The 223580-nt window shown below is 68.5% G+C and carries 203 protein-coding genes, 1 tRNA gene, 2 pseudogenes and 1 riboswitch (2 of these 207 cut by a window edge); of the genes and pseudogenes, 123 read left to right on the top strand and 83 right to left on the bottom strand.

From position 1 onward, the window contains the following. Both AACL56_RS03180 and fahA read left to right on the top strand, forming a co-directional pair. On the top strand, positions 1 to 186 hold the end of the coding sequence (locus tag AACL56_RS03180) for a cyclase family protein (RefSeq protein WP_339088386.1). It extends 621 nt beyond the left edge of the window; the window shows 186 of its 807 coding nt (coding positions 622–807); the start codon falls outside the window, past its left edge; the stop codon is at positions 184 to 186. Positions 187 to 197: 11 nt separating this feature from the next. Then, on the top strand, positions 198 to 1523 hold the full coding sequence (gene fahA, locus AACL56_RS03175; protein ID WP_339088385.1) for a fumarylacetoacetase: 1326 nt from the start codon (positions 198 to 200) through the stop codon (positions 1521 to 1523). A 54-nt stretch (positions 1524 to 1577) separates the two neighbouring features. On the opposite strand, the gene AACL56_RS03170 is transcribed toward fahA, so the two are convergent. The 3 genes from AACL56_RS03170 to AACL56_RS03160 form a co-directional block, all read right to left on the bottom strand. Continuing rightward, positions 1578 to 1653, bottom strand: a tRNA-Gly gene (locus tag AACL56_RS03170). Between the two features lie 63 nt (positions 1654 to 1716). Continuing rightward, on the bottom strand, positions 1717 to 2619 hold the full coding sequence (locus AACL56_RS03165) for an NAD(P)/FAD-dependent oxidoreductase (protein WP_339088384.1): 903 nt from the start codon (positions 2617 to 2619) through the stop codon (positions 1717 to 1719). Beyond that, the gene (locus AACL56_RS03160) at positions 2609 to 3070 is read right to left on the bottom strand and encodes an RrF2 family transcriptional regulator (RefSeq protein WP_093134547.1); all 462 of its coding nucleotides are present in this window, start codon (positions 3068 to 3070) and stop codon (positions 2609 to 2611) included. Before AACL56_RS03160 ends, AACL56_RS03165 begins: the two co-directional genes overlap by 11 nt. A gap of 105 nt (positions 3071 to 3175) precedes the next feature. Here AACL56_RS03160 and AACL56_RS03155 point away from each other — a divergent pair, with 105 nt between their 5' ends. The 3 genes from AACL56_RS03155 to AACL56_RS03145 all read left to right on the top strand — a co-directional run bounded on the left by AACL56_RS03155 (position 3176) and on the right by AACL56_RS03145 (position 6157). Continuing rightward, positions 3176 to 4387, top strand: a complete 1212-nt coding sequence (locus AACL56_RS03155) for an AraC family transcriptional regulator (protein ID WP_339088383.1) — start codon at positions 3176 to 3178, stop codon at positions 4385 to 4387. Between the two features lie 107 nt (positions 4388 to 4494). After that, positions 4495 to 5565, top strand: a complete 1071-nt coding sequence (locus tag AACL56_RS03150) for an alpha/beta hydrolase family protein (protein ID WP_339088382.1) — start codon at positions 4495 to 4497, stop codon at positions 5563 to 5565. Positions 5566 to 5722: 157 nt separating this feature from the next. Beyond that, complete coding sequence (locus tag AACL56_RS03145; RefSeq protein WP_339088381.1) at positions 5723 to 6157, top strand: adhesin; 435 nt, start codon at positions 5723 to 5725, stop codon at positions 6155 to 6157. A 73-nt stretch (positions 6158 to 6230) separates the two neighbouring features. Here AACL56_RS03145 and AACL56_RS03140 read toward each other — a convergent pair whose 3' ends face one another. The 5 genes from AACL56_RS03140 to AACL56_RS03120 all read right to left on the bottom strand — a co-directional run bounded on the left by AACL56_RS03140 (position 6231) and on the right by AACL56_RS03120 (position 12552). Beyond that, a complete protein-coding gene (locus AACL56_RS03140) occupies positions 6231 to 6674 on the bottom strand; it encodes a MaoC family dehydratase (protein ID WP_339088380.1) in 444 nt (147 codons plus the stop codon). Between the two features lie 10 nt (positions 6675 to 6684). Further along, positions 6685 to 7977 carry a benzoyl-CoA 2,3-epoxidase subunit BoxA gene (gene boxA / locus AACL56_RS03135; RefSeq protein ID WP_339088378.1) on the bottom strand — a complete coding sequence of 431 codons (1293 nt, stop codon included), beginning with the start codon at positions 7975 to 7977 and terminating at the stop codon, positions 6685 to 6687. Between the two features lie 135 nt (positions 7978 to 8112). Beyond that, positions 8113 to 9540, bottom strand: a complete 1428-nt coding sequence (gene boxB / locus AACL56_RS03130) for a benzoyl-CoA 2,3-epoxidase subunit BoxB (RefSeq protein WP_339088376.1) — start codon at positions 9538 to 9540, stop codon at positions 8113 to 8115. 135 nt (positions 9541 to 9675) lie between these two features. Continuing rightward, positions 9676 to 11352 carry a 2,3-epoxybenzoyl-CoA dihydrolase gene (gene boxC / locus AACL56_RS03125; RefSeq protein WP_339088375.1) on the bottom strand — a complete coding sequence of 559 codons (1677 nt, stop codon included), beginning with the start codon at positions 11350 to 11352 and terminating at the stop codon, positions 9676 to 9678. 258 nt (positions 11353 to 11610) lie between these two features. Continuing rightward, a complete protein-coding gene (locus AACL56_RS03120) occupies positions 11611 to 12552 on the bottom strand; it encodes a helix-turn-helix transcriptional regulator (RefSeq protein WP_339088374.1) in 942 nt (313 codons plus the stop codon). Positions 12553 to 12715: 163 nt separating this feature from the next. Here AACL56_RS03120 and AACL56_RS03115 point away from each other — a divergent pair, with 163 nt between their 5' ends. The 9 genes from AACL56_RS03115 (at position 12716) to AACL56_RS03075 (ending at position 22414) form a co-directional block, all read left to right on the top strand. Beyond that, the gene (locus AACL56_RS03115) at positions 12716 to 13207 is read left to right on the top strand and encodes a DUF4863 family protein (protein ID WP_339088373.1); all 492 of its coding nucleotides are present in this window, start codon (positions 12716 to 12718) and stop codon (positions 13205 to 13207) included. A gap of 123 nt (positions 13208 to 13330) precedes the next feature. Continuing rightward, positions 13331 to 14881, top strand: a complete 1551-nt coding sequence (locus tag AACL56_RS03110; RefSeq protein ID WP_339088372.1) for a 3,4-dehydroadipyl-CoA semialdehyde dehydrogenase — start codon at positions 13331 to 13333, stop codon at positions 14879 to 14881. Between the two features lie 38 nt (positions 14882 to 14919). Next, a complete protein-coding gene (locus AACL56_RS03105; protein WP_339088371.1) occupies positions 14920 to 16467 on the top strand; it encodes a benzoate-CoA ligase family protein in 1548 nt (515 codons plus the stop codon). 149 nt (positions 16468 to 16616) lie between these two features. Continuing rightward, complete coding sequence (locus AACL56_RS03100; RefSeq protein ID WP_339088370.1) at positions 16617 to 17423, top strand: alpha/beta fold hydrolase; 807 nt, start codon at positions 16617 to 16619, stop codon at positions 17421 to 17423. After that, positions 17420 to 18592: an ABC transporter substrate-binding protein gene (locus AACL56_RS03095; protein ID WP_339088369.1), complete on the top strand. Its 1173-nt coding sequence runs from the start codon at positions 17420 to 17422 to the stop codon at positions 18590 to 18592. Before AACL56_RS03100 ends, AACL56_RS03095 begins: the two co-directional genes overlap by 4 nt. Before the next feature lie 161 nt (positions 18593 to 18753). Further along, positions 18754 to 19626 (top strand): branched-chain amino acid ABC transporter permease, encoded by an 873-nt coding sequence (locus AACL56_RS03090; RefSeq protein ID WP_339088368.1) that lies wholly within the window; start codon positions 18754 to 18756, stop codon positions 19624 to 19626. After that, positions 19623 to 20573, top strand: a complete 951-nt coding sequence (locus AACL56_RS03085) for a branched-chain amino acid ABC transporter permease (RefSeq protein WP_339088367.1) — start codon at positions 19623 to 19625, stop codon at positions 20571 to 20573. Before AACL56_RS03090 ends, AACL56_RS03085 begins: the two co-directional genes overlap by 4 nt. Positions 20574 to 20715: 142 nt before the next feature. Then, on the top strand, positions 20716 to 21462 hold the full coding sequence (locus AACL56_RS03080) for an ABC transporter ATP-binding protein (protein WP_339088366.1): 747 nt from the start codon (positions 20716 to 20718) through the stop codon (positions 21460 to 21462). 250 nt (positions 21463 to 21712) lie between these two features. Then, positions 21713 to 22414: an ABC transporter ATP-binding protein gene (locus tag AACL56_RS03075; protein WP_339088365.1), complete on the top strand. Its 702-nt coding sequence runs from the start codon at positions 21713 to 21715 to the stop codon at positions 22412 to 22414. Between the two features lie 11 nt (positions 22415 to 22425). Here AACL56_RS03075 and AACL56_RS03070 read toward each other — a convergent pair whose 3' ends face one another. Continuing rightward, positions 22426 to 22896: a hypothetical protein gene (locus AACL56_RS03070; RefSeq protein WP_339088364.1), complete on the bottom strand. Its 471-nt coding sequence runs from the start codon at positions 22894 to 22896 to the stop codon at positions 22426 to 22428. A gap of 168 nt (positions 22897 to 23064) precedes the next feature. Here AACL56_RS03070 and AACL56_RS03065 point away from each other — a divergent pair, with 168 nt between their 5' ends. The 3 genes from AACL56_RS03065 (at position 23065) to AACL56_RS03055 (ending at position 27410) form a co-directional block, all read left to right on the top strand. Further along, complete coding sequence (locus tag AACL56_RS03065) at positions 23065 to 24993, top strand: sigma-54-dependent Fis family transcriptional regulator (RefSeq protein ID WP_339088363.1); 1929 nt, start codon at positions 23065 to 23067, stop codon at positions 24991 to 24993. Between the two features lie 38 nt (positions 24994 to 25031). Further along, positions 25032 to 25436 (top strand): DUF7674 family protein, encoded by a 405-nt coding sequence (locus AACL56_RS03060; RefSeq protein ID WP_339088362.1) that lies wholly within the window; start codon positions 25032 to 25034, stop codon positions 25434 to 25436. A 171-nt stretch (positions 25437 to 25607) separates the two neighbouring features. Then, the gene (locus AACL56_RS03055; RefSeq protein WP_339088361.1) at positions 25608 to 27410 is read left to right on the top strand and encodes an NAD(P)/FAD-dependent oxidoreductase; all 1803 of its coding nucleotides are present in this window, start codon (positions 25608 to 25610) and stop codon (positions 27408 to 27410) included. Between the two features lie 343 nt (positions 27411 to 27753). On the opposite strand, the gene AACL56_RS03050 is transcribed toward AACL56_RS03055, so the two are convergent. Together AACL56_RS03050 and AACL56_RS03045 are read right to left on the bottom strand one after the other, a co-directional pair. Next, positions 27754 to 28464, bottom strand: a complete 711-nt coding sequence (locus AACL56_RS03050; protein WP_339088360.1) for a Crp/Fnr family transcriptional regulator — start codon at positions 28462 to 28464, stop codon at positions 27754 to 27756. A 34-nt stretch (positions 28465 to 28498) separates the two neighbouring features. Next, entirely contained in the window at positions 28499 to 28879 is a 381-nt protein-coding gene (locus AACL56_RS03045; RefSeq protein ID WP_339088359.1) for a DUF1090 domain-containing protein, read from the bottom strand. Between the two features lie 178 nt (positions 28880 to 29057). Between AACL56_RS03045 and AACL56_RS03040 the strand changes: the two genes are divergently transcribed. From AACL56_RS03040 to AACL56_RS03020, 5 genes are read left to right on the top strand one after another with little or no spacing between them, the layout of a single operon-like run. After that, positions 29058 to 29978 carry a 3-keto-5-aminohexanoate cleavage protein gene (locus tag AACL56_RS03040; protein ID WP_339088358.1) on the top strand — a complete coding sequence of 307 codons (921 nt, stop codon included), beginning with the start codon at positions 29058 to 29060 and terminating at the stop codon, positions 29976 to 29978. 54 nt (positions 29979 to 30032) lie between these two features. Then, entirely contained in the window at positions 30033 to 31241 is a 1209-nt protein-coding gene (locus tag AACL56_RS03035) for an ABC transporter substrate-binding protein (RefSeq protein WP_339088357.1), read from the top strand. Continuing rightward, the gene (locus AACL56_RS03030; RefSeq protein WP_339088356.1) at positions 31238 to 32197 is read left to right on the top strand and encodes a 3-hydroxyacyl-CoA dehydrogenase NAD-binding domain-containing protein; all 960 of its coding nucleotides are present in this window, start codon (positions 31238 to 31240) and stop codon (positions 32195 to 32197) included. Before AACL56_RS03035 ends, AACL56_RS03030 begins: the two co-directional genes overlap by 4 nt. 50 nt (positions 32198 to 32247) lie before the next feature. After that, entirely contained in the window at positions 32248 to 34053 is a 1806-nt protein-coding gene (locus AACL56_RS03025) for a feruloyl-CoA synthase (protein WP_339088355.1), read from the top strand. Between the two features lie 26 nt (positions 34054 to 34079). Then, positions 34080 to 34868: a crotonase/enoyl-CoA hydratase family protein gene (locus tag AACL56_RS03020; protein WP_425336976.1), complete on the top strand. Its 789-nt coding sequence runs from the start codon at positions 34080 to 34082 to the stop codon at positions 34866 to 34868. Between the two features lie 9 nt (positions 34869 to 34877). Here AACL56_RS03020 and AACL56_RS03015 read toward each other — a convergent pair whose 3' ends face one another. Beyond that, positions 34878 to 36269, bottom strand: a complete 1392-nt coding sequence (locus tag AACL56_RS03015; protein ID WP_339088353.1) for a PLP-dependent aminotransferase family protein — start codon at positions 36267 to 36269, stop codon at positions 34878 to 34880. A 152-nt stretch (positions 36270 to 36421) separates the two neighbouring features. On the opposite strand from AACL56_RS03015, the gene AACL56_RS03010 reads away from it, so the two are divergent. The 4 genes from AACL56_RS03010 (at position 36422) to AACL56_RS02995 (ending at position 40224) form a co-directional block, all read left to right on the top strand. After that, complete coding sequence (locus tag AACL56_RS03010; protein ID WP_339088352.1) at positions 36422 to 37708, top strand: hydroxymethylglutaryl-CoA reductase, degradative; 1287 nt, start codon at positions 36422 to 36424, stop codon at positions 37706 to 37708. Positions 37709 to 37783: 75 nt separating this feature from the next. Then, entirely contained in the window at positions 37784 to 38245 is a 462-nt protein-coding gene (locus tag AACL56_RS03005; RefSeq protein ID WP_339088351.1) for a hypothetical protein, read from the top strand. After that, on the top strand, positions 38242 to 39630 hold the full coding sequence (locus tag AACL56_RS03000) for a tripartite tricarboxylate transporter permease (protein ID WP_339088350.1): 1389 nt from the start codon (positions 38242 to 38244) through the stop codon (positions 39628 to 39630). Before AACL56_RS03005 ends, AACL56_RS03000 begins: the two co-directional genes overlap by 4 nt. Before the next feature lie 48 nt (positions 39631 to 39678). Next, complete coding sequence (locus AACL56_RS02995) at positions 39679 to 40224, top strand: tripartite tricarboxylate transporter substrate-binding protein (RefSeq protein WP_339088349.1); 546 nt, start codon at positions 39679 to 39681, stop codon at positions 40222 to 40224. A 4-nt stretch (positions 40225 to 40228) separates the two neighbouring features. Here AACL56_RS02995 and AACL56_RS02990 read toward each other — a convergent pair whose 3' ends face one another. Beyond that, positions 40229 to 41614, bottom strand: a complete 1386-nt coding sequence (locus tag AACL56_RS02990; RefSeq protein ID WP_339088348.1) for a hypothetical protein — start codon at positions 41612 to 41614, stop codon at positions 40229 to 40231. 120 nt (positions 41615 to 41734) lie between these two features. Here AACL56_RS02990 and AACL56_RS02985 point away from each other — a divergent pair, with 120 nt between their 5' ends. The 5 genes and pseudogenes from AACL56_RS02985 to minE all read left to right on the top strand — a co-directional run bounded on the left by AACL56_RS02985 (position 41735) and on the right by minE (position 45736). Beyond that, entirely contained in the window at positions 41735 to 42157 is a 423-nt protein-coding gene (locus tag AACL56_RS02985) for a hotdog fold thioesterase (RefSeq protein ID WP_339088347.1), read from the top strand. Between the two features lie 140 nt (positions 42158 to 42297). Further along, positions 42298 to 43581, top strand: coding sequence for a solute carrier family 23 protein (locus AACL56_RS02980; RefSeq protein ID WP_339088346.1), 1284 nt, complete (start codon positions 42298 to 42300; stop codon positions 43579 to 43581). A gap of 134 nt (positions 43582 to 43715) precedes the next feature. Beyond that, positions 43716 to 44500 (top strand): annotated as a pseudogene (minC, locus tag AACL56_RS02975) (septum site-determining protein MinC). A 138-nt stretch (positions 44501 to 44638) separates the two neighbouring features. Beyond that, positions 44639 to 45454 carry a septum site-determining protein MinD gene (gene minD / locus AACL56_RS02970; RefSeq protein ID WP_339088345.1) on the top strand — a complete coding sequence of 272 codons (816 nt, stop codon included), beginning with the start codon at positions 44639 to 44641 and terminating at the stop codon, positions 45452 to 45454. 3 nt (positions 45455 to 45457) lie between these two features. Continuing rightward, positions 45458 to 45736: a cell division topological specificity factor MinE gene (minE, locus tag AACL56_RS02965; RefSeq protein ID WP_339088344.1), complete on the top strand. Its 279-nt coding sequence runs from the start codon at positions 45458 to 45460 to the stop codon at positions 45734 to 45736. On the opposite strand, the gene AACL56_RS02960 is transcribed toward minE, so the two are convergent. After that, positions 45693 to 47399, bottom strand: a complete 1707-nt coding sequence (locus AACL56_RS02960) for a rhodanese-like domain-containing protein (protein ID WP_339088343.1) — start codon at positions 47397 to 47399, stop codon at positions 45693 to 45695. The genes minE and AACL56_RS02960 overlap by 44 nt on opposite strands. A gap of 7 nt (positions 47400 to 47406) precedes the next feature. After that, positions 47407 to 48387: a Bug family tripartite tricarboxylate transporter substrate binding protein gene (locus AACL56_RS02955; RefSeq protein WP_339088342.1), complete on the bottom strand. Its 981-nt coding sequence runs from the start codon at positions 48385 to 48387 to the stop codon at positions 47407 to 47409. A 126-nt stretch (positions 48388 to 48513) separates the two neighbouring features. Between AACL56_RS02955 and AACL56_RS02950 the strand changes: the two genes are divergently transcribed. After that, the gene (locus AACL56_RS02950) at positions 48514 to 49458 is read left to right on the top strand and encodes a fatty acid desaturase (RefSeq protein ID WP_339088341.1); all 945 of its coding nucleotides are present in this window, start codon (positions 48514 to 48516) and stop codon (positions 49456 to 49458) included. Positions 49459 to 49472: 14 nt separating this feature from the next. On the opposite strand, the gene AACL56_RS02945 is transcribed toward AACL56_RS02950, so the two are convergent. Continuing rightward, positions 49473 to 50396, bottom strand: coding sequence for an alpha/beta fold hydrolase (locus AACL56_RS02945; RefSeq protein ID WP_339088340.1), 924 nt, complete (start codon positions 50394 to 50396; stop codon positions 49473 to 49475). Between the two features lie 202 nt (positions 50397 to 50598). After that, on the bottom strand, positions 50599 to 51201 hold the full coding sequence (locus tag AACL56_RS02940; RefSeq protein ID WP_339088339.1) for a TetR/AcrR family transcriptional regulator: 603 nt from the start codon (positions 51199 to 51201) through the stop codon (positions 50599 to 50601). A 185-nt stretch (positions 51202 to 51386) separates the two neighbouring features. Between AACL56_RS02940 and AACL56_RS02935 the strand changes: the two genes are divergently transcribed. Next, on the top strand, positions 51387 to 52334 hold the full coding sequence (locus AACL56_RS02935) for a CysB family HTH-type transcriptional regulator (RefSeq protein WP_339088338.1): 948 nt from the start codon (positions 51387 to 51389) through the stop codon (positions 52332 to 52334). Positions 52335 to 52460: 126 nt separating this feature from the next. Next, entirely contained in the window at positions 52461 to 52724 is a 264-nt protein-coding gene (locus AACL56_RS02930) for a hypothetical protein (protein ID WP_339088337.1), read from the top strand. 93 nt (positions 52725 to 52817) lie between these two features. Here the strand turns inward: AACL56_RS02930 and AACL56_RS02925 are convergent, their stop codons facing one another. Both AACL56_RS02925 and AACL56_RS02920 read right to left on the bottom strand, forming a co-directional pair. Then, a complete protein-coding gene (locus AACL56_RS02925) occupies positions 52818 to 53237 on the bottom strand; it encodes an RcnB family protein (protein WP_339088336.1) in 420 nt (139 codons plus the stop codon). A 158-nt stretch (positions 53238 to 53395) separates the two neighbouring features. Beyond that, positions 53396 to 54118 (bottom strand): CPBP family intramembrane glutamic endopeptidase, encoded by a 723-nt coding sequence (locus tag AACL56_RS02920; RefSeq protein WP_339088335.1) that lies wholly within the window; start codon positions 54116 to 54118, stop codon positions 53396 to 53398. A gap of 17 nt (positions 54119 to 54135) precedes the next feature. Between AACL56_RS02920 and AACL56_RS02915 the strand changes: the two genes are divergently transcribed. Together AACL56_RS02915 and AACL56_RS02910 are read left to right on the top strand one after the other, a co-directional pair. After that, complete coding sequence (locus tag AACL56_RS02915; RefSeq protein WP_339088334.1) at positions 54136 to 54531, top strand: hypothetical protein; 396 nt, start codon at positions 54136 to 54138, stop codon at positions 54529 to 54531. Between the two features lie 46 nt (positions 54532 to 54577). Further along, the gene (locus AACL56_RS02910; protein WP_339088333.1) at positions 54578 to 55216 is read left to right on the top strand and encodes a GDSL-type esterase/lipase family protein; all 639 of its coding nucleotides are present in this window, start codon (positions 54578 to 54580) and stop codon (positions 55214 to 55216) included. Here AACL56_RS02910 and AACL56_RS02905 read toward each other — a convergent pair whose 3' ends face one another. From AACL56_RS02905 to AACL56_RS02890, 4 genes are all read right to left on the bottom strand, one after another. Then, positions 55217 to 55732 carry a class IV adenylate cyclase gene (locus tag AACL56_RS02905; RefSeq protein WP_339088332.1) on the bottom strand — a complete coding sequence of 172 codons (516 nt, stop codon included), beginning with the start codon at positions 55730 to 55732 and terminating at the stop codon, positions 55217 to 55219. It abuts the gene before it with no gap. A gap of 150 nt (positions 55733 to 55882) precedes the next feature. Beyond that, positions 55883 to 56242, bottom strand: a complete 360-nt coding sequence (locus AACL56_RS02900) for a hypothetical protein (RefSeq protein ID WP_339088331.1) — start codon at positions 56240 to 56242, stop codon at positions 55883 to 55885. Beyond that, entirely contained in the window at positions 56239 to 56832 is a 594-nt protein-coding gene (locus tag AACL56_RS02895; protein WP_339088330.1) for a cob(I)yrinic acid a,c-diamide adenosyltransferase, read from the bottom strand. Before AACL56_RS02895 ends, AACL56_RS02900 begins: the two co-directional genes overlap by 4 nt. Before the next feature lie 18 nt (positions 56833 to 56850). Then, positions 56851 to 57351 (bottom strand): DinB family protein, encoded by a 501-nt coding sequence (locus tag AACL56_RS02890; protein WP_339088329.1) that lies wholly within the window; start codon positions 57349 to 57351, stop codon positions 56851 to 56853. Between the two features lie 85 nt (positions 57352 to 57436). On the opposite strand from AACL56_RS02890, the gene AACL56_RS02885 reads away from it, so the two are divergent. Then, positions 57437 to 58861, top strand: coding sequence for an FAD-binding oxidoreductase (locus AACL56_RS02885; RefSeq protein ID WP_339088328.1), 1425 nt, complete (start codon positions 57437 to 57439; stop codon positions 58859 to 58861). A 97-nt stretch (positions 58862 to 58958) separates the two neighbouring features. Here the strand turns inward: AACL56_RS02885 and AACL56_RS02880 are convergent, their stop codons facing one another. The 9 genes from AACL56_RS02880 to AACL56_RS02840 form a co-directional block, all read right to left on the bottom strand. Further along, entirely contained in the window at positions 58959 to 59864 is a 906-nt protein-coding gene (locus tag AACL56_RS02880) for a CsgG/HfaB family protein (protein ID WP_339088327.1), read from the bottom strand. Positions 59865 to 59997: 133 nt separating this feature from the next. Beyond that, positions 59998 to 60960, bottom strand: coding sequence for a ParB/RepB/Spo0J family partition protein (locus AACL56_RS02875; RefSeq protein ID WP_339088326.1), 963 nt, complete (start codon positions 60958 to 60960; stop codon positions 59998 to 60000). Continuing rightward, positions 60960 to 61505 carry an RBBP9/YdeN family alpha/beta hydrolase gene (locus AACL56_RS02870; protein WP_339088325.1) on the bottom strand — a complete coding sequence of 182 codons (546 nt, stop codon included), beginning with the start codon at positions 61503 to 61505 and terminating at the stop codon, positions 60960 to 60962. Before AACL56_RS02870 ends, AACL56_RS02875 begins: the two co-directional genes overlap by 1 nt. A gap of 51 nt (positions 61506 to 61556) precedes the next feature. After that, positions 61557 to 62474 carry a ParA family protein gene (locus tag AACL56_RS02865; RefSeq protein WP_339088324.1) on the bottom strand — a complete coding sequence of 306 codons (918 nt, stop codon included), beginning with the start codon at positions 62472 to 62474 and terminating at the stop codon, positions 61557 to 61559. An 18-nt stretch (positions 62475 to 62492) separates the two neighbouring features. Continuing rightward, positions 62493 to 63107 (bottom strand): LysE family transporter, encoded by a 615-nt coding sequence (locus tag AACL56_RS02860; protein ID WP_339088323.1) that lies wholly within the window; start codon positions 63105 to 63107, stop codon positions 62493 to 62495. 184 nt (positions 63108 to 63291) lie between these two features. Further along, on the bottom strand, positions 63292 to 63933 hold the full coding sequence (rsmG, locus tag AACL56_RS02855) for a 16S rRNA (guanine(527)-N(7))-methyltransferase RsmG (RefSeq protein WP_339088322.1): 642 nt from the start codon (positions 63931 to 63933) through the stop codon (positions 63292 to 63294). Further along, on the bottom strand, positions 63930 to 65876 hold the full coding sequence (gene mnmG / locus AACL56_RS02850; protein WP_339088321.1) for a tRNA uridine-5-carboxymethylaminomethyl(34) synthesis enzyme MnmG: 1947 nt from the start codon (positions 65874 to 65876) through the stop codon (positions 63930 to 63932). The genes rsmG and mnmG overlap by 4 nt, the downstream gene beginning before the upstream one ends. 174 nt (positions 65877 to 66050) lie before the next feature. After that, entirely contained in the window at positions 66051 to 66938 is an 888-nt protein-coding gene (locus AACL56_RS02845; RefSeq protein WP_339088320.1) for a transglutaminase-like domain-containing protein, read from the bottom strand. A gap of 23 nt (positions 66939 to 66961) precedes the next feature. Next, a complete protein-coding gene (locus AACL56_RS02840) occupies positions 66962 to 67147 on the bottom strand; it encodes a DUF1328 family protein (protein ID WP_013538518.1) in 186 nt (61 codons plus the stop codon). A 190-nt stretch (positions 67148 to 67337) separates the two neighbouring features. On the opposite strand from AACL56_RS02840, the gene gstA reads away from it, so the two are divergent. From gstA to gloA2, 11 genes are all read left to right on the top strand, one after another. Continuing rightward, on the top strand, positions 67338 to 67946 hold the full coding sequence (gene gstA, locus AACL56_RS02835; protein ID WP_339088318.1) for a glutathione transferase GstA: 609 nt from the start codon (positions 67338 to 67340) through the stop codon (positions 67944 to 67946). A gap of 115 nt (positions 67947 to 68061) precedes the next feature. After that, positions 68062 to 68853: an enoyl-CoA hydratase/isomerase family protein gene (locus AACL56_RS02830; protein ID WP_339088317.1), complete on the top strand. Its 792-nt coding sequence runs from the start codon at positions 68062 to 68064 to the stop codon at positions 68851 to 68853. Continuing rightward, on the top strand, positions 68850 to 70688 hold the full coding sequence (locus AACL56_RS02825; protein WP_339088316.1) for an acyclic terpene utilization AtuA family protein: 1839 nt from the start codon (positions 68850 to 68852) through the stop codon (positions 70686 to 70688). The genes AACL56_RS02830 and AACL56_RS02825 overlap by 4 nt, the downstream gene beginning before the upstream one ends. 87 nt (positions 70689 to 70775) lie before the next feature. Continuing rightward, positions 70776 to 71879, top strand: coding sequence for an alkene reductase (locus AACL56_RS02820; protein ID WP_339088315.1), 1104 nt, complete (start codon positions 70776 to 70778; stop codon positions 71877 to 71879). A gap of 160 nt (positions 71880 to 72039) precedes the next feature. Then, on the top strand, positions 72040 to 74544 hold the full coding sequence (locus AACL56_RS02815; protein ID WP_339088314.1) for a type VI secretion system Vgr family protein: 2505 nt from the start codon (positions 72040 to 72042) through the stop codon (positions 74542 to 74544). 5 nt (positions 74545 to 74549) lie between these two features. Continuing rightward, entirely contained in the window at positions 74550 to 75617 is a 1068-nt protein-coding gene (locus tag AACL56_RS02810) for a DUF4123 domain-containing protein (RefSeq protein ID WP_339088313.1), read from the top strand. A 3-nt stretch (positions 75618 to 75620) separates the two neighbouring features. Continuing rightward, positions 75621 to 78767 (top strand): metallophosphoesterase, encoded by a 3147-nt coding sequence (locus tag AACL56_RS02805; RefSeq protein WP_339088312.1) that lies wholly within the window; start codon positions 75621 to 75623, stop codon positions 78765 to 78767. Positions 78768 to 78854: 87 nt separating this feature from the next. Continuing rightward, positions 78855 to 80060 (top strand): hypothetical protein, encoded by a 1206-nt coding sequence (locus AACL56_RS02800; RefSeq protein WP_339088311.1) that lies wholly within the window; start codon positions 78855 to 78857, stop codon positions 80058 to 80060. Positions 80061 to 80133: 73 nt separating this feature from the next. Next, a complete protein-coding gene (locus AACL56_RS02795; RefSeq protein WP_339088310.1) occupies positions 80134 to 80616 on the top strand; it encodes a RidA family protein in 483 nt (160 codons plus the stop codon). Further along, positions 80616 to 81086: a GNAT family N-acetyltransferase gene (locus AACL56_RS02790; protein WP_339088309.1), complete on the top strand. Its 471-nt coding sequence runs from the start codon at positions 80616 to 80618 to the stop codon at positions 81084 to 81086. Before AACL56_RS02795 ends, AACL56_RS02790 begins: the two co-directional genes overlap by 1 nt. A 9-nt stretch (positions 81087 to 81095) precedes the next feature. Next, a complete protein-coding gene (gene gloA2, locus AACL56_RS02785; protein ID WP_339088308.1) occupies positions 81096 to 81845 on the top strand; it encodes an SMU1112c/YaeR family gloxylase I-like metalloprotein in 750 nt (249 codons plus the stop codon). A 129-nt stretch (positions 81846 to 81974) separates the two neighbouring features. Here gloA2 and AACL56_RS02780 read toward each other — a convergent pair whose 3' ends face one another. Further along, complete coding sequence (locus AACL56_RS02780; protein ID WP_339088307.1) at positions 81975 to 83378, bottom strand: sensor histidine kinase; 1404 nt, start codon at positions 83376 to 83378, stop codon at positions 81975 to 81977. 7 nt (positions 83379 to 83385) lie between these two features. Beyond that, entirely contained in the window at positions 83386 to 84075 is a 690-nt protein-coding gene (locus AACL56_RS02775; protein WP_339088306.1) for a response regulator transcription factor, read from the bottom strand. Positions 84076 to 84216: 141 nt separating this feature from the next. On the opposite strand from AACL56_RS02775, the gene AACL56_RS02770 reads away from it, so the two are divergent. From AACL56_RS02770 to AACL56_RS02750, 5 genes are read left to right on the top strand one after another with little or no spacing between them, the layout of a single operon-like run. Beyond that, entirely contained in the window at positions 84217 to 85077 is an 861-nt protein-coding gene (locus AACL56_RS02770) for an alpha/beta hydrolase (protein WP_339088305.1), read from the top strand. Positions 85078 to 85116: 39 nt separating this feature from the next. Next, a complete protein-coding gene (locus tag AACL56_RS02765) occupies positions 85117 to 85422 on the top strand; it encodes a phosphopantetheine-binding protein (RefSeq protein ID WP_339088304.1) in 306 nt (101 codons plus the stop codon). Further along, positions 85419 to 86702: a beta-ketoacyl-[acyl-carrier-protein] synthase family protein gene (locus tag AACL56_RS02760; RefSeq protein ID WP_339088303.1), complete on the top strand. Its 1284-nt coding sequence runs from the start codon at positions 85419 to 85421 to the stop codon at positions 86700 to 86702. The genes AACL56_RS02765 and AACL56_RS02760 overlap by 4 nt, the downstream gene beginning before the upstream one ends. A 34-nt stretch (positions 86703 to 86736) precedes the next feature. Then, on the top strand, positions 86737 to 87864 hold the full coding sequence (locus AACL56_RS02755) for a sterol desaturase family protein (RefSeq protein WP_339088302.1): 1128 nt from the start codon (positions 86737 to 86739) through the stop codon (positions 87862 to 87864). Next, the gene (locus tag AACL56_RS02750) at positions 87776 to 88390 is read left to right on the top strand and encodes a GNAT family N-acetyltransferase (protein WP_339088301.1); all 615 of its coding nucleotides are present in this window, start codon (positions 87776 to 87778) and stop codon (positions 88388 to 88390) included. The genes AACL56_RS02755 and AACL56_RS02750 overlap by 89 nt, the downstream gene beginning before the upstream one ends. A gap of 19 nt (positions 88391 to 88409) precedes the next feature. Here the strand turns inward: AACL56_RS02750 and AACL56_RS02745 are convergent, their stop codons facing one another. Further along, complete coding sequence (locus tag AACL56_RS02745; protein ID WP_339088300.1) at positions 88410 to 90680, bottom strand: heavy metal translocating P-type ATPase; 2271 nt, start codon at positions 90678 to 90680, stop codon at positions 88410 to 88412. Positions 90681 to 90831: 151 nt separating this feature from the next. Between AACL56_RS02745 and AACL56_RS02740 the strand changes: the two genes are divergently transcribed. Both AACL56_RS02740 and cueR read left to right on the top strand, forming a co-directional pair. Then, positions 90832 to 91026, top strand: coding sequence for a heavy-metal-associated domain-containing protein (locus AACL56_RS02740; RefSeq protein ID WP_339088299.1), 195 nt, complete (start codon positions 90832 to 90834; stop codon positions 91024 to 91026). Then, positions 91023 to 91442 carry a Cu(I)-responsive transcriptional regulator gene (gene cueR, locus AACL56_RS02735; protein WP_339088298.1) on the top strand — a complete coding sequence of 140 codons (420 nt, stop codon included), beginning with the start codon at positions 91023 to 91025 and terminating at the stop codon, positions 91440 to 91442. Before AACL56_RS02740 ends, cueR begins: the two co-directional genes overlap by 4 nt. 116 nt (positions 91443 to 91558) lie before the next feature. Here cueR and AACL56_RS02730 read toward each other — a convergent pair whose 3' ends face one another. Beyond that, entirely contained in the window at positions 91559 to 92515 is a 957-nt protein-coding gene (locus AACL56_RS02730) for a YcjF family protein (protein ID WP_339088297.1), read from the bottom strand. 578 nt (positions 92516 to 93093) lie between these two features. Here AACL56_RS02730 and creB point away from each other — a divergent pair. After that, positions 93094 to 93885 carry a two-component system response regulator CreB gene (creB, locus tag AACL56_RS02725; protein WP_339088296.1) on the top strand — a complete coding sequence of 264 codons (792 nt, stop codon included), beginning with the start codon at positions 93094 to 93096 and terminating at the stop codon, positions 93883 to 93885. Positions 93886 to 94009: 124 nt separating this feature from the next. Continuing rightward, positions 94010 to 95464 (top strand): two-component system sensor histidine kinase CreC, encoded by a 1455-nt coding sequence (gene creC, locus AACL56_RS02720; RefSeq protein WP_339088295.1) that lies wholly within the window; start codon positions 94010 to 94012, stop codon positions 95462 to 95464. Between the two features lie 17 nt (positions 95465 to 95481). Here the strand turns inward: creC and AACL56_RS02715 are convergent, their stop codons facing one another. From AACL56_RS02715 to creD, 4 genes are all read right to left on the bottom strand, one after another. After that, a complete protein-coding gene (locus AACL56_RS02715) occupies positions 95482 to 96087 on the bottom strand; it encodes a hypothetical protein (protein ID WP_339088294.1) in 606 nt (201 codons plus the stop codon). A 93-nt stretch (positions 96088 to 96180) separates the two neighbouring features. After that, positions 96181 to 98595 (bottom strand): penicillin-binding protein 1A, encoded by a 2415-nt coding sequence (locus tag AACL56_RS02710; RefSeq protein WP_339088293.1) that lies wholly within the window; start codon positions 98593 to 98595, stop codon positions 96181 to 96183. A 14-nt stretch (positions 98596 to 98609) separates the two neighbouring features. Then, the gene (locus tag AACL56_RS02705; protein ID WP_339088292.1) at positions 98610 to 99902 is read right to left on the bottom strand and encodes a glycoside hydrolase family 3 N-terminal domain-containing protein; all 1293 of its coding nucleotides are present in this window, start codon (positions 99900 to 99902) and stop codon (positions 98610 to 98612) included. Further along, entirely contained in the window at positions 99899 to 101419 is a 1521-nt protein-coding gene (gene creD, locus AACL56_RS02700; RefSeq protein ID WP_339088291.1) for a cell envelope integrity protein CreD, read from the bottom strand. The genes AACL56_RS02705 and creD overlap by 4 nt, the downstream gene beginning before the upstream one ends. Before the next feature lie 206 nt (positions 101420 to 101625). On the opposite strand from creD, the gene AACL56_RS02695 reads away from it, so the two are divergent. From AACL56_RS02695 to AACL56_RS02675, 5 genes are all read left to right on the top strand, one after another. Next, positions 101626 to 103695, top strand: a complete 2070-nt coding sequence (locus AACL56_RS02695; protein WP_339088290.1) for a VIT and vWA domain-containing protein — start codon at positions 101626 to 101628, stop codon at positions 103693 to 103695. Positions 103696 to 103778: 83 nt separating this feature from the next. Beyond that, positions 103779 to 104708, top strand: coding sequence for an exosortase Q (gene xrtQ, locus AACL56_RS02690; protein ID WP_339088289.1), 930 nt, complete (start codon positions 103779 to 103781; stop codon positions 104706 to 104708). Next, on the top strand, positions 104689 to 105258 hold the full coding sequence (locus tag AACL56_RS02685; protein ID WP_339088288.1) for a hypothetical protein: 570 nt from the start codon (positions 104689 to 104691) through the stop codon (positions 105256 to 105258). The genes xrtQ and AACL56_RS02685 overlap by 20 nt, the downstream gene beginning before the upstream one ends. A gap of 19 nt (positions 105259 to 105277) precedes the next feature. Next, on the top strand, positions 105278 to 106543 hold the full coding sequence (locus AACL56_RS02680) for a biosynthetic peptidoglycan transglycosylase (RefSeq protein ID WP_339088287.1): 1266 nt from the start codon (positions 105278 to 105280) through the stop codon (positions 106541 to 106543). A gap of 7 nt (positions 106544 to 106550) precedes the next feature. Then, on the top strand, positions 106551 to 107324 hold the full coding sequence (locus AACL56_RS02675; RefSeq protein WP_339088286.1) for a GNAT family N-acetyltransferase: 774 nt from the start codon (positions 106551 to 106553) through the stop codon (positions 107322 to 107324). A gap of 53 nt (positions 107325 to 107377) precedes the next feature. Here AACL56_RS02675 and AACL56_RS02670 read toward each other — a convergent pair whose 3' ends face one another. Then, positions 107378 to 108043: a TetR/AcrR family transcriptional regulator gene (locus AACL56_RS02670; protein WP_339088285.1), complete on the bottom strand. Its 666-nt coding sequence runs from the start codon at positions 108041 to 108043 to the stop codon at positions 107378 to 107380. A 161-nt stretch (positions 108044 to 108204) separates the two neighbouring features. Here AACL56_RS02670 and AACL56_RS02665 point away from each other — a divergent pair, with 161 nt between their 5' ends. The 5 genes from AACL56_RS02665 to AACL56_RS02645 all read left to right on the top strand — a co-directional run bounded on the left by AACL56_RS02665 (position 108205) and on the right by AACL56_RS02645 (position 113158). Further along, positions 108205 to 109644, top strand: a complete 1440-nt coding sequence (locus AACL56_RS02665) for a carotenoid oxygenase family protein (RefSeq protein WP_339088284.1) — start codon at positions 108205 to 108207, stop codon at positions 109642 to 109644. Continuing rightward, positions 109641 to 110237: a hypothetical protein gene (locus AACL56_RS02660; RefSeq protein WP_339088283.1), complete on the top strand. Its 597-nt coding sequence runs from the start codon at positions 109641 to 109643 to the stop codon at positions 110235 to 110237. Before AACL56_RS02665 ends, AACL56_RS02660 begins: the two co-directional genes overlap by 4 nt. Further along, positions 110234 to 111130 (top strand): pirin family protein, encoded by an 897-nt coding sequence (locus AACL56_RS02655; protein ID WP_339088282.1) that lies wholly within the window; start codon positions 110234 to 110236, stop codon positions 111128 to 111130. Before AACL56_RS02660 ends, AACL56_RS02655 begins: the two co-directional genes overlap by 4 nt. A gap of 231 nt (positions 111131 to 111361) precedes the next feature. Continuing rightward, positions 111362 to 112435 carry a flavodoxin family protein gene (locus AACL56_RS02650; protein WP_339088281.1) on the top strand — a complete coding sequence of 358 codons (1074 nt, stop codon included), beginning with the start codon at positions 111362 to 111364 and terminating at the stop codon, positions 112433 to 112435. A gap of 141 nt (positions 112436 to 112576) precedes the next feature. Further along, positions 112577 to 113158: a Spy/CpxP family protein refolding chaperone gene (locus AACL56_RS02645; RefSeq protein ID WP_339088280.1), complete on the top strand. Its 582-nt coding sequence runs from the start codon at positions 112577 to 112579 to the stop codon at positions 113156 to 113158. A 120-nt stretch (positions 113159 to 113278) separates the two neighbouring features. Here the strand turns inward: AACL56_RS02645 and AACL56_RS02640 are convergent, their stop codons facing one another. Next, complete coding sequence (locus AACL56_RS02640) at positions 113279 to 113710, bottom strand: serine/threonine protein kinase (RefSeq protein ID WP_339088279.1); 432 nt, start codon at positions 113708 to 113710, stop codon at positions 113279 to 113281. Between the two features lie 251 nt (positions 113711 to 113961). On the opposite strand from AACL56_RS02640, the gene AACL56_RS02635 reads away from it, so the two are divergent. Genes AACL56_RS02635 through AACL56_RS02625 form a run of 3 tightly spaced genes read left to right on the top strand, consistent with a single transcriptional unit; the run spans position 113962 to position 117007 of the window. Next, positions 113962 to 114750: an endonuclease/exonuclease/phosphatase family protein gene (locus AACL56_RS02635; protein ID WP_339088278.1), complete on the top strand. Its 789-nt coding sequence runs from the start codon at positions 113962 to 113964 to the stop codon at positions 114748 to 114750. Between the two features lie 12 nt (positions 114751 to 114762). Next, the gene (clsB, locus tag AACL56_RS02630) at positions 114763 to 116028 is read left to right on the top strand and encodes a cardiolipin synthase ClsB (RefSeq protein ID WP_339088277.1); all 1266 of its coding nucleotides are present in this window, start codon (positions 114763 to 114765) and stop codon (positions 116026 to 116028) included. Between the two features lie 10 nt (positions 116029 to 116038). Next, on the top strand, positions 116039 to 117007 hold the full coding sequence (locus tag AACL56_RS02625) for a lysylphosphatidylglycerol synthase domain-containing protein (RefSeq protein WP_339088276.1): 969 nt from the start codon (positions 116039 to 116041) through the stop codon (positions 117005 to 117007). A gap of 3 nt (positions 117008 to 117010) precedes the next feature. Here AACL56_RS02625 and AACL56_RS02620 read toward each other — a convergent pair whose 3' ends face one another. Further along, positions 117011 to 117592, bottom strand: coding sequence for an acyloxyacyl hydrolase (locus tag AACL56_RS02620; RefSeq protein ID WP_339088275.1), 582 nt, complete (start codon positions 117590 to 117592; stop codon positions 117011 to 117013). A gap of 203 nt (positions 117593 to 117795) precedes the next feature. Between AACL56_RS02620 and AACL56_RS02615 the strand changes: the two genes are divergently transcribed. Then, on the top strand, positions 117796 to 118293 hold the full coding sequence (locus tag AACL56_RS02615; protein ID WP_339088274.1) for a polyhydroxyalkanoate granule-associated phasin: 498 nt from the start codon (positions 117796 to 117798) through the stop codon (positions 118291 to 118293). Positions 118294 to 118343: 50 nt separating this feature from the next. On the opposite strand, the gene AACL56_RS02610 is transcribed toward AACL56_RS02615, so the two are convergent. The 3 genes from AACL56_RS02610 to AACL56_RS02600 all read right to left on the bottom strand — a co-directional run bounded on the left by AACL56_RS02610 (position 118344) and on the right by AACL56_RS02600 (position 120875). Next, positions 118344 to 119585 (bottom strand): metallophosphoesterase, encoded by a 1242-nt coding sequence (locus AACL56_RS02610; RefSeq protein ID WP_339088273.1) that lies wholly within the window; start codon positions 119583 to 119585, stop codon positions 118344 to 118346. A gap of 163 nt (positions 119586 to 119748) precedes the next feature. Further along, positions 119749 to 120252 (bottom strand): hypothetical protein, encoded by a 504-nt coding sequence (locus AACL56_RS02605; RefSeq protein ID WP_339088272.1) that lies wholly within the window; start codon positions 120250 to 120252, stop codon positions 119749 to 119751. A gap of 101 nt (positions 120253 to 120353) precedes the next feature. Next, positions 120354 to 120875 carry a hypothetical protein gene (locus tag AACL56_RS02600; RefSeq protein WP_339088271.1) on the bottom strand — a complete coding sequence of 174 codons (522 nt, stop codon included), beginning with the start codon at positions 120873 to 120875 and terminating at the stop codon, positions 120354 to 120356. A 309-nt stretch (positions 120876 to 121184) separates the two neighbouring features. Between AACL56_RS02600 and AACL56_RS02595 the strand changes: the two genes are divergently transcribed. Together AACL56_RS02595 and AACL56_RS02590 are read left to right on the top strand one after the other, a co-directional pair. Further along, the gene (locus AACL56_RS02595) at positions 121185 to 121442 is read left to right on the top strand and encodes a hypothetical protein (RefSeq protein ID WP_339088270.1); all 258 of its coding nucleotides are present in this window, start codon (positions 121185 to 121187) and stop codon (positions 121440 to 121442) included. Next, a complete protein-coding gene (locus AACL56_RS02590) occupies positions 121427 to 121885 on the top strand; it encodes a hypothetical protein (protein ID WP_339088269.1) in 459 nt (152 codons plus the stop codon). Before AACL56_RS02595 ends, AACL56_RS02590 begins: the two co-directional genes overlap by 16 nt. A 10-nt stretch (positions 121886 to 121895) precedes the next feature. Here AACL56_RS02590 and AACL56_RS02585 read toward each other — a convergent pair whose 3' ends face one another. The 6 genes from AACL56_RS02585 to dnaA form a co-directional block, all read right to left on the bottom strand. After that, complete coding sequence (locus AACL56_RS02585; protein WP_339088268.1) at positions 121896 to 124199, bottom strand: AAA family ATPase; 2304 nt, start codon at positions 124197 to 124199, stop codon at positions 121896 to 121898. Positions 124200 to 124208: 9 nt separating this feature from the next. Continuing rightward, on the bottom strand, positions 124209 to 127493 hold the full coding sequence (locus AACL56_RS02580; protein WP_339088267.1) for an AAA family ATPase: 3285 nt from the start codon (positions 127491 to 127493) through the stop codon (positions 124209 to 124211). Next, complete coding sequence (locus AACL56_RS02575; protein ID WP_339088266.1) at positions 127490 to 130771, bottom strand: AAA family ATPase; 3282 nt, start codon at positions 130769 to 130771, stop codon at positions 127490 to 127492. The genes AACL56_RS02580 and AACL56_RS02575 overlap by 4 nt, the downstream gene beginning before the upstream one ends. A 205-nt stretch (positions 130772 to 130976) precedes the next feature. After that, entirely contained in the window at positions 130977 to 133601 is a 2625-nt protein-coding gene (gyrB, locus tag AACL56_RS02570) for a DNA topoisomerase (ATP-hydrolyzing) subunit B (RefSeq protein WP_339088265.1), read from the bottom strand. 135 nt (positions 133602 to 133736) lie between these two features. After that, complete coding sequence (gene dnaN, locus AACL56_RS02565; RefSeq protein WP_093128829.1) at positions 133737 to 134843, bottom strand: DNA polymerase III subunit beta; 1107 nt, start codon at positions 134841 to 134843, stop codon at positions 133737 to 133739. A 95-nt stretch (positions 134844 to 134938) separates the two neighbouring features. Next, positions 134939 to 136318, bottom strand: a complete 1380-nt coding sequence (gene dnaA / locus AACL56_RS02560) for a chromosomal replication initiator protein DnaA (RefSeq protein ID WP_339088264.1) — start codon at positions 136316 to 136318, stop codon at positions 134939 to 134941. A 343-nt stretch (positions 136319 to 136661) separates the two neighbouring features. On the opposite strand from dnaA, the gene rpmH reads away from it, so the two are divergent. From rpmH to AACL56_RS02525, 7 genes are all read left to right on the top strand, one after another. After that, positions 136662 to 136796, top strand: a complete 135-nt coding sequence (gene rpmH / locus AACL56_RS02555; RefSeq protein ID WP_007834827.1) for a 50S ribosomal protein L34 — start codon at positions 136662 to 136664, stop codon at positions 136794 to 136796. Positions 136797 to 136897: 101 nt separating this feature from the next. Next, positions 136898 to 137320, top strand: coding sequence for a ribonuclease P protein component (locus AACL56_RS02550; RefSeq protein WP_339088263.1), 423 nt, complete (start codon positions 136898 to 136900; stop codon positions 137318 to 137320). Further along, positions 137317 to 137604, top strand: coding sequence for a membrane protein insertion efficiency factor YidD (gene yidD / locus AACL56_RS02545; protein WP_339088262.1), 288 nt, complete (start codon positions 137317 to 137319; stop codon positions 137602 to 137604). The genes AACL56_RS02550 and yidD overlap by 4 nt, the downstream gene beginning before the upstream one ends. After that, on the top strand, positions 137601 to 139289 hold the full coding sequence (yidC, locus tag AACL56_RS02540) for a membrane protein insertase YidC (protein WP_339088261.1): 1689 nt from the start codon (positions 137601 to 137603) through the stop codon (positions 139287 to 139289). Before yidD ends, yidC begins: the two co-directional genes overlap by 4 nt. Before the next feature lie 87 nt (positions 139290 to 139376). After that, positions 139377 to 140783 (top strand): tRNA uridine-5-carboxymethylaminomethyl(34) synthesis GTPase MnmE, encoded by a 1407-nt coding sequence (mnmE, locus tag AACL56_RS02535; protein WP_339088260.1) that lies wholly within the window; start codon positions 139377 to 139379, stop codon positions 140781 to 140783. A 90-nt stretch (positions 140784 to 140873) separates the two neighbouring features. Then, a complete protein-coding gene (locus tag AACL56_RS02530) occupies positions 140874 to 141335 on the top strand; it encodes a Crp/Fnr family transcriptional regulator (protein ID WP_339088259.1) in 462 nt (153 codons plus the stop codon). A gap of 110 nt (positions 141336 to 141445) precedes the next feature. Further along, entirely contained in the window at positions 141446 to 142483 is a 1038-nt protein-coding gene (locus tag AACL56_RS02525) for a zinc ribbon domain-containing protein (RefSeq protein ID WP_339088258.1), read from the top strand. 55 nt (positions 142484 to 142538) lie between these two features. On the opposite strand, the gene AACL56_RS02520 is transcribed toward AACL56_RS02525, so the two are convergent. Further along, a complete protein-coding gene (locus AACL56_RS02520) occupies positions 142539 to 144524 on the bottom strand; it encodes a monovalent cation:proton antiporter family protein (RefSeq protein WP_339088257.1) in 1986 nt (661 codons plus the stop codon). An 87-nt stretch (positions 144525 to 144611) separates the two neighbouring features. On the opposite strand from AACL56_RS02520, the gene AACL56_RS02515 reads away from it, so the two are divergent. Genes AACL56_RS02515 through AACL56_RS02500 form a run of 4 tightly spaced genes read left to right on the top strand, consistent with a single transcriptional unit; the run spans position 144612 to position 147635 of the window. Beyond that, positions 144612 to 145613 (top strand): KpsF/GutQ family sugar-phosphate isomerase, encoded by a 1002-nt coding sequence (locus tag AACL56_RS02515; RefSeq protein ID WP_339088256.1) that lies wholly within the window; start codon positions 144612 to 144614, stop codon positions 145611 to 145613. Next, positions 145613 to 146173, top strand: a complete 561-nt coding sequence (locus AACL56_RS02510) for a KdsC family phosphatase (RefSeq protein WP_339088255.1) — start codon at positions 145613 to 145615, stop codon at positions 146171 to 146173. The genes AACL56_RS02515 and AACL56_RS02510 overlap by 1 nt, the downstream gene beginning before the upstream one ends. After that, the gene (gene lptC, locus AACL56_RS02505) at positions 146170 to 146823 is read left to right on the top strand and encodes an LPS export ABC transporter periplasmic protein LptC (RefSeq protein WP_339088254.1); all 654 of its coding nucleotides are present in this window, start codon (positions 146170 to 146172) and stop codon (positions 146821 to 146823) included. The genes AACL56_RS02510 and lptC overlap by 4 nt, the downstream gene beginning before the upstream one ends. Before the next feature lie 26 nt (positions 146824 to 146849). Next, the gene (locus AACL56_RS02500; protein ID WP_339088253.1) at positions 146850 to 147635 is read left to right on the top strand and encodes an SDR family oxidoreductase; all 786 of its coding nucleotides are present in this window, start codon (positions 146850 to 146852) and stop codon (positions 147633 to 147635) included. 85 nt (positions 147636 to 147720) lie between these two features. Here the strand turns inward: AACL56_RS02500 and AACL56_RS02495 are convergent, their stop codons facing one another. Next, positions 147721 to 148248: an RNA recognition motif domain-containing protein gene (locus tag AACL56_RS02495; protein WP_339088252.1), complete on the bottom strand. Its 528-nt coding sequence runs from the start codon at positions 148246 to 148248 to the stop codon at positions 147721 to 147723. A gap of 262 nt (positions 148249 to 148510) precedes the next feature. Next, positions 148511 to 148691: riboswitch (yybP-ykoY riboswitch) on the top strand. 17 nt (positions 148692 to 148708) lie between these two features. Here AACL56_RS02495 and AACL56_RS02490 point away from each other — a divergent pair. The 4 genes from AACL56_RS02490 to AACL56_RS02475 all read left to right on the top strand — a co-directional run bounded on the left by AACL56_RS02490 (position 148709) and on the right by AACL56_RS02475 (position 151938). Continuing rightward, on the top strand, positions 148709 to 149272 hold the full coding sequence (locus AACL56_RS02490) for a TMEM165/GDT1 family protein (RefSeq protein WP_339088251.1): 564 nt from the start codon (positions 148709 to 148711) through the stop codon (positions 149270 to 149272). 218 nt (positions 149273 to 149490) lie between these two features. Further along, positions 149491 to 150747 (top strand): homoserine O-succinyltransferase MetX, encoded by a 1257-nt coding sequence (metX, locus tag AACL56_RS02485; RefSeq protein WP_339088250.1) that lies wholly within the window; start codon positions 149491 to 149493, stop codon positions 150745 to 150747. After that, positions 150744 to 151331 (top strand): methionine biosynthesis protein MetW, encoded by a 588-nt coding sequence (gene metW / locus AACL56_RS02480; protein WP_339088249.1) that lies wholly within the window; start codon positions 150744 to 150746, stop codon positions 151329 to 151331. The genes metX and metW overlap by 4 nt, the downstream gene beginning before the upstream one ends. Positions 151332 to 151350: 19 nt before the next feature. Further along, entirely contained in the window at positions 151351 to 151938 is a 588-nt protein-coding gene (locus AACL56_RS02475) for an IMPACT family protein (RefSeq protein WP_339088248.1), read from the top strand. Here the strand turns inward: AACL56_RS02475 and AACL56_RS02470 are convergent. After that, a complete protein-coding gene (locus AACL56_RS02470; protein ID WP_339088247.1) occupies positions 151883 to 152800 on the bottom strand; it encodes an ion transporter in 918 nt (305 codons plus the stop codon). The two genes, AACL56_RS02475 and AACL56_RS02470, sit on opposite strands and share 56 nt — an antisense overlap. Positions 152801 to 152935: 135 nt before the next feature. On the opposite strand from AACL56_RS02470, the gene AACL56_RS02465 reads away from it, so the two are divergent. Beyond that, on the top strand, positions 152936 to 153457 hold the full coding sequence (locus tag AACL56_RS02465) for a bactofilin family protein (RefSeq protein WP_339088246.1): 522 nt from the start codon (positions 152936 to 152938) through the stop codon (positions 153455 to 153457). Positions 153458 to 153536: 79 nt separating this feature from the next. Here the strand turns inward: AACL56_RS02465 and AACL56_RS02460 are convergent, their stop codons facing one another. After that, positions 153537 to 154307, bottom strand: a complete 771-nt coding sequence (locus AACL56_RS02460; RefSeq protein WP_339088245.1) for a DUF72 domain-containing protein — start codon at positions 154305 to 154307, stop codon at positions 153537 to 153539. Between the two features lie 92 nt (positions 154308 to 154399). Between AACL56_RS02460 and AACL56_RS02455 the strand changes: the two genes are divergently transcribed. Next, entirely contained in the window at positions 154400 to 155911 is a 1512-nt protein-coding gene (locus AACL56_RS02455) for a M20 family metallopeptidase (protein ID WP_339088244.1), read from the top strand. Continuing rightward, entirely contained in the window at positions 155908 to 156762 is an 855-nt protein-coding gene (locus AACL56_RS02450) for an alpha/beta hydrolase (protein WP_339088243.1), read from the top strand. The genes AACL56_RS02455 and AACL56_RS02450 overlap by 4 nt, the downstream gene beginning before the upstream one ends. Before the next feature lie 119 nt (positions 156763 to 156881). Here the strand turns inward: AACL56_RS02450 and AACL56_RS34300 are convergent. The 7 genes and pseudogenes from AACL56_RS34300 to AACL56_RS02420 form a co-directional block, all read right to left on the bottom strand. After that, positions 156882 to 157116: pseudogene (locus AACL56_RS34300) on the bottom strand (MFS transporter); the annotation flags it as partial. 34 nt (positions 157117 to 157150) lie between these two features. Next, a complete protein-coding gene (locus tag AACL56_RS02445; RefSeq protein WP_339092790.1) occupies positions 157151 to 158005 on the bottom strand; it encodes a DUF4132 domain-containing protein in 855 nt (284 codons plus the stop codon). 488 nt (positions 158006 to 158493) lie between these two features. Continuing rightward, a complete protein-coding gene (locus AACL56_RS02440) occupies positions 158494 to 160092 on the bottom strand; it encodes a hypothetical protein (protein WP_339088242.1) in 1599 nt (532 codons plus the stop codon). Positions 160093 to 160222: 130 nt separating this feature from the next. Further along, complete coding sequence (locus AACL56_RS02435) at positions 160223 to 160702, bottom strand: YidB family protein (RefSeq protein WP_339088241.1); 480 nt, start codon at positions 160700 to 160702, stop codon at positions 160223 to 160225. Between the two features lie 101 nt (positions 160703 to 160803). Continuing rightward, entirely contained in the window at positions 160804 to 162159 is a 1356-nt protein-coding gene (locus AACL56_RS02430; protein ID WP_339088240.1) for a M20/M25/M40 family metallo-hydrolase, read from the bottom strand. Between the two features lie 128 nt (positions 162160 to 162287). Continuing rightward, positions 162288 to 163016, bottom strand: coding sequence for a 16S rRNA (uracil(1498)-N(3))-methyltransferase (locus AACL56_RS02425; RefSeq protein WP_339088239.1), 729 nt, complete (start codon positions 163014 to 163016; stop codon positions 162288 to 162290). Positions 163017 to 163086: 70 nt separating this feature from the next. Further along, positions 163087 to 164166, bottom strand: a complete 1080-nt coding sequence (locus tag AACL56_RS02420) for an aminoglycoside phosphotransferase family protein (protein ID WP_339088238.1) — start codon at positions 164164 to 164166, stop codon at positions 163087 to 163089. A gap of 262 nt (positions 164167 to 164428) precedes the next feature. Here AACL56_RS02420 and AACL56_RS02415 point away from each other — a divergent pair, with 262 nt between their 5' ends. From AACL56_RS02415 to rsmA, 3 genes are all read left to right on the top strand, one after another. Next, the gene (locus tag AACL56_RS02415) at positions 164429 to 167017 is read left to right on the top strand and encodes an LPS-assembly protein LptD (RefSeq protein ID WP_339088237.1); all 2589 of its coding nucleotides are present in this window, start codon (positions 164429 to 164431) and stop codon (positions 167015 to 167017) included. A 23-nt stretch (positions 167018 to 167040) separates the two neighbouring features. Continuing rightward, positions 167041 to 168450 (top strand): peptidylprolyl isomerase, encoded by a 1410-nt coding sequence (locus tag AACL56_RS02410; protein WP_339088236.1) that lies wholly within the window; start codon positions 167041 to 167043, stop codon positions 168448 to 168450. A gap of 141 nt (positions 168451 to 168591) precedes the next feature. Beyond that, positions 168592 to 169356, top strand: coding sequence for a 16S rRNA (adenine(1518)-N(6)/adenine(1519)-N(6))-dimethyltransferase RsmA (gene rsmA / locus AACL56_RS02405; protein ID WP_339088235.1), 765 nt, complete (start codon positions 168592 to 168594; stop codon positions 169354 to 169356). Between the two features lie 23 nt (positions 169357 to 169379). Here the strand turns inward: rsmA and AACL56_RS02400 are convergent. The 5 genes from AACL56_RS02400 to AACL56_RS02380 form a co-directional block, all read right to left on the bottom strand. Then, a protein-coding gene (locus AACL56_RS02400; RefSeq protein WP_339088234.1) for an IS3 family transposase occupies positions 169380 to 170650 on the bottom strand; the annotation gives its coding sequence in 2 pieces (ribosomal slippage) (positions 169380 to 170288 and positions 170291 to 170650; 1269 coding nt in all). A 191-nt stretch (positions 170651 to 170841) separates the two neighbouring features. Further along, positions 170842 to 170988 carry a hypothetical protein gene (locus tag AACL56_RS02395; RefSeq protein ID WP_339088233.1) on the bottom strand — a complete coding sequence of 49 codons (147 nt, stop codon included), beginning with the start codon at positions 170986 to 170988 and terminating at the stop codon, positions 170842 to 170844. A gap of 77 nt (positions 170989 to 171065) precedes the next feature. Then, positions 171066 to 171491 carry a barstar family protein gene (locus AACL56_RS02390; protein WP_086011111.1) on the bottom strand — a complete coding sequence of 142 codons (426 nt, stop codon included), beginning with the start codon at positions 171489 to 171491 and terminating at the stop codon, positions 171066 to 171068. 50 nt (positions 171492 to 171541) lie between these two features. Next, positions 171542 to 171955, bottom strand: coding sequence for a ribonuclease domain-containing protein (locus AACL56_RS02385; RefSeq protein ID WP_339088232.1), 414 nt, complete (start codon positions 171953 to 171955; stop codon positions 171542 to 171544). A gap of 180 nt (positions 171956 to 172135) precedes the next feature. After that, on the bottom strand, positions 172136 to 174484 hold the full coding sequence (locus AACL56_RS02380) for an NADP-dependent malic enzyme (RefSeq protein WP_339088231.1): 2349 nt from the start codon (positions 174482 to 174484) through the stop codon (positions 172136 to 172138). Positions 174485 to 174671: 187 nt separating this feature from the next. Between AACL56_RS02380 and AACL56_RS02375 the strand changes: the two genes are divergently transcribed. The 15 genes from AACL56_RS02375 to AACL56_RS02305 all read left to right on the top strand — a co-directional run bounded on the left by AACL56_RS02375 (position 174672) and on the right by AACL56_RS02305 (position 196217). Further along, complete coding sequence (locus AACL56_RS02375; protein ID WP_093174593.1) at positions 174672 to 175721, top strand: SPFH domain-containing protein; 1050 nt, start codon at positions 174672 to 174674, stop codon at positions 175719 to 175721. Positions 175722 to 175874: 153 nt separating this feature from the next. After that, on the top strand, positions 175875 to 177356 hold the full coding sequence (locus AACL56_RS02370) for a DUF4178 domain-containing protein (RefSeq protein WP_339088230.1): 1482 nt from the start codon (positions 175875 to 175877) through the stop codon (positions 177354 to 177356). 69 nt (positions 177357 to 177425) lie between these two features. Then, a complete protein-coding gene (locus AACL56_RS02365) occupies positions 177426 to 177644 on the top strand; it encodes a DUF350 domain-containing protein (RefSeq protein ID WP_093128864.1) in 219 nt (72 codons plus the stop codon). Between the two features lie 120 nt (positions 177645 to 177764). After that, positions 177765 to 179315, top strand: coding sequence for a polyamine aminopropyltransferase (locus AACL56_RS02360; RefSeq protein WP_339088229.1), 1551 nt, complete (start codon positions 177765 to 177767; stop codon positions 179313 to 179315). 240 nt (positions 179316 to 179555) lie between these two features. Beyond that, positions 179556 to 181193 carry an FAD-dependent oxidoreductase gene (locus AACL56_RS02355; protein ID WP_339088228.1) on the top strand — a complete coding sequence of 546 codons (1638 nt, stop codon included), beginning with the start codon at positions 179556 to 179558 and terminating at the stop codon, positions 181191 to 181193. Further along, on the top strand, positions 181190 to 182323 hold the full coding sequence (locus AACL56_RS02350) for a saccharopine dehydrogenase family protein (protein WP_339088227.1): 1134 nt from the start codon (positions 181190 to 181192) through the stop codon (positions 182321 to 182323). The genes AACL56_RS02355 and AACL56_RS02350 overlap by 4 nt, the downstream gene beginning before the upstream one ends. Further along, positions 182304 to 182810: an SRPBCC family protein gene (locus AACL56_RS02345; protein ID WP_339088226.1), complete on the top strand. Its 507-nt coding sequence runs from the start codon at positions 182304 to 182306 to the stop codon at positions 182808 to 182810. Before AACL56_RS02350 ends, AACL56_RS02345 begins: the two co-directional genes overlap by 20 nt. Beyond that, on the top strand, positions 182807 to 183181 hold the full coding sequence (locus tag AACL56_RS02340) for a DoxX-like family protein (RefSeq protein WP_339088225.1): 375 nt from the start codon (positions 182807 to 182809) through the stop codon (positions 183179 to 183181). Before AACL56_RS02345 ends, AACL56_RS02340 begins: the two co-directional genes overlap by 4 nt. Further along, the gene (locus tag AACL56_RS02335) at positions 183178 to 183648 is read left to right on the top strand and encodes a DUF2269 family protein (protein WP_339088224.1); all 471 of its coding nucleotides are present in this window, start codon (positions 183178 to 183180) and stop codon (positions 183646 to 183648) included. Before AACL56_RS02340 ends, AACL56_RS02335 begins: the two co-directional genes overlap by 4 nt. A gap of 221 nt (positions 183649 to 183869) precedes the next feature. Further along, positions 183870 to 189854: an alpha-2-macroglobulin gene (locus AACL56_RS02330; RefSeq protein WP_339088223.1), complete on the top strand. Its 5985-nt coding sequence runs from the start codon at positions 183870 to 183872 to the stop codon at positions 189852 to 189854. Positions 189855 to 189925: 71 nt separating this feature from the next. After that, positions 189926 to 192307: a penicillin-binding protein 1C gene (gene pbpC / locus AACL56_RS02325; RefSeq protein ID WP_425336975.1), complete on the top strand. Its 2382-nt coding sequence runs from the start codon at positions 189926 to 189928 to the stop codon at positions 192305 to 192307. 68 nt (positions 192308 to 192375) lie between these two features. Further along, the gene (locus AACL56_RS02320) at positions 192376 to 193749 is read left to right on the top strand and encodes an esterase-like activity of phytase family protein (protein WP_339088221.1); all 1374 of its coding nucleotides are present in this window, start codon (positions 192376 to 192378) and stop codon (positions 193747 to 193749) included. A gap of 160 nt (positions 193750 to 193909) precedes the next feature. Continuing rightward, positions 193910 to 194218 (top strand): DUF3649 domain-containing protein, encoded by a 309-nt coding sequence (locus AACL56_RS02315; protein WP_339088220.1) that lies wholly within the window; start codon positions 193910 to 193912, stop codon positions 194216 to 194218. Beyond that, positions 194215 to 195864, top strand: coding sequence for a PepSY-associated TM helix domain-containing protein (locus tag AACL56_RS02310; RefSeq protein ID WP_339088219.1), 1650 nt, complete (start codon positions 194215 to 194217; stop codon positions 195862 to 195864). Before AACL56_RS02315 ends, AACL56_RS02310 begins: the two co-directional genes overlap by 4 nt. Further along, positions 195864 to 196217 (top strand): DUF3325 domain-containing protein, encoded by a 354-nt coding sequence (locus tag AACL56_RS02305; RefSeq protein ID WP_339088218.1) that lies wholly within the window; start codon positions 195864 to 195866, stop codon positions 196215 to 196217. The genes AACL56_RS02310 and AACL56_RS02305 overlap by 1 nt, the downstream gene beginning before the upstream one ends. Positions 196218 to 196224: 7 nt before the next feature. Here the strand turns inward: AACL56_RS02305 and AACL56_RS02300 are convergent, their stop codons facing one another. Then, positions 196225 to 196824 carry a short chain dehydrogenase gene (locus AACL56_RS02300; protein WP_339088217.1) on the bottom strand — a complete coding sequence of 200 codons (600 nt, stop codon included), beginning with the start codon at positions 196822 to 196824 and terminating at the stop codon, positions 196225 to 196227. Further along, positions 196821 to 197888 carry an aldo/keto reductase gene (locus tag AACL56_RS02295; protein WP_339088216.1) on the bottom strand — a complete coding sequence of 356 codons (1068 nt, stop codon included), beginning with the start codon at positions 197886 to 197888 and terminating at the stop codon, positions 196821 to 196823. The genes AACL56_RS02300 and AACL56_RS02295 overlap by 4 nt, the downstream gene beginning before the upstream one ends. A gap of 128 nt (positions 197889 to 198016) precedes the next feature. Here AACL56_RS02295 and AACL56_RS02290 point away from each other — a divergent pair, with 128 nt between their 5' ends. Beyond that, complete coding sequence (locus AACL56_RS02290; RefSeq protein WP_339088215.1) at positions 198017 to 198991, top strand: LysR family transcriptional regulator; 975 nt, start codon at positions 198017 to 198019, stop codon at positions 198989 to 198991. On the opposite strand, the gene AACL56_RS02285 is transcribed toward AACL56_RS02290, so the two are convergent. Genes AACL56_RS02285 through speD form a run of 4 tightly spaced genes read right to left on the bottom strand, consistent with a single transcriptional unit; the run spans position 198933 to position 202404 of the window. Further along, positions 198933 to 200324, bottom strand: coding sequence for an aminopeptidase P N-terminal domain-containing protein (locus AACL56_RS02285; protein ID WP_339088214.1), 1392 nt, complete (start codon positions 200322 to 200324; stop codon positions 198933 to 198935). The genes AACL56_RS02290 and AACL56_RS02285 overlap by 59 nt on opposite strands. Before the next feature lie 6 nt (positions 200325 to 200330). After that, positions 200331 to 201275 carry a hypothetical protein gene (locus tag AACL56_RS02280; protein ID WP_339088213.1) on the bottom strand — a complete coding sequence of 315 codons (945 nt, stop codon included), beginning with the start codon at positions 201273 to 201275 and terminating at the stop codon, positions 200331 to 200333. Next, on the bottom strand, positions 201272 to 202000 hold the full coding sequence (locus AACL56_RS02275) for a nucleotidyltransferase family protein (RefSeq protein ID WP_339092788.1): 729 nt from the start codon (positions 201998 to 202000) through the stop codon (positions 201272 to 201274). The genes AACL56_RS02280 and AACL56_RS02275 overlap by 4 nt, the downstream gene beginning before the upstream one ends. A 23-nt stretch (positions 202001 to 202023) precedes the next feature. Continuing rightward, positions 202024 to 202404 (bottom strand): adenosylmethionine decarboxylase, encoded by a 381-nt coding sequence (gene speD / locus AACL56_RS02270; protein WP_339088212.1) that lies wholly within the window; start codon positions 202402 to 202404, stop codon positions 202024 to 202026. Positions 202405 to 202550: 146 nt separating this feature from the next. Here speD and AACL56_RS02265 point away from each other — a divergent pair, with 146 nt between their 5' ends. After that, on the top strand, positions 202551 to 204653 hold the full coding sequence (locus AACL56_RS02265) for a transketolase (RefSeq protein WP_339088211.1): 2103 nt from the start codon (positions 202551 to 202553) through the stop codon (positions 204651 to 204653). Positions 204654 to 204712: 59 nt separating this feature from the next. Further along, complete coding sequence (gene gap, locus AACL56_RS02260; protein WP_339088210.1) at positions 204713 to 205714, top strand: type I glyceraldehyde-3-phosphate dehydrogenase; 1002 nt, start codon at positions 204713 to 204715, stop codon at positions 205712 to 205714. A 77-nt stretch (positions 205715 to 205791) separates the two neighbouring features. Here the strand turns inward: gap and AACL56_RS02255 are convergent, their stop codons facing one another. The 3 genes from AACL56_RS02255 to AACL56_RS02245 form a co-directional block, all read right to left on the bottom strand. Beyond that, positions 205792 to 206400, bottom strand: a complete 609-nt coding sequence (locus AACL56_RS02255; protein ID WP_339088209.1) for a hypothetical protein — start codon at positions 206398 to 206400, stop codon at positions 205792 to 205794. A gap of 23 nt (positions 206401 to 206423) precedes the next feature. Then, positions 206424 to 207092 carry a hypothetical protein gene (locus AACL56_RS02250; RefSeq protein WP_339088208.1) on the bottom strand — a complete coding sequence of 223 codons (669 nt, stop codon included), beginning with the start codon at positions 207090 to 207092 and terminating at the stop codon, positions 206424 to 206426. A gap of 149 nt (positions 207093 to 207241) precedes the next feature. After that, complete coding sequence (locus AACL56_RS02245; RefSeq protein WP_339088207.1) at positions 207242 to 207550, bottom strand: putative quinol monooxygenase; 309 nt, start codon at positions 207548 to 207550, stop codon at positions 207242 to 207244. A gap of 115 nt (positions 207551 to 207665) precedes the next feature. On the opposite strand from AACL56_RS02245, the gene AACL56_RS02240 reads away from it, so the two are divergent. Beyond that, positions 207666 to 208991, top strand: coding sequence for an Nramp family divalent metal transporter (locus AACL56_RS02240; RefSeq protein ID WP_339088206.1), 1326 nt, complete (start codon positions 207666 to 207668; stop codon positions 208989 to 208991). Here AACL56_RS02240 and AACL56_RS02235 read toward each other — a convergent pair. Beyond that, entirely contained in the window at positions 208978 to 209922 is a 945-nt protein-coding gene (locus AACL56_RS02235; protein WP_339088205.1) for a LysR family transcriptional regulator, read from the bottom strand. The two genes, AACL56_RS02240 and AACL56_RS02235, sit on opposite strands and share 14 nt — an antisense overlap. A 112-nt stretch (positions 209923 to 210034) precedes the next feature. On the opposite strand from AACL56_RS02235, the gene AACL56_RS02230 reads away from it, so the two are divergent. The 3 genes from AACL56_RS02230 to AACL56_RS02220 all read left to right on the top strand — a co-directional run bounded on the left by AACL56_RS02230 (position 210035) and on the right by AACL56_RS02220 (position 212636). Next, on the top strand, positions 210035 to 211126 hold the full coding sequence (locus AACL56_RS02230; RefSeq protein WP_339088204.1) for a tartrate dehydrogenase: 1092 nt from the start codon (positions 210035 to 210037) through the stop codon (positions 211124 to 211126). Between the two features lie 124 nt (positions 211127 to 211250). Next, positions 211251 to 212261, top strand: a complete 1011-nt coding sequence (locus tag AACL56_RS02225; RefSeq protein WP_339088203.1) for a tripartite tricarboxylate transporter substrate binding protein — start codon at positions 211251 to 211253, stop codon at positions 212259 to 212261. An 84-nt stretch (positions 212262 to 212345) separates the two neighbouring features. Beyond that, positions 212346 to 212636, top strand: a complete 291-nt coding sequence (locus tag AACL56_RS02220; RefSeq protein ID WP_339088202.1) for a YciI family protein — start codon at positions 212346 to 212348, stop codon at positions 212634 to 212636. Here the strand turns inward: AACL56_RS02220 and AACL56_RS02215 are convergent. Both AACL56_RS02215 and AACL56_RS02210 read right to left on the bottom strand, forming a co-directional pair. Beyond that, positions 212623 to 213714, bottom strand: coding sequence for a pirin family protein (locus tag AACL56_RS02215; protein ID WP_339088201.1), 1092 nt, complete (start codon positions 213712 to 213714; stop codon positions 212623 to 212625). The genes AACL56_RS02220 and AACL56_RS02215 overlap by 14 nt on opposite strands. Positions 213715 to 213879: 165 nt before the next feature. Next, positions 213880 to 214296 carry a VOC family protein gene (locus AACL56_RS02210; RefSeq protein ID WP_339088200.1) on the bottom strand — a complete coding sequence of 139 codons (417 nt, stop codon included), beginning with the start codon at positions 214294 to 214296 and terminating at the stop codon, positions 213880 to 213882. A 152-nt stretch (positions 214297 to 214448) separates the two neighbouring features. Here AACL56_RS02210 and AACL56_RS02205 point away from each other — a divergent pair, with 152 nt between their 5' ends. Next, positions 214449 to 216047, top strand: coding sequence for a CYTH and CHAD domain-containing protein (locus tag AACL56_RS02205; RefSeq protein ID WP_339088199.1), 1599 nt, complete (start codon positions 214449 to 214451; stop codon positions 216045 to 216047). Here AACL56_RS02205 and AACL56_RS02200 read toward each other — a convergent pair. From AACL56_RS02200 to AACL56_RS02190, 3 genes are read right to left on the bottom strand one after another with little or no spacing between them, the layout of a single operon-like run. Further along, positions 216044 to 216889: a DUF6216 family protein gene (locus AACL56_RS02200; RefSeq protein WP_339088198.1), complete on the bottom strand. Its 846-nt coding sequence runs from the start codon at positions 216887 to 216889 to the stop codon at positions 216044 to 216046. The two genes, AACL56_RS02205 and AACL56_RS02200, sit on opposite strands and share 4 nt — an antisense overlap. Positions 216890 to 216903: 14 nt before the next feature. Continuing rightward, entirely contained in the window at positions 216904 to 217380 is a 477-nt protein-coding gene (locus AACL56_RS02195) for an FKBP-type peptidyl-prolyl cis-trans isomerase (protein WP_339088197.1), read from the bottom strand. 39 nt (positions 217381 to 217419) lie between these two features. Further along, a complete protein-coding gene (locus AACL56_RS02190) occupies positions 217420 to 218346 on the bottom strand; it encodes a LysR family transcriptional regulator (RefSeq protein ID WP_339088196.1) in 927 nt (308 codons plus the stop codon). A gap of 119 nt (positions 218347 to 218465) precedes the next feature. On the opposite strand from AACL56_RS02190, the gene AACL56_RS02185 reads away from it, so the two are divergent. From AACL56_RS02185 to AACL56_RS02160, 6 genes are all read left to right on the top strand, one after another. Then, complete coding sequence (locus AACL56_RS02185; protein WP_339088195.1) at positions 218466 to 219047, top strand: NADPH-dependent FMN reductase; 582 nt, start codon at positions 218466 to 218468, stop codon at positions 219045 to 219047. After that, entirely contained in the window at positions 219044 to 219898 is an 855-nt protein-coding gene (locus AACL56_RS02180) for a pirin family protein (RefSeq protein ID WP_339088194.1), read from the top strand. Before AACL56_RS02185 ends, AACL56_RS02180 begins: the two co-directional genes overlap by 4 nt. A 91-nt stretch (positions 219899 to 219989) precedes the next feature. Beyond that, positions 219990 to 221195: a M20 aminoacylase family protein gene (locus tag AACL56_RS02175; protein ID WP_339088193.1), complete on the top strand. Its 1206-nt coding sequence runs from the start codon at positions 219990 to 219992 to the stop codon at positions 221193 to 221195. A gap of 19 nt (positions 221196 to 221214) precedes the next feature. Further along, the gene (locus AACL56_RS02170; RefSeq protein ID WP_339088192.1) at positions 221215 to 222210 is read left to right on the top strand and encodes a tripartite tricarboxylate transporter substrate-binding protein; all 996 of its coding nucleotides are present in this window, start codon (positions 221215 to 221217) and stop codon (positions 222208 to 222210) included. Between the two features lie 173 nt (positions 222211 to 222383). Continuing rightward, entirely contained in the window at positions 222384 to 223112 is a 729-nt protein-coding gene (locus AACL56_RS02165) for a glycine zipper 2TM domain-containing protein (protein WP_339088191.1), read from the top strand. A 154-nt stretch (positions 223113 to 223266) separates the two neighbouring features. Continuing rightward, positions 223267 to 223580, top strand: partial view of a dihydrodipicolinate synthase family protein gene (locus AACL56_RS02160; protein ID WP_339088190.1) — the beginning only. 601 nt of this gene lie beyond the right edge of the window; the window shows 314 of its 915 coding nt (coding positions 1–314); the start codon lies at positions 223267 to 223269; its stop codon lies off the right edge, out of view.

The following is a 223580-nucleotide window of genomic DNA, read 5'->3' as shown; positions in this document are numbered from 1 at the left end:
ATCTGGGAAGGCCACAAGGCCGGCCGCGACATCGGCTACTGCCACATCGAGAAGCTGCACAACCTCGAGGCGCTGCCGCCCACTGGCTTCTTCATCAGCTGCTTTCCGCACAAGATCCGCGGCGCGTCGGCGGGGTGGACGCGCGCGGTCGCGATCTTCGACGATGCGTTGATGGCTTCGGTGTGAGGACCGGTCCCATGAGCATCACCCTCGATCACACGCACGACGCTCACGCGCGCAGCTGGGTCGAATCGGCGAACGCGGCCGGCGTCGACTTTCCGATCCAGAACCTGCCGCATGCGGTGTTCCGCCGCGCGGACAGCGGCGAGGCGTTCCGCGGCGGTGTCGCCATCGGCGACCAGGTGCTCGACCTGGCGGCGCTGGCCGGCCGGCAGCAGCTCGAAGGTCTTGCGCTGGACGCGGCACGCGCCGCGTCGCTGCCGGCGCTGAACGACTTCTTCGCGCTCGGCGGCGGTGCATGGAAAGCGCTGCGCCACGCGCTGTTCGACCTGCTCGGACACGACGCGCCCGCGGCCACCGCACAGGCCGTACGCGAATGCCTGGTGCCGCAGACCGACGTCGAATACACCGTGCCCGCGCGCATCGGCGACTACACCGACTTCTATACCTCGATCGACCATGCGCTGAACATCAGCCGCCTGATGAACCCGGATGGCGACGTGACGCCGAACTTCCGCTGGATTCCAACCGCGTACCACGGGCGCGTGTCGACCATCGGCGTGAGCGGCCAGCGGTTCCACCGGCCGATGGGCCAGGCCATGGCCCCAGGTGCGAAGGCGCCGACCTGCCAGGCCTGCGCGAGGCTCGACTACGAACTGGAGCTGGGCGTGTGGATCGGTACCGGCAATGCGCAGGGCGAGCCGATTCCGCTCGAGAGCGCGGGCGAGCACATCTTCGGCATCTGCCTGCTCAACGACTGGTCGGCGCGAGACATCCAGTTCTGGGAGATGGCGCCGCTCGGGCCTTTCCTTGCGAAGAACTTCGCGACCACGATCTCGCCGTGGATCGTGACGATGGAGGCGCTGGCACCCTACAGGCAGCCGTGGACACGCCACGCGAACGATCCGCAACCGCTGGCGTACCTCGAAGATGCGGGCAACCGCGAGAGCGGCGCGCTCGACATCCGGCTGGAGGTGTGGCTCGAGAGCGAGAAGGCACGCAAGGAACAGAGCGGGCCATCGCGCCTGTCGTCCACCAGCTTCCGGCACCAGTACTGGAGCGTGGCGCAGATGGTTGCGCACCACACCATGGGCGGATGCCGCCTGAACCCGGGCGACCTGTTCGGCAGCGGCACGATTTCAGGACCCGGCCCGGGCGAGGCCGGCGCGATCATCGAGCTGACGCGCGCGGCGCAAAGCCCGGTCACGCTGGCCAACGGTGAACAGCGCGGATTCCTTGAAGACGGTGATGCGGTGCTGCTGCGCGGCTGGTGCGAGAAGCCGGGGCATGCACGCATCGGCTTCGGGGAAAGCCGCGGAACGGTGTTGCCGGCGCGGGGTTGATTCGCAGCACCAATGAAAAAGGCCACCTTTTTGAGGTGGCCTTTTTGCGCGATCTGGAGCGGGAAAAGAGTCTCGAACTCTCGACCTCAACCTTGGCAAGGTTGCGCTCTACCAACTGAGCTATTCCCGCGTGAGCCTCAGATTATAGGGTGCTTTGAGTCCACTTTCCAGGACTGGGCAAAAAAATTTCAGATCAGGTGCCGAACACCAGCGAACGGTGGATCGACACGCCGGCCATCAAGCCGTCCGCCGAAGCCAGCGTGGCGTTGGAGAACGCCATCGCAAGATCGCCTGCCGCGTAGACGCCGGGCACCGTGCTCATCTTCATGGCGTCGACGCGCAGCACCGGTCCGAGCGGGCCGTCGTCGAAGGCGCAGCCCAGTTGCTCGGCCAGCGGACTGGCCGGTCGCGTGTGCGGCGCGACGAACAGCGCGTCGACCGCCACGAGCCGGCCATCGTCGATGCGCACGCCAGCCAGCGCCGTCCCTTCGCCCTCCAGCCCGGCGATGCGTCCCGGCTCGATGGTCACGCCGCGTGCCTGCAGCCTGGCGCGCACCTCGGCATCGGGACCTTCGACATCGTTGAGGAAGAGCGTGGTCGGACCCCATTCGGCGATGAGTTGCGCGTGGTCCGGCGGCCCGCCGCGATGAAAGAGCAGGCCCAGCCTGCGATCGCCGAACTCGTAGCCGTGGCAATAAGGGCAGTGCAGCACGCTCTTGCCCCAGCGCTCGCCGATGCCTCGGATGTCGGGCAGGCCGTCCTGAACGCCGAACGCCAGCAGCAGCTTTCGGGCAGAGAGCCGGTCACCGTTGTCCAGCGACACCGTGAATCCTTCGTCCCCGTCGGCCTCCGCGGTGGCCGCCTTGCCCGCGACGAACTCGACCGACGGGTACGCAAGCAGCTTGTCCCGCGCGCCGGCCACCATCTTCAGCGGCGGCATGCCATCCTGTCCGAAGAAGCCGTGCGACGCCGCGGCGAAGCGGTTGCGAGGCGCGCCCGCATCGACGACGCACACCTTGCGTCGCGCGCGGGCAAGCTGCATCGCAGCGGAAAGGCCGGCAAAGCTGCCGCCCACGACCAGAACGTCATAGCGCATGTTCAATGTCCTTCAGTGTGAAACCGCCGCCCGTCATGCGGCGATGAAAGTCTTTGGAAAGATCGGCCAGCGTGATGCTGTTGAAACGCCGCAGCAGCAGCGCCTCGGCCTCCTCGCAGACGCCGTCGAGCGCAGCGTTCACCGCCTGCTCGACGATGCAGCCCGGGCTCTCGGTGCGGTTGCCCATGGCCAGCAGCGCAGGCGCGCCAACGGCGTTGTGGATGTCGCCCAGCGTCACCGCCGCCAGCGAGCACGACAGCACCCAGCCCCCGCCGTGGCCCTTGGCCGATGTGACGAAGCCCGCCTGCCGCAAGCCGGCCATGACGCGGCGCACGACAACCGGGTTGGTGTGCATCGCCGCCGCGAGCGACTCCGAAGTGACGGGCCCGTCCATCTCGGCCATGTGCAGCAGCACGTGGAGAACGCCGGAAAGCTTGCTGTCTCTTTTCATGCAACATTATGAGTTGCATATCTTTTCCGTGGCACGCCGCAGGGTCTTTGCGCTCGCGCACGGGCTTCGCGCTGCCGTGGCACCCGTAAGAGAATCGCGCCTGCGATGACGACCGACCCGACCGCCCTGCTCGATGCCGCCCTGCGCGGCGTGCTGCTCGCGTTGCTGCTCGTGCTGGCATCGGTGTTCGGGCGAGACCGCCCTCGCCTGCCGGTGGCGCGGACGGGCGCGCTGCTCGCGCTCGGCCTGTGCGTGCAGGTCATCGGCGCTACGCCGCTGTTCGAAGCGTTCGTGCCGCGCGGGTGGCAGGCACCCTTCGTCGCTGTGTCCGTCGGCAACGCGGTGCTGTTCTGGGTGTTCGTGCAGGCCTTGTTCGATGACGACTTCGTGCTGCACAACCGGCATGCAGCCGCCTGGTTCGCGGTGGCAGCGGTGGCGGCGCTCAACTGCGCGGTGGTCGCGGGCAGCGCCTCGGTGCTCGCGCCGGTGACGATGGGCGTGCAGCGTGCGGTGCCGCTGGTGTTCGCGGTGCTGGCCGCGATGGCGGCGGCTTCGCAGTGGCGTGCGGACCTGGTGGAGGGGCGCCGCCGGCTGCGCATGTTCGTCGTGGTGGGCGGCGTCGGCTACAGCGTCGGGATGCTGCTCGTCCGTCTGGGCTCGCCGCGCGGACGGTTGTCGAGCCTCTCGGCAACCGTGGACGTGGCGGTCTTGCTCGCGATCGTCGCGCCGGTGGCGTGGCGCATGCTGCGGCTGGCGGGGTCGGAGCTGTTTCCGACGGCAAAGACGCGGGCAGCGATTCCGGCGGTGTCACCGGACACTGCGCAAGAAATTCGGGCGCAGGCGCAGGAAGAGGCCGCCAGGGCTGTCTTGGCTGAAGCGCCACGCCCCGTGCTGGAGCCTCTTCCACCATCGCATCCAATCCTCGAAGCAGAAATCGCGGCGCCCCAGCCCGCCTCCGACCCCGCCGAAGACCGCCTCGCCGATTCCCTGCAACATGCGATGGCGGTCGAGCATGCCTACCGCAGCGAAGACCTGAGCATCGCCAGCCTCGCCGCACGGCTGTCCGTGCCCGAATACCGGCTGCGCCGCGTCATCAACCAGCGGCTGGGCCATCGCAACTTCAACGCGTTCGTCAACGGCTTCCGGCTGGCCGAGACCATGTCGGCGCTGGCCGATCCGTCGAAACGCGGCGTGCCGGTGCTGACCATCGCGCTGACCGCCGGCTTCCAGTCGATCGGTCCGTTCAACCGCGCCTTCAAGGCCGCGACGGGCCTCACACCCACCGAATTCCGCAGGCAGAAGCTGGCCGAATCCTGAAATCTCTTGCCGAAAGCCGCACTTGCGGTTTTCGGCAAGACGCGGCCGGTACCGCGCGGCATCGTGCGCATCGCCGGGGGCGTGGGCCCCCGATGACAAGGAACGCGATGCAACGAAAACGCCTGTATTTCTTCATCTCCGTGCTGGTGCTGTGGTCCGGCGCGGTCCGCGCCGCGATGGGGCTCGCCGAGATCCCCGCCGCTGGCGGCGACGGCCCAGTCACGGTGTTCTATCCGAGCGATGCACCTTCGCAGCCGACGGCGCGCGCCCGCTTCACGCTCGACGTGGCCAAGCAGGGCACGCCAGTGCGCGGCAACGGACGGTTGGTCGTGGTCTCGCACGGCTCGGGCGGCGCGCCGTGGGTGCATGCGGACCTGGCGCGCAGCCTGGTCGATGCGGGGTTCATCGTCGCCATGCCGGAGCACAAGGCCGACAACTACAAGGACGACGGCAACCCCGGCCCGGACAGCTGGACGCTGCGTCCGGCCGAAGTGTCGCGGGCCATCGACGCGGTCGGCCGCGACCCGCGCTTCGCGCCGCTGCTGCAGCTCGACAAGGTGGGCATGTACGGGATGTCGGCGGGCGGCCACACCGCCCTGAGCCTCGCGGGCGGGCGCTGGTCGCCGGCCGGCTTCATGCGGCATTGCGAGGCGAACCTGGTGGACGATTTCCAGTCCTGCGTCGGGCTCATCACGCGGCTGACCGGCGGCCCCTTCGACGGCCTCAGGAAATGGGGCGCGCTGTTCGTCATCCGCCACCGCTTCGCCGACGCGACCTGGCGCACGCACACCGATCCGCGCATCGCCGCCATCGTGGCGGGCGTGCCTTCGGCGGCAGATTTCGAGATGGCGTCGCTGGCATCGCCGCGCGTGCCGCTGGGCCTGATCACCGCGCAGCAGGACCACTGGCTGATCCCGCGCTTTCACAGCGACCGCGTGCTCGCGGCCTGTCTGCCGCGCTGCGAACTGATCGCCGACATGCCTTCGGGCGGACACGGCGCACTGCTTTCACCGCCTCCCCCGGGGCTCACCGGCCTGATCGGCGACATGCTCAATGATCCGCCGGACTTCGACCGCGCGGGCGTCCTGCCCGAGGTGAACCGCAGGACGACGGCCTTCTTCGGAGCGCATCTGCTGCCGCTGCTGCCGTTTCCGCCACCCGCGACATCGGCGCCCTAACGTACGGGCACCCGGTTTCGCCGACAGCCGAGTCCGACACGCGCGGGCGACGGCGGCGCACATGGCGACAGACGACGGCCCGGCCATGGTTGCACCCGGATCGATCGAACCCCGGTCGATCCGTATCGTGACCATGCTACGAAAGGAACAGTCACCCATGAAGCAACAACAACACAACCGCATCCTCATCGGCGCCGTGCTCGCAGGCCTCCTGGCCATCGGCGGGGCAGCGCAGGCGCAAGGCGCAGGAGTCGGCGTCGGCGTCGGGGTCAATGCCGACGTGAACGCATCGGGCGCCGGTACGCGCGGCAATGCAGGTGCTGCGACCGGAGCGAACGCCGCGGCCAACGCCAATGCGGCTGGCGCAACGGGCGGCGCAGGCAATGCGGTCGGCGGCGTGCTGGGCGGTGCCACGGGCGCCGTCGGCGGCGCGACCCATGCCGTGGGCGGCGTGACCAACACCGTGGGCAGCACGGTCAACGGAGCGACCGGTGCAGTCGGCTCGGCCGGCAGTGCGGTGAAGGCACCCGCCGCGGGTGTGAACGCCAACGGCAAGGCCCAGGGCTCGGGTGGCGTGAGCCTGTCGAAGTAAGAAGCGGTAGAAAAGCCAAGGCCCGCGACGCCTGTGCGTCGCGGGCCTTTTTATCTTTTCGAAGCGCCGAGACTCAGCCGGGCGGCTTCAGCTTGAACAGGCTGGTCACTTCCACGTCGAGCACCTGCAGCTCGCGCTGGTTGAACAGCTGCCATTGCCAGCGCAGGATGCCCAGCGTGGGGCGCTTCTCCGAGCGACGCACGTCGATCACGCTGGCCACCAGCCGGAGCGCATCGCCGGGACGCACGGGATTGGGCCAGCGCACGCGCTCGAGCCCTGGCGAGGCGAACGATTCGGAACCGGCCAGCACTGCGTCGACCACCAGCCGCATCGCGATGGCGCACGTATGCCAGCCGCTCGCGATGAGCCCGCCGAACGGACTTTCGGCCGCCGCCTCCGCATCGGTGTGGAACCACTGCGGGTCGTAGGCCCGCGCGAACTGCACGAGTTCGGCCTCGGAGAGCACGTAGGGCCCGGCCTCGATGACCTGGCCCGCATGGAAGTCGGCGAACTGCATCCGCCGCAGCCTAGTACGTTTCGAGGTGCAGGCGGCCTTCGCGCTTGAGCGCAGCGCCGATGGTGTCCCAGTCGAGCCCGGCTTCCTTCGCCACGTCGCGCAGCGCCAGCACCACGCCCTCTTCCATGCTCTTCAGGCCGCACACGTAGAAGTGGCTGCTGCCGTCCTTCAACAGCGCGGCCAGGTCGGCGGCGCGCTCGCGCATCATGTCCTGCACGTAGCGCTTGGGCTGACCCGGCGTGCGCGAGAACGCGAGGTTGATGTCGATGAAGTCCTTGGGCAGCGACTGCAGCGGGCCGAAGTAAGGCAGCTCCTGCTGCGTGCGCGCACCGAAGAACAGCATCAGCTTGCCGCCTTCGAACTTGCCGCTCTTGCGCAGCCGGCGTCGCCACTCGGTCATGGCGCGCATGGGTGCGCTGCCGGTGCCGGTGCAGATCATCACGATGTGCGACTTGGGATGGTTCGGCATCAGGAACGACGAGCCGAAGGGGCCCACCACCTGCACCGTGTCGCCCACCTTGAGGTCGCACACGTAGTTCGAACACACGCCGCGCACCGCCTCGCCTTCATGGTCCTCGGTGACGCGCTTCACCGTGAGCGAGACGTTGTTGTAGCCGGGCCGCTCGCCGTTGCGCGGGCTGGCCACCGAGTACTGGCGCGCATGATGGCGCTTGCCGATGGCGTCAACGCCCGGCGGCACGATGCCGATCGACTGGCCCTCGAGCACCGGGAACGGCACCACGCCGAAGTCGAGCACGATGTGGTGGGTCTCGCTGTCGAAGCCCGCCTCGGTGCAGTTGAAGTTGCCCACCACGGTGGCGGTGGTCGGCGTCTTGGGCGGAAAGAGATTCGTGTACGCGTGCGCGGCCGACCAGGGCGGCACGCTGGCGCCGTACTGCGCGGAGTTGAAGGCCGGCTCGACCGAATCGACGGCCGCCTGAGCCTGCGCCTGGGTCTGCGCGGGCACGGCCGCGGCGGGGTCGCCGGCAGCTTCCGCCGACACGCCTGCGGCCTCGAGCTCCTCGGTGGAGAGTTCCTCGGGCAGCGACTCCCAGGTGAACTGCTCCTCGATGGAATACGCGCGCACCAGCGGCATCGTGCGCCAGTTGTCGATGGAGCCCGTCGGGCACGGCGAGATGCAGGCCATGCAGCCGTTGCAGGTGTCGGCACGCACGACGTAGTTGTTGTCGTCGTGCGTGATCGCGTTCACGGGGCAGATGGCCTCGCAGGTGTTGCAGCGGATGCAGATCTCGGGGTCGATCAGGTGCTGCTTGATGACCCCGGCTTCAACGGCCATATCCATCGTGTTTCTCCTTTTTCACCCCGGCCCCATTCGCGAGCACCGCGGAACCGGCTCTGCCGGGCCGCAGGTGCTGCCCCCTGCAAGGGGGTTGGCGAAGCGACACGAAGTGCGCGCAGCCTGGGGGTGTGTCAATTTTCAGCCGAAGCGGACGTACTCGAAATCCACCGGCTGGCGGTTGATGCCCATCACCGGCGGCGAAATCCAGCCGGCGAACTTGCCCGGCTCCACCACGCGGCCCATCAACGATGCCACGAAAGCGAAGTCTTCGGAACTCGGCAGCCATTCGTCGCGCTTGGCGGCCCATTCGATGTCGTTCACCACGCGGCCTTCCGGCGACATCTTGATGCCCGCGAGCGCGCCGATCTGGCGGTTGAAGGCCTTGTGCGGCACGGTCAGACGCGTGGGGATGCCGGCCTTTTCCAGCACCTTGTTCCAGCGGCCGACGCCGGCCACCGAGTCCTTGATGAAGTCGTCGCGCAGCACTTCGTTCAGCGCATTGAGCATCGGCACTTCCTTCTCGACGAGCTGGCCGTCGCGCACTTCCAGCACCTTGTAGGTCTGGCCCTTGAGCACGTGGTCGTCGTCGCGCTTGCCTTCCTCGTAGCGGCCCTTCAGGCCCGAGCTGTAGAAGATGGCGGCGTTGCTCGACTGGTCGGCGCCGAACAGGTCGATGGTCACGCTGTAGTGGAAGTTCAGGTAGCGCTGGATGGTGGCCAGGTCGATGCAGCCGGCGGCGCGCACCTTCTGCGCGTCGTCGGTCTTCAGCTCGTTCATCACCTGCGCAGTGCGGGCGATGACGCGCGACACGCCGCTCTCGCCCACGAACATGTGGTGCGCCTCTTCGGTCAGCATGAACTTCGTGGTGCGCGCCAGCGGATCGAACGCGCTCTCTGCCAGCGCGGCCAGCTGGAACTTGCCGTCGCGGTCGGTGAAGTACGTGAACATGAAGAACGCGAGCCAGTCGGGCGTCTTCTCGTTGAATGCGCCCAGGATGCGCGGGTTGTTGTCGTCGCCCGAGGTGCGCTGCAGCAGCGCGTCGGCTTCTTCGCGGCCGTCGCGGCCGAAGTGCTTCTGCAGCAGGTACACCATGGCCCACAGGTGGCGGCCCTCTTCCACGTTGATCTGGAACAGGTTGCGCAGGTCGTACATGCTGGGCGCGGTCAGGCCCAGGTGGCGCTGCTGCTCGACCGAGGCCGGCTCGGTGTCGCCCTGCGTCACGATGATGCGGCGCAGGTTCGCGCGGTGCTCGCCGGGCACGTCCTGCCAGGCCTTCTCGCCCTTGTGATCGCCGAAGTGGATCTCGCGGTTGGCGTCGCCCGGGTTCAGGAAGATGCCCCAGCGGTAGTCGCGCATCTTCACGTGGCCGAACTGGGCCCAGCCCTGCGGGTCGACGCTCACGGCCGTGCGCAGATACACCTCGTGGTTGGTGGAGCCTTCGGGGCCCACGTCGTCCCACCAGTTGATGAAGTTGGGCTGCCAGCCTTCGAGCGCGCGCTGCAGCGTGCGGTCTTCGCCGAGGTTGACGTTGTTGGGGATCTTCTCGCTGTAGTTGATCGTGCTCATGGCGAAACCTTTATCGAATGGTTGCTGGAGAGATGTCTGTTCAAGAAACGCTGCGGAACCGGCTTTGCGGGGCCGCTGGCGTTGCCCCCTGGAAGGGGGTTGGCGAAGCGACACGAAGTGCGCGAAGCCTGGGGGTCATACCCGATTCAGATCGAAGCCGGCCTTCTGGCCGGTGCCGTAGACCTTCAGGGCACCCTTTTCGCCGACGGCGTTGGGGCGGTTGAAGATCCAGTTCTGCCAGGCCGTGAGCCGGCCGAAGATGCGGGTGGCCATGTTCTCCTTGCTGGCGAAGCGCAGGTTGGCTTCGAGGCCGGTGAGGGCGTCGGGCGACATCGCGGCGCGCTCTTCGATGGCGATGCGGATCTCGTCGTCCCAGTCGATGTCGTCGGGCGCGGCCGTCACCAGGCCGAGCTTCACGGCTTCGTCGGCGTCCAGCGCCTTGCCGGCGGCGGCGCGTGCGGCGTCCAGCGGCGCGGCTTCCTCGTAGAAGCGGCGTTGCAGGCGGCTCTGGTCGTTCACCATCGGGAAGTAGCCGAAGCTGGCGTCGCCCAGCGTGAGCTTCGGTGCGCGGTCGGCGTCGTCGGGCAGCGCCAGCATGTAGGTGCGGTCTGCGGCGAAGGCCAGTTCGGCCAGCGTGCCGGCGAAGCACGAACCGGCCTCCACCAGCGCGAACAGGCTGCGCGAGGACACGTCCAGGCGCGCCAGCGTGCGGCGCAGCGCGCCGATGGTCTCGCGCACCAGCCAGTGGTCCTTGTTGGCGAACATCACGGCGTCCGATGCCAGCACGGCGGCGGCATCGCCCTCGGTCTTCAGCAGCCAGGTGCCGATGTCGAGTTCGTTGGTGCGCAGGTTGAGGATGGCGTCGTCGAGTTCGCGGCACATCGCGAGCGGCCACCAGGCGGCGCCCGCGGCCTCGATGGCGGCCACGTCGCCCGGCTGCGTACCGGTGGGCGCCTTCACGGTGAGGGTGGCGGTGCGCTTGCTGCGGTCGATCTGCACGTTCACGTGCGTGTAGGCGATGCCGTCGGCACTGTCGGTGCGCTCGACGCGGGTCAGCGTCACGCCCTTGCCGTTGGCAGGACGGTCGCTGGCGGCGGCAAGCTGCGAGGCGCGCTCCTGCACGGCGGCAGGGAACTGTGCCGGCTTGGCGACCGCGTCGACCAGGCGCCAGTCGACCGCGCGCTGGCCGCGCACGCCTTCGACGCTGGTGCAGAAGATGTCGGCGAGGTCATGGCGCACGTGGCGCTTGTCGGTCACGCGGGTCAGGCCGCCGGTGCCGGGCAGCACGCCGAGCAGCGGCACTTCGGGCAGCGACACGGCCGAAGAGCGGTCGTCCACCAGCAGGATCTCGTCGCAGGCCAGCGCCAGTTCGTAGCCGCCGCCAGCGCAGGCGCCGTTCACCGCCGCGAGGAACTTCAGGCCCGAGTGCTTCGAGGTGTCCTCGATGCCGTTGCGCGTCTCGTTGGTGAACTTGCAGAAGTTCACCTTCCAGGCATGGCTGGACACACCCAGCATGAAGATGTTGGCGCCCGAGCAGAAGATGCGGTCCTTGCCGCTGGTGACGATCACGCTGCGAACTTCGGGGTGCTCGAAGCGCACGCGGTTGAGTGCGTCGTTCAGCTCGATGTCCACGCCCAGGTCGTAGCTGTTGAGCTTGAGCTTGTAGCCGGGGCGGATGCCGCCGTCTTCCGCGATGTCGAGCACGAGGCGCGCGATGGCGCCGTCGAAGCTCAGCGACCAGTGGCGGTACTGGCCCGGTTCGGTGCGGTAGTCGACGCGCGGGGGCGCCTGGAGCGTGATGGTGTCGGTCATGCGGAAGTCTCCTGTGGGGCTGTGTTCGGAAACCGGGAACAGGAAAGATAGTGCACTTTCTTGCGCCGATGACATGCATCATGCTGCATGCAAACAGGCAAGTCAATGCCTGTTGTGCTTTTTTTCAGATTTCAGCCGAGGCCAGCGTTCCAGGACTTTGGCAGGAATGCCGCGGAACCGGCTCCGCCGGGCCGCAGGCGTTGCCCCCGGAAGGGGGTTGGCGCAGCGACACGAAGTGCGCGAAGCCTGGGGGCGAACCTAGACACCCATCGACTGGCGAGCCACCGAACGCAGCGCCTGGAAGCTCTGCGACAGCGTCTTGCCGCTGGTGTCCACCGACAGGTCGGCCTTCGAATAGAAGGCGGCGCGGCCGTTCAGGATGCGGCGCAGGTCTTCCATCGCTTCCTTGCTGGCGGCCATCGGGCGGGTGTCGCCCTGCGCGGCCACGCGGCCCATGTGCTCCTCGGGCGCGGCCTGCAGCCACACGGTGGTGCAGTGCGCCAGCAGCTCGTTGAAGGTGGCCGGGTCGGACACGATGCCGCCGGGCGTGGCGATGACCACCTCGCTGTAGATCTGCACAGCTTCTTCCAGCGCGCGGCGCTCGTAGCGGCGGTAGGCGTTGGTGCCATACAGGTCGTGGATCTCGCGCACGCTGCAGCCCGCGAGCTTCTCGATCTCGCGGCTCAGCTCGATGAACGGGATCTCCAGGTCTTCCGCCAGCATCTGCCCGAGCGTCGACTTGCCCGCGCCGCGCAGCCCCACCAGCGCGATGCGCCGGTGCCGCGCCGGGTCGACCGAGGCCGTGCCCAGCAGCTCGCCGAGCGCCACGCGCACGCGGCGCAGGTCGGCCTCGCTGCGGTGCTCGAGCAGCTCGCGGATCAGCAGCCACTCCGGGGAACTGGTGGTCACGTCGCCGACCAGTTCGGCCAGCGAGCAGTGCAGCGCGCCGGCCACCTGCTGCAACACCAGGATCGACGCATTGCCGATGCCGTATTCGAGGTTGGCGAGATGGCGCTCCGACACGTCGGCCGCGATGGCCACGGCCTTGCGCGTGAGGCCGCGCTGCGCGCGCAGGTTGCGCACGCGGTCGCCCAGCGCCGCCAGCAGCGGGTTCTTCGCCTCCCCTGCGGACGCCGCGCCATTGCCGGCGGCGGCGCCTTCCGGCGCGGTGGCCAGCACCGCGTCTACATGCTCGTTCATGCAATTCCTCGTTCTTCGCCGGGATTGTGCGCGCTCAGGGTAAACACCATATATGCACTATATTGCTTGACACTCATTGTCTCGATGCTTATTGTTCGGCCACAAGCAAGATACTGCACACGCAGGAATCACGCAAGGTCGTTCCAACGTTCGAGGCCCCACGATGTCCGACAGCAGCAACCCAGCCACAGGCAAGGCAGCATTTCACCAGTTGATCGCCGGCCTGACCGCCCAGATCCACGGCAAGCCGCTCGACAGCACGCTTGACCAGTGGCTCAACGCCAACCACGGCGCGGGCAGCGCCAGCTTCGAGCAACTGCGCCAGGCCTGCATCGGCGGCGTCGCCGAAGGCTGGCTGTGCGAGCGCGAAGGCGGCGGCATCAAGTACGGCCGGGTCTTCAAGGCCGAGGACGCGCTGCACCGCTTCTCGGTCGACGTGGTCGACATGCAGGACATCGCCGGCCCGCACCACACGCACCCCAACGGCGAGATCGACCTGATCATGCCGCTGGACGACCACCCCGCCACCTTCGACGGACGGCCCGCTGGCTGGTGCGTCTACGGGCCGGGCACCGCGCACCGCCCGACCGTGGCCCAGGGCCGCGCGCTCGTCCTCTACCTGCTGCCCGAAGGGCAGATCAAGTTTTCGGCATGACGCACGCCCCCAGGCTCGCCCACTGCGTGTGGCCGCCAACCCTTTCGCCGGGGGCAACACCGGCGGCCCGGGAAAGCCGGTTCCGCGGTGTTTCCCGAATCGACTTCATCGAGATCCCTGCCCATGACTGAACTCCTCCCCAACCACATCGCCGGCCGCTGGCAGGCAGGCTCCGGCGCCGGCACGCCCCTGTTCGACCCGGTGCTGGGCACCGAGCTTGCGCGTGTCGACGCCACCGGCCTCGACCTGCCTGAAGCCTTCGCCTTCGCCCGCGAACAGGGCGGCAACGCGCTGCGCGCCCTCACCTACCGCCAGCGCGCAGGGCTGCTCGGCGCCATCGTGAAGGTGCTGCAAGCCAACCGCGACGCTTACTACGAGATCGCCACCGCCAACTCGGGCACGGTGAAGAACGACTCCGCCGTGGACATCGACGGCGCCATCTTCACCGTCGGCCAGTACGCCAAGTGGGGCGACACGCTCGGCGACGTGCGCGCGCTGCGCGACGGCGACGCGGTCAGGCTCGGCAAGGAGCCGGCGTTCCAGTCGCAACACCTGCAGGTGCCCACGCATGGCGTGGCGCTGTTCATCAACGCCTTCAACTTCCCGTCGTGGGGCCTGTGGGAAAAGGCCGCGCCCGCGCTGCTGTCGGGCGTGCCCGTCATCGTGAAGCCCGCCACGGCCACCGCCTGGCTCACGCAGCGCATGGTGCGCGACGTGGTCGACGCTGGCGTGCTGCCCGCCGGCGCGCTCTCGGTGATCTGCGGCAGCTCGGCCGGGCTGATGGACCAGCTGCAGCCCTTCGACGTGGTCTCGTTCACCGGTTCGGCCGAAACCGCCGCGGTGATCCGTTCGCACCCGGCCGTGGCGGCACGCTCGGTGCGCGCGAACATCGAGGCCGACAGCCTCAACAGCGCCCTGCTGCTGCCCGGCGCCGCGCCCGGCAGCGACGCCTTCAACCTGCTCGTGCGCGAAGTCGTGCGCGAGATGACCGTCAAGTCGGGCCAGAAGTGCACCGCCATCCGCCGCATCCTGGTGCCGGCCGAGGTGTACGACGCCGCCGCCGAAGCCATCGGCGCGAAGCTCGCCGGCATCAGCGTGGGCAACCCGCGCAACGAGAGCGTGCGCATGGGCTCGCTGGTGAGCCGCGCGCAGCTCGATGCGGTGCGCGAAGGCCTCGGCGCCCTGGCTTCGCAGACCACCGTGCTGCACGACGGCCGCGACAAGCCGCTGGTCGACGCCGACCCGAAGGTGGCCGCCTGCATCGGCCCGGTGCTGCTCGGTGCGCGCGATGCCGACGCGGCGCAGCGCGTGCACGACGTGGAGGTGTTCGGCCCCGTGGCCACGCTGCTGCCCTACCGCGACCTGGCGCACGGCATCGCGCTGGCGCACCGCGGCCAGGGCTCGCTCGTGACCTCGCTGTACGGCAGCGACGACGCAGCGCTGGCGCAGGCCGCGCTGGCGGTCGCGCCGAGCCATGGCCGCGTGCACGTGGTCACGCCCGAGGTGGCGCAGGCCCACACCGGCCACGGCAACGTGATGCCGATGTCGCTGCACGGCGGCCCCGGCCGCGCGGGCGGCGGCGCCGAGCTCGGCGGGCTGCGCGCGCTCGATTTCTATCACCGCCGTGCGGCCGTGCAGGCCAGCCCCGGCGTCCTCGCCGCATTGGGCCTCTAGAACAACAAAAGCAATCCGGAGGCCGAAGGAGACAAGACATGACCCTGCCCACACGATTCAACTTCGCCGAACACCTGTTCGCCCTCAACCGCGGCCGCGCCGGGCGCACCGCCTACATCGACGACCGCGGCACGCTGAGCTACGCCCAGCTCGAAGACCGCGCGCGCCGCCTGGCGGCCGCGCTGAAGGCAGCAGGCATCCGTCGCGAAGAGCGCGTGCTGCTGCTCATGCTCGACAGCCACGACTGGCCGGTGAGCTTCCTCGGCTGCCTCTATGCGGGCATCGTGCCGGTGGCGGTCAACACGCTGCTCACGCCCGACGACTACGCCTACATGCTCGACCACAGCCGCGCGCAGGCCGCTCTGGTGTCGGGCGCGTTGCTGCCGGTGCTGCACGAGGCGATGGCGCGCGGCGGCCACGAGGTGCAGACGCTGATCGTGTCGCAGCCCACGGGCGCATTGCCCGAGGGCGCGCAGGAATTCGAGGCCGCGCTCGCCGCCGCCGAGCCGCTGGCTTCGCCCGCGGCCACCGCATCGGACGACCCCGGTTTCTGGCTCTACTCGTCGGGCTCCACCGGCAAGCCCAAGGGCACGGTGCACACCCACGCCAACCTGTGGTGGACGGCGGAGCTGTTCGGCAAGCCGGTGCTCGGCCTCACCGAAGACGACATCTGCTTCTCGGCCGCCAAGCTCTACTTCGCCTACGGCCTGGGCAACGCGCTGACCTTCCCGCTGTCGGTGGGCGCGACCGTGGTGCTGATGGCCGAGCGGCCCACGCCCGACGCCACCTTCCGCCGCTGGGTGGAGCACAAGCCCACCGTGTTCTTCGGCGCGCCCACGGGCTTCGCGGGCATGCTCGCATCGCCGAAGCTGCCCGCGCGCGAAACCGTGGCGCTGCGCATGTGCTCGTCGGCCGGCGAGGCACTGCCGGGCGAGATCGCGCAGCGCTTCAAGGCGCACTACGGCTGCGACATCATCGACGGCATCGGCTCGACCGAGATGCTGCACGTGTTCATCTCCAACCGTCCCGGCGACGTGCGCTATGGCACCACCGGCAAGCCGGTGGACGGCTACGAGATCGAGCTGCGCGGCGAGGACGGCCGCCCCGTGGGCGACGGCGAGGTGGGTGACCTCTACATCCGCGGCCCGAGCTCGGCGCTCATGTACTGGACCAACCGCGAGAAGTCGCGCGACACCTTCCAAGGCGGCTGGACCAAGAGCGGCGACAAGTACACGCGCGACGCCGACGGCTACTACACCTACGCAGGCCGCAGCGACGACATGCTGAAGGTCAGCGGCATCTACGTGTCGCCGTTCGAGGTCGAGTCGACGCTGATGCAGCACCCCGCCGTGCTCGAGGCGGCCGTGATCGGCAAGGAAGACGCCGAAGGGCTGACCAAGACCAAGGCCTTCGTGGTGCTGAAGGACGGCGGCGCGGCCACCGAGGAAGAACTCAAGGCCTTCGTGAAGGAACGCCTCGCGCCCTACAAGTACCCGCGCTTCCTGGAGTTCGTGACCGAGCTGCCGAAGACGGCGACGGGGAAGATCCAGCGGTTCCGGTTGCGCGAGAAAGAGAAGCAGGCATGAGCCGCCCGCTGCTTCTTTCTTCCTCCCTCCCCGCTGGGGGAGGGTCGGGTGGGGCATCGGCCCTCGCCAGCACACAGCCTGTGCAAGGGCCCTTGCCCCCATCCCCGCCTTCCCCGGAAGGAGAAGGAGCAGCAGCCGGGAGCCAGGCCTTGACCACGCCCGACTTCGCCACCATCGACTGGCGCGGCCGCGCGGTCCGCATCGAGTGCCAGTGGATCGCGCCTGAAAAAACCGGCGCCCCGCTGATCGTTTTCCTGCACGAGGGCCTCGGCTCCGTCGCCATGTGGAAGGACTTCCCCACGCAGCTGTGCGACGCGGCCGGCGCGCGCGGCCTCGTCTTCTCGCGCCCCGGCTACGGACGCTCCACCCCGCGCGCCGACGACGAGACCTGGGACGTCGACTTCATGCACCGCCAGGCGCACGAGGTGCTGCCCGCGCTGTTCGATGCACTGGGGCTCGGCCACGAACGGCCCTGGCTCTTCGGCCACAGCGACGGCGGCTCGATCTCGCTGCTGTACGCCTCGCGCTTCCCCGACAGGGTCGAGGGCCTCGTGGTGCTGGCGCCGCACATCTTCGTGGAAGACGTGACGGTCGAGAACATCGAGAAGGCGCGCACCGCCTACCTGGGCACCGACCTGCCGAAGAAGCTGGGCCGCTACCACGACAGCGCCGACTCCGCCTTCTGGGGCTGGAACCGCATCTGGCTGCACCCACCCTTCCGCGACTGGAACATCGAGCGCGAGCTCGACACCATCCGCTGCCCCGTGCTCGCCATGCAGGGCATCGACGACGAATACGGCACGCTGGCGCAGATCCGCGGCATCGCTGCGCGCGTCAGGGGATGCGAGCTGCTCGAAATCCCTGAATGCGGGCATTCCCCGCATCGCGATCAGCCGGATCGTGTCATCGTCGCGGCCACTTCTTTCATCACCAAAAACAGGAGACAGATTCCATGACCATCCGCACCGCCCGCCTGGCGCTCACCGCCATCGCCTTCGCCGCGCTGGCTTCCGCCGCCGGCGCCCAGGGCACCGGCAAACTCAAGGTCGGCCTGATGCTGCCCTACAGCGGCACCTACACCGCGCTGGGCGTGGCCATCGAGAACGGCTTCAAGCTCTACGTGGACGAACAGGGCGGCAAGCTCGCCGGCCGCGAGATCGAGTACTTCAAGGTCGACGACGAGTCCGACCCCGCCAAGGCTACCGACAACGTCAACAAGCTCATCAAGCGCGACAACGTCGACGTGATCGTGGGCACGGTGCACTCGGGCGTGGCCATGGCCATGGCCAAGGCCGCCAAGGAAAGCGGCACCGTGCTGATCGTGCCCAACGCCGGCGCCGATGCCGTCACGGGCCCGATGTGCGCGCCCAACATCTTCCGCAGCTCGTTCAGCAACTGGCAGCCGGCCTACGCCATGGGCGAGGTCGCGGCCAAGAAGGAAGGCAAGAAGAAGGCGATGACCATCACCTGGAAGTACGCGGCCGGCGACGAGTCGGTCAACGGCTTCAAGGAAGGCTTCGAGAAGAACGGCGGCAAGGTCGACAAGCAGCTCACCCTGCCCTTCCCCAACGTGGAGTTCCAGGCGCTGCTGACCGAGATCGCGGCGGCCAAGCCCGACGCGGTGTACGCCTTCTTCGCGGGAGGCGGCGCGGTGAAGTTCGTCAAGGACTACCAGGCCGCCGGCCTGAACAAGACCATCCCGCTGTACGGCCCCGGCTTCCTGACCGACGGCACGCTCGACGCGCAGGGCGAGTCGGCCCAGGGCATGCTCACCACGCTGCACTACGCCGACGGCCTGAACACGCCGCGCGACAACGCGTTCCGCACCGCATACGCCAAGTCGTTCAAGCTGCAGCCCGACGTGTACTCGGTGCAGGGCTACGACGCCGCGCAGATGCTGGGCGTGGGCCTGAACGCCACCAAGGGCGACATCTCGAAGAAGGCCGAGTTCGCGGCCGCGGTCGAGAAGGCGAAGATCGACAGCCCGCGCGGCGCGTTCACCGTGAGCAAGTCGCACAACCCGGTGCAGGACATCTACCTGCGCAAGGTGGACGGCAAGGAGAACAAGCTGGTGAGCACCGCCATCAAGGGCCTGGCCGACCCCGCCCGCGGTTGCCGGATGTAGGCCTGGCTCTCCCGCAGGCTTCGCGCACTTCGTGTCGCTGCGCCTTCCCCCTCTCCGGGGGCGACACCTGCGGACCGGCAAAGCCGGTTCCGCGGTGTCTCCCGATCATCGCGGCGCATCGCGCCTGTTCCTTCTCTCCAGCCCAACCCGGATGACCTGACGTGGATTTCGGTACCTTCCTGGTCCAGTGCCTGAACTCGGTTCAGTACGGCCTGCTTCTTTTCCTCGTGGCCTCGGGGCTGACGCTGATCTTCGGGATCATGGGCGTCATCAACCTGGCGCACGGCAGCTTCTACATGATCGGCGCCTACATGGCGTTCTCGCTGGCGCCGCTGTTCGGCGACCAGTTCCTGCTGATGCTGGTGGCCGGCGTGGTGCTGGCGGCCATCTTCGGCTACCTTCTCGAATGGGCCTTCTTCAGCTACCTCTACCAGCGCGACCACCTGCAGCAGGTGCTGATGACCTACGGGCTCATCCTGGTGTTCGAGGAACTGCGCTCCATCCTGGTGGGCAACGACGTGCACGGGGTGAAGGTGCCCGCGTGGCTCGACGGCAGCTTCGCGCTGGGCAACGTCATGAGCTACCCGTGGTATCGCCTGTTCGCCTCGGCCGCGTGCATCGTGCTCGCGGTGGCGCTGTACTGGGTGGTGAACCGCACGCGCCTGGGCATGATGATCCGCGCCGGCGCGAGCAACCGCGACATGGTGCGCGGCCTGGGCATCGACGTGAAGCGGCTCTACCGCATCGTGTTCGCCGCGGGCGTGGCGCTGGCGGCGCTGGCCGGCATGATCGCCGCGCCGATGTCCTCGGTGTACCCGAACATGGGCGCGAGCGTGCTCATCATCTGCTTCGTGCTGGTGGTGATCGGCGGCATCGGCTCGATCACCGGCGCGCTGGTGGCCTCGCTGCTGGTGGGCTTCGTCGACACCTTCGGCAAGGTGTTCTTCGCCGACCTGAGCGGCATCGGCATCTACCTGCTGATGGCCATCGTGCTGATCTGGAAGCCCGAGGGGCTGATGGGGAGGCGGCCATGAAGAAGGCTTCGTTCCTGCTGCCCGTGGCCTGCGCGGTGGCCATCGGCATCGCCGGTCCGCTGATGGGCAACTACGCGTCGGACTTCGTCGTGAAGGTGATGATCCTGTCGATCTTCGCGCTGAGCCTGGAGCTGCTCGTGGGCATGACCGGCCTCGTGAGCCTGGGCCATGCGGCGTTCTACGGCATCGGCGCCTACGTGACGGTGCTGGCATCGGGCAGCGACGGCGGCAACTTCGCGCTGCTGCTGCCGCTGGCCATGGGCGCGGCCGCGCTGTATGCGCTCTTCGTCGGCGCGCTGAGCCTGCGCACGCGCGGCGTGTACTTCATCATGGTGACGCTGGCCTTCGCGCAGATGGCCTTCTTCGTGTTCCACGACACCAAGGTCGGCGGCGGCAGCGACGGCATCTACATGTACGTGCGCCCCGCCCTCGGCGCGCTCGACATGGAAAACCGCACCGTGCTGTTCTACGTGGTGCTGGCGTCGCTGGTGTTCACCTACGGGCTGCTGGCGCTCATCCGGCGCTCGCGCTTCGGCGCCGCGCTGGCGGGCATCCGCGTGAACGAACAGCGCATGCGCGCGGCCGGCTTCTCCGTGTACGGCTACAAGCTCGCGGCCTTCGTGCTGGCGGGTGCGCTCGCCGGTCTTGCAGGCTTCCTGCTGGCCTCGCGCGACGGCGTGGTCAACCCCGAGCTGATGGCCTGGCACAACTCGGGCGAGGTGCTGCTGATGGTGATCCTGGGCGGGCTCGGCCACCTGCGCGGCGCGGTGATCGGCGCGATCGCCTTCACGCTGCTGAAGGAGATCTTCTCGACGCATGCAGTGATGGGGCCGCTGGCCGATCACTGGCAGCTGACGCTGGGGCTGACCATCATCGTGTTCGTGGCGCTGCTGCCGAAAGGCTTGATCGGGCTGGTGAAGCGGCTGTCGCCGAAGGAGGCCGCATGACTTGCGGGCGTCTTCTGACTTCCTCCCTCCCCCTCTGGGGGAGGGCCAGGGTGGCGGCACGCGGCCCTGGCACAGGCACCACCTCCATCAGCGCCGCCTGCCCCCATCCCCGCCTTCCCCCGGAAGGGGAAGGAGCAAGACCATGAACGCACTCCTGTCCGTCGACAAGCTCACCCGCCGCTTCGGCGGCCTCACCGCCGTGAACGCCGTCTCGCTCGACCTGCACGTCGGCGAAGTGCATGCCGTGATCGGCACGAACGGCGCGGGCAAGTCCACGCTCATCAACATGCTCTCGGGCGAGATCGAGGCCTCCGAAGGCCGCATCGCGCTCGACGGCGTGGACATCACCGGCCGCGCGCAATCGAAGCGCGCGCGCGACGGCGTGGGCCGCAGCTACCAGCGCACGACCATCTTTCCGGAGTTCACCGTGCACGAGAACTGCCGCCTCGCCGCGCAGGCCGCCACGCCGAAGCCCTGGGCCTTCTGGCAGTCGTCGCAGTCCTGCGCCACCAGCAGCGCGTCGGCCGACGCCGCGCTCGAGGCGGCCGGCCTCGCGCACGAGGCGAAGCGCATCGCCGGCACCATGAGCCACGGCGCGCAGCGCCAGCTCGAGGTGGCGATGTGCCTGGCCACCAAGCCGCGCGTGCTGCTGCTCGACGAGCCGCTCGCCGGCATGGGCGCCGAGGAAACCGACCGCATGCTCACGCTGCTCGCGCGGCTGAAGGCCACGCACGCCATCCTGCTGGTGGAGCACGACATGGACGCCGTGTTCCGCATCGCCGACCGCATCACCGTGATGGTGAACGGCACCGTCATCGCCACCGGCAACCCTGGCGAAATCCGCGAGAACCCCGAAGTCCGCACCGCCTACCTCGGAGAGGATCACTGATGCCCCCACGCTCCTCACTTCGTGCATTCGCTGCCCCCCAGGGCGCCGGCCTCCCTTGGGGCGGCCCGGCGGGAGAACTGATGCCCCCACGCGCATCACTTCGTGTATTCGCTGCCCCCCAAGGGGGCGCCGGCCTCCCTTGGGGCGGCCCGGCGGGAGAACTGATGCCCCCACGCGCATCACTTCGTGTATTCGCTGCCCCCCAGGGGGGCGCCGGCCTCCCTTGGGGCGGCCCGGCGGGAGGCCACTGATGCTCGTCGTTCGCGACCTCAACACCTACTACGGCAACAGCCACATCCTGCGCGGCGTGCATGCCGGCATTCCGGCGGCGACGTCGGTCGGCCTGCTCGGGCGCAACGGCATGGGCAAGACCACGCTGATCCGCACCGTCATGGGCTACGTGCGCCCGGCGTCGGGCGAAGTGCAGGTCGACGGCCGCACGGTCACCGGCCTGCCGCCGGAGAAGATGGCACGCCTGGGCATCGGCTACGTGCCCGAAGGCCGCGGCATCTTCCCGAACCTGTCGGTGCGCGAGAACCTCGTGATGAGCGAACGCGCCGGCATCGACGGCCGGCGTGCCTGGACCTTCGACCGCGTGATGGCCACGTTCCCGCGCCTGTCGGAGCGCCTCTCGCACGGCGGCCAGCAGCTCTCGGGCGGCGAGCAGCAGATGCTGTCGATCGGCCGCGCGCTCATGACCAACCCGCGCCTGCTGATCCTCGACGAAGCCACCGAAGGCCTCGCGCCGCTGATCGTGGCCGAGATCTGGCGCGTGATCGGCGAGATCCGGGCCACCGGCATCGCCACGCTGATCGTCGATCGCGACTACCGCAAGGTGCTGGCCAACACCGATCTCGCGGTGGTGATGGAGAAAGGGCAGATCGTGCGCCACGGGGCGTCGGCGGACCTGCTGGGCGAGCCGCAGGCGCTGGAGGAACTGCTGGGCGTGTAGGCCCGCGCGGCTCAGGCCGCGCGCTGCTTGACCACCGTGATGTCGATGGCGGGCGCCGGCCAGAGCTGCAGCAGGTAGCGGTCGTCGCCCTCCAGCCCGTCCTCCGACAGCGTGTCGAGCCCCGCATAGCAGGCACGCAGGCGGTAGGTGCCCGGCGGCGCGGGAATGCGCGCCGCATCGGGAAAGTAGTCGGTGCAACCGGCGATCGCGAGGTTCGCACTGCCGTTGACCAGCGTGCATTCCACGATATGGTCCCACCGGTCCGGCTCGAGCGGCGGCGGTGCATCGAGGATTTCCACCGTCACCGGCACGTCCATGTTGCGTGCGGTGCCGATGCCGACGACACCGGCTTCGACGGCGAGCATCCGCTCGACCGCTTCCTCGGTCCATGCATCCGAAAGATCGCTGTCGGCGGATTCGTCCTGAATGTAGAACTGGAAGTAGTCGGCGAAGAGAGTGAATTCGCGCGCAGGTTCGGACATGGCGTGCGGCTGTTGCCGTTGGTTGTAGGTCGACGAAAAGCGTAACCCGAAACCGTGACGGCACCGGGTTTCACCTCTGTCCTGCGACAGTGCGACAGCCGAATGATGTCCGGCTGCACGGCCCATTCGCTCCGCGTCGGGTTGCCGTGCGCCATCGCGAGGCTCCGCATGACTTCCCTGCAATCGCGTCACATCGACAACGTCTACTCGATCGCCACCGGCGCGGCGCTGGCCGATCCGGCGCAGAGCCTGGTCCACAAGTCGTGGGCGCGCTGTGTGCACGACCACGGGCTCGACCCGTCGAAGCCGACGCCAGCGCGCATCCTGCCCGCGCAGGAAGTGCGCGCGCACCAGCAGCAGCTCGAGCACTTCCTGCGCGCCGCGCGCGCGGGCATGGAAGACATCTACCGCCGCGTGGCCGATCTCGGCTACATGGTGCTGCTGACCGACGCCGAGGGCATCACGGTCGACTACATCGGCAACCCCGCATGGGACGACCAGCTGCGCAAGGCCGGCCTGTACCTGGGTGCCGACTGGAACGAGGCGCATGCGGGCACCTGCGGCGTAGGCACCTGCCTGGTCGAGCGCCAGCCGATGACCTGCCACCAGACCGAGCACTTCGACGCCACGCACATCGCGCTCACCTGCACCACCGCGCCGCTGTTCGACCACGGCGGGCGGCTCACGGCCATCCTCGACGTGTCCGCCCTGCGCTCTCCCGAGGCCAAGGAGAGCCAGCACCTCGTGCGGCACCTGGTCTCGATGTATGCGCGGATGATCGAGGACGCCGACTTCCTGCGCCACTTCCGCGGCCACTGGATCCTGCGGCTGGGCAGCGCCTATGGCCTGGTCGACGTGGCGGGCGAGGTGATGCTGGCATTCGACGACGACGGTACGCTGGTCGGCGCCAACGGCGGTGCGCGGCTGGCCTTCGCCGGGCGGACGTTGACCGGCGCGGTGTCGGAGCTGCTGCACATGCCGATCGATGCGATCTGGCGCATCGGCGGCGCGTCCGCCATGCCTTTCGCACACACGGTGCTGCTGCCTGGCGGCGGCGAATACCACGCGTCGCTGCTGGCGCCGCGCGTGCGGCGTGCCTCCGCCCCCTCGCATGCATCCGCAAGCGCACGTCCTTCCGACCGCCTGCCACCGCTGGAGCGCATCGCCGGCGACGACCCGGCCATGCAGAAGCTGCTCGCGCAGGCGCGCCGGCTGGTCGACCGCGGCATCCACGTGCTGGTCGAGGGCGAGACCGGCAGCGGCAAGGAAGTGCTGGCGCGCGCGCTGCATGGCGCCAGCAGCCGCGCGGCCATGCCCTTCGTGGCGGTGAACTGCGCGGCCATTCCCGATTCGCTGATCGAGAGCGAACTCTTCGGCTACACGCCCGGCAGCTTCACGGGCGGTCGCGCCAAGGGCATGAAGGGCCTGATCGCGCAGGCCGACCGCGGCACGCTGTTCCTCGACGAGATCGGCGACATGCCGATGGCGCTGCAGACCCGGCTGCTGCGCGTGCTGTCCGAAGGCGAAGTGCTGCCGCTGGGCGCCGAGTCGCCGCAGCGCGTGGACCTCGCGGTGGTGGCCGCCACGCACCGGCACCTGCCCGACCTCGTGGCGTCGGGGCACTTTCGCGAAGACCTGTACTACCGCCTGTGCGGCGCACTGCTGAAGCTGCCGCCGCTGCGTGCGCGCAGCGACAGGCGCTACCTGATCGAGGGCATGTTCAACGAAGAGGCCGCGGCCATGAAGTCGACGGCACGGCTGTCGGCCGAGGCGATGCAGCAGCTGCTGGCACACGACTGGCCGGGCAACCTGCGCGAGTTGCGCAATGTGCTGCGGCTGGCGCTGGCGTTGTGCAGCGATGGCGCGGTGGGGGCGGAAGACCTCCAGTTGCCCGTGCTGACCGCTGCTGCTGCACCCGCTCGCGTGCCGGTCCCGCACGCCGATACGGGCGCAGCGATCGCGAGCGCCGCCGATCTGGTCGATCTGTTGAACCGCCACCGCTGGCACGTGGCGCGCGCGGCCGACGAGCTCGGCGTGAGCCGGGCCACGCTCTACCGCCACATGAAGCGCGACGGGATCACGCCACCACGGCGATGACATGATGAGCGCCTTGAAACAACGCAGGCAAGACGCCGATGATCGACGCATCGCAAATGCCCCCGTTGCTGGTGGACGCCAGTCCCGGCTTTGCAGGCCATTGGAAGGAATTCGAGGCCGGCTACTCGGACGATCCGCCGCCTCACTACTACATCGTGCTCGGCGACTTCGTGCGTCATCTCTGCGATCTGCTTGCCACTGGCGACAAAGCCACCCTGCAGCGCGTGTTCGCCGTGGTGGAAAGGTTGCACGTGGAAGGCGACTCCTACGTACGGGAAGCCGCGACGGCCGGCCTGCTCGAAGACATGCAGAACGCGAACATGCACCGCAAGGACACGTTGCCGGCGCAATTCGAGTTGTTCCTGCTGCCTGAGAGCGCGAGGTGGTGGAAGAAGCTGCACGGCTTCTGGCGCGACGGCGAGCCGCTGGCCGACGCGCGGTGAAGTGAGACAGCTGTCTCGGCGCCGTCGCATGCGACATGCGACAACCCCGGAAACTGCGACAAAAACCCGCCCAAGCCATTGATTTCCCGTGCCGCCGCCCACGGCACGAAAGCTGCGCAACGAATGCCGCGCCTCGCCGCGCATTCATCAACGACGCTACGGAGACATTCAATGACCGACCCGACCACCGGCCCCACGCGGGCCGCCGCCCAATGGCTCGCCGACTTCGCCGCCGCGCTCGCGCGCAGCGACATCGACGCGGCCGTCTCGCTGTTCGAGCCCGACGGCTTCTGGCGCGACCTTGTCTCGTTCACCTGGAACATCCGCACGCAGGAAGGCCCCGAGGCCATCCGCGCGATGCTGAAGGCGCGGCTGGCCGACACGCGGCCCACGGCCTTCGCGGTGGAAGGCGAGGCCACCGAGGCCGACGGCGTGGTCGATGCGTGGTTCACGTTCGAGACGCGCGTGGCACGCGGGCGCGGCCACTTGCGCCTGCGCAATGGCAAGGCCTGGACGCTGCTCACCACCATGACCGAGCTGAAGGGCTTCGAGGAAAAGACCGGCGACAACCGCGCGAAGGGCGCGGAGCACGGCGTGCACAAGGGTCGCAAGAACTGGCTCGAGAAGCGCCGCGACGAAGAGGCGGCGCTGGGCTACACCGAGCAGCCCGAGGTGGTGGTCATCGGCGGCGGCCAGGGCGGCATCGCGCTCGGCGCGCGGCTTCGGCGGCTGGGCGTGCCGACCATCATCGTGGAGCGCAACGCCAAGGCCGGCGACTCATGGCGCAAGCGCTACAAGTCGCTGTGCCTGCACGACCCGGTCTGGTACGACCACCTGCCCTACATGCCCTTCCCCGACGACTGGCCGGTGTTCGCGCCCAAGGACAAGATCGGCGACTGGCTCGAGATGTACACGAAGATCATGGAGCTCAACTACTGGAGCTCCACCGTCGCGAAGAACGCGCGCTTCGACGAGGCCGCGCAGCGCTGGGAAGTGACGGTCGAGCGCGAGGGCAAGACGGTGGTGCTGCGGCCGCGGCAGCTGGTGTTCGCGCTGGGCGTGTCGGGCTACCCGAACGTGCCGAAGGTGGCGGGCGCGGAGAACTTCAAGGGCGACCAGCACCACTCCAGCCAGCACCCCGGGCCCGAGGCCTACGCCGGCAAGAAATGCGTGGTGCTCGGCTCGAACAACTCGGCGCACGACATCTGCGCGGCGCTGTGGGAGCACGGCGCCGACGTGACGATGATCCAGCGCTCGTCGACGCACATCGCGCCCTCGCAGTCGCTGATGGAACTGGCGCTGGGCGGCCTCTACTCCGAGCAGGCGGTCAAGAGCGGCATCGACCACCACAAGGCCGACCTGATCTTCGCGTCGGTGCCCTACAAGGTCATGCACACCTTCCACATCCCGGTGTACGACGAGATGAAGAAGCGCGACGCCGACCTGTATGCGCGGCTCGAGAAGGCGGGCTTCCTGCTCGACTTCGGCGTGGACGGCTCGGGCCTGTTCATGAAGTACCTGCGGCGCGGCTCGGGCTACTACATCGACGTCGGTGCCTCCGAACTGGTGGCCAACGGCAGCATCCACCTGAAGAGCGGCGTGAACATCGAGCGGGTGAACGAGCGCTCGGTGACGCTCACCGACGGCACCGAGCTGCCGGCCGACCTGCTGGTGTACGCCACCGGCTACGGCTCGATGAACGGCTGGCTCGCCGACCTGATCTCGCCCGAGATCGCCGACAAGGTCGGCAAGTGCTGGGGCCTGGGCTCCGACACGCCGAAGGACCCGGGGCCGTGGGAAGGCGAACTGCGCAACATGTGGAAGCCCACGCAGGTCGACAACCTGTGGATCCACGGCGGCAACCTGCACCAGTCGCGGCACTACTCGCAGTTCCTGGCGCTGCAGCTGAAGGCACGCATGGAAGGGATCGACACGCCGGTGTACGAGCGGGCGGTGTCGCACCATACGCGCTGACCCTGCGTGGTCCCTAGGCAGAGGGAGCGAATCGCCAGCCCTCCTTTCTCTTATCCCCTCTCCCGCTTGCGGAAGCCAGGGTGAGGGGGTGCCTTCAATAAAGCACTGCGGTAGAGCGAACGCCGCGGCCCTCACCCCAGCCCTCTCCCCGAGGGGAGAGGGAGCAAATCCCAACACCGTTTCTCTTCGCTTTTGTCCCCTCTCCCGCTTGCGGGAGAGGGCCAGGGTGAGGGCTGGTGCTTGAGATGAGGCGCGGCGCCTGGTGGGAGGCCGCCACCCTCACCCCGCCCTCTCCCCAAGGGGAGAGGGAGCAACTCCCGCGGCTTCGGTGCAGCGCAGAAGCTCACTCGCTGACGAACCGCCGCAGCCCTTCGAGGTCGGTCACGGTGATGCCGCCGTACTCGATGCGCAGCAGCCCGGCCAGCGCCAGCCGCCGCAACGCGGCATTGCAGCGCTGGCGCGACAGGCCCGAGAGATTGGCGATCTCCTCCTGGGACACCTCCAGGTGCGGGTCGCTGCCGGGATGCAGCCATTCGTGGAACAGACCCACAAGCGCGCGCGCGACCTGGCTGTCGGTGTCCAGCAGGTGGTGCGCAGTGAAGTTGCCGAGAAACCAGTGCATGCGCTCGTTGATCTGGCGCAGCAGGAAGTCGTCGAAGCTGCGGTGCGTGGCGCGCAGCCATTGGAAGGTTTCCAGCGGCATCAGCGCCACGCGGCTCGGGCGCAGCGCGATGATGTCCGCCGTGCGCGGCACGCCCCGCAACAGCGTGCCCTCGCCGAACCAGCTGCCGTTGGACAGGCCGCCCAGCGTCACCGAGCGTCCGTCGGGCGAGGTCACGCACCACTTGAGCAGGCCGTCGATGGTGCCGTACCAGTGCACGGGCGTGTCGCCGCGGCGGCACAGCGAGCCGCCGGCCGGCACCTCGACCTCGCGCATCTCGTCGAGCACGCGCTCGCCCGCGGCCACGTCGAGCAGCGGGAACCAGGCCGAGCCCTGCAGCAGTTGCGCGATGGTCAGCGGAGCGTGGGGAGAGACTTGCGTGGTCGTGGGCATGGGCGGGCCGCGGCGCGCGGAAAGAAAGAAGGAATTACGGCAGGTCCTTGATGCGCTGCAGTTCGGCCTGCGCCTCGCGCAGCTTGTCCTCGCGGCGGGCGACCTTGTCGGCGTCGCCCTTGCGCTGGGCGTCGCGCAGCTCGCGCTCGCGGTCGGCCACCTTGCGTTCCTGGGTGCGCACGCGCTGGCGGTGGTCGGCCGCCAGCCTGGCGTCGCTGCAGTTGCGGCGCACCTCGGCCAGCGCGCGTTCCAGGCCGCGCACGCGCTGGGTCTGGCCGTCGGCCTTGGCCGCCTCGATGTCGCGCCCGATGGCCTCGCGCTTGGCCGCACAGCTGGCGCCTGGCCCGGGCTGTGCGGCGGCCCCGTTCGATGCCAGTGCGGCGGCGGCCACCAGGGCCAGAGCCAGTTGCTTCATGGGTGCTCCTTTTGCATGACTTCGCAAGAGTGGAATGAAAGGCAAGGGCGACTTTAGCTTCTGGCACAGGTAAACCCTGCCCCGAAATGTCGTCGCGATGACTGAGTGCGCCGGCGCCCCAAAAAATAATGGCGCGCTCCCCACCTACAGACCTCCAGACAGACACAGGAACCCGACCATGTCGAAGCGCAAAGTGATCGTGACCATCGCCCCCACCGGCGGCATGGCGCACAAGTCGCAGAACCCCCACCTTCCCACCCAGCCCGCCGAGATCGCCGCCGACACGCTGCGCTGCTGGAACGCCGGCGCCAGCGTGGTGGCGATCCACGCGCGCCGCGCCGACGACGGCGCCACCTGCAACGCCGACGTGTACCGCGACATCAACAGCCGCATCCGCACGGGCGGCTGCGACATCGTCATCAACAACTCCACCGGCGGCGGCGTGCACGGCGACATGGTGAAGCCGCTGGCCGGCGACCGCTGGGAAATCGCGTGGGAAGAGCGCATCAAGGGCATGGACGCCGGCGCCGAGATGTGCACGCTCGACGCCACCACGCTCAACCTGAGCTTCGAGGGCAAGCAGATCCTGATGGACACGCCGATCACGCGTGGCCGCGAACTGGCCGCCGGCATGAAGGCGCGCGGCATCAAGCCCGAGTGGGAGGTGTTCAGCCCCACCCACATCCTGCAGGACACGACCACGCTGATCGGCGAGGGCCACGACGACGAGCCCTACTTCATCAACCTGGTGATGAACGTGCACCGCAACTTCCAGAACGCGATGCCGTACTCGCCGCGCAACCTGCAGATGATGGTCGACACGTTGCCCAAGGGTGCCATCTTCGGCGTGAGCGGCATCGGCATGTCGCAGCTCGAGGCCAACGTGGCGGCGCTGCTGCTGGGCGGCCATGCGCGCGTGGGGCTGGAGGACAACCTGTACTTCCGCCACGGCGAGCTGGCCACCAACGTGCAGCTCACCGAGCGCATCGTGCGGGTGATTCGCGAACTCGACATGGAGGTGGCCACGCCGGCCGAGGCGCGCCAGATCATGGGCCTGCCGCGCACGGGCGGCCCGCGGCCCGAGTTCGCTCTGGGCTGAAAAATAAGAGAACAGCAACGACAACGACAACGACAACGAACGGAGACAGATCGAATGAACATTTCCCGCACCACCCTGGCCCTCGCGCTCGGCACCGCCCTGGCGGCCAGTGCCTCGGCCCAGGTTTCAGACGACACGATCCGCATCGGCTTCATCAGCGACATGTCGGGCCTGTACCGCGACTACGACGGTCCGGCCGGCGCCGAGGCGATCCGCATGGCCATCGCCGACATGGGCGGCGCCATCGACGGCAAGAAGATCGAGCTGGTCACGGCCGACCACCAGAACAAGCCCGACATCGCCGCCGCCAAGGCGCGCGAGTGGTTCGACGTGCAGAAGGTCGACATGCTGATCGGCGGCGTGAACTCGGGCGCGGCCATCGCCATGGCCGGCGTGGCGGCCGACAAGAAGAAGCCGTACTTCGTGGTGGGTTCGGGCGCCTCGAGCCTCACCAACGAATACTGCTCGCCCTACACGGTGCACTATGCCTACGACACGGTGGCCATGGCGCGCGGCACCGCGAGCGCGGTGGTCAAGGCCGGCGGCAAGAGCTGGTACTTCGTGGCGGCCGACTACGCCTTCGGCGCGGCGCTGCAGGCCGACGCGACCAAGACCGTGCAGGCCAGCGGCGGCACGGTGGCCGGCTCGGTGAAGCACCCGCTGGGCGCGAGCGACTTCTCGTCGTTCATGCTGCAGGCGCAGAACTCGAAGGCGCAGGTTCTGGCGCTGGCGAACGCGGGCGGCGACACGGTGAACGCCATCAAGTCGGCGGCGGAGTTCGGCATCAGCAAGAACATGAAGCTGGCCGGCATGATCATCACCATCAACGACGTGCATGCGCTGGGCCTGAAGAGCTCGCAGGGCATGTACCTCACCGACAGCTGGTACTGGAACCAGAGCCCCGAGTCGCGCGAGTGGGCACGCCGCTTCTTCGACAAGCACAAGCGCATGCCCTCCTCGTTCCACGCCGGCGACTACTCCGCCGCGCTGCAGTACCTGCAGGCGGTGAAGGCCGCGGGCAGCGACGACGCCGACAAGGTGATGGCGCAGCTGCGGAAGACGAAGTTCAACGACATGTTCGTCAAGGGCGGCTGGCTGCGCGAGGACGGACTGATGGTGCACGACATGCACCTGATGCAGGTGAAGACGCCGACCGAGTCGAAGGAGCCGTGGGACTACTACAAGGTGGTCGAGCCGATCCGCGGCGAGGCTGCATGGACCACCCGGGCGGAGAGCCGCTGCGCGCGGTGGAAGTCGGCATGAGCGATGCATCTCCCCTTTCTTCGGACGTGAAGCGCGTCGCGGTGGTCGGCACCGGCGTGATCGGTGCGAGCTGGGCCGCGTACTTCCTGGCCCACGGCCTCGACGTGAATGCGACCGACCCTTCGCCCGGCGCGGAAGAGCGCCTGCGCGCCGCGGTGGCGCAGCATTGGCCGACGCTGCAGCGCTTCGGCCTGGCCGAGGGCGCCTCGGTCGACCGGCTGCGCTTCCACGACAGCCTGGAAGACGCCGTGTCGGTGGCCGACTTCGTGCAGGAGAACGGCCCCGAGCGCATGGACTTCAAGATCGACCTGTTCCGCCGCATGGACGCGGCGGCACCGCCGGACACCATCCTCGCGTCGAGTTCGTCGGGCCTGGCGATCAGCGGCGTGCAGTCGGGCTGCGCGCATCCGCAGCGCGTGGTGCTGGGGCATCCGTTCAACCCGCCGCACCTGATTCCGCTGGTGGAAGTGATCGGCGGCGAGCGGACCTCGGCCGAGGCCATCGAACGCACGATGGCCTTCTACGCGGCCATCGGCAAGCGGCCGATCCACGTGAAGCGCGAGGTCAAGGGGCACATCGCCAACCGGCTGCAGGCGGCCCTGTGGCGCGAGGCGTTCCATCTGGTGAACGAGGGCGTGGCGAGCGTGGCCGACATCGACACCGCCATCGCGCATGGCCCCGGCCTGCGCTGGGCGGTGATGGGTCCGTTCATGAACCTGCACCTCTCGGGCGGCGCGGGCGGCATCGCGCATGTGCTCGCGCACCTGGGCGGCCCCATCGAGGACTGGTGGAAGGACCTGGGCGCGCCGTCGATGACGCCGGAGCTCCGGCAGAAGGTGGCGCAGGGCGTGGCCGAGGAACTGGGTGCGCGCCGCACGGCCGAGCTCGAATCCGCCCGCGACACCCTGCTGTTAGACCTGATTCGCGCCAAGGCCGGCACCGGCAAACTCGATTGAAACGACTGCCCCCGGCCTGCCGCTTTGCGGCGGCCCGGCGGCGACCACCCATGACCGACTTTCTTCTCGATGAAAACCTGATCGCCCCGCCCCGCACGGTGCGCATCGACTTCGACGACGGCTCCTTCGCGCTTCGCTCGCCGATGGCGCTGAAGCCCTACGCACGCTGCATCGGCGAATGGCTCGAACGCTGGGCACGCGAGACGCCCGATGCGCTGGCGCTTGCCGAACGCGACGAGTCCGGCGAAGGCTGGCGCAAGCTCGACTACCGCGCGCTGCGCCGGGCCGTGGGCTCGGTCGCGCAGTCGCTGCTCGACATGGACCTCCCCGCCGGCAGGCCGGTGGTGATCCTTTCGGACAACGCCATCGACCACGCGGTGCTGATGCTGGCCGCCATGCACATCGGCCGCACGGCGAGTTCGCTTTCCAGTGCCTACTCGCGCATGGCCAAGGACCCGTCGCGGCTCCACGGCATGCTGCAGGCGCTGAAGCCCGCGCTCATCTATGCATCGGACGCCAGGGTCTATGGCGGTTCGCTGGCAGGCTGCGGCGTGGAAGCGGTGACGGTGTTCAGCCGCAACGCCGACGCACATGCCGGGGCGCTGGACTTCGGCCGGCTGCTCGCCGCCAGCGAAACGCCGGCGGTGATGCAGGCCTTTGCGCAGGTGCTGCCCGACACGCACGCGAAGTACCTGCTGACCTCCGGCTCCACCGGCAAGCCCAAGGTGGTCGTCAACACCCACCGCATGCTGTGCGCCAACCAGCAGATGATGGCGCAGACCTGGCGCTTCCTCGCGCACGAGAAGCCGGTGCTGGTCGACTGGCTGCCCTGGAGCCACACCTTCGGCGCCAACCACAACCTGCACATGGTGCTGTGCCACGGCGGCGCGCTCTACATCGACGAGGGCCGGCCCGCGCCGGGCCTGATCGAGAAGACCGTGCGCAACCTGCGCGACGTCAAGCCCACGCTGCTGTTCAACGTGCCGCGCGGCTTCGACATGCTGCTGCCCTTCCTGGAGGCCGACGACGCGCTGGCCGCCGAGGTCTTCTCGCGCCTGCGACTGGCCTTCTACGCGGCGGCGGCGCTGGCGCCCTCCACCTGGCAGCGGCTCGAAGCGGTGGCGCGCCGCGTGCGGCCCGCGCGGCCGCTGTGGCTCACCACCTCGTGGGGCGCCACCGAGACCTCGCCCGCCATCACCTCGGCGCACTGGAAGCTCGACGGCGCCGGCTGCATCGGCGCGCCGCTGCCGGGGCTGGAGCTGAAGTTCGTGCCCAACGGCGAGAAGCTGGAGATGCGGGTCAAGGGCGTGTCGGTGTTCCCGGGCTACCGCGATGCGCCGCGCGAGACCGCCGAGGCCTTCGACGAGGAGGGCTACTACCGCATCGGCGACGCCGGCTTCCTCGCGAACCCGCAGGAGCCCGCGCAGGGCGTGATCTTCAACGGCCGCGTGGCGGAAGACTTCAAGCTCTCCAGCGGCACCTGGGTGTCGGTGGGCACGCTGCGCGTGAAGCTGGTGTCGCTGCTCGCACCGCATGTGCAGGACGTGGTGCTCACCGGCCACGACCGCGACGAGGTCGGCATGCTGGTGTTTCCCAGCCCGCAGGCCGCCGCACTGCCGCCCGAGGCCATGGACGAACGCATCGCCGGCGTGCTGCGCGCGCTGCGCGACGAAGGCGCGGGCTCGTCGCAGTGCCCGTCCTGCGCGCTGGTGCTGGCCGAGCCGCCCAGCCTCGACGCAGGCGAGATCACCGACAAGGGCTACATCAACCAGCGCGCGGTGCTCGTGCGGCGCGCCGCCGAGGTGGCGCGCCTGCATGCGCGCACCCCCGGCGACGCGCAGGTGGTGCGGCCCTGAGCACCTGACGCTGAAACCCCGGAGGCATGACCATGCAGCATGTGAGGTACGACACCGAAGACACCGTCTGCACGATCACGCTGGACCGCCCGGACAAGCGCAATGCCGTCCATGGCCCCATGGCCGCCGAACTGCGCGAAGCCTTCGCGCGCTTCGAGGCCGACGACGCGCTGCGCGTGGCGGTGCTCGCCGGCGCGGGCGGCCACTTCTGCGCGGGCGCCGACCTGGCCGCCGTGGGCGACCCCGCGCAGCGCAACGAGCTCGACCCCGAAGGCGGCGGCAGCGGGCCGATGGGGCCGACGCGCATGGCCCTGTCGAAACCGCTCATTGCAGCGATCAATGGCTACGCGGTGGCCGGCGGGCTCGAGCTCGCGCTGCTGGCCGACCTGCGCGTGGCCGACGAGGACGCGGTGCTCGGCGTGTTCTGCCGGCGCTGGGGCGTGCCGCTGATCGATGGCGGCACGGTTCGCCTGCCGCGCATCGTCGGCATGGCACGCGCGCTCGACATGATCCTCACGGGCCGGCCCGTCGCCGCGCCCGAAGCCCTCTCGATGGGGCTGGTGAACCGCACCACGCCGTCCGGTGGCGCGCTCGCGGCAGCGCAGCAGCTGGCGCGCGAGATCGCGGCGTTTCCCCAGCAGTGCATGCTGGCCGACCGCGCGTCAGCCTATGCGCAGTGGAACCTGCCGCTGGCCGAGGCGCTGCGCAGCGAAGGCGTGCACGGCGTGCCGATCGTGTTCGCCGAGGGCGAACGCGGTGCGGCGCGCTTCGCGGGGGGCGCGGGCCGCCACGGCCGGTTCGGCGACCGCGGCTGAGGCGCGGCCTCAGTCGCTGGCGCGCTTGCGCAACGCGAGGCGCAGGGCCTTCGCGAAACGCGGGTCGGCCATGGCGCCGACATTGAAGCGCGACCAGCGCGAGACCTGCGTGGAGTCGACGTTGAAGATGCGTCCCGGCGCCATCACGATCTTGCGCGGCAGCAGTTCCTTGGCGAAGGCCAGCGAATCGGCCACGCCGGGCAGCGCCGCCCACACGTAGAGCGACTGCGGGGTGCGCGCGAACACCTCGGCATCGACCGACTCGAGCAGCCTGATCGCGTTGCGCGTGGCTTCGCCCAGGCGCGACTGCAGCCGGTTCAGGTGCCGCTGGTAGTGGCCCTCGCTCAGGATCACGTCGACGGTGCGCTCGCTGTATTCCGAACTGCTCACGTGGATCAGCGCCTTCAGGTCGGCCAGGTCGCTCGCCAGGTCGGCACCGCAGGCGATGAAGCCCACGCGCAGCGCCGCGGAGAACGACTTGGAAAAGCTCCCGATGTAGATGGTGCGCTCCAGCTGGTCGAGCGCGGCCAGCCGCGGCAGCGAGGTGGGCTTGAAGTCGGCCAGCGGGTCGTTCTCGACGATCAGCAGGTCGTGCTTCTGCGCCAGCTGCAGCACGCGGAAGGCCTTGGCCGGCGAGATGTCGGAGCCCGTGGGGTTGTGCGCGATCGACTGCGTGAAGAACAGCCGCGGACGCTCGGCAACGAGCAGGCGCTCCAGCGCCTCGAGGTCGGGGCCGTCGGCCAGCCGCGGCACGGCCAGCATCTGCGCGCCCGCGAGCTTGAGCTTGCCGAACAGCGGGTAGTAGCCGGGGTCGTCCACCAGCACCTTGCCGCCCGGCGGCACGAAGTAGCGTATGACGATGTCCATCGCCTCGTTCGCGCCGTGCGTGAGCACGATCTGCCGCGGCTCCGCGCCGATGCCGAAATCGGCCAGCTTGCGCACCAGGTGGTCGCGCAGCGGCGCGTAGCCGAAGCGGCTGCCGTAGCGGAACAGCGCACCGAGCCCCGTGCGGACCACCTTGGGGTGGTATTTGTCCAGGCGCACGTCGGAGAGCCATTCGACCGGAGGAAAGCCGTCGCCCACCGCGATGGCGTCGGGCTCGCTCTTGAGCTGCTCGCGCATGAGCCACACGATGTCCATCGCGCGGCCGAGGCTGCCGGCGTCCTCCTCGGCCGGCTTCGGCGTCTTCTGCTGCGCGAGCACGAAGTACCCCGAGCCGCGACGCGGCTCCACCAGCCCGCGCGACACCAGCAGCTCGAAGGCGGCCACCACGGTGTTCTTCGCGTAGTTGTGCAGCTGCGCCAGTTCGCGCAGCGACGGGAGCTTGTCGCCGGCCTTGTAGGCGCCGCTGGCGATCTGTCGTTCGAGGGTGCTGGCGAGCGAATCGGCGATGGTCGTCATGGGTGGCGACTGTGACACAGCGTCCGCCCGATGCGGCCCACTGTCCGCACTGTCCCGGCGAACTGTGCCTTCCGCCGGCGGTACAGCCGACCTAAATTGCCTGCTCCCGAATCTGCCTCCCGAACCCTACTTTCCTGAAGAGACGCGCAACGATGGTCGCCGACTCCCGCCTCCCCAATTTCCGCGCACTCACCCCCGCGCAGCGCCTCGAGCACGTCGCGCGCGCCACGTCGCTCGGCGCCGACGAGGTGGCGCTGCTCGCCGCCCCCGGCGCGCTGCCGCTGGCGCGCGCCGACGGCATGATCGAGAACGTGATCGGCACCTTCGAGCTGCCCTTCGGCATCGGCGGCAACTTCCAGGTCAACGGCCGCGACTACCTCGTGCCGATGGTGGTGGAAGAGCCCTCGGTGGTGGCCGCGGCCTCCTTCATGGCCAAGCTGGCACGCGAAGGCGGCGGCTTCGAGGCCTCCAGCAGCGGCCCGATCATGCGCGCGCAGGTGCAGGTGCTCGGCGTGACCGACCCCTACGGCGCACGGCAGGCGCTGCTGCGTGCGCGCGACCAGATCCTGGAAGTGGCCAACAGCCGCGACAAGGTGCTCATCGGCCTGGGCGGCGGCTGCCGCGACATCGAGGTGCACGTGTTCCCCGACACGCCGCGCGGCGCGATGATCGTGATGCACCTGATCGTGGACGTGCGCGACGCCATGGGCGCCAACACCGTCAACACCATGGCCGAGTCGGTCTCGCCGCTGGTGGAGAAGCTCACCGGCGGCACGGTGCGCCTGCGCATCCTGTCGAACCTGGCCGACCTGCGGCTGGCGCGCGCACGCGTGCGGCTCACGCCCGAGGTGCTCAAGACCAAGGAGCGCAGCGGCGAGGAGATCGTCGAGGGCGTGCTCGACGCCTACACCTTCGCGGCCATCGACCCGTACCGCGCGGCCACGCACAACAAGGGGATCATGAACGGCATCGACCCGGTGATCGTGGCCACGGGCAACGACTGGCGCGCGGTCGAGGCCGGCGCGCACGCATACGCCTGCCGCAGCGGCCGCTACACCTCGCTCACCACCTGGGAGAAGGACACCCGCGGCGCGCTGGTCGGCACCATCGAGATGCCGATGCCCGTCGGCCTGGTGGGCGGCGCGACCAAGACGCACCCGCTGGCGCAGCTCGCACTGAAGATCCTCGGCGTGAAGTCGGCGCAGGAGCTGGGCGAAGTGGCGGTGGCGGTGGGCCTGGCGCAGAACCTGGGCGCGCTGCGCGCACTGGCCACCGAAGGCATCCAGCGCGGCCACATGGCGCTGCACGCACGCAACATCGCGCTGGTGGCGGGCGCCACGGGCGACGAGATCGACACCGTGGCCAGACAGATGGCCGCCGAGCACGACGTGCGCACCGACCGCGCCGTGGCGCTGCTCGAGGCGCTGCGCAGGAAGTAGGCAAGGCAGGCAGGCCATCATCGCGGGCGCGGCCCGCATCGCATCTATCGCATCCACAACGACGGAGACAACAACATGAAGACGGACAGCGCAGGCCGCGCAAGCTGGCGGCTGGTGGAAATATGGGGCGACACGGCCGACCTCGGCCATCTCGCATGGTCGATCGCCATCGGGCTCGGCGTGAGCCTTGCGGGCTTCCTGGTGGCCAACCGCGTGCTCGCGAGCACGGTCGCCACGCCGGAACTGGCGCGCGCCTACGCGATGCTGGCCGGGCTCGGCGGCTGCGTGGTGTCGGGCGTGATCTGCGCCCTGCTCTTCGCGCCCAAGCGCGAGGTGGTGGAAGGCACCGAGGCCGACCCGCGCTGGCGCGAAGAGGTGCTGGCCGAGCTGGCCGGCGAGCACGGCACGCTGGGCTCGGTCGCCGACCTGCCGCCGTCGGTGGTGCGCGAGATGAAGGAACTGGAAATCTACGACCTGTTCGCCTCGTATTCGTCGCGCCAGTCTTCCGGCAAGCTCGATGAGGGCGCCGCATCATGATCGACGCCGCATTGCTCAACCAGATCCTGGTCGCCACCGGCATGGGCCTCGTCGGCGCCGTGGTGTTCGCCGCCATCGGCCTCGTTTCGGGCACCGACGAGACCACCACGCTGGCGCCTCTCACGCTGCTGGTGGTGCTGCTCGGCGTGCCGCCCGAGGGCGTGTTCACCTTCTTCCTGGCGGCTGCCGTCGCCAAGCACATGACGCACGCGGTGCCCACCGCGCTGCTGGGCATCCCGGGCGACACCATGGCCACGCCGCTGCTGCAGGACGCCAACGTGCTGCGAAACCTGGGCGTGCCGCACATCGCGCTGCGCAAGATGGTGTCGGGCGCGATCATCGCGGCCTTCATCGCGGTGCCGCTGGCCGTGCTGTTCGCGGTGCTGCTGGCGCCCTACGGCGCGGCCATCACCAAGGCGGCGCCGTGGATCTTCGTGGTGGCGGCCGTGGCCATCGCGTACTTCTCGAGCGGGCGCTGGGCCTCGGTGGCGACGCTGGTGCCCTTCGTGGTGGTGATCGTGGCGCTGCAGTCGCTCACCGGCAAGTACGGCGTGAAGCTCAGCATCAGCTATTTCCTGGGCATTGCCATCGGGCCGCTGGTGGCCGACCTGTTCTCGGTGATCTCGCCGGCCGCGCGTGCGCGCATGAAGCGCGACAAGGTCCGCACCTTCTCGCTGGCACCCGACGTGAAGGGCTGGTCGGGCTACTTTCCCAACCCGTTCAAGGTACTCGACCGCGGCCAGGTGAAGTGGACCTTCGCCACCGCCGCCGTCTCCAGCGCCACCTTCGTGTTCAGCCCGGTCGCGATGACGGTGGTGCTGGGCGAGCTGGTGGGCTCGCGCGTGAAGCACGCCTACCACCGGCTCACGACCACGCTGGCCGCGCGCAACGGCGTGACCGAGGCCACCTACATCGCCGAGGCGCTGATCCCGCTGATCGCCATCGGCCTGCCGCTGAGCCCGGTGGCGGCCGGCCCGGCGGCGCCGCTGTTCAACGCGCCGCCCGTGTTCACCATCGATTCGGCCACGGGCCAGACGCACAACCTGCACAACCTGCTGAGCCACTGGGAGTTCCTGGGCTACGGCATGCTGGCCGTGGTGCTGGCGGCGCTGGTGGCCTATCCGTTCACGATGAACTTCGCGCGCCGTGCGGCGCTGTTCGTCTCGCGCAAGGTGAGCCACGAGGCGATCATCGCGACCTTCGTCGGGCTGATCGTGGTCATCAGCGTGTGGGAAGGCCAGCTGCTCGGCCTGCTGGTGATCCTCACGATGGGTCTGCTGGGCGGGCTGCTGTCGCGCGCCATCGGCTTCAACACCGGCGTGCAGTTCATGGGCTACTACACGGCGGTGCTGACGGTGCCTGCGGTGGTCAAGGCCTTGGGCTGAACCCTGTACCGCCGTGACAAGCTGGGCGCCCCTCCTGGAGCGCCCACCTTGACCCGCCGCATCGATCCCTGCGGCGTCCGCCTGTTCGTCGCTGCCGCACGCGCGGGGTCGATCGTTCGCGCGGCCGGGCGGGTGGTGAGCGAGACCGGCATCCGCATAAAGCACGTGCCCTGCCGCGGCACCGGGCCGCTCATCACCGACATGATCGGCGGGCAGATGCAGCTGGGTTTCGTGTCGGTCTCGCAGGTGGCGCCGCAGGTCAAGGCGGGCACGCTGCGCGCGCTGGCGGTGAGCACCGCCACGCGGTCGGCCGCGCTGCCCCACTTCCCCACGCTGGCCGAGGCCGGCGTGCCGGGCTACAGCTTCGAAGCGTGGATCGCGCGGGTCGGTCCGGCGGGCCTGCCGGCGCCGGTGGTGCAGAACTACCACGCCGCCATCAAGGCCGCGATGGCCTCGCCCGAGGCGAAGACCGCCATCGCAGGGCAAGGGCTCACGCTACTCGACAAGGGACCGGACGCCGCGCCGGCTTTCTTCCCGTCCGAGCTGGCGAAGCACCGGAAGCTCGTGAAGCTCTGGGGCGCGACGCTGGACTGACGGCTCAGTGCCGCGACGCGGCCGGCGCCGCACGCCGGGGAACGGGCTTGCTTTCGGCCTTCTTGTCGGCCCCCTTCGGCGCCTCGCCCCCGCCGAACATCTTCTCCACCTGCTGCCCCACCCGGGCCCCGATGGCCGTGCCGACACCCGGCAGCACCGCGCTGCCGATGGCCGCGCCGGTGAGCGCGCCGCCGGTGAGCGACAGCTCGGGGTCGCTCATGGTGCCGCCGATCTTCAGCGGCACGCCGACCACGCCGTCGACGATGTCGACCGCGATCTCGCCATCGAGCTTGCGGTTGAACAGCTTCAGGTTGCCGCTGGCGGTGAGCACGCCCGAGCGGGCCTTGAGGTTGGTGTAGCGCATCACCACGCCGTCTTCGGTGCCCTGGGTGTCGAGCGTGCCGGTGAGCTGGTCGAGCTGCGTGCTGCCGCCGCGGCTGATGCCGGCGGTGGTAACGGCCTTGGCCACGTCGAGCCTGGTGAGCGTGGCGGGCTGCACGGTGAAGACGGTGCGGGTGTGCAGGCTGCGCAGCAGCGAGCCGAGGTCCTCGGCGGTATCGGCCTGCGCCGTGAGCGTGGTCTGGCCCGACACCTTGCCCGCCAGCGAGGTGCGGCGGTCGAAGGCCTGCACGAGGCCTTCGATGTCCACTTGGCGCGGTTCCAGTTCGGCCGACACGCGCAGCTTGCCGGTGGGCAGCACCTCGAACCGCGTGACGCCGTTCCAGGTGCCGCCGCCCACGTCGATGCGGGTGCGCCAGCGGTCCTGCCCGGGCTGGCGGTCCAGCCGCAGCCGCGCGGGCTGGGCCGGCGGCGTGGGGCCGGCGCGTTCCAGGCGCAACTGGCGCGGACGCCACTCCGGGTCGAAGGCGACCTCGCCGTCGTAGGCGAGCGGGATGTCGCGCCGGTCGATCCAGACCACGTCGCGCCAGCGCACCCGCTCCAGCGGCACGGGCGCCAAGGTCCAGGGCGCAGGCAGCGCGATCACGTTGCCGCCCTGCTTCGCCTCTTCCGGCTTGGGGCCCTTGCCGCGGAACGCGCGCACCGAGGCGCGCGGCAGCACCAGGCTGTCGACCTCGACCTCGTCCAGCGCGATGACGCGCTGCAGCAGCGGCGCCAACTGCAGCTGCAGGCTGACGCGCTTCAGGGTGATGGGGCGGGGCTGGCCGGTGGCGACGTCGGACAGCACCAGCATCGGCGTGGGCAGCAGCGCCCAGTGCGCGCTGCCCACCTTCAGCGGCACGCCGAAGCGCTTCTCGAAGCCCTCGGCGATCTTCGCGGCCACTTCGTCGTCGGAGGGCAGCTTGGAGCGCACCACGAGCACCAGCACGCCCGCGCCCAGCACCAGGACGGCGGCGATGCCGATGAGCCAGCGGCGGACGGGGTGCTTCATCGATCCAAGTTAACACGCAAAGGCGACTGCGCCTGTCAGCCGCCGTCGCTATAGTTTTGCCTCCCTCATGGGCCTGTTGGGGGCCGGATGGGGCCTACAGGCAGAACCCGAAAGAACCGCATGCGTATCTGGAAAAAAGAGATCTCCGTCGAGCGGCTCACGCTCAACCACGCCGACACCGCCGTCTCCCGGCTGGGAATGGAGTTCCTGGAGGTGGGCGACGACTTCATCCGCGCCCGCTGCCCGGTCGACGAACGCACCCGCCAGCCCTACGGCATCCTGCACGGCGGCGTGTCGGTGGTGCTGGCCGAGACGCTGGGTTCCTGCGGCGCCCACTACTCGGCGCCCGAAGGCGACCGCGCCGTGGGCCTGGACATCAACGCCAACCACATCCGCTCGGTCACCAGCGGCTGGGTGATCGGCACCGCGCGGCCGGTGCACCGCGGCCGCACCACGCAGGTCTGGCAGATCGACCTGACCAACGAGGCCGGCGAACTGACCTGCGTGTCGCGCATCACGATGGCAGTGCTGCAGCCGCGCTGAGCGAGGCGAAGCGCTCTTTCTCCGCGAACAGGGTGCGTGCCGGTGTCCAGGGGGGTGTTCATCGCCCACAATCACGCCCCGGGGAAAGCCAGGGCGTCCTGGCCTCCGGGCACACGCCACCAACAAGAGGAGAAAGAAGAATGTTCAACTGGACTGAACGGCCCGCGTCCGCGCTGGCCAACGGCGCGGTCATCGCGCCGGACGAGCGGCTGCCCTGGCTGCAGACCGGCGCCATGGGCGTGCAGCACGTGATCGCCATGTTCGGCGCCACGGTGCTGGCGCCGATCCTGATGGGGTTCAGCCCCAACATCGCGATCCTGATGAGCGGCATCGGCACGCTCATCTTCTTTCTCGTCACCGGCGGCAAGGTGCCCAGCTACCTGGGCTCGAGCTTCGCCTTCATCGGGGTGGTGATCGCGGCCAGCGGCTATGCGGGCAAGGGGCCCAACGCCAACATCGCGGTGGCGCTGGGCGGCATCGTGGCCTGCGGGGTGGTGTACATCCTGATCGGGGCCATCGTGCAGGCCGTCGGCACGGGCTGGATCGAGCGCTTCATGCCGCCCGTCGTCACGGGCGCGGTGGTGGCGGTGATCGGACTCAACCTGGCGAGCGTGCCGATCAAGAACATGGCCGCGAGCAACTTCGACTCGTGGATGCAGGCCGTGACCTTCCTGTGCGTGGGCCTGGTGGCGGTGTTCACGCGCGGCATGCTGCAGCGCCTGCTGATCCTGGTCGGGCTGATCCTGGCGACCGTGGTCTACGCGGTGCTGACCAACCTGCTGGGCATGGGCAAGCCGGTGGACCTGAGCGGCATCGCCAACGCGGCCTGGCTCGGCCTGCCGACCTTCACGGCGCCTGTGTTCACGGCCAACGCGATGCTGCTGATCGCCCCGGTGGCGATCATCCTGGTGGCGGAAAACCTGGGCCACCTGAAGGCGGTGACGGCCATGACGGGCCGCAACCTCGACCGCTACATGGGCCGGGCCTTCATCGGCGACGGCATCGCCACGGTGGTGAGCGGCGCGGCGGGCGGCACGGGCGTGACGACCTACGCCGAGAACATCGGCGTGATGGCGGCCACGCGCATCTACTCGACCGCGGTGTTCGTGGTGGCGGCCGTGATCGCGCTGGTGCTGGGCTTCAGCCCCAAGTTCGGCGCGCTGATCCAGGCGATTCCGCTGCCGGTGATGGGTGGCGTGAGCATCGTGGTGTTCGGCCTGATCGCCATTGCCGGCGCCAAGATCTGGGTCGACAACAAGGTCGACTTCTCGCAGAACCGGAACCTGATCGTGGCCGCCATCACGCTGATCATCGGCACGGGCGACTTCACGCTGAAGTTCGGCGACTTCGCTCTCGGCGGCATCGGGACCGCCACCTTCGGCGCGATCATCCTGTATGCGCTGCTCGGGCGCTCGAAGAACTGATGCGAGCATCAGGCCCCGGGAAAAGTGCAACCTCATGAAAGAAGTGTTGTCCGTGGGGCCTGGAGCGGGTGCGGGTCATGGGCGTTCGGCCCGCGCCCGTTAGACTCCAACGCTTTTCGCACCGACGTTTTCCAATGGCCGATGTCTCCGCCGCGCGCACCAAGGCGGTTTTCGAATTCAAGAGCGCCACGCTGCCGCTGATCGCAGTGATCCTCAAGACGTCCGACCTGGACGTGCTGGCCGAGGCGCTCGACGCCCAGCTGGCGGATTCGCCCGACTTCTTCGAGCAGGAGCCGGTGGTGATCGACCTCTCCCTGCTGCAGGAGGCACAGGGCGAGAGCGAAGCCGCCGGCGACGCGCCTGCCGCGGCCGACATCGACTTCGCCGCCCTGCGCAGCCTGCTGGCGCGCCACCAGACCCAGCCGATCGCAGTGCGCGGCGGCAACGCCGCCCAGAACGCCGCGGCGCGCGCCGCCGGCCTCTCGGTGGCCGCCATGCCGGCAGCCGCAGCACCCCGCGCCCCGGCGCCGCCGGCGAGGCCCCCGCGTCGGAAGCGCCCCAGATCGTGCGCGAGGTACCGGTGCCGGCCAACGGCACGCTGCTGATCGACAAGCCGCTGCGCTCGGGCCAGCAGGTCTACGCCCGCGGCGGCGACGTGGTGGTGACGGCGGTGGTGAGCTTCGGTGCCGAGGTCATTGCCGACGGCAACGTGCATGTGTACGCGCCTCTGCGCGGCAAGGCCATCGCCGGCGCGCGGGGCAACACCGAGGCGCGGATCTTCTCGACCTGCATGGAAGCACAGCTGGTGGCCATTGCCGGCATCTATCGCACGAACGAAGTGGCGCTGCCCGACACGGTGCTGGGAAAATCGGCGCAGGTGCGCCTGGACGGCAAGAAACTGGCGATCGACCCGATCTGATGCGCCCCCAGGCTCTGCACTCCGCCGCGCTGCGCGCCGTTCGCTGCCTCCCACGGGAGAAGCGCGGCTCGCCCCGTGGCGGCAAGGCGGCCGCATCTCGCAAGACCAACAACTGAATCGAAACAAGAAGGAATGGCCATGGCCAAAATTGTGGTGGTGACTTCGGGCAAGGGCGGCGTCGGCAAGACGACCACGAGCGCCAGCTTCGCGTCGGGCCTCGCGCTCGCCGGCAAGAAGACGGCGGTGATCGACTTCGACGTGGGCCTGCGCAACCTGGACCTGATCATGGGCTGCGAACGCCGCGTGGTGTACGACCTGATCAACGTCATCCAGGGCGAAGCCAACCTGAGCCAGGCGCTCATCAAGGACAAGCAGTGCGACAACCTGTTCGTGCTGGCGGCCTCGCAGACGCGCGACAAGGAAGCGCTCACCCAGGACGGCGTGGAAAAGGTGCTGAGCGACCTCGCCGCCATGGATTTCGAGTACATCGTGTGCGACTCGCCCGCCGGCATCGAGACCGGCGCCATGATGGCCATGCACTTCGCCGACGAGGCGCTGATCGTCACCAACCCCGAGGTCTCCTCGGTGCGCGACTCGGACCGCATCCTGGGCATGCTGAGCAGCAAGACCAAGCGCGCCAAGGAAGGCAACGAGCCCATCAAGGAGCACCTGCTGATCACCCGCTACAACCCGAACCGGGTGGCGGGCGGGCAGATGCTCTCGCTGGAAGACATCCAGGACATCCTGCGCATCAAGCTGATCGGCGTGATCCCCGAGTCGGAAAGCGTGCTGCATGCCTCCAACCAGGGCGTGCCCGCGATCCACGACAAGGACACCGACGTGGCGCAGGCCTACAGCGACGTGGTCGCGCGCTTCCTCGGCGAGGAGCGGCCCATGCGCTTCGTCGACGCCGAGAAGCCGGGCTTCTTCAAGCGGATTTTCGGAGGCAAGTAGGCCATGTCCTTTCTCTCGTTCCTGCTGGGCGAAAAGAAGAAGACTGCCAGCGTCGCGAAGGAGCGGCTGCAGATCATCCTCGCGCACGAGCGGTCCAGCCTCAGCGGCAAGAAGCGCCCCGACTACCTGCCCGAACTCCAGCGCGAGCTGGTGGCGGTGATCTCGAAGTACGTGTCGATCAACGCGGAAGACATCAAGGTTCACCTGGAGACCCAGGACAACCTCGAGGTGCTCGACATCAAGATCGAGCTGCCGGATCCTTCCCCGGCTCCCGCGCGCTGAGCGCGAAGAAGCGGAAGCGCACCGACGGGTCCTGCACGACCCGCGGTGACAGCGCGCGTTCCCACGCGAGGTAGTCGGCCCAGGCTGCATCGCGGCGCGGACCGAAGACGCGCATGACCGAACCCCAGTCGTCGTCGAAAGGCGTCAGGAGCTGGGCCGGCACGAAGGCCGCGGCCAGCGGCCTGCCCGAATCCTTCCAGCCCTGCGTTCCGCCCTGCAGCCAGGCGAATATCGCGCCCGAGTCGGGCCAGCGCTGCTGCGCGTCGCGTGCCACGCGGGCGGCCAGCGCGCCGTCCGGCGAGGTGAACACCAGCGTGCGACCGGCCACGGCATGCGGCGCGAGCGGCGCCAGCGAGGCCGGCAGCATGTAGAGCGCGCCCGGCAGGTGACCGCGCTCGTAGTCGAGGCTGGGGCCGACGTCGATCACCGTGACCGCGCCGTTCCTGCGCAACTGGGCCAGCGCATCGGCATCGAGCGGAGGCGGCGCGTCGCCGGCCGGCGCCGGTGCCGGCCCAGGGAACAGCCCGGCGGTCGGCTCGCCCTCGCAGACGTACACCTCGGCCTGGTTGAGCTGCACGAGCCAGAACGCGGTGATGGCCGCGCGCAGGCGGTGAGCTGCGTCGTCGACCAGGACGATGCGGGCGCCGCGCGTTCCCACCAGGTTCTCGAAGTGCATCAGCAACTGGCCGCCAGGCACCTGCCGCACGCCGGTGCGGGCCAGCGCCGGATCGGCGGCCGGACGCACGTCGAACACGTAGAGTGTGCGCGAGTCGTCGTCGCGCCAGCGGGCCAGTTGCGCCGCGTCGGCCACGGGCAGGCCGAAGCGCGCGATCAGGTCGTCGGCAAGGCCGCGCAGCACGGGCGCCGACTCGGGCGGCAGTTCGTCCTGCGGCGCGGCGTTCTGCACCGTGGGCGCGCCCTGGAGGCCCCAGTCCATCACGCCGTCCTCCACGAACACCGCCTCGGGCGCGCGGCCGAGCAGCCGCAGCGTGGTCGCGCCGACGATGCCGCGCGTGCGGCTGAAGCAGTTGATCGCCCACAGGTGGCCGGGACTCTCTGCGCCTGCGGTCGCCGCAGCATCGAAGCGGCGCAGCGCCAGCTCCGTGCCCGCATGGTTGAGCGCGCCGGGCAGCGAGAGAAATTCGAACTCGGCACGCGGCCGCGCATCGACCAGCGTGGTCGGACGGCCCCCGCGCTGGCGCGCGCGCAATGCGTCGACCGGCAGGCCCGGCGTGCCGTAGTGCAGCCTGGCGCGGTCGCCGAAGGCCTTGACCAGCGTGCCGTAGCCGTCGATGGAAGGCAGGCCTTCGGTCACCCAGCGCTGCAGGCCGCCGTCGAGCGTGCGCACGTCGGTGTAGCCCAGCCGCGCCAGCACCGCGGCCGCCGCCTGCGCCGCCCCGTCGTGCGCGCCGTGGTCGTCGTAAAGCACCACCGGCGTGGAGCGGCGCGGCACGAACGCGCCGGCCTGCAGCTCGAGCACGCTGAGCGGCAGGTTGCGCGCGAGGTTGGGGTGGCGCTGCACGAACCAGCGCGTCTCGCGCACGTCGAGCAGTGCGAGCTCGCCTGCAGGCGCAGCCGGAGGTTCTGCGGGTTCCGGGGCTTCAGCCAGCAGCAGCGCCATCAGCTCGGCGGGCGCGATGGTCTTCGTGCGGGGCTCGCTCATTTGGTGCTCAGTTGGGCTGGATGCCCGCCTGTTTTACTACGGCGGTCCACTTCACGGTCTCGGCCTGGATGAAGCGGCCGAACTCCTCGGGCGTGTTGCCCACGGTGAAGGCGCCGATGTCGTCGTAGCGCTTCCTGAACCCGTCCGCCTGCACGATGTCGCGCAGTTCGCGCGACAGGCGCTGCACCAGCGGCGCGGGCGTGCCGCTGCGCACCACCACGCCGTACCACGAGGTGACCTCGAAGTCCGGCAGGCCTGCCTCGGCCGTGGTGGGCACGTCGGGCAGCCACGGGGCACGCGTGCGGTAGGCCACGGCCAGCGGCTTGAGCGTGCCGGCCTTCACGAAGGGAATGGCGGTGACCACCTCGTTGAAGATGAACTGGGTCTGGCCCGCAAGCAGGTCGTTGAGGGCCGGCGCGCTGCCCTGGTAGGGAATGGCGGTGAAGTCGGCGCCAGTCTGCGTCTTCAGCAACTCGCCCGCCAGGTGCGAATACGCACCCACGCTGATGCCGTAGTTGACCTTGCCGGGGTTCTTCTTCGAGTACTCGATGAGTTCGCGCGGATTGCCGACGGGCAGCTTCGGGTTCACCAGCAGCACCTGCGGCGTCTGCACCAGCAGCGACACCGGCGTGAAGTCGCGCGCGAGGTCATAGCTCAGCTGCCTGAACAGCGCGGGCTGCACCGTGAGGTTGGACGCCGGTGCGAGCAGCAGCGTGTAGCCGTCGGCAGGCTGCCGCGCCACGAAATCGAAGCCGATGTTGCCGGCCGCGCCGCTGCGGTTCTCGACCACCACCGGCTGTTTCAGGCGCTGCTGGAGCTGCTCGGCGACTTCGCGCGCGATCTTGTCGGCGATGCCGCCGGCCGGATACGGCACGACGAGGCGAATGGTCTTGCTGGGGTAGTCGTCGACGGTGGCCGCGTGAATCTGCACGTCGACGGAAAGTGCGGCAAGCAGCGCAAGCGCCAGGCGGACAAGGAAGTTCTTCATGGGAGCCGCAAAGCTGTCGAGCGTAGGCCGCACGCCCCCTGCGCCGAACGAAGCTTCGCGACGATGCTTATGCGAAATGCGCGCATGCAAGCGGCCGCCTGCTACCTAGCATCGCAGTCCTTCACCATGACTTCGACCACTTCGACAGCCGCGCCCCTTGCCCGGAAGACAGCCGAGCGCCAGCATTGGTGGTGGCACTTCGAGGTGCCCACGCTGCTGCTGGCCGCCGCGCTCTACATGGCGTGGGCCGCGCTGCTGTGGTGGCATGCGGCGGTGCCGGGCTGGGCCCTTTTCATCATCGGCGGCTTTCTCGCGCAGCTGCATTTCTCGCTGCAGCACGAGAGCATCCATGCGATGCGGCACCTGCCGAAATGGCTGCGGCACGCGGTGGTGTGGCCGCCGCTGAACCTGTGGCTGCCGTATCCCTTCTACAACCGCGGCCACAGCGCGCACCACGTCAACTTCCATCTCACGCATCCGGAGCGCGACAACGAGAGCGCCTACCACTCTGCGCCCGCGTGGGAGGGCTATGGCCCGGTGTGGCGATGGATCTACATGGCCAACCAGACGATCGCGTTCCGCGTGGTGCTGGGGCCGTTCCTGCGGCTGTGGAAGCTGGTCCGCTTCGAGGCCGGGCAGGTGCTGTCGGGCAACTTCTCGCGCCTTCCGACATGGCTGTGGCATGCGCTGAGCGCAGCGCCGGTGCTGTACTACGTGACGGCCGTGTGCGGCATGGGCTTCGGCGAGTACCTGCTGTACTTCGTGTACCCCGGCATGATGCTGGGCTCGCTGCGCACCTTCACGGAACACCGCTGGGCCGACACGCCGCACGAGCGCGTGGCCATCGTCGAGTCGAACCTGCTGTTCGGGCTGCTGTACCTCTACAACAACCTGCACCATGTGCATCACCGCGCGCCGACCATGCCGTGGTACGAGATCCCGGTGTACTTCCGCCAGAACCGCGCGGCGGTGCTCGCGGCCAACGGCAACTTCTACTACCGCGGCTACGGCGAGATCGTCCGGCGGCACCTGCTGCGGCCGGTGTTCACGCCGGTGCACCCCACCTGGTAGCGGGCCACGCTGCGTCAGGACGCAGGCGACGTCACGAAGCCTGCGACATGCGCCAGCACCGCGGCCTCCTTGAGGATGCGGCGATGTCCCCAGCCCTGCGTGGCAACGAGCCGCGCGCTGCCGATCGCATCGCGGTAGGCCTCGGCATCGGCGAAGCGGTTCACGCGGTCTTCGCGGTCATGCACGATCAGCGTGGGCTGCGCGATGCGCGGGCCCACCGCCGCCGGCTCGAGCTGCGCCATCAGCACGCCTTCGCGCGACTCGAGGCGCCGCTGCATCGCCAGCCGCGTGGCTTCGCTGAGTCCGAAGGTGTGGGCGAAATAGCGCGTGTATTCGCGCGGCGACGCGGGCGGCGCCAGCAGTACCAGCCGTTCGGCGGGCAGCCCTCGCGCCGCGGCCAGCGCCAGGCCGTTGGCGCCCAGCGAATGCGCAACGGCTGCGCGCAGCGCATGGCCGTCGGCCGCGAGCCGGGCCGCGACATAGGCGATGGCACGCGCGAACTGCGGCGAGTTGCTCATGGTGCCCGCACTGCGGCCGTGCGCCGGCAGTTCGAGCAGCACCGGCCGCAGGCCTGCCGCCGCCACGGCCTGTGCCAAGGGCAGCATCTGCCCGGCGTGCCCGCCCCAGCCGTGCACCAGCAGCACCACGGGCGCCGACTCGGCACCGGAGTCCTGCGCGGCCAGGTGGTAGATGCCGACGCTCGCGTCCTCGAAGGCCCAGGCCTCGCGCCGCCATTCGGCGCCGGGGCCTTGCCCGCGGTACAGCCACTTCGGCGGCAACGGCGTGCCGAACAGCCGGTAAGCCGCGCGCACGCCCAGCGCGGGCCACAGGCGCTGCGATGTGGTCAGGCCGAAGCGCAGTGCGCGCAGCAGCCGGCCGGGCCGGTAGTAGTTCGATGGCGCGGCGTGGCCCGCAGCGGATGTGGAAGTGCCGGTCATCGCGCGCTTCAGTACCAGACCCAGTCGCGGTTGCTGCGGGGCAGGCTGCGCAGCGTGTCGCACAGGCCCCGGACACCGAGGACGGCCGCACAGGCGGCAACAAAGAGGGCAACGATCAGCATGACGCTTCTCCTTTTTTTACGCACGGCTGTGCGAAACATGGGCAAATAAAGACGCGGGGTGCATTGCCTGCGTTCGGCAATCAGGCGAGGTAGCTGGAAAGAAGCCGCTGCCAGGTCTGCGTGGCGCGGTCGGCGGCCTGCGGGTCGCGCAGGAAGCGTGCGTCGTGCAGCTGGGCCATCATCACGCCGTTGAGCTCGCTGACCAGCTGCGCGGGGTCGGTGTCGGCCTTGAGCTCGCCGCTCTCGATGGCCAGCAGCACGGTGCGGCGCAGCGCGGCACGCCAGCGCGTGATCTCGTCGAACAGCACGTCGCGCAGCTCGCCCTCGCGGTCGTCGAACTCGAACGCACCGGCCATGTAGAGGCAGCCGGTGTGCATCTCGACGTCGCGCGTTCGCGCGATCCAGCGCGACACGATCTCGTTGAGCCGCGGCAGGCCCTTGGGCTTCTGCATGGCGGGCACGAACACGTCGGCGAGGAAGCCGCGGCCGTATTCCTCGATGACGGCCTTCTGCAGCGCCTCGCGCGAACCCACGCGCGAAAACACACCGCTCTTGGACAACCCCAGCCGGCTGGCCACGGCCTGCAGCGTGATCGCCTCCAGGCCTTCGGCGAGCGCGAGATTCATTGCCGCACCGACGATGGCGGCGCGGGTGAGTTCGCTTTTCTGGGTCTTGGCGTCCATGCTATCAACTTTAGCACATGTGTGCGAAACATCAAGACGGAGCTTCTGGAGCGGAAAGAAGGCCTCAAAGATGTTTTGCTCATGTGAAACCAACAAACGCATCGTTCCCCGAATAAGCGCTTCTGTTCAGAATCGTCGCTCGGCCTCGTCCGGGGTCGTGCTCTCCAGACTCACCTTCGCGCCAGATGAACTTCCAACAACTGCGCTCGGTACGCGAGGCCGTTCGTTGCGGCTTCAACCTGACCGAAGTCGCCCATACCCTTCACACCTCGCAACCCGGCGTGAGCCGGCAGATCCGCGAACTCGAGGAAGAACTCGGCATCGAGCTCTTCGTGCGTGCCGGCAAGCGGCTCACCGGGCTCACCGAGCCCGGCGGCCACGTGCTGCCGATCATCGAGCGCATGCTGATGGAAAGCAGCAACCTCAAGCACGCGGGCCAGGAGTTCGTGGCGCAGCAGAGCGGCCTGCTCTCGGTGGCGGCCACGCACTCGCAGGCGCGCTATGCGATGCCGGTGGCTGTGCAGGAATTCCGCACGCAGTTCCCCAACGTGAAGCTGCACCTGCACCAGGGCTCGCCCAAGCAGATCGCGCAGATGCTGCTCGACGGCGAGGCCGACGTGGGCATCGCCACCGAGGCGCTCGGCGACTATCCGCAGCTGGTCGCCCTGCCCTGCTACCGCTGGACGCATTCGGTGATCGTGCCGCCGGGACACCCGCTGCTCGACGCACCGCTCACGCTCGATGCGCTCACGCGCTATCCGCTGATCACCTACGACACCGGCTTCACGGGCCGTTCGCGCATCGACGAGGCCTTCGAGCAGCGCGGGCTGCAGCCCAACATCGTGCTGGCCGCGATGGACGCCGACGTGATCAAGACCTACGTGCAGCTGGGCCTGGGCGTGGGCATCGTTGCCGGCGTGGCCTACGAGGCCGAGCGCGACACGCAGCTGCGTGCGCTCGATGCAGGGCGGCTGTTCGGCATCAATCTCACCAAGCTGGCGGTGCGGCGCGGAACCTACCTGCGCAAGTACGTGTATGCATTCATCGAGTCGTTCGCCCCCACGCTCACGCGGGCGGTGGTGGAAAAGGCGCTGGGCGACGAGGCCAGGGCCGCCTCTCACTACGAAATCTGAAGGCTGTCCAGTTACAACCGCGGGGTGTGTACTACGGACGACAGAAAGGTTAAAAAAGAAGAATGCCGATTCACACAGGCGGCGTACATTCGGGTTAATTCCTTGGCTTCCTGGAACGGATCAGCAATGGCATCGACCCCGCAGCAGCAGCAACAGCAAACAAGGGCCGCCCTCAAGGCGGCCGATGCAGCGGAGCGTCGCGAGCGGTTGAGACGGGCCTTGCCCGCCACGGTGGAACTGCTGCAGAGCCGCCAGGCCGATCGGATCGACGACGCCGACATCGACGCGTATGTGAGCCTCAACTGGCTCGAGTGGCATGGCGGCGGACTGCGCCTGACCATCACCGGGCGCAACGTCTGCGCACAGTCGATTCCCACCGCGATGGTCTGAAAAGACAGAACCGCCGCAAGCCTCGCAGCCTGCGGCGGTCCATGACGGCTCGATGACCTTCGACTGCCCGGACGCTCCGGGCGATTGCCTGGCTTACTGGCCGGCGATGATGTTCGCGATCACACCGGTGGCGATGGCCGCGAGCACGAAGTCCCCGCCCACGCCCACCCACTGGTAGCCGCGCGGCGGCTGTTGCAGGCGGTAGGCGCGCCAGTCCTGCACCACGTAGTTGCGGCCACGGTACTCCTGCGGCACGCGACCCCCGCGACGCCATTCGGCGTGCGGCTGCGGGAAACCACGGCGATCGAACTGGCGTCCGTCGCGGAAATCCTGGTTGCCACGGTAGCCCGGCGGGCCACGGTGGTCGAAGCGGCCGTCGCGCTGCTCGTAGCGGTGGTCGCCAGGGCCGGGGCGGCCGTCGAAGCGACGGTCTTGTGCAAAGGCGCTCCCCGCGGCCATGCACATTGCGAGTGCCGCGGCGGCCACGGCCATGCTTTTCGAGTTGGTGTTCATCTGGAACTCCTTCATGCGTTGTTGACGAGTCCATTGTGGGTTGCGCTTGTGTCTGTTTCGGGCACGTCGGGTCGCGGTCAGGTGAAATCAGGTAAGCGCTGGTATCCGCGTGGCGCGTTGTCCTGCATGGCCTTCCGACCAACGCCGGGCGCACGCATTCAATAGACGCCGATGGCCAGCGCGAAGATGGCCAGGCCATGCGCCAGCGCCGCGGCGGGCAGACCGGCACGCCCGTACACGAGCCCCGCCACCACGCCTTCGATCAGCGTGAACACCAGCACCGGCAGGCCCGTCCGCGTGACGAACATCGCGAGCCACGCATGGCACAGGCTGAACAGCGCCCCCGACACGATGGCCGCGCGCCCCGCCGTCATGCGGGCCATCAGCCGCTGCTGAAGCATGCCGCGGAACAGAAGCTCTTCATACGCATTGCCAAGCAAGGCGAAGACGAGCACCGGCACGAGCGTCGAGGCATCCGGCACCGGCAACGAGGGCAGCCCCGCCGCAGCCTTCAGCGCAGCGGCCACGACGGTGATGACGGCCGCGCCCGCAGTGCCCCACAGCAAGGCCGCGCCGATCCGCAGGCTCTTGCACCACGTCGCGCGCTCGAGCCGCGCCACGCCCACGAAAAGCGCGGCCGACATGCCTGCCAGCGCAAGCAGTATGGGCGCAGGCGCCGTGAGCCGCATCGACCCGGCACCCAGCTGCCAGAAGCCCGCGGGGCTCATCGCGTCGCGCGCGAAGATGAAGAACAGGATGTGCACCCCGAGGCGCGCGCCCGCGAGCGCGCGCGGGAGGGCCACCAACAGCACCAGGGCGAGCAGGCCCGCTGGCAGAATGAAAAGGAGGTAGCCGAGCAGCAACGAAGCAGAAGAAACCATCGCAAGAACACACGCACATGACCGAACAGAAAGCACCCGTGGCAGCGGCCGTCATCTACGCGAAGGACGTCTCGCGCCTGAGCGCGTTCTATGCGCGTGTCGCAAACCTCGCCATCGCGCACGAAGAGGCCGGCCACGCCAGCCTCGGGTCGGCGGCGCTGCAGCTCTTCATTGTCGCGATGAATGCGCACGTCGCGGCCAGGGTGCAGATCGCGCAGCCACCGGTGCCTCGGGAGAACACGGCGCTGAAGTTCATCTTTCCGGTGACCAGCCTCTCCGCTGCGCGCGAATTCGCTGCAGAGGCAAACGGTGCGCTGAAGCCGGCCGAGTCCGAATGGACCTTCGACGGCCACCGGCATTGCGATGGGCTCGATCCCGAAGGCAATGTGTTCCAGCTGCGCGAGCGCGCCTGAGCATGGACCGGCCCGGCATCGGTGCAGCGCCTGGGCTGCGCGCCACATGAAGCGACGACACCTTCTCCATCTGCTGGCCGGCGTGCCCGCCATGGCCCTTCTGCCTGCCTGCGGCAAGCGCAAGCCATCGGCCAACGCCCTCGGACCCGAAGCCCGCGTGCTGGCGCTGGGCGACAGCCTGACCTTCGGCTACGGCGCGCCGCCCGAAGCCTCGTGGCCGGTGAAGCTCGCCGGGCTCACGGGTTGGCAGGTCGAGAACGCGGGCGTGAACGGCGACACGTCCGAGGGCGCGCTGCAGCGCCTGCCGGGCCTGCTGGCTGCGAGCAGCTACGACGCGATCCTGATCGGCATCGGCGGCAACGACATGCTGCGCGGCGTACCGGCCTCGGCCACGCGCGCCAACCTCGCCGCGCTGATCGAGCAGGCGCGCGCGCACACAACGCATGTCGCGGTGCTGGCCACGCCCGCGCCCGATGCGATGCGTGCAGCCGTCGGCTCGCTCAGCGACGCGCCGTTCTATGAAGAGGTGGCGAAGGCGGGACAAGCGCTCTTGGTGGCCGACGTCTACTCGAGCGTGCTGTCGGACGCATCGCTGCGCTCCGACCGCATCCATGCCAATGCACGAGGCTATGAAAAGGTCGCGCAGCTGCTGGCGGACCGGTTCGAGTCCGCCGGCTGGCGCTGATCAGCCGTTGAGCAGATCGACGTAGGCGCCCTGCACCAGTTGCCCGGCGTCCACGCCGAGCCTTGCCATGAGCGCATGCGCCTCGGCAATGCCTGCCTCGGCCGAGGCGCCCTCTTCGAGCACCACCTCGAGTTCGAGGAATTCGCCGAGGCCCTCCACGCGATCGAGATGCACGCGCGCGCGGCCCACCAGGAACAGCCGCCGCTGCTTGCGGACGCGGCCCGCCTGGCCCCATGCGAGCGTGAGCGACTCGCGCAGCACGTCGGGCGTGCTGCAGGGCGTGATCAGGTAGAACGATTCCTTCGGGCCGCTGCCGTTGGCGCGGCGATAGAAGATGAGCTCGGCGCGGTCCGGTGCGAAGGTGCGCAGCTTGAGGCGGTCGGCGCTGTCTGCGCAACGGAAGAAGGTGTCGTCCTGCGCGATGTCGATGGGCCCCTTGTCGGCGAGCGCCGCGACGATGAGCGCGACGCGATCGACACTGTCGATACGGGCCTTGATCTCGATGTTTCTTGCCATGTCGGCGTGTCTGTCGTGTGGATGTGGATGCGTGCAGGGACCGGCTCGGGCAACAAGCACGTCGATGCCGGTCGTGTTTCACGGAACAGGGAGCTGCGCCGGAACGGCACGCCCTGCATCGGACCGGACCGGACCGGCAGCGAAGCCGGACTACGGCGCGTTGCCCTGCGGCCCCGTCGCCGGCGGCGCGGTGCGCCCGCTGGACCCCGGCGAGAGGCGGCGGCCGATCGCCTCGCCCACGTTGCGCACAGGCCGGCTCGCCTTCTCCGACACGTTGTTGACGCCGCGCCGCGTGGCGGCGTCCGCGCGGTTCACGCTGCGGCCCGCGGCATCGGTGCCGCGCTCCACGCTGCCCACCACCGTGCCCTTGCGCGAAGGCGACTTGAGCGTCTGCGCGCGCTGCGCCTTCGGCGGATTGTCGGCACTCTGGGCCTGTGCCCCTGCCGGGAGCCACAGTGCGGCGGCCATCGCCACGGCGAGCGAGGTATGAAGGGTGCTCGGGAATTTCATGGTGCCTCCTTGGTGTCTGCCTGTGCGTCTGCCGCCGCGCGCGCCATGCGCTCGCTCTTCCAGTACACGTCGTCCCCGCCGTTCATGCGGTTGAGCACGCGCGCCAGCACGAAGAGCAGGTCGCTCAGGCGGTTGAGATACTGCCGCAGCGCATCGTTGAGCGGCGCGTCGGCGCCCAGCGCCACCACCGCGCGTTCGGCCCTGCGGGCCACGGTGCGGCAGACGTGCGCCAGCGAAGCGGCGCGCGTGCCGGCAGGCAGGATGAACTCCGCCAGCCGCGGCAGCGTGGCGTTGTGCTCGGCCAGCGCGCTGTCGAGTTGCAGCAGCGCATCGGCCTTCAGCAGCGTGAAGCCCGGCATCGACAGTTCGCCGCCGAGGTTGAACAGCTGGTGCTGCACATCGACCAGAAGCTCGCGAACGGGCTCCGGCATGGGCTCGCACAGCAGCACGCCGATCTGCGAATTGAGTTCGTCCACGTCGCCCATGGCATGCACGCGCAGGTGGTCCTTGGGCACGCGCGTGTTGTCGCCGAGGCCGGTGGTGCCGTCGTCGCCGGTGCGCGTGGCGATCTGGGAAAGTCGGTTGCCCATCGGGGTAGCTCCTGGGGTCTACGGCGCGACCGTCGAAGCGTCGATCTTGCCGGCCAGCCACTGGAGGCCTGCGAGATGCTGCTGGTCGTGGCTGCAGAGGTAATGAATGAGGCTGCGCATCGTGAGCGGGCCGTAGCCCTCGAAAACCGCCGTGCGCGCGAGTTGCGCGTCGCTCAGGCTGGAGACGATCTCCATCGTCTGGATGCGCGCCATGCGGAAGTCGGCCAGCACCTTCGCGGCGTCGGCCGCGCCGTAGTGGCGTTCGGCGGCGATCGGCTCGCTGTCGATCGACGCCAGCGTCGGATGGGCCTCGGCCAGGGTGCGGCGAAAGCGCACGTGGTAGCCCTCGATCTCGATGTCGCGCACGTGGCAGAGCTGCTCGACGGCGGTGAAAGGCTCGCTCGGCACGCCCTCCCACGAAGGCGGCGCCCAGTGCCTGAATGCCGCGGGGATGGCCGCGAAATGAGCTTCCAGTTGCGACGGGAAAGCCGCCAGTGCGGTGAGGGTCGTGGGGTTCATGTCGTTTTCCGAAGCGCATTATGGTGCGCCCTTCGTAAAATGACCGGCTCCCCCCGATCCCACTCACACAGCCAGGAGACGCCCGATGAACGCCCCGACCCAAACCTCGCACCTGATGCCGGAGCTTCATCTGCGTGACGTGCCTGCCGCACTGATCGACGCCCTCAAGGCGCGCTTCGGCGACAACTGTTCCACGGCCATGGCGGTGCGCACGCAGCACGGGCGAGACGAGTCGTCGTTCGATGCACCGCCGCCTTCCGCCGTGGTGTTCGCCGAGAGCACGCAGGACGTGGCCGACGCGGTGAAGCTGGCGAGCGAGCACAGCGTGCCGGTCATCCCCTTCGGCGTGGGCTCCTCGCTCGAAGGCCACCTGCTGGCGGTGCAGGGCGGCATCAGCATCGACGTGTCTCGCATGAACAAGGTGCTGTCGGTCAACGCCGACGACCTCACGGTGACGGTGCAGCCCGGCGTCACGCGCAAGCAGCTCAACGAGGACATCAAGAGCACCGGCCTGTTCTTTCCCATCGACCCGGGCGCGGACGCCTCCATCGGCGGCATGACGGCCACGCGCGCCAGCGGCACGAATGCGGTGCGCTACGGCACGATGCGCGAGAACGTGCTGGCGCTCGAAGTGGTCACCGCTGCGGGCGACGTGATCCGCACCGGCACGCGCGCGAAGAAGTCGTCGGCCGGCTACGACCTCACGCGCCTGATGGTGGGCAGCGAAGGCACGCTGGGCGTGGTCACCGAAGTCACGCTGCGCATCTATCCGCTGCCCGAGGCGGTGTCGGCCGCGATCTGCTCGTTCCCGAGCATCGAGGCCGCGGTGCGGACCACCATCGAGACCATCCAGCTGGGCGTGCCCATTGCGCGCGTGGAACTCATCGACGTCAACACGGTGCGCATGGTGAATGCCTATGCCAAGCTGAACCTGCGCGAAGAGCCCATGCTGCTGATGGAATTCCATGGCTCGCCCGCCGGCGTGAAGGAGCAGGCCGAGACGGTCCAGGAGCTCGCGAGCGGCCACGGCGGCAACGCCTTCGAGTGGGCCAGCACGCCGGAAGAGCGCACGCGCCTGTGGACCGCGCGGCACAACAGCTACTTTGCGGCCGTGCAGTCGCGCCCGGGCTGCCGCGTGATTTCCACCGACACCTGCGTGCCGATCTCGCGCCTGGCCGACTGCCTGCTCGATTCGGTGGCCGAGGCCGATGCCAGCGGCATCCCCTACTTCCTCGTCGGCCACGTGGGCGACGGCAACTTCCATTTCGGCTACCTGCTCGACCCGAACATCCCCGAGGAGCGCGTGAAGGCCGAGGAGCTCAATCATGCGCTGGTGAGCCGCGCGCTCGCGCTGGAAGGCACCTGCACCGGCGAGCACGGCGTGGGACTGCACAAGATGGGCTTCCTGGTGGACGAGGCCGGTGTGGGCGCCATCGACATGATGCGCACGATCAAGCGCGCGCTCGACCCGAAGAACATCATGAACCCCGGCAAGATCTTCAACCTCTGACGCTTCGGCGCGCGTCCGGCGTGCCCATTAAAAAAAGCCCGGCGGCTCGCAAGAGTCGCCGGGCTTTCTGCTTTGCAGTTGCCGTGCTTTGCTGATCTCAGTTGTTGTTGCTGCGCCGACGTGCCGGCGGTGCCTTCTCTGCAGGCACATAGGTCTGCGACGGTGCCGCGCCGCCGTCCACGCCCAGGCGGCCACCGCCGCCGAGGCCCTGGCCGCGCACCGTCTGCGCCTTGTAGTTGCGCAGCGAACGGACCATCTGGTTGAAGGCGTCCATGAAGGCCGCCGCGATCACCTTGCCCTGTGCGGTGTTGGTGTAGCCGCCCAGGCCACCGCCGCCGCTGCGGCCGACCAGCCCGCCGAAGGCGCCGAAGTCGGTCTTGGACGCGCTGCCCTCCGAGGCTGCCACCTGCACGCCCGAGCGGTTGTCGATGAGGGTCAGCAGTGCGCTGGCTTCCTTGGTCTGCATGCTGCCGCCGACGGCCGCCAGGGCACGGCCGCGGCCGCCACCCACCAGGCCGCCGAGCGCGCCACCGATGCCGCCTGCGTCGCTGTTGCTGAACACGATCTCGGGCGACAGGCCGTAGTCGGAAGCGACCATCTGGCCGCGGCCGAAGTTGCTGCCGCCGCGCATCTCGCCCGACTGCTGCAGTGCACGCTCGCGCGTCATGGCGTTCATGCCGGCAGCGCCGCGTTCCACGACGATGAAGCAGTTCGACTGCTGCACCAGCAGGCGCAGCAGGTTGGCCGTGGGCGGCAGGCGGTATTCGCCGGTAAGGATGGTGTACCACCCTGCGCTCTGGTTCTCGATCAGCGACACGGTGCCCAGCGGCGACTCGCAACGCTCGAGCTGGCTGCTCTCGCCGGAAGTGGCGCCGCCTGCGGCGCTGCCGGTGGCCATGGTCTTGGCCGACTGGCTGCCCATCTGCATGTCGGTGGTGGCGCAACCGGTGAGAAAGAAGGCGCCCGCGGCAATGGCCGCAAGCGGGAACCTGGTGAGCTGCATGGGTGGACTCCCTCTGTGTTCAGAGATTTGGGTTGGAAAGCCAGCGGTCGAGGATAAGCGCAAAGGATTGCAGGAATCAATCAAACGAATGCCCGACACGGCGTTCACAACCCGGCCTCCGGGCACCGGCGATCTATGCCGTTCGGCGGATGCGCTCGATCAGCCCGTTGAGGGCATCGATCGAGCCGAAGTGGATGGCCAGCTCGCCGCTCTCCTCCACCTTGCCGCCGCGCTTGGTGCGCTTCTTGATGCGGACCTCGACCTCGGCCGTGAGCAGGTCGGCGAGCTCTTCCTCGACGCGTTGCAGGTCGCGCGATTTCTCGCCGTCATTGCTGCGCCGCGAGGGCGTGAGCGTGAACTCGGCGGCGAGCTTCTTCACCAGCGCCTCGGCCTCGCGCACCGACATCTTCTTGGCGGCGATCTGGTTGGCCGCGGTGATCTGCGTGCCGCGGTCGAGCGCCAGCAATGCACGCGCGTGGCCCATGTCGATGTCGCCGGCCATCAGCATCTGCTGCGCGGGCTCGGCAAGGTTCAGCAGGCGCAGCAGGTTGCTGGCGGCGCTGCGCGAACGCCCCACGGCCTGCGCCGCCTGCTCGTGGGTAAGGCCGAACTCGTTGACCAGGCGCTGCAGGCCCTGCGCCTCTTCCAGCGGGTTGAGGTCTTCGCGCTGGATGTTCTCGATGAGCGACATCGCCGCCGCGGCTTCGTTGGGCACGTCGCGCACCAGCACCGGCACGCTGTCGAGGCCCGCGAGCTTCGCGGCACGGAAACGCCGTTCGCCCGCGATGATTTCGTACTCGGCGTTCTTGGCGGCGGCCGATTCGGGGTCGAGCCGGCGCACCAGGATCGGCTGCATGATGCCCTGCACCTTGATGCTCTCGGCCAGTTCGTACAGCGCGCCTTCGTCCATTCGCGTGCGCGGCTGGTACACGCCGGCCACCATCTGGTCGAGCATCAGCGTGTTGGGCTCCCTCGGTGCACCGCGATCTTCCGGGCCCGCGCTGCCGGTGTTGTCACGGTCGGCGGAAGGCGCAGCGGTGGGGCCGAGCAGCGCTTCGAGGCCGCGGCCGAGGCCCTTGGGTTTCTTGGTCGCCATCAGTGCGTGTCTTTCGAGATTTCGTTCAGTAGTTGCCGGCCTTCAGGCCAGTCGCCCAGGCCGGATTCGGCATTCAGGTGGCCGCGCGCGCCGGCATCGACAAAGCGCGCGCCCCAGTCGGCCGCAAGCTGGCGCGAACGCGCAGCGTCGCAGTACGGGTCGTCGTTGGCGGCGATCAGCACTGCCGGGAACGGCAGCGGCTCGCGCACGATCGGCGCCCAGCCGGGAATCAGCTGGCGCATGTCGTCGCGTTCGAGATCGCCAGGCGCCACCAGCAGCGCGCCGCGCACCTTGTGCGTGTTGCGCGAGTGGGCGGCCCAGGCCGCGACGAGGATGCAACCGAGGCTGTGCGCCGCGAAGACCACCTGGCCCGGCGCCGCCAGCACCGCCTCCTCCAGCTGGATCGACCAGTCGCCACGCAGCGGCCGCATCCATTCATGCTGGTCGACGCGAAGATCACCGTGCACGGCTTCCCAGCGGGTCTGCCAATGTCCGGGGCTACTGTTCTGCCAACCGGGCAGCAACAGGATGCGGGGCGCGGTCATCGATGCTTTTTGCTATTATTTTGATAGCAAAATATCAAGTGCAGATGCGGGTCAGGCATTGTTTTCGCTGGTGGTAGCGTCCGGCGAAGAAGCCGGGGCCAGCACGTCTTGCGGGATCGACAGATCCGGCGCGATGCGGTCGACCGGCGAAACAGCTGGCGCCACGGCGCCCGGCGCGAATGCGCTGGCGGGAGGCATCTTCTCGACCAGTTCCTGAGCGAATGCAATGAACGCCTGGCTGCCGCGCGCGGCCGGGTCGAACACCACGCCGGGAAGCCCGTAGCTCGGGGCTTCCGCCAGTCGGACATTGCGCGGGATCACGGTGTCGAACACCTTGTCGCCGAAATGGGACTTGAGCTGCTCGCTCACCTGCTGCTGCAGCGTGATGCGCGGATCGAACATCACACGCAGCAGGCCGATGATCTGCAGGTTCTTGTTGAGGTTGGCGTGCACCTGCTTGATGGTGTTGACCAGGTCGGTCAGCCCTTCGAGCGCGAAGTACTCGCACTGCATCGGCACGATCACGCCGTGCGCGGCGCACAGCCCGTTCAGCGTCAACAGGCTCAGCGACGGCGGGCAGTCGATCAGCACGAAGTCGTACTCTGCCCCGACTGCGGCCAGCGCGGTCCGCAGGCGCTTCTCGCGGCGGTCGAGCGCGACCATTTCCACCTCGGCGCCGGCCAATTCCCGGTTGGCGCCCAGCACGTCGTAGCCGCAACCGCCCTCCACCAGCTTGTCGGCCTTGACGCGCGCCTCGGCCACCGACGCCGATTCGAGCAGCACGTCGTACACCGTCAGCTCGAGCTGCCGCTTGTCGATGCCCGAACCCATGGTGGCATTGCCCTGCGGGTCGAGGTCGATCATCAGCACGCGCTGGCCGACCTTGGCCAGACCGGCCGCGAGATTGACGGTGGTGGTGGTCTTGCCGACGCCGCCCTTTTGGTTGGCGATGCAGAAAATCTTGGCCATGTCAGTACGGGAGGTCGGTCAGCGGGAAATTGCGAGCTTGACGCCGAAGGCGATCAAAAAGGTGCCGGCCAGCTTCTCGAGCGTGGTCGAGATGCGGGGATTGGCACGGATGCGTTCGGCCAGGAAGTGCGTCAGCAGCGTCGAAGTCAGGCCGTACAGAAAAGTCAGCACGGCAATGGTGATTGCCATGGCACCGAAGGTGATCAGGCCCTGGTGGCGGGCCGGGTCGACGAACAGCGGAAAGAAGGCCATGTAGAACACGATCGCCTTCGGGTTCAGCAGGGTGATCGCAAAGGCCTGGCGCAGGAAGTGGCTGGGCTTGATGTTCAGGATCGGTGCCGAGCCCGGCTTGGCCAGCAGCATCTTGATGCCGAGCCACGCCAGATAGCCAGCGCCCAGCCATTGCACGGCCTTGAACGCCGCCGGGTATGCGGCCAGCACGGCGGACACGCCGGCCACCGCGGCCCACATCAGGCACTGGTCACCCAGGATGACGCCGGACGTTGCAGCCAGCCCGCCACGCATCCCGCCCTTGCTGGTCGAGGTGATCAGCGCCAGATTGCCCGGACCGGGAATCAGGAGAAACAGGATGATGGCGGCGACGAATGCGCCGTAGTCAGCGATGCCGAACATGGGAATGCCTCAGAAAGAGAGCTGGTGAACAGACGAGAAAGAGGCATCGAGTCTAAGCGAGCATGGCGTCCGGAGGGCTGTTCAGGCACTCGCATTTGCCAGTGCCGACGCCTCTTTTACCGAATCGAACCGTATCGTGCGTGCGTGCGGGCGGAGCCGAGCAAGCGACCGTCCCACGCGCCTTTCAGGGCGCTTCTTTGCGCGCCCAGACAATGCAGCGCTCGGCATCGAGGCCTGGAACCGCCAGTTGTTCCACGTGAAACACCGACACGCCTGAAGCCAACGCAGCGAGTTCGTCGCCGGGTACCTTGCCCTTCATGGCCAACCAGACGCCGCCTGGCGCCAACAGCTTCATCGAGCCGTTGAAGAAATCCGGAAGCGAGGCGAAGGCGCGAGAGCTGATCACCTCGTAGCTGCCGTCGAGCAGCTCGACCCGCGCATGGAGACCCCGCAGGTTAGGCAACTCCAACTCCGCCGACACCTGCTGCACGAAAGCCGCCTTCTTCGCGACGGCATCGAGGCAGCTCACCTCCAGGTCGGGCCGCATGATGGCGATCACCACGCCGGGCAACCCACCGCCGGAGCCCACATCCAGGAGCTTGCCCTTCCCTGCCCATTCGCGCTGCAGCGGAGCGACCGCCGCGAGGCTGTCGAGCAGGTGGTGCGTGAGCACACTGGCAGGATCGCGCAGTGCCGTCAGGTTGTAGACCTTGTTCCACTTGAGCATGAGCGTGCCATACGCCAGCAGCTGGTCCGCCTGCCTGTCCGAAAGCGCAACGCCCAGCGCGCTGGCGCCTGCGCGCAGCGTATCGATCGGGGCGATCATTCGGCAGCAGCTTCCGTGGCAGCAGCGTCACGGGCGAAGGCCTTATGCCCCCCTTTGCGCAGATGAATCATCAGCAACGAGATCGCGGCTGGCGTGACGCCGGAGATCCGCGAAGCCAAACCGAGGGTCTCGGGGCGGTGCTTGTCGAGCTTCTGGCGCACTTCAAAACTCAGCGCCTTGACCTGCCCGTAATCGAAGTCGGCCGGCAGCTTCAGGTTTTCGAAGTGCGCGGCACGCTCGACCTCATCGTGCTGGCGCTCGATGTAGCCCGAGTACTTTGCCGAAATCTCGATCTGTTCGATCTCGGTCGCATTCAAGGTGTCAGCCGCACCGTACTTTCCACCATCCAGGGACATCAACGTTTCGTAGCTCACGTCGGGCCGGCGCAAGAGGTCTGCGAGGTTGTATTCATGGTCGATGGCCTTGCCCAGCACGCGTTCCGACTCGGATGCAGACAGATTGCGCGGGTTCACCCAGATCGACTTGAGCCGCTCTGTTTCACGTGAAACAGCATCGCGTTTCCGGCTGAACGCATCCCAACGCGCGTCGTCCACGAGTCCCAGCCTGCGCCCTGCTTCCGTCAATCTCATGTCGGCGTTGTCTTCGCGCAGCTGCAAACGGAACTCGGCGCGGCTGGTGAACATGCGGTAAGGCTCGGTCACGCCCTTGGTGATCAGGTCGTCGACCAGCACACCCAGATAGGCCTCGTCCCGACGTGGCAGCCAGGCGGCCTCGCCCCTGCACTGCAGCGCCGCGTTGATGCCGGCGAACAGTCCCTGGGCCGCGGCCTCCTCGTAACCGGTCGTCCCGTTGATCTGCCCGGCGAAGAACAGGCCCTGGATCGCACGCGTCTCGAAGCTGCTCTTGAGTTCTCGCGGATCGAAGTAGTCGTATTCGATGGCGTAGCCGGGACGCAGAATGTGGGCGTTCTCCAGTCCGGGCATCGAACGCACGAGCTGGTACTGGATATCGAAAGGCAGGCTGGTCGAGATCCCGTTCGGGTAGTACTCGTTGGTCGTCAGGCCTTCCGGTTCCAGGAAAATCTGATGGCTTTCCTTGTCCGCAAAGCGGTTGATCTTGTCTTCCACGCTCGGGCAGTAGCGCGGACCCACGCCGTCGATCTTGCCGGTGAACATCGGGCTGCGGTCGAAGCCCGAACGGATGATGTCGTGCGTGCGCGCGTTGGTGTGGGTGATCCAGCAGGCCATCTGCTGAGGATGCATGTCTGCGCGGCCCATGAAGCTGAACACCGGCATCGGCCCTGCCCCACCGGGCATGCCGTCGCCCGGTTGCTCGGTGCATTTCGAGAAGTCGATGCTGCGGCCATCCAGGCGCGGCGGCGTCCCGGTCTTCAAGCGGCCTTGCGGCAGCCTCAGCTCCTTCAGCCGCGCCGACAGGCTGATGGCCGGCGGATCGCCGGCACGGCCAGCCTGGTAGTTGTCCAGGCCCACATGGATGCGGCCATCGAGGAAGGTGCCCGCGGTAAGTACGACGGTGCGCGCACGAAAGGCGATGCCCACCTGCGTGACGGCGCCGACCACGCGATCACCCTCCACCATCAGGTCGTCGACGGCTTGCTGGAACAGGCTCAGATTCGGCTGATTCTCGAGGCGGTGGCGGATCGCGGCCTTGTACAACACGCGATCCGCCTGCGCACGGGTGGCCCGCACGGCCGGGCCCTTGCTCGAATTGAGAATGCGAAACTGGATGCCGGCCTCATCGGTGGCGATGGCCATCGCGCCGCCGAGCGCGTCGACCTCCTTCACCAGATGACCCTTGCCGATCCCGCCGATCGACGGGTTGCAGCTCATCTGCCCGAGCGTCTCGATGTTGTGGGAGAGCAGCAGCGTCTTGGCGCCCATGCGCGCGGCAGCAAGCGCGGCTTCGGTGCCGGCGTGGCCACCGCCGACGACGATCACGTCGAATTCTTCGGGGTACAGCATTTGAATGGGGGCGCACAACTGACGCGTGCGCGGCGCAAAAAGGGGCGCTAATTTTAATCGCCGGGGGTCGTTCGCGCCTGCTGTGTGGGCAAGCTAGAGAGGCCTGCCAAATTGGGCGGCAGCGCCCGTCTTCGTTGACAAGTTTGCTATCTTTTTAAGAGCAAACAACACACGTCAGCCGGTGACTTCCGCCACCTGCACCACTGGCACCGGCTTTTCGATGCCCACCAATGCGCCCGTGGGCGGCGGCGCCTTCGAGGGCTGCAGGCTCTCGTCCTGCAGCTCGAGAATCGCCAGTTTCTTGCCGGTCATGCGCACGTTGCCGAAGATCGTGCAGAAGGCCACGTCCTTCGCGTCGCGGCCCGTTCCCACGCGCACGAGGCGGTCGACCGGCGCCATGCGCGTCGGATCGAACAGCACCCACTGGCCGCCGATCCAGGCTTCGAACACGGCGTGGAAGTCCTGCGGCGGCTCGTCGAACCACACATAGCCCACCACCAGCCGCGCTGGAATGTTCAGCGCGCGGCAGAAGGTGATGCCCAGGTGCGCGAAGTCGCGGCACACGCCGGCGCGTTCCACGAACACCTCGCGTGCGGTGGTCGTCGAGTCGCTGGAGCCGGGCTCGTAGGCGATGCTGTCGTGGATCCAGTCGACGATCGCCTGCACGCGCCCGATGCCGGGCGGCAGGTCGCCGAACAGCTGCTGGGCGCAGCGCGACATCAGGTCCGACTCGCAGTAGCGCGTCGGCATCATGTAGTGCAGCACCTCGTCGGGCACCGCATTGACCGGCACCTCCTGAAGGTCGTGCGGAACCAGCACATGCGCCCGTTGCACCGTGGCCTTGTAGCTGATCTTCAGCGGACCGGGTTGCGCGTCGAACCGGATGAAGCGGTTACCGCTCGATTCGTCGCAGAACACTTTCATCTCGGTCGGCGGCTCGATGGTCAGCTCTTCGTTGACCAGGGCCTGCGCCCCCGAGCGCGCCGCTTCGATGTTCAGCAGCATGTGCGCAGGCGCGCAGACTTCGTAGTCGAGTTGCGCGTCGACGTGCGAGATGTGCATGGCAGTTTTCGCTGGTCAGGCCGTCAGTCGAGCGCTTTCTTCACCGCGCCCACGCCGAGCGCAGCAAGCACCACGAACAGCACGGCCAGCACCAGGAACAGGCCGAACAGCAGCTTGGCAATGCCGGCGGCACCGGCGGCCACGCCACCGAAGCCCAGCAGACCGGCCACCAGCGAGATGACCGCGAAGATGATTGCGTACTTCAACATTCACATGCTCCTTCGACAGGCCCTTGCCCGCCGTGCAACGAAGCTTAGAAACCGACGTGCGAACGCCCGATAGTCGGCCCGCGCATGCACCCGTAGGACAAAAACGCGACGCAACGCGATTCGTCCGCATCCGCTAGCATCCGCTGCGGTCTCTCACAACAATCACCTCGTCATCCACTGGAGTCATCGAATGAAGCTGTATTACTCGCCCGGCGCCTGCTCGCTGTCGCCCCATATCGCGCTGCATGAAGCCGGCATTTCCGTCGAACCCGTGCTGGCCAGCACCAAAAGCCACAAGCTCCAGGACGGCACCGACTACTACGGCATCAACCCGCTGGGCTACGTGCCCATGCTCGAGCTCGACGACGGCACCCGCCTGCGCGAAGGCCCGGCCATCCTCCAGTACATCGCCGACTTGGCGCCGACCAAGAACCTCGCACCGGCTGCCGGCACCATGCAGCGCTACCGCCTTCAGGAGTGGCTGACCTTCATCGGCACCGAAGTGCACAAGGGCTTCAGCCCGCTGTTCAACCCCGGCATGCCCGAAGAGGCGAAGACCATCTTCAAGGACAAGCTGAAGTCGCGCTTCCAGTGGCTCGACAGCGAACTGGCGAACAAGCAGTACCTGATGGGCGACCACTTCAGCGTGGCCGACGGCTACCTGTTCACCGTCACCAACTGGACCAAGCCCACAGGCGTCGACATTTCCGGCTTCCCCAACCTGCAAGCCTGGCATGCACGCGTGGGCGCCCGCCCCGCGGTGCAGGAAGCGCTGAAGGCGGAAGGCCTGCTGAAGTAAGCCATCGGCGGAAACAACCGCCAAGGCGCGGCCGGTCGTTCTCCTCAGGGAAAACCCGGCCCGCTTCAGCCACAAGCCGCATGAAGCGGCTTTTTTTTCGGGCGACGCTGGCCGCATGCCCGAACCATCGACCTCCAGCCTCCCCACCGAACTGCGCGAAGAGATGCGCGGCCCCGTCATGTGGCTCACCATCGACCGCGAGGAGCGGCGCAACGCCCTCGACGCGGCGGTGATCGCCGGCCTCGGCAACGCCCTCGCCCGCGCCAATGCCGACACGTCCGTGCGCGCCGTGGTCATCACCGGTGCCGGCACGCGCGCCTTCTGCGCCGGCGCCGACCTGCAGAGCGGCACCTCCTTCAGGTTCGACTACGCCGCGCCGTACCAGGCCATGGCCAACCTCTTCCGCCAGGCACGGCAATCGACCGTGCCGCTGGTCGCGCGCGTCAACGGCGCGTGCATGGCCGGCGGCATGGGGCTCATGGCGATGTGCGACATGGCGGTGGCCGGCCGCCATGCGGTGTTCGGGCTGCCCGAGGTGAAGGTCGGCGTGTTCCCCGCGCAGGTGCTCAGCGTGCTCGGCGGCCTTCTGCCGCGCCGGGTGCTGGCCGAGATGTGCATCACCGGCGAGCCCATCGACGCCGAACAGGCGCTCGCGCTGCATCTCGTGAACCGCGTGAGCGACGACGTCGACGAAAGCGTCGACTGGCTGCTCGGCCGAATGCTCGACAAGTCGCCTGCCGCCATCCGCCGCGGGCTGTACACCATGAAGAAGATCGAGGCGATGGCCTTCGAGGAATCGATGGCCTTCACCGAAAGCCAGATCGGCCTCTTCGCATTGACCGAGGACGCCGCCGAGGGACAGCTCGCCTTCCGCGAGAAGCGCAAGCCGCAATGGAGCGGACGATGAACGGCAAGAACGACGACGGCCGGCGCATCGTCCGCATCGGCGGCGCCTCGGGCTTCTGGGGCGACAGCAGCGTGGGCGCACCGCAGCTCGTGGCCAGCGGGCAGATCGACTACCTCGTGTTCGACTACCTCGCCGAACTCACCATGTCGATCCTTGCGGGCGCGCGGCTGAAGAAGCCCGAGCTGGGCTACGCCACCGACTTCGTCTCGGTCGCCATGAAGGCCGTGCTGAAGGACGTCGTGAAGCAAGGCATCCGCGTCGTGAGCAACGCGGGCGGCGTCAATCCGCAAGGCTGCGCCGACGCGCTCGCCGCGCTTGCCGCCGAGCAGGGCATCGCCGTGAAGATCGCGGTGGTCAGCGGCGACGACGTGTCTCCCCTGCTGCCGCAGCTGCGACAGGCGCAGCCGCCCGTGCACGAGCTGCAGAGCGGCGCCGCGCTGCCCGAGCGCGTGCTCACCGCCAACGCATACCTCGGCGCGCGCCCGATCCAGGCCGCGCTCGACGCGGGCGCGCAGGTGGTCATCACCGGCCGCTGCGTGGACTCGGCCGTGACGCTCGGCGTGCTCATGCACGAGTTCGCGTGGCAGCCCGGCCACCTCGACCTGCTGGCCGCCGGCAGCCTCGCGGGCCACATCATCGAATGCGGCTGCCAGGCCACCGGCGGCCTGCACACCGATTGGGACACCGTGCCCGACTGGCCCCGCATCGGCTACCCCATCGTCGAGTGCAGCGCCGACGGCAGCTTCGTCGTCACCAAGCCCGCGGGCACCGGCGGCAAGATCACGCCGGCGGTGGTGGGCGAACAGATGCTCTACGAGATCGGCGACCCCGCCGCCTACCTGCTGCCCGACGTCACGGCCGATTTCACGCAGGTGCGCATCGAACAGGCCGGAGAACACCGCGTGCGCGTGCACGGCGCACGCGGCCGTGCGCCGACCGCGAGCTACAAGGTCAGCGCCACCTATGTCGATGGCTTCAAAACGGCAGCGCAGCTCACCATCGTGGGCTTCGACGCGGTGGCCAAGGCGCAGCGCACGGGCCAGGCGATCCTGGCCCGCACCTCGGCCCTGCTTGCACAACACGGCTTCGGCGACTACAGCGGCACGCAGCTCGAAGTGCTCGGCGCGGAGTCGTGCTACGGACCGCACGCGCAGACACAGGCCCGGCAGATCCGCGAGGCCGTGCTGCGGCTCGCGGTGACGCATCCACGCAAGGACGCGCTGGAGCTCTTCGCGCGCGAGGTGGCGCCGGCCGGCACCTCGTGGGCTCCAGGCACCACCGGCGCGGGCGGCGGGCGGGCCTCGGTGTCGCCATCGATCCGGCAGTACGCATTCCTGCTCGACAAGTCGCAGGTGCAGGCCACGGTGAACATCGCGGGCGAGCGCATCGAGCTGCCACGCTCCGACGTCGCGTTTGCAGACGAGATCGTCGCCGCGCCCGGCAAGGCCTCCTCGACCGAGGTTGCACCCCCGGCCGCGGACAGCGTCGAAGTGCCCCTCATCCGTGTCGCCTGGGCCCGCAGCGGCGACAAGGGCGACACCTCGAACATCGGCGTCATCGCGCGCCACCCCGGCCTGCTGCCGACGCTGCGCGCGCAACTCACCGAAGCGCGGGTGGCCGAATGGCTGGCCCACCTCGTCAAGGGCCGCGTCACGCGCTATGAGGTGCCGGGCATCGGCGCCTTCAACTTCGTCTGCGAGCAGGCGCTGGGCGGCGGCGGCATGGCGTCGCTTCGCAACGACCCGCTGGGCAAGGGCATGGGCCAGATCCTGCTGGCCATGCCGGTGCGGGTGGATCCCGCCGAGCTGGCCCGTCTTCTGGCGCCGCCCCTTTAGCACCAATCGGGACAACCGTGCGACAGCAGGGTTGAGGCCGGGCGCTTAGCCTTCGCCTCTGTTTCAACTCTGACTTCCTTTTTCACGATGTCTTCCCTCTTCGACCCCGTCCAGGCCGGTGACCTGAAACTCGCCAACCGCATCGTGATGGCGCCGTTGACGCGCAATCGCTCGCCCAACGCGATCCCGCCCGACATCGCCGCGACCTACTACGCCCAGCGCGCCTCGGCAGGCCTGCTCATCACCGAAGCCACCGCCATCAGCCACCAGGGCCAGGGCTACTCCGACGTGCCCGGCCTCTACGGCACCGAACAGCTCGACGCCTGGAAGCGCGTGACCGAGGCGGTGCATGCCGAGGGCGGCAAGATCGTGGTGCAGCTGTGGCACGTGGGCCGCGTGTCGCACACCGAACTGCAACCCGGTGGCGGAAAGCCCGTGGCGCCTTCGGCCATCACCGCCAAGACCAAGACCGTGCTCATCAAGGACGGCGTGCCGGGCTTCGTCGACACCTCCGAGCCGCGTGCGCTCGACGCTGGCGAACTGCCGGGCATCGTCCACGCCTTTGCCGTGGCCGCACGCAGCGCGGTCGAGACCGCCGGCTTCGACGGCGTGGAACTGCATGGCGCCAACGGCTACCTGCTCGACCAGTTCCTGAAGGACGGCAGCAACAAGCGCACCGACGACTACGGCGGCAGCATCGAGAACCGCGCCCGCCTGCTGCTCGAAGCCACGCGCGCCGTGGTCGACGCGGTGGGTGGCGGCAAGACCGGCATCCGCCTGTCGCCCGTGACGCCGGCCAACGACATCCACGACAGCAATCCGCAGCCGCTCTTCACCTACGTGGTGAAGCAGCTCGCGCAACTCAACCTGGCGTACATCCACATCATCGAAGGAGCCACCGGCGGCCCGCGCGAGATCGCCGACCGTCCCTTCGACTACGAAGCGCTGAAGACCGCCTACCGCGAAGCCGGCGGCAAGGCCGCATGGATGGTGAACAACGGCTACGACCGTCCGCTGGCCGAGGAAGCCGTGAAGGAAGGCGACGACCTCGTCGCCTTCGGCAAGCCCTTCATCTCCAACCCGGACCTGGTGCGTCGCCTGCGCGAGAACGCGCCGCTCAACGAGCTCGACAAGGCCACCATGTACGGCGGCGGCGCGAAAGGCTACACGGACTATCCGGCACTCGCCTGACGCCGCGAGCGTGGAACGGTGGCGCTGCGCGGCTCCACTTTTCCACGCTTGCTGGTGCTTTCTCGACCACCCTCCGGGGTGGTTTGACCATTGTTTGCAGAGCCCTCCGTGACGCCCGCGCAGACTGCCTCGACCACGTTCCTTGCCATGGAAGTCGTCGATGCCGCGCACTCTCTCGGTCAGCTCCTCCGCGATCCCTCAGCTCCAGGGCCGTCCTGCATTGGAGCCCGTGCGGCTGTCGGGCCATGAGGCACTGAACGCCCTCTTCGAATACGAGCTGCTGCTCAAGACGCCCGATGCATCCAACCTCGATGCGTCGATGGCTGCGAACTTCGATCTCGATGCGTTCGTCGGCCGCGAGGCCTGCTGCGAGATCGCCCTGGACGACGGTGCCTCGCGCTTGCGCCAGATCAACGCGCTCATCACCGATGCGGCCCTCTGGGGCGAGGAAGGCCGCCACGTCCAGTACAAGCTCACGCTGCGGCCCTGGCTGCACCTGGCCACGCTGCGCACCGACTGCAGGATCTTCCAGGACCAGACGGTCGTGCAGATCCTCGACGCGCTGCTCGCGGACTACGCATTCCCGGTGGACAAGCGCCTGGTAGAGACCTATCCCACGCGGGACCACCAGACCCAGTTCAACGAGAGCGACTTCGCCTTCTTCAGCCGGCTGTGCCAGGAGTGGGGCATCAGCTACCACTTCGAGCATTCGCACGGCACGCACCGCCTGGTGCTGTGCGATGCGATGGGGGCTTACGGGCAGGCAGACAGTGCCATGTACCGGGAGGTCGAGTACCACGCCCCAGGCTGGAAGCTCGATGCGGAGTACATCCACAGCTTCGTGCCCGCAAGCCATCTCGCGAGCGGGCGGTATGCGACACGGGACTACGACTACACCCGGCCGCGGGCCGACCTGGGTGCGAGCCGGAAGGACCCACGCCCCACGGGCCATGCCGATGCGCAGGTCTACGAATGGCATGCTGGCACGGGTGGCAGCCACTACGCCCAGCCCGGCGCGGGCAATGCAGCCACCCACGACCCTCGCAGCGAAGGCAACCTGCTGGCCCTGCTGCGCATGCAGGCCCTTCGAACCCACGGTGCCAGGGCCGAGGCCAGCGGCAACCTCCGGGGCATGGTGCCCGGGCGCACCTTCAGGCTGACCAGACATCCTCGCGAGAAGGCCAACGCCGAATACCTCGTGCTGGACACCCGCTTCCTCATCGAAGACATCGGCGAGAACAGCCAACCCCGCGAAGCCTCCGGCAGAAAGCAGCAATGGCGGGTCGAGGTCGACTTCACAGCGCATCCGGTCACCGAGCCGCTTCGCCCCGCCCTGACGCAGCGCAAGCCCCGTTGCGACGGCCCGCAGGTCGCGCGGGTCGTCGGCCCCGAAGGACAGAACCTCTGGACCGACGCGCTCGGGCGCATCAAGGTGCAGTTTCCCTGGGACCGCATCGGCGGCAGCGATGCGCACAGCAGCTGCTGGCTGCGCGTGAGCTCGCCCTGGGCGGGCAACCAGCTGGGCGGCATCCACCTGCCGCGCATCGGCCAGGAGGTCGTCGTCAGCTTCATCGGTGGCGATGCGGACCTGCCGATCTGCACGGGGCGCGTGCACAACCAGGTGAACATGCCGCCGTGGGCGCTGCCTGGCCAGGGCGCGCTGAGCGGCTTCCGGTCCAGGGAGCTGACGCCCGATGGCGGCAACGGTGCGGCGGGCCGCTCCAACCACCTGCTGATGGACGACACCGAGGGCCGGATCCAGGCGCAGCTCAAGAGCGACCACCAGAGCTCGAGCCTGAGCCTGGGGTTCATCACGCGCGTGGAAGACAACGCCGGGCGCAAGGACCCACGCGGCGAGGGCTTCGAGCTGCGCACCGACAGCCATGGCGTGCTGCGCGCGCAGGACGGACTGCTCATCACCACCGAAGCCCGCGCCGGTGCTGCTCGGCACGCCAAGGACATGGGCGAGACCGTGCAACGGCTCGTGCAGGCACGTGACCAGATCGAAGGCCTCGCCAACGCGGCGCAGATCGCCGTGGCGCAGCAGAAGGAAGACGACCAGGCCACTGTCGCCAAGGCCATCGGGCAACAGAACGACGCGCTCGCAGGCAAAGGTCGAAGCAAAGGCGAAGACACGTTCCCGGAACTGGCAGAACCTCATCTGGTATTGGCCAGTCCTGCGGGCATCGCCATCACGGCAGCACAAGGCTCGCACAGCCACACCGGTGGCCACGCTCAGTTCACGAGCGGCGGCCACGCCTCCGTCAGCGCCGCAGGACGCTTCCTCGCCAGCATCGCGCATGGCGTGCGCATGTTCGCGCTCAGGAGCGGCATCAAGGCCTTTGCATCGGCAGGCGACATCCGCATCGAAGCGCAGGGCGACACCCTGGAGGCGACCGCATTGAAAGACTTCGACATCGTCAGCACCGAGGACACCGTCTACCTGACTGGCAACAAGAAGGTCACGATCAACGGCGGCACCAGCTTCAGTGAATGGAGCGATGACGGAGTCCGGCACGGCACGCTGGGCACATGGATCGAGCATGCGGCGATGCATGCCACACCAGGCCGGGACCACAAGCCAGGCCCCTCGGCACAGAAGGTGTGCTGGGAATGCATGCAGCGCGCCATGCGCCGCGCCACGGCCGCCGCTCCGCGGGAATGAACGCAATGCAGAACGAGAACCTCCTGTCGGCCGCCAGTGCCAGGCTCGATGCCATGCTGCGCCGATGCACGCGGCATCGCATCGACCAATTGCTCTTCAACGATGGCGCGAGGCCAGCCACCCACTGCTACGCGCTCGTCAGCACGGGGCAATGTGATGAGGGTGTGATCGCCAGCATGGTCGCGGCATACGGACTGTCGTTCGAGCGCCTGTTCATGCAGACGCCCGAAGCCGAGATGGCCGACATCGGCCCATGGCTGATCGAGATCCCGCTCTCCGGGTCCGAAGCCCTGCGCAGGTCGCTCGCTCAACATGCCGCGTCGCAGGCGCTGACGCTCATGTGCAGTCCGATGCGCCTGCCCCGGCTGTGCGAGCATCTGCGCGGCTTCCTGTCCGGCACCTTGGCCGATGGCTCGCCCGTGCTGCTGCGCTACTTCGATCCACGTGTCGGCTTCGACATGCTGGCGCACTGGCCCGCTTCAGTGCAGAGCCAGTTCATGCAGCCGCTCGACTGGTGGGCCGGCTGGGATGGCGACGCACAACTTCGGCACGCCAACGGCGACGCCGACATCGAGACTGCGCCACGCCGCGACGCGATCGAACTGGCGCCCGAGTGGGCTCGGGCCATGGACAAGGTGGGTGAAGCCCATCTCCTCGTTGCACTGCTGGCCGAAGAGCTCGAGGCATCGAATCCGACCGATGCCATGCTGCTGGAGCAGGTTCATCCATTGCTTCGCAGGCAGATCGCGCAGGCTGCGTTGGCCTTCATCCACCGCGCAGGTTTCGCGGGCTGGAGCAACAAGGCACAAGCCTGCCACCAGGCACTGCTCAGGCACGCCCGCTTCCACGCCCACCCTGGCTTTCTCGAAATCTTGCCGCGTGCGAACGAGCCTCTGGAGCTTCGCGAGGTCCTGGCCCGTGTACCCCGGGCGGTGCAGCAGGAGTGGGCGCAAGACCGCGACGCCATGCTCGTCCGCCTCTGCGACGCGCAGGCCGATGTGCTCCTGGCATCCCTCGACCAACCCGCCAGCTTCTCCGCTTGCAGCTCCGCTTGCAGCTCCGCAACGCTCTAGACCATGGCCAACGAACCCAAGACCGGTGCATCGGTGTGCGACTGCAGCGTCCCCGCGCAGCAGGTCGCCGTGATCCTCTACCCCAGCCTCGGCACGCCGATGCTGATCGCGCCTGCCCAGAAGAAGTGCAGCCTCTTCATCGCGACGGCATCGCTCGGCGTGGCCAACAACGATGGCCGGCGGACCACGCAGGACCAGCGATCGGGAGTCATGCCGATGGATGGCGACGAGGCGAAGACCGCCGCGGCCACCGTGGCGCGCCACTTGCGCCTGGTCGGCATGAAGGGCACCAAGCCTGAAACCGATGTTCGCGTCGGCGGCCTCACCGGCGATGGCCCCGACTGTGTCAAGGCCCAAGGGGCCATCAAGGTCTGGCGCGTTGCGAAATTCGAAGCCGGCGCGCTCATCTACAACCAGAAGGGCGAGGTGTTCGCCACCCTCAGTCCACAGGCAGCCGGCGCCTATACCGCATCGGGTTTCAAGGGCGGACATGTCTACGAGGTCGAACTCGACATCGACAAGCTGGCCGTGCAGCCGAAGTCCGACGCCTTCATGAGCTTCGCGTGGATGGTCGAACCCACCGCACAACAGAAGAAGAGCCTGCCCACGCTGTGTAAAGCCGCTACCGTGCACTCGCAGGACCTGCTCGTCGAATCATTCCTCGCAGCCCAGGTCGATGACCCGCGCTACCGCCACCAACCCACGAACACCGGCCACGCGCCTCGCGGCAGCGAGACCAGCCTCGTGGAATACGACGTCGTGCAGACGGCACGGAAGACCCGCTCGCTGGTGCTGGATGCTTCGCAACGCCTGGCGGCCTGGCACCCGGTCATCCGATTGCCCTCGAACACGCCATTGAAGCTCGGCCACCTGAGCGATGTGCACATCAATGTGCGACACAGCGCACTGGCCAAATCGCCCGCGCGCATCATCGAAGACGACAGCCGTTTCGACCGGCCCGCGGTCGGAGCGCGCGTCTGCAACAGCTTCAACGCGCTCAAGGAACTCTTCGATGGCATCGGTCGCGCCCGAAAGCCCGACACATTGCTTCTCTTGACCGGCGACCTGATCGATTTCACGCGCAACATCGATCCCAGGCTGGTCGGCGACACCATCGGCGAGCAGTGGAAGAAGTTCAACGTGCTGAACAACTTCAACACCCGCGGGCTGTACCCACGCGGGCAGGACGACATGCTCGCCTTCAGCCTGGTGCGCTATGCCTACAACGAACTCAAGCTGCCCGTGTTCATGACCAGCGGCAACCACGAGGCGTACACCGTGCCCTATGGCATCAGCCCGCGCATCAACGACTGGGGCGGTGCCATGGGCGTGCTCGAAGACACCACCGACACGCTGGACACGCGCAGCTGGGGCAGGGAACGGGGCTTCACTCCCACGACGACCGTTCGCACACGCCACGGTGGCCAGCAATCGGTCAGCAGCATCGGCGCTCCGGCCGAGCTCGGGCGGCGGGTGGTGAACAGCAACAAGGGCCTCGGCATACAGGACCTGGCAGCGACCTACAGGGACTTCGACAGCGCCAGCCAATGGCACAACAACAAGGCCAACGAAGGCATCGCGGCCGACCACAACATGACCATCTACGAGGCCACGCTGGCGTACGGCCCCACCTATGCACAGGCGCTGACAGGCAACAACTACCGCACCGAAAACTACGACTGGTTCTACACGCTCTTCACACCGCTCGAGGACGTGTTGATCGCGCTGGGCGTCGAACCCGACCGGCCCAGTCCTGCCACGCAGGTGATCGCGGCGCTCGGCTGGGGACAGGGCGAGAACTTCAAGAATCTGACGATGAGCGGCGTGGCGGTCACCACGACCGATCGGCAGGGCACGGGCATCCTGCCACGTGCCACCCAATCGTTCAGCCGCAAGCAGCTGCAGTTGCTGGGCCAGGCGCAAATCCACAAGCGTGCAAGCCCGGGCGCCAGCCTCACCGTGGCGACGCACTTCACCATCATCAACTACGACGAGCCGCTGCCCTATTCCACCGCACCGACGCAGGCACGGTTCATTCCATCGAGCAGTCCACTGGGCGCACCCTTGCGCGGACAACCCGGCTTCAACCACGTCAACACCGGCACCTGCGAAATCAACCAGGACGCCTACTTCGAACGCCTCGTCTGCGCCGACGGCGGCACGATCGCCAACGCCACTCCCGAAACGGGCGTGGACTGGCACTTCAGCGGCCACAGCCACCGCAGCGGCGTCTACGAGGTCGCATGGTGCCAACCGGCGAGCGGCGCCCGCATGATCCAGGTCACCAGCGCCGTGGACCCCGGCATCCGCAATGAGACAGTGAAGGCCCCGGCACGCCAGCGCACGCGCTTCATCGTCAGCAGTTGCGGCGGCCCGGTCGGCAAGCAGAACCTCAACGGAGAACTCGACAACTGGACCTTGCGACCGCCCTCCGGCACCTTGCTCGATCCGGCCACCGGAATCATCACCCAGGTCAAGACACAGCGTTCGAGCCGAAGCGCCGGGGCCCCATTGAACGAGAAGCCGCGCCTTGCAGTGGCGCTGGACTATATGGCGGTGATGAGCCGGCATCCCGAGAAGAACATCGAGACGCCTCTGAGCTTCGTACCGACGCAGTTGATCCAGCAGAAATGGAGAGTGCCGGTGGAGATGAGCGCGACAGTGGCCAGACTCCAGTGCATCTCAAGCATCAGGTTCTGGGTGTTCGAAAGCGGGAGAGACCAGGAAAAGCAAGTGACGAAGCAATGGCATCTTTTGACACCCGCTTTCGAGGCAAACGCCAAGGCATCCTTCATCACCTTCAAGACTGAAGATCACGCCGTGCTGATCGGCGCTCTTGGCAAAGGTACGGTCACTGCACAGGCATTCTGCGAAGTGCTGCTCCGGCAGCCAAAGTTCGGAAAGAACGACTGGACCAAGGACATGGACTGCACAGACTCATGGTTTTTTCCTTTGGAGATCGGCGTCTTTTGGACAGTGCGCAAGGGTGGCGAGACGGACTACGGAGCAACAGGAACGTCCACCTGGTTCTTTCGAAGGCCGGCAATGGAGCAAGGGGAAGTGCCCGATTGGAAGTTTCTGGCGGAAAACTACAAGGACAACGGGTACGTGCAGCCACAAGAGGCCATCAATCCCGACGACAAAAAATGAGCCCGAAGAAACGCAATGAATCGTCGTTCTCTTCTATTCACAGCCGCTGCGTTTGCAACGGTCTCATGTCACTCCTCCAGCCATTCCATGAGCCCAAAGAAAAACATCCGATCGTTCGGCAAGACCTGCGACTACTTGCTGGACCCGGCGCGGCGGCAAAAGGAGATGGGAAATTCACAGTTGATAGTCGATGCTGCCGAGATCAGCGGCGTCAACTTCCACAGTGTTGCATGGCGCAACATTCGATTCATCAACTGCGATTTCATGGGCGGCTATGAGATCAAGCTGAGCGAACTAGCGCACTGCATCTTCGAGAATTGTCGCTTCGCAGCAATCATCAATTGGGGCATAGCGACATCTGTTCGGTTTGTACGTTGTCAAGCAGGAGGACGAAGCAACGTAATCGACGTCAGGGGAAGTTCCAATGTTCATTTCGAATCCTGCGCCTTCATCGGAACGGACCCCGAACCCAACAATTGGGGTGGCATAGGCAGCAGGGGCGACGTCACCTTCGTCGACTGCAAAGCGAAGTGGTTCGATCTTGCCGGCTACACAAAGCTCGTATTGGACAGATGCGAAACACAAGACGTGGGCATATGGACGGACAGCGCAGCCAACAGCGGCCCTGGCCATGAATCGGCAGCTGTCGAAATCAGGAACTCGACGCTGCGCGGCAGCTTCAACATGGCTGCGAGCGATATGCAGTCGCTCAAAATACAAGACACCGTCCTGGAGACAATGAAGCTGCGCAGTGCCATCGTCAAAGGCGATGTCCTGATCGAGACAGTGAAGGCTGGCTACATCGACGCCAACGTCAAGAAAGCCCGAAGCCTGCGCATCCGCAACAGCCAGATTCTCGGCAACGGCAAGCAGATCTTCGATACATATGCCGGCGCCATCCGATTCATCGAGGTTGACTCCGTCGTTTTCGGCGGCGATCTCCATTCCGAACCTGTGACGATCGCCGGCGGTTTCTCGCTCAAGAGCGCCGACCGGATCTCGAACGTCAACGAGTCGATCACGATCACGAATTCGACGATTCCTTCGCTCGATGCGGCGTACCTCAACACGCGGCAACTCGTCCTGAAGAACAGCAACCTCGTGCGCGTCGACATTTCCAACGGCCGCATTGCCGACCTCGAAATTTCAGGCAGCAACATCGGCGGAAAACTGAATGCACAAGGAACCCAGGCCGCGCGGCAGAAGGTCGACCTGAGTGCAGGGACCGTCTTCGGACGGATCGACCAGTTGGAGGGTTCGAACATCAAGCTGCCACCCCGTTCCGAGCGCTGAGGCACACGCCGCCGAATTGCTTCCAGGCCCCTCCCCGCTTACGCTCGGTGTCCATCGCTCGAACGACACCACCATGCCCCGCATCACCGACCGCCTCGCCACCCTGGGCCTCGTCCTCCCCCCGCCCGTGACGCCGCCGCCCGGCGTCGTCCTTCCATTCCAGTTCGTGCGCATCGCCAGCCGCCGCGCGCTCATCTCCGGGCATGGGCCGCTCAATGCCGATGGCACGATCGCCGGGCCGCTCGGCAAGCTGGGCCGCGATCTGAGCGTCGAGCAGGGCTACACCGCCGCGCGACTCACGGCGCTGGCGATGCTCGGCAGCCTGCAGCGCGCGCTCGGCGATCTCGACCGCATCACCGCATGGACGCGCGTGTTCGGCATGGTCGCCAGTGCACCTGGCTTCGACAGGCAGCCTGCGGTGATCAACGGTTTCTCCGATCTCATCCTCGAGCTCTTCGGCCCCGACGTCGGCGCTCACGCGCGCAGCGCAGTGGGCATGGCAGAGCTGCCGTTCAACATCCCCGTGGAAATCGAAGGCGAGGTGGAGTTCGAGTGATGGCGACGAATCCCGTGCACCCATGGACACTGCGGCGCGCCGTTGCAGCCGACACGGCGGCCGTCGCAGCCTGCGCGGCCGAAGCGTTTCGCATCTACATTCCGCGCCTGGGCGTCACGCCACGGCCGATGACGCGTGACTACGGCGAAGCGATCGCCGGCATGCAGGTGTGGGTCGCGGTGGTGGGTGGCGAGACCGTGGCAACGCTGCTGCTCGACGTGACCGACGAAGGCTTTCTCATCGACGTGATCGCGGTGCTGCCGCAGCACCAGGGCATTGGCCTCGGACGCGCACTGCTCGAGCTGGCCGAGCGCGAGGCCCTGCGGCAAGGCCATGATTCGATCTACCTCTTCACCAACGAGAAGATGACTGAGAACCTGGCGCTCTACCGGCGCATCGGCTATGTCGAATACAAGCGCGAGTCGCTCGACGGCCGCGTTCGCGTGTACCTTCGCAAACCCTTGCTGTAAGGTACGGCGATGCAGCTCGAGCGCATCCATCATGTCGCGATCATCTGCGCCGACTACACGGTGTCGAAGCGCTTCTACACCGAGGTCATGGGGCTGCGGGTGATCGCCGAAAACTACCGCGCCACAAGGGATTCGCACAAGCTCGACCTGGCATTGCCCGATGGTTCACAAATCGAGCTCTTCTCGTTTCCCGGCGCACCGCCACGTCCGACTCGGCCCGAAGCCCAGGGGCTGCGTCACCTCTCGTTCGAGGTGGATGACGTGCAGGCTGCTGCCGACGAGCTCGCGGCAAAGGGCATTGCGGTCGAGCCTTTGCGCACCGATGAATTCACCGGCCGCCGCTTCACCTTCCTTGCCGATCCCGACGGCCTTCCTCTCGAACTCTACGAATCGGTGCCGGACGAAGACCTCGATGCGTTGCTGTTGAAGCTCGAAGGCGCGCTGCACCTGCGCGAAGTGCGCGCAAGCGCCGTGCGGCTCGAGGAACTGCTCGACACGGACTTCCACGAGCTCGGTGTCTCCGGCGCCGTGTGGACACGTGCGGCGATCATCGAAGCGTTGCGCGACGAAGCTTTCTCCCCGCGCACGATGTCGGACTTTCGCGTGCTGCGCATGGCGGGCGACGTAGCGCTCGTCACCTATCGCGCCCACCGCGAGGCCACGCCTGAACGGCCGGCCGCGGATTCGCTGCGCAGTTCGCTGTGGAAACGCCGGCAAGGCCGGTGGCGCATGGTGTTTCATCAAGGCACGGCGCTGTAGCGTTCCCTCGTCTCGCCCTTTCCGAGGAGCACGGAAGCGATGGATGGCACGACGGCGTCCAATCGCGGCGCACCGTCTTGTCGTGTCCCATCCGACGTTCCCCAGAAGGGGAAGGAGCAAGCCGCCGACCTACGCCGCCCGCCCGAACGCCACGCTCACGCGCAAGCCCGTCGGCTCCGCGGCTTCCAGCCTCAGCTCCGCGCCGAGCAACTCCGCATAGCGCGACACGATCGACAGCCCCAGCCCCGCGCCCTGCCCCAGCTTCTGCCCTTCCGGACCTTGCGCCCAACGTTGCATCAGCGCACGGCGCGCCTCGATCGGAATACCGGGCCCGTCGTCGATCACGCTCAGCGTGCGGCCCGACAGTTCGACGGTGATGGTGCGTCCGCCATAGCGCAGCGCGTTGTCGATCAGGTTGTCGAGGATGCCCTCGACCAGCGCCTCGTTGGCCAGCACGACCACGCCTTCGTCGAGACCGCGCGCACCGAGGTCGACCCCGCGCGCATCGGCCTTCGCGAGATGCCGCAGCACGGTCTGCTCGGCCAGCACGTCGAGCTGAACCGGCACGCGTTCCAGTCCCGTGCGCGCTTCCTCGGCGAGCGCCAGCGCCAGCAGCTGGTCGATCAGGTGGCTCGCGCGGGCCTGCCGCTCCGACACGCGCGCAAGCTGCTCGCGCCACACGGACGTGTCGTGCTGTGCCAGCCCGTACTCGGCCAGTGCACGGATGCCGGCGAGCGGCGTGCGCAGCTCGTGTGCCACGTTGCCCACGAACTCGCGCTGCGCCTGCACGCTCTGGCCGAGGCGCTCGAACAGCGAATTGACCGCATTGCCCAGGCGCTGCAGTTCACGCGAGGTCTCGACCACGGCCACCGGCGACAGGTCGTGCACGTCGCGCCGGTCGAGCGCGCGCTGCAGTTCGCCGAGCGGCCGCAGGTCGCTGCGGATGCCGTACCAGAGCCAGACCGCCAGCAGGATCAGCAGCACGATCTGCGGTGCCAGCGCATAGCCCAGCAACTGGCGCACCAGCGCGGTCCGGCTCAGGGTGGTCTGCGCGATGATCACGCGGTAGGGCATGCTGATGTCGGGCTCGGCGTCATGCTCGAGCACCACGGCACGCAGCGCGCTGCCCTCGTAATTGATGTCTGCGAAGCGGTAGCGCGCACCGTCCGCAGGCAGCGGCGCCTGCAGGCCGGACTGGCCCGAGATGAGCGTGCCATCGAGCCGCTGCACCGCGAAGTACACCTTGTCGACCTGGTCGAACAGCACCGTCGCCACTTCGCGCGGCGTCAGCAGGAGCTCGATGCCGCGCTCGCCCGCCTGCACGTTGGCCGACAGCGCATACGCGTCGTCGAGCATGCCGCGGTCGAAGGCCTGCTCGGAAAAGTAGTTGGCGATGACCAGCGCGATGACGGCGCCCACCATCCACGTGAGCGCCAGGGGCACCAGCACGTTGCGCAGCACGCGCCGCGTGAGCGACGGTGCCTGTCGCAGCTTCGGCGGCTGCTGGAGCGGTTCTTTCGTCTGATCGGTCACGCGCGGATCACACCTCGGCTTCGAGCAGGTAGCCGATGCCGCGCAACGTGCGGATGCTCGCGCCCGAGCCCTGCAGCTTCTTGCGCAGGCGAGAGATGAAGGCCTCGAGCGCGTTGTCGCCCAGCGATTCGTCGAAGCTCGAGAGCTTGTCGGACAGCGCCCGCTTGCTCACCGTGCGCCCCGGCGGGCTCATGAGTTCCCACAGCACCTCGAACTCGCGCGCGGGCAGGTCGAGCGGGCCGCTCGCCGTGGAGAAACGGCGTGCCTTGCGGTCGAGCTTGAGCTGGCCGAGCAGCACGATGTCCTCGGTGCCCTTGGCACGGCGCACCAGCGCGCGCAGGCGCGCCTCCACCTCGGCCAGGTCGAAGGGTTTGCCCAGGTAGTCGTCGGCGCCCGCGTCGAGGCCGGCGATGCGCTCCTCGGTGCGGCCGCGCGCGGTGAGCACGAGCACCGGCGTGCGGTCGCCGCGCGCACGGGCCTGGCGCAACGCGGTGAGGCCGCTGGCCAGTCCGCTGGTGGGGCTGGCGGTGGCGGGAAGGTTGAGGTCGAGCAGCACGGCATCGAAGGGTTGCACGCGCCACAGGTGGTCGGCGTCCTCGACGTTGGTCGACACGTCGACGCGATGGCCGGCATCCGCAAGGCTGCGCAGCATCACGTCGCGCAGCACGGCGTCGTCTTCGACAAGCAGGATTCGCATGGTGTTTTTTGGAATGGTTGGAGGGGTCTGCCATTGCGATCGACGGGTCAGCGGCCGGTCAGTCGCTCCAAGCGATAAACGCGGCATGAGCATACGACAGCCACACGAAACACGGGCCACTTTCATGGCCCGTGCCACGCGATGAGTGCACGCGATCCCTCCGATCTCCTGAGCATGGTGCCACCCGAGGTGCAAGGCACCGCGGTGGTCCTGCTGCATGGTTTATGCAGCACGCCTGACGAGTTGCTGACCGTGCAGTCCGCGCTGCGCAGCCGCGGCTACCCGGTGCATCCGCTGGCGATCGAGGGCTACTCGTTCGATGCCGCCGCGCCGCTGCAACATGCCGTGCCCTACGAGCGATGGCTCGACGCGATCCAGGCGAAGGTGAAGGCATTGCGCACGCAGCACGAACGCGTGATGCTGGTGGGCATCTCGGCCGGCTCGTCGCTTGCGCTCGGTGCGGCCATCCGCTGCGGCAGCGAGATCGATGCCCTGGTCCTGATGTCGACCACGCTGCGCTTCGACGGCTGGGCCATTCCCCGCACGCAGTTCCTGCTGCCGCTGGCCTTCTACACGCCGCTGGGCCGCTTTTGGCAATACCGCGAGCGCGCGCCCTATGGCGTGAAGAACGAACGTGTGCGCGCCTGGATCGAACGCGAGCTGCGCCACCGCAAGGTGTCGCGCGCCGGCAGCTCGGTGATCGGCGTGGGCCACCTGCGCGAGCACGACCGGCTCATCCGCCACGTGCGGCGCAACCTCGGCAACGTGCAGTGCGACAACGTGCTCGCACTGCATGCCCAGCAGGACGAGGTGGCCAGCGTCGCCAACCTCGGCATCCTCGCGCGCGGACTGCGCTGCCGCGCGTTCCGCGCGGTCGTGGTCGCCAACAGCTATCACATGATCTCGATAGACAACGACCGTCAGCAGGTCGTGCGCGAGACGGTGTCGTTCGCCGATGCGCTGGCGCACGGCACGATGCCCGAGCACCCGTTGTACGCCTGAACCGTCCGGTTCGACCACGCCTGAAAGGAAAGCATCGCCATGTCTTCTTCCGTCCTGACCTCCCCGACCTTCAACAGCATCGCCGCCATCCTCGAGGCCGACTTCCGCGTCGAGCGTTCGGCCATCTCGCCGGCGACCGCGCTGTCCGATCTCGGCCTCGACTCGCTCGCGCTGATGGAATTCGTCTTTGCCGTGGAGGACGCATTCCACCTGCGCATTCCCGAAGACCGCCTCGACCCGCGCGAAGCGGGCATCACGCTGCAGCGCCTGTGCGAGGTGATCGACGCCGAGAGCGACGGCAGTGCCGCGAACGCCACGGCAGAACCTGCCGAAGCCGTCGCATGAGCAGCGGTGCCGCCCACGCCGTCCTCGCCGCCTCGGCCGCGCGCGCTGCTGCAGCACCGGTGCGCGTGAGCGGCATCGGCTTCGTCACGCCCATCGGCCGCACCGTCGAGGCCTTCGACGATGCGCTGTTCGCAGGCCGCTCGGCTGTGCGCGTGCAGGCGCTCGAGATCAAGGGCATGGACACGGTGCAGCTCGCCGTCGCCGCCTGCGAATTCGATTCGAACGGCGTGCGCAGCACCTCGCGCCTGCCGCTGGACCGCGGCACGGCCATGTCGCTGGCCGCCGCGCAGGACGCGGCCTCCGACGCCGGTCTCGAGCTCGACGGCATCGACCGCGACCGGCTCGGCATCTTCTGGGGCAGCGGCCTCGCGGGCGCGGGCACTTTCGACAACACCACGAGCGTGCTCTACGGCGAGCAGCGCCGCATGCGCCCGACCACGGTGCTCACCGTGATGCCCAATGCCGCGGTGGCGGAACTGGCCCTGCACTTCGGCGCGCGCGGATCGGCCATAGCGTACGCATGCGCCTGCGCGTCCTCGGCCGTGGCCATCGGCGAGGCGATGCGCGCCATCCGCGGCGGCTGGATCGACGTGGCCATCGTGGGCGGCCATGACGCCATGCTCACGCCCGGCGTGCTCGCCAGCTGGAACGCGATGCGCGTGATGGCGCCGCCGCCTGCCGACGCGCCTTCTGCAGCTTGCCGTCCGTTCTCGGGCGACCGCGCGGGCTTTGCCATCGGCGAAGGCGCGGCCGCGCTGGTGCTCGAATCGCAGGCGCATGCCGAGGCACGCGGCGCGCAGCCCGCGCCCTTCGTGCTCGCGGGCTACGCGACCAACTGCGACGGCACGCACATCACCAACCCCGACACCGCGGGCCAGGTGCGTGCGATGCGCGCCGCCCTGCGCGACGCCGGCATCGAAGCCTCGGACATCGGCCACATCAACGCGCACGGCACCGCCACCTCGGCAGGCGACGCCGCAGAAGCCGCATCGATCCGCGAGGTGTTCGGCAACGCCGTGCCGGTCAGCGCCACCAAGGCCATCCATGGCCATGTGCTCGGCGGGGGCGGCGCGATCGAACTCATCGCCACGCTGCGCGCGCTGGCACGCGAAACGTTGCCACCCATCGCGAACCTGCAGACGCCCGATGCCGCCTTCGACCTCGACTTCGTCCGGGGCGAGGCGCGCGAGGCCAGGGGCATCCGCTATGCGCTGTCCAATTCGTTCGCGTTCGGCGGCACCAACGCGGTGATCGTGGCCGGTGCCGCGGTGCAGGACTGAAGATCCGCTGAAGGCTTGCTGAAAAAAGAACACGGTGCATCGGCTGGTCGTTCTCGTCGTGCCCGTGTTCGCGCTGCTCATGGCGTGCGAGTTCGCCTGGGGCTGGCTCAGGCGGCGCAACACCTACCGCTTCAGCGACACGCTCGGCAGCCTGAGCCAGGGCCTCCTGAGCCAGGCGCTCGCTGTGTGCACGCAGCTGTTCCAGATCGGCCTCTATGCGATGGTCTACCCGCTGGTCGCGATCTGGACCCGCCCCGATTTCTGGGACAGCGCCATCGGCTGGGTGCTGGCTGTGCTGCTGTTCGATTTCTTCGACTACTGGCTGCACCGCGCGGGCCACGAGTCGGCCGTGTTCTGGGCCGCGCACGCGGTGCATCACCAGAGCCAGCAGTTCAACTTCTCCACCGCGCTGAGGCAGGAAAGCACGGTGGCCTTCCTGGGCTGGGCCTTCTACCTGCCGATGGCCGTGGTGGGCGTGCCGCCCGAGCAGTTCGGCCTGGCGGGGCTGATCGTGCTGGTCTACCAGTTCTGGATCCACACCGAGCACATCGGCAAGCTCGGCTGGTTCGACCGCGTGTTCTCCTCGCCCTCCAACCATCGCGTGCACCACGCGGTGAACGACGGCTATCTCGACCGCAACTACGGCGGCATGCTCGTGGTGTGGGACCGCATGTTCGGCACCTTCGCCGAAGAAAGGGAGCCGTGCGTCTATGGCACGCGCAAGGCGATGGCCGGCTTCGATCCGCTGCGCGCGATCGTCGGTCCGTACCTGCCGCTGCTGCGCGACGCATGGCACACGAAGCACTGGCGCGACAAGGTCGCGGTGTGGTTCAAGCCGCCGGGCTGGCGGCCCGAGGATGTGGCGGCGCGCTTTCCCGATGCGCCGTTCTCGCTCGAGGAAGCCATGCAGATCCACGCGCCGGCGCTGACGCGCGCGCAGGTGGCATCGGCTTCGGTTCACTTCGCGTGCTGGGTCGGCGTGACGCTGGCTTTCCTGTGGCGCGCCGACGATCTCGCATTCCACACAGGACTGGGCCTGCTGGCGCTGGCGGCCGGCGGCTTCTGGTCGATCGGTGCGGTGCTCGACGCAAAGCTTCGCCTGCGCTGGGCCTGGTGCGCGCAACCCGTGCTGCTGGCGCTCTGCGCAGTGTTGCTCGCCTGAGCCTCGCTATGCTCTGCGCTTCGCACGTTCCGAAGCCCTCACCATGCGCAGACTCGCCACACCGGAAGATCTCGTCAGCGTCCACGCCCTCTACATGCACGAGAAGGTCGTTCCCTTCCTGGGCTACGACCCGATGCCGCTCGAGGAATTCCGCCCCATCTACCGCGACCTGGTCGACAGCGGCTGCTTCCACATCTACGAGCACGACGGCCGGCTCGCGGGGTTCTATCGCGCCACGCGCTATCCGGGCCGCGTCCAGCACGTGGCCTGCCTCGGCACGCTGGCGGTCGATCCGGCGTTCCATGGCCAGGGCATCGCGCTGGCCATGGTGACCGAAGCCATCGACGCACTGAAGGCGGCCGGCGTGAAGCGCATCGAGCTCTTCGCCGAAAGCGACAACGCACCCGCGCTGCGCTTCTACGAGAAGCTGGGCTTCGAGCGCGAAGGCACGCTGCGCAAGTTCTACAAGCGCGCCGGCGACGCCGACTACATCGACGACCACCTGATGGCACTGCTGCTCGACTGAGGAAACCGCGCGGGCAGAGTCAGGGCTTCCAGCGCCGCAGCAGCAGCGCGTTGGCCATCACGCTCACGCTCGACAAGGCCATCGCCGCACCGGCCACCACCGGACTCAACAGGCCGAAGGCGGCGAGCGGAATGCCGGCCACGTTGTAGGCAAAGGCCCAGAACAGGTTCTGCCGGATCTTCGCCACAGTGCGCGCCGACAGGTCGAAGGCCTGCGCCACCAGTGCCAGGTCGCCGCGCATCAGCGTGATGCCTGCCGCTTCCATCGCCACGTCGGTGCCGCCGCCCGAAGGCGCCATCGCGATGCCCACATCGGCCGCGGCCAGCGCCGGCGCGTCGTTGGCGCCGTCGCCGACCATCGCGACGATGTACCCGTTCTTCCGCAATGCGCCGACCTGCGCCGCCTTGTCGGCCGGCAGCACGTCGGCCCGCACGTCGCCGGCATCGATGCCCAGGCGCGCCGCCATCGCCTGCGCAGCGCGCAGGTTGTCGCCCGAGATCATCACCACGCGCAGCCCGCGCGCGCGCAATGCGCGCACCGCTTCGGCGGCCTGCGGCTTGGGCTCGTCGGCGAAGGCCAGCAACGCCTGCACATGCGCGGCACCTGCGTCGTCGAAGCGCAGCAGCGCCGACACCGTCGCGCCCTGCGACTGCAGGCGATCGACTTCGTCGCCATCGGGCGATGCGTCGAGCTCGCGGCACCAGCGCAGGCTGGCAATCGCCCAGTGCGTGCCGGCAACGTCGCCTCGCACGCCGCGCCCCGGCCATGCCTGCATCACGCCCAGCGCGGGCACCTGCAGGTTGCGCTGCGCCGCGGCCGACAGCACCGCCCTGGCAAGCGGATGTTCGCTGCCGCTTTGCAGGCTGGCGGCGGTGGCCAGCAGTTCGTCTTCGTCGGCCGAAGCACCGGCCACCGGCACCAGCGCCGTGAGCACCGGGCGGCCGACGGTAAGGGTGCCGGTCTTGTCGAACGCGACCGTGTCCACGCGGTGCGCGATCTCCAGTGCGCGCGCGTCCTTGATCAGGATGCCGTGGCGCGCCGCCACGCCCGTGCCCGCCATCACCGCGACCGGCGTGGCCAGGCCCAGTGCGCAGGGGCAGGCGATGACGAGCACCGCCACCGCATGGATCAACGCGGTCTCGATGCCGGCCCCTGCGGCCAGCCAGCCTGCCAGCGTGACCAGCGCGATCACCAGCACCACAGGCACGAACACCGCCGCCACCTTGTCGACCAGCCGCTGGATCGGCGCCTTCGCGGCCTGGGCGTCCTCGACCAGCCGGACGATGCGCGCCAGCACGCTCTCGGCGCCGACCGCGCGCACCTCCACGACCATGCGGCCGTCGCCGTTCACCGCACCGCCGGTCAGCGCATCGCCGGGCTCCTTCGCCACGGGCAGCGGCTCGCCGGTGAGCATCGATTCGTCGACCTCCGACTGGCCCTCGAGCACCACGGCATCCGCCGGCACGCGCTCGCCGGGGCGCACCGCGAGGCGGTCGCCCACCATCACCTCGGCCAGCGGCACGTCGCTTTCCTTGCCGCGCAAGCCCACGAGGTGCGCGATCTCCGGACGAAGCTGCTGCAGGGCGCGGATGGCCGACGTGGCCTGGCGCTTGGCGCGCGCCTCGAGCCACTTGCCGAGCAGCACCAGCGTGATCACCACCGACGAGGCTTCGAAGTAGAGGTGCGGCACGGCGCCATGCCCCGCATGCTCGCCGGTGGCGGCGCGCCACCACAGCCACAGCGACAACCCGAAGGCCGCGCTGGTGCCGAGCGCCACCAGCAGATCCATGTTGCCAGTGCGGGCCTTCGCCGCATGCCAGCCGGCGCGGTAGAAGCGCGCGCCGAGCCAGAACTGCACCGGCAGGGCCAGCACCAGTTGCACCCAGGGCGGCAGCATCCAGTCCTGTCCGAACGGGTCGCCGAGCATCGGCGCCAGCAGCGGGATCGACAGTGCCAGGCCGACGGCCACGGGACCGAAGCCATGCCACGGCGACAGCGCTGCGGCATCGTCGGCAGGCGTGCTCGCGGCGCGCGGCTCATAGCCGGCCGACCGGACTGCGCGACGCAGGCGCACGTCGAGCGCGTCGAGACCTTCGCCGGCGGCACCGGCGGCGGGCACCACACGGGCGGACTCCGTCGCCAGGTTCACGCTCACGTCCTGCACGCCGGGCACGTTCTTCAAGGCACGTTCGACGCGCATGACGCACGAGGCGCAGGTCATGCCGCCGACGGAGAGGTCGAGCGCGGCGAGCCTGCCGGGCGCGGTGGGAGTCTGCTGCAAGTTGTCCATGGGTGAAGGCTAAGGCTTCACACGGTGGCAAGGTCAAGCAGGGGTTTCTAGTGTCCCTGCACTGGACATTGACATCGTGTGAAAGTTCAAACTTGCCTCGCCTCGAAAATTCCAACCCTTCTTCAACGGTCTTATTCCAAGGAGCGACACGATGAGCCAGAAATTCCAGGTGACGGGCATGAGCTGCGGCCACTGCGTGAGCGCGGTGCAGAATGCAGTGCAGACGGTGGACCCCGAAGCACAGGTCACGGTCGATCTCGAGACCGGCCATGTCGACGTGCTGAGCGCGCAGCCGCGCAAGGACATCGTGGCGGCGATCGAGAACGCCGGCTACGCGGTCCAGTGACCGTGAACGCCGCGCAGTCCGCCCCGGTCGCCATCGGCGAAGCGGCACAGCGCTCCGGCGTGTCTGCCCGCATGGTCCGGCACTACGAGGGGCTGGGCCTGCTGCCGGCTGTGGCGCGCACCGAGAGCGGCTACCGCCAGTACGGCGAGGCCGACGTGCACACGCTGCGCTTCATCAAGCGCTCACGCGACCTCGGCTTCTCGATGGACGAAATCGCCGAGTTGGTGGGCCTCTGGCACAACCGCCGGCGCGCAAGTTCGAGCGTCAAGCGGATTGCACAGAAGCATCTCGGCGAACTGGAGCAGCGCATCGCGGACATGCAGTCGATGCGCAACACGCTCGCGCACCTCGTGCATTGCTGTCACGGCGATGCGCGGCCCGATTGCCCGATCCTCGACGATCTGAGCAAGGTTTAGCCAGTTCTCTCGTCCCGAAACACCGCGGAACCGGCTTTGCCGGGCCGCTGGTGTTGCCCCCGGTGAGGGGGTTGGAGAAGCGACACGCGGTGCGCGAAGCCTGGGGGAGAACTGTTTCAGGCGCCTCTTACCAGCGAAAGTACCTTGCCCGCATCCAGCGTGCGGGCCTTTTCCTGGATGGCCGGCAGGTACTGCGCCTGCAGGCCCTGCCCTTCCTTGACCACGCCGGCAAACGCGTCCTTCAGCATCTGCGTGGAGAGCGTCCGGCCGCCGGCGTAGTAGCGCTTGGCGACGTGGCCCAGCGCGTAGGTCGACGCAAAGCTCATCCCCGAGCTCACGGCCTGGTTGCCCAGCCCGCGCAACAGGCCGCCGCCGACCTTGCCGAGCAGCCCGCCCAGCAGCTTGCGCCCGGCCTGCTCCAGATACTGCGAAGTCAGGCCCACGCCCACCGTCGCCAGGAAGTCCTTGATGTGGCCGCTGTCGAGCTGGTACCCATGGGCCTGCCCGATGCGATAGACCAGTTTCATCTGCAACGGAATGATCGCCATGGTCGACAGCGTCTCGGGCAGCAGCTCGAGCGCGCCGTTGAGGATGGCGGCGTTGAGGATCGATTTGTCCAACTCGGCGGCATCGGGCGCATTCGTCGCCACGCCTGACGCAGCGCCCGCCGCCACGGCGGTTCCGGCCGCTGCGGCCATCGGCACCGCGGCAATTTCCTCGGCCTGCTGCGAAAAGCCGGCCGCCGATGCGTCCAGCCCGAGCGAGGTGCGCACGTCCGCCAGGAACATCCGCTCCGCCTCGGACTGGGTGCCGTCCGCGTCGCAGACGCACACCGCCATCTCATAAGCCAGCTGCCGCGCCTCGGCACTCTTGAGCTCGCCGGCCACCGACGCCAGCGAAACCCGCTTCATCAGCACGTCCTGGTAGAGCGTCGGCAGGTTCAGCCCGTCGGCCTGCGACAGGCCTTCCGCGATGCGCTTGATCTCCGCCCGCTCGCGCTCGTGCTTCTCGCCATCGACAAAGGCAGCCAGCAGGGACAGGGTAACTATCGACTTTGTTTCTGAAGGTGTCATTTGTACGAAATTTCGCAACATGAAGGACCCGGTTCGGTCGCGCGAGGGACCCGAAGGTTCCGCTGCGCGTTCTCCCCACAAACCTTGGGCAACTCTGTGGATAACCTCGGCACTGCTGTGTAGGGGCAATGCAAGTGGTTGATCTACAAGGCAAATCTACAGTCTGCCCATTTTTTGAGCAATGAATTTCCCTTGCCGAAAAACGCCTTTCGCAGATTTTCAGTGGGGCGTCAAAGGACAACTCTGGGGACACTTTTTGAACAAGCCATGGCTTATCCACAGGGCCGACGGGTTACCCGATGTTGTTCATCGGCCGGGTACAAACCCGAAGCGCGGCTGCGCACAGTGACAGCGGCATGACAAGTCCTTGTCGCATAACGAAAAAAGCGGCATGTCCACAGAAGGGTGCGACCCTTATCTACTACTACTAATTTGAATAAGAAGAATAAGAAATAGGGAACAGGGAAAGCTGCGCCCGAAAAAAAAGGCCGCGAACGGCCGCGCCGGGCGCCGGCGCCTTGGACGGAACCTGTCCTCCCGTCCTCCTTCTTCCCTGCTCGCCTCGCTACCATTCGCGGATGAGCTTCAATCCCCGGATCCTGATCGCCGAAGACGAATCGGGCATCGCCGACACGCTGCAGTACGTCCTGAAGAGCGACGGATTCATTCCGGTCTGGTGCGCCACCGCCGAGGAAGCGATCGCCCAGTTCGCGCAGGAACCACCCGCGCTGGCCATCCTGGACATCGGCTTGCCCGACCTGAACGGGTTCGAGCTCTTCAAGCGCCTGCAGGCGCTCAACCAGTCGATGGGCGGCCCGGAGGTACCGATGGTGTTCCTGACCGCCCGCAGCGACGAAATAGACCGCGTGGTGGGCCTCGAACTCGGTGCGGACGACTACATCGCCAAGCCGTTCTCGCCGCGCGAACTGGTCGCCCGGGTGCGCACGATCCTGCGGCGCAGCGCCAGAAGCGGGCCAGGAGCCTCACCAACGGGCGCAGCCTCCAACCATGGGGCTCCCCATCAAAACCCGGCCCCAGCGTCTCCAGCGGGCTCCCAGGCACCTGCATTGCCCTTCCTGCTCGACAACGAGCGGATGCAGATCCGCTATTACGGCCGGCTGCTCGAACTCTCGCGCTACGAGTTCGGCCTGCTGAGGTTGCTCGTGCAGCGGCCCGGGCGCGTCTTCACGCGCGACGAACTGCTGCAGCTGGTCTGGGACGACGCCAGCGACAGCTTCGACCGGACGGTCGATGCGCACATCAAGACCTTGCGCGCCAAGCTCAAGGCGATCGCGCCCGACGTCGAGCCGATCCGCACGCTGCGCGGAACCGGCTACGCACTGAACGAAGAGCTGCCCTCGAAGGCATGACGTCGGTCCAGGCCTGCCTTTTCGCGGAATACCGCGGAACCGGCTTTGCCGGGCCGCAGGTATTGCCCCCGGCGAGGGGGCGGGAGGCCACACGAAGTGGGCAAGCCTGGGGGAGTGCAAAGCCGTGACCCGGCGGACGCGGATCTTCATCGGCATCCTGCTGATCTACACGGCGGGCATCGCCTTCCTCCTGTACCGCGTCGTTTCCGACATCGACCCGCGTTATCGCGAGTCGGCGGAAGAATCGCTGGTTGAGACTTCCCAGCTCGTGGCCAGCCTGGTCGAGCAGGACGTGATCGCCGGCGCCATCAACACCGCACGGCTCGAGCCGCTGTTCCGCACCGTGTACGCGCGCGAGTTCTCGGCGCAGATCTACAACCTGCACAAGAGCCGCGTCGAGCTGCGCGTGTACGTCACCGATCGCAGCGGCCGCGTGATGTTCGATTCGCTCGGCAGGCACCTCGGCGCCGACTACTCGAACTGGAGCGACGTCAGCCGCACGCTCGCCGGGCTCTACGGCGCGCGCACCTCGCGCGACGTCGACGGCGATCCGCGCACGTCGGTGATGTACGTCGGCGCGCCGATCCGCTGGAACAACGAGATCGTCGGCATGGTCAGCGTCGGCAAGCCGGTACAAAGCTTCGGCCAGTTCGTGGAAGACGCGCGCGGGCGAACCATCTGGGTCGGCGTGGGTTCGGCGCTCGCGCTGCTGCTGCTCACGCTGATCGTCTCCATCTGGCTGGTGCGGCCCTTCGGGCTGATCCGCGACTACTGGACGTGGGTGCGCGCCCAGAACCGCATGGGCAGCCTGAGCCTGTCGCGCATGGCGCGGCGCGCGGTCGACGGCGTGCGCACCGGCTTCAGCGAGATGCGCGATGCGCTCACCGGACGCAACTACGTCGCCGACTACGTGCAGACCTTCACGCACGAGGTGAAGAGCCCGCTGTCGGCGATCCGCGGCGCGGCCGAGCTGCTGCAGGAACCGTCGATGCCGCAGGCCGAGCGCGAACGCTTCCTCGTCAACATCGAACGCGAGACGCAGCGCATCCAGGAAATCGTCGACCGCATGATGGAACTCACCGCGCTCGAGACGCGGCGCACGCTCGACCGCACCGATGCGGTGGCGCTGGGTCCGCTCATCGAGGACATCGCGCTCAGCGCGCAGCCTGCCGCGGCCAAGCGCAACATCCGGCTGCTGGTGAACATCCGCGACGGTGCGCGCGCCGAAGGCGACCCTTTCCTGCTGCGCCGCGCCATCAGCAACCTGCTGGACAACGCCATCGACTTCTCGCCGCGCGACAGCGAGGTGCTGCTCACGCTCGAAGCCACGTCGAAGCTCGCGCGCGTGAGCGTGCGCGACCACGGCCCCGGCATCCCCGAGTACGCGACCGAGAAGGTCTTCCAGAAGTTCTATTCGCTCGCCAGGCCGCACAGCCAGAAGAAGAGCACGGGGCTCGGGCTGGCGTTCGTGAAGGAGATCGCGGCGCTGCACCGCGGCCGCATCGAGCTGGGCAACGCGTCGCGCGGCGGTGCGGTGGCGACGCTCACGTTGCCGTTGCTGCCGGCGTCACATCACTGAACGTAAGACCGCAAGCCTCAGCCGCCGGTCAGCGCACCGTAGGCGCTGCGAGTTTCGGGACTCACCGCGTCGAGCAATTGCGCGTACGAGGTCTGGTGCCGCGCGAGCATGCGCGCCGACGCCACGGTCTTCGAGCGGCAGAACCAGTGGCAGGTGTGCTGCAGCAGGAACAGCTCGGCCGACATGGTGAAGGCCTTCGACTTCGGCGTGCGGTTGGCGTCGTTGCGCATCACGCCAGCGATGCCGCGCGCATGGATCAGCAGGGCCTCGCGCAGGTCGAAGGTGGTGGCGGGCACGGTGGCGTTCATCAGCGGGATGGCCACGGGCAGCCTGCTCATGCGCGTGAGCGGTTCGGGCAGGCGCGACATCTCGGCGGCGAAGCTGTCGAGCTGGGCGGAGATCTTCTCCTCGGTGGCGTCGAGCAGGTGCCAGATCTGCTGGCGGCGTTCGGCGTCGTCCTCGCCCAGGCAGCGCAGGTAACCGGAGGTCAGGCTCTCCATGAGGCGCTCGATCTGGTAGCGGCCGAGATGGCTGCCCAGCAGCGCGATGCGCAGGCGCTGTTCCCTGGACTTGAGGATGTAGAAGCCGACGGCAACGAGTGCCACCAGGGTGAGGATTTCCATGGATGCGTGGGGAGAAAAAAGAGAAGGCGGGTCGCAGTACCGAGTGTAGGCACCGCGACCCGCCTTCTTCGCCCTCTGTTCGACGGGCGGGATCTAGCGGAAGAAATCCAGGATCTTGTTGCGCTCCTCGGGCTGCGGCGGCGGGCCGAGCGGTGCACCGGTGAGCACCTCGACCGGCTGCGGCGCCTCGGTGCTTTCCAGGCCCAGGCTCGCCACGTTGTGGCCCGGCGTGAAGTCGTCGAAGTACCACTCGCCGTCGACGCTCACCACGCCCGGCGGCTCGGCCGGCTGCGTCACGGGCACGCCCTGCAGCGCGGTCTGCATGAAGCCGACCCAGATCGGCAGGCTCAGGCTGCCGCCGGTCTCGCCGCGCACGCCGAGCTGGCGCGGCGTGTCGTAGCCGATCCACGCGATGCCGACCATGGTCGGCTGGAAGCCCGCGAACCAGGTGTCGAACGAATCGTTGGTGGTGCCGGTCTTGCCGTAGAGGTCGTCGCGCTTGAGCGCCTGGTGCGCCTTGAAGCCGGTGCCGCTCTTCACCACGCTCTGCAGCAGCGAGTCCATGATGAAGGCGTTGCGCTGCGGAATGGCGCGGCGGGTCTCGTCGAGCACCGGCGCCTCGGTTTCCATGATGACCTTGTCGCGCAGGTCGGTCACGCGCGTGACGAGGTACGGATTCACGCGGTAGCCGCCGTTGGCGAACACCGAGTAGCCCACGGCCATCTGCATCGGCGTGACCGAACCGGCGCCCAGGCCCATCGGCAGGTTGGCGGGCTGCTTGTCCTTGTCGAAGCCGAACTTCGTGACCCAGTCCTGCGCATAGGGCGCGCCGATCGACTGCAGCACACGCAGCGTGACCAGGTTCTTCGACTTCATGAGCGCGGTGCGCAGCGGCATCGGGCCTTCGTAGGTGCCCTCGAAGTTCTTCGGCTCCCAGGGCTGGCCGCCGTTCTCCGCGGCGTCGAAGTGCAGCGGCGCGTCGTTCACCACGGTGGAGGGCGAGAAGCCCTTCTCGAGCGCGGCCGAGTAGATGAAGGGCTTGAAGCTCGAGCCCGGCTGGCGCCAGGCCTGCGTGACGTGGTTGAACTTGTTCTTGCCGAAGTCGAAGCCGCCCACCAGCGCCTTGATGGCGCCGCTGCGCGGGTCCATGCCGATGAACGCGCCTTCCACCTCGGGCAGCTGCGTGATCTCCCAGGTGTTCTTCGGCGTGCGCGCGGCGCGGATCACCGCGCCGCGGCGGATCTTGATGTTCGGCGGCGCCTTGGCGGCCAGGCCCGACTGCGCAGGCTTCAGGCCGTCGCCGGTGATCTGGATGGTCTCGCCGTTGGCGCGCACTGCGCTGATTTCCTTGGGGCTCGCATCGAGCACCACCGCAGCGACCACGTCGCCGTTGTCGGGATGCTCGGCCAGCGCGTCGTCCACTGCTTCGTCGACTTCCTTCTGCTCGGTCGGCAGGTCGACGAACTTCTCGGGGCCGCGGTAGGGCTGGCGGCGCTCGTAGTCCATGATGCCCTTGCGCAGCGAGCGGTAGGCGGCCGCCTGGTCGGCCGCCACCAGCGAGGTGTAGACCTTCATGCCGCTCGTGTAGATGCTGTCGCCGTACTGCGCGTACATCATCTGGCGGACCGTCTCGGCCACGTACTCGGCATGAAGGCGGCTCGGGTCGGCGCTGTCGCGCAGGTGGAGTTCCTCCTTCTTCGCCGCCGCTGCCTGTTCGGCCGTGATGAAGCCGGTTTCCTGCATGCGATCGATCACGTACAACTGGCGCGCCCGCGCGCGGCGCGGGTTGGCCACGGGGTTGTTGGCGCCCGGGGCCTTGGGCAGGCCGGCCAGCATCGCGGCCTCGGCGATGGTGACGTTCTGCAGCGGCTTGCCGAAGTAGGTCTCGGCGGCGGCGGCAAAACCGTAGGCGCGGTTGCCGAGGTAGATCTGGTTCAGGTAGATCTCGAGGATCTGGTCCTTCGTGAGCTGCTGCTCGAGCCGCAGCGCCAGGAGGATCTCGTACGACTTGCGGCTCAGCGTGCGCTCCGAGCTCAGGTACACGTTGCGCGCCACCTGCATGGTGATGGTCGAAGCGCCCTGCTTGCGCCCGCCCTTCAGGCTGGCCACGGCCGCGCGCAGGAAGCCCTTGTAGTCGACGCCGCCGTGGTCGTAGAAGCGGGCGTCTTCCACCGCAAGCACCGCGTCCTTCATCACCTTGGGAATGTTCGCGAAGGGCGTGAGCGTGCGCCGCTCCTCGCCGAACTCGCCGATCATCTGGCCTTCGCTCGAGTACACGCGCAGCGGCAACTTGGGGCGGTAGTCGGCCAGCTCGGACACGTCGGGCAGCTTCGGGTAGATGGCGACCACGGCCACGATGGCCGCGACGATCGCCACCAGGGCGCCGGAGCCCACCACGATGGCGCCCCACCCCGCGATGCGCTTCCAGCGGCGGTTCGGATCGGCGGCGATCTCACCATCGGTGCCGTCGGTGCCGTCGGGAGGGTTGGAGCTTGAGCGTTTGAACATATGGAAAGGACTGGCTAGCGAAAGGATTGGAGCCGCTGCGCGCCGCGGCGTTCCAGCATCGGAAGGTCGAGCGCGCCGCGCTGCGCGGCCTGCAGCGCGCAGTGCATGGCGTCGAAATACTTGTCGTGGTCGAAGGCGATCAGCAGGAGGTCCACGCCGGCGTCGAGCGCACGGACGGTGGCATCGCAAAGACCGCGGTTGTAGGCCGCGCCCATCGTGAGGTCGTCGGTGACGAGCAGGCCTCGGTAGCCCCAGTCGCCTCGAATCACCTGCTGCACGATTCTGCGCGAGAAAGAGACCGGGTATTCCGTGTCGAGTTCCGCAAGGATGACATGCCCGAGCATGATCGCTGCGTCAGATTGTTTCGACACTTCTTGAAATGGTTTCCAGTCGAAGGCTGCCAGCCGGGCCACCGGCGTGCGCAGTTCGGCCGCGAAATGGTGGGTGTCCTCGGTCACGCCGGCAAGGCCGGGAAAGTGCTTCAGCGTGGCGCGGACGCCAGCAGATTCGAGGCCTTGCGCGTAAGCGAGCGCCACCTGCGTGGTGATGGCAGGGTCGCTGGAGATGGCGCGTTCGTCGATGCGCGTGTGGAAGTCCCAGCGCCCCGGTGCGCGGCCGGGGCGAAGGTCGACCACCGGGCTGAAGTTGAGTGTGACACCCAGATCGGCCAATGCCCTGCCCTTCTTCGCGCCGTAGCCGCGGGCGCGCTCGGAGAGCTGGTCTTCGGGAACGTCCGCCTCGAGCAGGCTGGCCAGCGCGGGCTGGCGCTCGACGATCGGCGACAGCCGCGAGACCGCACCGCCCTCCTGGTCGGTCGCGACCACCAGCGGCGGCAGGCCGGCCTTGCGGCGCAACGCCTGCAGGCCCTGGATCTCGTTGCGCAGGTCGTCGGCCGAACGGCCGCGCACGTTGCGACCGGTCACGAAGATGCCGCCGATCAGGCCCTTGCGGGCCAGTTCTCGCAGGTCGTTGACATCGTCGTAGCCGACGATGAAATGCGCGCCCAGCCTCTGTGCAGTGGTGCCCGATGCGGCACGCACTTCAGCGCGGTGCTGGCGCGAGGCGGCCTCGTTGCACAGCGCGGTGAGCAGGCCGGCGAACGCGAGGCCGAGCGCCACCGGCCGCAGCAGGCCGCGCGCGAATCGCCATGCGATGGCGATGCACACGGCCAGCGCGGCAAGCAGCAGCGGCAGCTCCCACGCGCGCATGAAGCGCAGGTGCGGGTCCTTCAGGTGCCAGGCCCAGAACCACAGCGTGGCCAGGACAAGCCAGCCCAGGGCCGCGCCGGTGACCCGCAACAGCTTCATGCCGGCTGCGCTTCGTTGGCTGGCAGCGCAGGTGCAGCGGAATCAGCGGATGCAGCTTCGTTGCGGCGCGACAGCGCATACCAGTCGACCTTGCGCGTGACCAGCATCAGCGCGGCCAGCATGCCGAAGATCAGCAGCGCGCCGAGCAGCAGCGCATTGCTCTCGGAAGCCAGCAGGCCGTAGAGCGCGGCGTACAGCAGCGCCACGAACGCGCCGAACGACAGGCCGCGCCGCCAGCCTTCGAGCACCGCGCTGAAGTAGACCGCCAGCAGCAACACGCTGGCGCTCGCCGCGCCCGCATAGGCCATCCAGAATGCGAACTTCTCGGACAGCGCGAGCAGGAGCAGGAAGAACAGCGCGATCGACAGGCCCACCAGGCCGTATTGGATCGGGTGCAGGCGCAGCTTGCGGAACAGCTCGAACATGAAGGCCGCCATCAGCACAAGGCCGATGAACAGCGCGCCGTACTTCCCTGCGCGCGTGCTCATCGAGTACACGTTGATCGGCTGCGCGAGCGATACGTCGAAGGTCTGGAGCGCGCCCAGGCTGCGGCGCGGTGCGGCACTGGCCGATTCGGCATAGCGCGACGGGCTGGTGGCCACGTCGGCATCATTGGCGTCGGTGGGTGCGGCGCGGCCCTGCAGGCCGGCGCGCACCTGTTCGCGCGCCGCGGTCACCAGCGAGGAAACGCGCCAGTGTGCGTCGAAGCCCTGCGGCGTCACGCTGCGCTCGGCGGCGAGAAAGCGGCCGCCGAAGCTCGGGTGCGCCCAGGGCGAGCTCAGGTGCGCGGTGGTTTCCTCGGCAATGGGCGCGATGGCCAGCGTGTCCTGCCCGACCAGGCCGAGCTTCATCTCGAAGGGGATGGGCGTGCCGGCCTGCCATGCCGCGAGGGCGGCGCCGGTGAGCGGCGCATGGATGCCGTCGGCGAACCAGACGTCGTCGGCCAGGCCCGGCACGCGCTGCCTGAAGCGCAGCGCCTCGCCGCCCATCACCATCGCGGGCGAGCCGTCGAGGCCGCGCAGGTCGCTCACGTTGAAGGCGACGAAGGGTGTCTTGAACTCGATCTTCGAGTCGGTTTCGCTGTGCGACACCGCCTTCGGGTCGAAGGCCGAAAAGCCGCCGCCGAGGGTGGCATTCAGCGTGTAGAACGGAATCCTGAAGATGCCGCGGTAGCGCTCCTGCGGCGCCATCGTGCCTTCGATGTGCAGCTTGTCGGGGAACACCACATGGGCCATTTCCTTGCTGCGTGCCTCCTGGCCGATCACCTTGCCTTGAGCGTTGCGCTGCGGCTCCATCCAGCGTTCCACGTACGGCACCAGCAGCAGCGGGCCGACCATGGTCTGGCGGCCCGCGTAGGTGGCGGCGAGCTCGCGGGCGGCTTCGCGCTGGCTCTCGCCGCGTGCGCGGTTGATCGAGTCGATCTCGGCCAGCGGAATGCACAGCAGCAGCAGCAGGACGAACAGGCCGGCCACCTTGACCAGCATCGAGCTCTGCAGGGCTTTCAGCAACTGAAGCATTTTTCTCTCTCCTTGTGTATTCGGCGATGGGCGCGATGCTCGCCGTGCGACCCGAAGACCGTGTGAAGGGCGGACGCCGCGCCACTTCACACGGACTTCACACAGCGGCGGCGCGCGCATTTCGGCTTCAAGGAGCCTTCCAATTTCCTTCTCCTGCGCTGGCGAAAGTTGCGGCTGTGCAAGTTCGCACGGACAAGGACACCGCCATGAATGCCCACACCACCCCACGTCCCGGCCGCTGGCTCTGGCTCGCCACCGTGAGCCTGGCCGCGGCAGGCTTCATCGCCATGGGCGTGCGCCCGGTGCAGGCGCAGGAAGCGGCCGCCGGCCCGCGCCTGAAGACCGAGAGCCCGTACTTCTTCGTGAAGAGCGACGACCCTTCGGTCGACCGCCTGCCGCTGAAAGGCACCGAGGTGTCGGTGAAGATTTCTGGCGTGATCGCCGACGTGACGGTCACGCAGACCTACCGCAACGAAGGCCAGCGCGCCATCGAGGCGAAGTACGTGTTTCCCGGCTCGACCAAGGCGGCGGTGAGCGGCCTCAACGTGCGGCTGGCCGACCGGCTCATCACCGCGCAGATCCGCGAGAAGCAGCAGGCGCAGATCGAGTACGACGCGGCCAAGAAGGAAGGCAAGACCGCCGCGCTGCTCGAGCAGCACCTGCCCAACGTGTTCCAGATGAACGTCGCCAACATCCTGCCCGGCGACGACGTGAAGGTGGAGCTGCGCTACACCGAGCTGCTGGTGCCGCAGTCGGGCAACTACCAGTTCGTGTTCCCGACCGTGGTCGGCCCGCGCTACAACTCGCCGCAGTCGGAGAACGCCAACGCCCAGTGGGTGGCGCAGCCCACGCTGCCCGCGGGCAGCGCGCCAGCCACCGGCTTCAGGCTCAAGGCCACCATCGACACGCCGATGGGCCTGAAGGAAATCCGCTCGGCCACGCACGCCATCGACGTGAAGAAGAGCGACGAGGACCAGCACGCCGACATCGTGCTCGCGGCGGACGGCCGGCCCGCCGACAACCGCGACTTCGTGCTCGACTACCGCCTCGCGGGCGAGAAGATCGAATCGGGGCTGATGCTCTACAAGGGCCAGGGCGAAAACGCCGAGAACTTCTTCCTCGCGATGGTGGAGCCGCCCAAGGCGGTGGCCGCCAGCGCGATCTCGCCGCGCGACTACATCTTCGTGGTCGACATCTCGGGCTCGATGCACGGCTTTCCGCTCGACACCGCCAAGACGGTGCTGCAGCGCCTCATCGGCGGGCTGCGCCCGAGCGACACCTTCAACGTGCTGCTGTTCTCGGGCAGCAGCAGGATGCTGTCGCCGAAGTCGGTGCCCGCCACCCGCGCCAACATCGATCAGGCGCTCGCCACCATCCAGAACTACAGCGGCAGCGGCAGCACCGAGCTGATTCCGGCGCTCAGGCGCGTGTACGCCGAACCGAAGGAAGCGAACGTGTCGCGCACCGTGGTGGTGGTGACCGACGGCTACGTGACGGTGGAGAAAGAAGCCTTCGAGCTGGTACGCAACAACCTGTCGAAAGCCAACGTGTTCGCCTTCGGCATCGGCTCTTCCGTCAACCGCAGCCTGATGGAGGGCATTGCGCGCGCCGGCATGGGCGAACCCTTCATCATCACCGACCCGGTGCAGGCGCCCGAGCAGGCGGCACGCTTCCGCCGCATGGTCGAGTCGCCGGTGCTCACCAGCGTGAAGGCCACCTTCGGCGGCCTCGACGTGTACGACGTCGAGCCGCAGGCGCTGCCCGACGTGCTGGGCGAACGCCCGGTGATCGTGTTCGGCAAGTGGCGCGGCGAGCCCCGGGGCCGGGTGATCATCGAAGGCCAGGGCGCCGGCGGCCCGTACCGCGAGGAAGTGCGCATCGACAGCCGCACCCGGCAGGACACTGCCGCGCTGCGCACGCTGTGGGCGCGCCACCGCATCCAGAGCCTGAGCGACCAGGAAACGCTGGAAGGCGGCACCGCCTTCAAGGACCGCATCACCGAGCTCGGCCTGAAGTACAGCCTGCTCACGCAATACACGAGCTTCATTGCCGTCGACAAGGTGGTGCGCAACGTGGCGCCGCAGGACAGCGCGCAGGTGAGCCAGCCGCTGCCCCTGCCGCAGGGCGTGAGCGAGCTTGCCGTGCCGACGATGGGCACCGAAGTGCCGAGCACGCCCGAACCCGAATCGCTCGGCGCCATCGCCGTGGTGCTGTCGATGCTGGCCATGCTGCGCCGCCGCGCGCGCCGCAACGACGCACGCCGGTTCACGGCATGAGATCACCCAGGCTGCCCGCACTTCGTGCCGTCCGCGGCAGGCCGAATGAAGCGCAGCCGGCAAGAACACAAGAGGAACAACGAATGTCTCTGGCAACACTCGCCCACCGTCATCCGCGCATCGTGGACTGGGGCATCCACATCGACCGCACGCCCGCCGCCGGCTGGCTCGCACTGCAGTTCGCCGCGCTGGTGCCCACCTGGGCCTGGATGCTGCAGCGCATGCGCGACGGCTCCGACGATCCGATGGGCCTGCTGGCGTTGGTCGCGCTCGCGGCGCTGGCCTGGAACCGGCGTCGCGAACTGCGCGCCTCGCCGCGCCTGGGCTGGCTCGCGCTGGCCGGCGCGGGCACCGTGCTCGCGACGGTGCTGCGCACCGGGGTCGGTGGCGTGCCGGCACTGCCGCCGCTCGCGGCCGGGCTGGTGGCCGTGCTGGCGCTGGCTTGCGGCCTGCTGGCGTTCCTGCCGAGGCGCGTGGCGGCGCTGCCGGTGGCGGGGCTTGCGGTGCTCGCGCTGCCGCTGCTGTCGTCGCTGCAGTTCTACGCCGGCTATCCGCTGCGCGTGGTGACGGCCGAAGTCAGCCGCTGGCTGCTGGCGCCGGGCTTCGAGGTGGCGCGCGAAGGCGCCACGCTCATGATCGATGGCCGCCTGGTGATCGTGGACGCACCCTGCTCGGGCGTGCAGATGGTCTGGCTCGGCTACTTCACCGCCTGCGCGGTGGCGCTGTGGGCTGGCCGTTCCGACCGCGGCTTCCTGCGCCGCCTGCCGATGGTCGGCTTGCTGGTGCTGGCCGGCAACATCGCGCGCAACAGCCTGCTGATCGCCTTCGAGGGCGCCGGCCATCCGCTCGCGCCGTGGGCGCACAACGCGCTGGGCCTGGTGGTGCTGGCCGTGGTGTGCGGCGCTGTCGCCCGCCTGATGGTGCCCGCGCGCCCCGCGCCCGAACCCGCCGAACTGCCCATTCCGGGCCTGATCACGACCCAAGGAGCCCGCCATGTCGACACCGTTCTTTGAACGCTGGTTCGCCAACCACTTCATCAACCGCATCGGCCACAAGACCGCTTTCGCGCTGGCGATGGTGCTGTGCCTGCTGTGGTCGGCCGCGGCGGCGGTGCGCGGGCCGGCCGAGGCCGCTGCCGCGGTCGCGTCGCAGGAATGGCCGAGCGAATGGGACGGCGTTGCGCTGCGTCCGCTGGCGCTGAGCGACGTCGAACAGCGTTTTGCCGACCGCTTCCCGGGCGCCATCGGCCGCATGACCGACGGCACGCAGACCCTGGTGATGCGCGCCGTGGCGCAGCCCACGCGCATGCTGCATCCGGCTGCGGACTGCTACCGCGCGCTCGGCTACCGGATCGAACAGGCGCGGCTCGAACGCGATGCGCAGGAGCGGATGTGGCGCTGTTTTGTTGCGCAACGGCACGGCGCGCAAAAAATCCGCGTCTGCGAGCGGATCGTCGATGCCCGGGGCACCGCTTTCACTGACACTTCAGCCTGGTACTGGGCGGCGGCCAGCGGCCAGTCGCATGGCCCGTGGCAAGCGGTCACAGTGGCCAAACCGATATGACGATCTGAGAAACGTGCCTGTGAAGAAGACCCTGCGATTCGTGCTCCTTGGCCTGCTGGCCCTTGTCGTTACAGCGTGTGCAGCTATCTTTCTGATAGTCAAGCTGGCGCTCGCGCCGGCCGCCGGCGAATGGAGCACCTCGGTGAAGGCGGGGCCGCTGAATTTCGAGATCGGGGTGCCGACGGCGGTGCGCGTGGCGACATCGCCATGGTTCGCGCCGTACCTGGACGGGCGCTCGCTCGACACCCGCTTCGGCACGATGCGCTTCGGCTGGAAGCCGGCCGGCGAGCTGCTCGAGATGCAGTGCGCGCCATGCAGCGTCGACGTGCCGGCGCTGGGCACCCAGCCGATCAGGGTCGAACGCCTCGTCGCCACCGTGAAGCGCGACGGCAACACGCTCAACGGCACCTTCGAGGCCATGCCGTCGAGCACCGACACCACGCCGCTGCAAGGCCATTGGGACGGCAAGCTCGCACCGAAGAGCCTGCAGCTCAACGCCAGCGTGCAGGACGCGCCCATCGCCCGCTGGTACGCAGTGCTGGTGCCCTCGCTGCCCGAGCTGCAGCGCGCGCGCATCGGCGGCACGCTGGCGCTGCGCGGCCAGCTCGCGCTGCCCGAGGCCACCTTCTCGGTGCTGCCCACGATCAGCCAGTTCACCGTGGAAGGCCTGGGCACCGAGGCCATGCTCGATGCGCGCACCAGCTGCGGTCCCTCGGCGAAGCTGGGCAACGACAGCTGGCTGGCGCGTGCCGTCATCGCAGCGGAAGACCAGCGCTTCTTCACCCACAACGGCTACGACCTGACCGAGATCCTCGCGTCCATCGACAACAACCAGAAGCCCGGCCAGATCCGGCGCGGCGGCAGCACGCTCACGCAGCAGCTGGCGAAGCTGCTGGTGACGGGCAGCGACCGCACCGCCGAACGCAAGCTGCGCGAGCTGCTCTACGCGGTCGAGATGGAGCAGACGCTGGGCAAGGCCCGCATCCTGCAGCTGTACCTGGACAACGCACCGTGGGGCGGCAACCTCTGCGGCGCCGAGGCCGCGGCGCGCCGCTACTTCAAGCGCAGCGCGCGCACGCTGGAGCCGGCGCAGGCCGTGTGGATGGCGGCCATGCTGCACAAGCCGCAGGCCGTGCTCGAACAATGGCGGCGCGACGGCCAGATCGACGCCGACCGCATCAAGTGGGTGGCCGAGGGCATCCGCGGCATCAGCCGGAACCAGCGCGAGGCGCTGCTCAAGGGCGTGGCCGCGGCGAAGTTCACGGCACCCGAGGCCACACCGTGAGAACCGCATGAACACCGCAACGCTGACCGTCGCCGACATTGAAGCCATCGAACGCGCCACCGTCGCGGCGGTCTCGCCCGAGGTCACCGAGGAAATCGACGGCTGGCTCCTGCCTTTTTCCAGCGGCACCGTGAAGCGCGCGAAGTCGGCCGTGCCGTTGCACCGCAGTGCGGTCGAGCCGGCCACGCTCGACCGCATCGAAGACCGCTACGACAGCCGGCAGGCCGTGCCCGCCCTGCGCCTGGCCGACGCGCCCTGCTTCGAGGAACTGCGCGCGGAACTGGCGCGCCGGCACTACGTCGGCGACAGCCCGACCTGCGTGCAGGCCGGCTCGGCCCTTCGGATGCGCGAGGTGGCAACGTCGGATGCGCCGCTGGCCGACATCGACCGCGCGCCCGACGATGCCTGGGCGGCGCTGTTTCTCGGCGAGGGCTTCGATCCGGTGGACGGCGCGCACCGCGTGCGCATGCTGTCGCGAGCCAAGGGCTCGCTCTTTGCCAGCGTGCGCGAGGACGGCCGCACGGTGGCGGCCGGCGCGATGGCCTTCGGCCACGGCTGGGCCAGCGTGCACGGCATGCGCACCGACAAGGCGCAGCGAGGCCGCGGCCTCGCGGGACGGGTGCTGGCGGGCTTCGCCCAGGCGGCGCTGGCGCGCGGCGTGGAGCGCGTGTTCCTGCAGGTCGATGCGCACAACCCGTCGGCGCTTGCGCTGTACCGCCGTGCGGGCTTCGAGACGCAATGGACCTACAGCTACTGGCAGCGCCAACAGTGGCCTGACTGAGCGGGGCCCGTCCCGGGCAAGGCCGGCGCGCACTGAAAAAGGCAGCGACCGGCTCAGCCGTGCGGTTCGCCCGCCTCGAAGCCGAAGCGCACGTCGTCCAGCGCCCTGTCGACGAGCTCGATCGGGTCGTCGAATTCAGGCGTCACGTTGATGATGCCGCGCAGCCGCTGGTCGATCAGCAGTGTCGCCAGTCCGTGCACATAGCCCCAGGCGGCAGTGATGCGCATGGCCTCGGCGGCGCTCAGCGAGACGGGGGTCGGCTCCGCGGCGGCTTCGGGCGGCTCATTCTTCGCGCCGATGACCGCCGCCATCACCCGCATCGCCTCGCGCGCGGCCGTGTTCAGCACCGGGCGCTTCATGTCGATGATCTCGTCGCGGAACATCAAGCCGAACATGGCCGGGTTGTCGTAGGCGAAGTGCACGTAGGCATGGGCGATGGCGTTGCGCCGCTCGCGCATGTCGGCACGCGCGGCCGCTGCGTCCCGCATGGCGTCGCTCAGGCGCCGGTAGCCGACCGCCGCCAGTTCGCTCACCAGCCCGGTCGCATCGCCGAAATGGTGCTTGGGCGCCGTGTGAGACACGCCCGCTTCGCGCGCAATGGCCCGCAGGCCCAGGCCCGGGATGCCGTCGCGCAGCAGCACGGTCTCGGCGGCGGCGAGCAGGGCTTCGGGCAGCGAACCGTGGTGGTAGCGCTTGGTCGGGGTGTCGTCGGTGGTCATTCGTGAAGCAGGCGGAAGGCGAAGGCGCCGAAACAAAGGCGCCGAAAAATCTTACCACTGGAAAAATTCCTTGACTTCGGTTGCCGACTTGAAGATATTTCCAGTGGAAAGATATCCGAGAGCAGATCCGAGACGCCTTCACCGACCTTTCAGGAGCCCCGATGAACGATGCCCTTCCCCGCAACGCCCCGCCTCCCAACATGGCGCCGATCGACTTCGAGACCGAGGTCGGCCCGCTGCCGCTGAAGGGCGCGATTCCCGACGGCCTGCGCGGCACGCTGGTGCGCAACGGCCCGAACCCGGTGATGCCCGACCCGAAGGAACACTGGTTCGCGGGCGACGGCATGCTGCATGCGTTCAGCATCGACGACGGCAAGAACGGCGCCGAGATTCGCTATCGCAACCGCTGGGTGCGCACCCAGCGCTGGCAGGCGGCCGCAAAAGGCAAGGACCTGCCCGGCGGCTTCCAGGAAGCGCCCCCGGACGGGCAGCAGCGCGACGACGGCTCGGCCAACACCAACGTCATCCGCCATGCCGGCCACATGCTGGCGCTCGAGGAGGCGCACCTGCCGGTGGAAGTGGCGCTGCCCGCGCTCGACACGCTCGGCCCCAACGACTTCACGGGTGGCCTGCAGGGCGCCTTCACCGCGCACCCCAAGACCGATCCGAAGACCGGCGAGCTGCTGTTCTTCGGCTACGGCACGCCGGCGCCGCTGTCGAACGGCATGAGCTTCGGCGTGATGTCGCCCGAGGGCCGCGTCACGCGGTTCGAGCGCTTCGAGGCGCCCTACGCCAGCATGGTCCACGACTTCATGGTGACCGAGCGGCACGTGATGTTTCCCATCATGCCGCTCACCGCCAGCATGGAACGCGCGCAGAGCGGCCGGCCGCCCTACGCGTGGGAGCCCGAGTTCGGCACCCGTGTCGGCCTGATGCCGCGCGACGGCAGCACGCGCGACATCGTCTGGTGGACGGGCCCGGCCTGCTACGTGTTCCACGTCATGAACGCATGGGAAGCCGACGGCAGCCTGTTCGCCGACGTGGTGCAGTTCCCCACGCCGCCGCTCTTTCCCCGTCCCGACGGTTCGCCCGTGAGCGACAAGCCGGCCGCGAGCCGGCTGGTGCGTTGGCAGTTCGACCTGTCGAACCCCTCGCGCGAGTTCATGCAGACGCAGCTGGAGGAGATTCCGGGCGAGTTCCCGCGCATCGACGAGCGTTTTGCGGGCCTGCCGTACCGCCACGGCTGGTACGTGTGCCGCGGCATTGCGCAGCCGGGCGAGCCGCCGCGCCTGTACGCGGGGCTCGTGCACGTCGACCACGCCACGCCGCACCGCGACATGTACCTGTTCCCCGCGCCCGACGTGGTGTCCGAGGGCGTGTTCGTGCCGCGCTCGGCCGATGCGGAAGAAGGCGACGGCTGGCTGCTGGCCACCGTGTGGCGCGGCGCCACAGACACCAGCGACCTCGTCGTGTTCGACGCGCGTGCACTGGCCGCCGGCCCGGTGTGCACCGCCTCGCTGCCGCACCGCGTGCCGGTGGGCTTCCACGGCAACTGGTTCGCTCACGGCGGCGCTGGCAGCCTGCAGGGAGCCCGGCCATGAGCATGCTGCTGGCGTTCGCGCCCTTCATCGTCTTCGCGCTGGGCGACCGCCTGCTCGGCGTGGTGCCCGCACTGCTGGCCGCCGCGCTGGTGTCGGTGGTGATCCTGGCGCGCGACGGACTCACGCCGGGGCGCAAGGTCAAGGTGCTCGAGATCGGCTCCGCGCTGCTGTTCGGCGGACTCGCGCTGTATGCGCTGGCCACGCACACCGAGTGGTCGCTGCTGGGCGTGCGGCTGCGGGTCGATGCGGGCCTGCTGCTGGTGGTGCTGTTCACCATGGCCGTCCGGCAGCCTTTCACGCTGCAGTACGCCAAGGAGCGCACGCCGCCCGAAGTATGGACGCAGCCGGGCTTCCGGCGCGTGAACGACGTCATCACCGCCGCCTGGGCCGTGGCCTTCGCGCTGATGGTGCTGGCCCACGCTGCCGTTGTGGGTGGGCATTGCCGTGACGGTGGTGGCCATCGTGGGCGCCATCCGCTTCACGCAGTGGTATCCCGACCACATGCGCGCGAAATTCCAGGCGGGCGGCTGACCATGTGGCGATGGGCGCATGGGTGGCGCCAGGGCCGGATCGGTGCCACCATGGCCGCATGACCCACGCCAACCACCACGCCAACCACCCCACCGATCCCGTCGCCACGCCGCGCGGCATCGACCACATCGTGGCCGGTGTCTCCACCAGCGACGGAGACGGCGTCAAGCTCACCCGCGTGCTGCAGCAGCCGCTGCAGAAGCGGCTCGACCCCTACCTGATGCTCGATGCCTTCGGCAGCGACAACCCGGGCGACTACATCGGCGGTTTTCCCAACCATCCGCACCGCGGCTTCGAGACCGTCACTTACATGATCGCCGGGCGCATGCGCCACCGCGACAGCGCCGGCCACGAGGGCCTGCTGCAGAACGGCGGCGTGCAGTGGATGACCGCGGGCCGCGGCCTCGTGCACAGCGAATTGCCCGAGCAGGAGGAAGGCCTGATGGAAGGCTTCCAGCTGTGGCTCAACCTGCCCGCGAAGGACAAGATGCGCGAGCCCTGGTATCGCGACATCCAGAGCGGGGAGATCCCCGAATTCACCACCGTCGACGGCGTCCACGTGCGCGTGATCGCCGGTGCGAGCCACGGCATCGAGGGTGCGGTGCAGCGCGAGCACACCGAGCCGCTGTACCTCGACATCACGCTGCCGCCGGGGGCGGAGTTCGCGCAGCCGCTGCCGGACGACCGCAACGTGCTGGTCTACGTGTTCCGCGAGTCGGTATGGATCGCGGGCAGCGAGATTCCGACGCGCCGCATGGCCATCCTGGCCAACGAGGCCGGCAGCGACGGCGTGGTGCTGCGCGCGGGCGCGACCAACCACAGCCCGGCGCGTGCGCTGCTCATCGCCGGCAAGCCGCTGCACGAGCCCATCGCGCAGTACGGCCCCTTCGTGATGAACACGCAGGAGCAGGTGAAGCAGGCGGTGCACGACTTCCAGAACGGCAAGCTGCGCTGAGCGGGGGCGGTTGCCCACCTGCCCCACGGAGTGGGTGCAGTTGCCCACCTGCCTCACGGAGTGGGTGCAGTTGCCCACCTGCCCCACGGAGTGGGTGCAGTTGCCCACCTGCCCCACGGAGTGGGTGCAGTTGCCCACTTCCCCCACTGAGTGGGTGTAGTTGCCCGCCTACCCCAAGACGGCATCCGGCCCGCATGCGGGCGGCCGCATCGGCTGCCTTAGATTGCAGCCATGCCCTCCACGATCCGAAAAGGACAGGCGCCAGACACGCTGCAGCGCGCCGAGTTCCACGAACGCTTCATGCAGCCGTTCCAGGACCCGGCCTTCAAGGCCGAGGCCGAGGCGCTCGCGCGCATCGAGGTCGTGGCGTGGGAGGCCTACCAGGACGGCCGCAAGGCACCGGTCACCCGGAAGGCCGGCCCCGGCTATGCCGACCCCGACTACGACCTGTCGGTCGACTGGCTCGAAGCCAAGGCACGCATCGATGCGGCGCAGGCAGCGTGGGGCGATCCGCAGACGCGATCGCGCGTGCTGCTGGTCAACGGCTCGCCGCGCAACGACGGCACCTGCCCGGGCGAAGTCTCCAAGACCTGGCGCCTGGCCGGTCTCGCGCGCGAGGTGCTCGAGGGCAGCGGCATCGAGACCGACCTGCTCGACCTGAGCCTGGTCACATCGGAGTACGGGCGGCAGATCCATCCGTGCAAGGGCTGCGTGTCCACCGCGATGCCGCTGTGCCACTGGCCCTGCAGCTGCTACCCCAACCATTCGCTGCGCCAGACCGGCGACTGGATGAACGAGATCTACGAGCGCTGGGTGGCCGCGCACGGCGTGATCCTGCTCACGCCCACCCACTGGTACCAGGCCACGAGCCCGCTGAAGCTGATGATCGACCGGCTGGTGTGCGCGGACGGCGGCAATCCCGATCCGAGCAGCACGCACGGCAAGAAGCCGGAGGAGGCCAAGGCGATCGAGCTCGAGGGCTGGGGCTATCCCAAGCACCTCGACGGCCGCGCCTACGGCGTGGTGGTGCACGGCGACGTGGCCGGCATCGAGAGCCTGCGGCGCAACCTCTGCGACTGGCTCGACTGGATGGGTCTCGTCGACGCCGGCATGCAGTCGCGGCTGGACCGATACATCGGCTACTACGAGCCCTATGCCACGAGCCACGACGACCTCGACGAGGACGCCGACGTGCAGGAGGAAGTGCGCAACGTCGCGCGCGCGGTGGCCCGTGCCGTGGGCGAACTGCGCGCGGGCAAGCTGCAGTCGCCCGACCGCGGGCTCAAGCGGCCGCGGGCGAAGTAGCGCTGCGCACAGCCGGGCTTTTTGCGGTTCATCAATCTTTACGCAAGCTCACGCCGGGCTAACGGGCGCGTTACAGAGGTCTTCCACACTTCGTCTCACCTGCTGCCCATCGGCGGCAGTCTTCGAAAGGAAGCACTTCTCATGATCTCTCTTCGCCAACGCATCGTCTGGGCCAGCCTGCTCGGTTCGGCCGCCCTCGCCTCCTCGGGCGCTTTCGCTCAAGCGCCGGCCGCTCCTACCGCAGCCGCTCCCACCGCCGCGGTGGCCCAGGCCGACAACGCCGCCGCGCCCAAGGCGCAGCACAAGCGGATGGACCCCGCCAAGCGCATGGAGCGCATGCAGGAACACCGCGCCAAGCGCATGGCCGCGCTGAAGGACAAGCTCAAGCTGAACGCCGGCCAGGAAGGCGCATGGTCGACCTTCACCAGCGCGACGCAGCCGCCCGCCGGCCCGCGTCCCCGCATGGACCGCGCCGAGTTCGCCAAGCTGACCACGCCGCAGCGCCTGGAACGCATGCAGGCCCGCCAGGTCGAGCGCAGCGCCATGTTCGCCAAGCGCGCCGACGCCACGAAGACCTTCTACGCCACGCTGACGCCTGACCAGCAGAAGACCTTCGACACCGAGACGGCACACTTCGGCGGCCCGCGCGGTCACCGTGGCCATGGCGAGCACGGCGGTCCCGACGGCCACCGCGGCGCGCCGGCCGCACCCGCCAAGAGCTGATCCCGCCCGCCCGGCCGGGCAGCCGTGAAAAGCCCCCGCAGCGCGAAAGCACTGCGGGGGTTTTTTCATTGGAGACCCGCCGCGCGACGATGCGGCGGGCAGCGGGTCACTGGCTACCGGTTACTTCGGAGTGCCGGTCTTGTCCGTCGGGTTCGTCACCACTTCCGGACGTTCGCCCTTCTGGCCGAACTGCGGCTTCACCTTGCGGCCGGTCTGGCTCACTTCGGCGCGCGACATCTCGCCCGTGGGTTGGGGCATCGCGTTGGGCTGGTGGTTCACGGTGGTCGTGGCTTCGCCCTTGGGCACCATGTTGGTGGCGTTGCTGCGGTTGTGGGCGCGGGCCTCGGCCTTCACGGCTTCGCGCGAGTTGGGCATCGAGTTGTCGGGCCGCTGCGTCGGATTGGCCACACCCGCGGGCGTCATCGTGCTGGCCTGGCCGCCGACCGCGGGGTCGGGCTGTGCCGGAACCGAGGTGGTCTGCGCGGTGGCGAGGCCGGCCGTGCCCAGCAATGCGGCAAGAACGGCGGCGTGGAAAGTGGCTTGCTTCTTCATGACTCGTACTCCTTGTGGCTTGTCTCGTGATCTCGTGATCGGTGGATGGGAAGAACGGGAAAGAAATGTGGGCCGTCTTGTCCGAGCCCTGAAACCACCGTAGGAGCCCCTTTTTCGCCGCCGTGTGGGGGTGCGGCAGGCCTGCCTGTAGGAGTCCGCCGCCACGGCCTGAAGGGGGCTGCAGGGCGGCGGAAGAAGGTGGCGCGTTCCTACAGTCGGCAGCTGCCCGGCAACGTACAACCCGCACAACGATGTCTTCCTCGCCCAATCCTGCCGCAACCGAACTGCCCGAGACGACCTCATTGAAGGTCATGACGGTGAACACCCACAAGGGCTTCACTGCGCTCAACCGCAAGTTCATTCTGCCGGAGCTTCGCGACGCGGTACGCACCGTGGGCGCGGACGTGGTGTTCCTGCAGGAAGTGCTGGGAACCCATTCGCGCCACTCGCGCCGCGTCGACAACTGGCCCGAGGCGCCGCACTACGAATTCCTGGCCGACACCATGTGGCCGCAGTTCGCCTACGGGCGCAACGCGGTGTATCCGAAGGGCCACCACGGCAACGCGGTTCTGTCGAAATTCCCGATCGTGCATTTCCGCAACCACGACGTGTCGGTGAGCGGACCGGAGAAGCGCGGCCTGCTGCATTGCGTGCTGCGGCTGCCGGGGCGCACGGTCGACGTGCACGCGATCTGCGCGCACCTCGGCCTGGCCGAGGCGCACCGCCAGCAGCAGCTGGAGCTGCTGTGCCACATCGTGCGCGACGAGGTGCCGGCCGACGCGCCGCTCATCGTGGCGGGCGACTTCAACGACTGGCGCGGTCGCGCGCACGACATCCTCGAGAAAGGCGCCGCGCTGCGCGAGGTCTTCGTGCACGCCACCGGCCGCGCGGCCCGGACCTTTCCGGCCCGCTTTCCGATGCTGTCGCTCGACCGCATCTACGTGCGCAATGCCGGCGTGCATGCGCCGGTGGTGCTGCCGCGGCGCCCGTGGTCGCACCTGTCCGACCATGCGCCGCTGGTGGCCAACATCGATCTCTGAGCAGCGAGCCTCATGAACAACAACCACTGGGTCGGCGGGAACCGCATCGAACTGCTGGAGAACGGCGAGCAGTTCTTCCCGCGCGTGTTCGACGCCATCCGCAACGCGAAACGCGAAGCTATCGTCGAGACCTTCATCCTGTTCGAGGACAAGGTCGGCCTGCAGCTGCACGAGGCCATGCGCGAGGCCGCGCAGCGCGGCGTGAAGGTCGACCTGATGATCGACGGCTTCGGCTCGCCCGACCTGTCGCGCCAGTTCATCGAGAGCCTCACTTCGGTGGGCGTGAAGGTGCGCGTGTTCGACCCCGGCGCGCGCTTCATGGGCCAACGGCTCAACGTGTTCCGCCGCATGCACCGCAAGATCGTGGTGATCGACGGTGAGCGCGCGTTCGTCGGCGGCATCAACTACTCGGCCGACCACCTGCTCGACTTCGGTCCGAAGGCGAAGCAGGACTACGCAGTGGAGCTGCGCGGGCCGATCGTGGGCGAGATCCACCAGTTCGTGCTGCGCGCGATCGCGCTCGGCGGCAAGGGCGCCGGCTGGTTCCGGCGGCGGCTGCGGCTCACGCCGCCCGTGGCGCAGAGCCATGAAGGCGATGTCGAGGCGTTGTTCGTCACGCGCGACAACCGCCGCCACACCAACGACATCGAGCGCCACTACCGCGCGGCGATCCGCTCGGCGAAGGAGCGCATCGTGATCGCCAATGCCTACTTCTTCCCGGGCTACCGGCTCATCAAGGAACTGCGCCGCGCGGCGCGCCGCGGCGTGGACGTGCGGCTGATATTGCAGGGCGAGCCCGACATGCCGATCGTGAAGACGGCCGCCAGCATGCTCTACCACCATCTGCTGCATGCGGGCGTGCGAATCTACGAGTACTGCGAGCGGCCGCTGCACGGCAAGGTCGCGCTGATGGACGACAAGTGGAGCACCGTGGGCTCGAGCAACCTCGACCCGCTGAGCCTGTCGCTCAACCTCGAAGCCAACGTCGTCGTGCGCGACGCTGCCTTCAACCAGGTGCTGTGGGAGCGCATGGACCACCTGATGCGCCATAGCTGCAAGCAGGTCGAGCCGGCCGATCTCGCGAGCGAATGGAGCGGCTGGCGCCTGGTGCGCAGCTTCTTCGTGTTCCACGCGATGCGCTGGTATCCCGCGCTGCTCGGGCGGCTGCCGAAGCACGTGCCGCGCCTGACGCCGGCCGAAGCGACCGAGCTCGCGAACCGGCGCGACACCGGCGTGAGCAACCCGACCGGCGGCGCGACCCAGACGGAAGCCGCCTGAGCCACCTGCCATGAGCGCGACGGTTCTCTCCCGTCATGCCCGCCACACCTTGTGGCCATGGGCGAAGCGCGGGCTGGTCTGGGGCTTCTTCGCGCTCATCGCATGGCTGCTGGTGCGCCAGGCGCGCACCATCGACTGGGACGAAGTGCTCGACGCGATCGTCGCGCTGCCCGCGTCTACCCTGCTGGCGGCCGGCGTGCTGGTGGCCTGCAGCTTTGCGCTCTACAGCACCTACGACCTTCTGGGGCGCCACGTCACGCGGCACCGCCTTGGCACCGGCACGGTGATGGGCGTGACCTTCATCAGCTATGCCTTCAACCTGAACCTCGGTTCGCTGGTCGGCGGCGTCGCGTTCCGCTACCGGCTCTATTCGCGGCTGGGGCTGGGCAACCAGGTCATCACGCGCGTGCTGGGCTTCAGCATGCTGACCAACTGGCTCGGCTACCTGGTGGTGGCCGGTGCGGCCTTCTGCTTCTGGCCGCTGGCACTGCCGCCGACCTGGAAGATCGGCAACGAAGGCCTGCGCGTGCTCGGCGCGGTGCTGATGTGCGCGGCGCTCGCCTACGTGGTGCTGTGCGCCTCGGCAAGCGGGCGCACATGGCGCGTGCGCGGGCATTCGTTCAGCACGCCCAGCCTGTCGATGGCGATGCTGCAGCTGGCGATGTCGTGCGCCAACTGGTCGCTGATCGGCGGCGTGATCTGGTTCCTGCTGCAGGGCCGGGTCGACTACGTGCACGTGCTCGCCGTGCTGCTGGTGGCCGCCGTGGCCGGTGTCATCACGCACGTGCCGGCGGGGCTCGGCGTGCTCGAGGCGGTGTTCGTCGCGCTGCTCGGTCACGAGGTGCCGGAGGCGCAGCTGCTCGGCGCGCTGCTGGCGTACCGAGGCCTCTATTACCTGCTGCCGCTGGTGGTGGCCACGCTCGGCTACCTGTTCACCGAGGCGCGCGCCAGGCGGCTGCGCACCCGGACCGCGCGCTGACGCTCAGAACCTGTACGTGTAGCGGACCTTCAGGAAAGTCTCGCCCGGGTTCGGCTTCTTGATGCCGGCGTTCGAGAAATGCTGCACCCGCAGCGACAGTTCGTGCGCGCCGTTGTCGCCGAAGCTGCGGCCGATGCCCAGCACTTCGGTGAACTGGAATGCGGTGCTGAAGCTGCGGTCGGGCGTCTGGTAGATGTGGTCCATCACGCTGCCGCCGATGCCGCCTTCGGCGTACCACGGCGAACTGCCCTGGCCGAAGCGGTACCGCCAGGTGTAGAGCGCGCCGATCTGCGCGTAGTTGCGCGGACCGTCGCCGAGCGCGGGCGCGTGCCAGTTGCTGATGAAGACGTCCCAGTAGCCTGTGAGCGCTCCCTGCTGCACCGGCTTGCCGGGCCACCAGGGAAAGATCATGCCGACAGTGCCGGAGTTGGTGCTGCCCATTTCGCCATGCGCCGCGTGGCCGGCATCGAAGTAGACGCCGCGGGCGTTGTCTTCGAAGGCGCAGGCGGCCTGGCCCAACACGACCAGGCCGGCCGTCACGGCGGCGGCGCGCAGGACCTTGGACACATTGATTCTTTTTGTCATAAGGTGGTTTTTGAATGCAAGGTGTGGAAACAGGAGACATGATCAATTTCAGAGGTGTGACGCATCGGCAACGCACGTAATTTCCACATCGGGCGGTAGGACTTCTTCAACAGGAATGCAGGGTCGGAGTTGTTGCAGCGCAGCAATCCCGCTCATAGGCGCCTATAGTGGGCCGACTTCGTTCACGACAACCACTGCCTCACATGCTGTTCCCTGCCCCCACCCTCGCCCAGGCCGGCCCACTCGCGCAGTGGTTCGAGCTGGCCCTCAAGACCCAGGAAATGCTGCTGTCCTCTGGCTCGGTGATCCGCATGCGCACGGAGCGCATCGCCCGCGCCGGGCTTGCGCCCAGCGCCGACGATCTCGCGGAATTCCAGCTGATGGGCCAGGAAAAGCTCGCCGCCGCCAGCGAATCCGGCCTGGCGATGGCCAGGCAGTGGCAAAGCAGCCATCTCTCGCTGGCCAACCGCGTGCTGCAGCAATGGCTGCAGAGCACCAGCGCGTTCTTTTCCCTGGCCGGCAGCGTGACGCCCGCGCAGGCGGCCGCGCACAGCGATGCCCTGGTGCAGTCGGCGGCGGGCACCGTGGATGCGGCGAGCCGGTTGCCCGACATCGCGGCGCGCATCGCGAACGACGGCCTCGAGCCGATCCGGGCGGCCGCCACGTCGAACGCGCGCCGGCTGGCCGACCGCGGCGCCTGAACTTCCGGCGGGAAGCAGGAAAGCGGGAAAGCGGGAAAGCGGGACGCGCGTCAGTCCCGCGCCGGAACCAGCGTCAGCAGCGTGATTTCCGATGGCGCACCGAAGCGCTTCGGCGGCCCCCAGTAGCCCGTGCCCCGGCTCACGTAGATCCACATGTCGTGCAGGCGATGCAGTCCCGCCGTGAAAGGCTGCTGCATCGGCACGAACAGGTTCCACGGAAAGAACTGGCCGCCGTGCGTGTGGCCCGACAGCTGCAGCTGGTAGCCTGCAGCGGCCGCCACCGGCGCGCTGCGCGGCTGGTGCGCCAGCAGCACGCGCGTGTGCACCAGCGGCGGGGCGTCGTACAGCGCCAGGTGCGGATCGCTGGCGTGGGCGGCGTCGAAATGGCCCGCGGTGAAGTCGGTCACGCCCGCCAGCACCAGCGCGCTCTCGAACAGCTCCTCGTCGGTCTGCGCGCCGCGCACGTTGCGCGTCTGCAGCACCACGTGCTCGTTGAGCAGCACCTTCAGGCCGAGCCGGCGCAGCTCGTCGATCCAGGCGTGCGCGCCCGCGTAGTACTCGTGGTTGCCGGTGACCACGAAGGTGCCATGCCGCGCGCGCAGCCCGGCCAGCGGCGCGATGTGCTCGCGCAGTTCGGCCACGGTGCCGTCGACGAGGTCGCCGGTGATCGCGATGGCGTCCGCGCCCAGGCGGTTGACCGCGTCGACGATGCGCTGGATGTACGTGTTGCGGATGGTCGGCCCGACGTGGATGTCGCTGAGCTGTGCGATCGTGAAACCCTCGAGTGCCTGCGGCAGCCCGCGGATCGGCACCTCGACGCGTTTCACGCTGGCGGTGCGGCGCGCATTCAGGAAGCCGATGGCCGAGGTGGCGGTGGCCATTGCAAGCACCGCCAGCGCGCTCCAGGGTTTCAGTGCCGCCCACTGCACCTGCACGCCACCGGCGACGCCGGCCAGCCAGGTCAGGCCCAGGGCGGCATCGCGCACCAGCGTCAGCACGAACATCGACGAAAACCAGCCCATGCTGATCAGGCCGATCCATTTCAGTGCGGTGCCCGGCGAGGCGCCGTCGCGGCGCGAGAGGAACGGCAGCGGAATGGTGAACGCCGACACTGCCAGCGCAACCAGCGCCAGCGGCCAGGCGGGCGTGAGCACGGCCAGCGCTGGCACGAGGCGCAGCGCGATGTAGACGTGCAACAGCGCGGTCAGGGCGCTCAAGGGACGGATCGGCATCGGGGCAATGGGTTCGGGCACTGCCCGGGATACGCCATCTGCAAGGCGCGTGCCGTGCATTCAAGGCACGGCAAGGCGTTGGCGTCGCTATTTTTTCTATAGCGCAGCGCGCCCGGATAGCGGGCGTTGCAGCTCAAGGAGGCACCTCGAGTTTACGCCGGCCAAACGTTTGCGCGTGCAACGCCGGTGCCCGGCTGCACCGGCATTCGCAGTCCCGCGGTCGTTACTGCACCGCGCGCGTGCCGGCCGAGGCCATGTCGGTGCCTGCCGGCCAGACGAAAGTCGCCTTGGCCGGGGCGCCCTGCAGCACGTGCAGCGGCTGCTTGAGCACCTGGTTGCCCAGGCGCGCTTCCACCTCGTAGGTGCCCGGGTCGAGGCGGGCGACCATGAACGGGCCGCCCGACGTCACGTTGTCGATCAGCGCGGTGCCGCTGCCGTCGCGCACCGTGACGTGCACGTTCGCCGCGAAGTCGGCGCCCTTGCTGTCCTTGACCGCGAATTCGAGGGTGGCGGGCCAGCGCGGCGAGACCGTCTCCATCAGCTGGGCCTCGTCGCTGCCGATGCCGCCGCTCATGTACTCGATGCCGTGCGACATGTAGATCGGCGGATTCACCGCCGCCTGCGCCGACGAGAACGCGCCAAGCAGGACGGCGCCGCACAACAGCGCGGCCGCCAGGGGCCGCATGCTCGCTGCATCCGGCCTGCGCGATGAAAAACGGGGAGTCATGGTCTGGGTCCTTTCCTGTTCGTCGTGGCGAAGAGCCACGTTGCCACTGTGCGGCGCGTGGCTTAGGAAAGGCTGACCGGCCCCGCCGCGGCCGGGAAGGCTCAGCGCGCGGTGGCCGAGCTCTGCGCCAGCGTCTGCGCCAGCGGCGGTGTCACCGAGGCCATGTCGAAGTTCGACGGCCACACGAACGAGGCGCGCGCCGGCACGCCCGCGATCACCACCAGCGACTGCGTCAGCGTGAGGCCGCCGAGCGTCACGTTCACGTCATAGGCGCCGGGGTTCAGGCGCGCGAGCATGTAGGGCGACCGGGTCTGCACGTCCATCACCAGCTGGCCGGTGTACCGCTGGCGGATTTCCACCGCTGCCTGCGCCGGGAAGCCGCCTTGCTGCGCGCCCTTCCCGTCGCTCACGCCGAGCGCGATGGTGGCTGCCCAGCGGGGCGAGACCATTTCCATGAAGGCGGCCTCGTCGCGCGCGGCGCCGCCGCACATGTATTCGATGCCTTGTGCCACCTGGATGGGCGGGTTCGAGAACGCATGGGCCGAGCCGAAGGCCCCGAGGAAAGCTGCTGTGCCGCTCAAAACCAGCGCGGCCAATGGCCGCCGGAGACGCGAAGGGTTCATTGCTGTGGTGTCCTCGAACTTGCGTGACGTGAAATCCGTCGGGGATTTTGCTTAGCAAGAGTCGGGCTAGATATAGCGTTTACGAGGAACGATCTGCAGAGCGGCGTTGAATGCTATTGTTTTCATAGCTGATGACGTCCGTGTGACGCGCGTCCCGGCTACTTTTCCTCACAACCTTCACATAAACCCTGATGCGCCGTGGTCTGCGGCTTTTTCGGGATGCTTTCCGGCGGCGGGCATGGTGCGCGCCTACAGAGGTGCATGGCGGCGCGGACTATGAATGAACCAACGCAATCAAGGAGCCTGGCCATGACCCTCGAATCGACGATCAACGAATTCAAGAAAGTCGACGCTGCGCGCGCCGACTACCCCGGCGAGCACCTCATGGTGCTCGGCGCGGGCATCCTGCTGCTGCTCGCGGCGGGCCGCAGCCGGTCGTTCCTGGCGCGCATCGCCGTGGGCGCGGCCGGCGGGGCGCTGATCGGGCGCGCGGCCAGCGGCACCGGCGGCGTTGCGAAGCTGGCAGGCGCATTGCAGTCCGGAGGCTGGGCATGGCCGCGCCGCTGAGGAGCCGCGCCGTGCGCGCCGCCGCGGCAACACCCGACCGGCGCTACTGGCCGCTGTGCCTGGCGGTCGCACTGCTGGCGATGTTCATGTTCTACGTGACGCTCCAGGGGCTAGTGCGGGAAAGCGCGGCGCACGCCGCGATGCAGTTCGACCAAGCCGTGGCGGCCGCTCGCCAGACGCCGGTGGCGCCCGACATGCCGCGTTTCGAGCCGATCGCGCCCGCCATGCAGGTGCCTGCAGCCGCGGTCGCCGCCGTTGCTGCCGAGACGCTGTCACCGCCCGCCGTGGTGCACGCCAGGGCGGCCGCACCGGCGGTCGTCGAGGTGACCAAGTGCTTCACGCCGGGCGGCGAAGCCGCCTACTCCGACGGCCCGTGCCCGGAAGGATCGCAGGCCACCAAGCTGCGGTTGCCGCGCGACATGAACGTCGCGGCCAGCCTGTAACGGCGGCTCTTCAGCCGGAGACGGGCCGCACCACCACGGCCGCGTCCGCGATGTCGACCTTGAGCAGCGTGCCGTCCGGCACCTCGCCGAACATCGCGCGTGCCACCGCGGCCACCACCAGCTGCTCGACGGCGCGCTGCAGCGGCCGCGCGCCGTAGGCCGGGCTGAAGCCCTTGTCCGCCACGAAAGCGACGAGCGCGGGCGAGAACGCCAGCCGCACGCCGCGGCGCACCAGCCCCTCGCGCCGGGCGATCGCATCCAGCTCCTGCAATGCGATCGCCTCGATCGCCTCGCGCGTGAGCGGCGCAAAGGGCACCACGCGGTCGATGCGGTTGAAGAACTCCGGCCGGAAGAACTGCCGGATGTCGTGAATGGTGCTGCCGCCGCCGGCGTGGCCGGCGTCCTGGCCGAAGCCCGGTGAGGCGCCGTGGCGCACGCCGAGGTTGGTGGTCATGACGATCACCGTGCTGCGGAAGTCCGTCATGCGCCCGCGGCTGTCGCGCAGCCGGCCCTCGTCGAGCACCGTCAGCAGCAGGTCGAACACCGACGGGTCGGCTTTCTCGATCTCGTCGAGCAGCACCACCGAGAACGGCTGCTGCCGCACGTGTTCCACCAGCTTGCCGGGGCGTGCGCCGGTGCCGATCAGCCGCGCGACCTGGAAAGCGTGCTGGAACTCGCTCATGTCGATGCGGAACAGCGGATCGGCCGCCGCCCCGGTGGCACCGTTCCCGTTCCTGCCCGCCCCGAAGAAGTACTGCGCCAGCGCCTTCGCCGCGGCGGTCTTGCCCACGCCGGTCGGCCCCGCGAACAGCAGCGTGGCGATCGGCTTGGCCGGGTCGTTCAGGCCGGCCTTGAACAGGTAGACCACGTCCTTCAGGTGGCCGACGGCCTCGTCCTGCCCGAACAGCTTCTGCGCGAAGAAGCCGTGCACCTGCGCGTCGTCCAGCGGCTGGTCGTCGCGCAGGAAGGTCTCGGGCAGTCCCGTGCTTTTCGCGAAGTGCACGATGACCGCGGTCTCGGTCACCACGCCCGACTGCGCCGCCATCGCCTCGCGCACGCAGTCGCCGAAGAAGCGCACCGCCTTGCCCGGAAAGCGTTCGTAGCGCACGTAGCGCTGCAGCAGCCGGTAGCCGGTGTCCAGCGCCGGGCGCTCGATCTCGACCGACAGCGCGCCCTGCGCGTGCCCCGCGAACAGCTCCAGCACGCGGCGCGCGCGCAGGCTGTCCATCTCGGGCAGTTGCAGCGTCTCGAAGCAGTCGATGAAGCCGGGCAGCCGCTGGCGCGCGGTTTCCAGCTCGCTCGGATTGGCCTCGCCCACCAGCCGCAGCGTGCCGCGGCGCAACGCCGGCAGCAGGTACGCGGCCATGGACTCTTCGGGGCTCTGCCCGCCGACCTGCAGCAGGTTGACGAAGTCGGTGACCCACAGCAGGCCGTCGGCCATGTCGAGCCATTCGACGGTCCGGTCGCACAGCGCCTGCCATTCGCCGAGGTACTTGGCGCGGCCGATCAGGCGCTCGGCATGGCTGCGCCAGAAGGTCGGCGGCGCATCGCGGCCGGCGGTGAGCCGGTGCGCCTTGCGGATCGCCTCCAGGATCGCCACGCTCTTGCCCACGCCGGGCTCGCCCACCAGCAGGAGGTTGCCGCCGCGCGCCAGCCGGGCGGCGATCTCGTCGACCAGCGCGCCCTGCTCCCACGCCACCTCGGGAAAGACATGAAGGCCGCGCCGCGCGCCGACCTCGGGGAGCCGGTCGGCCACCGCCGAAAGCGCCTCGTAGGTTTCGCGCAGGTGGCGCGGCACCTGCTGCCGGCCGGTGGCGCGGTCGTCGCGCCGCACGTCGATCTGGTCGAGCCACGGCACCGAGGGCATGAGATAGCGCTGCGCCGTCTCGGGCGACAGGCCGTCGAGGCATTCGCGGGTGTAGTGCTCGATCAGCACCGGCAGCTGCGCGTCGTCGTAGTAGTAGAAGCTCTGGTCCAGCCACGGCAGGTAGCACTTGGCGTAGCCGTCTTCCTCGTTCTGGCCGAACACGGCAGCCACGTGGAAATCGGTGGCGCGGGGCTCGGGGAAGTTGCCGCGCTCGGTGCGGTGCGCGAGGCTCACCGACACGTGCACCAGCTTGAGCCGCGCGTCGTCGATGTCGGGCTCGGGAACGTAGCCGTCGCGCTCGCGTTCGCGCTGCAGGGTTTCGGCGAGCGCCGCCTTCACGCGGCGCGCGCTGCGCTCGATCACCTGGTAGTCGGTGCCGAGCAGGATGCCGCAGACGGCGTCGTCGTCGAGTTGCCAGCACACGAGGGGATAGGAAAGCGTCGCCATGCGTGGGTCTCAGTCTTGCGCGGCGCGGGCGTCCCACAGCAGCAGGCGCCAGTCGTCCTCGCTGAGCGGGCCGCTGAACTTGCGCACGCGGCCGGAGCGCAGGTCGCTCAGGCAGCGGTGGTCGCCGGCGCGCGCCGGTTCCAGGCGCAGCCGCACGATCTCGGTGGGCAGGGGCGGCGGCGAAGCATCGGCCCGGTCTTCCATCGGCAGCAGCCGCACCGCCAGCGGCAGCGGCCGGTCGTCGCCCACGTACCAGAGGTGGATGCCGCACTCGCCGCCGAACGCGTCGCGCAGGCCGATGCCTTCGAAGCAGCGCACGCCGTCGCGCGGCGACGGCAGTTCGTGCAGGTCGAGCTGCGCGACCAGCGCGGCATAGTCGGCCCATGCGGTCTTCACGGCCGCCTCGCCCGCGCCGGTCTGCAGCGGCACGATCTCCACGCCGATGCGTTCGATGCCGTGCCGCGCCAGGCTGTCCGCGCGGCGCGCGAGCTGGTCGATCTCGAGCTGCCAGCGCACGGCTTCGGCATCGGCGCCGCGCAGCGGCTGCGAGCCGGCCAGCAGCTGCTCGAACAGCTCATGGATGTCGTGCTGCGCGGCCAGCATGTCGGTCATCGGGCGGCCCATGCAGCGCCAGTCGCGCGCGCGAGGCGGCAGTTGCCTCACCGCGCGCACCGGCGCGGCGCGGCGTTCCGACAGGTCCCAGCTGCGCCGCGCCAGCACTTCGCGCAACGGATCGAGCCGCACCTGCAGCGCGCGCAGCGCCAGCGCCTGGGCGTCGGGCGGCCCGGCATCGAGCTGGCCGCGCAGCCGGTCGTGCAGGGCGTCGGCCGCGGCCGCGAGCCGCTGGTAGTCGGCGGCGGAGCCCGTGTCGCCGGGCAACGCCACCGTGCGCTGCTTCGCGTAGTCGAGCACGGTGGCGCGCGTGGCAAGAGCGCCCTCGCCCGGCACGCCGTCGAAGGCCACGTCGAGCAGCATCGGCTGGCCGCTGTGCGACGCGGCCAGCCGCTGCGCGATCGGCTGCGTGAGCGCGCGCTCGATGCCGCGCTTCAGCGCGCGCGCGCCCAGCGCCTCGTCGTGGCCGAGCCGCGCGAGATGATCGAGCGCCTCGGCCGACACGTTCAGGAAGGTGAGCCGCCGCACGAAGCCGTCGCGCGCCAGCACGCGATCCAGCTGCAGCCGCGCGATGGTTGCGATGTCGTCCGCCGCCAGCGGCGTGAAGCCCACCACCTGGTCGATGCGGTTCAGGAATTCGGGCCGGAAGAAACGCTCCACCGCCTCGCGGTAGGTGTGGGCCACGTCGCCCGCTTGCCGCACGAAGCCGGTGTGGCGGCTGGCCGCGCTCGCGCCGAGGTTCGAGGTGAGCACCACCACGCATTGCGAGAAGTCGGTGGTGCGGCCCATCGCGTCGGTCAGCCGGCCCTCGCCGAGCAACTGCAGCAGCAGGTCGTGCACCGAGGGATGCGCCTTCTCGATCTCGTCGAGCAGCAGCACGCAGGCGCGCCGCTGGCGCACGGCGGCGGTGAGCTGGCCGTCGGGCCGGTGCACGTCGCCGATCAGCCGGCCCGTGGCGTCGCCGTCGACGTACTCGTTCATGTCGAAGCGCACCAGCCCGCCTTCGTCGGCGAACAGGAAATCGGCCAGCAGCTTGGCGGCCTCGCTCTTGCCCACGCCGGTGGGGCCGATGAACAGCAGCGACGACAGCGGCTTGCCCGGCGCGGCAAGGCCCGACTTGACCAGCGCCACCACGTCGACCAGCTGCGCACGCGCCTCGCCCTGGCCGATGAGCCGCGCCGCGAAGTGCGCCGCCGCCTCGGCCGGCGCCAGGCCCACCTGGCGCGAGAACAGCTTCTCGCGGAAGTGGTAGGTGGCCGTGTACGCGGCCAGCACCTCGGCGCGGCCGACCTCGCCGCGCGCATGCCGCACGGCCAGCCGGTCGAGCACGCGGATCGCCGAGCCGGGCAGCACTTCGTCGGCGGCGAAGCGGCGCTCCATCTTCAGCAGTTCGGCCACCGCGCCCGCTTCGATGCGGCACTCGTGCTGCTGCTCGAGTTCGGCGCGGCGCCAGTTGACGATGCGGATGGCGGTGGCGCGCGGCGGCGCCTCCACGCGGATCACGCGGAACAGGTCGGCGAAGCGGCGGTCGCGCTGCTGCACCTTCTGCCAGGCCTCGGGCGTGGCCTCGCCGATCATGGTGAAGGCGCGCTTCTCGAGCAGCGGGCGCAGCACGTCGGCCAGCGTGAGCGTGTTCTGCGAGCTCTTGCCGATCGCCATCAGCGCGACCAGGTTGTCGCAGTAGAGATGGTCGGGCCGCGCGATGCGGAAATCGTCGCGCAGGCGGAACTGAAGGTACTGCAGCAGCACGGCCATGCGGCGCTGCCACTGGCCGATGATGCTCATGCCCGAGATCACGCGCATCGGGTCGAGGTGCCAGATCTTCTGCATCCGCTGGCGGTCGCGGCCGGTCTCGATGTCGATCTGGCGGCGCAGCGCGCCGTGCACCAGCGCCGTCTTGCCGGCGCCGCGCGGGCCGACCAGCACGATCGCGCCGGCACCCCCCTCCGCACCACCGGCGCCTTCGCCGCGGTAGATGGCGCGCCGCAGTTCCTCGACCGCGTCGTCGCGCAGGATCGCCCGTGCGAGCGCGTCGGGGTACAGGTCGTTCAGGTCGACGGCGGCGCGCGCCATTTCGCTCGGGCCGTCGCCGATGCCGTCGTCGCGCATCGCGCTGCGCCGGTCGTGGCCGCTCTCGAACGGAAAGTGCCCTTGCGCGATACGCATCGACAGCTCGAGCTCGCCGAGCTCGTCGTTCGGGGAGGCCAGGTAGCGCTGCGGGTCGAAGGCATCGCCCAGTTCCTTGCGCTGCTCGCGGAACCACGCCTGGATGGCGGCCACCAGCCGCTCGGTGCGCTGCGACTTGTCGAGGTGCGGTTCGCCCAGGTCGGCCACCAGCGCGTCGAGCTGCGGCAGGCAGGCGTAGCGCCGGCCGGCCACGCTGAAGTGCGCGGCGGCGAACGCGCCCTCGACCCAGCGCCGGCCGCTGTCGAAGCCCAGCGGCACGAGTTCGAAGCGCAGCTCCGGCGAAAAGCTCAGCCACAGGCGCTCGTCGAGCGTGTCGCGAGAACTGCGCGTGCCCTGGAAATGGCGCACCACCGCCTGGCGCAGCTTGTTCAGCGCCAGCTCGTAGCGCACGGCCGTCGCCTCGATCTCCGGCAGGAACAGGCAGCGCAGGCGGAAGCCCGCCTCCTTGCGGTGCGTGACGAAGACCGGAACGCGCAGGCTGCCCTGGCCGCTCACTGGTCCTCCTCCCCGAGCAGCATGCGGTCCATGAGCGCGTTGAAGTGGTTGTCGAGCACGCGCTTCCATGCGGGTGCGTCGGGAAATTCCGAATGCCAGTCGGCCTGCGGCGCGCCCAGCAGTCCCTGCTTCAGCACCCGGTGCACGGGACGGCTGTCGAAGAAATGCTGGCGATGCACGTTGGTGGGCGTGGCGAAGGCCGCGAGCGTCTTGTTGAGCACGGAAACCCAGGCGTCGGACTTGCGGTCGCCTTCCCAGATGCGCCACATGCCGCTTTCGCCGCGGAAGTAGTCGAACACCGCCGGGCCCCTGAGTTCGATCTCGAAACCGACGACCAGGCTCTTGCGGCCCGAGGCCTGCGGCCACGGAAACTTGAGGTACTGGCTGGGCGGTGCTTCTTCTTCCCTCGCGTCGTGCTTTGCGTCCTGCTTCGCGTCTTCTCGACGGTCGTCCGGCTTGCCCTCGCGTTTCCGCTCGGCCGCCGCCTGCTGCAACTCGGCCGCGCGCGCGGAGGGCTTCTGGGGCTCGTCGCCCAGCCGCACCACCTGCGAGCGCACCTCGAAGCCGGCGAGTGCGGCGGCCTCGGTCCACGCGGCATGCAGCGTGGCGGCCAGCGCCGGCGAGGCGTAGAGACCGACCGTGCAGACGCTGCTGTCCGGCCGCACCGCGTGGAAGGCGCGCTGCTTGAAGCCGGTGAAGCGCGTGCGCCACGCGGCCAGGTCGGGCGGCGCGTCGGCTTCGCCGACCAGCGCCAGCAGCGCCTGGCCTTCCAGCTCGATGATCTCCGCGAACAGGCCCTGCGCCTGCTGTTGCACGGCAGCGAGCTCGCGCGCGCGGGCGGCGTGCTCGGTGCCGTCCCAGTGCGGCAGGTGCGGTGCGCGGCGGCGCCGGTTCTCGTGGCGTCGGCGTTCGTGGTCGAGGCGGAACAGCTGGTTCACCAGGGTCACGTAGAGCGGTCCTTCGGTCACGCGCTGCCAGTGGCGGCGGGCCTCGGCCAGTGCGTCGGCGGCGAGCAGCGGCGTGTTGTCGACGGGACGCTGCAGCAGCTCGGTGCGCACCTCGAATGCGCGCGCGCCGCCCGGGCCGGGACAGACCTTCACCGACAGCGGCGTCACGTAGGCATGCGGCGACAGCGCATGCGCCAGCGGCAGCAGCAGTTCGCGGCGCAGCACGCGCTGCACGTCGCGCGCCCCGTAGCGCGCATCGCCGGGCAGCGTGGCCAGGTGCGCGGACACGCCGGCGTCGAGCGCGAGTTCGGCGTTGCGCTCGAGCAGGCCTTCGCGCTGGCGCATCAACGCCATCTCGCGCTCGAAGATCGGCGCACGCTCGGCGGCCGACAGCGCGGCGAACGGCACGATGTGGTCGATGCGGTTGAAGAGTTCGGGGCGGAAGGCCTGCTGCACCGCCTGCTCGAAATGGCTGCGCGGATCGCCGCGCTGCGCGCCCAGGCCCATCGGCGTGCGCTGCATCACCTCGGCGCCGAGGTTCGAGGTCATCACCACGAAGCTGCCGCAGAAGTTGGCTGTGAGCCCGTCGCCGCCGGTCAGCCGGCCTTCGCCGAGCACCTGCAGCAGCAGGTCGAAGAAGCTCGGGTGCGCCTTCTCGAGCTCGTCGAACAGCACCACCGAAAACGGCTGGCGCCGCACCGCGCCGACCAGCACGCCTTCGTCGCCGCCCAGGTCGCCGAGCAGGCGCAGCACCGCCACCGGGTCGGCGTACTCGCTCATGTCGATGCGGATCATGCGGCGCGCGTCGCCGAACATGAACTCGGCCAGGGCCTTGGCCGTCTCGGTCTTGCCCACGCCCGTGGGCCCGATCAGCAGCATCGACGCGATCGGCTTGCCGCTGCGCGCCAGGCCGGCCTTGGTGGCGACCAGCAGGTTGGTCACCACCGAGAGCGCATCGGGCTGGCCGAACAGGCGGCGCCGGAAGAAACCGTCGACCTCCTCGAGCGACAGCGGCAGCCGCGCGTCGAGCATGCGGCGCGGCATGCCGGTCTCGGCGCAGAAGGCGGCCAGCGCTTCGTCGCGGCCGATGTCGGCGCCCTGCCCTCCGCGGTCACCGCGATGGCCTCGCGCGTGCAGGATCAGTTCCTCGAAGAAGCGGATGCCCTTGCCCGGAAAGCCCGAGTAGGGCGAGAAACGGCGCTGCAGCGCGATCAGTTCGGACACCGCCTCGGGCGACACCGCCACGCGGTGCGCGGCGGCCAGCGCGGCCACCGCGGCGAGCATCGTGCGCTCCTGCTCCGCCTCGGGCAGTTCGGGCAGGCGAACCACCTGGAAGAGTGCCGAGAAGCCGGGACTGCGCAGGTCGATCAGCGAGAGCTCGGCGGGCGTGGCCTCGGCCAGCAGCATCAGCTGCCCGCGCGCCAGCGGCTCGCGCAGCGCGTCGCCGAGGCTGATGCTGTTGCCCTCGTACTGGCCCACCTCGAACAGCTCCGACAGGTGGCCCACGTAGAGCGCGACGTTGCGTTCGGCCAGCTCGCGGCACAGCCCGCTCAGCGCGTGCTGCCAGCTGCCGTCGCGCGTGAGGCCCTGGATGAGCCGCGCCGCGCTGGTTTCCCACGGTGTGCCACCGGCGCGGTCGCGGCGCTCGCGCGCGTACTGGTGCACCAGCGCCGTCTTGCCGCTGCCTTCGGCGCCGACGACCAGCACGCTGCGCGCGAAACGCCCTTCCGCCGCGCGCGCCATGGCCTTCAGCGGCTCGTCCAACTCGACGGCCGTGCGCGCGCTCGCGCTCATCTCGTTGGCCACCGCGGGCAGCAGCGGTTCGGCGCGTTCGTTCTTCAGCCGGCGCAAGGTCTCGGCGCTGTGGAACACCACGTCGAGCGGCAGCTGCGTCAGCTCGACCTGCTCGAACCATTGCGCGGCCACCTGCCGCCGCACGTCGGCCTGCCGCCCGGTGCGCCGGTGCTCGAGCACGACCGCCTCGATCACCGCCTCGCGCAGTCGCTCCGGCTCGGCGAGCGTGACGATGCCCAGCGCCGGAACGCAACCGATGCAGGGTGTGTTGGCCGGGCCGCTGGAAAGAAACGCGACATGGCGGACGCGGCGCGGCGGATGCAGCAACGGGTTGCTGCCGCCGGGAATGTCGATGTCGATCTCGTGCCGCTCGAAGACCGGCGGGTCGTTGATCTGCACCGCCTCGAGATAGCGCCCCTTGTCGACCAGGTGCGACTGCACCGCCTGCGCCATGCGCCGCGCCATCGCCTGCGCGCTGCTGCCGAGCCATGCCATCGCGGGGAAGGCCAGCGGCGTGACGACGGTCTCGCCGGACACGGTGGTCAGTTCGAAGAAGGCGAAGCTGGAGGGAATGGGAGAGGTCCTGTGCGCAGACGAAATTGGCGCAGATTCTGCCTCACGGCCTTGACGGTCCGAAGGCGCGGTGGCGCTTTGGACGCACAAGGCAAAACGCCCGGCGGGGCCGGGCGTTTCGAATGAATGCGAAGGTTCGCGGAAGCGGACCGAGCGGCCGGCGGACGGACTACACGTCGATGTTCGCCGCGCGCAGCGCGTTCTGCTCGATGAACTCGCGGCGCGGCTCCACCTCGTCGCCCATCAGCATCGTGAACACGCGGTCGGCTTCGATCGCGTCGTCGATCTGCACGCGCAGCAGGCGCCGCACGTTCGGGTCCATGGTGGTTTCCCACAGCTGTTCGGGGTTCATCTCGCCCAGGCCCTTGTAGCGCTGGCGCGAGGTGGCGCGTTCGGCTTCGCCGATCAGCCACTTCATGGCCTGGCGGAAGTCGTCGACCTTCTCTTCCTTGGCGCGTTCGCCCTCGCCGCGCTTGACCAGCGCGCCTTCGGTGCTCAGCAGCCCGCGGAAGGTGTTGGCGGCTTCGGCCAGGGCCGCGTAGTCGGCGCCGTGCACGAAGTCCTGCGTGAGCACGCTGCTCTTGATGTTGCCGTGATGGCGGCGGCTGATGCGCAGCAGCGGCTTGTCGGTGCGGGCGTCGAACTCGCTGCTCACCTCGGCGGGCACGCCGGTCGTGTTGAGCTCGCGCAGCTTGGCCTGCAGCGCCACGGCCGATGCCTCGGCGGCCGGGGTGGTGTCGAGGTCGAGCGCCACGCCGTCGGCGATGGCGCGCAGCGCCTCGGCGTCCATGAAGTTGCGCAGGCGCGCGATGACGGCCTCGGCCACCTGGTGCTTGCGCGCCAGCTCGGCCAGGGTGTCGCCGGCGAGCGTGGTCGAGCCGGCGCCGCCGGTCTCGATGCGTGCATCCTTCAGCGCCACCTTGAGCAGGAAGGCGTCGAGCGCGGGACCGTCCTTCAGGTATTGCTCTTCCTTGCCGACCTTCACCTTGTACAGCGGCGGCTGCGCGATGTAGATGTGGCCGCGCTCGACCAGCTCGGGCATCTGGCGGTAGAAGAACGTGAGCAGCAGCGTGCGGATGTGGGCGCCGTCGACGTCGGCGTCGGTCATGATGATGATGCGGTGGTAGCGCAGCTTGGCGACGTTGAAGTCGTCCGCGCCGCCGCCCGCCGTGCTCGCGCCGGCGCGGCCGATGCCGGTGCCCAGGGCGGTGATCATGGTCAGGATTTCGTTGCTGGTCAGCAGCTTCTCGTAGCGCGCCTTCTCGACGTTCAGGATCTTGCCGCGCAGCGGCAGGATGGCCTGGAACTTCCGGTCGCGGCCCTGCTTGGCGGAGCCGCCGGCGGAGTCGCCCTCCACCAGGTAGACCTCGCACAGTGCCGGGTCCTTCTCCTGGCAGTCGGCGAGCTTGCCGGGCAGGCCCATGCCGTCGAGCACGCCCTTGCGGCGCGTCATCTCGCGGGCCTTGCGGGCCGCTTCGCGGGCGCGGGCCGCCTCGATGATCTTGCCGCAGATGATCTTGGCGTCGTTCGGGCGCTCCTGCAGGTAGTCGGTCAGCAGGCGGCCGACGATGTCTTCCACCGGCGCTCGCACTTCGCTGGAGACCAGCTTGTCCTTGGTCTGGCTCGAGAACTTGGGCTCCGGCACCTTCACGCTCAGCACGCAGCACAGGCCTTCGCGCATGTCGTCGCCCGAGACCTCGACCTTGGCCTTCTTGGCCAGTTCGTTCTCTTCGATGTACTTGTTGATGACGCGCGTCATCGCGGCGCGCAGCCCGGTGAGGTGGGTGCCGCCGTCACGCTGCGGGATGTTGTTGGTGAAGCACAGCACCTGCTCGTTGTAGCCGCTGTTCCACTGCATCGCCACTTCGACGCCGATGTGCGTTCCCGGAATGCCGCCGTAGGTGTCGGCCGGGCGTTCGCCTTCGGCGTAGAACGAGTTCGGGTGCAGGACGGTCTTGCCCTTGTTGATGAACTCCACGAAGCCGCGCACGCCGCCGGCACCGGAGAAGTCGTCTTCCTTGCCGGTGCGCTCGTCCTTCAGGCGGATGCGCACGCCGTTGTTCAGGAAGCTCAGTTCGCGCAGGCGCTTGCTGAGGATCTCGTAGTGGAAGTCCGAGTTCTCCTTGAAGATCTCGGTGTCCGGCAGGAAGTGCACCTCGGTGCCGCGCTTGTCGGTGTCGCCGATGATCTTCATGGGCGACACCTCGACGCCCTGCACCGTCTCGAGCAGGCGGTCCTGGACGAAGCCGCGGCTGAACTGCAGTTCGTGGATCTTGCCTTCGCGGCGAACCACCAGGCGCAACATGACGCTCAGCGCGTTCACGCAGGACACGCCCACGCCGTGCAGGCCGCCCGACACCTTGTAGCTGTTCTGGTTGAACTTGCCGCCGGCGTGCAGTTCGGTCAGCGCGATTTCCGCGGCCGAGCGCTTGGGCTCGTGCTTGTCGTCCATCTTCACGCCGGTGGGAATGCCGCGGCCGTTGTCGGTGACGCTGATGGAGTTGTCGGTGTGGATGGTCACCACGATGTCGTCGCAGTGGCCCGCGAGCGCCTCGTCGATGGAGTTGTCCACGACCTCGAACACCAGGTGATGCAGGCCCGTGCCGTCGGAGGTGTCGCCGATGTACATCCCCGGGCGCTTGCGCACGGCTTCAAGCCCTTCGAGGATCGTGATCGAGCCTTCGCCGTAGCTGGTGTCGGCGGCGGCGATGACCTCGGGCGGCACGACCTGGACCTCCGGGGTGTAGACCGGCTCGGTGTGCGGGACTTCAGGCTTGTTTTCTTCAGCACTCATTCGGATATTCCTCTGTCTCTCACGCCGTCGGCGTGATTTTTCGGGCTCTCAAGAACTCGTTTCACCGCCTCTTGAAAGCGCAAACCCGCGGAGGGCCGCGGGTCGTGTGCGCAAGGCGCTGTGTTGTCTGACTCGTCAGATCCGCATCGGCATGACGACGTACTTGAAGGATGCGTTCTCGGGAATGGTCAGCAGCGCCGAGCTGTTGGAGTCGGCCAGGTCGAGCTTGACCATGTCTTGGTCCATGTTCGAGAGCGCGTCGATCAGGTAGGTCACGTTGAAGCCGATCTCGATGGAGTCGCCACCGTAGTCGATGTCGAGTTCGTCCTGGGCTTCTTCCTGCTCGGCGTTGTTCGACGCGATGCGCAGCGTCCCCGGTTCGATGTTCAGTCGCACGCCCTTGAACTTCTCGCTGGTCAGGATGGCGGTGCGCTGCAGGCTGGCCAGCAGCGGCGCGCGGCCCAGCGTGACCGTGTTCTTGTGGTTCTTCGGAATGACGCGGTTGTAGTCGGGGAACTTGCCCTCGACCAGCTTGGTGACGAACTCCATGCCGCCGAAGCTGAACTTGGCCTGGTTGTTCGCGAACTGCATCTCGATGGCGCCTTCGGCGTCGGACAGCAGGCGCTGCATCTCGAGCACGGTCTTGCGCGGCAGGATGACTTCCTGGCGCGGCACTTCGACGTCGAGCGTGGCCGACGAGAACGCCAGGCGGTGGCCGTCGGTGGCCACCAGGCTCAGCTGCTTGCCTTCGGCCACGAACAGGATGCCGTTGAGGTAGTAGCGGATGTCGTGCACGGCCATCGCGAACGAGACCTGCGAGAGCAGGTCCTTCAGCGTCTTCTGCGGCACGCTGAACACCGGCCCGAAGTTGGCGGCTTCCTGCACCAGCGGGAAGTCTTCGGCGGGCAGCGACTGCAGCGTGAAGCGGCTCTTGCCGCCCTTGAGCACCAGCTTGCTGGCGCTCGACTCGAGGCTCACGGTCTGGTCGGCCGGCATGGTGCGCAGGATGTCGATGAGCTTGCGCGCGCCGATGGTGGTGGTGAAGTTGCCTTCGTCGCCGCCGAGTTCGGCGGTGGTGCGGATCTGGATCTCGAGGTCGCTGGTGGTCAGCTGCAGCTGGCCGCCGGTCTTGCGAATCAGCACGTTCGCCAGGATAGGCAAGGTGTGACGCCGCTCCACGATGCCCGCCACCGACTGCAGCGCGGCGAGGACTTTGTCTTGGTTTGCCTTCAAAACGATCATGTCTTCTTCCTCTTCTCTATCTCTTTGAATCAGCTTGTAAGGGCGCCATTCTCCGCTGTCGCGACGGCCACCCTCGACGACATCCGGCTTCTTCTTCAGCCCTTGAGCGTTTGTTCGAGCACGTGGAGCTGCTGGTTGAGTTCGGTGAGCTGCTGGCGCTCGCCCGAAATCTTGCGCACCGCGTGCAGTACCGTCGTGTGGTCGCGTCCGCCGAACAGCTCGCCGATTTCCGGCAGGCTCTTCTGCGTGAGTTCCTTGGCCAGGTACATCGCGATCTGCCGCGGCCGCGCGATGCTGGCCGGGCGCTTCTTGCTGTACATGTCGGCGACCTTGATCTTGTAGTAGTCGGCCACCGTCTTCTGGATATTCTCGACCGAGATCTGGCGGTTCTGGATCGACAGCAGGTCGCGCAGCGCCTCGCGCGCCAGGGCGATCGAGATCTCCTTCTGGTTGAAGCGCGAGTACGCCAGGATCTTGCGCAGCGCGCCTTCGAGCTCGCGCACGTTGGAGCGTACGTTCTTCGCAACGAAGAAGGCCACTTCCTCGGGCATCTCGGCCGATTCGGCGCGCGCCTTGTTGATCAGGATGGCCACGCGCATCTCGAGCTCGGGCGGCTCGATGGCGACCGTGAGGCCGGAGTCGAAGCGCGACACCAGGCGCTCGTGGATGTCCGCCAGGCCCTTCGGGTAGGTGTCGCTGGTCATCACGATGTGCGACTTCTTGGCCAGCAGGGCCTCGAACGCGTTGAAGAATTCTTCCTGCGTCCGGTCCTTGTTGGCAAAGAACTGCACATCGTCGATCAGCAACAGATCGAGCGAGTGATAGCGCTCCTTGAACTCGTCGAAAGTCTTGCGCTGGTACGCCTTGACCACATCCGACACGAACTGCTCGGCGTGGATGTAGAGAACTTTGGAATCCGGCTTGTCGGCCAGCAGCCGGTTGCCCACAGCATGCATCAGGTGGGTCTTGCCCAGGCCGACGCCTCCGTAGATGAAAAGCGGGTTGTAAAGATGGCCTGGCATGCCGGCCACGTGCATGGCCGCGGCGCGCGCCATGCGATTGGCCGTGCCCTCGACCAGGGTGTCGAAGGTGAGACCGGAATTCAGCCGGTTCTTGAAGCCCGCGGCAGCGGGCTCCTCGCCCGGACCGGCCACGTCGCGCGGCACGTCGGTTTCGGTCATGACCGCCACAGGCGCAGTGCGCACGGGCACTTCGCGAGGAGCAAGCGCTAACTCGATGGCGACCGGCTGGCCGTACATCTTCTCCGCCATGGCGGCGATCTTGCCGGCGTACTGGGCCCGGATCCAATCGAGCTTGAACCGGTTGGCGACGAACACGGTCATGCGCGACAGGTCGTCGGCGACCTGTGCGTTCAGGGGCTTGATCCAGGTGTTGAACTGCTGCTCGGACAACTCCTGCGCGAGCTGGTCGACGCAGGCTTGCCAGAGACTTTCGCCGATGCCGTCAGTGGACATGGACGCTTGGAAAAGTGAAGAGACCTTCGGGCATTTCTTGGTATAGGTATTGTGGATATTCTCTGCTGGAAGGCACCGGGCATTCTAACTTGTCAAAACCTTATCCACACGCTGTCGATGGCGACGAAAGGCCCGCAAATCCAGTCGAAGATTGTTCCGGCGGCCAATGTTTGCGATAATTGCGGGTTTCCCTGAAAACCTCTTTGCGTTCTTCATTGGCGCTCGGAGTAGGAGTTCAGGGGTTACCCCTGGGTCCAACCCAATACCGCTCCCCCGGCGCCCCGCAGGTTCCTCATGCTTTCCGCACGAAGAGCCGGCGCGAACAGGGAATTAGGAAATCACCATGAAACGCACTTACCAAGCATCCAAAGTCCGCCGCGCCCGTACCCACGGCTTCCTGGTCCGCATGAAGACCCGCGGCGGCCGTGCCGTCATCAACGCACGCCGCGCCAAGGGCCGCAAGCGCCTGGCCGTCTGACGGCAGCCCACCTGCCGTTGCCCGCAGCCGACACGTCAGCGCAGGCGCCCGCAGCCAGCGCTTCCGGTTCGTCCGGCCTTGACGTGCACGGCCCGGCTTCCATGCAGCGGCTCAAATCCCGCGCGCAATTTCAGGCCGTCCTCGCAGGTGCCACCGTGGCGCGCACTGCTCATTTCGCATTGCACCGCTGTGCGCTCGATCTCGCATCGAGCGCACAGCCGCTGTTCGCGTCCGACGATGTCTGGCTGGGTGCCATGGTGCCCAAGCGCTGGGCACGTCGCGCGGTCACGCGCAATGCCATCAAGCGCCAGATCTACTCGGTGAGCGCTGCCGTGGGCGGCGCCTTGCCACGTGCTGCGCACGTGGTGCGTCTGCGCGCCGGGTTCGACCGCAAGGAATTCGTGAGCGCCACCTCGGACAAGCTCAAGGGCGCGGTGCGCGCCGAACTCCAGCAGTTGCTGGAGCGTGCCGCGCGGCCTGCTCGCCCGTCCTCCCCGGCGCCTTCCTCTTCATCCTCGCCATGAAACGCCTGCTGATCGGCTTCGTGAAGGGCTACCGCCTGCTGCTGAGCCCCTGGCTCGGCCAGTCGTGCCGCTTCACGCCGACCTGCTCGGTGTATTCGATCGAGGCGCTCGAGGTGCACGGTGCGCTCAAGGGCAGCTACCTCACGCTGCATCGCATCGCGCGCTGCCAGCCCTGGTGCGATGGCGGGCACGATCCGGTTCCGCCGAAATCACAGCGTCGCACTGACAAGTCAGGATCGCTGTTTTCGTCTCTTCTCTCCTCCGACAAGAAGTCTTCGTCATGAACGATATCCGCCGCACGATACTGTGGGTGATTTTTGGGTTCTCGCTGGTGCTGCTGTGGGACCAATGGCAGGTCTTCAACGGCAACAAGCCGACCTTCCTGCCGTCGAGCAAACCCGCCGCCACGGCTGCGGCTCCCGCCAATGCGCCGGCCGCCAGCAACGGCGTGCCCACCGCATCCGGAGGCGGCAGCGCGGGTGCGGTGCCCACTCAAGCCGCAGCGGCCGCGCCGCGCGAGCAGGTCAACGTGACCACCGACCTGTTCAAGGCGACCATCGACAGCGAAGGCGGCACGGTCAACTACCTCGAACTGCTGAAGTACGACGAAGCCGACCGCACCAAGCACGTGGTGCTGTTCGAGAACGGCTCTCCCGCCACCCGCTACGTCGCCCAGACCGGCCTGCTGAACACGGTCGACACTGGTGAGCGCTTTCCCAACCACCTGACGCCGATGACGCCGAAGGCCGGTCCGCGCGAGATGGCCGACGGCCAGAACACGCTCGAGGTGAGCTTCGAAAGCGCGCCCGTCGGCGGCCTGAAGTACATCAAGACCTATGTGTTCCACCGCGGCGACTACGCCATCGGCGTGCGCCACGAAGTGGTCAACACCAGCGACCAGCCGCGCGAGGCGCAGCTCTACATGCAACTGCTGCGCCACGGCACCGTGGCCGCCGGCACCATGTTCGGCACGAACACCTTCACCGGACCGGCCGCGTACACCAACGAGAAGAAGTTCCACAAGCTCGACTTCAAGGACATCGCCAAGGGCAAGATCGAACCGCCACCGCCGGCCAACGACGGCTGGGTGGCCATGGTGCAGCATTACTTCGTGTCGGCCTGGTTGCTCAAGGGCGACCCGGTCAGCGACCAGCTGCGCCGCGAGTTCCGCGTGAAGGACCTGGGCGAGAACCTGTTCACCGTTGCCATGGTGGCCACGCTGCCCAAGATCGCCCCCGGCGCGACGCAGGTCGTGAACAGCACGCTGTTCGCCGGCCCCGAGGAAGAAAAGAAGCTCGAAGCCATCGCCCCCGGCCTGGACCTGGTGAAGGACTACGGCATCTTCGCGATCATCTCCAAGCCGCTGTACTGGCTGCTGAACCAGCTGCATGGCCTGATCGGCAACTGGGGCTGGTCGATCGTGGCGCTCGTGGTGCTGCTGAAGGCGGCCTTCTACTGGCTCAACGCCAAGGCCTACGCCAGCATGGCCAAGATGAAGGCCATCAACCCGAAGATCATGGAGATGCGCGAGCGGCTGAAGGACAAGCCGCAGGAGATGCAGCAGGAAATGATGCGGATCTACAAGACCGAGAAGGTCAATCCGATGGGCGGCTGCTTCCCCATCGTGATCCAGATCCCGGTGTTCATCGCGCTGTACTGGGTGCTGCTGTCGTCCGTCGAGATGCGCCACGCGCCGTGGATCGGCTGGATCACCGACCTGTCGGCACCGGACCCCTGGTACATCCTGCCGATCGTCATGACGGCGACCTCGCTGTTCCAGACCTGGCTCAACCCGACGCCGCCGGACCCGATGCAGGCCAAGCTGATGTGGATCATGCCGCTCGCGTTCAGCGTGATGTTCATCTTCTTCCCGGCCGGTCTGGTGCTGTACTGGATCACCAACAACGTGCTGTCGATCGCGCAGCAGTGGTTCATCAACAAGCGCCTGGGCGTGCTCGGCACGAAGTAACAAGGCAGAACAGCGCAGCCACCAGGCTGCCCTGCCATCCTGAGAAGGGCCGCGAAAGCGGCCCTTTTTGCTGAAAGAATCCGCACCATGCTTGCCCGCACCTCCGACCCCATCGTCGCCATCGCCACCGCCTCGGGACGTGGGGCCGTCGGCATCGTGCGCGTGTCGGGCGCCCGGCTGGCCCCGCTGATCGACGCACTCTGCGGCCGCGTGCTCAAGCCGCGCGAGGCCACCTACCTGCCCTTTCGCGATGCCGACGGCGAGCCGGTCGACCACGGCCTGGCCATCCATTTCCCGTCGCCGAACTCCTTCACCGGCGAGGACGTGCTCGAGCTGCAAGCCCATGGCGGCGCTGTCGTGCTGCAACTGTTGCTGGCGCGCTGCCTCGAGGCCGCGGCCGAGCCCGACCCGGTCACCGGGCGGGCGCGCCTGCCGGGCCTGCGGGTGGCCGAGCCCGGCGAATTCAGCCAGCGGGCCTTTCTCAACGGCAAGATAGACCTGGCGCAGGCCGAGGCGATCGCCGACCTGATCGACGCCAGCACCGAAGCGGCCGCGCGCAGCGCCGGGCGCTCGCTGTCGGGCGCGTTCTCGCGCGAGATCCACACGCTGCGCGACGCGCTGATCCACCTGCGCATGCTGGTCGAAGCCACGCTCGACTTTCCCGAGGAAGAAATCGATTTCCTGCAGAAGGCCGACGCCGCCGGCCAATTGGCGAAGCTGCAGTCGCAACTGGCGGCCGTGCAGCAGCGCGCGCGCCAGGGCGCGCTGCTGCGCGAAGGCATCAAGGTGGTGATCGCGGGGCAGCCCAACGCGGGCAAGAGCTCGCTGCTCAATGCATTGGCCGGCGCGGAACTCGCCATCGTCAGCGCGGTGGCGGGCACCACGCGCGACGTGGTCTCGCAGACCATCCAGATCCACGGCGTGCCGCTGCACGTGGCCGACACCGCCGGCCTGCGCGAGAGCAGCGACGAGGTCGAGCAGATCGGCGTGGCGCGTGCCTGGGGGCAGATCGAAAGCGCCGATGCCGTGCTGTTCCTGCACGACCTCACGCGCGCCGGCCAGGCCGACTACGCTGCCGCCGATGCCGAGATCCTGCGTGGCCTCCAGGGCAAGCTGCCGGCGAGCGTGCCGGTGCTCGATGTCTGGAACAAGCAGGACGCAGCGCCCGATGCCGCCCCCGGCGCGGGCATTGCGCTGTCCGCCAGGACCGGGCTGGGCATCGAGGCGCTGCGCGAGGAACTGCTGGCCATGGCCGGCTGGCAGTCCGTGCCCGAGGGCGTGTACCTGGCCCGCGCGCGCCATGTCCAGGCGCTGGCCCAGGTCGACGGCCACCTCGCTCTGGCCGCCAGCCATCTCGCGGCGCAGGCCCAGTTGCTCGACCTGCTGGCGGAGGAGCTGCGGCTGGCGCAGAACGCGCTGAACGAAATCACCGGCGAGTTCGGCGCGGACGACCTGCTGGGCGTCATCTTTTCGCGCTTCTGCATTGGGAAATAGCGACAGCCGCGCGCAAATCCGTAAACATTTGTAGCCGAACCTTGCGGGCTTCGCGGATACTTCGGCACACATGCGGGGGTCGAGAAAAACATGTCCATCCAGAACCTGAGCCGCGCCATCGCGGAGAACCTGAGCAGCGACGCTTTCGCGTTGACGTTCACCGTGCAGCAATGGGAGACCCTGGCCGGCTACCTGCAGCCGATCGACACCAGCATCGGCGACGTGCTGATCGAGCAGGGCACGCCCGACCGTTCGGTCTTCTTCATCGAGAGCGGCGCGATCAGCGTGCACCGCGTCAGCAGCAAGGAGCAGATGAAGCTCGCCGTGCTCACGTCCGGCTCGGTGGTCGGCGAAGGCGCGTTCTTCTCCCGCCTGCCGCATTCGGCCAACGTGGTGGTCACCGGTGCCGGACGCGTCTGGCGCCTCACTTCGGTGCGCTTCGTGGAAATGTCGAACCGCCAGCCGAACATGGCGCTCGAGATCTCGCTGGCCCTCGGCGGCGTGATCGCCAAGCGCATGGCGCACCGCTCCAAGCGCGTCGCGGTGACCTGAAGCGGGCCGCGCTGTCCTCCCCAGCCAGAAGTTCCAGACCCTGCAGATGCGGCCATGCACGCCATCGGCCTACCGTTTTCCCCTTGGATCCCGAGAGTAGTCAGTAAGCCATGGCCTTGATCTGTCCGGTCTGCAGCGCGGAAAACCGCGATGCCGCCAACTTCTGCCGGGATTGCGGCGTCGCACTGTCCGCCACGGCCGATCGGATTCCTCCGCCACCGAGCCCCGAACGCGAATGGGCCACCACCGCGCCGGCCCAGTTGCGCGCGCCGACCATTCCGGCCCCGCTGTTCGATGCGGGCAGGCCGCCACCGGCGCCCGCGCCAGCCCGCGGCCGGTTCCGTGCGCCCGCGCGGCCGTCGTTCTTCGGACGGCTGGGCGGCGGGCCGCGCGACGAGGACGACGAACAGACCGTGTTCATGGTGCATGACGACGACGAGCTGCCGCCCTCGTCGTCGCGCCGCGCCGCACCGGCCACGGGCGACGACATGCGCGCCGAAAAGTCCGAGCGAAAGAAGACGCGAACCCGTACACGCCGCGCCGTGCCGGTCGAGCCGCGGCCGCCTCGCAAGCGCGTGATCCTGCTGTGGGTGGGCCTGCTGGTGGTCGCGGTGGGGATGATCGTCGCGGGCTGGTACGGCTACGGCACGCGCAGCAAGGCGACCGCGGCGGCCGACGAAACTGCGTCTGTCGCGCCTGTCGCCCCGGTTGTCCAGCCGCAGGCGCCGGCAGCGCCCACCGCGCCTTCCTTCGCCGAGTCCGCGCCGGCCGCCGATGCGGCGCCCGCCGTGCCCGAGCCTCAATCTGCCGCATCCGCGCAGCCGGCGGAACCGGCGCCGGTTGCGCCCGCTGCAGCGGTGGCCAAGCCCGCCGCTGCGAAGGCGCGCAAGCAGGCCACGCCTGCCGCGCCTGCACCCAGCGCACCCGAGCCTGCCGCGCCCGTGGCAGCGGTTGCGCCGCCGCCGCCGGCTCCCGCTGCACCGGCCGAACCCGCGGGCCAGTGCGGCGACCGCAACTTCATCGCCAAAGCGCAGTGCATGGCCGCCCAATGCCTGAAGCCGGAGTTCAGGTCGCACGCGCAATGCGAAGCGGTGCGCCGCCAGCAACGGCTCGAAGAAGAAAAGCGCAACCCGACCCTGGTGAACTGATCCCGCGCGGGCGCGGCCGCACGGCTTCGTGTCGCGCCATAAGACGCGCGCGCGCTCAGCCTCGCTGCAGCTTCTCGACCGCCTTTGCCAGCGCGGCGGGCTTGCCGGACAGAACCAGCGTGTCGCCATCCGAGAGCACCGTGTCTTCGGCCGGCGTGCGCGGCTGGCCGTCGTGCCGGCGCAGGCTGGCCACCCGCACGCCCAGCGTGTGCAGGGCCATCCGTTCCAACGTCTGGCCGATCGCACGGGCGCCGGCATTCAGGGTGAAGCTGTTGAGTCGCTCGTGATCGATCTCGTCGGCGTTGTCGTCGTCGGCGCCATGAAAGTAGCCGCGCAGCAGGTTGTAGCGGGCGTCGCGCTGGTCCTGCACCACACGGATCACGCGGCGCATCGGCACGCCGACCAGCGCCAGCGCATGGCTGGCGAGCATCAGCGAACCCTCGATGGCCTCGGGCACCACCTCGGTCGCGCCGGCCGCCTGCAGCTTCTCGAGGTCGTGGTCGTCCTGCGTGCGCACGATCACCGGCACGTGGGCCGCATGGGCGCGGGTGTTGGCCAGCACCTTCATGGCGCCGGGCACGTCGAGGTAGGTGACGACCACCGCGCTGGCGCGCGCCAGACCGGCGGCCATCAGCGCCTGCAGCCGCGCCGCGTCGCCGAACACCACCGAGTCGCCGGCCGCGGCGGCCTGGCGCACGCGGTCGGGGTCGAGGTCTAGCGCCATGTAGGGGATGCCCTCGCGCTCGAGGATGCGCGCGAGGTTCTGGCCGCAGCGCCCGTAGCCGCAGATGATCACGTGCTGCGCGGTGTTGATGGTCTTGCGCGCGATGGTCGTCATCTGCAGCGACTGCTGCAGCCAGTCGCTGGCCACGAGCTTTCGCACGATGGCGTTGCTGTACATGATGATGAACGGCGTCGCCAGCATCGACAGCACCATCGAGGCCAGCACCGGGTTGGCCAGCCATGGCGGCAGCAGGCTGCGCTCCTGCGCCAGCGTCAGCAGCACGAAGCCGAACTCGCCGGCCTGCGCCAGGTACAGGCCGGTGCGCAGCGACACGCCCGACGTGGCGCCCAGCACCTTCGCCAGCACCGTCACCAGCGCGAGCTTGAAGGCCAGCGGCACCAGCAGCAGCACGCCCACCAGCGCCCAGCGCTCGACCACGATGTGCCAGTCGAGCGACATGCCCACCGTGATGAAGAACAGGCCCAGCAGCACGTCGTGGAAGGGGCGGATGTCGGTCTCGACCTGGTGCTTGTATTCGGTCTCCGACACCAGCATGCCCGCGATGAACGCGCCGAGGGCCAGGCTCAGGCCGGCCAGCTCGGTGAGCCACGCCAGGCCCAGTGTGATCAGCAGCACGTTGAGAATGAACAGTTCCTCGCTGCGGCGCCGCGCCACCAGCGTGAGCCACCAGCGCATCACGCGCGGGCCGCCGTACAGCAGCACGCCGATCAGGAAGCTCGCCTTCAGCAGCGCGAGGCCCAGCGCCTTGGCCAGCGCCTCGGGCGGTGCGCCCAGCGCGGGGATCAGCACCAGCAGCGGCACCACGGCCAGATCCTGGAACAGCAGCACGCCCATCACGCGCTTGCCGTGCTCGCTCTCGAGTTCGAGGCGCTCGGCCATCAGCTTGACCACGATGGCGGTGCTGCTCATGGTGAGCGCGCCCGACAGCGCCAGCGCGGTCTGCCAGCCGAGCCGCCACGACGCCGGCAGCCACCGTGCGATGACCAGCGCGCCGATGGTGGCGATGGTCATGGTCAAGAGAACCTGCAGCAGCCCGAGCCCGAACACGTGCTTGCGCATCGCGCGCAGCTTGGGCAGGCTGAACTCCAGCCCGATCACGAACATGAGGAACACCACGCCGAACTCGCCCAGGTGCTGGATGCCCTCGGTGTTCTGTGCGAGCGCGAAGGCATGCGGGCCGATGAGCACGCCGGCCGACAGGTAGCCGAGCATCGGCGGCAGCTTCAGGGAACGGCAGGCAACGACGCCGATCACCGCGGCAAGCAGATACAGGAGCGTGAGATCGAACGACGACATAGGCGCGCATGCTAGAGCAATGTCCGTGCCCCGGCCTTCCCCGGGACTTGGGATGCCCTCGCGTGGCCCGGCCCGTAAAATCGGCCGATGAGTTCCCGCCCCGCACCGGCCCCCGTGGTCGACCCCGACGCCATCCTCGCTCGGGCACGCCTCACCTTCGACGTCGAAGCCGAAGCCGTCATCGGCCTGAAGGCCCGCGTCGGGCCGAGCTTCGTCGATGCCGTGCGCAGGATCCTCGAGGTGCGCGGCCGCGTGGTCGTGATGGGCATGGGCAAGAGCGGCCACGTCGGCCGCAAGATCGCCGCCACCCTCGCCTCCACCGGCACGCCCGCGATGTTCGTGCACCCGGCCGAGGCCAGCCACGGCGACCTCGGCATGATCAAGTCGGTCGACCTGGTGCTGGCCATCTCCAACAGCGGCGAGGTCGACGAGCTCACCGCCATCCTGCCGGTCGTCAAGCGCCAGGGCGTTCCGCTGATCGCCATGACCGGGCGCCCCGAGTCCACGCTCGCACGCCATGCGGACATCGTGATCGACGCCGGCGTTTCCAAGGAAGCCTGCCCTCTCAACCTCGCTCCCACCGCCAGCACCACCGCCCAGATGGCGATGGGCGACGCACTGGCCGTCGCGCTGCTCGATGCGCGCGGCTTCGGGTCTGAGGACTTCGCGCGTTCGCACCCGGGCGGCGCGCTCGGACGCAAGCTGCTCACGCACGTGAGCGACGTCATGCGCTCTGGCGACGACGTGCCCCGCGTGGCGCCCGACGCCAACATCGGCGAGCTGATGCGCGCCATGAGCAACAAGGGCTTCGGTGCTGCGGCAGTGGTGGGAGCCGACGGCCGTGCCGCGGGCATCTTCACCGACGGCGACCTGCGCCGCCTGATCGAGGCCGGCGCCGACCTGCGCACGCCCAGAGCCGCCGAGGTGATGCACCGCAACCCGCGCACCATCCGCGTGGACGCGTTGGCCGTGGAAGCCGCCGAGCTGATGGAGCAATGCGGCATCACCCGCCTGTTCGTGATCGACGGCGAAGGACTGATCGTCGGCGCGATCAACACCAACGACCTGATGCGCGCGAAGGTCATCTGATGCCCCTCGAGTTCCAGGCCGAAACCCTGCTCGCCGCACAGGACGTGCGCATCGTCTTCTTCGACATCGACGGCGTGCTGACCGACGGCGGCGTGTACTTCACCGAGCATGGCGAAACGCTCAAGCGCTTCAGCATCCTCGACGGCTACGGCCTGAAGCTGCTGCGCAAGGCGGGCATCGTGCCGGCGGTGATCACCGGACGCGACTCCAAGCCGCTGCGCGTGCGCCTGGAAGCGCTGGGCATCGAGCACGTGCGCTACGGCACCGAAGACAAGCTGCCCGCTGCGCAGGCCATGCTCGACCAGCTGGGCTTCGGCTGGGCGCAGGCCGCGGCCATCGGCGACGACTGGCCCGACCTGCCGGTGCTGTCGCGCGTCGGCTTCGCTGCCGCTCCTGCCAACGCGCATGCGGAGGTGCGCCACATCGCGCGTTACGTCACGACCGCGCGCGGCGGCGAAGGCGCGGCGCGCGAGTTCTGCGACCTGCTGCTCACGGCCAGCGGCCAGTACCGCGCGATGCTCGACGCGGCGCTGGGACCGAACCGGAGCCCGAATCCATGAGCAACGTGAAACGCGCATGGGGACTCGCGCGCGACATCTTCGACCGCACCACGATCTACCTGCCCATCATCCTGACGGCGGCCGTGGCGCTCGGCACCTACTGGCTGGTGCGCAACGCACCCAAGCTCATGGAGCCCGCGGCCAAGGTCGCGCCCACGCACGAGCCCGACTATTTCATGCGGGACTTCGTCATCAAGAACTTCCTGCCCAACGGCGACCTGCGCAGCGAACTGCACGGCACCGAGGGGCGGCACTATCCGGACACCGACACCATGGAGGTCGACAAGGTGCGCATGCGCTCGGTGTCGCCCGAGGGGCTCGTGACCCGCGCCACCGCCGACCGCGGGCTGTCGAACTCCGACGGCAGCGAGATCCAGCTGTTCGGCAACGCCATCGTCATCCGCGACCCGTCGGTCACCCCGAGCGGCAAGGCGACACCGAGGCTAGAGTTCCGCGGCGACTTCCTGCATGCCTATGTCGACACCGAGCGCGTCACGTCGAACAAGCCGGTCACGCTCATCCGCGGCACCGACCAGTTCACCGGCGACACGCTGGACTACGACAACCTGAGCGGCGTGGCCAACCTCAACGGCCGCGTGCGCGGGGTGCTGATTCCCTCCGCAGCGCCCAGTGCCGCCAAAAAGCGCTGAGCGCGCCGAGACAACCCCCCGCCTGCATGACCACGACGCCCCCGCTTGTCTTCATCACCGGTGCCTCGAGTGGCATCGGCCAGGCCCTGGCTGCAAGCTTCCACGACGCCGGCTACCGGCTGGCGCTGGTCGCGCGTCGCACGGCGGAGATCGAATCCTGGGCCAGCGCGCGCCAGTTGGCCGCGGATCGCTATCGGGTCTATAGCGCCGACGTGGCACAGACCGACAGCATCGTGGCCGCGGGCCAGGACTGCATCGCACAGCAGGGGCTGCCGGACGTGGTCATCGCCAACGCAGGCATCAGCGTGGGCATCGACACCGCCGAGCGTTCCGACCTCGACGTGCTGTCGCAGACCTTTGCCACCAACAACGTCGGCCTGGCCGCCACCTTCCATCCTTTCGTGCGGGCCATGGTGCAGCGCGGCAGCGGGCGCCTTGTGGGGATCGGCAGCGTGGCGTCGATCCGCGGGCTGCCGGGGCACGGCGCATATTGCGCCAGCAAGGCCGGCGTGGTCGCGTACTGCGAGAGCCTGCGCGGCGAACTGTTCAACACCGGGGTGAAAGTGGTCACGCTCTGCCCGGGCTATATCGACACGCCGCTCACGCAGGGCAACCGCTACGGAATGCCCTTCCTCATGAAGGCCGAGGACTTCGCCGCGCAGGCGCTGCGCGTCATCGAGGCCGGCAGCAGCTACCGCGTGATCCCGTGGCAGATGGGCGTGGTCGCCAAGATCATGCGCATGCTGCCCAACGCGGTGCTCGACCGTGCGGTGCAGGGACGCGAACGCAAGAAGCGCAGCGGGGAAGCCTGAGAAAGCCTGGCCAGCCCGGCCGTGCAGCGCCCATGAAAAAAGGCTCCCGAGGGAGCCCTTGTCTTTGATGCGTGAAGCGCAGGAATCAGTAGCCGCTGTTGCCGCCGCCGTAGCCGCCACCACCGCCGCTGCGGCCACCGCCGCCGCCACGGGGGCCGGCGCCGTAGGGGCTGCGGAAGCCGCCATCGCCACCACCGCCGCCGCCACTGCGGCCACCGCCGCCGTAGCCGCCACCACCGCCGGAACGGCCACCGCCGCCACCACCGTAGCCGCCACCACCGCCGCCGTAGCCACCGCCACCACCGCCGCCGTAACCGCCGCCACCACCACCATAGCCGCCGCCGCCACTGCGGGGCGGGCGCGCTTCCATGGGACGTGCTTCGTTGACGACGACGCTGCGGCCGCCCAGGGGCTGGCCGTTCATGCCGTTGATGGCGGCCTGTGCTTCCGCGTCACTGCCCATCTCGACGAAGCCGAAGCCCTTCGAGCGGCCGGTGTCACGTTCCATCATGACCTTGGCGCTGGTCACTGCGCCGAACTGCCCGAAGGCCTGTTCGAGATCTCCGTCGCGCACCGAGTAAGGCAGGTTGCCGACGTACAGTTTGTTGCCCATCAAGGGACTCCTATAAACACATCAAGAAAAGCGATGGAGTCCCGAAAGCATCACTCAAACGAGAGCCGTCGAGTCGCGCGAAACTGACCGATCACCGAACTGCCCCCCCGACCAAAATGCAGAGGGAGGCTCGTGCATTATGGGGGAAATATCGAAAATGCAAGCGGGAAATTGCGTCTTGAGGTAGCACATTCCGAAAGTCGTGAAAGCTAGCGCACGCTTACGAATTTGGAGGGTGCCTCCCGGTGCCGTGTGTAGAATCCGCCCCGTCATTGGGGAGTAGCCGCCTTCCGATCTGCGAGAAGGGCCCGCGTCAACAGACTTGTCCTGCCCCACACGGGACATGGCGCGTGCAGTGAATACCTGGCGAGACCTTTGACCGTGCAACTTCGGAAATAAATGGCCGAAGGGTGTTGCACGGTCAATTGCGTCCTTCGGCCAAAGGAACCCCACGTTCATCATGGAAGCTTTTCTCGTTGCAACCGGCGTAGTTGCGCTCGCCGAAATGGGCGACAAGACCCAACTCCTGGCCCTCCTGCTCGCAGCCCGTTTCAGGAAGCCCTGGCCGATCGTCCTCGGCATCTTTGCCGCCACCATCATCAACCACGCGCTGGCGGGGGCGGTCGGCAACTACATCACGCGCTGGCTCGGCCCCGAGGTCCTGCGCTGGATCCTGGGCGGCTCGTTCATCGCCATGGCCGCGTGGATGCTGATCCCCGACAAGCTCGATGACGACGACGCCCCCGGCGTATCGAAGTTCGGCGTCTTCGGCACCACGGTGATCGCCTTCTTCCTCGCGGAGATGGGCGACAAGACGCAGATCGCCACGGTCATGCTCGCGGCGCGATTCACGCACGACTACTTCTGGGTGGTCGCCGGCACCACGCTGGGCATGATGCTCGCCAATGCGCCCGTGGTGTGGCTGGGCGAGAAGATCGTGCGGCGCGTGCCGATCAAGCTCGTGCACGGCATCTCGGCTGCGATCTTCCTGGTGCTCGGCATCATCATGATCGTCGGCTGGTAGCCCGGCAGCAGCCGATAGCCCGCAGATACCCGCCCTTCCGGGAAACACGGCGAACCGCCTTCCCAAGGCGGTTCGCGAAGCCGCACGCAGCCGTGCAGCCTCGGGGATATACTTCGCCCCGCGCCGATTTGCTACAGCTTGCGGGCGCTTTATAAATTCAGCTAAAGACAGGCGCGGCAGACCCGGCTCGTTTTTGGCGAGGCCGGGTTTTTTCATTCATGTCGTCGTCACCACCTTTGGTCGTCACCTCGCAGTCGATGCAGTTCGCGGGCCCGTTGGCCCTGCGCAGCGGCGCATCGATCAGCGACTACACGCTCGCCTACGAAACCTACGGCACCCTGAATGCCGAACGCAGCAATGCGGTGCTGGTGTGCCATGCGCTCAATGCCTCGCACCACGTCGCTGGTGTCTACAAGGGCCAGGCGCGTTCCGAGGGCTGGTGGGACAACATGGTGGGGCCGGGCAAGCCCGTCGACACCGACCGCTTCTTCGTGATCGGCGTCAACAACCTCGGCTCCTGCTTCGGCTCGACCGGCCCGATGCACGTCAACCCCGCGACCGGCCGGGTCTACGGCGCCGACTTCCCGGTGGTCACCGTCGAGGACTGGGTCGATGCGCAGGCCGCACTGCTCGACGCGCTCGGCATCGAGACCCTCGCGGCCGTCATGGGCGGCAGCCTCGGCGGCATGCAGGCGCTGTCGTGGACGCTGCAGTACCCATCGCGCGTGCGCCACGCGGTGGTGGTTGCCAGCGCACCCAACCTCACGGCCGAGAACATCGCATTCAACGAGGTCGCGCGTCGCGCCATCGTGACCGACCCCGACTTCCACGGCGGCCACTTCTACGAACACGGCGTGGTGCCCAAGCGCGGCCTGCGCATCGCCCGGATGATCGGCCACATCACGTACCTGAGCGACGACGTGATGAACACCAAGTTCGGGCGCATCCTGCGCAGCGCCGTCGAAGGCGAGAACAGCGGCGAGGCCACCGCGCTCGACTACCGCTATTCGACGCAGGACGTCGAGTTCCAGATCGAGAGTTACCTGCGCTACCAGGGCGACAAGTTCAGCGAGTACTTCGACGCCAACACCTACCTGCTGATCACGCGCGCGCTCGACTACTTCGACCCCGCGCGCAGCCACGGCGGCAAGCTCAGCACCGCGTTTGCGACCGCCAGGGCCAAGTTCCTGCTGGTGAGCTTCAAGACCGACTGGCGCTTCTCGCCCGCGCGCAGCCGCGAACTGGTGAAGGCGCTGCTCGACAACGGTCGCAACGTGAGCTACGCCGAGATCGACGCGCCGCACGGCCATGACGCCTTCCTGCTCGACGATGTGCGCTACATGGGCGTGGTGCGCTCGTACTTCGATCGCGTCGCCCAGGAAACGAGCACCGCCGGGCCGCCCCGGGGCGCGGGCTCCCCGAAGGGAGTTGGCGCAACGCGCGAAGCGGCAAGCCTCGGGGGGACTGCAGCATGAGCGACCTCGAACATCAACGGCTCATCGCCGAACTCGTGCCGAAGGGTTCGCGCGTGCTCGACCTCGGCTGCGGCGACGGCGCCATGCTCGACCTGCTGCAGCGCGAGCGCGGCTGCACCGGCTACGGCGTCGAGATCGCCGACGGCAATGTGCTGCAGTGCATCCGCCGCGGCGTCGATGTGATCCAGCTCAACCTCGACGAAGGCCTCGCGATGTTCGACGACGCCTCGTTCGACGTGGTGCTGCAGATCGACACGCTGCAGCACCTGCGCAACGCCGAGGTGATGCTGCGCGAGACCGCGCGCGTGGGCCGCATCGGCATCGTGGCGTTCCCCAACTTCGCGCACTGGCCCAACCGCCTGAGCGTGGCGCGCGGGCGCATGCCGGTGACGCGCCGCCTGCCCTACCAGTGGTACGACACGCCCAACATCCGCGTGGGCACCTTCAAGGACTTCGAGGTGCTGGCCGGCAAGAACAACCTGCGCGTGCTCGATGCCTTCGGCCTACAGGACGGGCGCGACGTGCGCTGGCTGCCCAACGCGCGCGCCGGCACGGCGGTCTTCAAGTTCGAGCGCGGCGGCTGATCCGCCTTCGCGCCCTCCGATGAGCTTCACGCTCGCCGCACCGGTCCACAGCGAGCTGCTCATCAAGAAGAGCCGCTTCATCGGCTGCGTGCAGCCGGTGGCCGACCGCGCGGCCGCACTGGCCGTGGTGGCCTCGCTGCGCGCGGCGCATCCGGCTGCGGCGCACGTGTGCTGGGCGCTGATGGCCGGCGGGCAGTCGGCGGCGAACGACGACGGCGAACCCGGCGGCACGGCCGGCCGGCCGATGCTCGAGGTGCTGCGCCACCAGCAGGTCGAGGGCGCGCTCGCAACCGTGGTGCGCTATTTCGGCGGTGTGAAGCTCGGTGCGGGCGGCCTCGTTCGGGCCTATACCGACGCGGTGGCGCAGGCGCTGCTCGGCGCCGCGCTCGTGCCGCTGGTGCGGCAGCGCAGCCTGCAGTGCTCGGTGCCCTACGCGCTCGAAGGCCTGGTGCGGCGCGAACTCGCCGCTGTGGGCGCAACGCTCGACAGCGTGACGCACGGCGACGAGGTGGCCTTCGCCTTCTCGCTGCCGGAGCCGCAGGCCGATGCCTTCATCGTGCGCCTCGGCGATGCTGCGCAAGGGCGCGTCGCCTGGCCGCAGGCGTGATGCGCTTCGCGGGCACCGCCGGCTGGGGCGGCGTCAGGCCTAGGATGCCGCGCGCAGGGATCGGAATGGCCTCGTCGTCGGGCCCGCGCCGCGCCATCTCGGCGGTCACGATGCCTGTGGGCACTGCCAGCACGCCCCAGCCCAGCAGCATCATCACCGAGGCGATCGCACGGCCCAGGTCGGTCTTGGGCACGAGGTCGCCGAAGCCGACCGTGGCCATCGTCGATATGGCCCAGTAGATGGCCACCGGAATGCTGGTGAAGCCGTGCTGCGGCCCTTCGACGACGTACATCAGCGTGCCCATCACGAGCACCACCAGCATCACGAAGCCGACGAACACCGTGATCTTGCGGCGGCTCGCGTGCACCGCCGAGACCAGCGCGCGGTACTCCAGCGAGTAGCGCGATAGTTTGAAGATGCGGAACACGCGCAGCAGACGAAGGATGCGCACGTCGATCAGGTAAGCGAGCCCCGGCGTAAACGCCATCAGGAAGGTCGGCAGCAGCGCGAGCAGGTCGATCACGCCGTAGAAGCTGGTCGCATAGCGCGCAGGGCGCCGCACGCATGCAAGCCGGCCGACGTACTCCAGCGTGAAGAGCGCAGTGAACACCCATTCGAGCACGCCGAACACATGGCCCCATCGCTGGTGGATGGCCTGCACGCTGTCGAGAATGACCACCACCACGCTGGTGATGATGACTGCGATGAGGATCAGGTCGAACAGCCGGCCCAGCTTCGATTCCGACTCGAAGATCACCGAGAACAGCGTGCGCCGCCAGCCGTGCTCGGGCTTGCCGAAGCGTGCATCGCCGGTGGCGTTGTCAGAGGAATGGTTACCTTGGCTGCTCGAGGAAATCGTCATCGACGCGGAGTGGAAGCTGTGGAGGCGCCATTGTCATGTGTCCGCGCGACTTATTCGGTTACGCTTATTGCGCAATGAAGTGCTGCAGGCCATGAGCGCGTTCTTACGATAGTCCCTTTCTTGAGGAGCTCCCCTTTGGCTACACAGTCCCCCTTCTTCGGCAAGCGTGATCGAGACAACGATTCGTTGAATTCCCGCCCCGCACCGCTGGTCGGTGCAGGCACCAACCTCTCCGGCACCCCCGTCAATCCGTCGTCGCTGACCGCACAGCAGGGCGGCCTGAATCCCGCAGCCGCGGCACCTGCCGCGAAGGAAGGCGGCAGCAAGCTCACCGTCGGCCCGAACATCAAGCTCAAGGGCGTCGAGATCACCGATTGCGACACGCTCGTGGTCGAGGGCCTCGTCGAGGCCACCATGGACTCGCGCCTGATGCAGATCGCCGAACAGGGCGAGTTCAAGGGTTCGGCAGAAATCGACATCGCCGAGATCCGCGGCGTGTTCGACGGCAGCCTCACCGTGCGCGAAAAGCTCGTGATCCATTCGACCGGCAAGGTCACCGGCAAGATCCGCTACGGCAAGATCGTCATCGAGGAAGGCGGCCAGCTTTCCGGCGAGATCAGCCACGGCACCAAGCCATCGCTCCAGGCCGCGGCCTGAAGATCGGCTTCCGGCTTTTTCACCGCGCTTCGCTTCGTGAGCGCCATCCCTCAGGGGGATGGCGCGTTTGCAGGTTCTTTCACGCAGCAGGCGCGGTCCATCCCAGGCGCTCCAGCAAGGCACCGGCCGCGGCCGGTGCTTTTTCTTTGGCGCCGTTGATGAAGAAGACGAACACGTCGCGCTTCTTCGGCGATCCGGCCCAGCCCCGCGCGCGCTCGGCCCAGGTGTCCAGCGCCTTCGGTCCGTAGCCGGTCTTGAGCTTGGCGTCGGCCATCATGAGCCGCGCATAGGCAACGTCGCCTTCGGGCTCCTCGAACGACGGAAACTTGTCGGCGTCGGTGAACACCGTCGACACCTTGTACTTCTTCGCGAGCGCCTTGTAGGCGGGCACGATGAAGCTCTCGTGCCGCACGTCCATCACGTGGCGCAGCGCGCGGCTGCCTTCCTTCTTCGGCAGCAGCTGCAGGAAGGCCTCGAAGTCTTCCGCATCGAACTGCTTGGTCGGCATGAACTGCCACACGATCGGCCCGAGCTTGTCGCCGAGTTCGGCCACGCCGCTGTCGATGAAGCGCTGGATCGAATCGCCCGCGCCGGACAGCAGCTTGCGGTTGGTGGCGAAGCGCGAGGCCTTGAGCGAGAACACGAAATCGGCCGGCGTGTCGTCGTGCCACTTGCGGAAGGTCTCGGGCTTGAAGGTGCTGTAGTAGGTGCCGTTGATCTCGATGGCGCTGACCTTGCGGCTCGCGTAGTTGAGTTCCTTCGCGTGCGCGAGGCCCTTCGGATAGAAGTTGTCGCGCCAGGGCTCGTAGGTCCAGCCGCCGATGCCTGCCAAGATGTTCGCCTTGCTCACGTGACCCTCCGGGTTGAGATCGCCCGCACTCTACGCGCGGTCGCCCCAAGGCGCAAAATGCGCTCTTTCGTCCACCCGCGGAGAACCCACCGATGAACGCACCCCTGCACCGCGAAATGCCCGCCGGCACGCTCGACGCCGCGCGCGCCCTCTCCGACGTCACCGCCCGATGGGACGGCGACATCGTCAGGCAACTCACCGACTACATCGCCATTCCCGCCAAGTCGCCCGGCTTCGACAAGGAATGGTCGGCCAACGGCTACCTGGAAACCGTGCTGCGCAATGCCGCGGCGTGGGTCGAGGCGCAGAAGGTCGAAGGCCTGAAGCTCGAGATCGTGCGCCTCGAAGGCCGCACGCCGGTGCTGTTCTTCGAAGTGCCGGCCACCGGCACCGACATGGGCGAGACCGTGCTGATGTACGGCCACCTCGACAAGCAGCCCGAGTTCACCGGCTGGCGCAACGACCTCGGCCCCTGGACGCCCAAGTACGAGAACGGCCTGCTGTACGGCCGCGGCGGCGCCGACGACGGCTACGCGGTGTACGCCAGCGTGGCCGCCTTGCAGGCGCTCAAGGCCCAGGGCGTGGCGCATCCGCGCATCGTTGGCCTGATCGAGACCTGCGAGGAAAGCGGCTCCTACGACCTGCTGCCCTACGTCGACGCGCTGCGTCCGCGCCTGGGCAACGTCGAGCTGGTGATCTGCCTCGACTCCGGCGCCGGCAACTACGACCAGCTGTGGCTCACCACCTCGCTGCGCGGCATGGCCAGCGGCACGCTCAAGGTCGAGGTGCTGACCGAAGGCATCCACTCGGGCGACGCCTCGGGCCTCGTTCCCTCGAGCTTCCGCATCATGCGGCAGGTGCTCGACCGTCTCGAAGACAGCGCCACCGGCCGCCTGCTGCCGGCGAGCTTCCACTGCGAGGTGCCCGCCGACCGGCTGGCGCAGGCCAAGGCCACCGCCGCGATCCTCGGCGAAGAGGTCTACAAGCGCTTCCCGTGGGCGCACTACGACTGCGGCGGCTCGACCATGTTCGCGCTGCCCACCACCACCGATCCGGTGGAGGCGCTGCTCAACCGCACCTGGAAGCCGACCCTGTCGGTCACCGGCGCCGAAGGCTTTCCGGCACTGAAGGACGCGGGCAACGTGCTGCGCCCGTACACCGCGTTCAAGCTCTCGCTGCGCCTGCCTCCGCTGGTCGATGCGGCCGAGACGGTGCAGACGCTCAAGGCGCTGCTGGAGGACAACGCGCCCTACCAGGCCCGCGTGACCTTCGAGAGCAACGGCGGCGCCACCGGCTGGAACGCGCCGACCATCACGCCGTGGTTCGAGGACGCGCTCAACAAGGCCTCGCAGGCGCACTTCGGCGCCTCGTGCGGCTACATCGGCCAAGGCGGCACCATTCCGCTGATGAACATGCTGAGCGCCGGCTTCCCGAAGGCCCAGATGATGGTCTGCGGCGTGCTCGGCCCCAAGAGCAACGCGCACGGCCCCAACGAGTTCCTGCACGTGCCCTACGCCAAGAAGCTGACGGCCGCCGTGGCCGAGGTGATCGCCGCCCTGCCGGTGGCGCACCGCGCCGCAGCCTCGGAACCCGTCGCGGCTTGAGCGAACCCCTGCCCCTGCCGCAGCGCGTGTCGCTGTCCACCCCGGACGGCGAGACGCTGGCGCTGCGCCAATTGCCCGCGCCGGGACCGGCGCGGGCGGTCATCGTGGTGGTCCACGGCCTCGGCGAGCATGCGGGCCGCTACCACGCGCTGGCCGAATGCCTGCACGAATGGGGCTTTGCGGTGTGGGCGCACGACCACCACGGGCACGGCGAATCGAGCGGTGCCCGCGGCGGCCTGCCGAGCGAGATGCGGCTGGTCGACGATCTCGCGCTGGTCGTCGACGACGCCCGCCGCGCCAACCCCGGCCTGCCGCTCGTGCTGCTGGGGCACAGCCTCGGCGGGCTGGTCGCGGCGAGCCTCGTGGCGCGCGGCGTGCGGCCGGTCGACGGGCTGGTGCTGTCCTCGCCGGGGCTCGACCCGGGCCTGAGCGGTTTCCAGAAGGCGCTGCTCGCGGTGCTGCCGCGCATCGCGCCCAACCTGCGCGTGGGCAACGGGCTGGACGACAACTACCTCTCACACGACCCGGCCGTGGTGCAGGCCTACCGCGACGATCCGCTCACGCACGACCGCATCGGCAGCCGCCTCGCACGCTTCCTCGCGACCGAAGGCGCGACGGTGCAGCAGCACGCCGCCATGTGGCCTGTGCCGACCCTGCTGCTCTACGCGGGCGACGACCGCCTCGTGGTGCCGGCCGCGAGCCGCGCGTTTGCCGAAGCCGCCGCGCCCGGCGGCATGGTCGAGGCGCATCGCTTCGACACGCTGTACCACGAGATCTTCAACGAGCTCGAAGCGGAGCCGGTCTTCGCGGCCCTGCATCGCTGGCTCAACCAGCGCTTTCCGCCGGCCTGACGGCGCGCTTGCGCGCCAGCCACAGCAGCGTCGCGTCCGGCCGCACCGCCGGCGAGCCGAAGTCCGGCTGCCGCCAACCCTGGGTGATTACCGCGCGCCTGAGGTGAACGAAGCGACGGCAGCACGGCAGCACGGCAGCACGGCAGGGCCGAGACCAGCGCCGCCGCGAGGCCGATCTGGAACGATCCGCGCCGGCCGAAGCGCTGCCGGGTGGGCGCCACCGCTCGGTGACGAGCGCGCCGCTCTTCACGCACCCCTCACCGGCAGCGTCGCTATCCATCCATCCATCCATCCGTGCGGCGCGATGCCCTGGCCGTTGATGGCGATGTAGGTGACGTTGTTGATCAGGAACAGGACCTGGCGGCGGGCGAGCGGCCTGAGGTACGGCTCACGCGGCGTCCCGGATCACGCGCTGCAGATCCCGCTCGACTTCGCTGAAGACGACGGGCGGGAGGTCACCCATCGTGCCGACGGACTTCTCGGGGCCGTCGAGCGCCACCGAGGTCACGGTCTGCAGTGCCTTGCCGTCGGGGCTGTCCTGCACGAACCACCCTTCGTCCAGCTGCACGCGGATGCGGCGCCCGCCCGGCACCGCCTTGTTGAAGCTGTCGACCATGCCGCCCTCGCCCACTTCGCGCACCCAGCCGCGTGCTTCCAAGCCCATGAGGCCGGCATTCGACACCTGGCGGCCGGCCCAGTGCGGCAGGTCGCGGCGCGTGCGCAGCGCATCGTCAAGCGCGAAGGTCTGGCGCGACAGCTGTTCGAAGGGCTGCATGACTTCGTAATCGGCCAGCACCGCGGCCCAGGCTGCGGGCAGCGACGGGTCGAGCGCCACCAGTTCCAGCGGATGCGGCAGGCCGATGCGTGCGGTGCCGGGCAGCTTCACCGGGTCGTCGTGCAGGTCGGCCAGTTCGCCTTCGGCAGTGAGGCGGAAGGTGCCCTCGAGCCGCCTGGATGCGCCGAACACCCCCCACACGAGCGGACGGCTGAACACCCGCAGCACCGGGTGGTTCGCGAAGAAGGGCATGAACTCATCGACGCTCCAGCGGCGCTGCGCGCACATGGCGGCTTCGAGCCGCTTGACCTGCGTGGCTGCGACGGTCCTGGCCAGCTTGCGCAGGTCGCGCAACTGCGCGGTCGCGGTGGCGGCCTTGCCAGGTTCGTCGTTGGCGCCGGGCTTGGGCAGCGCCTTGAGCGGCTTGCCCCGGGCGTCGTGCACCACGGGCTGGAAATGGTCGTCCATGCGCACCTCGAAGCTGCGCGGGCCGAAGTCGAGCACGAGGCGGGCGCGCGCGTCCAGGCCCAGGTCGGGCACGGTGCGGTCGGCCAGCTGGTCGAGGCTCAGGCCGCGCTGCTCGGCGACCTCGCCGAGCATGCGGTCGGCGCGGGAGCGAAGGTCGTCGTAGCGCGTCTGGCGAGCGAGTTCGGCCAGATGCATCAGCGCGGCGTCGCTGCCGATCTCTCCGAGCATCGCCATTGCGTCGTAGGCGCGTACGCGGTCGAGCGCGGCACGCCACTGGCGCAGCAGCCCGTAGAGCTGGCGTGCGGTCTCGTCGTCGCCCAGGCGGCCCTGCAGCGCGAACATCCAGCGCTCTTTGCTTGGGCGGCCGTTGCCGATCCACCAGGCGAGCAGCGCGCGGCCGAAGCGTGCCAGCGAATCGGGGGCGAGCGTGTCCAGCAGGGCGGGCAGGCCCGGGTAGGGGGCATCGGCGCGGCCGAGCATCATCGCCATCAGCACGTCGGGCACGCAGGCCTGCGGCAGCGCGTGGCCCGTGCCATCGAGCACGAGGCGCGGAAGCGCAGCCAGCGGGAGCGTCCTGGGCAGCGCCGGCAGCGTGTCGGGCAGCAGTTCCTCGGGCGCGATGGCCAGCAGCTGCGCCACGGCCGCGGCCGCCTGCGGGCCGTAGGCCGCAGCCTGCCTGCGCACGGCCTCGGCGTGGCCCTCCTCGTGCAGCCAGCGCAGGCGGCGCGGGCGGCTTCGTGCGCGGCGCCGGGCTCGCCCAGTGCGGCCGGCACCAGGCCGCGCGCGGCGGTGTCCGGGTAGCGGGCCAGCCAGCCGGCCGCGTCGGCGCGCACCCAGCGGTTGGTGTGGAAGCCCTTGGCGATCCAGCCGGCGAGCGGGTCCCATTCGATGACCGAGGCCAGCTCGAACATCGCTCGCGAGCCCTGCTTGAGGTAGCGCGGCAGCGCGGGCAGCAAGGCGGTGCCGAAGTGGCGCAGCATGGGGCGGATGCGTGCGGCGTCGCCCACGTAGAGCGGCATCGTCGGACCGTGCATCAGCACGCCGGCGGCCAGCGCCGCTGGCAGCTGCCAGAGGTATTCGGAGACGGTCCAGGCTTCGGCCGGCGGCGTACCGAAATCGTCGGGCCCGATGTCGCGGCCGGAGGCGACCGCCTCGACGCATCCGGCGTGCACGCCGAGCATCCACAGAGCCTTGCGCAGGGCATCGCCATCGCGCACTTCGGCCGGCGCCGCGGGCTGTCGCTGGGCGAATCCCGTCATCAGCGCGTCGGAGCGTTCGCGCGCGATCCGTACCTCCTGCGCCAGCCAGTCGGCCGATTCGGCCGTGTCCTGCGTCGCCTGCACGAATTGCGGCGGGCGCAGGTCGGCCCAGTGCAGGACCGCCGGTTCATGCTGCGGCGCCAGGTCCAGCATGGGCACGACCGGCAGCGCCTGCCGGTTGTTCCAGGGCGGGTGTCGCAGCAGCGCGGGCCAGGCCTCGGGGGCGGCTTCCGTTGCGCCTTCGGAATCGTCTTCCTGCAGGCGCGCGAGCGTCTTGCGCTGGGCGTCGTCGCAGGCGGCTTCGAGCGGGTTCTGCCACTCGGGGTTCGCTGCAAGCAGCTCGAGGACCAGCGCGGCGCCCGCCTGGTGCCGCGCCGGGTTGGCCGAGAGCAGTTCGCGCAGCACGAACAGCGGCCAGCGCGCGGCCTGCCGGGTGAGCGCGTTCTTGCAGTCGATCTGCTTGACCTGCGACACGAAGAAGCGCACCACGGCTTCGTCGTGGATGGCCAGCAGGTCGGTCACGGCCTCCTTGTGCGGGGACGGCTCGAAGAACAGCTCGGCCGCCGCGGCGCCGTGCATCTCGAGCATGCGCAGCCGCGCGGCACGCGGCGGGTAGAAGCCGGCGCGGTGGCGGCGATAGAAGTCGAGGCTGTCCGAAAGGCTGCGCTCGGTCGACAGCAGGCCGCCGCAGTGGCCGCAGGCGCGGTCGTTGAACCGCGCGAGTGCTTCGCGCATGCCCTTGGTCCAGCGCACGCTGCCGTCGGGCTGCGCCGACAGGCCGTCCTTCGCTTCACCCGCCTGTGCCTTCGATTTGCGACCGACCGCCATGCCATCCTCCCTCGACTTGATGCGAGCGGCATTGTCGGCCAATGCACCCGAAGGCACGGCGCGCAGGAAAACGACCCAAAAAAAAGCGCCCTCGCGGGCGCCTGAAGTTCTCGAACGAGGCTGCAGTTGCTCAGGGCTGCCTGCCTTGATTTCCCAGGCTTCCCTGGAGCAGGCTGCTGAGCGAACCCAGCAGGTCGTCATGGTTGCCGACGCCCTGCTCGGGCACCTGGCCGTGCGGCGTGAGGTGGTCGATCAGCGCCGGCAGCATGGTTGCGAGCATCGGCAGCAGCGTCTGCGCATTGATGCCGAGCTTGGCGGCGATCGCGGCGATGGTGTCGACGCCCAGCGCGTTCTGCAGCTGGTCGCCGGAGACCGGCTGGTTGTCGCCCTTGCCGATCCACGAGCCGATGACATCGCCCATGCCTGCCTGCTCGAACTTCGAGACCAGCCCTCCCAGGCCGCCTTGTCCGCCGTTGTTGGCAAGCAGGCCTCCCAGCGCGCCCGCCAGGCCGCCGAGATCGCCCAGTCCTCCGAGGCCCCCGCCTTGCGGCTGCTGTTGCTGGGCAGCGCCTCCCAGCACCTGACCGAGTACCGAATCGAGCAATCCCATGGCCATTTCCTTGGTGTGTGACAGAACCGACAACATTGTTAAATGCTGCCGAACTCCAGTTGCAAGTGGCGCCGCCACTTTCGAACTGGCAACGTGACAAATTACTTGGTACGCACCGTGCGTTTGGGAAGCAGTGCGGGGCTGACCCCCTGCACTCCTACCAGCCCGAGCACCGTCACGAGCGAATTCTGCGCGCCCTTCCATGCGTCTGTCACGTCGATGGACTCCGCCAGGGAGTGGGCTCCCGAAGACCTGCCGCCTCCGCCGACGACGATGGCCGGCACGCCCAGCGCGATCGCCACGTTGGCGTCGGTGCTGCCGCCGCGCAGCAGCGTCTTGTGGCCGAAGGCCGCATTCGAACGCGTGGCGGCCTCGACGATCACCGAGTCGGGCGGCGTGCGGCCGCCGGGCCGGTCGCCGATGAGCCTGACGCTGGCGCTCAGCGTGGTCACGCCCCAGCGCCTGTTTTCCTCGGCCACGGCTTCGTCGATGGCGGCCAGGATCTTCTTCTCGGCCTCGAGCAGCGCCCCCATGTCGTCCGAGCGGATGTCGATGGCCATGCGCGCGTCCGGCGCGATGGTGTTCACCGAGGTGCCGCCGCCCACGGTGCCGACGGTGAAGGTGGTCTTGGGGAAGGTCGGCGTGCGCACGTCGGCGATCCTGGCAATGGCGCGGCCCATGCCGTGGATCGCGCTGGGCACCAGGCCGAACGCGCCGAAGCTGTGGCCGCCGGGACCGTGGAACGTGACTTCGTGGCGGTGGCTCGCGGTGCCCAGCACCAGCACCGCGCCCGGCGGCGAAGGCTCCAGTCCGACCATCCCGTCGATGTCGGGATGGTCTCGAAAGATCGCCTTCATGCCGCGCAGGTTGCCCAGTTCTTCCTCGCCCACGTTGCCCACGAACATCAGGTCGCCCACGGTCTGCACCTTGTTGTCGTTGAGCACCTTGAGCCACGACAGCAGCACCGACAGGCCGCGCGTGTCGTCGGAGATGCCCGGCGCATACAGCTTGCCGTCGCGTTCCTTCACCTTCACGTCGGTGCCGGCAGGGAACACGGTGTCGAGGTGGGCCGAGATCAGCAGCTTCGGTCCGTTGCCGGTGCCCTTGCGCAGGCCGACCACGTTGCCTTCGGCGTCGATCTTCGCGTCGGTGAGGCCCAGGGCCTTCATGCGGGCGAGGAAGGCCTCGGCGCGCTTCTGTTCCTTGAAGGGCGGCGCCTCGATCTCGGTGAGCATCTTCAGGTCTTCGACCGAGCGCTCGTGGTCGGCCTTGACCGCATCCAGCAGCTTCTGGATGGCGGGCGAGGCCATCAATTGCGTGTAGACCTTGTCGACCTCGGGGCCGACCTGCGCGGGCGTGGGCGCGACAGGAGGACTCTGTGCCAGCGCGGCTTCGACCGTGCACAGCGCGGCGGCGGCGATCAGGGCGAGGCGCCGCACGGATGACCAGCGAGACATGGGGCGAAAAGTCCTTCTTTTGTCTTAAAGAAGTAACGATTGTTTCCCAAGCTGTCCGCGCGCGCGTCGCGGAAAACACCGCCTTTCCGGGCCTTGCTCGAACATTGGCCGGCAGCGCGGGCGGAATTTCAGAGGCCGGCGAGCGCCACCAGCGCGGCCAGTGCCGCGGTTTCGGCGCGCAGTACGCGGGCGCCGAGGGTGACCGGCGCGAAGCCGCTGGCAATGGCCTGCTGCTCTTCCGTGCCGCTCAGGCCGCCTTCGGGGCCGCTGAGCACGAGCGCTCCGGCGCCGGCGGTTGCGGTTTCGAGGGCGGCGATCCCGCGCGTGCCTTCGGCCAGGCTCAGCACGAGGCGCAGCGCGCCCGGCCCGGCGTGGGCCGGCGCGCCGAGCCAGGTTGCGAAAGGCTGCACCGGATGAATGACCGGCACCCGGTTGCGCCCGCATTGCTCGCAGGCGGCCACCGCGATGGCTTCCCAGTGCGCGCGTTTTTTCTCCGCACGCTCGCCCGACAGGCGCAGCACGCCATGGGCGGTGGCCAGCGGCTGGATGCTTGCCACGCCGAGTTCGGTGGCCTTCTCGACAAGCCAGTCCATGCGCTCGTTGGCCGGCATGCCGACCGCGAGATGCACCGCGCGCGGCGCCTCGCGCTCCACCGGCAGGTGGGCGCCGACCGTCACCGCGACGTCGCTGCGGCCCATGCGCTCCACGGTGGCGGTGTATTCGCCGCCTGCGCCATCGAACAGCGTGAGCGCATCGCCGGGCTGCATGCGCAGCACCTGCACATGGCGCGCGGCGCCCGGCGGCAACGCCAGGCTGGCGCCGGCGCTCAGCGGCACGGAACAGTGAAAACGCGGCATGCTATTGAATTGGTAGCGCCAAACGCACGAAGGACAAGCGTGAAGGCACGTTCTGGCAGTTGTTGCTTCGTCAGACCCGGCCGTAGGCAAAGCCCGTGATGGCCGAGGTGCCCTCGATCTCGTCGATCACGCGCAGCAGCGGCGTGAGCTCGTTGTAGCGGCTGGCGGTGGCGCGGATGTAGGCGATGAAGCGCGGCGTGTCGGCCAGGTAGCGTGGCTTGCCGTCGCGCAGCGTGAGGCGCGCGAAGATGCCCGCCACCTTCAGGTGACGCTGGAGTCCCATCCACTCGACCGCGCGGTAGAACGCGCCGAAGTCCTCGTCGACCGGCAGCCCGGCCTTGCGCGCCGCCGTCCAGTAGCGGATCGTGATGTCGAGCACGAACTCCTCGTCCCAGCTCAGGAAGGCATCGCGCATCAGGCTGGCGATGTCGTAGGTGACGGGGCCGTACACCGCGTCCTGGAAGTCGAGCACGCCGAGTTCGCCGGATGCGCCGTTATTGCCGACCATCAGGTTGCGCGGCATGAAGTCGCGGTGCACGTAAACGCTGGGCGATGCCAGGTTGCTCTCGACGATCAGCTTGAAGCTGCGTTCGAGCCGCTCCTTCAACTTGCCCTCGACCGCGATGCCGCGGTGGCGGCCGATGTACCACTCGGGAAACAGTGCCAGTTCGCGCTCGAGCAGCGCGCGGTCGTACGGCGGCAGCACGCCGGGCTTCGAGGCCTGCTGCCATTTCACGAGCGCTTCGATCGCCCGGTCGTAGAGCGGGCGGCTGGCTTCGGGCCGGGCCGGATCGATCACGTCCAGCATGGTCTGACGGCCCAGGTCGTCGAGCAGCAGGAAGCCGTTCGGGCGGTCCCAGTCGAGCACCGTGGGAGCCCGCACGCCGGCCTCGGTCATCAGCCGGGCCACCTGCACGAAGGGGTCGCTGTTTTCCTTGTCGGGCGGCGCGTCCATCACGATGCGCGTGGGGGCGGCGGGATCGGTGGTGTCGACGCGAAAGTAGCGGCGGAAGCTCGCGTCGGCCGAGGCGAGTCGAACGGTGTCGGGCAGCAGCCCCTGGGCGGGTGCGATGCCGGCCAGCCAGGCCCGGAAGACTTCGGCGCGCTGCGGATCAGTCCAGAGAATGGTGTCGGCGGGGCTCGGGGCCAAAGAGGCGGGGGCGGGGGTGCTGTCATGGATAATCGATTCTACAAATCCGCCTGGCGCGGCAACCCTCGTGGCCGGCTTCCGGCCGGGCCGGGTCGCTGCCGGCCCCTGCAACCTGCCGGCCTGCCGCGCCGTCCCCGACGATCCTTCGTTCCGAACCGATGCCTACGATCCAAAGCCTTCACGCTTGGCACCTTGTGCGCTCGCTGCCGTTCTCCCCCGGGGAGTCGCCGGCTTCCATCGGAACGCCCGGGCGGGTGGCCCGATGAGCCGTCGCGTTCGCCGCGCCGCCCGGCGGCGCTCCAGCCCGCCGCTGCCGCTCGCCCTGCTTTCCCTGGCGCTGATCCACGCGCACGGTGCGTCCGCCCAGACGGCGGGCAACCTTGAGGGCCCGCTCACGCTGAAGCGCACGCCGCTGCTGACCGAAACCCTGACGCCCACCGAGCGCGGCCAGATGCCCAGCCTGGTCACCGGCGACCGCATCTCCGGCCGCCCAGACCTCGACACCGTGGTCGAGGGCAATGCCACGCTGCGGCGCGGCCCGGTGTCGATCACCGCCGACCGCCTCGAGTACTACCAGCCGGACGACCGCGCCAAGGCCACGGGCAACGTGCGCGTCAACCAGGCCGGCAACGTGTACGAAGGGCCCGAGCTGCAGCTCAAGCTCGAGACCTTCGAGGGCTTCTTCAACAACGTGCGCTACCAGTTCCTCGCGAACGAGGCGCACGGCGAGGCCAAGCGCATCGACTTCGTCGATGCCAACGTGTCGGTGGCGCGCGAAGCCACCTACACCACCTGCCGCCGCGAGGACTTCCCCGGCTGGATGCCGGCGTGGATGCTCAGTGCGGCCACGCTGACCACCGACACCGAAGAGAACGAGGGCGTGGCCAAGAATGCGCGCCTGAGCTTCATGGGCATCACCACGCCGCCGTTCCCGAGCGTGAGCTTCCCGCTCTCGAACGAGCGCAAGAGCGGCCTGCTGCCGCCCACCATCGGCATCGACAACACCAACGGCATCGAGATCTCGCAGCCGTACTACTGGAACATCGCGCCCAACCGCGACGCCACGTTCACGCCCACGTTCATGAGCAAGCGTGGCGTCAATTTCAGCAACGAGTTCCGCTACCTCGAGAAGGAATACAGCGGCACCGTCCGCCTCGACCTGATGGGCAGCGACCGGCTCGTGGGCCAGCGTTACAACGAACTGCGCGCCAGCCAGTTGCAGCAGCTCGCCAACGGCGAGATCCAGGCCAAGGACCTGACCACGTCGCCCGGCAGCACCAAGCGCTGGGGCCTCTGGCTCAACCACCATCAGGACTTCGACGCCAAGGCGCTCGGGCTGGATTCGCTGTCGGCCAACATCGCCATCAACCGCGTGAGCGACAACGACTACTGGCGCGACTTCACGCGCACGCCGTCGCTCGCGCAGCGCCAGCTGCCCAACGACGCCTCGCTGAACTGGAGCAAGGGCGACTGGAGCGGCATCGTCCGCACGCTGAAGTACCAGAACCTGCAGTACAACCTGTCGCCGATCGTGCCTGCGTACGACCGGATGCCGCAGATCACCGCCAACTACAACAAGTACGACTGGCACGGCTTCGACGTGGCGCTCAACCTGGACTACACGCGCTTCCGGGTGAACACGATCCTGGCGGGGCAGCCCGGCTACGACGTGGCTCAGCAGTCGCAGCCCGACGGCGACCGCGTCTCGGCCATCGCCTCGATCAGCCGGCCGTTCATCACGCCCAGTTCGTTCGTGATCCCGAAGCTGATGGTGAACGCGGCGTCGTACAACTACTACACGCCGCAGGCGGACATTCCGAAGCTCACGATCAACGGGGTCCAGTACGTCGGCGGCATTCCGTACAACCCGAACTCGCTGTATTTCTTCCCGACGTCCAGCAACCGGACGGTGCCGACCTTCAGCCTGGACAGCGGCCTGATCTTCGAGCGCGACGCCAACTACTTCGGCCGCGCCTTCCGCCAGACCCTGGAGCCGCGCGCGTACTACGTCTACACGCCGTACCGCAACCAGAGCATGCTGCCGAACTACGACTCGGCCGCCAACGACTTCAGCTTCGCGACCATCTACACCGAGAACGCGTTCTCGGGCGGCGACCGTGTCTCCGACACCAACGCGCTCACGCTCGGCGTGACCTCGCGCCTGATCGACCCTGCCACCGGCGTCGAGGCGGCGCGCTTCGGCATCGCGCAGCGCCTGCGCTTCAGCGACCAGAAGGTCACGCTGCCGGGCGGCACGCCGGTCACCGATCGCGCGAGCGACCTGCTGCTGGGCGCCCAGATCAACTGGACGCCCAAGTGGAGCCTGGACACGGTCGTGCAGTACAACCCCGACACCCGCAAGTCGGAACGCTCGGCCATCAGCGCGCGCTACAACCCCGAGCCGTACCACAACCTGAGCGCGGCCTTCCGCTACCAGGCGCCCACGACGCCGACGGCGACCGACGGCAACAAGTCGATCGACGTGGGCTGGCAGTGGCCCATCAACGACCTGTGGGGCGACAAGGGCAAGAACCTCGGCCCGGGCAAGGGTCAGGGCGGCGGCCGCTGGTATGCGGTCGGCCGCCTCAACTACAGTCTGCAGGACAAGAAGCTCACCGACGGCGTGCTGGGCTTCGAGTACGACGGCTGCTGCTGGATCGGGCGTGTGGTGCTGCAGCGCATCACCACGGGCCAGGTCACTGCGAACACCCGCATCATGTTCCAGCTCGAATTCGTCGGGTTCTCCAGCATCGGCTCGAGCCCGATGCAGGCCCTGCGGCAGAACATCCAGCGCTATGAACCCCTGCGCCAACCGGGCGAGGCGCCTAGCCGCTTCACCAATTACGACTGAGTCGATCGACAGAGCCTAGAGCCATGAAACACATCCGTTCCATCATCACCCTTGGCTGCCTTGCCGCAGTGGCTGCAACGTCGGGTGCGCAGGGTTTCCGCCCTGGCAGCGGCATCACGGACATCATGCGGGCCGGTCCGCGCCTGGGCCCGCCCGCGGCGCGCCCCGCCACGCCGGCGCCCGCCGCGGCGCCGGTGCAGCGCGCGGCCGAGTTCATCGTGGCGCTGGTCAATTCCGAGCCGATCACCAACACCGAGGTACTGACCCGCGTGGCACGCCTGGTGAAGGAGAACCCCGACGCGGAGCGCGTGCCGCGCAACGAACTCACGCGGCTCGTGCTCGATCGCCTGATCACCGAGCGTGCGCAACTGCAGCTCGCCAAGGAGAGCGGCATCAAGGTCGACGACGTGGCGATCGACCAGGCCGAGCAGACAGTGGCACGCCAGAACGAGATCAGCCTCACCGAACTGCGCCGCCGCGTGATCGCCGAGGGCATCTCGCAGCAGGACTTCCGCAACGACCTGCGCGACCAGCTGCTGCTGACGCGCCTGCGCGACCGCGAGGTCGAATCGAAGGTCAAGGTGAGCGACGCCGAAGCCGACGAATACCTGCGCGACCAGCGCAACCAGGCCGTCAAGAACGTCGCGCTCGAGAACCTCAACCTGGCGCAGATCCTGGTGGCCGTGCCCGAGAACGCGACCGACGCGCAGATCGCCACCGCGCAGCAGAAGGCGCAGGGCCTGGCCCAGCGCGCACGCGCCGGCGAAGACTTTGCCAAGCTGGTGCAGGACAACTCCGATTCGCCCGACCGTGCCAACGGAGGCGCCATCGGCATGCGCAGCGCCGACCGCTATCCGTCGCTGTTCGTCGAGGCCACGCAGTCGACGGCGGTCAACGGCATCGCCGGCCCGGTGCGCTCCAGCGCCGGCTTCCATGTGCTCAAGGTGCTGGCGAAGGCGCAGGTCGGCTCCGGCGATGCCACCGTCACGCAGACGCAGGTGCGCCACATCCTGCTGCTGAACGATCCCAAGCGCACCACGGCGCAGGCCGTCGCGCAGCTGGCCGAATTCAAGCGCCGCGTGCAGGCCGGCACGGCCGATTTCGCGGGCCTGGCCCGCGACAACTCGCAGGACGCGAGCGCCAAGGCCGGCGGCGATCTTGGCTGGTCGCGCCCCGGGCAGTTCGTGCCCGAGTTCGAGGAAGCCATGGACCGGCTCTCACCGGGCCAGATCAGCGATCCGGTCGTGTCGCGCTTCGGCGTGCACCTGATCCAGGTGGTCGGCCGCCGCGACGCCAAGCTCAGCCAGTCCGAGCAGCGCGAGGCCGCGCGTGCCGCGCTGCGCGAACAGCGCATCGAGGAAGCCTTCAGCACCTGGATGCAGGAAGTGCGCGCACGCGCGTACGTCGAATACCGCGAGCCGCCGCAGTCTTGATGGCACACCCCCAGGCTGCGCGCGCTTCGCGTCGCTTCGGCGGTCCCCTTGCGCGGGGCAACGCCTGCGGCCCGGCACGGCCGGTTCCGCGGCGTTCCTGGCGCAACTTCCCCTGTTCCTCGTTGACGGTGGCTTGACGGCATGGCTCAGCACATCGCAAGGAAGCGATTCGGGCAGCATTTCCTGTCCGACGGCGGGATCATCGATGCGATCGTGCGGGAGATTGCCCCTCAGCCCGGCGACGCCATGATCGAAATCGGTCCGGGCCTCGCGGCGCTCACGCAGCCGCTCGTGGAGCGGCTCGGCCGCCTCACGGTCATCGAGCTCGACCGCGACCTGGCCAAGCGCCTGCGCGATCACCCGCAGCTCGACGTGATCGAATCGGATGTGCTCAAGGTCGACTTCGCCCAGGTGGCAAGCCGGTTCCCCGGCAAGCCGCTGCGTGTGGTCGGCAACCTGCCGTACAACATCTCCACGCCCATCCTCTTTCATCTGCTCGACTGCGCCCATCTCGTGGCCGACCAGCACTTCATGCTGCAGAAAGAGGTGATCGACCGGATGGTCGCCAGGCCCGCCACGTCGGACTACAGCCGGCTGAGCGTGATGCTGCAGTGGCGCTACGAGATGCAAAACGTGCTGTTCGTGCCGCCCGAGAGCTTCGATCCGCCACCGCGCGTCGACAGCGCCGTCGTTCGGATGGTGCCGCTGGCCGTGCCGCCTGCCGTGGACGCGGCGCGACTCGGCGAGATCGTGCAGGTCGCCTTCAGCCAGCGGCGCAAGCTGCTGCGCCACACGCTGGGCAAATGGCTGCAGGAGCATGGCTTCGAAGGTGACTTCGACACCCAGCGGAGGGCCGAGGAAGTGCCCGTCGACGAATACGTCGCCTTGGCCCAGGCCGTTCCCTGACCCGTCCTGCCATAGGTTGACACCTATGAAGGACACACAGCCGGCTTGATCCAGCCGGCAACGGACGCCCGATGAACCTCATCGGGCGTTTTCAATTTTAGGGACAGGTGCGGTCTCTCTTGGTTGTAGATCTGCACGGCCTGCTGGACCATCCGGCTGGCCTGGGTCAGATCGGCAGGCCGGTGCAGCAGGAACTCCATCTTCAAGATCCCGTTGACGCGCTCGGCCAGCGCGTTCTGATAGCAGTCGTAGCCGTCCGTCATCGAGCAGGCGATGCCGTGGCGGCGGTGGATTTCCTGATAGTCGTTCGAGCAGTACTGGATGCCCCTGTCCGAGTGATGCACCAGCATTTGCCCAGTCTTGCGGCCCTTGAGCGCCACCTTCAGCGCCCGGCTGACCTGCTCGGTGTGCAGGCTGTCGTGCACGTGATGGCCCACGATCTTGCGCGACCACGCATCCGTCACCAGGCTGAGATAGACGAATCCTTGATCGGTCGGCAGGTAGGTGATGTCAGCCACCCAGACCTGCTCGCTGCCGGTGGGGCGCACCTGATCCGGCCCCTGCTTGAGCAGGTTGGGATGACGGCGCAACCGGTGATGGCTGTCGGTGGTCTTGTGATACGCCCGCCTGGGCTGAACCAGCATGTGGGCCTCGCGCAGCACGTCCAGCAACGCATCGCGCCCCAGGCTCGCGTTGGCCTGGTGCAGCGGCTGCTTGAGAAGATGGTGCAGCTTGCGCGCGCCCAGCCGCGGCTGGCGCAGGCGCACGGAACGCACAAGCTCGATCACTGTGTCAGAACGGGCACGGCATTGCTGCTGGTGCTGCAGTTGTTGGTAGTAAGCCTGGCGGCTGACGCCCCAATGGCGGCAAGCCCTCAACACGCTCAGCCCCGGGACGAGCTTTTGCGAGAGGACTTGCCCGAAGGCTTTTTTACGACACGCACCCCATAGTCCTTCTTCAGGACATCGAGCACGGCCTCGAACAACTGAGCCTTCTCATTGGCCTCGCGAAGCTGGACTTCGAGAGCCTTGATCCTCTGCTCAGGAGTCAGCGGCGCAGCGGATGGCGATGCGGAATTCTTGATCGGTACTGGCATGGGAAGCCGACATGATGCCGAACCCCAGCTCTGGCGGCCATGCTTGCGCAGCCACACCAACACCGTCGAGCGACCCTGGATGCCGTAGCGCTCCTGGGCCTGCTTGTACGTGAGCTCGCCTTTTTCTACCTGATCGACCACCGACAGCTTAAAAGCCAGCGTGTAGTCGCTCTGCGTGCGTTTGATGCCTGATTCCATTGACTTGCCTTTTCTGAGAGGAAAAGGTGTCAACCCAGGTCAGGACGGGTCAGTTGAACGAAAAAAAGCCCGCGACTGCGGGCTTTTTCTTTCCAGGGCGCCACCGATCCGGCTTTGCTGTTCGGCAGGCGCCACCCCCGGAAGGGGTTGGCGAAGCGACACGAAGTGCGCGCAGCCTGGAGGTGAGTCGATTACGCGGCGGCGAGCCAGTAACCCGCGTTGAACGGGCTGCTCATGCGCAGTGCCAGCGGCGACACGTCGACCAGTTTGTCGGTCGGCATCTTTTCGCCGGCCGGCTCGGTGCTGGCGGTGGCTGCTGCTGCGTTGGCGTTGTTCACTTCGATGCCGTCGAGGGTTTCAGCGTTCGGCTGAGCCTCGTTCGCCCGTTCTGCTTGGCTGGTGGATGCAGAACGGGCTACAGAAAAGAATAGAAGCACCGGAACGGGACCTTGCGGTCGCCCCAGTAATCGGAGGCATCGCGGAAGATGTCGAGCAGTTGCTCGCGTGCTTCCTTGTCGAACTTGGCGTTGGCCGGGATCTGTTCCAGGACGATGACGAAGCCAGGTTGCGGGCCCGATTTATGCAGCGGATCCGTCATGCAGTCGTACAGCGCATCGAAGTTCTTCCCGAAGTGGGCCGGGAACGTGAACTGCTGCGCAATCAGGTCGAGCACGTCCTGCTTGGTCTGGGCGTTGCCGAGGTTGGCATACAGGAAGTGCTGGCCGGCTGCGTTGGCAGCGTCCTGCAGGTCGTTCACGCGGAACGCGCGGATCGATTGCACGATGTTCGGGCGTACGGCACGAAGGGATAAGGTCATCTCCGCTGGTCTTTCCATAGTCATCATCATTTCTTCGGGGCGCTTCGAGGCGCCACCCAGGTCGTTTTCATCGCTCATGGCGCAATCCGTCTGAAACTCGCGTAATGGTCTGCCGTGTACCAGCAGGCCTCGGGCGTGGTGCGTTGCTCACCGCCGCAAACGATCCGTTGTGCACCACGATTGCGCGCACCGGGCGTCGTCACCGTGTACTCGCGATAGTGACCACGCCGGGCCGGCGGCAGAAGGCGCTCGCGATTGCCGAAAACCGAGCCGTCCTTGTCGTACCGGAAGGGGCCGCCATTGAGGATGGCCTGGTAGGTTTGCTGGCCCTGCACCGGCAAGCTGGACAGTGCAACCGTTTCCTCGGCGGACGTTTTTCCTGCGCCGAACCATCCGCGGGCCTCGGCCCCCGTCGTCAACGCCGCCAGCAACAGGCTGGTAAGCGCAAACTTTGTGACAGAGGACGTGATCGAGGCGTAAGCCGCCATGGGGCACCACAAGAAAAGAGCGGGGTTCCGAATCGGCGATCAACCTCGGGGTTAACCCGCAAATTCAAGCCCGCGAGTGTGCACCACGCTGGAGAAAATAGCAAGCGACTGCCCAAAGTTTGAGCAGTCGCCAGCGAGGTGAATGGCGCTTTAAGTTGGCGGCCACTCTCGCCAAGCAGCCTATCGTTCGGCGTTTGCGTCAGCCACCGTCAAAGCTGTCATGTTCACGATGCGCCGAACGGTCGCGCTGGCCGTGAGAATGTGCACAGGTTTGGCCGCACCGAGCAGAACCGGGCCGATCGCGATGTTGCCGCCCGCCGCCGTCTTGAGCAGGTTGTACGAAATGTTGGCCGCGTCGATGTTCGGAAAAACCAACAGATTGGCGTCGCCCGCCAGCGCGCTGTGGGGCATGACGACCGCACGCTGCTTGCTGTCGAGCGCCACGTCGCCGTGCATCTCGCCGTCCACCTCGAGCCAGGGCGCCTGCACGCGCAGCAGGTCGAGCGTCTTGCGCATCTTGATGGCGCTGGGCTCGTTGCTGGTGCCGAAGTTCGAGTGAGACAGCAGCGCGGCCTTCGGCTTCAGGCCGAAACGCATCATCTCCTCGGCCGCCATGGTCGTGATCTCGGCCAGTTCCTCGGGCGAGGGGTCGTAGTTGACGTGCGTGTCGACCAGGAATACCTGGCGGTCGGGAAGCAGCAGCCCGTTCATGCAGGCATACACCGGCACGTCCTGCGGGGTGCTCTCGCAGCCGCCGGGGCGCTTGCCGATCACCTGGTCGATGTAGTGCAGGTGGATCAGCGTGGTGCCCCAGGTGCCGCAGATCATGCCGTCGACCTCGTCCTTGTGCAGCAGCATCGCGCCGATCAGCGTGAGGCGTCGGCGCATCTCGATCTTCGCGACCTGGGTGGTGATGCCCTTGCGCTCGGTCATGCGGTGGTAGGTCTGCCAGAAGTCGCGGTAGCGATGGTCCTGCTCGACGTTGACGATGTCGTAGTCGAGCTCTTCCTTCAGGCGCAGGCCGAACTTCTCGATGCGCTGGGCGATGATGGCCGGGCGGCCGATCAGCGTCGGGCGGGCGATGCCTTCGTCGACCACGATCTGCGCGGCGCGCAGCACGCGTTCTTCCTCGCCCTCGCAGTAGGCCACGCGCTTCTTGGCGGCGCGGCGCGCGGTCTCGAAGATCGGCTTCATCGTGGTGCCCGAGGCGTACACGAAGCTCTGCAGCTTGTCGCGGTAGGCGTCCATGTCCTTGATCGGACGCGTGGCCACGCCGCTTTCCTCGGCCGCCTTGGCCACCGCCGGCGCGATCTTCATCATCAGCCGCGGGTCGAAGGGCTTTGGAATCAGGTATTCGGGGCCGAAGGACAGCTTTTCACCGACGTAGGCTGCAGCCACGCGCTCGCTCTGCTCCGCCTGTGCCAGGTCGGCAATGGCGTGCACCGCCGCGATTTCCATCTCGTCGGTGATCGTGGTCGCGCCCGAGTCGAGCGCGCCGCGGAAGATGTACGGGAAGCACAGGACGTTGTTGACCTGGTTCGGGTAGTCGGTGCGGCCGGTGGCCATGATCACGTCGTCGCGCACCGCATGGGCGTCCTCGGGGGCGATCTCGGGGTTCGGGTTCGCCAGCGCGAAGATCACCGGGCGCTTGGCCATCTTGGCCACCATGGCGGGCTTGAGCACGCCGCCGGCCGACAGGCCCAGGAACACGTCGGCGCCCTCGATCACCTCGGAGAGCGTGCGCGCGTCGGTCTTCTGCATGAACTGGCGCTTGTCGTCGTCCATCAGCTCGGTGCGGCCTTCGTAGACCACGCCCGCCAGGTCGGTGACGAACACGTTCTCGCGCTTCAGGCCCACCTTGAGAAGCAGATTCAGGCAGGCCAGCGCCGCGGCGCCCGCGCCCGAGGCCACCAGCTTGACCTCTTCGATCTTCTTGCCGGCCACTTTCAGGCCATTGAGCATGGCGGCCGCCACCGTGATGGCCGTGCCGTGCTGGTCGTCGTGGAACACCGGGATCTTCATGCGCTTGCGCAGTTCGCGCTCCACGTAGAAGCAGTCCGGCGCCTTGATGTCTTCCAGGTTGATGGCGCCGAAGGTGGGCTCCAGCGCGGCAATCACTTCCACCAGCTTGACCGGATCCTTCTCGTCGATTTCGATGTCGAAGACGTCGACACCGGCGAACTTCTTGAACAGGACGCCCTTGCCTTCCATGACCGGCTTGGACGCCAACGGGCCGATGTCGCCCAGGCCCAGCACGGCGGTGCCGTTGCTGATGACCGCCACGAGGTTGCCGCGCGCCGTGTACTTGAAGGCGTTGGCCGGGTCCTTGACGATTTCCTCGCAGGGCGCGGCCACGCCGGGCGAGTAGGCCAGCGACAGATCGCGCTGGTTGACCATCTGCTTGGTCGCCGCGATGGCGACCTTGCCGGGAACGGGAAACTCGTGGTACTCGAGGGCGGCACGGCGCAGTTCAGCGCGTTTGTCTTCGGGCGTGGGAGTCGATGAGGTCGAGGGTGTCGAATCGGACATGTGCCGTAGCTCCTGGTGGCGCTTCTTCTGGGGGCGCCGATTGTAGACCTCGCCCTGCAAGCCTCCGCGCATGGGCCTACGCCGCATGGCCGGGCCTCCCATGACCAAAAGCACGGGTGCAGCGTCAAGTCGCTGTGGCAATATGCACAGTTCCGACAAAACCTGAAAAACCTCAAGAGGAGCGACCATGGCGCTGATGGATTTCATCAAGAAACAGTTCATCGACATCATCCAGTGGACGGAGACCGGCGACGGCACGCTGGCCTGGCGCTTCCCGATGGCGGAGATGGAAATCCAGAACGGCGCCTCGCTCACCGTTCGCGAATCCCAGGTGGCCGTCTTCGTCAACGAAGGCAAGGTGGCCGACGTGTTCGGCCCCGGCATGTACAAGCTCACGACGCAGACGCTGCCCGTGCTCACGTACCTGAAGAACTGGGACAAGCTCTTCGAGTCCCCCTTCAAGAGCGACGTCTACTTCTTCAGCACCCGCCAGCAGGTCGACCAGAAGTGGGGCACGCCCCAGCCGATCACGATCCGCGACAAGGACTTCGGCGCGGTGCGCCTGCGGGCCTTCGGCAACTACAGCTTCCGCATCGGCGACGCCAAGGCGTTCCACACCGAGATCTCGGGCACGCGCGACATCTACAGCGTGGCCGACCTCGACGGCCAGCTGCGCGGCCTGGTGCTGCAGAACATCAGCAACGCCATCGCTTCCAGCGGCGTGCCCTTCCTCGACCTGGCGGCCAACCAGATCCAGTTCGCGCAGGCGCTCGCCGCACAACTGGTGCCCGAGTTCGAGAAGATCGGCATCAAGCTCGAGAACATCACGGTCCAGAACGTCTCGCTGCCCGAAGAGCTGCAGAAGATCCTCGACCAGAAGATCGGCATGGGCATGGTCGGCAACGACATGGGCAAGTTCATGCAGTACCAGACGGCGCAGGCGATCCCGAAGTTCGCCGAGGGCGCGGCCAACGGCGGCGGCATCGCAGGCGACGCGATGGGCCTGGGCGCGGGCGTGGCGCTCGGCCAGGTGCTGGCGCAGAACCTCGCCCAGGGCCTGAGCCCCAATGCGGCCGCGCAGGCCGCGGCGACGCAGCAGCAGCCGGCCGTGGCCGTGGTGAGCCCCACCGACGTCATGACCACGCTCGAGAAGCTCGGCGAACTCAAGACCAAGGGCATCCTCACGCAGGAAGAGTTCGACGCCAAGAAGGCCGAACTGCTGAAGAAGCTGGTCTAACCCCGGCACTGGTCCAACCCCCAGGCTTCGCGCACTTCGTGTCGCTTCTCCTACCCCCTTGCAGGGGGCAACACCTACGGCCCGGCGAAGCCGGTTCCGTGGTGTTTCCCGAAGCTGCATCCGTGGTTGCAGCCAGCGATTTCCTGAGCCGCCATGGCTGAGGAAACCGGCAACCAACGCTACTACCGCGCGCCCTGCCCCGGCTGCGGCGCGCCGGTCGAATTCCGCTCGGCGCAATCGACGCACGCGGTCTGCCCCTACTGCCAGAGCACGGTCGTGCGCCAGGGCGACACGCTCGCGCGCACCGGCAAGATGGCCGAGCTGTTCGACGACTTCAGCCCGCTGCAACTGTTCGCCACCGGCCGCATCCAGGACAAGCCCTTCACGCTGATCGGCCGGCTGCAGTACACCTATCCCGGCGGACGCTGGACCGAATGGATCGCCTCGCTCGACGGCGACCGCACCGGCGTGCTCAGCGAGGACAACGGCGCCTACGTTTTCGCGCTGCCGTTCGACATCCAGCGCGATGCGCCGCCGTCGGTCGACCTGCGCGTGGGCGCCACCACGGCCTTCGCTGGCCAGGGCTACACCGTCACCTCCAACGAGCAGGTGTCGCTGACCTCGGCGCAGGGCGAACTGCCGCACCTGCCCGAGCTCGGCAAGCCGTTCGGGATGGTCGAGCTGCGCAACGACAAGGGGCTGGTGCTAAGCCTCGACTACGGTACGCATCCGCCCACTGCCTACCTCGGCCGCTCGGTGCAGCTGGAAGACCTGCAGCTCGCGGGCCTGCGCGACGAGTCCGCCAAGGACGAGAAGGGCCGCGGCTTCAACTGCCCGAACTGCGGCTCGCCCATCACCGTCAACCTGGCCGACAGCAAGAGCATCACCTGCCGCTCGTGCAACAGCATCATCGACCTGTCGCATGGCATCGGCGGCGAGCTCAGGCACGCCACTCAGAGCGAGCCGGTGCGCCCGCTCATCGCGCTGGGCGCCATGGGCCAGCTGCAGGGCGTGCAGTGGCAGGTGGTCGGCTTCCAGCACCGCATGGGCAGCGAGCCCGGCGACGACGAGCAGTTCGGCTGGGACGAATACCTGCTCTACAACAAGAAGCGCGGGTTCAGCTTCCTGGTAGATGCCGAAGACGGCTGGAGCATGGTCAAGCCGACCACCGGCGCGCCGGTGATGGCCGAGAACGGCAGCAGCGCAACGTACCTCAACAAGCGCTACCAGCAGCAGTACGCCTACAACGCCGAGACCACCTACGTGGCGGGCGAGTTCTACTGGCAGGTCGAGCGCGGGCAGAAGACGTTCAACCGCGACTTCGCCAGCGGCCCCGCGCTGCTGTCGATGGAGCGCTCGGCCAACGAACTGACCTGGTCTTCGGGCACCAAGATCGACAGCGGCGCCGTGGCCACCGCCTTCAAGCTCGACGCCAAGAAGGACATGTTCAAGCGCGCCGATGCGCTGCCGGTGAGCGCCGCCTCGGGGCTGGGCTGCGGCACGATCATCATCATCGTCATCGTCATCATCTTCCTGCTGATCATCCTGAGCACCTGCAGCGGCGGCTCGTCCGGCGGATCGCGCAGCTCGGGCGGCTCGTATGGCGGTTACTCGAGTGGCGGCGGCCACAAATGACGGCGAAGATGTCCGCCGCATACCTCGCTTTTCTCGCGATGTCTTTCACTACTACGACTGGAGGTCCCCATGGGATTTGAATGGCTGAAACCGGGCGTGGTCCTCGGATCGCTCGTGTACGCGCTGATCGGCGTGATCATCTTCTGGCTCTGCTTCCTGATCATCGACAAGATCACGCCGTACGACCTGTGGGGCGAGATCGTCGAGAAGCAGAACGTGGCGCTGGGACTGGTGGTTGCCGCGATGAGCCTGGGCATCAGCATCATCGTGGCTGCCGCGATCCACTAGCCTGCGGCCTTGCACCTCGCTTCGCTTCGTGTCGCGCGCCACCCCCGGGGGGTGAGGCGCGGTCCGCCCCGGGGCGGACCGGCGGGGACCATCCGCCCGCCGCTCGCGACCGCCTGACCCATGGAAATTTCAAGCAACGCGGCGTTGCCGCCCAAGGGGCCGCAACCCGTAGAGATCGCGCTGCTCGCCAGCGTGTTCGTGGTCGCCGCCTGCGGCCTGGTCTACGAACTGAGCGCGGCCGCGCTCAGCAGCTACCTGCTCGGCGACTCGGTGCTGCAGTTCAGCACCATCATCGGCACCTACCTGTTCGCCATGGGCGTGGGCTCGTGGCTCTCGCGCTACTTCGAGCGGCAGCTGCCCGCGCATTTCCTGCGCATCGAACTGCTGGTGGCGCTCATCGGCGGGGCGCTACCGGCCATCCTGTTCCTGGCCAACGCCTATGTGCCCAGCGCCTTCCGCCTGCTGCTGTACGGGCTGGTGATGGTCGTGGGCACGCTGGTGGGCCTGGAGATCCCGCTGGTGATGCGCATCCTGAAGCGCAACATCGTGCTCAAGAACCTGGTGTCGCAGGTGCTCACCTTCGACTACCTCGGCGCGCTCGCGGTGTCGGTGGCGTTCCCGCTCATCCTGGTGCCGCAGCTCGGCATGATCCGCACCGGCCTGCTGTTCGGCTTCATGAACGCGGCCGTGGCCGTGTGGGCGCTGTGGCTGTTCCGCCATGAACTGCGCCGCGTCGGCGCCCACGCGATGGCCTGCTTCCTAGCGCTGGCCGCGCTGGTCGCGGCCTTCGCGTGGGCCGACCACATCACGACGCTGGCGGAAGACAAGTTCTACCAGGACCGCATCGTCTTCAGCGCCACCTCGCCCTACCAGCGCATCGTGGTCACGCGCGGGCTGCTCGGCCACCGGCTGTTCCTCAACGGCAACCTGCAGTTCGCCGAGCGCGACGAGTACCGCTACCACGAGGCGCTCGTGCACCCGGTGATGGCCGCGCAGGGCGCGCCCAGGAAAGTGGCCGTGCTCGGCGGCGGCGACGGCATGGCGGTGCGCGAGATCCTCAAGTACCCGTCGGTCGAGTCGGTCACGCTGGTGGAGCTCGACCCGAACATGACGAAGCTCTTCACCGACCACGAGACCCTGGCCGCGCTCAACGGCCATTCGCTGTCGTCGCCGAAGGTGAAGATCGTCAACACCGACGCGTTCCAGTGGCTGCAGCAGCCGGGCGACATGTTCGACGTGATCGTGGTCGACTTTCCGGACCCGACCAATTTCGCCATCGGCAAGCTCTACACCAACAGCTTCTATTCGCTGCTCGAGAAGCGCCTGTCGGCCAGCGGCTATGCCGTGATCCAGACCACCTCGCCGCTGGTGGCGCGCAAGAGCTACTGGACCGTGGCGACCACCATCGAGTCGGTCGGCCTCACGGCCACGCCGTACCACGCGCATGTGCCGAGCTTCGGCGAATGGGGCTACATCATCGCGAGCCGCCGGCCATACCGCATGCCCGACGCGCTGCCGGCGGGCCTGCGCTTTCTCTCGCCTTCCACGTTGCCGCTGATGTTCGACTTCCCGCTCGACATGGCGCGCCTGCCGACGGAAGTGAACCGCCTGTCGAACCAGACGCTTGTCACCACTTACGAACAGGAGTGGGGCAAGGTCATGGCTCATTGAAGATGGCTCGCCCCCAGGCTTCGCGCACTTCGTGTCGCTTCTCCTACCCCCTACCGGGGGCAACACCTGAGGCCCGGCAGAGCCGGTTCCTCGGTGTTTCTGGCTCGCCCCCAGGATGCGCGGCACTTCGTGTCCGCTTCTCCTTCCCCCTACCGGGGGCAACACCTAAGGCCCGGCAGAGCCGGTTCCTCGGTGTTTCTGGAACAGGCTACGCTGCGCGGGCGGTGGGGAACTGACGACATGAGGCGGCGCGGTTTCCTGGGAACGGTGGGTGCGGCAGGAGCGCTGGCGCTGGCGGGTTGCGAGGCGCCGCCGCCCATCGAGGGCGGCTTCACCGGGATCGATGTGGCGCGCGGCCATGCGATGCGCGACGGCGCGCTGCGGAGCGCGGCGCCTGCGACGGTGAAGCGCGCGCGCGTGGTCATCGCGGGGGGCGGTGTGGCGGGGCTGGGCGCTGCGCGGGCGCTGCGGCTAGCGGGTGTCGACGACTTCGCGCTGCTCGAACTCGAGGACACGGCCGGCGGCAATGCGCGCGGCGGCATGGTCAACGGCATTGCGTGTCCGCTCGGCGCGCACTACCTGCCGGTGCCCGGCGACGATGCGCGCGAGGTGCAGGACCTGCTGGAAGAACTCGGCCTGCGCCGCCGCGTGGCGGGCCTCTGGGAATACGACGAGGTCACGCTTTGCCACAGCCCTCAGGAGCGGCTGTTCTTCCACGGCGAATGGCAGGACGGGCTGCTGCCGGTGCACGGCGTGGGCGAAGCGACGCTCGCGCAGTACCGCAAGTTCGCGCAGCGCATCGACGCGCTGCAGCACGCGGCGCACTTCGCGATTCCCACGCTCAAGGTTGCGGTCACGCCCGAGCTGCTGGCGCTCGACGCGATCACGTTCGCCGGCTGGCTCGACAGCGAAGGCTTCACCGACGCGCAGCTGCGCTGGTATCTCGACTACTGCTGCCGCGACGACTACGGCGCCGGCATCGCGCAGGTGTCGGCCTGGGCCGGCATCCATTACTTCGCGAGCCGTCACGGCTTCCACGCGCCCGGCGACCCGAGTGGCAGCGTGAACGACGCCAGCCCGGAGCGCGACGGCATCCTCACCTGGCCCGAGGGCAACGGCTGGCTCACGAAGCAGCTCGCCAGGCCGCTCGGCGAGCGGCTGCACACCGGCCAGGTCGTCACCCGCATCGCCGAGGTGCGCGGCGGCGTCGAGGTCGACGCATGGGACGCGGCCACGAAGTCGCTGGTGCGCTGGCTGGCCGATCGCTGCATCGTCGCGCTGCCGGTGTTCATTGCCGCGCGCGTGGTGCAGAACCCGCCAGAGGTGCTGAAGACCGCCGCCGCGCAGGTGCGCTACGCGCCCTGGCTGGTTGCCAATGTGCACCTGCGCGCTCCGCTGGCCGACCGCGCCGGCGCGGCGCCGAGCTGGGACAACGTGATCTACGGCACGCGCGGCCTCGGCTACGTCGATGCGCGCCACCAGTCGCTCGACCCGACGCCGCGCGGCACCGTGCTCAGCTGGTATCGCCCGCTGGGCCCGAGCGGCTACGACACGGCCGACGGCCGCAAGCTGCTGCTCGAGCGTCCGTGGACCGGCTGGCGCGACGAGCTGCTGGCCGAGCTGTCGGTGCCGCACCCCGACCTGCCCGCGCTGGCCACGCGCATCGACATCACGCGCTACGGGCATGCGATGTCGATTCCGCATCCCGGCCTGCTCGCGCAGATCGGCCCGCAGCGCACCGCACCCGATGGCGCGCACCGCGGCAGCGTGGTCGCGGGACGCCTGTCGTTCGCGCACGCCGACTGGTCGGGCTACTCCATCTTCGAGGAGGCCTTCACGCGCGGGCACGTGGCGGGAACGGACGCCGCAGCCGCATGACGAAGACGCTGGTGCTCGGCGGCTACGGCAACTTCGGCGCACGCATCTGCCGCGCCCTTGCCACAGACCCCGGCATCGAGCTGCTGGTGGCGGGGCGCGATGCGCAGCGCGCGGAGGCATTCGCCGCGTCGGTCGGCGGCAACGCGCGTGGCGTGCGCATCGACGCGCAGGCGCCGGGCTTCGCCGGCACCCTGCGCGAACTCGGTGCGGAATTGGTGGTCCACACGGCCGGCCCTTTCCAGCGCCAGGACTACCGCGTGCCCGAAGCGGTGGCGGCAGCCGGCGCGCACTACATCGACCTGGCGGACGGCCGGCGCTTCGTGTGCGACTTTCCGGCGGCGCTCGACGGTGCCTTTCGCGCGGCCGGCCGCACGGCGGTGAGCGGTGCCAGCACCGTGCCTGCGCTGTCGTCCGCGGTGGTCGACCATCTTTCGGCCGGCTGGCAAGGCGTCCGCAGCATCGACATCTGCATCGCGCCGGCACAGGGCGCGCCGCGCGGCGTGGCCACGCTGGCCGGCGTGCTGGCCTACTGCGGCGAGCCGATCCGCGTCTGGCAAGCCGGCCGGTGGGTCGAGATGCCCGGCTGGGCCGACCCGGTCAAGGTCGAGTTCGCGCGCATGAAGCCGCGTCGCGGCGCGCTATGCGACATCCCCGACCTCGAGCTGTTTCCTGCGCGCCATGCCGGCGTGCAGTCGGTCATGTTCCGCGCCGCGCTCGAAGTCGGGCTGACGCAACGCGCCTTCGCGTTCCTCGCGCTGCTGCGCCGCGTCGGCCTGCTGCCGTCGCCGCAGAAGCTTGCGCCGCTGCTGCACGCGGCGGGCGGCGTGTTCGATGCGTTCGGCAGCGCGCTCGGCGGCATGGTGGTGCGCGTGGAAGGCACCGATGCGCAGGGCCGGCCGGCGCGCCGTGCCTGGCACATCGCGGCCGACGACAACCACGGCCCCGAGATTCCCTGCATGGTCGCCATCCTGCTGGCGCGACGCATCGCGCGCGGCGAGCCCCTGCCGGCCGGTGCGCACGCCTGCGCCGGCCTGCTCGCGCTGGACGAGTTCGCGCCCGAGTTCGCGCGCTGGGGCATGGTGACCGATGTGACCGTCGAAGACCCGAGCCATGGCCCATCGCCGGTTTGAGTTCGACATGCCCGCGCCGTCGGACGTGGTGTTCGACGCTTTCCACCATCACGTCTGGCGCGCCCGCTGGGACTCGCTGGTCGGCAACGCGCGCGTGGTGGGCGGTGCGCCCTGCCCGTACGTCGGCGCGGAAACCGAGAACACCGGCGGTGGCCTGCTGCGCGGCCTGTCGATGCGCACGCGCTTCGTCACCTTCGATCGGCCGCACGTGGCCGCCGCGCACATGATCGGCCGCTCGTTTCCCTTCAGCCGCTGGGCCGCGTCCATGCGGCACCGCGACACGGCACCGGGCCGTTCGGTCCTCATCTATGTCTACACGATCGAATCGGGGCCGCGTGCGTTGCGCTGGCTGATGGAGCCCGTCGTGGCGCGCATCTTCATGCGGCAGACGCAGCGCCGGTTCGCGCGCATGCAGGCGTTCCTGGCCACGAACGCGCACGAAGTGGTCGAGTGGCAACGCAACCGGCAAGAGGGCGGCGCGGCATGACGCGCACCGGCGACGACCGCCTGCTGCGCTGGAGCCTGGTCGCCGTCTGGGTGCTCACCGCCGTCGCCAGCCTCGTCGAGCTGAACGGGCAGAGCCGCGAGGTGCTGGCCGCGGCGGGCATCGCGTCGCCGCCGTGGCTGGTGCAGGGCCTGATCGTCGGCGGCGCCGCGGCGGACCTGGCCGTCGGCCTCGCGCTGTGGCGCTGGCCGGGCCGGACCAGCTACGCCGCGGCCCTCGCGCTGATGGCCGTCATGACGCTCGTGGCCACCGTGCTGCAGCCGGGCCTGTGGCTGCACCCGCTCGGCCCGCTGCTCAAGAACCTGCCCATCGCCGCCCTGCTCTGGCACCTCTACCGACGCGCCGCGCCATGAACACCTACCTCGTCCTCAAGTGGCTGCACATCGTCTCCAGCGTGCTCATGGTCGGCACGGGGCTGGGGTCGGCGTTCTACATGTTCTTCGCCAACCGCAGCGGCAGCGTGCCCGCGCAGGCGGTGGTCAGCCGGCTGGTGGTGCGCGCCGACTGGTGGTTCACCACGCCGACCGTCATCCTGCAGCCGGCCACGGGCTTCGCGCTGGCGCACATGGCGGGCTGGCCGATGTCCACGCCGTGGCTCGCCGTGTCGCTCGCGCTGTTCGTGTTCGCGGGCATCTGCTGGCTGCCGGTGGTGTGGCTGCAGATCCGCATGGCCGCAATGGCTGCGCAGGCGCACCGGGACGCCGCGCCGCTGCCGCCGCTCTATGCGCGCTACCAGCGGTATTGGGAGCTGCTCGGGTACCCGGCGTTCGTTGCGATGGTCGTGGTGTTCTACCTGATGGTGAACAAGCCGCAGATCTGAGATGGCCGTGGCCAAGGCTGCGCTCGCGCCGACGGAGGACATCCGCGCACGCCACCTGAGAGCTGCCTGCCAGACAGATCCGATGTGCGGTTTTCACGAAGACTTCACACGCAGCGCCAGCGCTTCACAGACGGTCCGCACACTCGCGGACGCCAACAAAAACACAGTGGGGAGCATCCATGCTTCAAGTCGCCAACCGAAAACTCGCGTCACTCAGTGACGTGCTCTTCACCGGACTGGGCCGTGCGCTCGGCTTCCTGCGTCCGGTGGCCCGCGGGCTCATCGGTTCCTGGCGACCCCCTGGCTGGTTGCGCATCGCCGGTACATTCCTGTTGCTGGGCCTGCAGTGGCTGCAGCAGCGGCTGGTCTGGGTGCTGCTGCTCCTGCTGCTCGCGGCGGCCGGCTGGATGGCCAGCCCGCAGTTGCTGAAGTGGTGGCACGGCCTCACGCCCGATCGCGTGGAGCCCGTCGTCGCCACCGCGAAGACCGAGCCGCCGCAGCGCACGCAGATCGAACTCGACAAGGGCCCCAACCCCTTCGTCATCAACTTCTCGGCCTCGGTGGCGCCCATCGCGCGCATCGGGCAGGAAGCCGCCGGCGTCAGCATCGAGCCGGCCATCGCGGGCCGCTGGACCTGGACCCAGCAGAACCGCCTGGAGTTCCTGCCCGCGCAAGACTGGCCCGTCGGCCAGCCGTACAAGGTGCAACTCTCGGGCAATGCACTTGCGCCGCACATCGAGATGGCGCAGCGAAAGTACGAGTTCACCTCGCCGGCCTTCACTGCGCAGATCGCCGCGGCCGAGTTCTACCAGGACCCGGTTCAGGCCAACGTGCGCCGGGCCCTGTTCCAGGTGCGGTTCTCGCATCCGGTGAATACGGCCGAGTTCGAGAAGCGGCTGGTGCTCACCTACGACCAGGCCTGCAGCACCTCGTTCTTCAGCGTGGGCAAGTGCGCGAGCGAGAAGTTCACCGTCAGCTACGACAAGCTGCGCCTCAACGCCACGCTGCAGTCCGAGCCGCTGGCCATTCCCGAGAAGACCCGGCCGGTGGTGCTGAGCCTTGCAGCCGGCGCCGTCGCGCAGAAGGGTGGCCCGGCGCAGCGCACCGACGCCTCGCGCGCGGTCGACATCCCCGGCCTGTTCAGCCTCGACATCGCGAGCGTCGAGCCCACCATCGTCACCGGCGAGAACGGCGAGCCCGAGCACGTGGTGCACGTCACCGCCTCGATGCCGGTGCACGAGCGCGAAATGGCGCGCGTGGTGCAGGCCTGGCTGCTGCCCGCGACGGAGGAAGCCAAGGGCAACAAGGACGACAGCGACGAGAAGTTCGACTGGTCGGCCGACCCCTCCAAGGTGACCGACGCCGTGCTGCGCCGCGCGAAGAAGATCAACCTGCAGCCCATCGCCAGCGAGCGCGAGGTGAGCGACATGGTGAGCTTCCGCATGCCCCAGGCCGAAGGCGGGCGCTACCTGCTGGTGCGCATCGCCAAGGGCCTGAAGACGCCGGGCGGCTACCAGCTCGGTGCCGCGCGGCAGAACGTGATGCTGCTGAAAACCTTTGCGCCCGAGCTCACCATCATGAGCCAGGGCTCGCTGCTCGCGCTGTCGGGCGAGCGCAAGCTGCCCGTTCTCGTGCGCGACCTGCCCGGCATCCGGATGGAGATCGGCCGCCTGCTGCCGCAGCAGCTGCAGCACCTGGTGACGCAGACCAGCGGCGACTTCGCGCATCCGCAGTTCTACGGCGGCCTCACGTCCGACGACCTGGTCGACCGCTTCCAGAAGGAGATTCCGCTCAGCATCCCCGCCGGCAAGGCGCATTACGAAACCGTCGACTTCGCCGAGTACCTGCGCAGCGACGTGGCCGACCGCCGCGGCGTGTTCCTGCTGAAGGTGCAGGGCTACGACCCCAGCGCGAAGAAGAAGCCGCAAGGCAATGCCGGGGAAGGCCAGTCCGAAGAGGAGCAGCAGGAGCAGTCGTCCGGCGATGAGGACAACGCGGACGGCAATGCCGAAGGCGCCAATCCCGAGCAGCAGGTCGACCAGCGCCTGGTGCTGGTCACCGACCTGGGCATCGTGGCCAAGAAGTCGCTCGACGGCACGCGCGACGTGTTCGTGCAGAGCATCGCTACCGGCCAGCCCGTGGCCGGTGCGCTGGTCGAGGTGTGGGGCCGCAACGGCATGATCGTCGCGTCGCAGGCCACCGATGCAACCGGTGCGGCCAAGCTGCCCAACCTGGCCGGCTACCAGCGCGAGAAGACGCCGGTTGTGCTCGTGGTGCGCAAGGACGGCGACCTGAGCTTCCTGCCCTTCAACCGCAACGACCGCACGCTGGACATCTCGCGCTTCGACGTCGGCGGCCTGCGCGCGGCCGGCGTGCCGAACCAGATGACGGCCTACGTGTTCAGCGATCGCGGCATCTACCGTCCCGGCGACACGATGCACATCGCGATGATGGTGAAGGCCGGCAACTGGGGCACCTCGCTGCGCGACCTGCCGCTGGAGACCGAGATCCTCGACGCGCGCGGCCTCAGCGTGCGCCGCGAGAAGCTCAAGCTCGGCCCCGGCGGCGCGGCGGAGATCGCCCACACCACGCAGGACACCTCGCCCACCGGCAACTACACGGTCAATCTCTACCTGCCGCGCGAGTCGTCGCCCGGCGCGCCCGAGGTCGAGGGCCTGCTGATCGGCAGCACCACGGTGAAGGTGCAGGAGTTCCTGCCGGACCGCACCAAGGTGATCGCCAAGCTCAGCAGCGAGGCCGCCGAAGGCTGGGTCAAGCCCAAGGACCTGAAGGCGCTCGTCGACGTGCAGAACCTGTTCGGCACGCCCGCGCCCGACCGCAAGGTCGAAGGCACGCTCACGCTGAGCCCCGGCTTCCCGGTGTTCCGCGCGTTCACCGACTACGCCTTCTTCGATCCGCAGCGCGCCGCCGAGAAACAGGTCGACGACCTGGGCAGCGTGCAAACGAGTTCCGAGGGCAAGGCCGAGTTCGACCTGCGCCTGTCGCGCTTCGACGCGGCCACCTACCAGGTGCATGTGCTGGCCAAGGCCTTCGAGCCCGAGGGCGGGCGCAGCGTGTCGGCCGAGGCGCAGACGCTGGTGAGCGACATGCCCTATCTCGTGGGCGTGAAGGTCGACGGCGACACCAGCTACGTGAGCAAGGGCGCCGCGCGCAACGCCACCGTGATCGCCATCGACCCGCAGGCGAAGAAGACGGCCGTGGCCGATCTGAAGATCGAACGCGTCGAGCGCAAGGTGCTGTCGGTGCTGGTGAAGCAGGACAACGGCCTGTACCGCTACGAGTCGCGCAGGAAGGAAGTGGTGCTCGACGAGAAGCCCTTCGCCATCGCCGCGGCAGGCAACACCGTGGCGCTGGACACCGGCGCGCCGGGCAACTTCGCCTACGTGGTGCGCAACGGGCAGGGAGTGGAGCTCAACCGCGTGGAATACAGCGTGGCGGGCAACGCCAACGTGTCGCGCTCGCTCGACCGCAACGCCGAGCTGCAGCTCACGCTCGACCGCAAGGACTACGAGCCGGGCCAGGAGATCGCGGTGAGCATCCGCGCGCCGTACGTCGGCGCGGGCCTCATCACCATCGAGCGCGACAAGGTCTACGCGCATGCGTGGTTCAAGACCGACAAGACCGCCTCGGTGCAGAAGATCACCCTGCCCAAGGGCTTCGAAGGCACGGGCTACATCAACGTGCACTTCGTGCGTGACCCGGCCTCCGACGAGGTCTACATGAGCCCGCTGTCTTACGGCGTCGTGCCGTTCGCCACCGCGCTCACGCAGCGCACCGCCAACCTGCAGCTCACCAGCAGCGAACTGGTGAAGCCGGGGCAGACCGTGAAGATGAAGCTCACCAGCGACAAGCCCACGCGCGCCGTGGTGTTCGCGGTGGATGAAGGCATCCTGCAGGTGGCGCGCTACAAGACGCCCGACCCGCTGAAGCACTTCTTCCAGAAGCGCGCGCTCGAGGTGGGCACCTTGCAGACGCTCGACCTGATCCTGCCGGAGTTCAAGAAGCTCATGCAGGGGGCCGCGCCGGGCGGTGACGGCGAAGGCGAGCTCGGCAAGCACCTGAACCCGTTCAAGCGCAAGCGCGACAAGCCGGTGGCCTACTGGTCGGGGTTGGTCGACGTGAACGGCAGCCGCGAGTTCAGCTACACCGTGCCCGAGAGCTTCAACGGCAGCCTGCGCGTGATGGCCGTGGCCGTGAACGACGAGGCCACCGCCGCCAAGAGCACCCGCACCGTGGTGCGCGGCGACATGGTGATACTGCCGAACGCGCCGCTGGCCATGGCGCCCGGCGACACCGTGGAGGTGGGCGTGGGCCTGGCCAACAACATCGTGGGCTCGGGCAAGGAGGCGCCGATCGCGCTCACGCTCACCGCATCCGGCGGGCTCGAGGTGGTGGGCGAGGCCACGCAGACGCTGAAGGTCAACGAGCGCGGCGAGGCCAGTACCCGGTTCAACGTGAGCGCCAAGCCTGGCGCCGAAGCCGTGCTCGGTTCATCCGCGCTGGTCTTCACCTCGACGCACAAGAACTTCAGCGCGCGCCTTTCCACCGAAGTGAGCGTGCGGCCCGCGTCGCCGTTCGTCACGCTGGTGCAGGCCGGCAGCTTCCAGCGCGCGGGAGAGCTGGCCAGCAAGGCCGACCTGTACCCGAACTTCCGCCAGAGCGATGTGGCCGTGTCGGCCGCGCCGTGGGCGTTCGCCACCGGGCTCATGCAGTACCTGGAGGCCTATCCGCACGGCTGTACCGAGCAGATCACCAGCCAGGCCTTCCCGGCGGTGCTGCTCGCGGGCCGGCCCGAGCTGATGAGGGAAATGGCGCGCGGGCGCACGGCCGAGCAGGGCCCGCTGCCCGAGTCGCGCAAGACCTTCGAGCGCTACCTCGTGCAGCTGCGCGCGCGGCAGACGGCCGACGGCGGCTTCTCGCTGTGGCCCGGCGCGGGCACCGATGCCTTCGCCACGCTGTACGCGGTGCACCTGCTGGTCGAGGCCAAGGACCACAAGCTGCCCGTGCCCCAAGACCTGCTGCAGAAGGCCGACACCTACCTGCAGGGCTGGCTCGGCAGCGGCGACACCACGCTCGACGGCTGGCGCCAGCGCACGCAGGCGGCCTACCTGCTGACGCGCCAGGGCATCGTCGCGCCGGCCGCGCTCGCCAACCTGCGAGAAGCCTGGCGCACGAAGAAATCGCAAGGCTGGAACGACGACCTCGGTGCCGTCTATCTCGCCGCGAGCTACCAGCTCGTGAAGCAGGAGCAGGTGGCCAACGAGCTGCTCGATCCGGTGTGGAGCGACCTGCTCGCACGCACCGAGAAGAAGCAGCGCCGCAACGTGTGGGGCGCCTACTACGACCCGCTGGTGCACGACAGCATGACACTGCACCTGGTGGGCCGCCACTTTCCTGCGCGGCTGAAGACGCTGAAGCCCGCGGTGTGGGAAGGCATGGCCGCGATGGTGCGCGACGGCTGGTACAACAGCCTGTCGTCGGCCTCGATGCTGCTGGCGGTCGATTCGTACTTCGAGGCCGTCGGGCAGAACGCCGAAGGCAAGCTCACGGCGAGCGCCATCGACGCACAGGGCCAGGCCGCCGCACTTGCGCTGGGCTCGGTGAACCCGATCGCGCGCGCCGCCGTGCCGGCCGGCACCGCGAAGCTCAAGCTGTCGAACGACAGCGACTTCAACCTCTACTACAGCTGGGCCGAACAGGGCTTCGAGCGTAACGTGTCTCCCACGCCGGTGAACCAGGGCATGGAGATCTCCCACGAGGTGTTCGACGCCAAGGGCAACCCGGTTACCAAGGTGAAGCTCGGCGAGGAGGTCACGGTGCGGGTGCGCGTGCGCAGCCTGGAGCGCGCGCAACTCAACGGCGTGGCGCTGGTCGACGTCCTGCCCGGCGGGCTGGAGCCGGTGCTGAACGCCGTGGGCGACGACGACGATGCCGATGCCGACGCGCCCATCTGGAAGAAGCGCCTGGGTGGCGGCGGTTCGTGGAAGGTGCAGTACGCCGACATCCGCGAGGATCGCGTGGTGTTCTACGGCGGCGTCGGCAAGGACCTGCTCGAGGTGACGTACAAGGCGCGCGCCACCAACGTGGGCGACTACGTGGTGCCGGCGGCGTACGGCGAAGCGATGTACGACCGCCGCGTGTTCTCGCGTTCGGCGGGTGCGCGCTTTCAGGTGGTGGCGAATTGACCGCGACAACGGCGCGCGTTGCCCCCTCTCCCGCGTGCGGGCGAGGGCCAGGGTGAGGGTGCGGCCTTCGTATGAACACGCTGCCCGATCCATCGCCGCTGCCCCCACCCCAGCCCTCTCCCGCAAGTGGGAGAGGGAGAGGTAGTAGATCCCGGACGCGCAAGGCGCTCATCGCCTTCGTGATCGTCGCGCTGCTGCTCGCCCTGCTCCGCCTCTGGCCCCACGCCGCACTGAGCGAAACCGTCGGCAGCTCGCGCGCGGTCTATGCGCAAGGCGGCGAGCTGCTGCGCCTCACACTCGCTGGCGACGACCAATACCGCCTGTGGGTACCGCTCGAGCGCATCTCGCCCACGCTGGTCGATGCGGTGCTGCTGTACGAAGACCGCCGCTTCCACACGCACCCCGGCGTGAACCCCGCTGCGCTGGTGCGCAGCGCATGGCGCATTGCCAGCGGCGAGCGCCGCCAGGGCGGCTCCACGCTCACGATGCAGCTCGCGCGCCGCGTGTACGGCATCGACAGCCGCACGCCCGGCGGCAAGGTCGCGCAGATCTTCGCGGCGCTGTGGCTGGAGGCGCGCTTCAGCAAGCACGACATCCTCGAGGCCTACCTCAACACCGCGCCCTATGGCGGCAACATCGAAGGCGTGCAGGCCGCGAGCCTCATCTACTTCCGCAAGGACGCGGCCAGGCTCAGCCTGCCCGAGGCGCTGACGCTCGCGGTGATTCCGCAGAACCCCGTCAAGCGCATCGCCGAGCGCGGCCGCAATGCCGAGCTGCAATCGGCTCGCGAACGCCTGTGGGCGTTGTGGGCCGAGCGCGACCCGACAGCGAAGCAGCACGCGCCGGACGCGCAGCTCGCGCTGTCGGCGCAGTCGCGCGGCAGCCTGCCCTTTCTTGCGCCGCACGCCACCGACATGCTGCTCGCGCAGGAGCGCGGCGTGCAGGAGGTGCGAACCACCATCGACCTGCGCATGCAGTCCACGCTCGAGCGGGTCATGGGCCAGTACCTGCGCACACATGCCGACGTGGGCATGACCAACGCGAGCGCGCTGCTGCTCGACGCATCGACCATGCAGGTGCGCGCCATGATCGGCTCGGCCGACTTCCGCAACGACGCCATCTCGGGCCAGGTCAACGGCGTGCTCGCCAAGCGCTCGCCGGGCTCCACGCTCAAGCCCTTCATCTATGCGCTGGCGCTCGACCAGGGCCTGCTGCATCCGCGCACGATGCTCAAGGACGCGCCCACCTCCTTCGGCCCCTACACGCCCGAGAACTTCGACCACCGCTTCGCCGGCCCGCTGCCGGCGCAGGAGGCGCTGATCCGCAGCCGCAACATTCCCGCGGTGGCCGTGGCGGCGAAGCTCTCGAAGCCGGGCCTCTACGACTTCATGCGCCTGGCCGGCGTGCAGAAGCTGCAGAGCGAATCGCACTACGGCCTGGCGCTGGTGCTGGGCGGCGGCGAGGTCACGCCCGAGGAGCTGGCCGGCATGTACGCCACGCTGGCCAACGGCGGCATATCGCAACCCATCCGCTACACGCAGCCCGCGCCCGACGAGCGCCCGGTGCAGCCGCTGCGCCTGCTGAGCGAGGAGGCCTCGTTCATCACGCTCGACATGCTGCGCCACACGCCGCGCCCCGACACCGCGCTGCCTGCGCGGCCCGCCATCGCATGGAAGACGGGCACCTCCTGGGGCTTTCGCGATGCGTGGACGGCGGGCGTGTTCGGCCGCCACGTGCTGGTGGTGTGGGTGGGCAACTTCGACGGCAGCAGCAACCCCGCGCTGGTGGGTGTGGATGCGGCCGCGCCGCTGTTCCTTCGCATGGTCGACGCGCTGCGTGCCGAGCGGCTCGACCCGGGCGAGGTGGTGTCGCGCCAGCCGCCCGACCTGCGCCAGGTCGAGGTGTGCGCGGCCACGGGCGGCCTGCCCGACGCGCTGTGCCCGGTGCGCGCGACGACGTGGTTCATCGCGGGCAAGTCGCCCATCCAGGTCAGCAACCTGCACCGCGCGGTGTGGGTCGACGAGACCACCGGCAAGGTGGTGTGCGGTCCGCAGCCCAATGCTCGCCAGCAGGTGGTGGAGCAATGGGGCAGCGACATGCGCCGCCTGTTCCGCCAGGCCGGCTTGCCGCGCGCAAGCGTGCCGTCCGATGGCTGCGAGAACGAAGGCGGCGCACCCGAGGGCGCGCCGCTCATCACCTCGCCGCTGCGCGGCGTGCGCCACACGCTGCGCGTGAAGAAGCCCGAGCCGCTGGTGCTGCGCGCCGAGGCCGCCGCCGGCACGCAGACCGTCTACTGGTTCGCTGACGACGCGCTCATCGGCCGTGCTGCGCCGGGCGAAGGCATCACGTGGATGCCCGATCTCGCGGAGTCGGGCCGGCGCTACGTGCTGCGCGCGGTCGACGACCAGGGCCGCGCCGAATCGCGCGAGGTCACGGTCGACATCGCACCCTGAAGGGTGTCATGGCGTCGTCATGCCCGCCCGGCATGGTCACGCGTTTTCGACTTGCAACTCTCCTGCCCATGACGCGTCTTGCTCCCCTTTCCTTCATCGCCCTGGCCGCCGCACTCGCATGCGGCAGCGTGTCGGCGCAGACTGCTTTCCCCGCGACGCTCGCCGGCCACGCCGTGCTGCCCGCGCAGAGCTTCGTGGCCGCGCCGAAGGATGCGCCGGCCGACCTGCAGGTGAGCGGCAAGTTCACCACCGCCAGGCGCGTGGAGGCCATCGGCACGGTCGAAGGCCTGTCGGGCGGACGGGGCACCGGCGTGTCGGTGCCCTTCAAGGGACAGCCGCTGCAGGGCCACTCGGGCATCAAGAAGATGGACGACGGCTCGTTCTGGATCCTCACCGACAACGGCGCGGGCGCGAAGGCCAACTCGCCCGACTTCATGCTCTACCTGAACCACTACAAGGTGGACTTCAAGAGCGGCAGGTTCAACCGGCTGGAAACCGTGTTCCTGCACGACCCCGACAAGAAGGTGCCGTTCCGCATCGTCCACGAAGGCACGAAGCAGCGCTACCTGACGGGTTCCGATTTCGACCCCGAGAGCTTCCAGTTCGCAGGCGGCGCGCTGTGGATCGGCGAGGAGTTCGGCCCGTTCCTGATCAAGGCCGACCTCAAGGGCAAGGTGCTCGCGGTGTTCGACACGCTGGTCGACGGCAAGGCCGTGCGTTCGCCCGACCACCCGGCCGTGACCACGCCGGGCGCGCCCGGCGGTGCGGTCGACTTCCAGGTCAAGCGCTCCAAGGGTTTTGAAGGCATGGCCTCGTCGAAGGACGGCAGCAAGCTTTACGCGCTGCTCGAGGGCCCGGTGTGGAACGCCGAAGCCAAGGACTACGAGCGCGTCGAAGGCAAGGAAGCGCTGCGCGTGCTGGAGTTCGACGTGGCCTCGGAGAAGTGGACCGGCCGCCACTGGAAGTACGTGCTCGAGGCCAACGGCAACGCCATCGGCGACTTCAACGTGATCGATAGCAAGGCAGGAGATGGCACGAGTGCCATGGGCCTGATCATCGAGCGCGACAACGGCGAAGGCACGAGCGACAAGGCCTGCCCCGAAGGCCAGAAGCGCACCGACTGCTTCCACGACATCGCGAAGTTCAAGCGCGTCTACAAGGTCGAGCTGAGCGACGCCAACGTGGGCGGCCCGGTGCGCAAGATCGGCTACATCGACCTGCTGAACATCGCCGACCCGGACAAGCTCGCGCGCAAGCCGCTGAACGACGGGGTGCTCAAGTTCCCGTTCTTCACCATCGAGAACGTCGACGTGGTGGACGCCACCCACATCGTCGTCGGCAACGACAACAACCTGCCCTTCTCGAGCAGCCGCGAGCCGAACAAGGCGGACGACAACGAACTGGTGCTGCTGGAAGCGGGCGCGTTGCTGCAGGCGAAGTAAGCCGTCGGCGCGGGCCGGTATGCCCCGGCTGGCGGGCGGGGCGCGGCCGTCGGCGGGTTGGGGAGCGCGAGTCAGATGAGTATGATTCTCATCTTCAAGCGACTTTCTTCTCCTTTTCCATGAATTTCCGAACGACCTCGTGCGCCGTCCGGCGGGCGTCGTGAGCGCCGGCGTTCGCTACCGCCTGGGCGTGGCCTCGCGGGCGGTGGCCGCCATCGCCGGCGGATACGGGGTGGCGGCGCTGTCCGCCGCCCTGCTCGCGCTGTGCCTGCCGCCGCTCTTCGGCACGTCGCGCAGCGAGGCCGCGATGACCGGCACGCTGGCCTCCTTCCTCGTCTTCGCGGTTGCCGTGATGTGGGTCTTCGCCGCACGCACCGCGCTGCGCGCGTGGTCGGGTCTCGCCATTGCCGCGGCGCCGATGGGCCTGCTGGTGTTCCTGCTGATGCGTTCCACCGGAGGCGCGGCATGAAGGAAGGGTTCCGCCAGTCGATGGCGTGGCTGCACACCTGGTCGGGCCTGCTGGTCGGCTGGGTGCTGTTCATGGTGTTCATGGCGGGCACCGCGTCCTATTTCAGGGACGAGATCACCGTCTGGATGAAGCCCGAGCTGCACGGCCTCCCGCAGGTCAGGGTGCCGACGGTGCAGTCGGCCGAGGCGACCTACGCCTACCTGCAGCAGCATGCGGCCGATTCGCCGCGCTGGTTCATCACGTTGCCCACCGCGCGCGAACCATCGGCCAGCCTCTTCTGGACGAAGCCGCCGCCGCCCAAGGGCGCGCCGCCGGTCGACCGGCGCAACCGCGTCGGCCGCGCGATGCTCGACCCGTCCACCGGCCAGGCTTCGGCCGCGGCGCGCGAGACGCGCGGCGGCGAGTTCTTCTACCGCCTGCACTTCGACCTGCACTACATGCCCGCGCTGTGGGCGCGCTGGATCGTGGGCTTCTGCGCGATGTTCATGCTGGTGGCCATCTTCAGCGGCATCGTCACGCACAAGCGCATCTTCAAGGACTTCTTCACCTTCCGCCCGAAGAAGGGCCAGCGCTCGTGGCTCGACGCGCACAACGTGACGGCGGTGCTCGCGCTGCCCTATCACGCGATGATCACGTACACCGGCCTCGTCACGCTGATGTTCATGTACATGCCGTGGGGTCCGCAGGCCGCCTACAAGGACAGCGGCGGCACGCAGGCCTTCTTCGCCGAGGCCTTCGCAGGCAGTGCGCGCGAGCAGTCCAAGGCCGCTGGCCGCGCGGCGCCGATGGCGCCCATCGCGCCGATGCTCGCGCAGGCTTCCGCGCACTGGGACGGCGCGGATGTCGGCCGCATCGCCGTCAATTCGCCGAACGATGCCAACGCGGTGGTCACCCTGCGGCGCGCCGACGGTCCGCAGCTGTCCTACGAGCAGCCGACGATGCAGTTCAACGGCGTGACCGGCGCATTGATCGGCACCTTCGGCGACGCCACCCGGCCTGCCGCCGAAACGCGCAGCGTGCTCTACGGCCTGCACATCGGCCGCTTCGGCGATCCGCTGGTGCGCGCGCTGCTGTTCCTCTCGGGGCTCGCAGGCTGCCTGATGGTGGCCACCGGCCTGCTGCTGTGGGCGGTGAAGGAACGCCAGAAGTTCGCCAGGACGCTCAAGCAGGGCGGGCGCGTGAGCGTCGGGCTGCGGCTGGTCGACGGGTTGAACCTCGGCGCGATCGCCGGCCTTCCGGTGGCCATGGCGTCGTTCTTCTGGGCCAACCGCCTGCTGCCGCTGGACGTGGCCGACCGCGGCGAGGCGGAGATCACCTGGTTCTTCATCGCCTGGGGCGCCACCGCCGTGCTGGGCCTGCTGCGGCCCACGCTGCGCATGTGGCAGGCGCAGCTGGCACTGGGCGCGCTGCTGTTCGCGTCGCTGCCGGTGCTCAATGCCTTCACCGGCCCCGCGCCGCTGACCGTGAGCCTGCGTTCGGGACCGAGCGCGGTGGCGGGCTTCGACCTCGTCGCGCTGGCGCTTGGTCTGGGGCTCGCCTCGGCGGTGTGGATCGTGGAGCGCAAGCGCCGCACGTCGGCGGCCAGGCGGGCGGCGCAGGCTGCGCAGACGCCGCAGGTGCTCGTCGCTTCGGAGCAGGGTTCGTGATGGCGTCGCTGCTCCTCGCCCTCGTGTTCGCGGCCTCGCTCGCGGGCTTCTGCGCGCTGAGCCTGGCGATGGAACGGCACAGCGAGGACGTCTACGGCCGTGGCAACACGCCCGGCCCCTGGCGGCGCTGGCTGCAGCTGGGCGGCACGGTGCTGCTGTGCCTCTCGCTCGGCGCGAGCCTGCAGGCCGCGGGCAGCTCGATCGGCTGGGTGCTGTGGCTGGGCGCGCTCACGGCCGCGGCGCAGGCGACGGTCGCGTTGCTGGGCCTGGCGCCGCGGCGTTTTCCGTGGATCGGGTCGATAGCGGCGGCCTTCGTGGTGGGCGGCGGGCTGGTCTACCTGCTGATGTCCTGATCCGGCTTCACGCGGCGACGCGCAGCGCCTGCCCGCTCATCGCGCCTTCCACCGCCGCCACGTAGAGCCGCGCCACCTCGCGCGCGGGCGTGCCCTTCGGGCCGCGCAGCCCCAGTCCGTCGAGCGTTTCCTGCACCCAGCCGGGCGCGACCACGTTCACGCGCAGGCCGCGCGGCAGCTCGGGTGCCGCCTGCGCCACGAAGGCTTCGAGCCCTGCGTTCGCGAGCGCGCCCGCGCTGCCGCCGGGCAGCACGCCGTCGAAGCGCCCGCCCGTCAGCGTGACCGAGCCGCCGTCCCGAAGGCAGGAGGCTGCGCGACGCAGCAGCGCGATCTGCCCGAACAGCTTGGCGTGCAGCGCCTGGGCGAGCGCCGCGTCGTTCAGCGTGCAGAACGGCGCGAGCTGCACGCCGGCCGCGGCGCAGACCACGGCATCGGCATCGGGCACGGCGTCGAACAGCGTGTCGATCTGCTGCGGCACGCCGAGGTCCACGCCCGGATCGCTGCTGCGCGACACCGCGACCACGTCATGGCGCTCCGCCAGCGCGGCCACCACCGCACGGCCGAGTGTTCCGCCCGCACCGACCACCAGCACCTTCCGTCGCGTCATGCCGGCCGGCGCGCGGTGGTGCCGCCAAACACCACGCCCTGCGTCATCGGCAGCGCCATGAAGTCGTGCGGAAAGCCCTTTGCGATGGCGCTGGCCGTGTCGAGCCGCTGCAGTGTCGCGGCGTCGAGCTGCACGTCGAGCGCGCCCAGGTTGTCCTCGAACTGCGCGAAGGTGCGCGCACCGATGATCGGCATCACCACCGGCGCGGTGCGGTGCAGCAGCCATGCCAGCGCGATCTGCGCGGACGAGCGGCCCTGCTCCTTCGCCACCTGCGCGACGGTGCCGGCGATGTCCAGCGAACGCTCGCTCAGCGCGCCGTTGCCGGCCGCCACGTCCTTGCGGGTTCCGGTCACGCCCGAGGCCGCGTCCCTGGCATGGCCGAGGTCGGCGCGCGTGTACTTGCCCGACAGCACGCCGCTGCCCAGCGGCGACCACGCCATCACGCCCAGGCCGAGCTCGTGCGCCATCGGCAGCAGCTCGCGCTCCACGGTGCGCTCGATCAGGCTGTGTTCGATCTGCAGCGCCACCAGCGGCGTCCAGCCGCGCAGGTCGGCCAGCGTCTGCATGCGCGCGACCTGCCAGGCCGGCGTGTCGGAGATGCCCGCGTAGAGCACCTTGCCGGAACGCACGAGGTCGTCGAAGCCGCGCATCACCTCGTCGATGGGCGTGAGGTTGTCCCAGATGTGCAGGTACAGCAGGTCGATGTAGTCGGTGCCCAGGCGCTTCAGGCTGGCCTCGACCGAGCGCACCATGTTGCGCCGGTGGTTGCCGCCGGCGTTAGGGTTGCCGGGCTGCATGTTCAGCGTGTATTTGGTGGCCAGCACCACCGACTCGCGCCGGTCCGCGATGAACCGGCCGAGCAGCGTCTCGGCGCTGCCGTTGGTATAGAAGTTGGCGGTGTCGATGAAGTTGCCGCCGCGTTCCAGGTACAGGTCGAACATGCGGCGCGATTCGCCGGCGTCCGCTCCCCAGCCCCAGTCGCTGCCGAAGGTCATGGTGCCCAGCGACATCGGGCTGACGCGCAGGCCCGAGCGGCCGAGGGTGAGGTAGTTGTCGAGCTTCATGGTGATGTCCTTTCAGAGGGGTGGCGGTGCGGCTGCATCGCCATGGCCTCGAAGGTAGTGGCCGCATTGCTTGGGAAACAGCCCGGTCGGCTGGATGCTTTGTGAAGCCCGTCTTCATAATGGCCGCCATGTCGCCCGAACTGCTTCCTGCCATTGCCGCCTTCGCCCGCGTGGCGCAACACGCCAGCTTCACCCGCGCGGCCGAGGAACTGGGCGTGTCGCCCTCGGCGCTCTCGCAGACGGTGCGTGCCCTCGAGCACAAGCTGCGCGTGCGGCTGCTCGACCGCACCACGCGCCGCGTCGGCGTGACCGAGCTGGGCCAGCAGCTGCTGGACGGCGCGCGCCCGGCGCTCGATGCGCTGGCGCAGGCGGTCGAAGGCATCGACGAGGCGCGCGACCAGCCCGCCGGGCTGCTGCGACTGAACGTCTCGCGGATCGCCGCCGAACTGCTGCTCTTTGCGCACATGGGCGACTTCGCCGACCTGTGGCCCGACATCACGCTCGAAGTGGTCTGCGACAACCGCATGGTCGACCTGGTGGAAGGCGGTTTCGATGCCGGCATCCGGCTCGGCGAGAGCCTGGCACAGGACGTGGTGGGCGTGCCGGTGGGCGGCCCGCTGCGCATGGTCACCTTCGCCGCGCCGCGCTACCTCCAGGGCCGGACGCTGCCGCGCGTGCCGGAAGACCTGCGCGCGCACCGCTGCCTCAACTACCGCCTGACCACCGGCGGCCTCTATCGCTGGGAATACGCGCAGGACGGCCGCGTGCTCGACATCGCACTGCAGGGCCCGCTCGTGAGCAACGACAGCGAGGTGCTGCTGGCGGCGGCGCGCGCGGGCGCGGGCATCGCCTCGGCCTTCGAGGGCGCGGTGCGCGACGATTTCGAGAGCGGCCGGCTGGTGCCGCTGCTGGAGCCCTGGTGGCCGACCTTTCCGGGCTTCTACCTGTACCACCCGAGCCGCGCGCAGATGCCGCGCAAGCTGCGGGTGTTCATCGACTTCCTGCAGGCGCGGCACGCGCCGCCGCCGGTGTCGCAGCGTGCGGTCAGGCCCGCATCAGTGCCTCGATCTCGTCCGCCTTCACCGGCACGCCGCGCGAGATGAGCTCGCAGCCGGTGGCGGTGACGATCGCGTCGTCCTCGATGCGTATGCCGATGTTGTGGAACTGCTCCGGCACGCCGTCTGCGGGGCGCACGTAGATGCCGGGCTCCAGCGTGAGCACCATGCCGGGGCGCAGGATGCGGCTCGGGCGGTTCTTGATGACTTCGTTCGAGAGCGGGTCCTTGCGCTCGCTCACTTCGCCGACCTGCGTGGGCTCGACGTAGCTGCCGCAGTCGTGCACGTCCATGCCGAGCCAGTGGCCGGTGCGGTGCATGTAGAACTGGAAGTAGGCGCGCGAGTCGATCACGTCGTCGACGCTGCCGACCTTGCCGGCGTCGAGCAGGCCCAGGTCGAGCATGCCCTGCGCGAGCACGCGCACGGCGGCGTCGTGCGGGTCGTTGAAGCGGTTGCCGGCCTTGGTGGCCGCGGCCGAGGCGTACTGGCTCTCCAGCACCAGGTCGTACAGCGCGCGCTGCGGGCCGCTGAACTTGCCGTCGGCCGGGAAGGTGCGCGTGATGTCGCTGGCGTAGCCGTCGAGCTCGCAGCCCGCGTCGATCAGCACCAGCTCGCCCTTGCGCACCGGCGCGGCGTCGGCGCGGTAGTGCAGCACGCAGGCATTGGCGCCGGCCGCGACGATGGAGCCGTAGGCCGGGTACTGCGAGCCGCCCAGGCGGAATTCGTGCAGCAGCTCGGCGTCGAGGTGGTACTCGCGCACGTCCTTGCCTTCGCGCAGCATGCGCGCGGACAGCTGCATCGCGCGGATGTGGGCGCGCGCGCTGATCTGCGCGGCGCGCCGCATGATGTCCTGCTCGTGCGCGTCCTTCACCAGGCGCATCTCGTCGAGCGGGCCGCACAGGTCGCGCTGTTCCTCGGGGCACAGCGCGCCGTAGCGCACGCGCGCGCGTACCGATTGCAGCCAGCCGTCGATGCGTGTCTCGAGCCCCTTGTGAGTGGCAAACGGAAACCACACGGTCGAGCGGTTCTCCAGCAGCTTGGGCAGCTTCGCGTCGAGGTCGTTGACGGAGAAGGCTTCGTCCAGGCCGAGTTCGGCCGGTGCCGCGTCGGGACCGAGGCGGTAGCCGTCCCAGATCTCGCGCTCGAGGTCCTTCGGCGCGCAGAACAGCGTGGCACGGCCGTCGCCCGCCAGTACCAGCCAGGCGTTGGGCTCGGTGAAGCCGGTCAGGTAGTAGAAGTAGCTGTCGTGGCGGAACAGGAAGTCGCTGTCGCGGTTGCGCTGGCGCTCGGGTGCGGTCGGCACGATGGCGATGCCGTCCTTGCCGAGTTGCGAGGCCAGGCGCGCGCGGCGCTCTGCGTGGATCGTGGTGTCAATGGGCATGGGATTTCACTTTCGATACGGTGCAAGTCCGGGGTCCGCGGGTACCAGGTGCCGCCATGGGAACACATCCTGCGCGAAGTGGCTGACGTAGCCGCCGATCGTTGACTGGATGACCATGAATTGAAGCGCCGGCCGCAGGCCTTGCAGCTGCTGCAGCTGCGCCAGGTCCAGGCAGGTGTTGCGCAGCCTCAGCACGCGCAGCTGCGCGCCCATGGGGCTCTCGAGCAGCGCCGCGTAGTCCTCGAAGGCCGTGATGCTGCCCGGGGCCCGCTCGGCCGGCCACACCATCTGCTGCTCGGTGGATTCCGAGAAATCCAGCAGCTTCAGTCCCGGCAGGTTTTGTGCCGAGGCGAGGTTGCCGATGAAGCGCTGGGTGTCGAAGTGCGCACCGATGCGCAGGCTCGAAAGCTGCGGCAGCGGCACGTCGAAGAAGCCGGCGTCCGGCGGGTTCGGCGCCGTCAGCTCGCTCAGGTGCGGCGTCTTGCGCACCCAGCGGGCGATCTCGCCGCCCTCCTCGAGAATGCCGTCGCTGGTGCACACGAGCGACTGGTTGTGGTCCTCGGGCTGTGTCGGCTTGACAAACAGCGAGCGCAGGCGCGGAAACGTCACGGGGCGGTCGAGCAGCGGAGCGAACATCCATTCGCGCGTGCCGTTCGCACCGCTGTCGATGCCGCTGAACGACAGCGAGGTGATGCAGTCGGCCACGTCCTGCCGACTGAGGCAGGCGAGGGTTTCGTCGAAGGCCTCGCCCCAGGTCTCGCCGAAGTACTCGACATGCCAGCCCTGGCGCATCGGTGCGAGGCTCAGGCGGTTGAAGTCGCTCTGGTAGAGCGGCACGGTCAGGGGGTCTTCGGGGGTGCCGTCGTTGCGCTCCGCGGCCGCTTCCAGGGCCAGGCCGTGGATGCGCAGAGGCAGCAGTCGCAGCGCTTCGGGCAGGGGCGCCAGCATCATGCGGCCGCTGCCGGCGGCGTGCCGGCGTTGAGTTGCTGCAGGCGTTGCGGGGTGCCCACGTCGGTCCAGGGGCCGGTGTAGAGCTCGGCGCTCACCTGCCGGTTGTTCATTGCGGCGCGCAGGATCGGCGCCAGCGCGGCCTTCACGCCGCCGGGGTTGCCGGCCGGGATGTCGGCGTACGGCGCTGCGAACAGCGCGGCGCGGTACAGCCCGATGGTGGAGAAGGTGAACTTCTCGTCGGCGGCGTCGAGCGCCAGGCCCTCGGGCGAGAGCCCGAAATCGCCCTTGGGGTTGTGCGCGGGGTTCGGCACCAGCCACAGGTGGGCCAGCTTGCCGCTGGCGAGGAAGCGATCGACCGCAGCCTGCGTGAAGCGGAATCCGGGCGCGAACACGTCGCCGGCCGCTACCCAGAACACCTCGCCCAGCAGCGGCAGCGCACGCACGATGCCGCCAGCCGTTTCGAGTGCGCCGCCGAAGTCGCGGCCTTCGTCGGAGTATGAAATCGATAGCGCGACACCGTCGTCCATCAAGGGCGTCGGGCCGAAACGGCCTGAAATCTGCGCGCCCAGCCAGTCGGTGTTGACCACCAGCCCGGTGAAACCGCCGGCGGCCATCGCCTCCATCGGCCATTGCATCAGGGGCTTGCCGTGGACTTCGAGCAGGGGCTTGGGGGTGGTGTCGGTCAGCGGCCGCATGCGCTCGCCGCGGCCGGCGGCCAGGATCATCGCGCGGATCGAGGTCACCGCGCTCACGCTGCAACTCGGCCGCGCTGCAGCTCGTTGCGTTCGCTGTGCCGCGGCTGGAACAGCGACACCAGGCATTCCATCAGCGCTTGTGCCTTGGCCGAGTGGTCGCCGCCGAAGTTGCAGACGTACACGTCGAGCGTCACGCCGCGCTGCTCGGGCCAGGTGTGGATGCACAGGTGCGATTCGGCCAGCAGCACCGTGGCGGTGACGCCGCCCGGTCCGGCCGGCGTGGCGGGAAACCCGTGCACCAGCTTGCCCACCGCCTGCAGGCCGGCGGCGCCCACCGCCTTCAGGCAGACCGCGCCCAGCGCCTCGCGGTCGGTGAGCCATTGAAGGCCGCATTGGCAGTCGTGGAGGTCGGCGGTGAGGTGCAGCCCGTGCATGGGTCGCAACTCTAGCAGCGCGGGCGCCGTACAAGAGAACATCGGCGGGGTGTTCGGCCTGTATCGGCCGGGGTTGGGGCTCGCCCGGTAAAATCGCGGGTTCCCCCCTATCCCACCCACCCTTTTCCCCCGAAAGCCTCATGCCCATGGCAAACCAAGCCCTGATGGCCAACGCGATCCGCGCGCTGGCAATGGATGCCGTCCAACAAGCGAATTCCGGCCATCCGGGTGCACCGATGGGCATGGCCGACATGGCCGTCGCGCTCTGGGGCGAACACCTGCGCTACAACCCCGCGAACCCGCACTGGTTCGACCGCGACCGCTTCGTGCTCTCGAACGGCCACGCCTCGATGCTCCTGTACTCGGTGCTGCACCTCACCGGCTACGACCTGCCCATCGGCGAACTCAAGAACTTCCGCCAGCTGCACAGCAAGACCGCCGGCCACCCCGAAGTCGACGTGACCCCCGGCGTCGAAACCACCACCGGCCCGCTGGGCCAGGGCATCACCAATGCCGTGGGCTTCGCGCTGGCCGAGAAGCTGCTGTCGGCCGAGTTCAACCGCAAGGACCACGCCATCGTCGACCATCACACCTACGCCTTCCTGGGCGACGGCTGCATGATGGAAGGGATCAGCCACGAAGCCTGCGCGCTGGCCGGCGCCTGGCACCTGAACAAGCTCATCGCCCTGTACGACGACAACGGCATCAGCATCGACGGACAGGTCAAGCCCTGGTACATCGACAACGTGGCCGAGCGTTTCCACGCCTATGGCTGGCACGTGATCGGCCCGATCGACGGCAACGACGCCGCCGCGGTGTCCGCGGCCATCGCCAAGGCCAAGCAGTCGACCGACAAGCCCACGCTCATCAACTGCAAGACCGTCATCGGCAAGGGCAGCCCGAACCGCGCGGGCACCGCCAAGGCACACGGCGAGGCCCTGGGCGCCGAAGAAATCAAGCTCACGCGCGACGCCATCGACTGGCACTTCCCGCCCTTCGAGATCCCGGCCGAGGTGTATTCCGACTGGGACCACAAGGAAGCCGGCGCCAACATCGAAGCCGAGTGGAACGCGAAGTTCGCCGCCTACGCGCTGGCCTACCCCGAACTGGCCGCCGACTTCACGCGCCGCATGAAGGGCGAGCTGCCCAAGGACTTCCACCAGGTCGCGTTCGACACCGTGGTCGCCGCCCACACCAAGGCCGAGACCGTGGCCAGCCGCAAGGCCAGCCAGCTCGCGCTCGAGGCCTTCACCGCCGCGCTGCCCGAAATGCTCGGCGGCAGCGCCGACCTGACCGGCTCGAACCTCACCAACACCAAGAGCACCCCCGCCCTGCGCTTCGATCCGAAGACCGGGGCCGTGGTCATGAACGTGCCGGCCGTCGAGGCCAAGCAGGGTGCCGAGGACGAAGCCAAGCCCGAGACGCCCGCCGAAGCACCGCGCGGCACCATCGGCCGCCACATCAACTACGGCGTGCGCGAGTTCGGCATGGCGGCCATCATGAACGGCGTGGCGCTGCATGGCGGCTACATCCCCTACGGCGGCACCTTCCTCACCTTCAGCGACTACAGCCGCAACGCCATCCGCATGGCCGCGCTCATGAAGCGCCGCGTGATCCACGTGTTCACGCACGACTCCATCGGCCTGGGCGAAGACGGCCCCACGCACCAGTCGATCGAGCACGCCGCCTCGCTGCGCCTCATCCCTAACCTGGACGTCTGGCGTCCGGGCGACACGGCCGAGACCGCCGTGGCATGGGCCGTGGCGCTGCAGAACCAGTCGCGCCCGACCGCGCTGCTGCTCAGCCGCCAGAACATCGCCTACGCACCGAAGAGCGAGCTCGGCGACATCAGCCGCGGCGCCTACGTGCTGGCCGAGCCCGAAGTGGTCGGCCTCAAGAGCAAGAAGACCGCCGCCGTCATCATCGCCACCGGCTCGGAAGTGCAGCTCGCGCTGGCCGCGCAGAAGCTGCTGGCCGAGAAGAAGATCGCCGTGCGCGTGGTGTCGATGCCCTCGACCACCACCTTCGACCGCCAGGACCTTGCCTACAAGAAGTCCGTGCTGCCGAAGAAGCTGCCGCGCATCGCCGTGGAAATGGGCTGCACCGGCGGCTGGTGGAAGTACGGCTGCGCCGCCGTCGTCGGCATCGACACGTACGGCGAATCGGCCCCCGCGCCGGTGCTGTTCAAGCACTTCGGATTCACGGCCGAGAACGTCGCTGCCACGGTCGAAGCGGCCCTGCGCGACTGAGCGCCGCGCGTCCTTCGTCCGGTCCGATCACAAGTTTTTCAACCTTAGGAGCAAGTCAGATGGCTATCAAACTCGGTATCAACGGCTTCGGCCGCATCGGTCGCAACGTGCTGCGTGCAGCGGTGCAGAACTTCAAGAACGAGATCGAGATCGTTGCCATCAACGACCTGCTCGAGCCCGACTACCTGGCGTACATGCTCCAGTACGACTCGGTGCACGGCCGCTTCAAGGGTGAAGTCACGGTCGAAGGCAACACGCTGGTCGTGAACGGCAAGAAGATCCGCCTGACGCAGGAACGCGACCCGTCGCAGCTGAAGTGGAACGAGGTCGGCGCCGACATCGTGCTCGAGTCGACCGGCCTGTTCCTCACCAAGGAAACCGCGCAGAAGCACATCGACGCGGGCGCCAAGAAGGTGATCCTGTCGGCACCGTCGAAGGACGACACCCCCATGTTCGTCTACGGCGTGAACGACAAGAAGTACGCCGGCGAAGCCATCATCAGCAACGCCAGCTGCACCACCAACTGCCTGGCCCCGCTGGCCAAGGTGCTGAACGACAAGTGGGGCATCAAGCGCGGCCTGATGACCACCGTGCACGCCGCCACCGCCACGCAGAAGACCGTGGACGGCCCGAGCAACAAGGACTGGCGCGGCGGCCGCGGCATCCTGGAAAACATCATCCCCTCGAGCACCGGCGCAGCCAAGGCCGTGGGCGTGGTGATCCCCGAGCTCAACAAGAAGCTCACCGGCATGAGCTTCCGCGTGCCGACCTCCGACGTCTCGGTGGTCGACCTGACGGTCGAGCTGGTGAAGGAAGCCACGTACAAGGAAATCTGCGCCGAGATGAAGTCGCAGAGCGAAGGCGCGCTGAAGGGCGTGCTGGGCTACACCGAAGACAAGGTGGTGGCCACCGACTTCCGCGGCGACCCGCGCACCTCCATCTTCGACGCCGAAGCCGGCATTGCACTCGACGGCACCTTCGTCAAGCTCGTGAGCTGGTACGACAACGAATGGGGCTACTCGAACAAGTGCCTCGAAATGGTGAAGGTCGTTTCGAAGTAAGCGAGGCTTCCAAGCTTCAATGAAGAACGCGCCCGAGGGCGCGTTTTTTCTTGGGCACTGCAGAGAGCATCACGCCCTCACCGCAGCTTCTCGTCCCTGCGGATCTCGCTGCTCAGCTGCGACGTCAGCCGTGTCGCGGCCCTTCTCGCCGCCAGCCCGAAGTCGCCCTTGAACTCGCCGAACTCCGCCGTGCCGTGGCCTGCCGCGCGCACGCGCGTGACCTGCGCGCCGGCAGCGTCGGTCACCACACACGAGACTTCGGCGGTGAACGAGGTCGGTGGCCAGCTGATCCAGGACGACGAACTCGACTCGGTCCTGATGCGCGGCGCGAAGACCAGCGACACGCCCGCCGTCTCGTTCGCCTTCGCGTCGCCCGCCGTGCGAAGCACGACCACGTCGCGGTACACCGCGCGCAGTGCATCGCGGATGGACTTCTCCAGGTCGCGGTATGGAAAGTAGCTCACGCGGTCGCCGCTGCCGCCGGGCGTGACGACCTCGAGGTCGCGGTCGGCGTCGGTCATCACATAGGCGACCTTCTTCGGCACGAGGTGCGCCTGCGAGCGCGGCGGCGCGGTCTCGGTGATCATGGTGATCGGGTGCACGCAGCCCGCAAGCAGCGCGGTTGCGAAGGCCATGGCGGCGCCACGTCGAACCGCCGCCGCGGTCATCGGAAGAATGAACTGCATCGAAGCGCCTCCTGCCTGTCGGGTCAACGGCCGATGGCGGCCACGAACTGCGGATCGGCATACACCTTGCGCAGCAACGCGCGCACGAGGCGCGGGTACGCGGCCTGGCCGGCCGGCACGGCGACGATGCTGGCGTAGCTCGAGTCGAAAGCGGTCTCGGCGCGGTAGGTCTTGCGCAGGCGTTGCGCGTCGTCGCGCGTGACGGTGATCTCGACGTCCATGCGGCCGGTGCCGTTGATCACGCCGAGGTCGATGTCGTTCACGAGGATGCGCGCCGCAACGCGCGTGGGCGCCTTGGGGTCGTAGGCGGAAATCTCGCTCAGGTCGCGCATGAGCGCGTCCTGCAGGTACTGCGCGAAGCTGCCGCTCGGCGACAGCAATTTCGCACGGCGCAACTGCACGGTGTTGACGGGCTCTTCAGGAGCGGTGGGCTGAGCCCTGGCGAGGGCCACCATGCCGGGACGCGCCGCCTCGAGCCGGTCGAGCGCTTCGTAGTCGGCCGCATAGGGCGGTGCCAGCAACGGTGCGCAGCCGGTGGCCAGGAGGGCGGCTGCCAGCGCACCGCACACGGCCAGCGGGCGAAGGCGCCAGCCCGAGCGCCGGTGCGGGTGCCGTTTCGAGTGCGAGCGCCAGCCCGTGCGCAGGAGCTGGCGCAAACGCAAGGGCCGGCCTTGCGAGCGAAAGGTCGCCATGTCTTCAGTCCCTCTCTCCACGAGGCCCCGGATGCATGCATGGTGCATCGGTGGCGCGTGCTCCCGGCGCGACGGTAGCACGCATCGCGCGGCGCGCGAATCCATGAAGCCGCGGAACCCGAAGGTGCGCGGAGGGACGAGGGCGAACCTCAGACCGGTTCGAGCACGTGGATCAGCTTGCTCTCGACCAGTTCCTTGGTCCGCTCGCCGTGAGCCTTCATGTGCGGTGCGACCGCGTGCGCCTGCAGGTGCGCCAGCGTTTCCCATTTCTCGATCACGACGAAGGTGTCGGGGCCGAAGCTGGCCTTCGACGCGGGGATGCCCTGCGCGTCGACGGTGGCGCCGTACTCGACGCAGCCCGCTTCGGCGAGCACGGCCGCGCGGTTCCCGGCGAAGGCCTCGAGCAGTCTGGCGCGCTGGCCGGGCTTGGCGGTGATGACGGCGACGACATGAATCATTGAAATGCTCCGTGGTTGGGATGGTTGACGGGGGAACGACCGCCGACTCTAGAAGATCCGATACCTTCGTATGGGTCCCGCGCGAGACCCGTTGCCCCACCCTATCATCGCCCGCATGTTCTTCCCGCTCCCTCGCACGGCCACCGCGCCTTTCTGTCCCTCCGAGGTCAAGGGCAGCGTGACGGTCCCGCAGGACCTGCCCTTCCTCAAAAAGCTGATGCGCTATGCCGGTCCCGGCCTGCTGGTGTCGGTGGGCTACATGGACCCGGGCAACTGGGCGACCGACATCGAGGCGGGCTCGCGCTTCGGCTACGGGCTGCTGTTCGTGGTGCTGCTCGCGAGCCTCGCGGCGATGCTGCTGCAGACGCTGTGCGTGCGCCTGGGCCTGGTCACGCAGAAGGACCTGGCGCGCGCCTGCCGGCAGCACTACCCGCCGCTGGTGAACCGCCTGCTGTGGCTCGGCGCCGAGCTGGCTATCGTGGCCTGCGACCTGGCCGAGGTGCTGGGCAGCGCGCTCGCTTTGCACCTGCTGTTCGGCGTGTCGATCCCGGTGGGCATCGCGATCACGGCGTTCGACACGCTGCTGGTGCTGGGCCTGCAGGGTGCGGGCTTTCGCCGCGTCGAGGCGATCGTGCTGGGGCTGGTGGGCACCATCGCGGGTTGCTTCATCGTCGAGTTGGCGATGGCGCCGCCCAACTGGTTCGGCGTGGCGATGGGCTTCGGCCCGAGCCTGGAGCGGCTGCACCAGCCCGGCGCGCTGTACCTGGCCATCGGCATCGTCGGCGCCACGGTGATGCCGCATAACCTGTACCTGCATTCGTCCATCGTGCAGACGCGCCTGGTGGCCGACACCGACGCGGCGCGCCGCGAGGCGGTGCGCTTCTGCACGCTCGACGCGGTGGTGTCGCTGTCGCTCGCGCTGCTGGTCAACGCCGCCATCATGGTGCTGGCGGCCAGCGCCTTCCACGCCACGGGCCACCGCGAAGTGGCAGAGATCGACGACGCCTACCGGCTGCTGGAGCCCGTCGTCGGCAGCGCGCTCGCGGCCACGCTGTTCGGCATCGCGCTGCTGGCCTCGGGGCAGAGCTCGACCTTCACCGGCACCATCGCGGGACAGATCATCATGGAAGGCTTTCTCGACCTGAAGATCCCGTGCTGGCAGCGCCGCCTGATCACGCGCCTGCTGGCGCTGGGTCCGGCCTGGTTCGGCGTGTGGTGGTTCGGCGACGGCGGCGTGGGCAAGATGCTGGTGCTCAGCCAGGTGGTGCTGAGCTTCCAGCTGCCCTTTGCGATGTGGCCGCTCATCCGCTTCACCAGCCGGCGCGACATGATGGGCGACTTCGCCAACGGGCCGGTGCTCAAGTCGCTCGCGTGGCTGCTGTTCGGCGTGATCGGCGCGGCCAACGTGTGGCTGGTGGCCTCGGTGCTCAACGGCGGCTGAGCGGCGCAGACGGCGCGACCTCCTCCTTGCCGAGCGCGTCGGCGATGAAGTCGACGAACGCGCGCACGCGCGCCGACAGCTGGTGGCGCTGCGGGTACACGGCATAGATGTCGGCGTCGGGGGTGCGGTAGCTGGCGAGCACCTGGACCAGCCGGCCGCTGCGCAGGTAGCGCGCGATGTCCCACTCGGCGCGCATCAGGATGCCGTGGCCGTCGAGTGCCCAGTTGACCGCGATCTCCCCGTCGTTGGTGCTCAGTGCGCCGCGCGTCTTCACGGCCTCGGTGCGCTGCGCCGCGCCACGGCCGCTGCTCAGGCGCCACACGCCGTAGGCCTCGTCACCCTGCCGGATGCCGATGCAGCGGTGGCGTGCAAGGTCGTTGGGCACCCTGGGCTGGCCAGCACGCGCGAGGTAGGCGGGCGACGCGCACAGCAGGCGCCGGTTCGACGCGATGCGCCGTGCGATCACGCGCGCCTCGGGCGGCGCGCCGAAGCGGATGCACACGTCGAAGGCGTCGTCGGTCAGCGGCGGCGGATTCACCGACAGCTGAAGCTGCACTTCCACCTGCGGGTGCTTTCGCACGAACCTGGAGATCACCGGCGCGACGTGGCTGCGCCCGAAGCCGAGCGTGGCGTTGACGCGCAGCAGGCCTTGCGCCTCGCCCCTGGCGCCGCCCAGCAATTGCGCCATGTCGTCGATCTCGCCGAGGATGCGCCGCGCGCTGGCCACGTAGAGCTCGCCCTCGGGCGTGAGGCTCATGCGCCGGGTGGTTCGGTTCACGAGCGTGACGCCCAGGCGCGCTTCCATCTGCGCGAGCCGCTTGCTCACCGCGGGCGTGCTGATGCCGAGCTCGCGCGCCGCGGCGCTCAGGCTGCCGCAGGCCGCGAGCGTGGAGAAGAAGCCGAGGTCGGCGGGCTGGACGGGTGAAACCATGGCCACCTCACTGTTGAATCGAAGTTAAGGATGGATTCACCTGGGGCATGAATCTGTCGTTGCATCGGATCCTACAGTGGCCCATCGCACCCCACATTCAAGAGGAACATCGATGAGCAGCTACAGCATTGCCACCATTCCGGGCGACGGCATCGGCAAGGAAGTGATTCCCGCGGGGCGCCAGGTGATGGAGGCGCTGGCCGCGGCTTCCGCAGGCGCCCTTCATTTCACCTTCGAGGACTTCGGCTGGGGCGGCGACTGGTTTCGCGCACACGGCGAGATGATGCCGGCCGACGGCCTGGACGCATTGCGCAAGAAGGACGCGATTCTTTTCGGCTCCGCCGGCGACCCGCACATTCCCGACCACATCACGCTGTGGGGCCTGCGCCTGAAGATCTGCCAGGGCTTCGACCAGTACGCCAACGTGCGGCCCACGCGCATCCTGCCGGGCATCGACGGGCCGCTCAAGCGCTGCGCGCCGGGCCAGCTCGACTGGGTGATCGTGCGCGAGAACTCCGAGGGCGAATACGCCGGCGTCGGCGGCCGCGTGCACCAGGGCCACCCCATCGAGGCGGCCACCGACGTGAGCATGATGACCCGCGCGGGTGTGGAGCGCATCATGCGCTTCGCCTTCAGGCTGGCCGGCTCGCGGCCACGCAAGCTGCTCACCGTGGTGACCAAGAGCAACGCGCAGCGCCATGCGATGGTGATGTGGGACGAGATCGCGCTGCAGATCTCGAAGGAGTTCCCCGATGTGACGTGGGACAAGGAACTGGTCGACGCCTGCACCGCGCGCATGGTCAACCGCCCGGCCACGCTGGACACCATCGTGGCGACCAACCTGCACGCCGACATCCTCAGCGACCTGGCGGCCGCACTGGCGGGCAGCCTCGGCATCGCGCCCACCGGCAACATCGACCCCGAGCGCCGCTACCCGTCGATGTTCGAGCCGATCCACGGTTCGGCCTTCGACATCATGGGCAAGGGACTGGCCAACCCGGTCGGCACGTTCTGGTCGGTCGTGATGCTGCTGGAGCACCTGGGCGAGAGCGAGGCCGCGCGTCGCGTGATGCAGGCGGTGGAGCATGTCACGGCCGATCCGTCGCTGCACACGCGCGACCTGGGCGGCAACGCCACCACCGCGCAGGTGACGCGCGCCGTGTGCGCGCACATTGCCGGCGAGCCCGTGCGGCTCGCGGCCTGACGCATTCGGTACCAGCACTTCGAGCGCGCTTTCGGCGTCACCTGCCGCCGCGAGCGCCACAGCGATTTCCACGGTATCCGCGCGCCTCGATGCGCGCACCACGACAACGAGCCGGAGACAAACCATGAACGCTGCTTTCCTGAACATGCGCCGCCGGCGCACCGTGCTGGCCGCCGCCACGCTGGCATTGGGCCTGGGCGCCACCGCCCTGGCCTGCGCGCAGCAGACCGCGGCCGGTTGGCCGGCTCGGCCGATCAGCCTCGTCGTGCCGTTCCCCGCCGGAGGCACCACCGACGTGCTGGCCCGCGCGCTGGCCGACAAGCTCTCGCAGTCGCTGGGCCAGCCGGTGGTGGTCGAGAGCAAGCCCGGTGCCGGCGCCACGCTCGGCGCCGACTACGTGGCCAAGGCCAGGCCCGACGGCTACACGCTGCTGATGGGCGCGGTGCACCACACCATCGCCACCAGCGTCTACAAGAAGCTGCCGTACGACTTCCAGAAGGACCTGGCGCCCGTCACCATGGTGGCGCTGGTGCCCAACGTGCTGGTGATCAACGCGGCGAACACTCCGGCGAAGAACGTTGCCGAACTGGTGGCGCTGGCGAAGACCGCGCCCGACAGGCTGGCCTACGGCTCCAACGGCAACGGCACCGCGCAGCACCTGATCGGCACGCAGTTCCAGTCGCTCACCGGCACCCGGCTGCTGCACGTGCCCTACAAGGGCAGCGGGCCGCTCACCACCGACCTGCTGGGCGGGCAGGTGGCGATGTCCTTCGACACCATCACGCCCGTGCTGCAGCACATCAAGGGCGGCAAGCTGCGTGCGCTGGCCGTGACCACGGCCCGCCGCTCCTCCGTGCTGCCCGACGTGCCGACGCTGGAGGAAGCCGGCCTCAAGGGCTTCGACATCGGCACCTGGTTCGGCGTGCTCGCGCCGGCGGGCGTGCCGAAGGACATCGTGGCGCGGCTGAACGCCGAGATGGTGAAGATCATCCACTCGCCCGATTTCGCGCAGCGCATGCAGGCGGTCGGCGCCGAGCCGCTGGGCGGCACGCAGGAGGAGATGGCGCGGCAGATCCGGGAGGAGACCGCCAGGTTCGCGAAGCTGGTGAAGGACGGCGGCGTGTCGATCGACTAGGCGGTTACCGGTGCGCACACCTTGGCGCTCCGCACACTGGGCCGAGCCCATACGATGGCGGTTCCACGACTCTGCGTCACCACCATGTTCATCGTCACACTGACCTACATCCGGCCGCTCGACGAACTCGACGTGCTGATGGACGCGCACATCGCCTGGCTCAAGAAGCACTACGAAAGCGGCCTGTTCCTGGCATCGGGCCGGCAGGTGCCGCGCAAGGGCGGCGTGATCCTGGCGCGCTCGGGCGACCGCGACGGACTGCAGGCGGTGCTGGCGCGCGACCCGTTCGTGCTGAACGGTGCCGCGCGCACCGACATCATGGAGTTCGTGCCCAGCATGACCGCGCCGGGCGCGGAGGCACTCAAGAGCCTTTGACCGCAGCCGCCGGCGGTGCGGGCAGCTCTTCGCGCCCGCCCGGGTGCCTGGCGAAGCGCGCCGCCTGCATGCCGTGCACCGGCGCCGTATCGCCGAAGGGCCAGCCGCCGAACTGCGTGCGGCGGTAGTCCGCCATGGTCTGGCTGATCTCGGCCTGCGTGTTCATCACGAACGGGCCGTACTGCACCACCGGCTCGGCGATCGGGCGGCCCTGCAGCACGAGGAATTCGGCGGTGTCGTCGGGGCCGTTGGCCAGTTCCACGGCCATGTCCGCACGCAGCTCGATGGCCACCGGGCCCTGTACGCGCCGACCCGCGACGTTCGCCGCCGCGCCCTTGAAGAAGTACAGCATGCGGCGCGTGCCCTCGCCCGCGGCGGCGGGCAGCGTCCACTGCGCGCCGGGCGCCATCTTCAGCGTCCAGATGGCCACGTCGGCGTCGGCCTGCGCGGCCCACGAGTCGGGCGGCGGCGCCAGCGGCTGGATCGGCTGCGTTCCGGCCGCGGCATCGCCCAGGCGGCCGGCGATCACGGCGACCTCGGTGCGCCCGCCCTTCGCGTCGTCCGATGCGAAGCGCGGGATCGCGTCCGACCAGAACATGGTGAAGTGCGGCTCGGCCATCTTGCTCCGGGCGGGCAGGTTCAGCCAGATCTGGAACAGCTCCAGCGGGTTGGGCGCAGCGGCATCGAGCAGCGGGAACATCTCCGAATGCACGATGCCCTTGCCGGCCGTGAGCCACTGCACGTCGCCGCCGCCGAAGCGCGCGGTGGCGCCCAGCGAGTCGGAATGATCCACCAGGCCCTTGCGCACGATGGTCACCGTCTCGAAGCCGCGGTGCGGGTGCGAGGGAAAGCCCGGCACGGCGTCGCCGTGGTACATGCTCCAGCCGTCCTTGCGGCTGAAGTCCTGGCCGATCTGGCGGCCGGCCAGCGAGGCGGCCGGGCCCATCCGGCCGTTGCCCTGCGGGTAGGCGTCGTCGTGGTAGACGCAGAACAGGAACGGGTCGATCGTCTGCCACGGAAAGCCGAGGGGCGCGATCTGCACGATGGGGCTGAGGCTCTTGTTGTCTTCTTCGGACATGTCGGTATTCCTTTGCGCGGTGGGCAGGGCCGATGTTGCCTTGCCGGTGCCTGGAATATCGGGGCGCCGCCGCCGTCCGGTAGATGCCTTGCCTGCAACAGTGAAGAGCGCGTATGGAACGATGGGCATCGTTCTTTCCTCCGTGCTTTCCGGGCGCGGCCGCTGCTACTGCTTCGGCATCTCGGCGTTCGGGTCCATGTAGACCAGCTCCCACAGGTGGCCGTCGATGTCCTGGAAGCCGTGCCCGTACATGAAGCCGTAGTCCTTCGGCTCGGTCGGCGTGGTGCCGCCGGCGGCCCTGGCCTTGGCCACGAGGTCGTCGACCTCGGCGCGGCTCTCGCACGAGAGGCACAGCAGCACCTCGGTGCTCTTGCCGGTGTCGGCGATGGCCTTGGTGGTGAAGGTCTTGAAGAAGTCCTCCACCAGCAGCATGACGTGGATGCTGTCCTTCTGCACCACCATGCAGGCGGCGTTGGCGTCGGTGAACTGCGGGTTGAACGTGTAGCCCAGCGCGGCGAAGAAAGCCTTGGTCTTGTCGAGGTCCTTGACGGGGAGGTTCACGAAGATCTGCTTGGTGGCCATGGTGTCGTCCTGTGTGTGGATGAAGAAGGTCTGGAAGAGGGGTTTGCCGGCGTCTTGTGTACGCCGTCCACAAAAGATACCAAACAAACTGGACGGCGTCCACAAGGGTTTCCGAGGCAGTGGCCGCCACCGGGGGCGCATCATGGGCGGCTATGGAAATCGAATTCAAGTTCTGCATCCCGTCCGAGCGACTGAAAGCCGTCGAGGCCGCCCTGAAGCGCGGCACCGTCGAGCGCACCCGCCTGCAGGCCCGCTACTTCGATACCGCCGACCTGCGACTGGCCGCCGACGGAATGGTGCTGCGGCTGCGCAAGGAAGGGGCGCGCTGGGTGCAGACCGTGAAGGCCACGGGCGACAACGCGCTGCACCGGCTCGAGCACAACGTCGACCTCGGCACGGCCGCCCGGGCCGGCGCGGCACCGCAGATCGATCCGCTGCGCCACCAGGGCACGCCGGTGGGCGACCGGCTTGCGAGGCTGCTGGCCGAGGGCGGCGGCGCTTCCCTGGTCGAGCGGCAATCGACCGACATCGTGCGGCTCACGCGCGACGTGCGCGTCACCGGGCCCGGCGCGGCGGTGGTCGAGATGGCGCTGGACGTGGGCAAGGTCGTCGCACACGCGGGCACGCCCGAGCAGCGCGAATCGCCCGTGTGCGAACTCGAGCTCGAGCTGAAGCGCGGCGACGTGCAGGGCCTGGTGTCGCTCGCGCGGCGCTGGTCGCAGCAGCACGGGCTGTGGTTCAGCACCGTCTCCAAGGCCGAGCGCGGCGCGCGGCTGCTGGCGGCGCAGGAAACCGCCGAGGCGGTGAAGGCCGAGCCGCCGCGCTTCGCCACGCAGCACCCCGACGGCCGCGCCGTCCAGCAGGCCGTGGTGGCGGCGTGCCTGGCGCAGATGCTGCCCAACGCGAGCGAGATCGCCGCCGGCAGCACCGACGAGGAGCAGGTCCACCAGCTGCGCATCGGCATCCGACGGCTGCGCACCGCGCTGCGGGAACTCGCACCGCTCGATGCGTCGTCGGCGCATTTCCTGCCTGCCGACTGGGAGCCGCCGCTGGTCGACGCCTTCCGCGCGCTGGGCGAACTGCGCGACCGCGAGCAGGTGGTGAAGCTGGCACAACCCCGGCTGCGCGAGGCCGGCGGGCCGGAGTTCGATCCGCTGGCGGGCGATGCGGCGGGCAACAACACCCCGTCGCCCGGCGACGTGGTGCGGGCACCGGCGTTCCAGGACGTGCTCGTGTCGCTGATCGGCTTCACTGCGCTACCCGCGACAGACGCGGCAGACGTGACAGGCGACGCGGACGGCAAGACCGATGATGCGGGCGGGCCCGTCGATGCGGACGATGCGCGCCGCCTGCTGCGCAAGCGCCTGCAGCGGCTGCACAGGCAGGCCGTGCGCGACGGCGAGCGCTTCGAGTCGCTCGACACCGAAAGCCGGCACCGCGTGCGCAAGCGGCTCAAGCGCCTGCGCTATCTCGCGGAGTTCGTGGCGCCGCTGTTCGATGGAGACGGCGACAACGGCAAGGACGCCGCCGAGCGCTACCTGAAGGCGCTGCGCCCCGCACAGGACGCGCTCGGCGATTTCAACGACGAAGCCGTGGCGATGGCGCTGTACCGCGACGCCGCCGAGCGCGACGCGCGGGCCTGGTTCGCGGTGGGATGGTTCGCCGCGCGGCATCCGGCGGGAGCGAAGGCGTGCCGGAAGGCCCTGGGAAAGATCGAGGACGCGCCGCGGTTCTGGAAGAAGCGCGGCTAGTTGCCGAAGTCCAGCGCCAGCTGAGAGTCTGGCAGCGACGGATCCAGCCTGCGGGCGGCCAGGTGCTTCGCCACGTATCCCGTAGCCCAGGCAAGGAAGGAAATCCAGCAGAGCCAGATCGCGAAGCCGATCAGAAGCACGCAGGTCCAGCGCTGTTCTTTCAGCGAATCCTTGATGAAGGCCGCGGTGTCTTTGTCCTTGAGGACGCCGCAAAGAATACCCACCTCGTTCTCGCTGAAGGATGTTCGTTCCGCGTTGAGGGCTGCCGGCTGCGAGCAGTCATCGATGCGCAACGGCTCGGGCCCGAACGGAAGGATGGATCGAAGTGCCTTGGCCTGTGTCGCGGTGGCGGCGAATGTCCGCTGCGTCGCCTTGAGCGTGAGGAACGCCTGATCGCGAAAGAGAGCCGTCGTGCTGGCAATGAAGAGCAGCATTCCGATCGCGACACCGGCAAGCCTCAGGCCCTGGAGTGTGCGCGACGGCAGTTTGTGCTGCCTGATCTGGCGAAGCTCCACATCGAAGAGTTCGCCGCACATGCTTAGCGCCCTCATTTGCACGCCGTTGCGTTTTGCCCATTGAATGAGCTGTCTGGCCTGCGCCAGGCTGTTGACCTTTACGCCGGCGAACAGGCGAAACGAAATCAGGCTGGTCTGCTCATCGATGAAAGCGCGAACTTCCGGATCGGTGATTTCCTGCTTGCCATGAACCAGTTGCCACAGCCGGTGCATCAGCACATGGAGCGACTCCGTTCGCCAGATGACCCAAACGAAGGCCATGCAGATCAGCGAAGGAGCCGCAATGCTCAGGAAGCTTGAAAGGCTGGGGAGTGTGGCGAAGTCCATCGCCACAGTCTGCCTCAGTGATGGTGCCCGTGCGCCCCATGCACATGCCGGTGCTCGATCTCCACCGGCAGCGCGGCGCGCACGTCGGTCACCTGCAGGCTGAACTTCAGCGCCTTGCCGGCCCACGGGTGGTTGCCGTCGAGCAGCACCACGGGGCCCTTGATCTTCATCACGGTGAAGACATGTTCGCGCCCGTCGTCGAGCCGGCCCTGCAGCTGGCCTCCCACCTTCACGCCCGGCGGGAAGTCGGTCTTGGGAATGCTGCGCACCAGCGTCTCGTCGCGCTGGCCGAAGGCGTCCTCGGGCGAGAGGCTCACCACGGTCTGGTAGCCCTTTTCCTTGCCGTCGAGCGCTTCCTCGATCTTGGGCAGCGTGTTCTCGTACCCGCCATGCAGGTAGGCCATCGGCTCGGGGCTCGCCTCGATGAGCTTGCCCTGGGCATCGGAGACCTTGTACTTGATGGTGACGACGGTGTCTTTTTCGATTTTCATGGGGTCGCATTCTCAGTGGAAACCGGAAAACGCTGCCGGTCAGGCTTTCCCCGTGTCCGGCGCACCGAGCAACAGGCCCATCTGGCCCAGCTTGCCGACCACGAGCTCGATGAAGGCCGACACCGCCAGCGGCAGGTGCTTGCGGCTCGGGTACACCACGCTCAGCCCGCGTCCGGTGTAGCGGTACTGCGGCAGCACCCGCACCAGCAAGCCTTCCTGCTCGTCGCGCGTTGCGATCGGCGGCGGCAGCTGCACGATGCCCAGCCCGGCCAGCGCCGCCTTGCGCAGCGCCTGCGCGGTGTTGCCGGTGAAGCGGCCGCCGACCTGCACTTCTTCCTCGACGCCGTCGGGTCCGGTGAGCCGCCATGTGGTGCGTCCGCCGGGGTGCGGCGGCGTCACGCAATCGTGGGCCGCGAGTTCCTGCAGCGTGGCAGGTGCGCCGCGGCGCGCGAGGTAGGCGGGGCTCGCCAGCAGCCCGCCGCTGCGGGTGGCCATGCGCCGTCCGATGTAGCCCGAATCGCGCAGCGGGCCGCCGCGGAAGGCCACGTCGATCTGCTCGGCGATCAGGTCGGCGGGTGCGTCGCTGAGCACGAAGTCCAGCTTCACCAGCGGGTGTTCGGCCAGGAAGTCCGACACCCATTCCATGGGAAAGAAATCGAAGAAGTCCGCCGGCGCCGCCACGCGCACCAGCCCGCTCGGCGCTTGGCCGCCCGCCACCAGGGCCTGGCCCGCCGCCACCAGCCCGTCGACCGCGCCGGCGCAGCGGTCGTGGAAGTCCTGGCCCGCGCCGGTCAGCGTGAGCTTGCGGGTGGAGCGCTGCATCAGCCGGGTGCCCAGCTGGGCCTCGAGCTGCTGGATGCGCCGGCTCAGCGTGTTGGGCGGCACGCCGAGCCGGCGGCCGGCCTCGGCAAAGCTGCCGCAGCGCACCACCTGCACGAATACGGCGACGTCGTTGAGATCGAGCATGGCGGTCTGATTCCTTCGAATTCTGGACGAGTGCAATCCGACTCTACCGTCTAGTCGATCAATGGGTGCATGCCTAACCTTCTTCCCATTCCTCAACTGTCCATTTCCCAGGAGCACACATGACCCCACAACCCCGCATCGGCATCATCCTCGGCTCGACCCGCGAAGGCCGCTTCGGCGAGAAGCCCGCGCAGTGGATCACCGACATTGCCAGCCAGCGCACCGACCTGGCCTTCGAGCTGGTCGACCTGCGCGACCATCCGCTGCCCTTCTTCGACGAAGCCGGCGCGCCGGCCTGGGGCCCGGTGAAGAACGAGGCCGCGCAGCGCTGGCGGGCGAAGCTGGCCACCTTCGACGGGCTGATCGTCGTCACGCCCGAGTACAACCACGGCCCGAGCGCGGTGCTGAAGAACGCGATCGACTGGGCCTACAAGGAGTTCGTGCGCAAGCCGGTCGGCTTCGTCGGCTACGGCGGCGTGGGCGCTGCGCGCGCCATCGAGCAGCTGCGGCTGGTGGCCGTCGAGATGCAGATGGCGCCGGTGCGCCACGCGGTGCACATCGGCATGGTGGAGTTCCTGGGCATCTGGCAGCAGGGCAAGCGCTTCGAAGACTTCCCGCACCTCGCGCAGGCGGCCACCGCCATGCTCGACGACATGGCCTGGTGGACCCGGGCGCTGAAGACCGCCAGGGAGGCGGCATGACCGCCGCTGTCGCAACGCAGGCCCGCGCCATCGTCCACCGCACGCGCGGTTCGCGGCACGGCGGCATCACGCGGCTCGTGAGCCCCGGCGACCTGGGCGAATACCTGAAGCCGTTCGTGTTCCTCGACCTGTTCGGCTTCGACACCACGGGCGGCCACAAGGGCTTCGGGTTGCATCCGCACTCGGGCATCGCGACGCTCACCTACCTGATGGAAGGCGACACGCTCTATGACGACACCACCGGCGAGCGCGGCACGCTGCGCGGCGGCGGCGTCGAATGGATGCGCGCGGGCAACGGCGTGTGGCACACCGGCGCCCCCGCACCCGGCGTGCAGCGCGTGAGCGGCTTCCAGCTGTGGGTCGCGCTGCCCGCTTCGGAAGAGAACGCGCCGGCGCAGAGCATGTACCTCGCGCCCTCCCAGGTGCCGCAGGACGGACCGGCGCGCGTGCTGCTCGGGCGCCACGGCGCGGCGCAGAGCGCCATCGCCGCACCGGCGCCGATGAACTACCTCGCCGTCGAACTGAAGGATGGCGAGCGCTGGCGCTACATGCCGCCCGCGGGGCACACCGTGGGGTGGCTGGCGGTCAGCGCGGGCGCGCTCGAGGCGGGCGACGACAGCGGCGGCCCGGTCGGCGCGGGCGAACTCGCGGTGTTCGAGGAATCCGGCGAGGCGATCAACCTCGTGGCCCAGGGCGACACGCGCTTCGTGCTCGGCTCGGCCGTCCCGCACCCGCACGAGCTGGTGATGGGCCACTACTCGGTGCACACCAGCCGGGCCGCGCTGGACCAGGGCGAGGCCGAGATCCGGCGCATCGGCGCGAAGCTGAGGCAGGAAGGCCGGCTCGGGTAGGTCGCGCAATCCCGGTGTGCATGCGGCGGGCGGCTGCGCCAGAATCGTTCGCTTCCCATTCGAACGACCCTGCAGCCAGCACCCGCCCGCCATGAACATCGCCGACTCCTTCCTTGCCAATGCCGCGCGCTTCGTCGAGATCCGCCGCGACATCCACGCCCACCCCGAACTGGGCTTCGAAGAACACCGCACCTCCGAGAAGGTCGCGACGCTGCTGGCCGAATGGGGCATCGAGGTGCACCGCGGCATCGCGGGCACCGGCCTGGTCGGCGTGCTGCGCAAGGGCACCGGCAGCCGCACCATCGGCCTGCGCGCCGACATGGACGCGCTGCCGCTGCACGAGGCCAACGAGTTCGCCCACAAGTCGACGAACCCCGGCCGCATGCACGCCTGCGGCCACGACGGCCACACCACCATGCTGCTGGCCGCCGCCTGGCACCTGTCGCAACAGGGCCCGGACTACTTCGACGGCACGGTGCACTTCATCTTCCAGCCGGCCGAGGAGATGGGCAAGGCCGGCGCGAAGAAGATGATCGACGAGGGCCTGTTCGAGCGCTTCCCGTGCGACGCCGTCTTCGGGCTGCACAACTTCCCGGTCGGCGACGTGGGCCGCTTCGCGCTCAACGAAGGCGCGCTGATGGCCTCGAGCAACACCTACAGGATCACCGTGCGCGGGCGCGGCACGCACGCATCGATGCCGCACACGGGCATCGACCCGGTGGCGGCGGTGGTCACGCTGGCGCAGCAGCTGCAGACCATCGTGGCGCGCACCATCCCGAGCACCGAGCGTGCGCTGCTCGCGGTCACGCAGCTGCAGGGCTCCGACGCGCCCAACGTCATTCCCGACGTGGCCACGGTGGGCGGCACCATCCGCACCTTCTCGATCGAGGCCATCGACAAGATCGAGGCCCGCCTGCGCGAAGTGGCCGCGGGCGTGGCGGCGGCGCACGGCTGCACCGCCGAGGTGTTCTTCAACCGTTCCTCACCGCCGACCGTGAACCATGCAGCGGAGGCGCGCTTCGCCGCCGGTGTGATGCGCGAGGTGGTGGGCGACGACATGGTCACCTTCGACTTCCCCGCCGTGATGGGCGCCGAAGACTTCGCCCACATGCTGCTCGCGCGGCCCGGCTGCTACGCCTTCCTGGGCAATGGCGACGGCGACCACCGGCTCGATGGCCACGGGCCCGGCCCTTGCGTCATCCACAACACCTCGTTCGACTTCAACGACGAGATCATCCCGATCGGTGCCAGCTACTTCGTGAAGCTGGTGCAGCGCTGGCTGCCGTCGGGCACCTGAAATCCATTCCCTGTTGACGATGAAAGCGGCCACCCAGATGCCTTCGACCCCGTTCACCCGACGTTCCATCGCCGCCCTGGCGGCCGCCGCCGCGGCGCTGTGCGCCATGGCCCCGGTGCATGCGCAGCAGCGCGTGATTCACATCGTCGTGCCCTTCGGCACCGGCGCGGTGCAGGACACCGTGGCGCGCGCGTTCAACAACGAACTCGGCGCGGCCCTCAACGCCAGCGCCATCGTCGAGAACCGCGCGGGTGCGGGCGGCACGGTGGGCGCGGCCCTCGTGGCGCGCGCGCCGGCCGACGGCAACACGCTGGTGCTGGCGGCCGCGAGCCACAACATCGCGGGCTTCCTGTACAGCAAGCTGAGCTACGACCCGTTGAAGGACTTCGTCGGCGTGGCCAACGTCGGCAATGCGGGCTACGTGCTGGCGGTGGCCAGCGGCATGGGCGTGTCGACCACGGCCGACTTCATCAAGGAGGTCAAGGCCAACCCCGGCAAGTACAACTACGCATCGGCCGGCAACGGCAGCGCCACGCACCTCGCGATGGCCTCGTTCCTGGCCAAGGCCGGGCTGCAGATGACGCACATCCCTACCAAGTCGACCGGCGAGGCCGTCAACGAGGTGCTCGCAGGCCGGGTGCAGGCGGTGATCTCGTCGAGCATCGGCGTGATCGGCTTCCAGGACGACGCGCGCATGAAGCTGCTGGCCTCCACCGGCCAGTCGCGCAGCCCCTTCCTGCCCAAGCTGCCGACCGTGGCCGAAAGCGGCCTGCCGGGCTATGCCTTCGATTCGTGGATCGGCCTGCTCGCGCCGGCCGGCACGCCGAAGGCGGAGGTCGATCGCATCAACGCCGCGGCCAACAAGGTGCTGGCCGATCCGGCGATCCAGGAACGCTTCAAGCGCCTGGGCGTGGAGCCGCGCAGCCAGAGCGCGGAGGAGTTCCTGAAACTGCTGCGCTCGGACTGGGACGCGATGGGCGTGGTGGTGAAGGCGTCGGGCGCGAAGATCGATTGACGGCAGTCGGGCGCCCGGCCCGCCCGGGCGCTCCGTCGGCGTGATCGGGCCTGAACAGCCGACGCGGTGCGACGCGCCATGTAGGACGCCGGTCAATTGACAACGCGCCCTCCGCGCTCATGCTTCCCGGTGGGTTCCGAGGGGTTTCGCCTCGGACACAACCGGGATTTCTCATGGACTCGTCTTTGCCATCCAACCCGCCTGTGAGCAAGTCGCCGAAGGCCCTGTGGGCCGTGATCGGCGCACTGGCCGTGGCCGTCGTGGCGCTCGGTGGCGTGCTCATCAGCCGCCAGGCCCCCGGCACGAACGCGAGCACGCCACCGCCGGCGGTGGCCGCTGCCTTGCCCGTTGCACCCGCCGCACCCGACGATTTCAAGCCCGAGGCCATGCCGGCGGCGCCCGCCGCGCCACCCACGGGCGCGGGGCCCGCGCCGCAAGCCATGGCTGCCGCGCCCATGCCTGCCCCCGCACCCGCACCGCTGCCCGCCCAGCCCGTGCCGCCAGGACCGGCGGCAGGCGTGAACGCGCCGGTGGTGGAGGCAGCACCCGCTGCGCCGCCCTGTGCGGTCTGCGGGCGGGTCGAATCGGTTCGCCCCGTCCAGAAGCGCCTGCAGAGCACCTCGGGCGTGGGCGCCGTGGCCGGCGGCGTGGTAGGCGGCCTCGTCGGCAATCAGTTCGGGCACGGCAACGGCCGGGCCGCAACCACGGTGCTGGGCGCGGTGGGCGGCGGCTTCGCCGGCAATGAGATCGAGAAGCACGTGCGCACGGTCACGGTCTACGAGGTGGCGGTGCGCATGGACAACGGCACGGTGCGCACCGTCGAGACCAAGTCGGCGCCGCCCATCGGCAAGCCGGTCACGCTCCGGCGCGGCGTGCTGCGCCCGGCCGACGGCCGCAAGTAGCGCGCCCGTCTACGGCCTGCCCCAGCGCAGGCCGCTGCTATCACACAAGCTCCCGGCGCGGAAGAGCGCTTGCCCCACGGATATCTTGCGGATATGTTCTTAATATATTTAAATTGCGGCGTTTTCACCCCGCATATCCACAAGGAGCGATCACGTGAGCAATCCCCGCTGGCAAGGCATCTTTCCCGCCGTTACCACCAAGTTCAACGCCGATGAAAGCATCGATGCCGAGGGCACGGCCCGGCACATCGACTTCCAGATCCGCAACGGCATCCACGGCCTCGTCACCTGCGGTTCGCTGGGCGAAGCCAGCACGCTCACGCTCGAAGAGAAGCTGCAGGTCGCGAAGATCGCGCTGGACGCCGCCGACGGCCGCATCCCGGTGCTCGCCAACGTGTCGGAAACCAGCACGCGGGAAGCGCTGCGCTACGTGGACGGGGCCAACAAGCTCGGCGTGGCCGGCTTCAT

It is taken from the genome of Variovorax paradoxus (assembly GCF_902712855.1).
Taxonomy (GTDB): domain Bacteria; phylum Pseudomonadota; class Gammaproteobacteria; order Burkholderiales; family Burkholderiaceae_C; genus Variovorax; species Variovorax paradoxus_Q.
This window is presented reverse-complemented; position numbering and strand designations above follow the sequence as displayed.

Excerpts from the sequence above, each read along its gene's own strand:
- fahA (WP_339088385.1), top strand. The coding sequence starts at position 198 with ATGAGCATCACCCTCGATCACACGCACGACGCTCACGCGCGCAGCTGG.
- AACL56_RS03165 (WP_339088384.1), bottom strand. The coding sequence starts at position 2,619 with ATGCGCTATGACGTTCTGGTCGTGGGCGGCAGCTTTGCCGGCCTTTCC.
- AACL56_RS03160 (WP_093134547.1), bottom strand. The coding sequence starts at position 3,070 with ATGAAAAGAGACAGCAAGCTTTCCGGCGTTCTCCACGTGCTGCTGCAC.
- AACL56_RS03155 (WP_339088383.1), top strand. The coding sequence starts at position 3,176 with ATGACGACCGACCCGACCGCCCTGCTCGATGCCGCCCTGCGCGGCGTG.
- AACL56_RS03150 (WP_339088382.1), top strand. The coding sequence starts at position 4,495 with ATGCAACGAAAACGCCTGTATTTCTTCATCTCCGTGCTGGTGCTGTGG.
- AACL56_RS03145 (WP_339088381.1), top strand. The coding sequence starts at position 5,723 with ATGAAGCAACAACAACACAACCGCATCCTCATCGGCGCCGTGCTCGCA.
- AACL56_RS03140 (WP_339088380.1), bottom strand. The coding sequence starts at position 6,674 with ATGCAGTTCGCCGACTTCCATGCGGGCCAGGTCATCGAGGCCGGGCCC.
- boxA (WP_339088378.1), bottom strand. The coding sequence starts at position 7,977 with ATGGATATGGCCGTTGAAGCCGGGGTCATCAAGCAGCACCTGATCGAC.
- boxB (WP_339088376.1), bottom strand. The coding sequence starts at position 9,540 with ATGAGCACGATCAACTACAGCGAGAAGATCCCCAACAACGTCAACCTC.
- boxC (WP_339088375.1), bottom strand. The coding sequence starts at position 11,352 with ATGACCGACACCATCACGCTCCAGGCGCCCCCGCGCGTCGACTACCGC.
- AACL56_RS03120 (WP_339088374.1), bottom strand. The coding sequence starts at position 12,552 with ATGAACGAGCATGTAGACGCGGTGCTGGCCACCGCGCCGGAAGGCGCC.
- AACL56_RS03115 (WP_339088373.1), top strand. The coding sequence starts at position 12,716 with ATGTCCGACAGCAGCAACCCAGCCACAGGCAAGGCAGCATTTCACCAG.
- AACL56_RS03110 (WP_339088372.1), top strand. The coding sequence starts at position 13,331 with ATGACTGAACTCCTCCCCAACCACATCGCCGGCCGCTGGCAGGCAGGC.
- AACL56_RS03105 (WP_339088371.1), top strand. The coding sequence starts at position 14,920 with ATGACCCTGCCCACACGATTCAACTTCGCCGAACACCTGTTCGCCCTC.
- AACL56_RS03095 (WP_339088369.1), top strand. The coding sequence starts at position 17,420 with ATGACCATCCGCACCGCCCGCCTGGCGCTCACCGCCATCGCCTTCGCC.
- AACL56_RS03085 (WP_339088367.1), top strand. The coding sequence starts at position 19,623 with ATGAAGAAGGCTTCGTTCCTGCTGCCCGTGGCCTGCGCGGTGGCCATC.
- AACL56_RS03080 (WP_339088366.1), top strand. The coding sequence starts at position 20,716 with ATGAACGCACTCCTGTCCGTCGACAAGCTCACCCGCCGCTTCGGCGGC.
- AACL56_RS03075 (WP_339088365.1), top strand. The coding sequence starts at position 21,713 with ATGCTCGTCGTTCGCGACCTCAACACCTACTACGGCAACAGCCACATC.
- AACL56_RS03070 (WP_339088364.1), bottom strand. The coding sequence starts at position 22,896 with ATGTCCGAACCTGCGCGCGAATTCACTCTCTTCGCCGACTACTTCCAG.
- AACL56_RS03065 (WP_339088363.1), top strand. The coding sequence starts at position 23,065 with ATGACTTCCCTGCAATCGCGTCACATCGACAACGTCTACTCGATCGCC.
- AACL56_RS03060 (WP_339088362.1), top strand. The coding sequence starts at position 25,032 with ATGATCGACGCATCGCAAATGCCCCCGTTGCTGGTGGACGCCAGTCCC.
- AACL56_RS03055 (WP_339088361.1), top strand. The coding sequence starts at position 25,608 with ATGACCGACCCGACCACCGGCCCCACGCGGGCCGCCGCCCAATGGCTC.
- AACL56_RS03050 (WP_339088360.1), bottom strand. The coding sequence starts at position 28,464 with ATGCCCACGACCACGCAAGTCTCTCCCCACGCTCCGCTGACCATCGCG.
- AACL56_RS03045 (WP_339088359.1), bottom strand. The coding sequence starts at position 28,879 with ATGAAGCAACTGGCTCTGGCCCTGGTGGCCGCCGCCGCACTGGCATCG.
- AACL56_RS03040 (WP_339088358.1), top strand. The coding sequence starts at position 29,058 with ATGTCGAAGCGCAAAGTGATCGTGACCATCGCCCCCACCGGCGGCATG.
- AACL56_RS03035 (WP_339088357.1), top strand. The coding sequence starts at position 30,033 with ATGAACATTTCCCGCACCACCCTGGCCCTCGCGCTCGGCACCGCCCTG.
- AACL56_RS03030 (WP_339088356.1), top strand. The coding sequence starts at position 31,238 with ATGAGCGATGCATCTCCCCTTTCTTCGGACGTGAAGCGCGTCGCGGTG.
- AACL56_RS03025 (WP_339088355.1), top strand. The coding sequence starts at position 32,248 with ATGACCGACTTTCTTCTCGATGAAAACCTGATCGCCCCGCCCCGCACG.
- AACL56_RS03020 (WP_425336976.1), top strand. The coding sequence starts at position 34,080 with ATGACCATGCAGCATGTGAGGTACGACACCGAAGACACCGTCTGCACG.
- AACL56_RS03015 (WP_339088353.1), bottom strand. The coding sequence starts at position 36,269 with ATGACGACCATCGCCGATTCGCTCGCCAGCACCCTCGAACGACAGATC.
- AACL56_RS03010 (WP_339088352.1), top strand. The coding sequence starts at position 36,422 with ATGGTCGCCGACTCCCGCCTCCCCAATTTCCGCGCACTCACCCCCGCG.
- AACL56_RS03005 (WP_339088351.1), top strand. The coding sequence starts at position 37,784 with ATGAAGACGGACAGCGCAGGCCGCGCAAGCTGGCGGCTGGTGGAAATA.
- AACL56_RS03000 (WP_339088350.1), top strand. The coding sequence starts at position 38,242 with ATGATCGACGCCGCATTGCTCAACCAGATCCTGGTCGCCACCGGCATG.
- AACL56_RS02990 (WP_339088348.1), bottom strand. The coding sequence starts at position 41,614 with ATGAAGCACCCCGTCCGCCGCTGGCTCATCGGCATCGCCGCCGTCCTG.
- AACL56_RS02985 (WP_339088347.1), top strand. The coding sequence starts at position 41,735 with ATGCGTATCTGGAAAAAAGAGATCTCCGTCGAGCGGCTCACGCTCAAC.
- AACL56_RS02980 (WP_339088346.1), top strand. The coding sequence starts at position 42,298 with ATGTTCAACTGGACTGAACGGCCCGCGTCCGCGCTGGCCAACGGCGCG.
- minD (WP_339088345.1), top strand. The coding sequence starts at position 44,639 with ATGGCCAAAATTGTGGTGGTGACTTCGGGCAAGGGCGGCGTCGGCAAG.
- minE (WP_339088344.1), top strand. The coding sequence starts at position 45,458 with ATGTCCTTTCTCTCGTTCCTGCTGGGCGAAAAGAAGAAGACTGCCAGC.
- AACL56_RS02960 (WP_339088343.1), bottom strand. The coding sequence starts at position 47,399 with ATGAGCGAGCCCCGCACGAAGACCATCGCGCCCGCCGAGCTGATGGCG.
- AACL56_RS02955 (WP_339088342.1), bottom strand. The coding sequence starts at position 48,387 with ATGAAGAACTTCCTTGTCCGCCTGGCGCTTGCGCTGCTTGCCGCACTT.
- AACL56_RS02950 (WP_339088341.1), top strand. The coding sequence starts at position 48,514 with ATGACTTCGACCACTTCGACAGCCGCGCCCCTTGCCCGGAAGACAGCC.
- AACL56_RS02945 (WP_339088340.1), bottom strand. The coding sequence starts at position 50,396 with ATGACCGGCACTTCCACATCCGCTGCGGGCCACGCCGCGCCATCGAAC.
- AACL56_RS02940 (WP_339088339.1), bottom strand. The coding sequence starts at position 51,201 with ATGGACGCCAAGACCCAGAAAAGCGAACTCACCCGCGCCGCCATCGTC.
- AACL56_RS02935 (WP_339088338.1), top strand. The coding sequence starts at position 51,387 with ATGAACTTCCAACAACTGCGCTCGGTACGCGAGGCCGTTCGTTGCGGC.
- AACL56_RS02930 (WP_339088337.1), top strand. The coding sequence starts at position 52,461 with ATGGCATCGACCCCGCAGCAGCAGCAACAGCAAACAAGGGCCGCCCTC.
- AACL56_RS02925 (WP_339088336.1), bottom strand. The coding sequence starts at position 53,237 with ATGAACACCAACTCGAAAAGCATGGCCGTGGCCGCCGCGGCACTCGCA.
- AACL56_RS02920 (WP_339088335.1), bottom strand. The coding sequence starts at position 54,118 with ATGGTTTCTTCTGCTTCGTTGCTGCTCGGCTACCTCCTTTTCATTCTG.
- AACL56_RS02915 (WP_339088334.1), top strand. The coding sequence starts at position 54,136 with ATGACCGAACAGAAAGCACCCGTGGCAGCGGCCGTCATCTACGCGAAG.
- AACL56_RS02910 (WP_339088333.1), top strand. The coding sequence starts at position 54,578 with ATGAAGCGACGACACCTTCTCCATCTGCTGGCCGGCGTGCCCGCCATG.
- AACL56_RS02905 (WP_339088332.1), bottom strand. The coding sequence starts at position 55,732 with ATGGCAAGAAACATCGAGATCAAGGCCCGTATCGACAGTGTCGATCGC.
- AACL56_RS02900 (WP_339088331.1), bottom strand. The coding sequence starts at position 56,242 with ATGAAATTCCCGAGCACCCTTCATACCTCGCTCGCCGTGGCGATGGCC.
- AACL56_RS02895 (WP_339088330.1), bottom strand. The coding sequence starts at position 56,832 with ATGGGCAACCGACTTTCCCAGATCGCCACGCGCACCGGCGACGACGGC.
- AACL56_RS02890 (WP_339088329.1), bottom strand. The coding sequence starts at position 57,351 with ATGAACCCCACGACCCTCACCGCACTGGCGGCTTTCCCGTCGCAACTG.
- AACL56_RS02885 (WP_339088328.1), top strand. The coding sequence starts at position 57,437 with ATGAACGCCCCGACCCAAACCTCGCACCTGATGCCGGAGCTTCATCTG.
- AACL56_RS02880 (WP_339088327.1), bottom strand. The coding sequence starts at position 59,864 with ATGCAGCTCACCAGGTTCCCGCTTGCGGCCATTGCCGCGGGCGCCTTC.
- AACL56_RS02875 (WP_339088326.1), bottom strand. The coding sequence starts at position 60,960 with ATGGCGACCAAGAAACCCAAGGGCCTCGGCCGCGGCCTCGAAGCGCTG.
- AACL56_RS02870 (WP_339088325.1), bottom strand. The coding sequence starts at position 61,505 with ATGACCGCGCCCCGCATCCTGTTGCTGCCCGGTTGGCAGAACAGTAGC.
- AACL56_RS02865 (WP_339088324.1), bottom strand. The coding sequence starts at position 62,474 with ATGGCCAAGATTTTCTGCATCGCCAACCAAAAGGGCGGCGTCGGCAAG.
- AACL56_RS02860 (WP_339088323.1), bottom strand. The coding sequence starts at position 63,107 with ATGTTCGGCATCGCTGACTACGGCGCATTCGTCGCCGCCATCATCCTG.
- rsmG (WP_339088322.1), bottom strand. The coding sequence starts at position 63,933 with ATGATCGCCCCGATCGATACGCTGCGCGCAGGCGCCAGCGCGCTGGGC.
- mnmG (WP_339088321.1), bottom strand. The coding sequence starts at position 65,876 with ATGCTGTACCCCGAAGAATTCGACGTGATCGTCGTCGGCGGTGGCCAC.
- AACL56_RS02845 (WP_339088320.1), bottom strand. The coding sequence starts at position 66,938 with ATGCACATCTCGCACGTCGACGCGCAACTCGACTACGAAGTCTGCGCG.
- AACL56_RS02840 (WP_013538518.1), bottom strand. The coding sequence starts at position 67,147 with ATGTTGAAGTACGCAATCATCTTCGCGGTCATCTCGCTGGTGGCCGGT.
- gstA (WP_339088318.1), top strand. The coding sequence starts at position 67,338 with ATGAAGCTGTATTACTCGCCCGGCGCCTGCTCGCTGTCGCCCCATATC.
- AACL56_RS02830 (WP_339088317.1), top strand. The coding sequence starts at position 68,062 with ATGCCCGAACCATCGACCTCCAGCCTCCCCACCGAACTGCGCGAAGAG.
- AACL56_RS02825 (WP_339088316.1), top strand. The coding sequence starts at position 68,850 with ATGAACGGCAAGAACGACGACGGCCGGCGCATCGTCCGCATCGGCGGC.
- AACL56_RS02820 (WP_339088315.1), top strand. The coding sequence starts at position 70,776 with ATGTCTTCCCTCTTCGACCCCGTCCAGGCCGGTGACCTGAAACTCGCC.
- AACL56_RS02815 (WP_339088314.1), top strand. The coding sequence starts at position 72,040 with ATGCCGCGCACTCTCTCGGTCAGCTCCTCCGCGATCCCTCAGCTCCAG.
- AACL56_RS02810 (WP_339088313.1), top strand. The coding sequence starts at position 74,550 with ATGCAGAACGAGAACCTCCTGTCGGCCGCCAGTGCCAGGCTCGATGCC.
- AACL56_RS02805 (WP_339088312.1), top strand. The coding sequence starts at position 75,621 with ATGGCCAACGAACCCAAGACCGGTGCATCGGTGTGCGACTGCAGCGTC.
- AACL56_RS02800 (WP_339088311.1), top strand. The coding sequence starts at position 78,855 with ATGAGCCCAAAGAAAAACATCCGATCGTTCGGCAAGACCTGCGACTAC.
- AACL56_RS02795 (WP_339088310.1), top strand. The coding sequence starts at position 80,134 with ATGCCCCGCATCACCGACCGCCTCGCCACCCTGGGCCTCGTCCTCCCC.
- AACL56_RS02790 (WP_339088309.1), top strand. The coding sequence starts at position 80,616 with ATGGCGACGAATCCCGTGCACCCATGGACACTGCGGCGCGCCGTTGCA.
- gloA2 (WP_339088308.1), top strand. The coding sequence starts at position 81,096 with ATGCAGCTCGAGCGCATCCATCATGTCGCGATCATCTGCGCCGACTAC.
- AACL56_RS02775 (WP_339088306.1), bottom strand. The coding sequence starts at position 84,075 with ATGCGAATCCTGCTTGTCGAAGACGACGCCGTGCTGCGCGACGTGATG.
- AACL56_RS02770 (WP_339088305.1), top strand. The coding sequence starts at position 84,217 with ATGAGTGCACGCGATCCCTCCGATCTCCTGAGCATGGTGCCACCCGAG.
- AACL56_RS02765 (WP_339088304.1), top strand. The coding sequence starts at position 85,117 with ATGTCTTCTTCCGTCCTGACCTCCCCGACCTTCAACAGCATCGCCGCC.
- AACL56_RS02760 (WP_339088303.1), top strand. The coding sequence starts at position 85,419 with ATGAGCAGCGGTGCCGCCCACGCCGTCCTCGCCGCCTCGGCCGCGCGC.
- AACL56_RS02745 (WP_339088300.1), bottom strand. The coding sequence starts at position 90,680 with ATGGACAACTTGCAGCAGACTCCCACCGCGCCCGGCAGGCTCGCCGCG.
- AACL56_RS02740 (WP_339088299.1), top strand. The coding sequence starts at position 90,832 with ATGAGCCAGAAATTCCAGGTGACGGGCATGAGCTGCGGCCACTGCGTG.
- AACL56_RS02730 (WP_339088297.1), bottom strand. The coding sequence starts at position 92,515 with ATGACACCTTCAGAAACAAAGTCGATAGTTACCCTGTCCCTGCTGGCT.
- creB (WP_339088296.1), top strand. The coding sequence starts at position 93,094 with ATGAGCTTCAATCCCCGGATCCTGATCGCCGAAGACGAATCGGGCATC.
- AACL56_RS02715 (WP_339088294.1), bottom strand. The coding sequence starts at position 96,087 with ATGGAAATCCTCACCCTGGTGGCACTCGTTGCCGTCGGCTTCTACATC.
- AACL56_RS02710 (WP_339088293.1), bottom strand. The coding sequence starts at position 98,595 with ATGTTCAAACGCTCAAGCTCCAACCCTCCCGACGGCACCGACGGCACC.
- AACL56_RS02705 (WP_339088292.1), bottom strand. The coding sequence starts at position 99,902 with ATGAAGCTGTTGCGGGTCACCGGCGCGGCCCTGGGCTGGCTTGTCCTG.
- creD (WP_339088291.1), bottom strand. The coding sequence starts at position 101,419 with ATGCTTCAGTTGCTGAAAGCCCTGCAGAGCTCGATGCTGGTCAAGGTG.
- AACL56_RS02695 (WP_339088290.1), top strand. The coding sequence starts at position 101,626 with ATGAATGCCCACACCACCCCACGTCCCGGCCGCTGGCTCTGGCTCGCC.
- xrtQ (WP_339088289.1), top strand. The coding sequence starts at position 103,779 with ATGTCTCTGGCAACACTCGCCCACCGTCATCCGCGCATCGTGGACTGG.
- AACL56_RS02685 (WP_339088288.1), top strand. The coding sequence starts at position 104,689 with ATGTCGACACCGTTCTTTGAACGCTGGTTCGCCAACCACTTCATCAAC.
- AACL56_RS02675 (WP_339088286.1), top strand. The coding sequence starts at position 106,551 with ATGAACACCGCAACGCTGACCGTCGCCGACATTGAAGCCATCGAACGC.
- AACL56_RS02670 (WP_339088285.1), bottom strand. The coding sequence starts at position 108,043 with ATGACCACCGACGACACCCCGACCAAGCGCTACCACCACGGTTCGCTG.
- AACL56_RS02665 (WP_339088284.1), top strand. The coding sequence starts at position 108,205 with ATGAACGATGCCCTTCCCCGCAACGCCCCGCCTCCCAACATGGCGCCG.
- AACL56_RS02660 (WP_339088283.1), top strand. The coding sequence starts at position 109,641 with ATGAGCATGCTGCTGGCGTTCGCGCCCTTCATCGTCTTCGCGCTGGGC.
- AACL56_RS02655 (WP_339088282.1), top strand. The coding sequence starts at position 110,234 with ATGACCCACGCCAACCACCACGCCAACCACCCCACCGATCCCGTCGCC.
- AACL56_RS02650 (WP_339088281.1), top strand. The coding sequence starts at position 111,362 with ATGCCCTCCACGATCCGAAAAGGACAGGCGCCAGACACGCTGCAGCGC.
- AACL56_RS02645 (WP_339088280.1), top strand. The coding sequence starts at position 112,577 with ATGATCTCTCTTCGCCAACGCATCGTCTGGGCCAGCCTGCTCGGTTCG.
- AACL56_RS02640 (WP_339088279.1), bottom strand. The coding sequence starts at position 113,710 with ATGAAGAAGCAAGCCACTTTCCACGCCGCCGTTCTTGCCGCATTGCTG.
- AACL56_RS02635 (WP_339088278.1), top strand. The coding sequence starts at position 113,962 with ATGTCTTCCTCGCCCAATCCTGCCGCAACCGAACTGCCCGAGACGACC.
- clsB (WP_339088277.1), top strand. The coding sequence starts at position 114,763 with ATGAACAACAACCACTGGGTCGGCGGGAACCGCATCGAACTGCTGGAG.
- AACL56_RS02625 (WP_339088276.1), top strand. The coding sequence starts at position 116,039 with ATGAGCGCGACGGTTCTCTCCCGTCATGCCCGCCACACCTTGTGGCCA.
- AACL56_RS02620 (WP_339088275.1), bottom strand. The coding sequence starts at position 117,592 with ATGACAAAAAGAATCAATGTGTCCAAGGTCCTGCGCGCCGCCGCCGTG.
- AACL56_RS02615 (WP_339088274.1), top strand. The coding sequence starts at position 117,796 with ATGCTGTTCCCTGCCCCCACCCTCGCCCAGGCCGGCCCACTCGCGCAG.
- AACL56_RS02610 (WP_339088273.1), bottom strand. The coding sequence starts at position 119,585 with ATGCACGGCACGCGCCTTGCAGATGGCGTATCCCGGGCAGTGCCCGAA.
- AACL56_RS02605 (WP_339088272.1), bottom strand. The coding sequence starts at position 120,252 with ATGACTCCCCGTTTTTCATCGCGCAGGCCGGATGCAGCGAGCATGCGG.
- AACL56_RS02600 (WP_339088271.1), bottom strand. The coding sequence starts at position 120,875 with ATGAACCCTTCGCGTCTCCGGCGGCCATTGGCCGCGCTGGTTTTGAGC.
- AACL56_RS02595 (WP_339088270.1), top strand. The coding sequence starts at position 121,185 with ATGACCCTCGAATCGACGATCAACGAATTCAAGAAAGTCGACGCTGCG.
- AACL56_RS02590 (WP_339088269.1), top strand. The coding sequence starts at position 121,427 with ATGGCCGCGCCGCTGAGGAGCCGCGCCGTGCGCGCCGCCGCGGCAACA.
- AACL56_RS02585 (WP_339088268.1), bottom strand. The coding sequence starts at position 124,199 with ATGGCGACGCTTTCCTATCCCCTCGTGTGCTGGCAACTCGACGACGAC.
- gyrB (WP_339088265.1), bottom strand. The coding sequence starts at position 133,601 with ATGAGTGCTGAAGAAAACAAGCCTGAAGTCCCGCACACCGAGCCGGTC.
- dnaN (WP_093128829.1), bottom strand. The coding sequence starts at position 134,843 with ATGATCGTTTTGAAGGCAAACCAAGACAAAGTCCTCGCCGCGCTGCAG.
- dnaA (WP_339088264.1), bottom strand. The coding sequence starts at position 136,318 with ATGTCCACTGACGGCATCGGCGAAAGTCTCTGGCAAGCCTGCGTCGAC.
- rpmH (WP_007834827.1), top strand. The coding sequence starts at position 136,662 with ATGAAACGCACTTACCAAGCATCCAAAGTCCGCCGCGCCCGTACCCAC.
- AACL56_RS02550 (WP_339088263.1), top strand. The coding sequence starts at position 136,898 with ATGCAGCGGCTCAAATCCCGCGCGCAATTTCAGGCCGTCCTCGCAGGT.
- yidD (WP_339088262.1), top strand. The coding sequence starts at position 137,317 with ATGAAACGCCTGCTGATCGGCTTCGTGAAGGGCTACCGCCTGCTGCTG.
- yidC (WP_339088261.1), top strand. The coding sequence starts at position 137,601 with ATGAACGATATCCGCCGCACGATACTGTGGGTGATTTTTGGGTTCTCG.
- mnmE (WP_339088260.1), top strand. The coding sequence starts at position 139,377 with ATGCTTGCCCGCACCTCCGACCCCATCGTCGCCATCGCCACCGCCTCG.
- AACL56_RS02530 (WP_339088259.1), top strand. The coding sequence starts at position 140,874 with ATGTCCATCCAGAACCTGAGCCGCGCCATCGCGGAGAACCTGAGCAGC.
- AACL56_RS02525 (WP_339088258.1), top strand. The coding sequence starts at position 141,446 with ATGGCCTTGATCTGTCCGGTCTGCAGCGCGGAAAACCGCGATGCCGCC.
- AACL56_RS02520 (WP_339088257.1), bottom strand. The coding sequence starts at position 144,524 with ATGTCGTCGTTCGATCTCACGCTCCTGTATCTGCTTGCCGCGGTGATC.
- AACL56_RS02515 (WP_339088256.1), top strand. The coding sequence starts at position 144,612 with ATGAGTTCCCGCCCCGCACCGGCCCCCGTGGTCGACCCCGACGCCATC.
- AACL56_RS02510 (WP_339088255.1), top strand. The coding sequence starts at position 145,613 with ATGCCCCTCGAGTTCCAGGCCGAAACCCTGCTCGCCGCACAGGACGTG.
- lptC (WP_339088254.1), top strand. The coding sequence starts at position 146,170 with ATGAGCAACGTGAAACGCGCATGGGGACTCGCGCGCGACATCTTCGAC.
- AACL56_RS02500 (WP_339088253.1), top strand. The coding sequence starts at position 146,850 with ATGACCACGACGCCCCCGCTTGTCTTCATCACCGGTGCCTCGAGTGGC.
- AACL56_RS02495 (WP_339088252.1), bottom strand. The coding sequence starts at position 148,248 with ATGGGCAACAAACTGTACGTCGGCAACCTGCCTTACTCGGTGCGCGAC.
- AACL56_RS02490 (WP_339088251.1), top strand. The coding sequence starts at position 148,709 with ATGGAAGCTTTTCTCGTTGCAACCGGCGTAGTTGCGCTCGCCGAAATG.
- metX (WP_339088250.1), top strand. The coding sequence starts at position 149,491 with ATGTCGTCGTCACCACCTTTGGTCGTCACCTCGCAGTCGATGCAGTTC.
- metW (WP_339088249.1), top strand. The coding sequence starts at position 150,744 with ATGAGCGACCTCGAACATCAACGGCTCATCGCCGAACTCGTGCCGAAG.
- AACL56_RS02475 (WP_339088248.1), top strand. The coding sequence starts at position 151,351 with ATGAGCTTCACGCTCGCCGCACCGGTCCACAGCGAGCTGCTCATCAAG.
- AACL56_RS02470 (WP_339088247.1), bottom strand. The coding sequence starts at position 152,800 with ATGACGATTTCCTCGAGCAGCCAAGGTAACCATTCCTCTGACAACGCC.
- AACL56_RS02455 (WP_339088244.1), top strand. The coding sequence starts at position 154,400 with ATGAACGCACCCCTGCACCGCGAAATGCCCGCCGGCACGCTCGACGCC.
- AACL56_RS02445 (WP_339092790.1), bottom strand. The coding sequence starts at position 158,005 with ATGGACGACCATTTCCAGCCCGTGGTGCACGACGCCCGGGGCAAGCCG.
- AACL56_RS02440 (WP_339088242.1), bottom strand. The coding sequence starts at position 160,092 with ATGGCGGTCGGTCGCAAATCGAAGGCACAGGCGGGTGAAGCGAAGGAC.
- AACL56_RS02435 (WP_339088241.1), bottom strand. The coding sequence starts at position 160,702 with ATGGGATTGCTCGATTCGGTACTCGGTCAGGTGCTGGGAGGCGCTGCC.
- AACL56_RS02430 (WP_339088240.1), bottom strand. The coding sequence starts at position 162,159 with ATGTCTCGCTGGTCATCCGTGCGGCGCCTCGCCCTGATCGCCGCCGCC.
- AACL56_RS02425 (WP_339088239.1), bottom strand. The coding sequence starts at position 163,016 with ATGCCGCGTTTTCACTGTTCCGTGCCGCTGAGCGCCGGCGCCAGCCTG.
- AACL56_RS02415 (WP_339088237.1), top strand. The coding sequence starts at position 164,429 with ATGAGCCGTCGCGTTCGCCGCGCCGCCCGGCGGCGCTCCAGCCCGCCG.
- AACL56_RS02410 (WP_339088236.1), top strand. The coding sequence starts at position 167,041 with ATGAAACACATCCGTTCCATCATCACCCTTGGCTGCCTTGCCGCAGTG.
- rsmA (WP_339088235.1), top strand. The coding sequence starts at position 168,592 with ATGGCTCAGCACATCGCAAGGAAGCGATTCGGGCAGCATTTCCTGTCC.
- AACL56_RS02390 (WP_086011111.1), bottom strand. The coding sequence starts at position 171,491 with ATGACTATGGAAAGACCAGCGGAGATGACCTTATCCCTTCGTGCCGTA.
- AACL56_RS02385 (WP_339088232.1), bottom strand. The coding sequence starts at position 171,955 with ATGGCGGCTTACGCCTCGATCACGTCCTCTGTCACAAAGTTTGCGCTT.
- AACL56_RS02380 (WP_339088231.1), bottom strand. The coding sequence starts at position 174,484 with ATGTCCGATTCGACACCCTCGACCTCATCGACTCCCACGCCCGAAGAC.
- AACL56_RS02375 (WP_093174593.1), top strand. The coding sequence starts at position 174,672 with ATGGCGCTGATGGATTTCATCAAGAAACAGTTCATCGACATCATCCAG.
- AACL56_RS02370 (WP_339088230.1), top strand. The coding sequence starts at position 175,875 with ATGGCTGAGGAAACCGGCAACCAACGCTACTACCGCGCGCCCTGCCCC.
- AACL56_RS02365 (WP_093128864.1), top strand. The coding sequence starts at position 177,426 with ATGGGATTTGAATGGCTGAAACCGGGCGTGGTCCTCGGATCGCTCGTG.
- AACL56_RS02360 (WP_339088229.1), top strand. The coding sequence starts at position 177,765 with ATGGAAATTTCAAGCAACGCGGCGTTGCCGCCCAAGGGGCCGCAACCC.
- AACL56_RS02355 (WP_339088228.1), top strand. The coding sequence starts at position 179,556 with ATGAGGCGGCGCGGTTTCCTGGGAACGGTGGGTGCGGCAGGAGCGCTG.
- AACL56_RS02350 (WP_339088227.1), top strand. The coding sequence starts at position 181,190 with ATGACGAAGACGCTGGTGCTCGGCGGCTACGGCAACTTCGGCGCACGC.
- AACL56_RS02345 (WP_339088226.1), top strand. The coding sequence starts at position 182,304 with ATGGCCCATCGCCGGTTTGAGTTCGACATGCCCGCGCCGTCGGACGTG.
- AACL56_RS02340 (WP_339088225.1), top strand. The coding sequence starts at position 182,807 with ATGACGCGCACCGGCGACGACCGCCTGCTGCGCTGGAGCCTGGTCGCC.
- AACL56_RS02335 (WP_339088224.1), top strand. The coding sequence starts at position 183,178 with ATGAACACCTACCTCGTCCTCAAGTGGCTGCACATCGTCTCCAGCGTG.
- pbpC (WP_425336975.1), top strand. The coding sequence starts at position 189,926 with ATGAACACGCTGCCCGATCCATCGCCGCTGCCCCCACCCCAGCCCTCT.
- AACL56_RS02320 (WP_339088221.1), top strand. The coding sequence starts at position 192,376 with ATGACGCGTCTTGCTCCCCTTTCCTTCATCGCCCTGGCCGCCGCACTC.
- AACL56_RS02310 (WP_339088219.1), top strand. The coding sequence starts at position 194,215 with ATGAAGGAAGGGTTCCGCCAGTCGATGGCGTGGCTGCACACCTGGTCG.
- AACL56_RS02305 (WP_339088218.1), top strand. The coding sequence starts at position 195,864 with ATGGCGTCGCTGCTCCTCGCCCTCGTGTTCGCGGCCTCGCTCGCGGGC.
- AACL56_RS02300 (WP_339088217.1), bottom strand. The coding sequence starts at position 196,824 with ATGACGCGACGGAAGGTGCTGGTGGTCGGTGCGGGCGGAACACTCGGC.
- AACL56_RS02295 (WP_339088216.1), bottom strand. The coding sequence starts at position 197,888 with ATGAAGCTCGACAACTACCTCACCCTCGGCCGCTCGGGCCTGCGCGTC.
- AACL56_RS02290 (WP_339088215.1), top strand. The coding sequence starts at position 198,017 with ATGTCGCCCGAACTGCTTCCTGCCATTGCCGCCTTCGCCCGCGTGGCG.
- AACL56_RS02285 (WP_339088214.1), bottom strand. The coding sequence starts at position 200,324 with ATGCCCATTGACACCACGATCCACGCAGAGCGCCGCGCGCGCCTGGCC.
- AACL56_RS02280 (WP_339088213.1), bottom strand. The coding sequence starts at position 201,275 with ATGATGCTGGCGCCCCTGCCCGAAGCGCTGCGACTGCTGCCTCTGCGC.
- AACL56_RS02275 (WP_339092788.1), bottom strand. The coding sequence starts at position 202,000 with ATGATCCTGGCCGCCGGCCGCGGCGAGCGCATGCGGCCGCTGACCGAC.
- speD (WP_339088212.1), bottom strand. The coding sequence starts at position 202,404 with ATGCACGGGCTGCACCTCACCGCCGACCTCCACGACTGCCAATGCGGC.
- AACL56_RS02265 (WP_339088211.1), top strand. The coding sequence starts at position 202,551 with ATGGCAAACCAAGCCCTGATGGCCAACGCGATCCGCGCGCTGGCAATG.
- gap (WP_339088210.1), top strand. The coding sequence starts at position 204,713 with ATGGCTATCAAACTCGGTATCAACGGCTTCGGCCGCATCGGTCGCAAC.
- AACL56_RS02255 (WP_339088209.1), bottom strand. The coding sequence starts at position 206,400 with ATGCAGTTCATTCTTCCGATGACCGCGGCGGCGGTTCGACGTGGCGCC.
- AACL56_RS02250 (WP_339088208.1), bottom strand. The coding sequence starts at position 207,092 with ATGGCGACCTTTCGCTCGCAAGGCCGGCCCTTGCGTTTGCGCCAGCTC.
- AACL56_RS02245 (WP_339088207.1), bottom strand. The coding sequence starts at position 207,550 with ATGATTCATGTCGTCGCCGTCATCACCGCCAAGCCCGGCCAGCGCGCC.
- AACL56_RS02240 (WP_339088206.1), top strand. The coding sequence starts at position 207,666 with ATGTTCTTCCCGCTCCCTCGCACGGCCACCGCGCCTTTCTGTCCCTCC.
- AACL56_RS02235 (WP_339088205.1), bottom strand. The coding sequence starts at position 209,922 with ATGGTTTCACCCGTCCAGCCCGCCGACCTCGGCTTCTTCTCCACGCTC.
- AACL56_RS02230 (WP_339088204.1), top strand. The coding sequence starts at position 210,035 with ATGAGCAGCTACAGCATTGCCACCATTCCGGGCGACGGCATCGGCAAG.
- AACL56_RS02225 (WP_339088203.1), top strand. The coding sequence starts at position 211,251 with ATGAACGCTGCTTTCCTGAACATGCGCCGCCGGCGCACCGTGCTGGCC.
- AACL56_RS02220 (WP_339088202.1), top strand. The coding sequence starts at position 212,346 with ATGTTCATCGTCACACTGACCTACATCCGGCCGCTCGACGAACTCGAC.
- AACL56_RS02215 (WP_339088201.1), bottom strand. The coding sequence starts at position 213,714 with ATGTCCGAAGAAGACAACAAGAGCCTCAGCCCCATCGTGCAGATCGCG.
- AACL56_RS02210 (WP_339088200.1), bottom strand. The coding sequence starts at position 214,296 with ATGGCCACCAAGCAGATCTTCGTGAACCTCCCCGTCAAGGACCTCGAC.
- AACL56_RS02205 (WP_339088199.1), top strand. The coding sequence starts at position 214,449 with ATGGAAATCGAATTCAAGTTCTGCATCCCGTCCGAGCGACTGAAAGCC.
- AACL56_RS02200 (WP_339088198.1), bottom strand. The coding sequence starts at position 216,889 with ATGGACTTCGCCACACTCCCCAGCCTTTCAAGCTTCCTGAGCATTGCG.
- AACL56_RS02195 (WP_339088197.1), bottom strand. The coding sequence starts at position 217,380 with ATGAAAATCGAAAAAGACACCGTCGTCACCATCAAGTACAAGGTCTCC.
- AACL56_RS02190 (WP_339088196.1), bottom strand. The coding sequence starts at position 218,346 with ATGCTCGATCTCAACGACGTCGCCGTATTCGTGCAGGTGGTGCGCTGC.
- AACL56_RS02185 (WP_339088195.1), top strand. The coding sequence starts at position 218,466 with ATGACCCCACAACCCCGCATCGGCATCATCCTCGGCTCGACCCGCGAA.
- AACL56_RS02180 (WP_339088194.1), top strand. The coding sequence starts at position 219,044 with ATGACCGCCGCTGTCGCAACGCAGGCCCGCGCCATCGTCCACCGCACG.
- AACL56_RS02175 (WP_339088193.1), top strand. The coding sequence starts at position 219,990 with ATGAACATCGCCGACTCCTTCCTTGCCAATGCCGCGCGCTTCGTCGAG.
- AACL56_RS02170 (WP_339088192.1), top strand. The coding sequence starts at position 221,215 with ATGAAAGCGGCCACCCAGATGCCTTCGACCCCGTTCACCCGACGTTCC.
- AACL56_RS02165 (WP_339088191.1), top strand. The coding sequence starts at position 222,384 with ATGGACTCGTCTTTGCCATCCAACCCGCCTGTGAGCAAGTCGCCGAAG.